Source organism: Streptomyces speibonae, from assembly GCF_984686075.1.
In genome coordinates, this window is record NZ_OZ480260.1 from 2551774 (window position 1) to 2777015 (window position 225242).

217 protein-coding genes, 3 tRNA genes, 8 pseudogenes and 1 riboswitch (2 of these 229 only partly in view) are annotated in these 225242 nt (G+C 71.0%); of the genes and pseudogenes, 101 read left to right on the top strand and 127 right to left on the bottom strand.

The features are described from left to right. The 3 genes from AC5L3C_RS11145 to AC5L3C_RS11155 all read left to right on the top strand — a co-directional run. On the top strand, window positions 1-250 hold the 3' end of the coding sequence (locus AC5L3C_RS11145; protein WP_493648808.1) for an AIM24 family protein. 401 nt of this gene lie to the left of the window's left edge; the window shows 250 of its 651 coding nt (coding positions 402-651); its start codon lies off the left edge, out of view; the stop codon is at window positions 248-250. A gap of 20 nt (window positions 251-270) precedes the next feature. Continuing rightward, window positions 271-1023 (top strand): AIM24 family protein, encoded by a 753-nt coding sequence (locus AC5L3C_RS11150; RefSeq protein ID WP_493653824.1) that lies wholly within the window; start codon window positions 271-273, stop codon window positions 1021-1023. 96 nt (window positions 1024-1119) lie between these two features. Beyond that, window positions 1120-1596 (top strand): MarR family winged helix-turn-helix transcriptional regulator, encoded by a 477-nt coding sequence (locus tag AC5L3C_RS11155; protein ID WP_125504158.1) that lies wholly within the window; start codon window positions 1120-1122, stop codon window positions 1594-1596. A gap of 315 nt (window positions 1597-1911) precedes the next feature. Here AC5L3C_RS11155 and AC5L3C_RS11160 read toward each other — a convergent pair whose 3' ends face one another. Together AC5L3C_RS11160 and AC5L3C_RS11165 are read right to left on the bottom strand one after the other, a co-directional pair. After that, a complete protein-coding gene (locus tag AC5L3C_RS11160; protein WP_493648810.1) occupies window positions 1912-2802 on the bottom strand; it encodes a methyltransferase in 891 nt (296 codons plus the stop codon). Window positions 2803-2933: 131 nt separating this feature from the next. Further along, on the bottom strand, window positions 2934-3548 hold the full coding sequence (locus AC5L3C_RS11165) for a helix-turn-helix domain-containing protein (RefSeq protein WP_493648811.1): 615 nt from the start codon (window positions 3546-3548) through the stop codon (window positions 2934-2936). Window positions 3549-3862: 314 nt separating this feature from the next. Here AC5L3C_RS11165 and AC5L3C_RS11170 point away from each other — a divergent pair, with 314 nt between their 5' ends. Together AC5L3C_RS11170 and AC5L3C_RS11175 are read left to right on the top strand one after the other, a co-directional pair. Further along, the gene (locus AC5L3C_RS11170) at window positions 3863-5476 is read left to right on the top strand and encodes an MFS transporter (RefSeq protein WP_493648813.1); all 1614 of its coding nucleotides are present in this window, start codon (window positions 3863-3865) and stop codon (window positions 5474-5476) included. Window positions 5477-5621: 145 nt separating this feature from the next. Next, window positions 5622-6002 (top strand): annotated as a pseudogene (locus AC5L3C_RS11175) (thioredoxin family protein). Here AC5L3C_RS11175 and AC5L3C_RS11180 read toward each other — a convergent pair. The 3 genes from AC5L3C_RS11180 to AC5L3C_RS11190 form a co-directional block, all read right to left on the bottom strand. Next, a complete protein-coding gene (locus tag AC5L3C_RS11180; RefSeq protein WP_493648815.1) occupies window positions 5990-6883 on the bottom strand; it encodes an IS982 family transposase in 894 nt (297 codons plus the stop codon). The pseudogene AC5L3C_RS11175 and the gene AC5L3C_RS11180 sit on opposite strands and share 13 nt — an antisense overlap. Before the next feature lie 63 nt (window positions 6884-6946). After that, window positions 6947-8428 (bottom strand): sensor histidine kinase, encoded by a 1482-nt coding sequence (locus AC5L3C_RS11185; protein ID WP_493648817.1) that lies wholly within the window; start codon window positions 8426-8428, stop codon window positions 6947-6949. Further along, window positions 8425-9090 carry a response regulator transcription factor gene (locus AC5L3C_RS11190; RefSeq protein ID WP_493648819.1) on the bottom strand — a complete coding sequence of 222 codons (666 nt, stop codon included), beginning with the start codon at window positions 9088-9090 and terminating at the stop codon, window positions 8425-8427. Before AC5L3C_RS11190 ends, AC5L3C_RS11185 begins: the two co-directional genes overlap by 4 nt. Window positions 9091-9212: 122 nt before the next feature. On the opposite strand from AC5L3C_RS11190, the gene AC5L3C_RS11195 reads away from it, so the two are divergent. Then, window positions 9213-9899 (top strand): PepSY domain-containing protein, encoded by a 687-nt coding sequence (locus AC5L3C_RS11195; RefSeq protein ID WP_493648821.1) that lies wholly within the window; start codon window positions 9213-9215, stop codon window positions 9897-9899. 117 nt (window positions 9900-10016) lie between these two features. Here AC5L3C_RS11195 and meaB read toward each other — a convergent pair whose 3' ends face one another. Further along, on the bottom strand, window positions 10017-10988 hold the full coding sequence (gene meaB / locus AC5L3C_RS11200) for a methylmalonyl Co-A mutase-associated GTPase MeaB (RefSeq protein WP_493648822.1): 972 nt from the start codon (window positions 10986-10988) through the stop codon (window positions 10017-10019). A gap of 58 nt (window positions 10989-11046) precedes the next feature. Further along, window positions 11047-12270 carry an acetyl-CoA C-acetyltransferase gene (locus AC5L3C_RS11205; protein ID WP_493648824.1) on the bottom strand — a complete coding sequence of 408 codons (1224 nt, stop codon included), beginning with the start codon at window positions 12268-12270 and terminating at the stop codon, window positions 11047-11049. Window positions 12271-12417: 147 nt separating this feature from the next. Between AC5L3C_RS11205 and mce the strand changes: the two genes are divergently transcribed. From mce to AC5L3C_RS11240, 7 genes are all read left to right on the top strand, one after another. Beyond that, window positions 12418-12858 (top strand): methylmalonyl-CoA epimerase, encoded by a 441-nt coding sequence (mce, locus tag AC5L3C_RS11210; protein ID WP_493648825.1) that lies wholly within the window; start codon window positions 12418-12420, stop codon window positions 12856-12858. Between the two features lie 230 nt (window positions 12859-13088). Beyond that, window positions 13089-16937, top strand: a complete 3849-nt coding sequence (scy, locus tag AC5L3C_RS11215) for a polarized growth protein Scy (protein WP_493648827.1) — start codon at window positions 13089-13091, stop codon at window positions 16935-16937. 183 nt (window positions 16938-17120) lie between these two features. Continuing rightward, window positions 17121-18059 carry a coiled-coil domain-containing protein gene (locus AC5L3C_RS11220; protein WP_125504172.1) on the top strand — a complete coding sequence of 313 codons (939 nt, stop codon included), beginning with the start codon at window positions 17121-17123 and terminating at the stop codon, window positions 18057-18059. A gap of 73 nt (window positions 18060-18132) precedes the next feature. Next, a complete protein-coding gene (locus AC5L3C_RS11225; protein WP_493648828.1) occupies window positions 18133-19095 on the top strand; it encodes an ABC transporter ATP-binding protein in 963 nt (320 codons plus the stop codon). A gap of 5 nt (window positions 19096-19100) precedes the next feature. After that, window positions 19101-19874, top strand: coding sequence for an ABC transporter permease (locus tag AC5L3C_RS11230; RefSeq protein ID WP_493648830.1), 774 nt, complete (start codon window positions 19101-19103; stop codon window positions 19872-19874). A gap of 118 nt (window positions 19875-19992) precedes the next feature. Continuing rightward, the gene (locus AC5L3C_RS11235; RefSeq protein WP_493648832.1) at window positions 19993-21249 is read left to right on the top strand and encodes an ABC transporter ATP-binding protein; all 1257 of its coding nucleotides are present in this window, start codon (window positions 19993-19995) and stop codon (window positions 21247-21249) included. Then, window positions 21246-22118 carry an ABC transporter permease gene (locus tag AC5L3C_RS11240; protein ID WP_493648833.1) on the top strand — a complete coding sequence of 291 codons (873 nt, stop codon included), beginning with the start codon at window positions 21246-21248 and terminating at the stop codon, window positions 22116-22118. Before AC5L3C_RS11235 ends, AC5L3C_RS11240 begins: the two co-directional genes overlap by 4 nt. 20 nt (window positions 22119-22138) lie before the next feature. Here the strand turns inward: AC5L3C_RS11240 and AC5L3C_RS11245 are convergent, their stop codons facing one another. Next, the gene (locus AC5L3C_RS11245; RefSeq protein WP_125504177.1) at window positions 22139-22471 is read right to left on the bottom strand and encodes an Rv1322 family protein; all 333 of its coding nucleotides are present in this window, start codon (window positions 22469-22471) and stop codon (window positions 22139-22141) included. Between the two features lie 245 nt (window positions 22472-22716). Here AC5L3C_RS11245 and AC5L3C_RS11250 point away from each other — a divergent pair, with 245 nt between their 5' ends. Beyond that, window positions 22717-23745: an LLM class flavin-dependent oxidoreductase gene (locus AC5L3C_RS11250; protein WP_493648835.1), complete on the top strand. Its 1029-nt coding sequence runs from the start codon at window positions 22717-22719 to the stop codon at window positions 23743-23745. A gap of 91 nt (window positions 23746-23836) precedes the next feature. Here AC5L3C_RS11250 and AC5L3C_RS11255 read toward each other — a convergent pair whose 3' ends face one another. Further along, window positions 23837-24229, bottom strand: coding sequence for an SCO5389 family protein (locus AC5L3C_RS11255; RefSeq protein WP_125504179.1), 393 nt, complete (start codon window positions 24227-24229; stop codon window positions 23837-23839). 301 nt (window positions 24230-24530) lie between these two features. Between AC5L3C_RS11255 and nucS the strand changes: the two genes are divergently transcribed. Beyond that, window positions 24531-25202, top strand: a complete 672-nt coding sequence (gene nucS, locus AC5L3C_RS11260) for an endonuclease NucS (protein ID WP_493648836.1) — start codon at window positions 24531-24533, stop codon at window positions 25200-25202. Between the two features lie 75 nt (window positions 25203-25277). Here the strand turns inward: nucS and AC5L3C_RS11265 are convergent, their stop codons facing one another. The 3 genes from AC5L3C_RS11265 to AC5L3C_RS11275 form a co-directional block, all read right to left on the bottom strand. Next, window positions 25278-27839, bottom strand: coding sequence for an ATP-binding protein (locus tag AC5L3C_RS11265; RefSeq protein ID WP_493648838.1), 2562 nt, complete (start codon window positions 27837-27839; stop codon window positions 25278-25280). A 263-nt stretch (window positions 27840-28102) separates the two neighbouring features. Then, complete coding sequence (locus AC5L3C_RS11270) at window positions 28103-28426, bottom strand: STAS domain-containing protein (protein ID WP_125504182.1); 324 nt, start codon at window positions 28424-28426, stop codon at window positions 28103-28105. A 165-nt stretch (window positions 28427-28591) separates the two neighbouring features. Next, window positions 28592-29440 (bottom strand): 3-hydroxyacyl-CoA dehydrogenase family protein, encoded by an 849-nt coding sequence (locus AC5L3C_RS11275; protein WP_493648840.1) that lies wholly within the window; start codon window positions 29438-29440, stop codon window positions 28592-28594. 252 nt (window positions 29441-29692) lie between these two features. Here AC5L3C_RS11275 and AC5L3C_RS11280 point away from each other — a divergent pair, with 252 nt between their 5' ends. Further along, the gene (locus tag AC5L3C_RS11280; protein ID WP_493648841.1) at window positions 29693-30265 is read left to right on the top strand and encodes a cob(I)yrinic acid a,c-diamide adenosyltransferase; all 573 of its coding nucleotides are present in this window, start codon (window positions 29693-29695) and stop codon (window positions 30263-30265) included. 16 nt (window positions 30266-30281) lie between these two features. Here AC5L3C_RS11280 and AC5L3C_RS11285 read toward each other — a convergent pair whose 3' ends face one another. Continuing rightward, the gene (locus AC5L3C_RS11285; RefSeq protein WP_493648843.1) at window positions 30282-30866 is read right to left on the bottom strand and encodes a hypothetical protein; all 585 of its coding nucleotides are present in this window, start codon (window positions 30864-30866) and stop codon (window positions 30282-30284) included. Window positions 30867-31018: 152 nt separating this feature from the next. Here AC5L3C_RS11285 and AC5L3C_RS11290 point away from each other — a divergent pair, with 152 nt between their 5' ends. From AC5L3C_RS11290 to AC5L3C_RS11300, 3 genes are all read left to right on the top strand, one after another. Then, on the top strand, window positions 31019-32221 hold the full coding sequence (locus AC5L3C_RS11290; protein ID WP_493648844.1) for a sensor histidine kinase: 1203 nt from the start codon (window positions 31019-31021) through the stop codon (window positions 32219-32221). Then, window positions 32221-32862 carry a response regulator gene (locus AC5L3C_RS11295; protein ID WP_493648846.1) on the top strand — a complete coding sequence of 214 codons (642 nt, stop codon included), beginning with the start codon at window positions 32221-32223 and terminating at the stop codon, window positions 32860-32862. Before AC5L3C_RS11290 ends, AC5L3C_RS11295 begins: the two co-directional genes overlap by 1 nt. Window positions 32863-33001: 139 nt before the next feature. Further along, window positions 33002-34822, top strand: coding sequence for a glycosyl hydrolase family 18 protein (locus AC5L3C_RS11300; protein ID WP_493648848.1), 1821 nt, complete (start codon window positions 33002-33004; stop codon window positions 34820-34822). Between the two features lie 74 nt (window positions 34823-34896). Here the strand turns inward: AC5L3C_RS11300 and AC5L3C_RS11305 are convergent, their stop codons facing one another. The 26 genes from AC5L3C_RS11305 to AC5L3C_RS11430 form a co-directional block, all read right to left on the bottom strand. After that, window positions 34897-35277, bottom strand: coding sequence for a nuclear transport factor 2 family protein (locus AC5L3C_RS11305; RefSeq protein ID WP_493648850.1), 381 nt, complete (start codon window positions 35275-35277; stop codon window positions 34897-34899). Between the two features lie 243 nt (window positions 35278-35520). Beyond that, on the bottom strand, window positions 35521-35967 hold the full coding sequence (locus AC5L3C_RS11310; RefSeq protein ID WP_125504190.1) for a DUF2550 domain-containing protein: 447 nt from the start codon (window positions 35965-35967) through the stop codon (window positions 35521-35523). A 128-nt stretch (window positions 35968-36095) separates the two neighbouring features. Then, entirely contained in the window at window positions 36096-36473 is a 378-nt protein-coding gene (locus AC5L3C_RS11315; RefSeq protein ID WP_493648852.1) for a F0F1 ATP synthase subunit epsilon, read from the bottom strand. 129 nt (window positions 36474-36602) lie between these two features. Further along, entirely contained in the window at window positions 36603-38039 is a 1437-nt protein-coding gene (atpD, locus tag AC5L3C_RS11320) for a F0F1 ATP synthase subunit beta (RefSeq protein WP_493648854.1), read from the bottom strand. Beyond that, the gene (locus AC5L3C_RS11325; RefSeq protein WP_493648856.1) at window positions 38039-38956 is read right to left on the bottom strand and encodes a F0F1 ATP synthase subunit gamma; all 918 of its coding nucleotides are present in this window, start codon (window positions 38954-38956) and stop codon (window positions 38039-38041) included. The genes atpD and AC5L3C_RS11325 overlap by 1 nt, the downstream gene beginning before the upstream one ends. A gap of 21 nt (window positions 38957-38977) precedes the next feature. Further along, window positions 38978-40576: a F0F1 ATP synthase subunit alpha gene (gene atpA, locus AC5L3C_RS11330; protein ID WP_125504194.1), complete on the bottom strand. Its 1599-nt coding sequence runs from the start codon at window positions 40574-40576 to the stop codon at window positions 38978-38980. 135 nt (window positions 40577-40711) lie between these two features. Further along, window positions 40712-41527, bottom strand: coding sequence for a F0F1 ATP synthase subunit delta (locus AC5L3C_RS11335; RefSeq protein ID WP_493648858.1), 816 nt, complete (start codon window positions 41525-41527; stop codon window positions 40712-40714). Continuing rightward, window positions 41524-42075, bottom strand: coding sequence for a F0F1 ATP synthase subunit B (locus AC5L3C_RS11340; RefSeq protein WP_037935956.1), 552 nt, complete (start codon window positions 42073-42075; stop codon window positions 41524-41526). The genes AC5L3C_RS11335 and AC5L3C_RS11340 overlap by 4 nt, the downstream gene beginning before the upstream one ends. 43 nt (window positions 42076-42118) lie before the next feature. Next, window positions 42119-42343 carry an ATP synthase F0 subunit C gene (atpE, locus tag AC5L3C_RS11345; RefSeq protein ID WP_125504196.1) on the bottom strand — a complete coding sequence of 75 codons (225 nt, stop codon included), beginning with the start codon at window positions 42341-42343 and terminating at the stop codon, window positions 42119-42121. A 69-nt stretch (window positions 42344-42412) separates the two neighbouring features. Beyond that, a complete protein-coding gene (gene atpB / locus AC5L3C_RS11350; protein WP_493648860.1) occupies window positions 42413-43252 on the bottom strand; it encodes a F0F1 ATP synthase subunit A in 840 nt (279 codons plus the stop codon). A gap of 210 nt (window positions 43253-43462) precedes the next feature. Next, window positions 43463-43900 carry a Cg1360 family ATP-synthase-associated protein gene (locus tag AC5L3C_RS11355; RefSeq protein ID WP_125504198.1) on the bottom strand — a complete coding sequence of 146 codons (438 nt, stop codon included), beginning with the start codon at window positions 43898-43900 and terminating at the stop codon, window positions 43463-43465. A 313-nt stretch (window positions 43901-44213) separates the two neighbouring features. Beyond that, complete coding sequence (locus AC5L3C_RS11360) at window positions 44214-45551, bottom strand: MraY family glycosyltransferase (RefSeq protein ID WP_493648863.1); 1338 nt, start codon at window positions 45549-45551, stop codon at window positions 44214-44216. Window positions 45552-45689: 138 nt separating this feature from the next. After that, window positions 45690-46928 (bottom strand): serine hydroxymethyltransferase, encoded by a 1239-nt coding sequence (gene glyA, locus AC5L3C_RS11365; protein ID WP_493648864.1) that lies wholly within the window; start codon window positions 46926-46928, stop codon window positions 45690-45692. A gap of 86 nt (window positions 46929-47014) precedes the next feature. Further along, window positions 47015-47692, bottom strand: coding sequence for an arsenate reductase/protein-tyrosine-phosphatase family protein (locus tag AC5L3C_RS11370; RefSeq protein WP_125504201.1), 678 nt, complete (start codon window positions 47690-47692; stop codon window positions 47015-47017). Next, window positions 47689-48336: an L-threonylcarbamoyladenylate synthase gene (locus AC5L3C_RS11375; protein WP_493648867.1), complete on the bottom strand. Its 648-nt coding sequence runs from the start codon at window positions 48334-48336 to the stop codon at window positions 47689-47691. Before AC5L3C_RS11375 ends, AC5L3C_RS11370 begins: the two co-directional genes overlap by 4 nt. Window positions 48337-48385: 49 nt before the next feature. Then, window positions 48386-49231 (bottom strand): peptide chain release factor N(5)-glutamine methyltransferase, encoded by an 846-nt coding sequence (prmC, locus tag AC5L3C_RS11380; RefSeq protein ID WP_493648869.1) that lies wholly within the window; start codon window positions 49229-49231, stop codon window positions 48386-48388. Window positions 49232-49262: 31 nt separating this feature from the next. Then, entirely contained in the window at window positions 49263-50330 is a 1068-nt protein-coding gene (prfA, locus tag AC5L3C_RS11385) for a peptide chain release factor 1 (RefSeq protein WP_493648871.1), read from the bottom strand. Between the two features lie 105 nt (window positions 50331-50435). Next, window positions 50436-50657 carry a 50S ribosomal protein L31 gene (gene rpmE / locus AC5L3C_RS11390; protein ID WP_125504205.1) on the bottom strand — a complete coding sequence of 74 codons (222 nt, stop codon included), beginning with the start codon at window positions 50655-50657 and terminating at the stop codon, window positions 50436-50438. Between the two features lie 165 nt (window positions 50658-50822). Then, window positions 50823-51956: an LCP family protein gene (locus tag AC5L3C_RS11395; RefSeq protein WP_493648873.1), complete on the bottom strand. Its 1134-nt coding sequence runs from the start codon at window positions 51954-51956 to the stop codon at window positions 50823-50825. Between the two features lie 271 nt (window positions 51957-52227). Further along, complete coding sequence (gene rho / locus AC5L3C_RS11400; protein WP_493648874.1) at window positions 52228-54300, bottom strand: transcription termination factor Rho; 2073 nt, start codon at window positions 54298-54300, stop codon at window positions 52228-52230. A gap of 420 nt (window positions 54301-54720) precedes the next feature. After that, window positions 54721-55638 (bottom strand): homoserine kinase, encoded by a 918-nt coding sequence (thrB, locus tag AC5L3C_RS11405; protein WP_493648876.1) that lies wholly within the window; start codon window positions 55636-55638, stop codon window positions 54721-54723. Between the two features lie 381 nt (window positions 55639-56019). After that, entirely contained in the window at window positions 56020-57078 is a 1059-nt protein-coding gene (thrC, locus tag AC5L3C_RS11410; RefSeq protein WP_493648878.1) for a threonine synthase, read from the bottom strand. Between the two features lie 6 nt (window positions 57079-57084). Beyond that, window positions 57085-58377, bottom strand: coding sequence for a homoserine dehydrogenase (locus AC5L3C_RS11415; protein ID WP_493648880.1), 1293 nt, complete (start codon window positions 58375-58377; stop codon window positions 57085-57087). Window positions 58378-58656: 279 nt separating this feature from the next. Continuing rightward, window positions 58657-60048 (bottom strand): diaminopimelate decarboxylase, encoded by a 1392-nt coding sequence (lysA, locus tag AC5L3C_RS11420; protein ID WP_493648882.1) that lies wholly within the window; start codon window positions 60046-60048, stop codon window positions 58657-58659. Window positions 60049-60065: 17 nt separating this feature from the next. Continuing rightward, window positions 60066-61106 (bottom strand): ArgS-related anticodon-binding protein NrtL, encoded by a 1041-nt coding sequence (nrtL, locus tag AC5L3C_RS11425; RefSeq protein WP_493648884.1) that lies wholly within the window; start codon window positions 61104-61106, stop codon window positions 60066-60068. A 111-nt stretch (window positions 61107-61217) separates the two neighbouring features. After that, the gene (locus AC5L3C_RS11430) at window positions 61218-61694 is read right to left on the bottom strand and encodes a response regulator (RefSeq protein WP_493653825.1); all 477 of its coding nucleotides are present in this window, start codon (window positions 61692-61694) and stop codon (window positions 61218-61220) included. 127 nt (window positions 61695-61821) lie between these two features. Here AC5L3C_RS11430 and AC5L3C_RS11435 point away from each other — a divergent pair. Together AC5L3C_RS11435 and AC5L3C_RS11440 are read left to right on the top strand one after the other, a co-directional pair. Further along, window positions 61822-61893: transfer RNA gene (locus tag AC5L3C_RS11435), tRNA-Arg, on the top strand. Window positions 61894-62120: 227 nt separating this feature from the next. After that, window positions 62121-62630: a hypothetical protein gene (locus tag AC5L3C_RS11440; protein WP_493648886.1), complete on the top strand. Its 510-nt coding sequence runs from the start codon at window positions 62121-62123 to the stop codon at window positions 62628-62630. Window positions 62631-62805: 175 nt separating this feature from the next. Here AC5L3C_RS11440 and AC5L3C_RS11445 read toward each other — a convergent pair. The 8 genes and pseudogenes from AC5L3C_RS11445 to AC5L3C_RS11480 form a co-directional block, all read right to left on the bottom strand. Then, a pseudogene (locus AC5L3C_RS11445) lies at window positions 62806-64178 on the bottom strand (tyrosine-type recombinase/integrase). Continuing rightward, the gene (locus tag AC5L3C_RS11450; RefSeq protein ID WP_493648888.1) at window positions 64175-64369 is read right to left on the bottom strand and encodes a helix-turn-helix transcriptional regulator; all 195 of its coding nucleotides are present in this window, start codon (window positions 64367-64369) and stop codon (window positions 64175-64177) included. The pseudogene AC5L3C_RS11445 and the gene AC5L3C_RS11450 overlap by 4 nt, the downstream one beginning before the upstream one ends. Then, complete coding sequence (locus AC5L3C_RS11455) at window positions 64342-65664, bottom strand: replication initiator (protein ID WP_493648890.1); 1323 nt, start codon at window positions 65662-65664, stop codon at window positions 64342-64344. Before AC5L3C_RS11455 ends, AC5L3C_RS11450 begins: the two co-directional genes overlap by 28 nt. Window positions 65665-65796: 132 nt before the next feature. Next, window positions 65797-66053 (bottom strand): annotated as a pseudogene (locus AC5L3C_RS11460) (SpdD protein). 14 nt (window positions 66054-66067) lie between these two features. After that, a complete protein-coding gene (locus AC5L3C_RS11465; RefSeq protein ID WP_358873513.1) occupies window positions 66068-66262 on the bottom strand; it encodes a hypothetical protein in 195 nt (64 codons plus the stop codon). 10 nt (window positions 66263-66272) lie between these two features. Continuing rightward, complete coding sequence (locus AC5L3C_RS11470; protein ID WP_019527054.1) at window positions 66273-66464, bottom strand: mobile element transfer protein; 192 nt, start codon at window positions 66462-66464, stop codon at window positions 66273-66275. Window positions 66465-66613: 149 nt separating this feature from the next. Beyond that, window positions 66614-66940 (bottom strand): annotated as a pseudogene (locus tag AC5L3C_RS11475) (DUF2637 domain-containing protein); the annotation flags it as partial. Window positions 66941-67021: 81 nt separating this feature from the next. Further along, a pseudogene (locus AC5L3C_RS11480) lies at window positions 67022-67243 on the bottom strand (FtsK/SpoIIIE domain-containing protein); the annotation flags it as partial. Window positions 67244-67552: 309 nt separating this feature from the next. Between AC5L3C_RS11480 and AC5L3C_RS11485 the strand changes: the two are divergent. Then, a pseudogene (locus tag AC5L3C_RS11485) lies at window positions 67553-67846 on the top strand (helix-turn-helix domain-containing protein); the annotation flags it as partial. 42 nt (window positions 67847-67888) lie between these two features. On the opposite strand, the gene AC5L3C_RS11490 reads toward AC5L3C_RS11485, so the two are convergent. From AC5L3C_RS11490 to AC5L3C_RS11500, 3 genes are all read right to left on the bottom strand, one after another. Continuing rightward, window positions 67889-69142: an IS256 family transposase gene (locus AC5L3C_RS11490; RefSeq protein ID WP_493646217.1), complete on the bottom strand. Its 1254-nt coding sequence runs from the start codon at window positions 69140-69142 to the stop codon at window positions 67889-67891. Between the two features lie 57 nt (window positions 69143-69199). Continuing rightward, window positions 69200-69511 (bottom strand): hypothetical protein, encoded by a 312-nt coding sequence (locus AC5L3C_RS11495; protein WP_493648892.1) that lies wholly within the window; start codon window positions 69509-69511, stop codon window positions 69200-69202. Window positions 69512-69632: 121 nt separating this feature from the next. Then, window positions 69633-69821 carry a hypothetical protein gene (locus AC5L3C_RS11500; RefSeq protein ID WP_493648894.1) on the bottom strand — a complete coding sequence of 63 codons (189 nt, stop codon included), beginning with the start codon at window positions 69819-69821 and terminating at the stop codon, window positions 69633-69635. Between the two features lie 609 nt (window positions 69822-70430). On the opposite strand from AC5L3C_RS11500, the gene AC5L3C_RS11505 reads away from it, so the two are divergent. Next, entirely contained in the window at window positions 70431-71657 is a 1227-nt protein-coding gene (locus AC5L3C_RS11505; protein WP_124288405.1) for an IS110 family RNA-guided transposase, read from the top strand. Here AC5L3C_RS11505 and AC5L3C_RS11510 read toward each other — a convergent pair. Next, window positions 71590-72102, bottom strand: a complete 513-nt coding sequence (locus tag AC5L3C_RS11510) for a hypothetical protein (protein ID WP_493648896.1) — start codon at window positions 72100-72102, stop codon at window positions 71590-71592. The genes AC5L3C_RS11505 and AC5L3C_RS11510 overlap by 68 nt on opposite strands. 186 nt (window positions 72103-72288) lie before the next feature. Between AC5L3C_RS11510 and AC5L3C_RS11515 the strand changes: the two genes are divergently transcribed. Then, the gene (locus AC5L3C_RS11515; protein WP_472094517.1) at window positions 72289-73080 is read left to right on the top strand and encodes an IS5 family transposase; all 792 of its coding nucleotides are present in this window, start codon (window positions 72289-72291) and stop codon (window positions 73078-73080) included. On the opposite strand, the gene AC5L3C_RS11520 is transcribed toward AC5L3C_RS11515, so the two are convergent. Both AC5L3C_RS11520 and AC5L3C_RS11525 read right to left on the bottom strand, forming a co-directional pair. Then, on the bottom strand, window positions 73037-73564 hold the full coding sequence (locus tag AC5L3C_RS11520; RefSeq protein ID WP_493648897.1) for a hypothetical protein: 528 nt from the start codon (window positions 73562-73564) through the stop codon (window positions 73037-73039). The genes AC5L3C_RS11515 and AC5L3C_RS11520 overlap by 44 nt on opposite strands. A gap of 87 nt (window positions 73565-73651) precedes the next feature. Beyond that, window positions 73652-73825, bottom strand: coding sequence for a hypothetical protein (locus AC5L3C_RS11525; protein ID WP_493648899.1), 174 nt, complete (start codon window positions 73823-73825; stop codon window positions 73652-73654). Window positions 73826-74235: 410 nt separating this feature from the next. On the opposite strand from AC5L3C_RS11525, the gene AC5L3C_RS11530 reads away from it, so the two are divergent. Then, window positions 74236-75753 (top strand): AAA family ATPase, encoded by a 1518-nt coding sequence (locus AC5L3C_RS11530; protein WP_493648901.1) that lies wholly within the window; start codon window positions 74236-74238, stop codon window positions 75751-75753. Between the two features lie 381 nt (window positions 75754-76134). Here the strand turns inward: AC5L3C_RS11530 and AC5L3C_RS11535 are convergent, their stop codons facing one another. Together AC5L3C_RS11535 and AC5L3C_RS11540 are read right to left on the bottom strand one after the other, a co-directional pair. Continuing rightward, on the bottom strand, window positions 76135-76989 hold the full coding sequence (locus AC5L3C_RS11535; RefSeq protein ID WP_493648903.1) for a nuclease-related domain-containing protein: 855 nt from the start codon (window positions 76987-76989) through the stop codon (window positions 76135-76137). A 716-nt stretch (window positions 76990-77705) separates the two neighbouring features. Further along, on the bottom strand, window positions 77706-78119 hold the full coding sequence (locus tag AC5L3C_RS11540; RefSeq protein ID WP_493648905.1) for an ATP-binding protein: 414 nt from the start codon (window positions 78117-78119) through the stop codon (window positions 77706-77708). 253 nt (window positions 78120-78372) lie between these two features. Here AC5L3C_RS11540 and AC5L3C_RS11545 point away from each other — a divergent pair, with 253 nt between their 5' ends. Further along, window positions 78373-79224 (top strand): helix-turn-helix domain-containing protein, encoded by an 852-nt coding sequence (locus tag AC5L3C_RS11545; RefSeq protein ID WP_493648907.1) that lies wholly within the window; start codon window positions 78373-78375, stop codon window positions 79222-79224. 11 nt (window positions 79225-79235) lie between these two features. Continuing rightward, entirely contained in the window at window positions 79236-79427 is a 192-nt protein-coding gene (locus AC5L3C_RS11550) for a hypothetical protein (RefSeq protein WP_493648909.1), read from the top strand. Here the strand turns inward: AC5L3C_RS11550 and AC5L3C_RS11555 are convergent. Next, the gene (locus AC5L3C_RS11555) at window positions 79396-80655 is read right to left on the bottom strand and encodes an HNH endonuclease (RefSeq protein WP_493648911.1); all 1260 of its coding nucleotides are present in this window, start codon (window positions 80653-80655) and stop codon (window positions 79396-79398) included. The genes AC5L3C_RS11550 and AC5L3C_RS11555 overlap by 32 nt on opposite strands. 302 nt (window positions 80656-80957) lie before the next feature. Between AC5L3C_RS11555 and AC5L3C_RS11560 the strand changes: the two genes are divergently transcribed. Continuing rightward, window positions 80958-81395, top strand: coding sequence for a DUF5980 family protein (locus AC5L3C_RS11560; protein ID WP_493648913.1), 438 nt, complete (start codon window positions 80958-80960; stop codon window positions 81393-81395). 19 nt (window positions 81396-81414) lie between these two features. Here AC5L3C_RS11560 and AC5L3C_RS11565 read toward each other — a convergent pair whose 3' ends face one another. After that, complete coding sequence (locus tag AC5L3C_RS11565; RefSeq protein WP_493648915.1) at window positions 81415-82269, bottom strand: class I SAM-dependent methyltransferase; 855 nt, start codon at window positions 82267-82269, stop codon at window positions 81415-81417. 210 nt (window positions 82270-82479) lie between these two features. Here AC5L3C_RS11565 and AC5L3C_RS11570 point away from each other — a divergent pair, with 210 nt between their 5' ends. The 3 genes from AC5L3C_RS11570 to AC5L3C_RS11580 are packed head-to-tail and all read left to right on the top strand — an operon-like array spanning window position 82480 to window position 85579. Continuing rightward, complete coding sequence (locus AC5L3C_RS11570) at window positions 82480-83778, top strand: sugar ABC transporter substrate-binding protein (protein WP_493648917.1); 1299 nt, start codon at window positions 82480-82482, stop codon at window positions 83776-83778. Further along, window positions 83778-84722: a carbohydrate ABC transporter permease gene (locus AC5L3C_RS11575; protein WP_493648919.1), complete on the top strand. Its 945-nt coding sequence runs from the start codon at window positions 83778-83780 to the stop codon at window positions 84720-84722. The genes AC5L3C_RS11570 and AC5L3C_RS11575 overlap by 1 nt, the downstream gene beginning before the upstream one ends. After that, window positions 84719-85579 (top strand): carbohydrate ABC transporter permease, encoded by an 861-nt coding sequence (locus AC5L3C_RS11580; protein WP_493648921.1) that lies wholly within the window; start codon window positions 84719-84721, stop codon window positions 85577-85579. Before AC5L3C_RS11575 ends, AC5L3C_RS11580 begins: the two co-directional genes overlap by 4 nt. Window positions 85580-85735: 156 nt before the next feature. Here AC5L3C_RS11580 and AC5L3C_RS11585 read toward each other — a convergent pair whose 3' ends face one another. Continuing rightward, window positions 85736-86818, bottom strand: coding sequence for a prenyltransferase/squalene oxidase repeat-containing protein (locus AC5L3C_RS11585; RefSeq protein ID WP_493653827.1), 1083 nt, complete (start codon window positions 86816-86818; stop codon window positions 85736-85738). A 159-nt stretch (window positions 86819-86977) separates the two neighbouring features. Then, window positions 86978-87544, bottom strand: a pseudogene (locus tag AC5L3C_RS11590) (prenyltransferase/squalene oxidase repeat-containing protein); the annotation flags it as partial. Between AC5L3C_RS11590 and AC5L3C_RS11595 the strand changes: the two are divergent. The 10 genes from AC5L3C_RS11595 to AC5L3C_RS11640 all read left to right on the top strand — a co-directional run bounded on the left by AC5L3C_RS11595 (window position 87538) and on the right by AC5L3C_RS11640 (window position 97317). Next, complete coding sequence (locus AC5L3C_RS11595; protein ID WP_125504222.1) at window positions 87538-88164, top strand: sulfotransferase family protein; 627 nt, start codon at window positions 87538-87540, stop codon at window positions 88162-88164. The pseudogene AC5L3C_RS11590 and the gene AC5L3C_RS11595 sit on opposite strands and share 7 nt — an antisense overlap. 670 nt (window positions 88165-88834) lie before the next feature. After that, complete coding sequence (locus AC5L3C_RS11600) at window positions 88835-89899, top strand: aminotransferase class I/II-fold pyridoxal phosphate-dependent enzyme (RefSeq protein ID WP_493648923.1); 1065 nt, start codon at window positions 88835-88837, stop codon at window positions 89897-89899. After that, window positions 89896-90909 carry a polyprenyl synthetase family protein gene (locus AC5L3C_RS11605; protein ID WP_493648925.1) on the top strand — a complete coding sequence of 338 codons (1014 nt, stop codon included), beginning with the start codon at window positions 89896-89898 and terminating at the stop codon, window positions 90907-90909. Before AC5L3C_RS11600 ends, AC5L3C_RS11605 begins: the two co-directional genes overlap by 4 nt. 47 nt (window positions 90910-90956) lie before the next feature. Further along, the gene (locus AC5L3C_RS11610) at window positions 90957-91913 is read left to right on the top strand and encodes a UbiA family prenyltransferase (RefSeq protein ID WP_493648927.1); all 957 of its coding nucleotides are present in this window, start codon (window positions 90957-90959) and stop codon (window positions 91911-91913) included. After that, complete coding sequence (locus tag AC5L3C_RS11615; protein ID WP_493648929.1) at window positions 91910-92194, top strand: hypothetical protein; 285 nt, start codon at window positions 91910-91912, stop codon at window positions 92192-92194. Before AC5L3C_RS11610 ends, AC5L3C_RS11615 begins: the two co-directional genes overlap by 4 nt. Next, window positions 92191-93462 carry an FAD-dependent oxidoreductase gene (locus AC5L3C_RS11620; RefSeq protein ID WP_493648931.1) on the top strand — a complete coding sequence of 424 codons (1272 nt, stop codon included), beginning with the start codon at window positions 92191-92193 and terminating at the stop codon, window positions 93460-93462. Before AC5L3C_RS11615 ends, AC5L3C_RS11620 begins: the two co-directional genes overlap by 4 nt. 72 nt (window positions 93463-93534) lie before the next feature. Next, a complete protein-coding gene (locus tag AC5L3C_RS11625; RefSeq protein WP_493648932.1) occupies window positions 93535-94386 on the top strand; it encodes a TauD/TfdA dioxygenase family protein in 852 nt (283 codons plus the stop codon). Window positions 94387-94655: 269 nt separating this feature from the next. Then, window positions 94656-95504, top strand: coding sequence for a CPBP family intramembrane glutamic endopeptidase (locus AC5L3C_RS11630; RefSeq protein WP_493648933.1), 849 nt, complete (start codon window positions 94656-94658; stop codon window positions 95502-95504). Beyond that, window positions 95501-96658 (top strand): sensor histidine kinase, encoded by a 1158-nt coding sequence (locus AC5L3C_RS11635; protein ID WP_493648934.1) that lies wholly within the window; start codon window positions 95501-95503, stop codon window positions 96656-96658. Before AC5L3C_RS11630 ends, AC5L3C_RS11635 begins: the two co-directional genes overlap by 4 nt. Next, window positions 96655-97317 (top strand): response regulator, encoded by a 663-nt coding sequence (locus tag AC5L3C_RS11640; protein WP_493648935.1) that lies wholly within the window; start codon window positions 96655-96657, stop codon window positions 97315-97317. Before AC5L3C_RS11635 ends, AC5L3C_RS11640 begins: the two co-directional genes overlap by 4 nt. 59 nt (window positions 97318-97376) lie before the next feature. Here the strand turns inward: AC5L3C_RS11640 and AC5L3C_RS11645 are convergent, their stop codons facing one another. Continuing rightward, window positions 97377-98198, bottom strand: coding sequence for a hypothetical protein (locus AC5L3C_RS11645; RefSeq protein WP_185930905.1), 822 nt, complete (start codon window positions 98196-98198; stop codon window positions 97377-97379). Further along, complete coding sequence (locus tag AC5L3C_RS11650; protein WP_185930906.1) at window positions 98188-98703, bottom strand: SigE family RNA polymerase sigma factor; 516 nt, start codon at window positions 98701-98703, stop codon at window positions 98188-98190. Before AC5L3C_RS11650 ends, AC5L3C_RS11645 begins: the two co-directional genes overlap by 11 nt. Before the next feature lie 401 nt (window positions 98704-99104). On the opposite strand from AC5L3C_RS11650, the gene AC5L3C_RS11655 reads away from it, so the two are divergent. Further along, window positions 99105-100934, top strand: a complete 1830-nt coding sequence (locus AC5L3C_RS11655) for a beta-ketoacyl-[acyl-carrier-protein] synthase family protein (protein WP_493648936.1) — start codon at window positions 99105-99107, stop codon at window positions 100932-100934. Window positions 100935-101629: 695 nt separating this feature from the next. Here AC5L3C_RS11655 and ku read toward each other — a convergent pair. Beyond that, window positions 101630-102607: a non-homologous end joining protein Ku gene (gene ku, locus AC5L3C_RS11660; RefSeq protein WP_493648937.1), complete on the bottom strand. Its 978-nt coding sequence runs from the start codon at window positions 102605-102607 to the stop codon at window positions 101630-101632. Window positions 102608-102661: 54 nt separating this feature from the next. Here ku and ligD point away from each other — a divergent pair, with 54 nt between their 5' ends. Beyond that, window positions 102662-103543, top strand: coding sequence for a non-homologous end-joining DNA ligase (ligD, locus tag AC5L3C_RS11665; RefSeq protein ID WP_493648938.1), 882 nt, complete (start codon window positions 102662-102664; stop codon window positions 103541-103543). A 4-nt stretch (window positions 103544-103547) separates the two neighbouring features. Here ligD and AC5L3C_RS11670 read toward each other — a convergent pair whose 3' ends face one another. Beyond that, window positions 103548-104345 carry a nuclease-related domain-containing protein gene (locus tag AC5L3C_RS11670; RefSeq protein ID WP_493648939.1) on the bottom strand — a complete coding sequence of 266 codons (798 nt, stop codon included), beginning with the start codon at window positions 104343-104345 and terminating at the stop codon, window positions 103548-103550. A 100-nt stretch (window positions 104346-104445) separates the two neighbouring features. On the opposite strand from AC5L3C_RS11670, the gene AC5L3C_RS11675 reads away from it, so the two are divergent. The 9 genes from AC5L3C_RS11675 to AC5L3C_RS11715 all read left to right on the top strand — a co-directional run bounded on the left by AC5L3C_RS11675 (window position 104446) and on the right by AC5L3C_RS11715 (window position 112543). Next, window positions 104446-104952 carry a protein-tyrosine phosphatase family protein gene (locus AC5L3C_RS11675; protein ID WP_493648940.1) on the top strand — a complete coding sequence of 169 codons (507 nt, stop codon included), beginning with the start codon at window positions 104446-104448 and terminating at the stop codon, window positions 104950-104952. Window positions 104953-105083: 131 nt separating this feature from the next. After that, a complete protein-coding gene (locus AC5L3C_RS11680; protein ID WP_126896547.1) occupies window positions 105084-105617 on the top strand; it encodes an SH3 domain-containing protein in 534 nt (177 codons plus the stop codon). Window positions 105618-105657: 40 nt separating this feature from the next. Then, window positions 105658-107019, top strand: coding sequence for an FtsW/RodA/SpoVE family cell cycle protein (locus tag AC5L3C_RS11685; RefSeq protein ID WP_125504234.1), 1362 nt, complete (start codon window positions 105658-105660; stop codon window positions 107017-107019). Next, a complete protein-coding gene (locus tag AC5L3C_RS11690) occupies window positions 107016-108473 on the top strand; it encodes a penicillin-binding transpeptidase domain-containing protein (protein ID WP_493648941.1) in 1458 nt (485 codons plus the stop codon). The genes AC5L3C_RS11685 and AC5L3C_RS11690 overlap by 4 nt, the downstream gene beginning before the upstream one ends. Window positions 108474-108539: 66 nt before the next feature. Beyond that, entirely contained in the window at window positions 108540-109043 is a 504-nt protein-coding gene (locus tag AC5L3C_RS11695) for a DUF3291 domain-containing protein (protein WP_493648942.1), read from the top strand. A 224-nt stretch (window positions 109044-109267) separates the two neighbouring features. Beyond that, entirely contained in the window at window positions 109268-110206 is a 939-nt protein-coding gene (locus AC5L3C_RS11700) for an AurF N-oxygenase family protein (protein ID WP_493648943.1), read from the top strand. A 25-nt stretch (window positions 110207-110231) separates the two neighbouring features. Then, window positions 110232-110885 carry a TetR/AcrR family transcriptional regulator gene (locus AC5L3C_RS11705; protein ID WP_493648944.1) on the top strand — a complete coding sequence of 218 codons (654 nt, stop codon included), beginning with the start codon at window positions 110232-110234 and terminating at the stop codon, window positions 110883-110885. A gap of 67 nt (window positions 110886-110952) precedes the next feature. After that, complete coding sequence (locus AC5L3C_RS11710) at window positions 110953-111270, top strand: DUF8847 domain-containing protein (protein WP_493648945.1); 318 nt, start codon at window positions 110953-110955, stop codon at window positions 111268-111270. A 103-nt stretch (window positions 111271-111373) separates the two neighbouring features. Beyond that, window positions 111374-112543: a C40 family peptidase gene (locus AC5L3C_RS11715; protein ID WP_493648946.1), complete on the top strand. Its 1170-nt coding sequence runs from the start codon at window positions 111374-111376 to the stop codon at window positions 112541-112543. Here the strand turns inward: AC5L3C_RS11715 and AC5L3C_RS11720 are convergent. From AC5L3C_RS11720 to AC5L3C_RS11740, 5 genes are all read right to left on the bottom strand, one after another. Then, the gene (locus AC5L3C_RS11720; RefSeq protein WP_493648947.1) at window positions 112495-113769 is read right to left on the bottom strand and encodes a styrene monooxygenase/indole monooxygenase family protein; all 1275 of its coding nucleotides are present in this window, start codon (window positions 113767-113769) and stop codon (window positions 112495-112497) included. The genes AC5L3C_RS11715 and AC5L3C_RS11720 overlap by 49 nt on opposite strands. 80 nt (window positions 113770-113849) lie before the next feature. Continuing rightward, window positions 113850-114494, bottom strand: coding sequence for a GTP-binding protein (locus tag AC5L3C_RS11725; RefSeq protein WP_493648948.1), 645 nt, complete (start codon window positions 114492-114494; stop codon window positions 113850-113852). Then, a complete protein-coding gene (locus AC5L3C_RS11730; RefSeq protein ID WP_493648949.1) occupies window positions 114475-114909 on the bottom strand; it encodes a DUF742 domain-containing protein in 435 nt (144 codons plus the stop codon). Before AC5L3C_RS11730 ends, AC5L3C_RS11725 begins: the two co-directional genes overlap by 20 nt. Then, the gene (locus AC5L3C_RS11735) at window positions 114906-115409 is read right to left on the bottom strand and encodes a roadblock/LC7 domain-containing protein (protein WP_493648950.1); all 504 of its coding nucleotides are present in this window, start codon (window positions 115407-115409) and stop codon (window positions 114906-114908) included. Before AC5L3C_RS11735 ends, AC5L3C_RS11730 begins: the two co-directional genes overlap by 4 nt. After that, complete coding sequence (locus AC5L3C_RS11740) at window positions 115406-118855, bottom strand: sensor histidine kinase (protein WP_493648951.1); 3450 nt, start codon at window positions 118853-118855, stop codon at window positions 115406-115408. Before AC5L3C_RS11740 ends, AC5L3C_RS11735 begins: the two co-directional genes overlap by 4 nt. A 408-nt stretch (window positions 118856-119263) precedes the next feature. Here AC5L3C_RS11740 and AC5L3C_RS11745 point away from each other — a divergent pair, with 408 nt between their 5' ends. Next, window positions 119264-120058, top strand: a complete 795-nt coding sequence (locus AC5L3C_RS11745; protein WP_493648952.1) for a hypothetical protein — start codon at window positions 119264-119266, stop codon at window positions 120056-120058. A gap of 10 nt (window positions 120059-120068) precedes the next feature. Here AC5L3C_RS11745 and AC5L3C_RS11750 read toward each other — a convergent pair whose 3' ends face one another. Further along, complete coding sequence (locus AC5L3C_RS11750) at window positions 120069-120563, bottom strand: MarR family winged helix-turn-helix transcriptional regulator (protein WP_493648953.1); 495 nt, start codon at window positions 120561-120563, stop codon at window positions 120069-120071. A gap of 230 nt (window positions 120564-120793) precedes the next feature. Between AC5L3C_RS11750 and AC5L3C_RS11755 the strand changes: the two genes are divergently transcribed. Further along, window positions 120794-121627: a lysozyme gene (locus tag AC5L3C_RS11755; RefSeq protein WP_493648954.1), complete on the top strand. Its 834-nt coding sequence runs from the start codon at window positions 120794-120796 to the stop codon at window positions 121625-121627. Window positions 121628-121696: 69 nt separating this feature from the next. Here AC5L3C_RS11755 and lon read toward each other — a convergent pair whose 3' ends face one another. Then, a complete protein-coding gene (gene lon, locus AC5L3C_RS11760; protein ID WP_493648955.1) occupies window positions 121697-124111 on the bottom strand; it encodes an endopeptidase La in 2415 nt (804 codons plus the stop codon). Between the two features lie 151 nt (window positions 124112-124262). Between lon and AC5L3C_RS11765 the strand changes: the two genes are divergently transcribed. The 7 genes from AC5L3C_RS11765 (at window position 124263) to AC5L3C_RS11795 (ending at window position 133406) form a co-directional block, all read left to right on the top strand. Next, window positions 124263-124952 (top strand): spermine/spermidine synthase domain-containing protein, encoded by a 690-nt coding sequence (locus AC5L3C_RS11765; protein ID WP_493648956.1) that lies wholly within the window; start codon window positions 124263-124265, stop codon window positions 124950-124952. A 125-nt stretch (window positions 124953-125077) separates the two neighbouring features. After that, window positions 125078-125818 (top strand): response regulator transcription factor, encoded by a 741-nt coding sequence (locus AC5L3C_RS11770; RefSeq protein ID WP_493648957.1) that lies wholly within the window; start codon window positions 125078-125080, stop codon window positions 125816-125818. Then, a complete protein-coding gene (locus AC5L3C_RS11775; RefSeq protein WP_493648958.1) occupies window positions 125815-126927 on the top strand; it encodes a HAMP domain-containing sensor histidine kinase in 1113 nt (370 codons plus the stop codon). The genes AC5L3C_RS11770 and AC5L3C_RS11775 overlap by 4 nt, the downstream gene beginning before the upstream one ends. A gap of 291 nt (window positions 126928-127218) precedes the next feature. Continuing rightward, on the top strand, window positions 127219-131034 hold the full coding sequence (locus AC5L3C_RS11780) for a multifunctional oxoglutarate decarboxylase/oxoglutarate dehydrogenase thiamine pyrophosphate-binding subunit/dihydrolipoyllysine-residue succinyltransferase subunit (protein WP_493648959.1): 3816 nt from the start codon (window positions 127219-127221) through the stop codon (window positions 131032-131034). Between the two features lie 92 nt (window positions 131035-131126). Next, window positions 131127-131306 carry a DUF6104 family protein gene (locus AC5L3C_RS11785; RefSeq protein ID WP_125504255.1) on the top strand — a complete coding sequence of 60 codons (180 nt, stop codon included), beginning with the start codon at window positions 131127-131129 and terminating at the stop codon, window positions 131304-131306. A gap of 191 nt (window positions 131307-131497) precedes the next feature. Next, window positions 131498-132370, top strand: a complete 873-nt coding sequence (locus tag AC5L3C_RS11790) for a DUF4097 family beta strand repeat-containing protein (protein ID WP_493648960.1) — start codon at window positions 131498-131500, stop codon at window positions 132368-132370. Between the two features lies 1 nt (window position 132371). Then, window positions 132372-133406, top strand: coding sequence for a helix-turn-helix transcriptional regulator (locus AC5L3C_RS11795; protein ID WP_493648961.1), 1035 nt, complete (start codon window positions 132372-132374; stop codon window positions 133404-133406). A gap of 7 nt (window positions 133407-133413) precedes the next feature. Here AC5L3C_RS11795 and AC5L3C_RS11800 read toward each other — a convergent pair whose 3' ends face one another. The 4 genes from AC5L3C_RS11800 to AC5L3C_RS11815 all read right to left on the bottom strand — a co-directional run bounded on the left by AC5L3C_RS11800 (window position 133414) and on the right by AC5L3C_RS11815 (window position 136675). Further along, the gene (locus AC5L3C_RS11800) at window positions 133414-134001 is read right to left on the bottom strand and encodes a Clp protease N-terminal domain-containing protein (protein WP_493648962.1); all 588 of its coding nucleotides are present in this window, start codon (window positions 133999-134001) and stop codon (window positions 133414-133416) included. Then, the gene (locus AC5L3C_RS11805) at window positions 134001-134210 is read right to left on the bottom strand and encodes an RNA polymerase sigma factor sigma-70 region 4 domain-containing protein (protein WP_493648963.1); all 210 of its coding nucleotides are present in this window, start codon (window positions 134208-134210) and stop codon (window positions 134001-134003) included. The genes AC5L3C_RS11800 and AC5L3C_RS11805 overlap by 1 nt, the downstream gene beginning before the upstream one ends. Window positions 134211-134311: 101 nt before the next feature. Then, complete coding sequence (locus AC5L3C_RS11810; protein WP_493648964.1) at window positions 134312-135277, bottom strand: zinc-binding dehydrogenase; 966 nt, start codon at window positions 135275-135277, stop codon at window positions 134312-134314. 159 nt (window positions 135278-135436) lie between these two features. Next, the gene (locus tag AC5L3C_RS11815) at window positions 135437-136675 is read right to left on the bottom strand and encodes an NAD(P)-dependent malic enzyme (protein ID WP_125504261.1); all 1239 of its coding nucleotides are present in this window, start codon (window positions 136673-136675) and stop codon (window positions 135437-135439) included. A gap of 575 nt (window positions 136676-137250) precedes the next feature. Between AC5L3C_RS11815 and AC5L3C_RS11820 the strand changes: the two genes are divergently transcribed. Genes AC5L3C_RS11820 through AC5L3C_RS11830 form a run of 3 tightly spaced genes read left to right on the top strand, consistent with a single transcriptional unit; the run spans window position 137251 to window position 139968 of the window. Then, the gene (locus AC5L3C_RS11820) at window positions 137251-138210 is read left to right on the top strand and encodes an ABC transporter substrate-binding protein (protein WP_493648965.1); all 960 of its coding nucleotides are present in this window, start codon (window positions 137251-137253) and stop codon (window positions 138208-138210) included. A gap of 28 nt (window positions 138211-138238) precedes the next feature. Continuing rightward, a complete protein-coding gene (locus AC5L3C_RS11825) occupies window positions 138239-139171 on the top strand; it encodes an amino acid ABC transporter permease (RefSeq protein ID WP_493648966.1) in 933 nt (310 codons plus the stop codon). Next, window positions 139168-139968, top strand: a complete 801-nt coding sequence (locus tag AC5L3C_RS11830) for an amino acid ABC transporter ATP-binding protein (protein ID WP_493648967.1) — start codon at window positions 139168-139170, stop codon at window positions 139966-139968. Before AC5L3C_RS11825 ends, AC5L3C_RS11830 begins: the two co-directional genes overlap by 4 nt. Window positions 139969-140044: 76 nt before the next feature. Here the strand turns inward: AC5L3C_RS11830 and AC5L3C_RS11835 are convergent, their stop codons facing one another. Continuing rightward, window positions 140045-140815 (bottom strand): class I SAM-dependent methyltransferase, encoded by a 771-nt coding sequence (locus AC5L3C_RS11835; protein ID WP_125504265.1) that lies wholly within the window; start codon window positions 140813-140815, stop codon window positions 140045-140047. Between the two features lie 99 nt (window positions 140816-140914). Between AC5L3C_RS11835 and AC5L3C_RS11840 the strand changes: the two genes are divergently transcribed. After that, a complete protein-coding gene (locus tag AC5L3C_RS11840) occupies window positions 140915-141565 on the top strand; it encodes a CGNR zinc finger domain-containing protein (RefSeq protein ID WP_493648968.1) in 651 nt (216 codons plus the stop codon). On the opposite strand, the gene sodX is transcribed toward AC5L3C_RS11840, so the two are convergent. Then, window positions 141448-141882, bottom strand: a complete 435-nt coding sequence (sodX, locus tag AC5L3C_RS11845; RefSeq protein WP_125504267.1) for a nickel-type superoxide dismutase maturation protease — start codon at window positions 141880-141882, stop codon at window positions 141448-141450. The two genes, AC5L3C_RS11840 and sodX, sit on opposite strands and share 118 nt — an antisense overlap. 147 nt (window positions 141883-142029) lie before the next feature. Between sodX and sodN the strand changes: the two genes are divergently transcribed. The 4 genes from sodN to AC5L3C_RS11865 all read left to right on the top strand — a co-directional run bounded on the left by sodN (window position 142030) and on the right by AC5L3C_RS11865 (window position 144505). Next, complete coding sequence (gene sodN, locus AC5L3C_RS11850; protein ID WP_004983535.1) at window positions 142030-142425, top strand: superoxide dismutase, Ni; 396 nt, start codon at window positions 142030-142032, stop codon at window positions 142423-142425. A 121-nt stretch (window positions 142426-142546) separates the two neighbouring features. After that, on the top strand, window positions 142547-143620 hold the full coding sequence (locus AC5L3C_RS11855) for a protein kinase family protein (RefSeq protein WP_493648969.1): 1074 nt from the start codon (window positions 142547-142549) through the stop codon (window positions 143618-143620). Between the two features lie 27 nt (window positions 143621-143647). Continuing rightward, window positions 143648-144070, top strand: coding sequence for a helix-turn-helix domain-containing protein (locus AC5L3C_RS11860; protein WP_493648970.1), 423 nt, complete (start codon window positions 143648-143650; stop codon window positions 144068-144070). Window positions 144071-144079: 9 nt separating this feature from the next. Beyond that, window positions 144080-144505, top strand: a complete 426-nt coding sequence (locus AC5L3C_RS11865) for a VOC family protein (RefSeq protein WP_493648971.1) — start codon at window positions 144080-144082, stop codon at window positions 144503-144505. 52 nt (window positions 144506-144557) lie between these two features. On the opposite strand, the gene AC5L3C_RS11870 is transcribed toward AC5L3C_RS11865, so the two are convergent. The 6 genes from AC5L3C_RS11870 to AC5L3C_RS11895 form a co-directional block, all read right to left on the bottom strand. Next, on the bottom strand, window positions 144558-144833 hold the full coding sequence (locus AC5L3C_RS11870) for a hypothetical protein (protein WP_493648972.1): 276 nt from the start codon (window positions 144831-144833) through the stop codon (window positions 144558-144560). Window positions 144834-144867: 34 nt separating this feature from the next. Further along, on the bottom strand, window positions 144868-145092 hold the full coding sequence (locus AC5L3C_RS11875; RefSeq protein WP_493648973.1) for a hypothetical protein: 225 nt from the start codon (window positions 145090-145092) through the stop codon (window positions 144868-144870). Between the two features lie 26 nt (window positions 145093-145118). Further along, a complete protein-coding gene (locus AC5L3C_RS11880; RefSeq protein ID WP_493648974.1) occupies window positions 145119-145703 on the bottom strand; it encodes a dihydrofolate reductase family protein in 585 nt (194 codons plus the stop codon). 77 nt (window positions 145704-145780) lie between these two features. Beyond that, window positions 145781-146401 carry a GNAT family N-acetyltransferase gene (locus tag AC5L3C_RS11885; protein ID WP_493648975.1) on the bottom strand — a complete coding sequence of 207 codons (621 nt, stop codon included), beginning with the start codon at window positions 146399-146401 and terminating at the stop codon, window positions 145781-145783. 190 nt (window positions 146402-146591) lie between these two features. After that, the gene (locus tag AC5L3C_RS11890) at window positions 146592-147647 is read right to left on the bottom strand and encodes a family 2 encapsulin nanocompartment cargo protein polyprenyl transferase (protein ID WP_493653829.1); all 1056 of its coding nucleotides are present in this window, start codon (window positions 147645-147647) and stop codon (window positions 146592-146594) included. A 181-nt stretch (window positions 147648-147828) separates the two neighbouring features. After that, window positions 147829-149238 (bottom strand): family 2B encapsulin nanocompartment shell protein, encoded by a 1410-nt coding sequence (locus AC5L3C_RS11895; RefSeq protein ID WP_125504279.1) that lies wholly within the window; start codon window positions 149236-149238, stop codon window positions 147829-147831. Between the two features lie 295 nt (window positions 149239-149533). On the opposite strand from AC5L3C_RS11895, the gene AC5L3C_RS11900 reads away from it, so the two are divergent. The 3 genes from AC5L3C_RS11900 (at window position 149534) to AC5L3C_RS11910 (ending at window position 152328) form a co-directional block, all read left to right on the top strand. Beyond that, window positions 149534-150124 (top strand): N-acetylmuramoyl-L-alanine amidase, encoded by a 591-nt coding sequence (locus AC5L3C_RS11900; RefSeq protein WP_493648976.1) that lies wholly within the window; start codon window positions 149534-149536, stop codon window positions 150122-150124. Window positions 150125-150190: 66 nt separating this feature from the next. Further along, complete coding sequence (locus tag AC5L3C_RS11905) at window positions 150191-151111, top strand: 1-aminocyclopropane-1-carboxylate deaminase/D-cysteine desulfhydrase (protein ID WP_493648977.1); 921 nt, start codon at window positions 150191-150193, stop codon at window positions 151109-151111. Between the two features lie 518 nt (window positions 151112-151629). Beyond that, entirely contained in the window at window positions 151630-152328 is a 699-nt protein-coding gene (locus AC5L3C_RS11910; RefSeq protein WP_493648978.1) for an inositol polyphosphate kinase family protein, read from the top strand. A gap of 53 nt (window positions 152329-152381) precedes the next feature. On the opposite strand, the pseudogene AC5L3C_RS11915 reads toward AC5L3C_RS11910, so the two are convergent. Then, a pseudogene (locus AC5L3C_RS11915) lies at window positions 152382-152687 on the bottom strand (Na+/H+ antiporter); the annotation flags it as partial. Between the two features lie 304 nt (window positions 152688-152991). Between AC5L3C_RS11915 and AC5L3C_RS11920 the strand changes: the two are divergent. The 3 genes from AC5L3C_RS11920 to AC5L3C_RS11930 all read left to right on the top strand — a co-directional run bounded on the left by AC5L3C_RS11920 (window position 152992) and on the right by AC5L3C_RS11930 (window position 154950). After that, entirely contained in the window at window positions 152992-153132 is a 141-nt protein-coding gene (locus tag AC5L3C_RS11920) for a hypothetical protein (RefSeq protein WP_493648979.1), read from the top strand. A gap of 253 nt (window positions 153133-153385) precedes the next feature. Then, the gene (locus AC5L3C_RS11925; RefSeq protein WP_004925829.1) at window positions 153386-153799 is read left to right on the top strand and encodes an ATP-binding protein; all 414 of its coding nucleotides are present in this window, start codon (window positions 153386-153388) and stop codon (window positions 153797-153799) included. 17 nt (window positions 153800-153816) lie between these two features. Then, window positions 153817-154950 carry an RNA polymerase sigma factor SigF gene (locus AC5L3C_RS11930; RefSeq protein WP_493648980.1) on the top strand — a complete coding sequence of 378 codons (1134 nt, stop codon included), beginning with the start codon at window positions 153817-153819 and terminating at the stop codon, window positions 154948-154950. Between the two features lie 115 nt (window positions 154951-155065). Here AC5L3C_RS11930 and AC5L3C_RS11935 read toward each other — a convergent pair whose 3' ends face one another. Beyond that, entirely contained in the window at window positions 155066-155509 is a 444-nt protein-coding gene (locus AC5L3C_RS11935; protein WP_125504284.1) for a hypothetical protein, read from the bottom strand. 69 nt (window positions 155510-155578) lie between these two features. On the opposite strand from AC5L3C_RS11935, the gene AC5L3C_RS11940 reads away from it, so the two are divergent. Continuing rightward, window positions 155579-156547: a diacylglycerol/lipid kinase family protein gene (locus tag AC5L3C_RS11940; RefSeq protein WP_493648981.1), complete on the top strand. Its 969-nt coding sequence runs from the start codon at window positions 155579-155581 to the stop codon at window positions 156545-156547. Between the two features lie 316 nt (window positions 156548-156863). Continuing rightward, complete coding sequence (locus AC5L3C_RS11945) at window positions 156864-157121, top strand: WhiB family transcriptional regulator (protein ID WP_037937783.1); 258 nt, start codon at window positions 156864-156866, stop codon at window positions 157119-157121. Between the two features lie 257 nt (window positions 157122-157378). Here AC5L3C_RS11945 and AC5L3C_RS11950 read toward each other — a convergent pair whose 3' ends face one another. Beyond that, a complete protein-coding gene (locus AC5L3C_RS11950) occupies window positions 157379-158845 on the bottom strand; it encodes a sensor histidine kinase (RefSeq protein ID WP_493653831.1) in 1467 nt (488 codons plus the stop codon). Between the two features lie 526 nt (window positions 158846-159371). Between AC5L3C_RS11950 and nagB the strand changes: the two genes are divergently transcribed. The 7 genes from nagB (at window position 159372) to AC5L3C_RS11985 (ending at window position 167433) form a co-directional block, all read left to right on the top strand. Further along, entirely contained in the window at window positions 159372-160157 is a 786-nt protein-coding gene (nagB, locus tag AC5L3C_RS11955; RefSeq protein WP_125504286.1) for a glucosamine-6-phosphate deaminase, read from the top strand. A gap of 158 nt (window positions 160158-160315) precedes the next feature. After that, a complete protein-coding gene (locus AC5L3C_RS11960; RefSeq protein ID WP_493648982.1) occupies window positions 160316-161080 on the top strand; it encodes a GntR family transcriptional regulator in 765 nt (254 codons plus the stop codon). Window positions 161081-161273: 193 nt separating this feature from the next. Continuing rightward, the gene (locus AC5L3C_RS11965) at window positions 161274-161540 is read left to right on the top strand and encodes a DUF3311 domain-containing protein (RefSeq protein ID WP_185930908.1); all 267 of its coding nucleotides are present in this window, start codon (window positions 161274-161276) and stop codon (window positions 161538-161540) included. Then, window positions 161537-163168, top strand: a complete 1632-nt coding sequence (gene mctP, locus AC5L3C_RS11970) for a monocarboxylate uptake permease MctP (RefSeq protein WP_493648983.1) — start codon at window positions 161537-161539, stop codon at window positions 163166-163168. Before AC5L3C_RS11965 ends, mctP begins: the two co-directional genes overlap by 4 nt. A gap of 79 nt (window positions 163169-163247) precedes the next feature. Continuing rightward, entirely contained in the window at window positions 163248-163754 is a 507-nt protein-coding gene (locus tag AC5L3C_RS11975; protein ID WP_493648984.1) for a GNAT family N-acetyltransferase, read from the top strand. Between the two features lie 12 nt (window positions 163755-163766). Further along, window positions 163767-163939: riboswitch (cobalamin riboswitch) on the top strand. Between the two features lie 123 nt (window positions 163940-164062). Then, window positions 164063-166426: a ribonucleoside-diphosphate reductase subunit alpha gene (locus tag AC5L3C_RS11980; protein ID WP_493648985.1), complete on the top strand. Its 2364-nt coding sequence runs from the start codon at window positions 164063-164065 to the stop codon at window positions 166424-166426. Further along, window positions 166426-167433 (top strand): ribonucleotide-diphosphate reductase subunit beta, encoded by a 1008-nt coding sequence (locus AC5L3C_RS11985; protein ID WP_493648986.1) that lies wholly within the window; start codon window positions 166426-166428, stop codon window positions 167431-167433. The genes AC5L3C_RS11980 and AC5L3C_RS11985 overlap by 1 nt, the downstream gene beginning before the upstream one ends. A gap of 36 nt (window positions 167434-167469) precedes the next feature. Here AC5L3C_RS11985 and AC5L3C_RS11990 read toward each other — a convergent pair whose 3' ends face one another. After that, window positions 167470-167637, bottom strand: coding sequence for a hypothetical protein (locus AC5L3C_RS11990; protein ID WP_493648987.1), 168 nt, complete (start codon window positions 167635-167637; stop codon window positions 167470-167472). Window positions 167638-167730: 93 nt separating this feature from the next. On the opposite strand from AC5L3C_RS11990, the gene AC5L3C_RS11995 reads away from it, so the two are divergent. Beyond that, the gene (locus AC5L3C_RS11995; protein ID WP_493648988.1) at window positions 167731-168693 is read left to right on the top strand and encodes a GlxA family transcriptional regulator; all 963 of its coding nucleotides are present in this window, start codon (window positions 167731-167733) and stop codon (window positions 168691-168693) included. 28 nt (window positions 168694-168721) lie between these two features. Here the strand turns inward: AC5L3C_RS11995 and AC5L3C_RS12000 are convergent, their stop codons facing one another. From AC5L3C_RS12000 to AC5L3C_RS12045, 10 genes are all read right to left on the bottom strand, one after another. Further along, a complete protein-coding gene (locus AC5L3C_RS12000; protein WP_493648989.1) occupies window positions 168722-170092 on the bottom strand; it encodes a bifunctional albaflavenone monooxygenase/terpene synthase in 1371 nt (456 codons plus the stop codon). Continuing rightward, the gene (cyc1, locus tag AC5L3C_RS12005) at window positions 170089-171174 is read right to left on the bottom strand and encodes an epi-isozizaene synthase (protein WP_493653832.1); all 1086 of its coding nucleotides are present in this window, start codon (window positions 171172-171174) and stop codon (window positions 170089-170091) included. Before cyc1 ends, AC5L3C_RS12000 begins: the two co-directional genes overlap by 4 nt. Window positions 171175-171395: 221 nt before the next feature. Beyond that, window positions 171396-172046, bottom strand: a complete 651-nt coding sequence (gene def / locus AC5L3C_RS12010) for a peptide deformylase (RefSeq protein WP_493648990.1) — start codon at window positions 172044-172046, stop codon at window positions 171396-171398. Between the two features lie 77 nt (window positions 172047-172123). Further along, the gene (locus tag AC5L3C_RS12015; protein WP_125504297.1) at window positions 172124-173104 is read right to left on the bottom strand and encodes a tetratricopeptide repeat protein; all 981 of its coding nucleotides are present in this window, start codon (window positions 173102-173104) and stop codon (window positions 172124-172126) included. A 157-nt stretch (window positions 173105-173261) separates the two neighbouring features. Then, window positions 173262-174509: an HD-GYP domain-containing protein gene (locus AC5L3C_RS12020; protein WP_493648991.1), complete on the bottom strand. Its 1248-nt coding sequence runs from the start codon at window positions 174507-174509 to the stop codon at window positions 173262-173264. After that, a complete protein-coding gene (locus tag AC5L3C_RS12025; protein WP_493648992.1) occupies window positions 174506-175885 on the bottom strand; it encodes an HD-GYP domain-containing protein in 1380 nt (459 codons plus the stop codon). Before AC5L3C_RS12025 ends, AC5L3C_RS12020 begins: the two co-directional genes overlap by 4 nt. Window positions 175886-176032: 147 nt before the next feature. After that, window positions 176033-176344 (bottom strand): mycothiol system anti-sigma-R factor, encoded by a 312-nt coding sequence (rsrA, locus tag AC5L3C_RS12030; RefSeq protein WP_493648993.1) that lies wholly within the window; start codon window positions 176342-176344, stop codon window positions 176033-176035. Beyond that, window positions 176341-177027 carry an RNA polymerase sigma factor SigR gene (gene sigR / locus AC5L3C_RS12035; RefSeq protein ID WP_493648994.1) on the bottom strand — a complete coding sequence of 229 codons (687 nt, stop codon included), beginning with the start codon at window positions 177025-177027 and terminating at the stop codon, window positions 176341-176343. The genes rsrA and sigR overlap by 4 nt, the downstream gene beginning before the upstream one ends. Window positions 177028-177282: 255 nt before the next feature. Next, entirely contained in the window at window positions 177283-178032 is a 750-nt protein-coding gene (locus AC5L3C_RS12040; protein WP_493648995.1) for an alpha/beta hydrolase family protein, read from the bottom strand. A gap of 1 nt (window position 178033) precedes the next feature. Then, the gene (locus tag AC5L3C_RS12045; protein ID WP_493653833.1) at window positions 178034-178849 is read right to left on the bottom strand and encodes an SOS response-associated peptidase; all 816 of its coding nucleotides are present in this window, start codon (window positions 178847-178849) and stop codon (window positions 178034-178036) included. Window positions 178850-179027: 178 nt separating this feature from the next. On the opposite strand from AC5L3C_RS12045, the gene AC5L3C_RS12050 reads away from it, so the two are divergent. Further along, window positions 179028-179816: an FHA domain-containing protein gene (locus tag AC5L3C_RS12050; protein ID WP_493648996.1), complete on the top strand. Its 789-nt coding sequence runs from the start codon at window positions 179028-179030 to the stop codon at window positions 179814-179816. A gap of 52 nt (window positions 179817-179868) precedes the next feature. On the opposite strand, the gene AC5L3C_RS12055 is transcribed toward AC5L3C_RS12050, so the two are convergent. Continuing rightward, window positions 179869-181794, bottom strand: coding sequence for a serine/threonine-protein kinase (locus AC5L3C_RS12055; protein WP_493648997.1), 1926 nt, complete (start codon window positions 181792-181794; stop codon window positions 179869-179871). A 221-nt stretch (window positions 181795-182015) separates the two neighbouring features. Between AC5L3C_RS12055 and AC5L3C_RS12060 the strand changes: the two genes are divergently transcribed. Next, complete coding sequence (locus AC5L3C_RS12060; RefSeq protein WP_493648998.1) at window positions 182016-182801, top strand: polysaccharide lyase family 7 protein; 786 nt, start codon at window positions 182016-182018, stop codon at window positions 182799-182801. A 9-nt stretch (window positions 182802-182810) separates the two neighbouring features. On the opposite strand, the gene AC5L3C_RS12065 is transcribed toward AC5L3C_RS12060, so the two are convergent. The 6 genes from AC5L3C_RS12065 to AC5L3C_RS12090 all read right to left on the bottom strand — a co-directional run bounded on the left by AC5L3C_RS12065 (window position 182811) and on the right by AC5L3C_RS12090 (window position 187886). Beyond that, window positions 182811-183326 carry a hypothetical protein gene (locus AC5L3C_RS12065; RefSeq protein ID WP_493648999.1) on the bottom strand — a complete coding sequence of 172 codons (516 nt, stop codon included), beginning with the start codon at window positions 183324-183326 and terminating at the stop codon, window positions 182811-182813. Between the two features lie 433 nt (window positions 183327-183759). Next, window positions 183760-184215: a hypothetical protein gene (locus tag AC5L3C_RS12070; RefSeq protein ID WP_493649000.1), complete on the bottom strand. Its 456-nt coding sequence runs from the start codon at window positions 184213-184215 to the stop codon at window positions 183760-183762. Then, window positions 184212-184922, bottom strand: a complete 711-nt coding sequence (locus tag AC5L3C_RS12075) for a vWA domain-containing protein (RefSeq protein WP_493649001.1) — start codon at window positions 184920-184922, stop codon at window positions 184212-184214. The genes AC5L3C_RS12070 and AC5L3C_RS12075 overlap by 4 nt, the downstream gene beginning before the upstream one ends. Beyond that, entirely contained in the window at window positions 184919-186055 is a 1137-nt protein-coding gene (locus AC5L3C_RS12080; protein WP_493649002.1) for a protein kinase domain-containing protein, read from the bottom strand. The genes AC5L3C_RS12075 and AC5L3C_RS12080 overlap by 4 nt, the downstream gene beginning before the upstream one ends. Further along, window positions 186052-187128 (bottom strand): serine/threonine protein phosphatase, encoded by a 1077-nt coding sequence (locus AC5L3C_RS12085; RefSeq protein ID WP_493653835.1) that lies wholly within the window; start codon window positions 187126-187128, stop codon window positions 186052-186054. Before AC5L3C_RS12085 ends, AC5L3C_RS12080 begins: the two co-directional genes overlap by 4 nt. A 5-nt stretch (window positions 187129-187133) precedes the next feature. Beyond that, window positions 187134-187886: a hypothetical protein gene (locus AC5L3C_RS12090; RefSeq protein ID WP_493649003.1), complete on the bottom strand. Its 753-nt coding sequence runs from the start codon at window positions 187884-187886 to the stop codon at window positions 187134-187136. A 254-nt stretch (window positions 187887-188140) separates the two neighbouring features. On the opposite strand from AC5L3C_RS12090, the gene AC5L3C_RS12095 reads away from it, so the two are divergent. From AC5L3C_RS12095 to AC5L3C_RS12110, 4 genes are all read left to right on the top strand, one after another. Beyond that, window positions 188141-188863: a M50 family metallopeptidase gene (locus tag AC5L3C_RS12095; protein ID WP_493653836.1), complete on the top strand. Its 723-nt coding sequence runs from the start codon at window positions 188141-188143 to the stop codon at window positions 188861-188863. A 941-nt stretch (window positions 188864-189804) separates the two neighbouring features. Further along, window positions 189805-191121 carry a 3-phosphoshikimate 1-carboxyvinyltransferase gene (aroA, locus tag AC5L3C_RS12100; protein ID WP_493649004.1) on the top strand — a complete coding sequence of 439 codons (1317 nt, stop codon included), beginning with the start codon at window positions 189805-189807 and terminating at the stop codon, window positions 191119-191121. A 9-nt stretch (window positions 191122-191130) separates the two neighbouring features. After that, complete coding sequence (gene rsgA, locus AC5L3C_RS12105; RefSeq protein WP_493649005.1) at window positions 191131-192141, top strand: ribosome small subunit-dependent GTPase A; 1011 nt, start codon at window positions 191131-191133, stop codon at window positions 192139-192141. A gap of 109 nt (window positions 192142-192250) precedes the next feature. Continuing rightward, complete coding sequence (locus tag AC5L3C_RS12110; RefSeq protein ID WP_125504317.1) at window positions 192251-192574, top strand: DMT family transporter; 324 nt, start codon at window positions 192251-192253, stop codon at window positions 192572-192574. 7 nt (window positions 192575-192581) lie between these two features. On the opposite strand, the gene AC5L3C_RS12115 is transcribed toward AC5L3C_RS12110, so the two are convergent. Next, complete coding sequence (locus AC5L3C_RS12115; RefSeq protein WP_493649006.1) at window positions 192582-193202, bottom strand: TetR/AcrR family transcriptional regulator; 621 nt, start codon at window positions 193200-193202, stop codon at window positions 192582-192584. Window positions 193203-193330: 128 nt separating this feature from the next. Here AC5L3C_RS12115 and hisN point away from each other — a divergent pair, with 128 nt between their 5' ends. Further along, the gene (hisN, locus tag AC5L3C_RS12120) at window positions 193331-194131 is read left to right on the top strand and encodes a histidinol-phosphatase (RefSeq protein WP_493649007.1); all 801 of its coding nucleotides are present in this window, start codon (window positions 193331-193333) and stop codon (window positions 194129-194131) included. Between the two features lie 40 nt (window positions 194132-194171). Here the strand turns inward: hisN and AC5L3C_RS12125 are convergent, their stop codons facing one another. The 5 genes from AC5L3C_RS12125 to AC5L3C_RS12145 form a co-directional block, all read right to left on the bottom strand. After that, a complete protein-coding gene (locus tag AC5L3C_RS12125; RefSeq protein WP_493649008.1) occupies window positions 194172-195404 on the bottom strand; it encodes a tyrosine-type recombinase/integrase in 1233 nt (410 codons plus the stop codon). A gap of 388 nt (window positions 195405-195792) precedes the next feature. Further along, complete coding sequence (locus tag AC5L3C_RS12130; protein WP_493649009.1) at window positions 195793-196032, bottom strand: helix-turn-helix transcriptional regulator; 240 nt, start codon at window positions 196030-196032, stop codon at window positions 195793-195795. 251 nt (window positions 196033-196283) lie between these two features. Then, on the bottom strand, window positions 196284-197870 hold the full coding sequence (locus tag AC5L3C_RS12135) for an AICE element replication initiation protein (protein ID WP_493649010.1): 1587 nt from the start codon (window positions 197868-197870) through the stop codon (window positions 196284-196286). A gap of 101 nt (window positions 197871-197971) precedes the next feature. Beyond that, on the bottom strand, window positions 197972-198520 hold the full coding sequence (locus AC5L3C_RS12140; protein WP_493649011.1) for an HNH endonuclease: 549 nt from the start codon (window positions 198518-198520) through the stop codon (window positions 197972-197974). Beyond that, window positions 198517-199371 (bottom strand): RNA polymerase sigma factor, encoded by an 855-nt coding sequence (locus AC5L3C_RS12145; protein ID WP_493649012.1) that lies wholly within the window; start codon window positions 199369-199371, stop codon window positions 198517-198519. Before AC5L3C_RS12145 ends, AC5L3C_RS12140 begins: the two co-directional genes overlap by 4 nt. Before the next feature lie 235 nt (window positions 199372-199606). Between AC5L3C_RS12145 and AC5L3C_RS12150 the strand changes: the two genes are divergently transcribed. The 3 genes from AC5L3C_RS12150 to AC5L3C_RS12160 all read left to right on the top strand — a co-directional run bounded on the left by AC5L3C_RS12150 (window position 199607) and on the right by AC5L3C_RS12160 (window position 202340). Beyond that, complete coding sequence (locus tag AC5L3C_RS12150) at window positions 199607-200365, top strand: GntR family transcriptional regulator (protein ID WP_493649013.1); 759 nt, start codon at window positions 199607-199609, stop codon at window positions 200363-200365. Window positions 200366-200379: 14 nt separating this feature from the next. Then, window positions 200380-200925, top strand: a complete 546-nt coding sequence (locus AC5L3C_RS12155; protein ID WP_493649014.1) for a P-loop nucleotide/nucleoside kinase family protein — start codon at window positions 200380-200382, stop codon at window positions 200923-200925. A gap of 1010 nt (window positions 200926-201935) precedes the next feature. Further along, entirely contained in the window at window positions 201936-202340 is a 405-nt protein-coding gene (locus AC5L3C_RS12160) for a CBS domain-containing protein (protein ID WP_493649015.1), read from the top strand. A 71-nt stretch (window positions 202341-202411) separates the two neighbouring features. Here AC5L3C_RS12160 and AC5L3C_RS12165 read toward each other — a convergent pair whose 3' ends face one another. After that, window positions 202412-203863, bottom strand: a complete 1452-nt coding sequence (locus AC5L3C_RS12165; protein WP_493649016.1) for a catalase — start codon at window positions 203861-203863, stop codon at window positions 202412-202414. Between the two features lie 146 nt (window positions 203864-204009). On the opposite strand from AC5L3C_RS12165, the gene AC5L3C_RS12170 reads away from it, so the two are divergent. After that, on the top strand, window positions 204010-204426 hold the full coding sequence (locus AC5L3C_RS12170; protein ID WP_359599988.1) for a Fur family transcriptional regulator: 417 nt from the start codon (window positions 204010-204012) through the stop codon (window positions 204424-204426). Between the two features lie 82 nt (window positions 204427-204508). Here AC5L3C_RS12170 and AC5L3C_RS12175 read toward each other — a convergent pair. From AC5L3C_RS12175 to AC5L3C_RS12190, 4 genes are all read right to left on the bottom strand, one after another. After that, a tRNA-Met gene (locus tag AC5L3C_RS12175) sits at window positions 204509-204582 on the bottom strand. 218 nt (window positions 204583-204800) lie between these two features. Beyond that, complete coding sequence (locus tag AC5L3C_RS12180) at window positions 204801-206618, bottom strand: tetratricopeptide repeat protein (protein ID WP_493649017.1); 1818 nt, start codon at window positions 206616-206618, stop codon at window positions 204801-204803. Window positions 206619-206841: 223 nt separating this feature from the next. Next, window positions 206842-206915: transfer RNA gene (locus AC5L3C_RS12185), tRNA-Met, on the bottom strand. Window positions 206916-206972: 57 nt separating this feature from the next. Continuing rightward, window positions 206973-209930, bottom strand: a complete 2958-nt coding sequence (locus tag AC5L3C_RS12190) for a UPF0182 family membrane protein (protein ID WP_493653837.1) — start codon at window positions 209928-209930, stop codon at window positions 206973-206975. Window positions 209931-210093: 163 nt separating this feature from the next. On the opposite strand from AC5L3C_RS12190, the gene AC5L3C_RS12195 reads away from it, so the two are divergent. Further along, on the top strand, window positions 210094-210636 hold the full coding sequence (locus AC5L3C_RS12195) for a PPA1309 family protein (protein ID WP_493649018.1): 543 nt from the start codon (window positions 210094-210096) through the stop codon (window positions 210634-210636). Window positions 210637-210644: 8 nt separating this feature from the next. Here AC5L3C_RS12195 and AC5L3C_RS12200 read toward each other — a convergent pair whose 3' ends face one another. The 4 genes from AC5L3C_RS12200 to AC5L3C_RS12215 all read right to left on the bottom strand — a co-directional run bounded on the left by AC5L3C_RS12200 (window position 210645) and on the right by AC5L3C_RS12215 (window position 213843). Beyond that, the gene (locus tag AC5L3C_RS12200) at window positions 210645-211739 is read right to left on the bottom strand and encodes a YlbL family protein (RefSeq protein ID WP_493649019.1); all 1095 of its coding nucleotides are present in this window, start codon (window positions 211737-211739) and stop codon (window positions 210645-210647) included. A gap of 100 nt (window positions 211740-211839) precedes the next feature. Next, window positions 211840-211971: a hypothetical protein gene (locus tag AC5L3C_RS12205; protein ID WP_260604944.1), complete on the bottom strand. Its 132-nt coding sequence runs from the start codon at window positions 211969-211971 to the stop codon at window positions 211840-211842. 204 nt (window positions 211972-212175) lie between these two features. Next, on the bottom strand, window positions 212176-212634 hold the full coding sequence (locus tag AC5L3C_RS12210) for a molybdenum cofactor biosynthesis protein MoaE (RefSeq protein ID WP_493649020.1): 459 nt from the start codon (window positions 212632-212634) through the stop codon (window positions 212176-212178). A 96-nt stretch (window positions 212635-212730) separates the two neighbouring features. Next, window positions 212731-213843: an SDR family oxidoreductase gene (locus tag AC5L3C_RS12215; protein WP_493649021.1), complete on the bottom strand. Its 1113-nt coding sequence runs from the start codon at window positions 213841-213843 to the stop codon at window positions 212731-212733. Window positions 213844-214035: 192 nt separating this feature from the next. On the opposite strand from AC5L3C_RS12215, the gene AC5L3C_RS12220 reads away from it, so the two are divergent. Together AC5L3C_RS12220 and AC5L3C_RS12225 are read left to right on the top strand one after the other, a co-directional pair. Further along, on the top strand, window positions 214036-215475 hold the full coding sequence (locus AC5L3C_RS12220) for a zinc-dependent metalloprotease (protein WP_493649022.1): 1440 nt from the start codon (window positions 214036-214038) through the stop codon (window positions 215473-215475). Continuing rightward, the gene (locus AC5L3C_RS12225; protein ID WP_493649023.1) at window positions 215472-215999 is read left to right on the top strand and encodes an NUDIX hydrolase; all 528 of its coding nucleotides are present in this window, start codon (window positions 215472-215474) and stop codon (window positions 215997-215999) included. Before AC5L3C_RS12220 ends, AC5L3C_RS12225 begins: the two co-directional genes overlap by 4 nt. A gap of 76 nt (window positions 216000-216075) precedes the next feature. Here the strand turns inward: AC5L3C_RS12225 and AC5L3C_RS12230 are convergent, their stop codons facing one another. The 4 genes from AC5L3C_RS12230 to AC5L3C_RS12245 all read right to left on the bottom strand — a co-directional run bounded on the left by AC5L3C_RS12230 (window position 216076) and on the right by AC5L3C_RS12245 (window position 220039). Further along, entirely contained in the window at window positions 216076-216831 is a 756-nt protein-coding gene (locus AC5L3C_RS12230) for an AIM24 family protein (RefSeq protein WP_493649024.1), read from the bottom strand. Window positions 216832-216848: 17 nt separating this feature from the next. Then, window positions 216849-217529, bottom strand: coding sequence for an AIM24 family protein (locus AC5L3C_RS12235; protein WP_493649025.1), 681 nt, complete (start codon window positions 217527-217529; stop codon window positions 216849-216851). A gap of 13 nt (window positions 217530-217542) precedes the next feature. After that, window positions 217543-219309: a TerD family protein gene (locus tag AC5L3C_RS12240; protein WP_493649026.1), complete on the bottom strand. Its 1767-nt coding sequence runs from the start codon at window positions 219307-219309 to the stop codon at window positions 217543-217545. Between the two features lie 136 nt (window positions 219310-219445). After that, complete coding sequence (locus AC5L3C_RS12245) at window positions 219446-220039, bottom strand: M48 metallopeptidase family protein (RefSeq protein ID WP_493649027.1); 594 nt, start codon at window positions 220037-220039, stop codon at window positions 219446-219448. A gap of 218 nt (window positions 220040-220257) precedes the next feature. Between AC5L3C_RS12245 and AC5L3C_RS12250 the strand changes: the two genes are divergently transcribed. Both AC5L3C_RS12250 and AC5L3C_RS12255 read left to right on the top strand, forming a co-directional pair. Continuing rightward, the gene (locus AC5L3C_RS12250) at window positions 220258-221508 is read left to right on the top strand and encodes a TOMM precursor leader peptide-binding protein (RefSeq protein WP_493649028.1); all 1251 of its coding nucleotides are present in this window, start codon (window positions 220258-220260) and stop codon (window positions 221506-221508) included. Further along, complete coding sequence (locus AC5L3C_RS12255; RefSeq protein WP_493649029.1) at window positions 221501-222865, top strand: ABC1 kinase family protein; 1365 nt, start codon at window positions 221501-221503, stop codon at window positions 222863-222865. The genes AC5L3C_RS12250 and AC5L3C_RS12255 overlap by 8 nt, the downstream gene beginning before the upstream one ends. Window positions 222866-222880: 15 nt before the next feature. Here AC5L3C_RS12255 and AC5L3C_RS12260 read toward each other — a convergent pair whose 3' ends face one another. From AC5L3C_RS12260 to AC5L3C_RS12280, 5 genes are all read right to left on the bottom strand, one after another. Next, complete coding sequence (locus AC5L3C_RS12260; protein WP_493649030.1) at window positions 222881-223102, bottom strand: hypothetical protein; 222 nt, start codon at window positions 223100-223102, stop codon at window positions 222881-222883. Window positions 223103-223237: 135 nt separating this feature from the next. After that, window positions 223238-223561, bottom strand: coding sequence for a putative WhiB-interacting protein (locus AC5L3C_RS12265; RefSeq protein ID WP_125504337.1), 324 nt, complete (start codon window positions 223559-223561; stop codon window positions 223238-223240). Next, window positions 223558-223926: a WhiB family transcriptional regulator gene (locus AC5L3C_RS12270; RefSeq protein WP_125504338.1), complete on the bottom strand. Its 369-nt coding sequence runs from the start codon at window positions 223924-223926 to the stop codon at window positions 223558-223560. The genes AC5L3C_RS12265 and AC5L3C_RS12270 overlap by 4 nt, the downstream gene beginning before the upstream one ends. A 172-nt stretch (window positions 223927-224098) precedes the next feature. Beyond that, window positions 224099-224413 carry a hypothetical protein gene (locus AC5L3C_RS12275; RefSeq protein ID WP_493649031.1) on the bottom strand — a complete coding sequence of 105 codons (315 nt, stop codon included), beginning with the start codon at window positions 224411-224413 and terminating at the stop codon, window positions 224099-224101. A gap of 164 nt (window positions 224414-224577) precedes the next feature. Next, window positions 224578-225242, bottom strand: the end of a protein-coding gene (locus AC5L3C_RS12280; RefSeq protein WP_493649032.1) for an ATP-dependent DNA helicase UvrD2. 1543 nt of this gene lie beyond the right edge of the window; only the last 665 of its 2208 coding nucleotides appear in the window; the start codon falls outside the window, past its right edge; it ends in the stop codon at window positions 224578-224580.

Sequence of the window (225242 nt, forward strand, 5' to 3'; positions counted from 1 at the left end):
GTCCCTGAAGGGGCACGGCGCGGTCGCCGTGATGGCCCACGGAGGGGTGATCGAGGTGCCGATCACCCCGCAGCGGCCCGTGCACGTCGACCCCCAGGCGTACGTCGCCCACCACGGCGACGTCCGCAACAAGCTCTCGACCGCCCTCGGCTGGCGGGACATGGTGGGCCGGGGCTCCGGCGAGGCCTTCCAATTGGAGCTGAGCGGCAGCGGTGCCGTGTACGTCCAGGCGTCGGAGGAGAAGCTGTGAGCAGCCCTGTGCACGACCCGATGACCCTGCCGGCCGACGACAACGTCGATCCGTACACCTTCTGCGTGGAGCTCAAGAGCACTCAGTGGTTCATGCAGAAGGGGAAGATGATCGCCTACTACGGCTCGATCGATTTCAACGGCATCGGGCACGGGCGACTCGACCGACTTGTCCGTACGTCGTTCCATTCGCCACTGCACGCGAGCGACTGGGTCGTGGCGGAGGGCTCGGGCAAGATGCTCCTCGCCGACCGGGCCTTCGACGTGAATTCGTACGACCTCGAGGACGGCAACCTGACCATTCGCTCGGGCAACTTGCTAGCTTTTCAGCCAAGTCTGTCGCTCAAGCAGTCGATCGTGCCGGGTTTCCTGACCCTGATCGGAACCGGGAAGTTCGTCGCCGCGTCCAACGGTCCGGTGGTGTTCATGGAACCGCCGATCCGGGTGGACCCGCAGGCGCTGGTCGGCTGGGCGGACTGCCCGTCCCCGTGCCACCACTACGACCACGGCTACATGACCGGCGTCATGGGCGGTCTACGTGCGATGACGGGCCTGGGCGGGGCCTCCGGCGAGGAGCACCAGTTCGAGTTCGTGGGGGCGGGCACGGTGCTGCTCCAGTCCTCCGAGACGTTGATGGCGGAGCAGGCGACCGGGGTCACTCCGCACGAGCCGGGAGTGCCCGGGGGCGGGGCCCAGGGGAGCCGTGGACAGGGGGCGGGGGCACCGCGTCTTCCCGGACAGCTGGGAGACCTCCAGCGTCGCTTCGGGCTGTGAGCGGTAGTGTGCGGGGTGTGACATCGAACGCCTGACCGCGGTGTCACACGGAAGCCTCATTAGTTCGCCATTCAACTTCTTAGGTAGACTTCATTCATGGAGACCGAGACGGCCACCCGCTGGCTGACCAATGCGGAGCAGTGCGCCTGGCGCACCCACCTGGAGGTCAACAAGCTGTTGACGTACCAGCTCGAGAAGGATCTGCAGCCGTTCGGCCTGACAATGAACGACTACGAGATCCTGGTGAACCTGTCCGAGTCGGAGGACCGGAGGATGCGCATGAGCGACCTCGCCTCCGCGACGATGCAGTCCAAGAGCCGGCTCTCGCACCAGATCACCCGCATGGAGAACGCGAACCTCGTGCGGCGGGAGAACTGCGAGTCCGACCGCCGGGGGCTGTACGCGGTCCTCACCGACCACGGCATGGAGACCATGCAGAGGGTCGCACCGCACCACGTGGCGTCCGTACGCCGGCACTTCATCGACCTGCTCTCACCCGAGGCGCTGATCGAACTCGACAAGGCCCTCAAGCCCATCGCCGAGCATCTGCGGGGGCAGCGAGGCCGTCCCTGAGGGGCGGCGGCCCTGGGCGCGGGCGGCGGGCCACATCTGCAGGGGCCACAGCCCTCAGCCCGCAGGCTCGGGCGGCAGGGCCCAGCCCGCAAGGGGCTCGTGCGGAGACCAACTGCATTGACCCGCAGAGTTGTTGCCGCGGCTCATGGGCGGCTGCCCGTCAAGCGCGGTGGTGACGCAGCCCTTTTCGCCGGACCGGTGGCGGGTGTCAGGGCTCGGGGAGGCGGGACACCCGCTGCGGTCGTCGTTCGCGAACGGTTCAGCCGGACGGGACGATGTGGACCCGGCAGGCACCCCGGAGTGCCTGGCCGCGCGTCAGGCGCGGCGGGCGGCCCACACGGTGCGCTCGGTGCGTAGGGCGAGGTCCTCGCGGCGCAGAAGGCTGGTCGGGCTGCTGGTGTCCAGGAGCTCGTCGAGTGCGGCGAGATCCTCCGGACTGAGGGCGGGGGCGGCGACGCTGCGGATGCGCTGCCAAACGCCGTAGGCGTAACGGCCGATCGCTTCGCTGCGCGCCCCTTCGATGTTGACGGTGAGGGAGCGTCCGTCCTCGACGGTGAAGCCGGCGGCTGTCAGCATCGGGCCCCAGTCCGCGCCCCGGTGCGGGACGTGCTCGGCGTGGAAGCTGTTGGCCGCGGCATGGGCGCGCTCTTCGAGGCCAGGCCGGTTCTCCGGGGCGTGGGCGGGCAGGAAGCGGGGGACGCCCGCGAGCTCGACGACGGCGAACAGGCCGCCGGGGACGAGCAGTTCGCGAACGTTGCGCAGTGCGCTGTCGGGGTTCGCCAAGTGGTGCATCGAAGCCGAGGCCCATACCAGATCCGGCCTGCCGAGGTCGGGCCAGTCGTTGTCGTCGAGATCGGCTTGCACGGTCCGCACGCACCCCTGGACACCGTGGGCGCATGCCTTCTCGCGCAGGAGCTGCAGGTGCCCGGCCGAGGCGTCGACGGCGGTGACGTGCACGTCCGGGAAGCGATCGAGGAGCGCGAAGGTTCCCGCGCCGGTCCCGCAGCCCAGGTCCACGATGTGGCGCGGCTCGTCCTTCAGTGGAAGCCAGGCGGTAATGGACGCTGTGTGCTCGGCGAGCACCTCGGCGTCCAAATCGAGGATCTCCGCCTGACCGCGATCGCCGTGCTCGTGGAGGCCGCCATGTCCGTGGTCGGGGTGGTGAGCGCTCTTGCTGTGATGGGTGTGCTGATGAGTGTCGGTCACGGCTCCACCGTAAGCCGGTCATGCGCCTCTAGCATGATCACTTGCGGAATGCGCAAGAAGATGGCCTGCCGTGCTGCCCGGCACGCAACGGCGCCCGTCGCGCCTCGAGCCTTCGGCTCGACCGCGCCCTGCTATTCGCAGGGGCTCTGGGCGTGTCCGCCGTCGGCATCGGGGGCGTCGGCACCGGCGTCCTTCTGATGGCCCCGGCGGGCGTCGCGGTCGAAGATGCCCATGATCTCGCAGAGGCCGCCTTCGGCCCCGATGGCGTGCGGCATCATGGTGGGGAACTCGGCGGCCTGGTTGGTCTCGACCCGAAAGCGCCGGTGGCCGAGCATGAGGACGGCGGTGCCGGACAGTACGACGAACCATTCGCGGCCGGGATGCGCGCGCATACGGGCCGGATTGTCGGGCGGCGGGTCGGTCATCCGCTGACGCATCACGCTCATGCCGGGGTCGCCCTTTATGGGCCAGCGCATCAGGTCGTGGGCGCCGTCGATCATCGGGCTGATGACGACGTCGTCGGCGGCGTTCTCCACGAGCTGGTCCAAGGTGGTGTCCAGGGCGCGGGCGAGGGTGACGAGCTGGTCCAGGGCGAGGCGGCGCTGACCGTTCTCGATGCGGCTCAGTGAGGACTGGCTGAGGTGGGCCCGGGTGGCCAGTTCCTCCAGGGACCAGCCCTGTGCCACGCGCAGGGCGCGGATCCGTTTGCGTACGAGGCTGTCCAGCTGACCATCTTCTTGCGTCATGGGCAACATGGTATGCCCTTGATGCAATGTGGGCTTAACGTCGAACACAGCTGGTCCAGCACAGGAGGCCTGGTAGGCCGAAAGGGCGCGTGATGTCTGCGCAGACTTCCCACCACCGCCGCCCGGGTCGGCGCCGCCGCGCAGAAGGCCACCGGCTGACACGTACGCGCTTCAGCTGAACAACCCGCGCGGCCGCCATCCAGCGGTCCGCGCGGTGAGCAAGTCCCTGTCAAACCCGACTGGCAACCGACTCACCCACCTGGCGACCGGCCCTGCCCCGGCGCTGATTCCGCATGCCCTTTTGGAAGGAAACCATGAGTACCCATCAGCCTCCCCACACGTCGGACACCCCGATCGGCGTCGAGGATGCGCCGGATGCGCGTCAGCTGCGCGCGGTCCTGATCACCGTCTCGATCGCGCTGATGGCCGTCATCGCCTCGGTGTCGGGGCTGAGCGTCGCCCAGACCCACCTTGCCGTCGAGTTCGGTGTCTCGCAGACCGCCGTCCTGTGGATGATCAACAGCTACACCCTCGCCCTGGCAGCGTTGCTGCTGCCGCTCGGCGCCATCGGTGATCGACTGGGCCGCAAGCCCATGCTGATCGCGGGGTTGGTCATCTTCGGCGCCGCCAGCGTCCTCGCGGGACTCGCCCCGTCGGCCGGGATCATGATCGCCGCCCGGGTGGCCGCCGGCGTCAGCGCCGCGATGATCATGCCGATCACCCTGGCCGTCATCACCTCCACCTTCCCCGAGAAGGAACGCGGCAAGGCGATCGGTGTATGGACCGGTGTCGCCGGAGGCGGCGGCATCGTAGGCATGTTCCTGTCCGCCCTGCTGGTCGACGTCGCCGACTGGCGCTGGCTGTTCGTGCTGCCCGTGGTCCTGGGGGCCGTGGCGCTGGCGATGACACTGAAGTCGGTGCCCAACTCCCGCGAACGCTCCGCCCATTCCTTCGACATGATCGGCGCGCTGCTCTCCGTCATCGCCGTGACCGGTCTCATCTTCGTCCTGCAGGAAGGCCCCGAGCGCGGCTGGACCGCCCCCATCACGCTGGTCAGCCTGGCCGTCGGCGTCGCCGCCTCCCTTGCCTTCGTGGCCTGGGAACTGCGCCGCCGCGATGCCGCGCTGTTGGACGTACGCCTGTTCCGTGAGCGCGGACTGGCCGGCGGCTCGATCACCTTGCTGGTCGTCTTCGGCGTCCAGGCCGGTATCGCCGTGGTCCTCTTCCCGTTCTTCCAGGCTGTGCTCGGCATGTCGGGGCTGCTGTCGACCGTGGCGCTGATGCCGATGGCCGTCATGATGATGATGGGCTCGGGCCTGGCCCCCAAGGTGGCCGCCAGGATCAGCGCCCGCTCCACCATGACGGTGGGCGTCGCCCTGTCCGCGCTCGGCCTGGCGCTGATGGCGCTGTTCGTGTCCGTGGACGGCGGCTACCTGTCCATCCTGACCGGCATGATCGTCATGGGTGTCGGCATGGGCCTGTCGATGACGCCCTCCACCGAGGCCATCACCAGCTCTCTGCCCCGCGCGAAGCAGGGCGTTGCCTCCGCGCTCAACGACGTCACCCGCGAGTTCGGCACCGCTCTTGGTATCGCGATGCTCGGCGCACTGCTGGCCAGCGGCTACCGCAGCGCCATCGACGGCAAACTCGACGGCATCCCCGACGGGGCCGCGGACACCGCACGCGAGGGCATCGCCAACGCCATCGAGGTGGCGCCCACCACCGGAGGCCACGCCGAGGATCTGATCCGCGCCGCGCAGCAGTCCTTCGTCGACGGCTGGCAGCAGTCCATGTGGGTCGGCGCCGCCGTCATGGCCGCCCTGTTCGTCTACGTCGCCCTGCGCGGCCCGAAGAACACCGCACCCCTCCAGTCCGACGCCGAGGCAGCCCCCGAGATCGAGGTCACGGACCACGTCGCCGCTCGCTGACCTCGCAGAGACTCCGTGCGGACGGAGCACGACACCGCCCGCGCGGGCAGCGGCGGTCGGGCACGCCGCGAACTCGCGGTGTGCCCGACCGCGACACAGCGCCACGGCGTCGATCGATACCCCGATCACACGCAGGAGCAGCACCGTGAGCACCATCGAGCCGACGCAGACAACTTCAGCGAGGTCATCTCCGGAAACGGCTTCGTGATCATCGACTTCCGGGCCGAATGGTGCGGACCCTGCCCGCACCTTCGGGCCCGTCTTCGAGCAGGTCTCGGACAAGAGGGCCATCGTGTTCGCCAAGATCGACACCGAGGCGCAGCGAGAACTGGCACAGGCATGCGAGATCACGTCGATCCCCACCCCCATGATCGTGCGCGAACAGATCACCACCTTCGGTCAGCCCGGCGCCGTGCCCGGGGCAGCACTCGACGACCTCATTCACCACGCGCGCAGCCTCGACATGGACACATTGCGCGCTGCCGGCACCCTAGACGAGTCATTCCGATGTGATCAGTGGTCGTAGGCGATCAGGGATCGCATGACCGGCTGTCCGGTCTTGTGGTTGTGCCAGATCGCCGCAGCCAGCGCGAGGACGCGCTGAGCGACGCGGGTAGCGACGCCCTCGAAGGTCCGGCCGCCGTGTTGTTCCAGGTCGAGCTGGCCCTTGAGGGTGTCGTTCACCGACTCGATCAGCTGCCGCACCGACTTCAGCAGCGACTCGCCCGCGCGGCGCTTCTCCCGTTTGAACGACGGCCGCAGCAACGCCGCCCCGCGCAAGGCCAGATCGGCCTCGAACTCCTTGGAGGCGAAGCCCTTGTCCGCGATGAACAGCAGGCCGGGCCGGCCGGTGACCGCGTCCGGCTCGCGATCCAGCATCGCCATCAGCACTTCGCGCTCGTCCAGCTTGGGGTTGGCCAAGGCCCACAGGATCGGCATGCCGGTCGGGGTGCACACCAGGTACAGCCGCAGGCCCCAGAAGAACCGCGAGTGGCTGGCGCAGTACCCGTATCCGGCCCAGCCGGCCATGTCCGACCGCTTCACCGTGGGCCGCGAGCGGCCGCACTCCACCGGGGTCGAGTCGATGATCCAGTGGTTGTCGAACCAGAAGTCGGTGTCCGCTGCAAGGAGTCGTATCACGCGCTTGACCAGCGGCAACGCTGCCCGCGGCCGCTTGTTCCAGCCCGGCTGCTTCGGCACGTACGGGAACATCGCGCCCAGCCGGGAGTGGACGAACCGCAGCCATCTGGACTCCGAGGCGAAACCCAGCATGGCCTGGGCGACGGCGAGGCAGACGAGTTCGGAGTCCGTCAATCGCGGCGGGCGGCCCAGCCATCGGGTATCTCCAATCTCGTCATCGATCTTCACGTACAGTGCGGTCAGCAGGGCGTCCAGGTCATTCGTCACAGATCGATCTTGGACGCCCTGTCTGTGTTCCCGGACGCACCGTCAGCATTCGGAATAACTCGTCTAGCTCGCAGGGGCGAGTGGCAGGCGGAGTTCGAATCGGGCTCCGCCTGTCGGGGCCTCGGCTGCTGTGAGCGTGCCGCCGTGCCGGACGGCGACGTCCCGCGCGATCGCCAGGCCCAGGCCCGCGCCGCCGTCGTCGCGGCTGCGGGCGGCGTCCAGGCGTACGAACCGCTCGAAGATCCGTTCCCGGTCGGCCTCGGCGACACCCTCGCCGTCGTCGGCCACCCCGAGCACCGCCCACGCGCCCTCCCGGCGCACGGTCACGACCACCCGCTCGCGTGCGTGCCGCCCGGCGTTGTCCAGCAGGTTGGCGAGCACCCGCCCGAGCTGCCCCCGCGATCCGGTCACCTCCGCCGGTTCCGCGTCCACCGTCACACCCGGCCGCCCGGCGCTCTCCTCGCGGGCGAGCGCCGCCAGGTCGACGCGGGTGCCGGCGGGCCGCTCCCCCGCGTCCAGCCGGGCGAGCAGCAGCAGATCCGCGGCGAGTTGCTGGAGCCGTACGGTGTCCTCGACGGCGCCGTCCAGGTCGAGCAGCTCCGGATGGGCGGCGGCCACCTCCAACTGCGTGCGCAGGGAGGCGATCGGGCTGCGCAGTTCGTGCGAGGCGTCGGCGACGAACCGCCGCTGCCGCTCCACGGACGCCTCCAGCGCGGCGAGCGTGACGTTGGTGGTACGGGCCAGGCGGGCGATCTCGTCGTGCGTCGCCGGTTCGGGCACGCGCCGGGCGAGATCCTCGGAGGCGGTGATCGTCGCCATCTCCCGCCGGATGCCCTCCACCGGACGCAGCGCACGCCCGGTGACCAGCCAGGTCACGCCGGCGACCACGCCGAGCAGGACGGGCAGGCCGATGAGCATCCCGGTCAGCGCGGTGTTCACGGCGCTGTGCTCGGCGGCGAGCGGAGCGCCCGCGTGGACGGTCAGGCGGCCACGGTCGGGGGTCCGCACGTCCACGGAGGCGAAACGGTAGTCCTGGGTGTCGCCGTCGATCGTCGCGGAGCCGTTCCCGAAGGAGCTGTCGCGGGCGATCTCTCCCACCTCCAGGGATTCGTCCGAGTCGTCGTCATCGTCGTCGCGGGAGTCGTCCGCGTCGTCGGAGTCGTCGGAGTCTGCCGCGTCGTCGGAGTCGTCGTCATCGTCGGTTGCGGCGGGGGGAGTCGGCGGACGGGGCGTCACCTCGGGTGTCGTCGTGCCGGTGATCCGTTCCAGGTCCTCGGAGGCCGCGACCACCTCGCCCTCCTCGTCGACGATCTGCACCGGCCGGTCCTCGGCGTCCAGCCCGGAGAGCCTGTCGTACGGCGTCCGGGCGGCGAGTTCGGCGGCCACCGCCCGCGCGGAGCGGTCCGCCTGGGTGCCCGCCTCCCCGATCAGGTTGGAGCGCAGCGACAGCAGCACCGCGGTGCCCGCCGCGACCAGGGCCACCGCGACGACGAGGGTGGCACCGAGCGTCGCCTTCGCGCGCACCGACCCGAACACCCGGCTCACGGCCCCGTCTCCAGCCGGTAGCCGGCCCCGCGCACGGTACGGATGAGCCCGGGGCGCAGTTTGCGGCGCAGGGCGCTGACGTAGACCTCCACGATGTTGGGGTCGCCGTCGTAGGCGAAGTCCCAGACGTGCTCCAGGATGTCGGCCTTGGACACCACCTCGCCGGCCCGCAGCACGAGGTGTTCCAGGACCGAGAACTCCTTGGCGGTCAGCGCCACTTCGTCGTCGCTCAGGTACACGCGGCGGGCGGCGGTGTCGACCTTCAGGTCGCCGTGCACATGGACCGGGGAGGCGCCCGCGCCCTGCCGGCGGCGCAGCAGCGCCTTGATCCTGGCGACGAGGACGACGTACGAGAACGGCTTGGTGAGGTAGTCGTCGGCGCCGGTGTCCAGGCCCTCGGCCTCGTCGTACTCGCCGTCCTTGGCGGTGAGCATCAGGATCGGCACGTCGTGTCCCGCGGCGCGCAGGGCGGCGCAGACGCGGTAGCCGTTCAGGCCGGGCAGCATGATGTCGAGGATCAGGAGGTCGTACGTGCCCTCCGTGGCCCGGTGCAGCCCCTCCCGGCCGTCGTGGACGACGTCCACGGCGTAGCCCTCGGCGGTGAGGCCCTTGGCGAGGGAGAGGGCGAGGCGCTTTTCGTCCTCGACTATCAGCAGGCGCATGGGATCAAGGGTGGCAAACCAAAGCTGAAGATCACTTCAGGTGGCTTCAGGTTGCCCTCAGCGTCGGTCGGCGAGATTGAGGCCGTACAGCGCGAAAGCGCGGCGACTCGGGAGGAATGCAGATGAAGCGCAACATCGTGATCGGCGTCGTGGCGGCTGCGGCTCTGGTCGGCGGGGGGACGGCGACGGCCATCGCGGGCTCGGGGGGCGATGACGGGGGGTCCGGCTCGGCGTCGGTGACGCGGGCGGGGGGCGATGACGGGCGGGATGACGATCGGGGTGGTGATCGGGCCGGCGGTCGGGCCGGTGACGACGACCGGGACGACCGGCGTGGTGACGGCGACCGTGTCGAGACGCGTCCGTCGGGGCGGGTGAGCGCCGCCGACGCCATCGCTGCCGCGCTGAAGCACACGCCGGGTACGGCCGTGTCCGCCGAACTGGACGACGGGCACTGGGAGGTCGAGGTGCTCGGGCGCGGGGACGGCTGGTACGACGTGCGGGTCGACCCGGGCAGCGGCAAGGTGCTCGGGGCGTCGGAGGACGACGAGGACGACGCCGGTGAGGTGCGGGGGGTGTTGAAGCGGGCTTCCGTCTCGGCCGAGGACGCGGCGGAGGCGGCTGCCGCCAAGGGGACGGTGGTCTCCGTGGAGCTCGATGACGAGGGGTGGGAGGCGGAGACGCGTGCCTCCGGCGGGGGTGAGCGGGAGTGGCGGGTCGATCTCGGCAGCGGCGAGGTGTCCGCGGAGCGGGGGGACGACGACGGCCGCGGATCCGACGACGACTCCGATGACGGCTCCGATGACGACTAGTCGCCCCCGCCGCCCCTTCCCGCTCCCGACCCCTGGGGGCTCCGCCCAGACCCCCGGTCGGCCCTGAACGGCCTCGTCCTCAAACGCCGGACGGGCTGGTGGGGGCGGGCCTCGTTCTCAAGGAGCGGGCGGGCTGGTGGAGGTCAGGTTCTGCACCAGTTCGTCCGCCGCCGTGTACGGGTCCAGCGTGCCGGCGAGGACGCGTTCCGCCAGGGCGCCCACGCGGCGGTCGCCGTGGAGGTCGCCGATGCGTTCGCGGAGGGCGGTGACCGCGATGGTCTCGACCTCCCGGGAGGCGCGGGCCAGGCGGCGTTCCGTCAGCACGCCCCGCTCCTCCATCCAGGCACGGTGCTTCTCCAGGGCCTCGACCACCTCGTCGACGCCCTCCGCGCGGGCGGCGACCGTCTTGACGATCGGGGGGCGCCAGTCGCCCGGGGCACGGGCCTCGCCCAGGCCGAGCATGTGGTTCAGCTCCCGCGCGGTGGCGTCGGCGCCGTCGCGGTCGGCCTTGTTGACGACGTAGACGTCGCCGATCTCCAGGATTCCGGCCTTGGCCGCCTGGATGCCGTCGCCCATGCCGGGCGCCAGCAGCACCACGGAGGTGTCGGCCTGGGAGGCGATCTCCACCTCCGACTGGCCCACGCCCACCGTCTCGACCAGGATCACGTCGCAGCCGGCCGCGTCCAGGACGCGGATGGCCTGCGGCGCGGCCCAGGCGAGGCCGCCCAGGTGGCCGCGGGTGGCCATGGAGCGGATGTAGACGCCCGGGTCGGAGGCGTGCTCCGACATACGGACGCGGTCGCCGAGCAGGGCGCCCCCGGAGAAGGGGGAGGACGGGTCGACGGCCAGGACGCCGACCCGCTTTCCCTGTTTGCGGTACGCGGTCACCAGGGCCGAGGTGGAGGTGGACTTGCCCACCCCCGGAGAGCCGGTGAGGCCGACCACGTACGCGTTGCCGGTGAGCGGCGCCAGGGCCGCCATGACCTCCCTGAGCTGCGGAGACGCCCCCTCCACCAGGGAGATCAGCCGGGCCACGGCCCGCGGCCTGCCTTCCCTGGCCTGGGCGACCAGCGAGGAGACGTCCTGCATCACAGCTCCGTTCACGAGAGGAAACCAGAGGAAACCAGTAAGGAAACCGAAACCGGGCTCAGGCCTTGGGTACCCGCACGATCAGCGCGTCACCCTGACCGCCGCCGCCGCACAGCGCCGCCGCGCCGACCCCGCCACCGCGCCGCTTCAGCTCCAGCGCCAGGTGCAGCACGAGCCGCGCGCCGGACATCCCGATCGGGTGACCGAGGGCGATGGCGCCGCCGTTGACGTTCACCTTTTCAGTGGAAACGCCCAGGTCCTTCATTGACTGCACGGCGACCGCGGCGAAGGCCTCGTTGATCTCGATCAGGTCGAGGTCGGAGACCTCCAGGCCCTCCTTCTTCAGCGCGTGCCGGATGGCGTTGGACGGCTGCGACTGGAGCGAGTTGTCCGGGCCGGCCACGTTGCCGTGGGCGCCGATCTCGGCGATCCACTCCAGGCCCAGCTCCTGCGCCTTGGCCTTGCTCATCACGACCACGGCCGCCGCACCGTCCGAGATCTGCGAGGAGGAGCCGGCGGTGATGGTGCCGTCCTTGGAGAAGGCCGGGCGCAGCCTGCCGAGCGACTCGGCCGTGGTGTCGCCCCGGATGCCCTCGTCCCTGCTGAACAGCACCGGGTCGCCCTTGCGCTGCGGGATCTCGACCGGGGTGATCTCGGCCTCGAAGACGCCGTTCTTCTGCGCGGCGGCGGCGCGCTGGTGGGACAGGGCGGCGATCTCGTCCTGCTCGGGGCGGGCGATGCCGAGGCGGGTGTTGTGCTTCTCGGTGGACTCGCCCATGGCGACGTTCTCGAAGGAGTCCGTCAGACCGTCGTGGGCCATGGAGTCGAGCATCTGGACCGCGCCGTACTTGAAGCCCTCGCGGGACTTGGGCAGCAGGTGCGGGGCGTTGGTCATGGACTCCTGGCCGCCGGCGACGACCACGTCGAACTCGCCCGCGCGGATCAGTTGGTCCGCGAGCGCGATGGCGTCGAGACCGGAGAGGCACACCTTGTTGACCGTGAGCGCCGGGACGTTCATCGGGATGCCGGCCTTGACGGCGGCCTGGCGGGCCGGGATCTGCCCCGCCCCGGCCTGGAGCACCTGCCCCATGATCACGTACTGGACCTGGTCGCCGCCGATCCCCGCACGGTCGAGGGCGGCCTTGATCGCGAAGCCGCCGAGGTCGGCTCCGGAGAAGGACTTCAGCGAGCCGAGCAGCCGCCCCATGGGGGTGCGGGCGCCCGCGACGATCACGGAGGTCGTGCCGTTCGTTGCGGATGATGCGGAAGATGCGGAAGACATGAGCTGCGATCCCCTTCCGGCTGCACAGCCGAGGAGTGAACGAGGGTTTACTTCGAATGTACTGACGTGCGGTGGACGCCGTCATCGGCCTTTCGGTGTGATCGCGCGCACGTTGCGTAACCACCGCGGGAGCGCTGGACTGATTCCATGCTGACGCGAATCGACCACATCGGGATCGCCTGCTTCGACCTGGACCGGACCGTGGAGTTCTACCGGGCCACCTACGGCTTCGAGGTCTTCCACTCCGAGGTCAACGAGGAGCAGGGCGTGCGCGAGGCCATGCTGAAGATCAACGACACCTCCGACGGCGGGGCCTCCTACCTGCAACTGCTCGAGCCGACCCGGGAGGACTCCGCCGTCGCCAAGTGGCTGGCGAAGAACGGGGAGGGCGTCCACCACATCGCTTTCGGTACGGCGGATGTGGACGCGGAGTCGGCCGGCATCAAGGAGAAGGGCGTACGCGTTCTGTACGAAGAGCCCCGGCGCGGCTCCATGGGGTCACGGATCACCTTCCTGCACCCCAAGGACTGCCATGGCGTACTGACAGAACTGGTCACTTCCGCGCCCGTTGAGTCGTCCGAGCACTGACCCACGTACATAAGGGCCGGTAGGGTTGGGTCTGGTCGCCGCTCCTTGTGTGGTGACCGAGTCCCGTCGTCTTTGGCGACGGGATCGCCGGGGTCCGGGTTTCGGGGGGCGAGCGCGGGGCAGCAGCCCATGCTCCGCCGTTGATCTGACACCATTCCCCCGGGGGCCCCGTTCAGCGGTTGGACGGAGCTCGGCCAGACTTGCGACCAGGGGACGGATGGGACCGCGCAGTGCGGGGCTACGAGAGCCAGGAGCGAGAGCCGGCGGCTGACGTCGACCACCTCACTCGGTTCGAAGCCGAGATGAAGCGGCTGAAGACCGAGCGGGAAAAGGCGATCCAGCACGCCGAGGACCTCGGCTACCAGGTCGAGGTGCTGCGCGCCAAGCTGCACGAGGCGCGGCGCACCATCATGTCCCGGCCCGCCTACGACGGCGGCGATCTCGGTTACCAGGCCGAGCAGTTGCTGCGGAACGCGCAGTTGCAGGCCGACCAGTTGCGCGCGGACGCCGAGCGGGAGCTGAGCCAGGCCCGGGCGCAGACCCAGCGCATCCTCCAGGAGCACGCGGAGCAGGCCGCCCGGCTGCAGGCGGAGCTGCACCAGGAGGCGGTGACGCGGCGCCAGCAGCTCGACCACGAGCTGGCGGAGCGCCGCCAGACCGTCGAGGCCCACGTCAACGAGAACGTGGCGTGGGCGGAGCAGCTGCGGGCCCGCACCGAGGAGCAGGCCCGCCGGCTGATGGAGGAGACCCGCGCGGAGCGGGAGCAGGCCATGGCCGCCGCCCGCGAGGAGGCCGAGCGGCTGACGGCCGAGGCCCGCCGGCGGTTGCAGAGCGAGGCCGAGGCGGCCCGCGCGGAGGCCGAGCAGCTGCTGCGCCGGGCCCGCGCGGACGCGGACCGGCTGATGAACACGGCGACCACGGAGGCGCAGGAGGCCGCCCAGCACGCCGAACAGGTGCGGACGTCCACGGCCACCGAGTCGGAGTCGGCCCGCCGCGAGGCCCAGGAGCTGGCCAAGGCCGCCGAGCAGCGCATGACGGAGGCCGAGAGCGCGCTGCGCGAGGCGCGTGCCGAGGCGGAGAAGGTGCTCACCGAGGCGAAGGAGGCCGCCGACAAGGCGCTCGCCTCCGCCGAGGCCGCCAACGAGACCCGTACGCGCACCGCCAAGGAGCAGGTGGCGCGGTTGGTCAGCGAGGCCACCAAGGAGGCCGAGACCACCAAGGCGGACGCCGAGCAGTTGGTCGCCGAGGCCCGCGCGGAGGCCGAGAAGATCGTCGCGGAGGCCGCCGAGAAGGCCCGCGCGCTCACCGCGGAGGAGTCCGCCACCCAGCTGTCCAAGGCGGCCAGGACCGCCGAGGACGTGCTCAACAAGGCTTCCGAGGAGGCCAAGCAGACCACGAAGGCGGCGGCCGAGGAGGCGGAGCGGATCCGCAGCGAGGCCGAGGCGGAGGCCGACCGGCTGCGCGCGGAGGCGCACGACATCGCGCAGCAGCTCAAGGGCGCGGCGAAGGACGACACCAAGGAGTACCGCGCCAAGACCGTCGAGCTGCAGGAGGAGGCGCGCCGGCTGCGCGGCGAGGCCGAGCAGCTGCGTGCGGACGCGGTCGCCGAGGGCGAGAAGATCCGCGCGGAGGCCCGCAAGGAGGCCGTGGCGCAGATCGAGGAGGCGGCCAGGTCCGCCGAGGAGCTGCTGGCCAAGGCCAAGGCCGACGCCGACGAACTGCGCTCCACCGCGCAGACGGACAGCGAGAAGGTCCGCACCGAGGCCATCGAGCGGGCCACGACGCTGCGCCGGCAGGCCGAGGAGACGCTGGACCGCACGCGCAAGGAGGCCGAGCGGCACCGCGCGGAGGCCGTCGAGCAGGCGGACGCGCTCAAGGAGGACGCCGAGCGGGCCGCGCGCGAGCTGCGCGAGGAGACCGAGCGGGCCGTCGAGGAGCGCCGCGCGGAGGCCGCGGACGAACTGACCCGGCTGCACACGGAGGCCGAGGAGCGGCTCGCCGCCGCCGAGCGGGCGCTGAGCGACGCGCGCGAAGAGGCCGGCCGGATCCGCCGCGAGGCGACCGAGGAGGGCGAGCGGCTGCGCAGCGAGGCCGCCGAGCGGATCCGTGCGCTCCAGCAGCAGGCGGAGGACGAGGCCGAGCGGCTGCGTGACGAGGCCGCGGCCGACGCGTCGGCCGCCCGCGCGGAGGGCGAGTCCGTCGCCGTGCGGCTGCGGTCGGAGGCCGCGGCCGAGGCGGAGCGGCTGAAGTCGGAGGCGCAGGACAGCGCCGACCGGGTGCGCGCGGAGGCGCAGGCCGCCGCGGAGCGGATCGGTACGGAGGCGTCCGAGACGCTGGCCGCCGCGCAGGAGGAGGCGGCCCGGCGGCGGCGCGAGGCCGAGGAGCTTCTCGGTGCCGCCCGGCAGGAGGCCGACCAGGAGCGCGAGCGGGCGCGCGAGCAGAGCGAGGAGCTGCTGGCCTCGGCGCGCACCCGTGTGGAGGAGGCCCAGGCCGAGGCCGTACGTCTGGTCGAGGAGGCGGACCGGCGCGCCACGGAGATGGTGTCGGCGGCCGAGCAGCACGCCCAGCAGGTGCGGGACTCCGTCGCGGGGCTGCACGAGCAGGCGCAGGAGGAGATCACCGGGCTGCGTTCCGCCGCCGAGCACGCCGCGGAGCGCACCCGCCGCGAGGCCGAGGAGGAGGCGGACCGGGTCCGCGCCGACGCCTACGCGGAGCGGGAGCGGGCGAGCGAGGACGCGAGCCGGCTGCGGCGCGAGGCCAACGAGGAGACGGAGGCCGCCAAGTCGCTGGCCGAGCGCACCGTCTCGGAGGCGATCACGGAGGCCGACCGGATCCGCGCGGAGGTGTCCGAGCACGCCCAGCGGCTGCGTACGCAGGCCTCGGACGCCGTCGCCGAGGCCGAGCAGGCCGCCGCGCGCACCCGGGCGGACGCCCGCGAGGACGCCAACCGGATCCGCTCGGACGCGGCGACGCAGGCGGACACGCTCATCACGCAGGCGCGCGGCGAGGCCGAGCGGCTCACCGAGGACACCATCACGGAGACCGACCGGCTGCGCACCGAGTCGGTCGCCAAGGCGGAGAAGCTGATCGCGGACGCGACCGGCGACGCGGAGCGGCTGCGGGCCGAGGCCGCCGAGACGGTGGGGTCGGCGCAGACGCGGGCGGAGCGGCTGCGCCAGGAGGCCGAGCGGGTCAGGTCCGAGGCGGAGTCCGAGGCCGAGCGGCTGGTGGCCACCGCGCGGGAGGAGGCCGAGCGGACGCTGGACGAGGCCCGTCAGGAGGCCAACAAGCGGCGTTCGGAGGCGGCCGAGCAGGTCGACACGCTCATCACGGAGACCACCGCCGAGGCGGACAAGCTGCTCACCGAGGCGCAGCAGCAGGCGCAGAAGACGACGGCGGACGCCGAGTCGCAGGCGGACGCGATGGTCGGCGCGGCCCGCACGGAGGCCGAGCGGCTGGTGTCCGAGGCGACCGTCGAGGGTAACTCGCGCGTGGAGAAGGCCCGTACGGACGCGGACGAGCTGCTCGTCGGCGCGCGTCGGGACGCCACGCAGATCAGGGAGCGCGCGGAGGAGCTGCGCGACCGCATCACCGGTGAGATCGAGGAGCTGCACGAGCGGGCCCGCCGGGAGGCGGCGGAGACGATGAAGTCGACGGGCGACCGCTGCGACGCGCTGATCAAGGCCGCCGAGGAGCAGCTCGCCAAGGCGGAGGCGAAAGCCAAGGAGATCGTGTCCGAGGCCAACTCCGAGGCGGGCAAGGTGCGTATCGCCGCCGTGAAGAAGGCCGAGGGTCTGCTGAAGGAGGCGGAGCAGAAGAAGGCCACGCTCGTGAAGGAGGCCGAGGAGCTGAAGGCCGAGGCGGTCCGCGAGGCGCGGCGCACGGTCGAGGAGGGCAAGCGCGAGCTGGAGGTGCTGGTGCGGCGCCGCGAGGACATCAACGCGGAGATCTCCCGCGTGCAGGATGTGCTGGAGGCGCTGGAGTCCTTCGAGGCTCCCGGGGGCGGCAAGGACAGCGGGGTCAAGGCGGGGGCCACGGCGGGTGCTACCCGTACGAGTGGCAAGTCAACCGATAGCTAGCAAACCGGGCCAAATCCCCTGTACGGTGAGGGCTTTGATCATGCCTTTGGCAAGCCTTCCGGCGGCGAGCCACTCAAAAGGGGTGTCATTCTCCGTATCAAACGTGCATCCGCTCGATGACACAGCGCTTCGGCCCCTAGGATTCCCCCTATCACCTCACCGGTCTCATTCGACAGGAACCCCATGAGCGACACTTCCCCCTACGGCTTCGAGCTTGTGCGGCGTGGATACGACCGCGCTCAGGTGGACGAACGTATCTCCAAGCTCGTCTCCGACCGTGACAGCGCTCTCGCCCGCATCACCGCTCTGGAAAAGCGCATCGAAGAGCTCCACCTCGAGACGCAGAACGCCCAGGCCCAGGTCAACGACGCAGAGCCGTCGTACGCGGGTCTCGGCGCGCGCGTGGAGAAGATCCTCCGTCTCGCCGAGGAGGAGGCCAAGGACCTGCGCGAGGAGGCACGGCGCGCCGCGGAGCAGCACCGCGAGCTCGCCGAGTCCGCCGCCCAGCAGGTGCGCAACGACGCCGAGTCGTACGCCGCCGAGCGCAAGGCCAAGGCGGAGGACGAGGGCGTCCGGATCGTCGAGAAGGCCAAGGGCGAGGCGTCCCAGCTGCGTTCCGAGGCGCAGAAGGACGCGCAGTCCAAGCGGGAGGAGGCGGACGCCCTCTTCGAGGAGACCCGCGCCAAGGCCGCCCAGGCCGCCGCCGACTTCGAGACGAACCTCGCCAAGCGCCGCGAGCAGTCCGAGCGGGACCTGGCCTCGCGTCAGGCCAAGGCCGAGAAGCGCCTCGCGGAGATCGAGCACCGCGCGGAGCAGCTGCGTCTGGAGGCAGAGAAGCTGCGCACCGACGCCGAGCGCCGGGCCCGCCAGACGGTGGAGACCGCCCAGCGCCAGGCCGAGGACATCGTGGCCGACGCCAACGCCAAGGCGGACCGCATCCGTTCGGAGTCCGAGCGCGAGCTCGCGGCGCTGACCAACCGCCGCGACTCCATCAACGCCCAGCTGACCAACGTCCGCGAGATGCTGGCGACGCTCACCGGTGCGGCGGTGGCCGCGACCGGCGCGCCGGCCACCGAGGACGAGCCGATCTCCCGCGGGGTTCCGGCTCAGCAGTCCCGGTAACGGCGACCGGATCCCGGCGAAGCCCTCTGCCACTGAGGTGGCAGGGGGCTTTGTCCCGTTTTAGCGTGGCCGCATGATCGAGCTCGAGGGGCTGACCAAGCGGTACGGCGAGAAGGTGGCGGTGAACAACCTGACCTTCACCGTCCGGCCGGGCATCGTCACCGGCTTCCTCGGCCCCAACGGCGCCGGCAAGTCGACCACCATGCGGATGATCCTGGGCCTGGATCACCCGACCGCCGGGGACGTGCGGATCGAGGGCACGCACTACCACCGGCTCAAGGACCCGCTCACCTGCATCGGGGCGCTGCTGGAGGCGAAGGGCGCGCACCCCGGGCGCAGCGCCTACAACCACCTGCTGTGCCTCGCCCAGAGCAACGGACTCCCCGCGCGCCGGGTGGACGAGGTGCTGGACGCGGTGGGGCTGACCGCGGTCGCGCGGAAGAAGGCCAGGGGGTTCTCGCTCGGCATGGGACAGCGGCTGGGCATCGCCGCCGCGCTGCTCGGCGACCCGCGCATCCTGATGTTCGACGAGCCGGTCAACGGCCTCGACCCCGAGGGCATCCACTGGATCCGCACGCTGATGAAATCGCTCGCCGCCCAGGGCCGCACGGTCTTCGTCTCCTCCCATCTGATGAGCGAGATGGCGCTGACCGCCGACCACCTGGTGGTCATCGGGCAGGGCCGGCTGCTCGCCGACACCTCCATGGCCGACTTCATCAAGCGGAACTCGCGCTCCTACGTGCGGGTGCGCAGCCCGCAGCGGGAACAGCTGCTGGACGCCCTGCACCGGAGCGGGATGAGCGCCGTGGAGAGCGGTGACGGGGCGCTGGAGGTGGACGGGGCCGCGGCGGAGGACATCGGGGAGCTGGCGGCCCGGGACGGGCTGACGCTGCACGAGCTGAGCCCGCAGCAGGCCTCCCTGGAGGAGGCGTTCATGCAGCTGACCGCGGAGTCGGTGGAGTACCACGCGCACGCCGCCCCCGGCGCACCCGCGTCCGGGGCGCAGCAGTGGGGCGCGAGCTGGAAGAAGGGCTGAGCGGCATGGCGGCGACACAGGTCGTACGGTCGGAGTGGACCAAGATCCGGTCGGTGGCGTCCACCGTGTGGACGCTGTCGCTCGCGGTGGTCGTCACCATCGCGCTCGGCATGCTGATCTCGGCCCTGTCGCGGAGCGAGTTCGACTCCCTCAGCGCCCGGGACCGGGCGGACTTCGACCCGACGTTCATCAGCTTCGCCGGGATGAGTCTCGGTCAGCTGGCGATGATCGTGTTCGGGGTGCTGGTGGTGTCGAACGAGTACAGCACCGGCATGATCCGCGTCTCGCTGGCGGCCGTGCCGCAGCGCGGCACCTTCCTGTTCAGCAAGCTCGCGGTCGCCACCGTGCTGGCCCTGGTCGTCTCCATGGCCACCAGCTTCGCCACCTTCTTCCTGGGCCAGGCCATGCTCGGCGAGCACAAGGCGTCCATCGACGACGACGGGGTGCTGCGGGCGGTCTTCGGCGGCGGTCTCTACATGACGCTGATCGCGCTGTTCTCCATGGGCGTCGCCGCGATGCTGCGCTCCCCCATGCTGTCGCTGGGCATCCTGATGCCGTTCTTCTTCCTGATCTCGAACGTCCTCGGCAACGTGGACGCCACGAAGAAGGTCGGCCGGTTCCTGCCCGACCAGGCCGGCAGCAAGATCATGCAGGTGGTCCCGCCGCTGGACGACGACACCCCGTACGGCCCCTGGGGCGGGCTGGGCATCATGGCGCTGTGGGTGGCCGCCGCGGTGATCGGCGGTTACGTGCTGCTGAAGAGGCGCGACGCGCAGTGAAGGACGCCCGGGCCGGTTTTTACCCGGGCTTGGCCGGAACCGTCAGCGCCCCGATATCCTCCTAACCCTTACGGGGGCGTGTGCCCTGCTGTCCTGAACCTTTCGATGGGTGCGGAGCATGATCGAGGCAGTCGGCCTGACCAAGCGGTACGGCGACAAGACCGCTGTGTACAACCTTTCCTTCCAGGTGCGACCCGGCGCCGTCACCGGATTCCTGGGCCCCAACGGCTCCGGCAAGTCGACGACGATGCGGATGATCCTCGGTCTGGACAACCCCACCGCGGGCCGGGTCACGATCGGCGGCTATCCGTACCGCAAGCTGCCCAACGCACCCCGTCAGGTCGGCGCGCTGCTGGACGCCAAGGCGGTGCACGGCGGGCGGTCGGCCCGCAACCACCTGCTGAGCCTGGCCCAGCTGTCGGGCATCCCGGCCCGCCGCGTGGACGAGGTCCTGGGCGTCGTGGGCCTGCACGACGTGGCGCGCAGGCGGTCGAAGGGCTTCTCCCTGGGCATGGGCCAGCGGCTGGGCATCGCCGCCGCGCTGCTCGGCGACCCCCAGGTGCTGCTCTTCGACGAGCCCGTCAACGGTCTCGACCCCGAGGGCATCCTCTGGGTGCGCAACCTGATGAAGGCACTGGCCTCGGAGGGCCGCACCGTCTTCGTCTCCTCCCATCTGATGAGCGAGATGGCGCTGACCGCCGACCACCTCATCGTGATCGGCCGCGGCCAGCTGCTCGCCGACATGAGCGTGACCGACTTCATCTCCGCCAACTCCGCCGACTTCGCGCGGGTGCGCACCCCGGACTCCGAGCCGCAGCAGCGCGAGAAGCTGTCCGCCGCGCTCACCGAGGCCGGCGGCCATGTGCTGCCGGAGCAGGACGGCGCGCTGCGGGTGACGGGACTGCCGCTGCCGCGCATCAGCGACATCGCCCACGGCAGCGACGTACGGCTGTGGGAGCTGTCGCCGCACCAGGCCTCGCTGGAGGAGGCGTACATGCGGATGACGCAGGGCGCCGTGGACTACCGGTCGACCACCGACCAGAAGGCGGGGCTCCAGCAGCCGCTGCCGCCGGGCGCGCAGCCGCCGATGCCGGTCCCGGGGCAGGGCCAGCCCGGCTGGTACGCGCCCCCGCCGCCACAGCACGGCGCGCAGCCCTTCGCGGCTCCGGCGCCGCAGGGCGTGCCCGCGCAGGCCCCCTCGGGCCCCTACGGCGCTCCGGGAGCCCCGGGCGCGGCCCCGGGTGCCCCCTCCCCCAGCCCGTACGCGCAGACCGCTCCGCAGGCCGCCCAGGCCCCGGCGCATCCCGCTCCGCCCGCCGCCGCGCCCCCGTCCGCCCCCGCCGCCGACCCGACCAAGCCCGAGGACGCCCGATGAGCACGCCCCCGCCCCCGATGCCGCAGAGCGCCGCACCCGAATGGCAGGCGGCACCCGACTCCCCGTACCCCGGCTACACCTCGCCGATCCCGGTGGTGCGCACGCACCTCGGGCACGCGCTCACCTCCGAGTGGACGAAGATCAAGTCCGTGCGCTCCACGATGTGGACGCTGGGCGTCTTCATGCTGCTGGTGGTCGGCATCGGTCTGCTGACCGGGCTCGTGATCGTGAACTCCGACCCGGACCTGGGCGACGAGAGCCCGCTGTTCCTGGGCTTCTTCGGACTGCTCCTCGGCACCATGTGCCTCATCACGCTGGGCGTGCTGACCACCGCCTCGGAGTACGGCACGGGCATGATCCGCACCACGATGGTCGCCTGTCCCTCGCGCGGACGCGTGCTCGCGGCGAAGGCCCTGGTCTTCTTCCTGCTGGCCTTCGTGGTGACACTGGCGTGCGCCGGGCTCATCGGCCTGCTGCACGTGGCGATGCTGGAGGGCTACAACGCCAAGGAGCCCACCGGCGAGGAGTGGCTGAAGGGCACCGTCGGCGTCTCGCTCTACCTGGCGCTGCTCGGCACGCTGTCGCTGGCGATCGGTTCCATCGTCCGGCACTCGGCGGGCGCCATCACCATCATGATCGGCGCCGTGCTCGCCCCGCTGGTGATCGCGCTGTTCATGTTCTCGTCCTCGCTCCAGGACGTGCAGCAGGCGCTGTTCGAGTACTCCATCCCGAACCAGATCAGCATCTTCTACGCCAATTCCCTCTCCGACACCGGGCCGTCCGGCTGGGACCCGCTGTGGATCATGCTGGTCCTCACGGGCGTCGCGCTCGCCGGCGCCTTCGCGCTGCTGGAGAAGCGGGACGTGTGAGGCGGGAGGCGTAGGCCGGCTCAGAACCTCGGCGCGTTACGGGACCGCTGCACCCGCGTGGTGCGGCGGTCCTTCGCGTTCCAGCACGCCTTGTGCCAGTGCCGGCGCTCGTCGACGCCCGAGTGCTCCGGCCAGGCCACCACGTGGGGCACTCCGTCCGGGATCAGCTGGTCGCAGCCGGGGCAGCGGTAGGCCTTGCCCCGCGCGCTGGCGCCCGCCACGTGGCGCACGCTCCACTCCTCGCCCTGCCAGCTCTCCGTGGACTGCCAGCCGCCGTAGCGCCCGGCACGGTCGTCCTCGGCGCTCCGGCCGGACGAACCGGCTCCCTTGGGTCGGTTGCGACGCGGGGACACAGGACACCTCACGGGGCTATACAGGATGCTGGGGCCGCACACCAGCCTACGCGGCACGGGCCGGGGTACGCGTACGGCACCAATCGCCACAAGTCCCCTCCATGGCGAGGCGGAGCCCCCGCGACAACGGCCCATTCTGCAGACAATCCGCAAAATCGCTCGCGCGGCCGTGTCCTCGGCACGTGTCGGGCGGTTATGCCCTGTGGGGGAGCTCCGCGTCGGAGCCAAGGAAGCAGGAAAAAGCAATGCGCGTTGGAAGTTTCGTGTTGGCCGCCCGGTTCCCCGGGCAGGGCGAGGGAGAGGCACTGCACCGCGCGGTCCGCTCGGCCGAAGCCGCCGAGGAGGCGGGACTCGACTCGGTCTGGCTGGCCGAACACCACTTCGTGCCCTACGGCACGTGCCCGTCCGCCGTCACCCTGGCCGCGCTCCTGCTCGGCCGCACCCGGAGGCTGCGCGTCGGTACGGCGGTCAGTGTGCTGCCCACCGTCCATCCCGTGGCGCTCGGCGAACAGGCCGCGCTGCTGCACATCGCCAGCGGCGGCCGGTTCTCCCTGGGCGTCGGCCGCGGCGGGCCGTGGGTCGACCTGGAGGTGTTCGGCGCCGGCCTCGAGGCGTACGAGAAGGAGTTCCCGGAATCACTCGATCTGCTGGTGCGCTGGCTGCGCGAACCGTCCGTCGGCGCGGACGGCGAGCGCTACCGCTTCCGTGAGGTGCCCGTCGTCCCGCGCCCGTCGGAGGCCCTGACCGAGACCGGGGGCCCGGAGGTGGTCGTCGCCTGCACCTCCCCGGCGAGCGTGCGGCTGGCCGCCGAGCGCGGGCTGCCGATGCTGCTCGGCATGCACGTCGGGGACGAGGAGAAGGCCGAGATGGTCTCCCTGTGGCGGCGGCACGCGCGCGCGTGCGGACGGCCGGCCCGGGAGATCCACCGCGCGGACCATGTCTCGGCCGGCGTGTGCCAGATCGCGGACCGGCGCACGGACGCGGCGGAGACCCTGCTGAAGGCGATGCCCGGCTGGCTGCGGCAGGGTCTGGAGGCCCATGTCACCGTCGACGGGCGACAGCGGCAGATGCGCGACCCGCTGGCGTACACCGAACTGCTCTGCGGGCTGCACCCGGTGGGCACGCCCCGGCTGTGCGCCGACCGGCTCGCCGCGACCAGCGAGCGCACCGGCATCTCCCGCTTCGCCCTGCTCGTCGAGGGTTCCGGCGATCTGGCGGCGACGGAGGAGAACGTACGGCGGCTCGGGGCCGAGGTACTTCCCCAGCTCACCTGAGCGAAGGGGCCCGAGCGGGATCCAGGGAGCTTGCCGCCCCGGTACAGAACCGCACCTCCCGCGTACGGAGCGGCAAGCACATGATGGCGCGTCAGCAGTCGCGCAGTTCCGGCGACTGGTTCAGCAGCTGGTTGCGCACCGAGGTGAAGCGGGCCAGCGTCTCGTCGACCGAGGAGTCAAGCGGGAACACGGCCACCCGGTGGCAGTTCTGGAAGGCCAGCCGTACACCGAAGTGCCGTTGCAGCGCGCCGCGTATCGCGTCACTCGCGAGCGCACGCAGCAGCTGACCGCGCGCCTGCTCGTCCGGCGGAGGCGTCTGGTTGTCGGCGAACTCGCCGCCGTCCACCTTCAGCTGGGCCACCAGGGAGCTGATCATCTCCCACGCGTAGGGCAGGGAGGTCCGGACGCAGTCGACGAAGTCAGCTTCGTCGACCTCGCCTCGCTCGGCCTGTTCGAGTAGGGCCGGTGAGACGTCGAGCGACATGGGTTCTCCTCTCGCACCCCCAACGAGCAGGGGTTGCCTGACAGATAGGGGAGCGCGCGAAATCGAGCACGCTGCGTACACAGTTCGCGACCTCCCGTTCAATACCGTAAGCAACGGACCGTGACGGCACCAGGCGAATGCCCGGATGCGGAACTTCCTGTGGGCAGGTAATCGGCCATCGCCGAACACGCGTTTTCCAGGAGATTCAGGACGTGCCGCACGGGGCGCGGGAGGCGGCTGTGAGGGCGGCACCAAGGGGCGAATCGCCTCGGCCCCAGTCGGTCGAGTAGCGTTGCCGACCATGCGTCTCGTCATTGCCCGCTGCTCCGTGGACTACGCCGGGCGGCTCACCGCGCACCTGCCGTTGGCACCCCGTCTGATCCTGGTCAAGGCGGACGGCAGCGTCTCGATCCATGCCGACGACCGGGCCTACAAGCCCCTGAACTGGATGTCGCCGCCCTGCACGCTGAAGGAGGGCACCGGCGAGGACGAGGGCGTGTGGACCGTCGTCAACAAAGCGGGCGAGAAGCTCATCATCACGATGGAGGAGATCCTCCACGACTCCTCGCACGAGCTGGGCGTCGATCCCGGCCTGATCAAGGACGGCGTGGAAGCACACCTCCAGGAGCTGCTCGCCGACCGCATCGAGATCCTGGGCGAGGGCTACACCCTCATCCGCCGCGAGTACATGACCGCGATCGGACCGGTCGACATCCTGTGCCGGGACGCCGAGGGGCAGACCGTCGCGGTGGAGATCAAGCGGCGCGGCGAGATCGACGGCGTGGAACAGCTCACGCGCTACCTGGAGCTGCTGAACCGGGATCCCCATCTCGCCCCCGTGCGCGGCGTCTTCGCCGCCCAGGAGATCAAGCCGCAGGCCCGGGTGCTCGCGACCGACCGGGGCATCGGCTGCCAGGTGCTCGACTACGACGCGATGCGGGGCATCGAGGACGACAAACTGCGCCTGTTCTGAGCGGTACGCCACCGGCACATGCCAAAGGGCCGGATTCCTTCGGAGAATCCGGCCCTCTCGCGTGACGGCGGCCGGTCAGATCACCGACGGCGAGCCGCTGGGCGTACCCGCGCCGCCGCTCTGCGGGGCATCGGCGGAGGCGTCGGTGGCCACGGGGGTGGAGGGGTCGGTGCCGCTGGCCGTGGTGGACGGCCCTTCGGTGGTCTCCCCATCCGTCGGATCCGGCGAGCCGGTCGGATCCGGCGAGCTCGAGGTCTCGTCCGGGCCCGTCGGCTCTCCCGTGTCGCCCGGTTCCCCCGTGTCGGTCGGGGACTTGGTCGGGGACTTCGAAGGTGACTTGGACGGCGACTTCGACGGCGACTTCGACGGATCGCCGGGCTTCTTCGTGCCGCTGGGTTTGCCCGACGCCTCGCCCGACTCCTCGGCCGTGGGCGTCGGGTCGTCCGTGGTGCCCAGCGTGCCGTCGGGGCCGGGGTCGGTCGGCCGGGTGGTGGCCTCACCGGTGTCCCCGTCGCCCCCGGCCGCCGGGTCGGCGCCGAGGCTGCCGTCGTCGAGGCCCTGGCTTGCGGACGGGTTGACGCCGACGTTCTCCGACGGCGTGCCGGCGTCGTTCTCCGACGTGGCGCCCAGGGTGACCACGGTGCCCAGGACGGCGACGAGCAGCGCGCCCGCGCCGGCCGCCACCAGATTGCGCTTGGCCAGGCCCTTCAGGCCCCCGCCCGCCTTGGCCGGCGGCTCGGAGGGCGACGACGACGACGACAGCGGCGACGGCACCGTGCGGCTGATGACGTGGGGGGTGTCGGCGGGCGGCTGGAGCGCCGGGAACGCCGTGGGTACCCCGCGCGGCGGCGAGAGCGGCTCCTCGCCGTGGACCTCGGGCACCTCCTCCCCCGCGGCCGGCATGAGGGCGAGCGGGACACCGGAGCGGTCGGCGACCAGGGCCAGCGCCCTGCGCCCCGCCACGGTGCCGCGCTTGTCGGCGAGGGCGCCGCGCAGCCCGATGGACGCCTCCAGCTCGGCGCGCGCCCGGTCGAGCTGTCCGGCGCACAGCGCGTGGATGCCGAGCTCGTGGTGGAAGTAGGCCTGTTCGCCCACGTCCCCGGCGAGCCGGGCGGCCTCCGCACCGGCCCGCAGCGCCTTCTCCCAGGCGCTCCAGTGCATCCCCGAGGCGAACGCCGGGGCGGCGGTGCGGGCGAGCTGCACGGCCGTGCTGGGCTCGCCCTCGCCGGTGGCCGAGGTGAGCGGTGAGAGCACGGCGAGCGCCGCCAGCACCGCGTCGGCCTCGGCGCACACGCGTTCGGGGGTGACCGAGGGGTGGCCGGTCCACCAGGCGTAGTGCTGGGCGGCGGCGCGTGCCTGCTCCTCGGCCTCGGCGGCGTATCCGGCGGCCTCCAGCTGGGCCGGCACCCCGGCGGCGAGCCGGTAGCGGGAGCCGGCCGGGGAGACCAGCCCGCAGGCGGCCAGTTCGCCGAGGGCGGCGTCGGCGTGGGTGTCGCCCACCAGGGCGGGCAGATGCGCCTGGTGCGGCACCTCGCCGCCGAGCGCGACGGCGAACCGCAGGGTGGCGCGGGCGGAGGTGCTGAGCCGGGAGGCGAGCAGCGGGGCGGGCGCGGCGGCCTCGCCGAGCGAGGGCAGGGGCACCTCGTCGCCGTCGACGGGGTCGAGGGGGACCTCGTCGGCCCGAACGTCCTCGAAGACGCCGAACTCGTCGACGGCGCTCGCGCCGGCCCGCAGCCGGTCGCGCTGCCGGAGCAGGGCGCCGGCCTGGACGAAGCGCAGCGGCAGGCCCTCGGACTCGAACCAGAGGTCGCCGGCCCAGTTCGCCTCGTCCTCGGTGAGGCCGCGGCCCACCGCGTGCTCGAGCAGGTCGAGCCCGTCGGAGCGGTCGAGACCGGAGAGGGTGACCTCCTCGACGCCGGCCTCCGCGGAGGGCTCGGGCACGTCCGGGGTGGCGGCGAACAGGAACGCGCACTCCGGGGTGGCCTCCAGCAGTCCGTCGAGGGCGGCGGCGCCGAACTCCAGGTCGTCCAGGACGACGACGGCCCCGATCTCGCGCACGCGGGCGACGACCTCGTCCCGCCGCGGGCGGTGCAGCGGCGCGTCGTGCACACGGTGGAAGAGTTCGTACAGCAGGTCGTCGGCGCCGCGGTTCACGCCGTTGAGCCGGACGACGCCGTCGGGGGCGAGGTCGGCGCAGTCCTCGGCGACGACGTCGAGGAGCCGGGTGCGGCCGGAGCCGGCGGGACCGGTGAGGCGTACCGAGCGGCCGCGGGCGAGCAGCCGGACGAGCTTCTCGCGCTCCTCCTGACGGGCGAGCAGCGGCAGCACGGGCTGCGCGGGGCCCGGCGGGACGGGCGGCAGCGCGGCGCGCTCCGCCTCGGCGCGCCCGGCCTCGGTCAGCTTCACCGGGCGGGCCGGCTCTTCGGCAGGCGGGCAGGGCTCGATCTCGCTGCCGTCGACGGGGTTGACGGTCAGCAGGAAGTCGCCGGAGACGAGCCGCACCGTGCGGGCGAGCGCGGGTGCGTGCTGTCCGAAGTCGGAAGTAAGGGATTCCCTGGGAGGACGCTGGCGCGGCGCACCGGTGTCACCCTCGTGGCCGTGGCCGTACTCCTCGGGTCCCGTGTGGTTCGGGTCCATAGGTCCTAGCCCCCCAAAAGCGTCGTGTGACGGAAGCCCTCCCCGGCCTCGCTGCACACCTCGCTGTCGCTTCTGGTCCGGGCCCGCTCGAGGATTGCAAGGCAGCGGGCAGCCGCACCATAAACCCTCGCTCAGTATCTACGACAGCCCGGGGTACCGTGCCGTCCGAGAGGTCACGGTCTCGTGAGGATTGTGCACGCGTCGCACGGTTCGCAGGGGCCGGCCGGGCCTCCGCCGATCGTCCGCCACCCACCCGTACGGCCTCATACGCGGGGCAGCGTGTCCATCCCGATGCCCCCTTCGATCGCCAGGATCCGGTGCAGCCGGGTGGCCACCAGCAGACGCTGCATCTGCGGCGGCACGTCGCGCAGCACCAGGCGCCGCCCGCACCGGCCGGCCCGTCGGTGGGCTCCCATGATCACACCGAGCCCGGTGGCGTCCCAGGAGTCCAGTTCGGACAGGTCCAGCACGAGGTCGCCGACACCGTCGTCGACGGCCGAATGCAGGACCGTTCGGGCGTCCGCCGCGCTGCGGACGTCGAGGCGGCCCCCGACGACCAGCTCGGCGTGGTCGCCCCTGATGTGCATATGTGCTCCCCGTGATGCGTCTCGTGCTCCGCGTTTTCCGTGCTTTCCGTCAGGCCGGTGATGCAACCTCTGACTGCGTGGCGCCCGCGGAGGTTGCTGCCTGTAAGCGAACCGATACCGAATTCACCCCGGCGTGTGATGCACGCCCGGGGCGCGTGCGCGGTGTCAGTGCTCGTAGAAGCCCTGCCCGCTCTTGCGCCCGATGTCACCGGCGTCAACCATCCGGCGCATCAGCTCGGGGGCGGCGAACTTCTCGTCCTGGGACTCGGTGTAGATGTTGTCCGAGGCGTGCAGCAGGATGTCGACGCCCGTGAGGTCGGCCGTGGCCAGCGGTCCCATGGCGTGGCCGAAGCCCAGCTTGCAGGCCAGGTCGATGTCCTCGGCGCTCGCGACGCCCGACTCGTGGAGCTTGGCGGCCTCGACGACGAGGGCGCAGATGAGGCGGGTGGTGACGAAGCCGGCGACGTCCCGGTTGACGACGATGCAGGTCTTGCCGACGGACTCGGCGAACTCCCGCGCCCGGGCGAGGGTTTCGTCGCTCGTCTTGTAGCCGCGGACCAGCTCGCACAGCTGCATCATCGGCACCGGCGAGAAGAAGTGGGTGCCGACGACGCGCTCCGGGTGCTCCGTCGCGGCCGCGATCTTGGTGATCGGGATGGCGGAGGTGTTGGAGGCGAGCACGGTGTCCTCGCGCACGATCTTGTCGAGGGCCCGGAAGATCTCGTGCTTGACCTCGAGCTTCTCGAACACCGCCTCGACGACGACGTCCGCGTCCGCGCAGGCGTCCAGGTCGGTGGTCGGGGTGATCCGGGCGAGGGCGGCCTCGGCGTCCTTCGCCTCCAGCTTCCCCTTGCCCACGAACTTGTCGTACGACGCCTTGATGCCGTCGGTGCCGCGCGTCAGCGCCTCGTCGGTGACATCGCGCAGGACGACGTCCCAGCCCGCCTGTGCGGAGACCTGGGCGATTCCGGACCCCATGAGACCGGCCCCGATGACGGCGAGCTTGCGTGCCACTGTGCGACTCCCCTGATACGCGCTGTCGTTGTTCTCTACGGGCGGACACTAGCGGGCACCAGCGGCTCTGTGACTGACTTAGTAACGCGTTTCACGTCTCACCCAGTGAGACTCCCGTCACGTCCCCGACGCCACCCGCCTTGCGGGACACCGGGGTTGCGACAACGCGGGCCAAGCGGGGGTCACCCGTGCCGCTCCGGGCCCCGCGGACCACTCCCCCGGCGTAGCGGACGGCGCGACTAGGCTGATCCCATGGTCAACCTGACGCGTATCTACACGAGGACCGGCGACAAGGGCACCACCCATCTCGGTGACATGTCCCGGGTCGCCAAGACCGACCTGCGGATCTCCGCCTACGCCGACGCCAACGAGGCGAACGCGGTGATCGGTACCGCGATCGCGCTGGGCGGCCTGCCCGAGGAGGTCGTCAAGGTCCTCACCCGCGTCCAGAACGACCTGTTCGACGTGGGCGCGGACCTGTCGACGCCCGTGGTGGAGAACCCCGAGTACCCGCCGCTGCGGGTCGAGCAGTTCTACATCGACCGGCTGGAGGCGGACTGCGACCGCTTCAACGAGGAGCTGGACAAGCTCCGCTCCTTCATCCTGCCCGGCGGCACCCCCGGCGCCGCCCTGCTGCACCAGGCCTGCACGGTCGTCCGCCGCGCGGAGCGCTCCACCTGGGCCGCCATGGAGGCGCACGGGGAGACCATGAACCCCCTCACCGCCACCTACCTCAACCGCCTCTCCGACCTCCTGTTCATCCTGGCGCGCATCGCGAACAAGGAGACCGGCGACGTGCTGTGGGTGCCGGGCGGGGAGCGCTGAGCCGGCCCTCCCCGGCTCAGCGCCGGACGCTCTCCTTCTCCCCCGCGGCCCCGTCCCTCAGCTCGCCGGCCGGGGCCCGCTTGGGCCAGATCCAGTAGGCCAGGGCCACCAGGCCGTGGATGCCGGCGACCCGCCAGGCCGTGAACCGCCACGCCTCCAGGGAGGTGCTGCGGCCCGGGTCGCCGACGTACCAGATGGCGAGCTGGAGCAGCACGGTCGCCACGGCGGCGCCGGTCAGCGTGCCCAGCCAGAGCCTGGTCTCGTACCGGGCCCGGGCCGTGCCGTAGCGGGGCGGGCCGGGCGGCCTGGGCGCGCCGCCCAGCCGGTGGGCGGCGTGGCCGTCGAGCCACCGCACCGTGCGGTGGCCGTGGCCGACGGTGTAGCCGATGTAGAGCGCGGCCAGTCCGTGCGTCCAGTTCGGTTCCGCGCCGTTCTTCAGGTCCAGCGCGGTGGCGAGAAGCAGCACGACCTCCAGCAGCGGCTCGCACAGCAGCAGCGCGAGACCGGTGCGCGGCATCTTCAGCAGGTACCGGCAGGCCAGTCCGGCCGCCAGCAGCACCCAGAAACCGATCTCGCAGGCGGCGATCAGGGCGACGATCACGGTTGGCTCCTCTCGGTCACCCCTTCAGGCTCCCGTCCGGGCCGGCCCTGCGCGTCGTCGCGGGCGATGAACTCGCGGTACATCGAAAGATGCAGTCCAGGACCGTTCCCGCGGATCAGGCGCCGGGTGCGCGCACCGTGTTGGATGGTGGCATGGCCGTACGACTGCCCCGTCCGCCCCGCTTCGACGTGTGGCTCGCGCTCGCCGGACTCGCCGGCGGGCTGCTGCTGTGGGGCTTCGGGCTGAGTGTGCGGCCGGGCCACGATCCGGTCGTGCTCTTCGGCGGCCGCTGGCCGCTCCTCGTGCCGCTGGCGGTGATCAGCGCCGGCGAGCTGCTGCGCCGCACCGCCCCGCGCACCGCGCTGCTGACCGGCACCCTGGCGCTGGCCGGGGACACCATGACCCAGGGCAGCGTCGCCACCATCCTGATGTACACCGACCTGATGTACGCCGCCGTCGTGTACGGCACGCCCGCCACCGCCCGTCTCCTGCCCCGGATCACCGGCCTGCTCACGATCGCGGCGACGCTGGTGCCCTACGCCGTGTGGCGGGTGCCGGAGGCACTGCTGATCGGTGTCGTCGTCGGGGCCGTGGCGTTCGGGCCCGCGTCCACAGGCCTCATCGTGCGCAACCACCGCGACGCCGCCGACGCGGCCCGGCTGCGGGCCGAACAGACCGCGCTGCTGGCGGAGATGGACCGCGCCCAGGCGGTGACCGCGGAACGGGCCCGGATGGCACGCGAGTTGCACGACCTGGTCGCCAACCACCTGTCCGCGATCGCCATTCACTCCACGGCCGCGCTCTCCCTGGACAGTCCCGGGACCTCCCGGGAGGCGCTCACCGTGATCCGGGAGAACAGCGTCCAGGGACTGTCCGAAATGCGACGGCTCATCGGCATCCTGCGCGACGGGGACGAGGACCGGGAGCCCGCCGCGACCCCCACCCTCGACAGCCTCGGCACCCTCGTCGACGGCGCCCGCGCCAACGGCCTCGACGTCACCCTGGACGCCGAGTACGACGCCGTCCCCGCGCCGGTCGGACTCGCCGCGTACAGGATGGTGCAGGAGTCGCTGACGAACGCGCTGAAGCACGGCGCGCCGGGACGGGTCACCGTGCGGCTGCGCCGGACGGAGGACGCCCTGGTCCTCCGTGTGACCAGCCCGTACGGCGACCGGGACGCCCCGCGCGCGCCGGGGTCGGGGGCCGGTCTGGCCGGTATGCGGGAGCGGGCCGTGCTGCTGGACGGCACCTTCGAGGCCGGGCCGGAGGGCGGTGCGCAGGGCGGTCCTGAGGGCAAGCTGTGGGTGGTGCGTGCCACCCTCCCGGTCGACGACACCGTGCAAGGAGACACCTGATGATCCGCGTCCTGGTCGCCGAGGACCAGTCCGCCGTCCGTGCGGGACTGGTCCTGATCCTGCGCAGCGCGCCCGGCATCGAGGTCGTGGGCGAGGCGGCGGACGGCGAGCAGGCGGTGGCCCTCGCCCGCGAACTGCGCCCCGACGTGGTGCTGATGGACGTACAGATGCCGCGCCTCGACGGGGTGTCGGCGACCCGGCAGGTGGTCGCGGAGGGGCTCGCCGACGTGCTGGTGCTGACCACGTTCGACCTCGACGAGTACGTGTTCGGGGCGCTGCGGGCCGGGGCCGCCGGGTTCCTGCTGAAGAACACGGAGGCGAAGGACCTCGTCGCGGCGGTGCGCACGGTGGCGGGCGGCGAGGGCATCGTCGCCCCGGCCGTCACCCGGCGGCTGATCGCGGAGTTCGCCGCGCGGCCCGCGCGCCCGGTGTCGGGCGATCCGGCGGTGCTGGATTCCCTCACGCGACGCGAGCGCGAGGTGCTGTCGTGCCTCGGTGAGGGGCTGTCCAACGCGGACATCGCCAAGCGGCTCGACATGGCCGAGGCGACGGTGAAGACGCACGTCAGCCGTCTGCTGGGGAAGCTGGAGCTGCGCAGCCGGGTGCAAGCGGCGGTGCTCGCGCAGGAGTTGGGCGTGTAGCGGGACGGCCGGGGTGACGGCCACCAGAGTGGTCCAGACCTATTGACCCGTGGTCCAGACCTTTCTATTCTCGCGGCACCGCGGGATGTGGTGGCTCAGTCACATCCACAACGGCTTTCTCCCCCGAAGGAGGCGCAGCATGCGCTTCAGACACAGAGCCGCGGCAGGCCTCGCAACCCTGCTGCTCCCCCTGTCCGGACTCGTCGCCCTCGCCGGCCCGGCCCAGGCCGCGACCTCGGCGACCGCCACCTACGCCAAGACCCAGGACTGGGGCTCCGGCTTCGAGGGCAAGTGGACGGTGAAGAACACCGGCACCACGGCCATCGACTCCTGGACCGTCGAGTGGGACTTCCCCTCCGGCACCAAGGTCACCTCCGCCTGGGACGCCACCGTCACCAACTCCGGTGACCACTGGACCGCCAAGAACAAGGGCTGGAACGGCACCCTCGCCCCCGGGGCGTCGGTCAGCTTCGGCTTCAACGGCAGCGGCTCCGGCGCCCCCTCCCACTGCAAGCTCAACGGCGGCAGCTGCGACGGCACCTCGGTCCCCGGCGACGAGGCCCCCTCCGCGCCCGGCACCCCCACCGCCTCGAACATCACCGACACCTCGGTGAAACTGTCCTGGTCGGCGGCCACCGACGACAAGGGCATCAAGAACTACGACGTGCTGCGCGACGGCGCCCCGGTCGCCACCGTCACCGGCACCTCCTACACGGACACCGGCCTGACCAAGGGCACGGACTACTCCTACTCCGTCCAGGCCCGGGACACCGCCGACCAGACCGGCCCGGTCAGCGGCGCGGTCAAGGTCCGCACCACCGGCGAGAGCGAGGAGCCGCCGCCCGGCGACAAGATCAAGCTCGGCTACTTCACCGAGTGGGGCGTCTACGGGCGCAACTACCACGCGAAGAACCTGGTGACCTCCGGCTCGGCCGCCAAGATCACCCACATCAACTACGCGTTCGGCAACGTCGTCAACGGCCAGTGCAAGCTGGACGACTCCTACGCCGCCACCGACCAGGCCTACACCGCCGACAAGTCCGTCAGCGGCCAGGCCGACACCTGGGACCAGCCGCTGCGCGGCAGCTTCAACCAGCTGCGCCAGCTCAAGGAGAAGTACCCGCACATCAAGATCCTGTACTCCTTCGGCGGCTGGACCTACTCCGGCGGCTTCGGCCAGGCCGCGCAGAACCCGGCCGCGTTCGCCAAGTCCTGCAAGGCCGTGGTGGAGGACCCGCGCTGGGCCGATGTCTTCGACGGCATCGACATCGACTGGGAGTACCCGAACGCCTGCGGTCTGACCTGCGACAACAGCGGTCCTGAGGCCTTCGAGAACCTCTCGCGGGCGCTGCGCGCCGAGTTCGGCGACGACTACCTGGTCACCGCCGCCATCACCGCCGACGGCTCCAGCGGCGGCAAGCTCGACGCCGCCGACTACGCCGGCGCCGCGCAGTACCTCGACTGGTACAACGTGATGACGTACGACTACTTCGGTGCCTTCGACACGGACGGCCCCACGGCGCCCCACTCGCCGCTGACGTCGTACAACGGCATCCCGCAGGAGGGCTTCAACTCGGCCGCCGCCATCGCCAAGCTGAAGGCGAAGGGCGTCCCGGCGAGCAAGCTGCTGCTCGGCATCGGCTTCTACGGCCGCGGCTGGACCGGCGTCACCCAGTCCGCCCCCGGCGGCTCGGCCACCGGCCCGGCGCCCGGCACCTATGAGGCGGGCATCGAGGACTACAAGGTCCTGAAGAACTCCTGCCCCGCCACCGGCACCGTCGCCGGCACCGCCTACGCCTACTGCGGCAGCAACTGGTGGTCCTACGACACCCCGTCGACCATCAACGGCAAGATGTCCTGGGCCAAGAGCCAGGGCCTGGGCGGCGCCTTCTTCTGGGAGTTCAGCGGCGACACCACCAACGGTGAGCTGGTGAGCGCCATCGACAGCGGACTGCGGTAACCGCACGCACCACCGTCACACGGCCGCCCCCGGACCCTGCCGTCCGGGGGCGGCCGCGTTGTCCGTCTCCCGGGTCAGAACATCCCGTTGGGGTTCGCGGAGGAGGCCGGGACGTCCTGGATGACGTCCCAGTGCTCCACGACCTTGCCGTTCTCCAGACGGAAGAAGTCGGCGAGCGCGCGGCCGGGCTCACCGGGCTTCAGGACCAGGTGGGAGTGGGTGACGACCATGTCCCCCTCGGCGAGGACGCGCTTGATGTCCAGCCGCAGGTCCGGGTACTGACCGCGCAGCCAGGTGACGAAGCCGATGAAGGCCTCGGGACCGTCGTCCGCGTCCGGGTTGTGCTGGATGTAGCGGTCGCCGAAGTGGTCCTCGACCGCCTTGCGCGGATTGCCCTCGAAGGCCGTCCGGTAGTAGTCGACGACGACCTGCTTGTTGTGTTCGAGCTGCGACATGAGCCGTTTCCGTTCGGGATGGTTGGTTTCCCGAAGCGGAGACGATGACTCTGGAGAAGAGATGCGCAGCACCGGGAAACCAGGATTCCTCAACTGGTTCGCCCTCGCGTCGAAAAGGCGCCCTGGGCGGGAACGCCGACGCTGGTACTACTTTCTCTTGCCGCCCCCTGGAGGGGTGTACGCCAGGATCCTCCGCCATCCGGCGGCGATCTCCTGATGCGATGCCGAGCCTACCCCACTCCCCTAGGCCACGTTCACCCGCTGGCCGGGCGGGGCCGCCTCGAGCCAGGCGAGGAAGCCGGTCAGCGCGTCCTCGCTCATGGCGAGCTCCAGCCTCGTGCCCCGGTGCAGGCAGGCCAGGATCACCGCGTCGGACAGCAGCGCCAGCTCCTCCTCGCCCTCGGGGACGCGGCGGCCGGCCACCTCGATCGCGGAGCGCTCCAGGACACGGCGCGGGCGGGGGGCGTAGGAGAACACCCGGAACCACTCGACCCGGTCACCGTTGTACCGTGCCACCCCGTACGCCCAGCCCTTGCCGCCGCTGTCGCCCGGTTCGGGGGCGTCCCAGCGCAGGCTGCAGTCGAAGGTTCCACCGGAGCGCTGGATGAGGCGGCGGCGCAGGCCGAAGACGAAGAGCCCCATCACCACGAGGGCCACGACGATTCCGCACACAGTCAGAGCGAGGACCATCGGCACCGACCTCCTCGTCTCCTAGATAACGGAACGGAAAAATCATCCAGATCTGCCTCAGCCGCGGCCGGCTCCGGATCGCTCCGGTGCCGGCCGCGGCTGAGTGACGTCATCCCACGGGTCTGCGATCAGCGCCCCGCCGTCGCCGCCCGCAGACGGACATCCGCGCGGCGCTGGGCCTCGCTGTCGTCCTCCGCCTTCGCGCGCTCGAGTTCCTGCCGCGCCTTCTGGACGTCGATCTCGTCCGCCAGCTCGGCGACCTCGGCCAGCAGCGACAGCTTGTTGTCCGCGAACGAGACGAAACCGCCGTGCACCGCGGCGACGACGGTCCCTCCCTCGCGCGTACGGATCGTCACCGGGCCCGACTCCAGCACACCGAGCAGCGGCTGGTGACCGGGCATGACGCCGATGTCGCCGGACGTGGTGCGCGCGACGACCAGAGTGGCCTCGCCGGACCAGACCTCTCGGTCGGCCGCGACCAGCGCGACGTGCAGCTCAGCAGCCAAGATGGCTCCTCGGGTCACCACCCGGCGGTTGTGCCGGGTGTTGGTTACAAGTCTAGTAGTGGGTGAGGGGGCGGGACGCGCCCGCCCCCTCAAAGGGTGAGCCGTGCGGCTCACCTCACAGGCCCGGGGTCAGGAGACGCCCAGTTCCTTCGCGTTCTTCTTCAGGTCCTCGATACCACCGCACATGAAGAACGCCTGCTCCGGGAAGTGGTCGTACTCGCCGTCGCAGATCGCGTTGAACGCGGCGATCGACTCTTCCAGCGGCACGTCCGAACCGTCCACGCCGGTGAACTGCTTGGCGACGTGGGTGTTCTGGGACAGGAAGCGCTCCACGCGACGGGCGCGGTGGACCACGAGCTTGTCCTCCTCGCCGAGCTCGTCGATACCGAGGATCGCGATGATGTCCTGCAGGTCCTTGTACTTCTGCAGGATGTTCTTCACGCGCATGGCCGCGTTGTAGTGGTCCTGCGCGATGTAGCGCGGGTCCAGGATCCGGGACGTCGAGTCCAGCGGGTCCACGGCCGGGTAGATGCCCTTCTCCGAGATCGGACGGGAGAGCACCGTCGTCGCGTCGAGGTGGGCGAAGGTGGTGGCCGGGGCCGGGTCGGTCAGGTCGTCCGCGGGGACGTAGATCGCCTGCATCGAGGTGATCGAGTGACCACGGGTCGAGGTGATGCGCTCCTGGAGGAGACCCATCTCGTCGGCCAGGTTCGGCTGGTAGCCCACCGCGGAGGGCATACGGCCGAGCAGGGTCGACACCTCGGAACCGGCCTGGGTGAAGCGGAAGATGTTGTCGATGAAGAACAGCACGTCCTGCTTCTGCACATCGCGGAAGTACTCCGCCATGGTCAGACCGGCCAGGGCCACGCGCAGACGGGTGCCCGGGGGCTCGTCCATCTGGCCGAAGACGAGCGCGGTCTTGTCGATGACGCCCGACTCGCTCATCTCGTCGATGAGGTCGTTGCCCTCACGGGTGCGCTCACCGACACCGGCGAACACCGACACACCGTCGTGGTTGTTGGCGACGCGGTAGATCATCTCCTGGATGAGCACCGTCTTGCCGACGCCGGCGCCGCCGAACAGACCGATCTTTCCACCCTTGACGTACGGGGTGAGCAGGTCGATGACCTTGACGCCGGTCTCGAACATCTCGGTCTTCGACTCGAGCTCGTCGAAGTTCGGCGCCTTGCGGTGGATCGGCCAGCGCTCGCCGGTGTACTCCTCGTCGGTGTTCAGCACCTCACCGAGGGTGTTGAACACCTTGCCGGTGGTGAAATCGCCGACCGGGACGGAGATCGAGGTGCCGGTGTCGGTCACCGGGGCCTGGCGGACCAGGCCGTCGGTGGGCTGCATGGAGATGGTGCGGACCAGGCCGTCACCGAGGTGCTGCGCGACCTCGAGGGTCAGCGTCTTGAGCTCGCCCTCCTTGGCCGGGTCGGCGACCTGGACGTGCAGGGCGTTGTAGATGTCCGGCATGGCGTCGACGGGGAACTCCACGTCGACGACCGGGCCGATGACCCGGGCGACGCGGCCCGTAGCCGTCGCGGTCTCAACAGTGGTGGTCATTAGTTGTCACTCCCCGCGGTCGCGTCGGCCAGGGCACTGGCGCCACCGACGATCTCGCTGATTTCCTGGGTGATTTCGGCCTGGCGGGCCGCGTTGGCAAGACGGGAGAGCGTGTTGATCAGCTCGCCCGCGTTGTCTGTGGCCGACTTCATCGCGCGCCGCGTGGCGGCGTGCTTCGAAGCGGCCGACTGGAGCAGCGCGTTGTAGATCCGGCTCTCCACGTACCGCGGCAGCAGGGCGTCGAGGACGTCCTCGGCCGAGGGCTCGAAGTCGTACAGCGGCAGGATCTCGCCCTTGGCGTGCGACTCCCGCGCGACCTCGTCGAGACGCAGCGGAAGCAGCCGGGAGTCGACCGCCGTCTGCGTCATCATCGAGACGAACTCGGTGTAGACGATGTGGAGCTCGTCCACGCCGCCGTCCGCCGTCTCGTCCGTGATGGCCTCGATCAGCGGGGCCGCGACCTTCTTGGCGTCCGCGTACGAGGGCTCGTCGGTGAAGCCCGTGAACGTCTCCGCGATCGTGCGCTCGCGGAAGTTGTAGTGGGCGACACCGCGCCGGCCGACGATGTACGTGTCGACCCGCTTGCCCTCGCGCTCCAGGCGCTCGGTCAGCTGCTCCGCCGCCTTGATGGCGTTGGAGTTGAAGGCGCCGGCCAGGCCGCGGTCGCTCGTGAGGAGCAGGACCGCGGCACGGGTCGGGTTCTCCGCCTCCGTGGTGAGCGGGTGCTTGGTGTTCGACCCGGTTCCGACCGCCGTGACCGCGCGGGTGAGCTCCTGCGCGTACGGCGTGGAGGCCGCCACCTTGCGCTGCGCCTTGACGACGCGCGAGGCGGCGATCATCTCCATCGCCTTCGTGATCTTCTTGGTCGCGGTGACGGATCGGATGCGACGCTTGTAGACCCGGAGCTGGGCTCCCATGAGTCAGGTCCCTTCCTTACGTCACTTGGAGGCGGTGGTCGCCTTCGGCGCGTCCTCGCCGAGCAGCTTGCCGTCGCTCGTCTCGAACTGCTTCTTGAACTCCGCCACGGCGTCGCCGACCGCCTGGATCGTGTCGTCCGACATCTTGGCGCCCTCGCGGATGGAGGTCATGAGGCCCTGCTCCTTGCGGTGCAGGTACTCCAGGAGCTCCTTCTCGAAGCGGCGGATGTCGGCGACCGGCACCTCGTCCATCCTGCCGGTGGTGCCGGCCCAGATGGAGACGACCTGGTCCTCCGTGGCCATCGGCTCGTACTGGTTCTGCTTCAGCAGCTCGACCATGCGCTGACCGCGCTCCAGCTGCGCCTTCGACGCGGCGTCCAGGTCGGAACCGAAGGCGGCGAACGCCTCGAGCTCGCGGAACTGCGCCAGGTCCACGCGCAGACGGCCGGAGACCTGTCGCATCGCCTTGTGCTGCGCGGAACCGCCGACCCGGGAGACGGAGATACCGACGTTCAGCGCGGGGCGCTGACCGGCGTTGAACAGGTCCGACTCCAGGAAGCACTGGCCGTCGGTGATGGAGATGACGTTGGTCGGGATGAACGCCGAGACGTCGTTGGCCTTGGTCTCGACGATCGGCAGACCGGTCATCGAACCGGCGCCCATGTCGTCGGAGAGCTTGGCGCAGCGCTCCAGCAGACGGGAGTGCAGGTAGAAGACGTCACCCGGGTAGGCCTCACGGCCCGGCGGGCGGCGCAGCAGCAGGGACACGGCGCGGTAGGCGTCGGCCTGCTTGGACAGGTCGTCGAAGATGATGAGGACGTGCTTGCCCTCGTACATCCACTGCTGGCCGATGGCGGAACCGGTGTACGGCGCCAGGTACTTGAAGCCGGCCGGGTCGGACGCCGGGGCGGCGACGATGGTGGTGTACTCCAGCGCGCCGTTCTCCTCCAGCGCGCGGCGGACCGACGCGATGGTGGAGCCCTTCTGGCCGATGGCGACGTAGATGCAGCGGACCTGCTTCTTCGGGTCGCCGGTGCGCCAGTTGTCACGCTGGTTGATGATCGTGTCGACGGCCAGGGCGGTCTTGCCGGTCTGGCGGTCGCCGATGATCAGCTGACGCTGACCACGGCCGATCGGGGTCATGGCGTCGACGGCCTTGTAGCCCGTCTCCATCGGCTCGTGCACCGACTTGCGCTGCATGACCGTGGGGGCCTGCAGTTCGAGGGCGCGGCGGCCCTCGGTCTCGATCTCGCCGAGGCCGTCGATCGGGTTGCCGAGCGGGTCGACCACACGGCCGAGGTAGCCCTCACCGACCGCGACGGACAGGACCTCGCCGGTGCGGGTGACCGGCTGGCCCTCCTCGATACCGCTGAACTCACCGAGGACGATGGCACCGATCTCGCGCTCCTCGAGGTTGAGGGCGAGGCCGAGGGTGCCGTCCTCGAACTTCAGCAGCTCGTTGGCCATGGCCGAGGGAAGGCCCTCGACCTTGGCGATGCCGTCGCCGGCAAGGGTGACCGTACCGACCTCCTCGCGCGAGGCCGCGTCCGGCTTGTACGACTGGACGAAGTTCTCCAGCGCGTCCCGGATCTCCTCCGGCCGGATCGTGAGCTCCGCCATCTGAGTTCCCTGCTCTCCTTGTTGGGCCCGAAGTTTCACTTGGGGGGGGATGGGGACTCCCCCCTACAGGAGGTGAATCCTCTGCACGGCCCAACCAGGGCCGTAAGTACGTACTGCCTATTCGGAATGTGCTGCTCAGCTCGCCAGCCGGCGGCTCGCGTCCTCGAGCCGGTCCGCCAGTGAGCCGTTGATGACCTCGTCACCGACCTGCACCCGGATCCCGCCGACGACCGCGGGGTCGACGTCGAGGTTGAGGTGCATCCGGCGGCCGTAGAGCTTCGCGAGGGCGTCGCCCAGGCGCTGCTTCTGCCGGTCGCTCAGCGGCACCGCGGAGGTGACGACGGCCACCATGCGGTCCCTGCGCTCGGCGGCGAGCTTGGACAGGGACTCCAGTCCCGACTCCAGGCTACGTCCCCGCGGCGCGCTCACAAGGCGCGTCACCAGACGCTCGGTGGCCGCGTTCGCCCTGCCTCCGAGCAGGCTGCGCAGCAGCTGGCTCTTGGAGGAGGCCGGGGCGCTGCGGTTGGTCAGCGCGGCGCGCAGCTCGGTGCTGGAGGAGACGATCCGGCCGAAGCGGAACAGCTCGTCCTCGACGTCGTCGAGCGCACCGGCCTTCTGGGCGGCGGTGAGGTCGGCGGTGTCCGCCAGCTCCTCCAGTGCGTCCACCAGGTCGCGGGACTGCGACCAGCGGGAGCGCACCATGCCGGTCACCAGGTCCGTGGCCGGACCGCTGACCTGCGAGCCGAGCAGGCGCCGGGCCAGGTCGGCCTTGGCCTCACCGGCCTGCGCCGGGTCGGTGAGGACCCGACGCAGCGACACCTCGCGGTCGAGCAGCGCGGTGACGGCGGCCAGCTCGTCGGCGAGCTTCGCAGCGTCGACGGCCGTGCTGTCCGTCAGCGCGTCGAGACGCTCGCGTGCGGCTGCCAGGGCCTCGCGGCTCGCTCCGTTCATCGCGCCGCCTCGGCCTTCTGGTCGAGCTCGTCGAGGAAGCGGTCGATCACGCGGCTCTGCCGGGCGTGGTCCTCGAGGGACTCGCCGACGAGCTTGCCGGCCAGGTCGGTGGCGAGCTTGCCGACGTCCTGCCGCAGCGCGGACGCGGCGGCCTTGCGGTCGGCCTCGATCTGCGCGTGACCGGCGGCGACGATCTCCTCGCGCTGACGCTGGCCCTCGGCCCGCATCTCGGCGATGAGCGCGGCACCCTGCTCCTGCGCCTCCTGGCGCAGACGCGCGGCCTCGTGCCGGGCCTCGGCGAGCTGGGCCTTGTACTGCTCAAGGACGCTCTGGGCCTCGGTCTGCGCGGCCTCGGCCTTCTCGATACCGCCCTCGATGGCCTCGCGACGCTCTTCCAGGACCTTGTTGATGGTCGGGAGGAGCTTCTTGGCGAGGAAACCGAAGACGATGACGAAAGCGATGAGGCCGATGACAACTTCCGGCCACGGCGGAATGAGGGGATTCTCCTTCTCCCCCTCAGCCGCCAGGAAAACCAGGGCGGAGTTCACATCAGTGCCTTTCGTCGAAAGGGTCGGTCGTCAGGCGCTCGTCTTAGTAGACGAACGGCATGACGAGACCGATCAGGGCGAGCGCCTCACAGAAGGCGAAGCCCAGGATCTGGTTGGCGCGGATCAGGCCGGCGGCCTCGGGCTGGCGGGCCAGGGCCTGGGTGCCGTTACCGAAGATGATGCCGATGCCGACGCCGGGGCCGATGGCCGCGAGACCGTAACCGATGGAGCCGATGTTGCCGTCGACAGCAGCGAGGGTCTGGGACATGCCAGTTCTTCCTTCTCTTTACGGACCGGTGGGGGTTGGCCACCGGACGATTGGGGCGGGGGCGGGTGCTCAGTGGTGCTCGGCGAGCGCGCCCTGGATGTAGCTGCAGGTCAGAAGCACGAACACGTACGCCTGGACAGCCTGGATGAAGAGCTCGAAGGTGGTCATGATGAGCACCATCACGAACGAGACACCGGAGTAGGCGATGCCGATGCCGTTCAGCATGTACCAGCTGGCGATCGTGAAGAGCAGCAGCAGCGTGTGACCGGCGAACATGTTCGCGAAGAGTCGCACGGCGTGCGTGAAGGGACGGACCAGCAGGTTGGAGAAGAACTCGATGGTCATCGAGAGCGGCAGCACCGGGCCGAGCGTCTTGTCGTAGCCCGTCACGTTCTTGAAGAAGCCGACGAAGCCGTGCCGCTTGAAGGTCAGCGCGACCCAGGTGATGTAGACGATCAGGGCCAGCACCAGCGGGTAGGCGATGATCGACGTCACGGGGAAGGCGGCGACCGGGACGATCGACCAGAGGTTCATCATCCAGATGAAGAAGAACAGGGAGACGGCGAGCGGAACGTACTTCTCGCCCTCCTTCTTGCCGATCGTCTCGTAGACGATGCCCCGGCGCACGAAGTCGTAGCCGGCCTCGGCCACCATCTGCATCTTGCCGGGGACGATCTTCGGCCTGGCGAACGCGGCCCAGAAGAAGCCGACCACGACGATCGAGCCGAGCAGCGCGAGCAGCATGGGCTTGTTGAAGTACAGGCCGTTGCCGTCTGCGTCGCCCCAGAGCGGCTCGAAGAGGAACGAGTGCAGGCCCGGAGCCGGGAAGCCACAGCCGTCGAAGATGTGGCAGTCGGTCTCGAAGGCGAGCACCTGCGTCGGGTCAGCACTCACCGCGGGCTCCTTCATCGTGGCGCATAGGTACGGCAACCTCGTGGTGTCGGCGCGGCGCGGGGCCGCGGTTCGGCACGGGACTGGTGTTACGGATGTGGGGGCGGCTGGGGGGCATCTCGCCTCGCGATTGAGCAGGCGTCAGCTCGGATGCCCGCGCCCGCGATGCCGCAGTTGGCACCGGACGATAGCAGGACTTCCGGGGCCCTTTTATCCCGGGCCTACCCCTCACGACGAAGGCCCCGGATTCCCCGGCTTGTTGGCCGCCGCCGGTTCGGGTTCGACGTACAGGATCTTGGACTTCATGTGGGCGCGCGTCTGCGCGGTGATCCACACGAGAGTGGTGCCGGCGAGCGTGAGGGCGAAGGCCTTGGGATGGAACAACGTGGTGTCCCGGAACACGGCGACGAACACGAACAGCAGCAGGATCTGTGCCGAGTACAGCATCAGACCCATGGCCTGGAACAGGTGCGGGAGCGACTTGGCGGTGCGCTGCAGTACGTAGAGGCCGATCCCCATGAAAAGGATCACGACCACGGTCCCGACGAGCGCCCCGACCGCGCCCTCGCCACCGGCCACCAGCGCGCTGACGACGGCGGCGACAGCGCCGGCGGCAGCCGTGGGCACGGCGGCCTGGGCCAGGTTTCGGACGTCATTGGACGGCATGGCGGCAACTCCGCTTTTCACAGGGGGGCAGGTGTCGTCATGGGACGAGCGTAGACCCCCGGGCCGAGTGAGAATTCCTCGCACCGATGAACCGTCGCACCGCGGTCCTTCGGCTCTCTCGGGGGTTCTCGTGAACGCTATCACAAACTATTTGATGCAGTCTTTACCTGTCGGATGTGCTCGGCGTCACACATGAGAAGCAATCCGCGCGTCTGAGCGAGAAGCGGTCGCGTATGTCTGGTATTGGGGCGCTTCGCACCCCCAACGCCGTCCCATCAGGGCCCCACGACTTGGCAATGCTCTAGTCGGATTCTTACCTTGACCGTGACCGGTCGGCCAGGCGTGCGCGAGGGCCCACGGCGGTCGCCCCGTTGACGCCCGCGACACCGGCGGCCACCGGGGTGCGCTCCTCCTGCGCGGCCTCCTCGGGGACCCTGTCGGCCGCGGCGGCGGCCTCGGCGGCCGGTGCGGCCACGGCGGCCCTGCGACGGCGGTAGCGCGGCGGCACGACGGCCTCCGCCCAGCGCGGCGCCCGCGGGGTGAACCGCGGCAGCAGAAGCAGGATGAGACCGAGCGTGGAGAGGATCACCACACTCAGCACGATCCACATCGACGCCGAGTTCACCGAGTACGTGAGCGCGCCGAAGCCGATCAGCGCCGACCAGAAGTACATGATCAGCACCGCCCGGCTGTGCGAGTGGCCGATCTCCAGCAGCCGGTGGTGCAGATGCCCCCGGTCCGCCGCGAACGGCGACTGACCGCGCCAGGTGCGCCGCACGATCGCCAGGATCAGGTCGGCGGCCGGCACCGCGATGATGGTCAGCGGCAGCAGCAGCGGAATGTACACCGGCACCGTCTGGTGCACGGCCTCCTTCTCCGAACCGGCGAACAGCTGGAGCGCGTCCGGGTCGACCTGTCCCGTGATCGAGATCGCGCCCGCCGCCAGGACCAGGCCGATGAGCATCGACCCGGAGTCGCCCATGAAGATCCGCGCGGGATGCATGTTGTGCGGCAGGAAGCCCAGGCACATGCCCATCAGGATGGCCGAGAACAGCGTGGCGGGGGCGGCCGCCTCGATGCCGTACGAGTACCAGATGCGGTACGCGTACAGGAAGAACGCCGCCGCCGCGATGCACACCATCCCGGCCGCGAGCCCGTCGAGCCCGTCCACGAAGTTGACCGCGTTGATGGTGATGACCACCAGCGCGACCGTGAGCAGCGTGCCCTGCCACTGGGTGAGCGCGACCGAACCGACGCCCGGGATCGGCAGCCACAGGATCGTCAGACCCTGCATCACCATCACACCCGCGGCGATCATCTGCCCGCCCAGCTTGATCAGGGCGTCGATCTCGAACTTGTCGTCCAGGACACCGATCAGCCAGATCAGCGCCGCCCCGGAGAGCAGCGCCCGCGGCTCGTTGGACTTCTCGAACAGCTGGCTGAGGTTGGTGAGGTGGTCGGCGACCAGCAGGCCCGCGCACAGGCCGAAGAACATCGCGATACCGCCGAGCCGCGGAGTGGGTTCCCGGTGCACGTCGCGTGCCCGGATCTCCGGCATCGCTCCGGCCACGATCGCGAATTTCCGTACCGGCCCGGTCAGCAGGTACGTCACCGCGGCCGTGATGCAGAGCGTCAGCAGGTATTCACGCACGGGCTTCCCCACAGGTCTCGCTGGCCATCACAGCCCCACACCCTAGCGAGGCACGCATACCAGTGGGGACTTCCGGGTAGCGACGATGGTTGCACGTGTGGCTGTGCATCCGGTGCGCCTACCCCCGGCCCGGCCCGCTCAGCGCGGGTACGGCGGAAACGCCGCGACCAGTTCCCGTACGTCCTCACGTGCCCGCGCGGGGTCCGTTCCGCCGCGCAGGACGCTCGCCAGCAGGCCCGCGACCAGGGTCATCTCCCGCACGCCCATGCCCTGCGTGGTCACCGCCGCCGTGCCCAGGCGCAGCCCGCGGTCGTCGTCGTGCGGCAGCGCACAGCAGTCCAGGACGATGCCCGCCGCCGCGAGTCGGCCCCGCGCGGTGCGCCCGTCCACACCGAGCGGCGCCGGGTCGACGGTGATCAGGTGGGTGTCCGTGCCGCCCGTGGTGACGGCCAGCCCCTCGGCGGCCAGCGCGGCGGCCAGCGCCCGGGCGTTGACCACCACCTGGTGCGCGTACGCGGCGAACGCCGGGGTGGCCGCCTCCCCGAACGCGACCGCCTTGGCCGCGATGGTGTGCATCTGCGCACCGCCCTGGGTGAAGGGGAACACCGCCCGGTCGACCCGCTCGGCCAGTTCGCTCCCGCAGAGGATCATCCCGCCGCGCGGGCCCCGCAGCACCTTGTGCGTCGTCGCGCAGACGATGTCCGCGTACGGCACCGGGCTGGGCGCCGCTCCCCCGGCGACCAGGCCCATGGGGTGCGCGGCGTCCGCGATGAGATGGGCTCCGACCTCGTCGGCGACCTCGCGGAAGAAGGCGTAGTCGATGTGCCGGGGGTAGGAGATGGACCCGCACACGATCGCCTTGGGCCGGCGGGCGTGGGCGAGGGTGCGCACCTGCTCGTGGTCGATCAGTCCGCTCTCCGCGTCCACGCCGTAGCCGACGAAGTCGAACCAGCGGCCGGAGAAGTTGGCGGGCGAGCCGTGGGTGAGGTGACCGCCGTAGGGCAGGCCGAGGGCGAGCACGGTGTCGCCGGGGCGCAGCAGGACGGCGTACGCGGCCAGCACGGCGGAGGAGCCGGAGTGCGCCTGCACATTGGCGTGCTCCGCGCCGAACAGCGCCTTGGCCCGCTCCACGGCGAGGCGCTCGGCCACGTCGACGATCTCGCAGCCACCGTGGTGCCGGTTGCCCGGGTATCCCTCGGCGTACTTGTTGGCGAGCGGCGAGCCGAGGGCGGCCAGCACGCCGGGCGACATGAAGTTCTCGGCGGCGATCAGCTGGAGCGTGCTCGACTGCCGCTCACGCTCCCCGAGCAGCACCTCGGCCAGCTCGGGGTCCTGCCGCCGCAGAACATCGGCCTCGAGGGCATCGCTGACCGTCATGATCCGCTCCCGGGCGTCGACACTGACGTACGCCCAATGTAGGCCGAACATCCCGAAAAGCGCCCCCGCTGCTCCGCCGTCCCCGCCTACATCCGCGCCGGCACCCCCGTCAACGCCGTCACCACAGGATCCAGCGCCTGATGTATCTCCTCACCGATCGACCGGAAGAACGTCAACGGCGCCCCGTACGGATCGTGCACCTCGTCCGCCTCCGCCGTCGGCGCCAGCAGCCACCCGCGTAGAGCCGCCGCGGCCCGCACCAGCGCACGCGCACGCATCACCAGCCCTTCCTCCAGGGACGGCAGCGTCGCGGGGTCGATCGCGTTGACCAGCCGGGTGAACTCCTTCAGCGTGAACGTGCGCAGCCCGGCGGAATGCCCCATCGAGATGACCTGCGCCCGATGGTCCCGCGTGGCCGTCAGCACCAGATCCGCCCGGATCACATGGTCGTCCAGCAGCTCACGCCCCACGAACCCGGAGGCGTCGGCGCCGAACTCCGCCAGCACGGTCTCCGCGTGCGCCTCCATCGCCGCGCCCTCGTGCCCCCACGTGCCCGCGCTCTCCACGATCAGCCCGCCGCCCAGGACGCCCAGCCGCTGGCTCACGAAATGCCGGGTCAGCCGCTCGGTGATGGGCGAGCGGCACACATTTCCGGTACTGACGTGGAGGATGCGGAAGGTGTCGCGCGGAAAGCCGAAGGTCGTCGTCGTCTCCGCGCTGGATTCCCCGTTGCCTATGCCACGCCCCGCCTCAGGGGCCGTCAATTCGCCACCTCGAGGTCGGGTACCACCTTGCGCAGCTCGTCCGGCGAGATCGCGCCCTCGCGCAGCAGCACCGGCACGGGGCGCGTGACGTCGACGATGGAGGACGGCACGTTGCCCGGGGTGGGCCCGCCGTCCAGGTACACGGAGACGGAGTCGCCGAGCATCTCCTGGGCGGCGTCGCAGTTCTCCGGCGCCGGGTGACCGGTCAGGTTCGCCGACGACACGGCCATGGGGCCGACCTCGGTGAGCAGCTCGATGGCGACCGGGTGCAGCGGCATCCGCACGGCCACCGTGCCCCGGGTGTCGCCGAGGTCCCACTGGAGGGACGGCTGGTGCTTGGCGACCAGCGTCAGCGCGCCCGGCCAGAAGGCGTCGACCAGTTCCCAGGCCATCTCGGAGAAGTCCGTCACCAGGCCGTGCAGGGTGTTCGGGGAGCCGATCAGGACGGGCGTGGGCATGGTGCGGCCCCGGCCCTTGGCCTCCAGCAGATCGGCGACGGCCTCCGAGGTGAAGGCGTCGGCGCCGATGCCGTACACCGTGTCCGTCGGCAGCACCACGAGTTCGCCCCGGCGGACCGCGGACGCGGCTTCACGCAGACCGGTCGCGCGGTCGGTCGCGTCGTTGGTGTCGTATCGCCGAGCCATCTGGCGGGCCTCCTCGTACACGTGCTGGGGGGAAAAGTATGCGGGACGCTCACGGCAGCGCCTTGCGGGCGGTGGCGAACCGCGGGCGGTTGTTCAGATCGGGGTGGTCGGCGGCGTCGGCCCAGCCGCGCTCCTCGGCGAAGATCCACGGCACCTGTCCGCCCTGGGTGTCGGCGTGCTCCACGACGACCACGCCGCCGGGTCGCAGCAGCCGGTGCGCGGTGCGCTCCAGGCCGCGGATCAGGTCGAGGCCGTCCTCACCGGAGAACAGCGCCAGATCCGGGTCGTAGTCGCGGGCCTCCGGCGCGACGTACTCCCACTCGGTGAGCGGGATGTACGGCGGGTTGGAGATCACCAGATCGACCTGGCCGTCGAGGTCGGGGAAGGCCGTCAGGGCGTCTCCCTGGCGCAGCTCGACCCTGGACCCCTCCACGTTCTTACGGGTCCACGCCAGGGCGTCCTCGGACAGCTCGACGGCGTACACGCGCGAGCGCGGCACCTCCTGCGCCAGCGCCAGCGCGATGGCGCCCGAGCCGGTGCACAGGTCGACGATGCACGGCTCGACGACGTCCATCGCGCGGACGGCGTCTATCGCCCAGCCGACGACCGACTCGGTCTCGGGGCGCGGGACGAACACCCCGGGCCCCACCTGGAGCTCCAGGTAGCGGAAGTACGCCCGCCCGGTGATGTGCTGGAGCGGCTCGCGGGCCTCGCGGCGGGCGATGACCTCCCAGTACCGGGCGTCGAAGTCGGAGTCCTTGACACCGTGCAGCTCGCCGCGCTTGACGCCGTGCACGAACGCGGCGAGCTCCTCCGCGTCGGTGCGCGGCGAGGGCACGCCCGCGTCGGCGAGCCGCTGGGTGGCCTGGGCCACCTCGGCGAGCAGCAGGTTCACTGGTCCTCCGGACTGTCTACGGCTACGGGGCTTACGCGGCGGCGAGCTTGGCGGCCGAGTCCGCGTCGACGCAGGCCTGGATCACCGCGGCGAGGTCGCCGTCCAGGACCTGGTCCAGGTTGTACGCCTTGAAGCCGACGCGGTGGTCCGAGATGCGGTTCTCCGGGAAGTTGTACGTACGGATCTTCTCGGAGCGGTCCACGGTGCGGACCTGGCTGCGGCGGGCGTCGGCGGCCTCCCTCTCCGCCTCCTCCTGCGCCATGGCGAGCAGCCTGGAGCGCAGGATACGCAGGGCCTGCTCCTTGTTCTGCAGCTGGCTCTTCTCGTTCTGGCAGGAGGCGACGACTCCGGTCGGGATGTGCGTGATGCGCACGGCGGAGTCGGTGGTGTTGACGGACTGGCCGCCGGGCCCGGAGGACCGGTAGACGTCGACGCGCAGGTCGTTCGGGTTGATCTCGACGTCGACCTCCTCCGCCTCGGGGGTCACCAGGACGCCCGCCGCGGAGGTGTGGATGCGCCCCTGCGACTCGGTGGCCGGCACGCGCTGCACGCGGTGCACGCCCCCCTCGTACTTCAGCCGCGCCCACACGCCCTGGCCGGGCTCGACCTGTCCGCGGGACTTCACGGCGACCTGGACGTCCTTGTAGCCGCCCAGCTCGGACTCGGTGGCGTCGATGATCTCGGTCTTCCAGCCGACACGCTCGGCGTAGCGCAGGTACATGCGCAGCAGGTCCCCGGCGAACAGGGCGGACTCGTCACCGCCGGCGCCCGCCTTGATCTCGAGGATGACGTCCTTGTCGTCGCTGGGGTCGCGCGGGACGAGGAGCAGGCGGAGCTTCTCGGTGAGCTCCTCGCGCTGCTGCTCCAGCTCCTTGACCTCGGCGGCGAAGTCGGGGTCGTCGGCGGCCAGTTCGCGGGCGGTGTCGATGTCGTCGCCCGTCTGCTTCCAGGAGCGGTACGTGGCGATGATCGGCGTGAGCTCGGCGTAGCGCTTGTTCAGCCTGCGCGCGTTGGCCTGGTCGGCGTGGACCGACGGGTCGGCGAGCTTCTTCTCCAGGTCGGCGTGCTCGGCGACGAGTTCCTCGACGGCCTCGAACATCTTGGGCTCCTGCTGGTACGTGGGTGAAGGGGCGGGCGACCAAAAACGCCGGTCCCGGCCTGCCCCGGGCGGGGGCGCGGCCGTGGACCGGCGGATGGCGGCTCGCTACTTCTTGGAGCCGGCGGCCTTGCCGAAGCGGGCCTCGAAGCGGGCCACGCGGCCACCGGTGTCGAGGATCTTCTGCTTGCCCGTGTAGAACGGGTGGCACTCGGAGCAGACCTCGGCACGGATGGTGCCGCCGGAGATCGTGCTGCGGGTGGTGAACGACGCGCCACAGGTGCAGCTGACCTGCGTCTCGACGTACTCGGGGTGGATGTCGCGCTTCAAGGTGTCTCCTAGGTTCGGGAGGGCGCCGGGTCGCTGACGCGGGGTGCGGGAGCGTGAACCGGAGCCGACGTACCAGTCTGCCAGGACTGGGGCCGTCACCCAAAACCGGGGGCGCGCCTCGTCTATTCCCTGCGGGCCGTCCGCGGTCCCTCGCGGCACGCGGCCTCAGCGGGACACCACACCCCTCGCTTCGCCGGTGGCCGTGTCCTCGGTGGCGCTCTTCGGGATCGCCTTGTCGTTCTTCAGGGCGTCCCAGACCAGCTGGGACTTGTCCTTCAGGGGGAGGACGCGGTTGGCGTTGGCCGGGTCGTACTGGACCGGCATGGTGATCATGTGCATGTTGGACGGCTTGATGCCCCGCAGACCGTTGGCGAAGGACATCAGGGAGTTCACCGAGCCGAGGTCGGAGTCGGTGGTGACCGCCTTGGTGGCGGTGTCGGCGAGGCTGTACAGCTTCTGCGGGCTGGTGAAGACGCCGACCTCCCCGACCTGCCGCACCAGCGCCTTGATGAACGCCTGCTGGAGCTGGATGCGGCCGAGGTCGGAGCCGTCGCCGACGCCGTGCCGGGTGCGGACCAGGCCCAGGGCCTGTTCGCCGTCGAGCCGGTGGGTGCCGGCCGGGAGGTCGAGGTGGCTTTCGGGGTCCTTGATGTCCTCGGTGGTGGTGACCTCGACGCCGCCGAGTTCGTCGATCAGCTTCTGGAAGCCGGTGAAGTCGACCTCCAGGTAGTGGTCCATGCGCAGGTCGGTGATCGACTCGACGGTCTTCACCGCACAGGCCGCGCCGCCGGTGGTGTAGGCGGAGTTGAACATCACGCCGCTCGCGGCGGGGTGGGTGCCGCCCTCGGTGTCGGTGCATTCGGGGCGGTCGATGAGGGTGTCGCGCGGTATGGAGACCACGCTGGCCTTCTTGTGACCCTCGTACACGTGCACGACCATCGCGGTGTCGGAGCGGGCGCTGCCGTCGTCGATGCCGCCGCCGAGGTCCTGATTGCCGCCGACGCGGGTGTCGGAGCCGAGGACGAGGATGTTCTCGGAGCCGTTGTCCGCCTTCTCGGGCCGCTCGGTGCCGAGGGCCTGGTCGATGTCGACGCTCTCGATGTTGCCGTTGAGCTTGAAGTAGAGGTATCCGGCGCCGGTGCCGCCCAGCACGACGATGCCCGCCGCCGTCCAGGCCATGATCTTCAGGCCCTTGCGCTTCTCGCGTGGTTTGCGACGGCGCCCCTTGCCCCGCCCCCGCGTGCCCGTGGAACCGGACTCCTCCGGTATCCCGGGGCCCGGTGTGCTGTCGGCAGCCATGTGCTCCTCGGCTCGTCTCCGGTCGTTTACCCCCTGCGCCCGGTGGCAGACGCGGCCGTCACGGCCTGTACCCCACCATGGTCCCGCCGTCGGATCAGACGGGGAAATCCGGCATACGGTTGCACAACGGCCATGTGGTGAAGATCTCCCGCCCGCCCCACCGGCACCGGAAGCACGCAAAGGGCCGCTTCCATGGCGGAAGCGGCCCTTTGCTGTGCAGCTCTCTGCGGTGCAGCTCTCTGCGGTGAAGCCTTCTGCGGCGAGCGCGACGTCAGTCGCCGTTGCCCGGAGTCGGCGTCGTCTTCTGGATCTGCATCAGGAACTCGGCGTTCGACTTCGTCTGCTTCATCTTGTCGAGGAGCAGTTCGACCGCCTGCTGCTGGTCGAGGGCGTGCAGCACCCGGCGCAGCTTCCAGACGATGGCGAGCTCGTCGCTGGCGAGCAGGATCTCTTCCTTACGCGTACCGGACGCGTCGACGTCCACCGCGGGGAAGATCCGCTTGTCGGCGAGCTTGCGGTCGAGCTTGAGTTCCGCGTTGCCCGTGCCCTTGAACTCCTCGAAGATCACCTCGTCCATGCGGGACCCGGTGTCCACCAGGGCGGTGGCGAGGATGGTCAGCGAGCCGCCGTCCTCGATGTTGCGGGCCGCACCGAAGAAGCGCTTCGGCGGGTACAGGGCGGTCGAGTCGACACCACCGGACAGGATGCGGCCGGAGGCCGGGGCGGCGAGGTTGTACGCACGGCCCAGACGCGTGATCGAGTCGAGCAGCACGACGACGTCGTGACCCAGCTCCACCAGGCGCTTGGCGCGCTCGATGGCGAGCTCGGCGACCGTGGTGTGGTCCTCGGCCGGGCGGTCGAAGGTCGAGGAGATGACCTCGCCCTTGACCGACCGCTGCATGTCGGTGACCTCTTCCGGACGCTCGTCGACGAGGACGACCATCAGGTGGCACTCGGGGTTGTTGTGGGTGATCGCGTTGGCGATCGCCTGCATGATCATGGTCTTGCCGGTCTTCGGCGGGGCCACGATCAGACCGCGCTGGCCCTTGCCGATCGGCGACACCAGGTCGATGATCCGGGTGGTCAGCACGCCGGGGTCCGTCTCCAGGCGGAGGCGGTCCTGCGGGTAGAGCGGGGTGAGCTTGTTGAACTCCGGGCGGCCGCGGCCGTGTTCGGGGGCCATGCCGTTGACGGAGTCCAGGCGGACCAGCGCGTTGAACTTCTCGCGGCGCTCGCCCTCCTTGGGCTGGCGCACGGCGCCGGTGATGTGGTCGCCCTTGCGCAGGCCGTTCTTGCGGACCTGGGCGAGGGAGACGTACACGTCGTTCGGGCCCGGCAGGTAGCCGGAGGTCCGGATGAAGGCGTAGTTGTCGAGGATGTCCAGGATGCCCGCGACCGGGATCAGGACGTCGTCCTCGGCGATCTGCGGCTCGGAGACGTCCTCGCGGCCACGGCGGCCACGGCGGTCGCGGTAGCGGCCGCGACGGCCACGGCGGCCGCCTCCGTCGTCGTCGTAACCGTCGTCCTGACGGCCGCCGCCCTGCTGGTTCTGCCGGCCGCCGCCCTGCTGGTTCTGCTGCTGGTCGTCGCCCTTGTTGCGGCGGTCACCGCGGTCTCCGCGGTCACCGCGGTCCTGGCGGTCCCCACGGTCACCGCGGTCACGGTCGCGGCCGCGGTCACGGCGGTCGCGGCGGCGGCCCTCGCCGCCCTCGTGGTCGGACTTGCCCTCGCCCTGCTGCGACTGCTGCTGCGACTGCTGCTGCTGCGGCTGGGCCGGGGTCTCGGCCTTGGAGTCGGTCTTCGCCTCGGCGGCGACCGTCTCGGCCGCGGCCGGGGCTCCGGCGTCGGCGGTGGCGCGACGGCGGCGGCGCTCGGCGGGAGCGGCCTCCTCGGCCTGCTCGGCCGAGGCCTTCGGGGAGGGCTGGCCCGGAATCTCGATCTGCTGCTGGGCCGCGGCCTTCTCGGCGGGGGCCTGCTCGGCCTTGGCGTCCGCCTTCTTCTCCGCGGTGTCACCCGTACGGGTCCGGGAGGTGGCGCGGCGCTTGGGCTTGGTCTCGGCGGCGGTCTCGGCCTTGGCCGGGGCGGCTTCCCCGGAGGAAGCACCTCCGCCGGCGGCCTGCGCCTCCTTGATGACCTCGATCAGCTGGCTCTTGCGCATGCGCGCGGTGCCCCTGATTCCGAGACCGGATGCGACCTGTTGCAGCTCGGCCAGCACCATGCCCTCGAGGCCGGTACCGCGGCGCCGCCGGGAGCCGGCACCGGAGGCAGGCGCGGAAGCGTCCGTGGCAGGCGCGGCAGCGGTCTCCTCGACACGTGCGCCCATCAGATCGGTGGTGTCGCTCACGAAGGGTCCTTCCCTGGAGCGGACGTCGGCCTGTCTGGCTCGGCGACCGGTTGTGCTGTCCGGCATCGGTTCTTGCTGTGCGAACCGTGCCGGGGCGGTTGTCCGCCTGAGCGGCGGAAGAGATGACTGGTGATGGCGCTTCCTCTAGCCGTGGCACCCAGTGTCACGTGGCGTGGTCGCACCGGTTCCGGAGCTCCCCCAGAGGGGGTACCCCCACCGTCGGGCCGCTCAGCATCCGCGTACGACGTACTGCCTGCGTACGTCACAGTGAACACAGTGCGGCTTGGGGGGCTCCCGGAAGAATGTCTGTCCCGGACGGGGACACGAGGCACCTCGCCATGGTGGGGTCGGGTGCAGACTTGAGGTTAACACTACCGGATCCAACAAACATTCCCCCTCTCCAAATCCGGCAACCGTGTGTCAGGTGGCGAGCGGAAGCACGCTCGCGCCCTGCACATCCAGACCGAGCCGATTGGCGGCCCAGTCGGCGCCGGCCAGTGCTTCGACCTTGTCGGCGCTCTCCGCGTCGGCCAGCGCCATGACCGTGGGCCCGGCGCCGGAGATCACCGCGGGGATGCCGTCCCCGCGCAGCCGCTCCACCAGGGCGGCGCTCTCGGGCATGGCCGGGGCGCGGTACTCCTGGTGCAGGCGGTCCTCGGTGGCGGGCAGCAGCAGCTCGGGGCGCCTGGTCAGGGCCTCGACGAGCAGGGCGGCACGGCCCGCGTTGGTGGCGGCGTCGACGTGCGGCACGGTGCGCGGGAGCAGTCCGCGCGCGGTCTCGGTGAGAACCGGCTTTCCGGGCACGAAAACCACCGGAACGATGGAATCGGCGGGCTCCATCCTGATGGCCCGGGCGGCGCCGCCCTCCATCCAGGACAGGGCGAATCCGCCCAGCAGACAGGCGGCGACGTTGTCGGGGTGGCCTTCCATCTCGGTGGCCAGTTCGAGCATCGCGGTGTCGTCGAGCTTGGCCTCGGCGCCTATCGTGACGGCGCGGGCGGCGACGATGCCGGCGCAGATGGCGGCGGAGGAGGAGCCCAGACCCCGGCCGTGCGGGATCCGGTTGGCGCAGACGATCTCGAGGCCCCGCGGCTGTCCGCCGAGCAGGTCGAAGGCGGTGCGCAGGGACCGTACGAGCAGATGGCGCTCGTCGCGCGGGAGGTTGTCGCTGCCCTCACCGGCGATGTCGATGTGCAGCCCGGAGTCGGCCACCCGGACGACCACGTCGTCGTAGAGCCCCAGCGCGAGGCCGAAGGCGTCGTAGCCCGGCCCGAGGTTGGCGCTGGTGGCGGGGACGCGCACCCGGACGGCGGCGGCTCGGAAGGCGGGACCGGCCATCGCTCGAAGACTCTCCTTGAGCTGCGGGACTGTCGAATGACATTCGATGGACATTCGATGACGTACGAAACCCTGGGGCCGCCGCCGACCGGGCTGGCCGGCCGCTGTCCGCGCCGCTCCCGGCCGCTTTGCGGACCGTGGGGACGACGCACTGCCGCGGCATATGCGGCGGGCGGGTTCAGTACAGCCTATCGAAGGAAGGTTGAGTGGCGACATAGGGCGCACGGGAGGCGCACGATGCGTGTCGCGAGCCCCCTGTGCACCCCCTATAAGTAACTTCCCCAGGTCGACGCCCCCTTACGCCGGTCTTGTGCATTCCGGCGCGGTAGGGGTCCGGGGGGACGGGCCCGAGCCCTCTGGCCGGGACCGATCCCCCCGAGGTCAGACGAGACCGAGCCGCTGGGCGGCGGCCGCCGAGTCGACGGGAACGGTGACCGGCTGCGGCGCACCGGCGACCGCCCAGTCCGGGTCCTTCAGACCGTTCCCGGTGACCGTGCACACGATCCGCTGGCCCGGGTCGACCTTGCCCAGCTCGGCGGCCTTCAGCAGACCGGCCACCGACGCGGCGGACGCGGGCTCGACGAAGACACCCTCCTGCGAGGCCAACAGCCGGTAGGCGCGCAGGATGTCACGGTCCGTCACCTCATCGATGGCACCGCCGGACTCGTCCCGCGCCGCGAGCGCGTACTCCCAGGAGGCGGGGTTGCCGATCCGGATGGCGGTGGCGATGGTCGACGGGTCCTTGACGACCTCGCCGCGCACGATCGGCGCGCTGCCGGACGCCTGGAAGCCCCACATGCGCGGCGTCCTGGTGCTGACCCCGTCGGCGGCGTACTCCTTGTACCCCTTCCAGTACGCGGTGATGTTGCCCGCGTTGCCCACCGGAAGCACATGGATGTCGGGGGCGTCGCCCAGCATGTCCACGATCTCGAAGGCGGCCGTCTTCTGCCCCTCGATACGTACCGGGTTGACCGAATTGACCAGCGCGACGGGGTAGTTGTCGCTCAGCGCGCGGGCGAGCGTGAGGCAGTCGTCGAAGTTGCCGTCGACCTGGAGGATCTTCGCCCCGTGGACCAGCGCCTGGCCCATCTTGCCGAGCGCGATCTTGCCCTGCGGCACGAGGACGGCGGAGACCATGCCAGCCCGCACGCCGTACGCGGCGGCGGAGGCGGACGTGTTGCCCGTGGAGGCACAGATGACGGCCTGGGCGCCCTCCTCCTTCGCCCGGGAGATCGCCATGGTCATCCCGCGGTCCTTGAAGGACCCGGTGGGGTTCGCCCCCTCGACCTTGAGGTGCACCTCGCAGCCCGTGCGCTCGGAGAGCACCTGCGCGGGCACGAGCGGCGTACCGCCCTCACGGAGCGTCACAACCGGTGTGCTGTCGGATACCGGCAGCCGGTCCCGGTACTCCTCGATGATTCCGCGCCACTGGTGGGTCATTGCTGGTTACTCTCCTTCAACCCGCATGATGCTGGCGACACCACGCACGGTGTCGAGCTTGCGCAACGCGTCGACGGTCCCGCCGAGGGCGGCGTCGGACGCACGGTGCGTGACGACGACGAGCGACGCCTCACCGTCCTTGCCCTGCTGGCGAACCGTGTCGATCGAGACGCCGTGCTCCGCGAACACGGTCGCGACCTGGGCGAGAACACCCGGTTTGTCGGCCACGTCCAGGCTGATGTGGTAGCGCGTGACGACCTCGCCCATGGACGAGACGGGCAGCGCGGCGTACGCGGACTCACCGGGCCCGGTGGTCCCGCCGACGCGGTTGCGCCCCACGGCGACCAGGTCCCCGAGGACGGCGGAGGCGGTCGGCGCACCGCCGGCGCCGGGGCCGTAGAACATCAGCTGCCCGGCGGCGTCGGACTCGACGAACACGGCGTTGTAGGCGCCGCGCACGGAGGCGAGCGGGTGGCTGAGCGGGATCATCGCGGGATGCACCCGCGCGGTGACCGACGCCCCGTCCTCGGCCCGCTCGCAGATGGCGAGCAGCTTGATGGTGCAGCCCATCCCCTTGGCGGAGGCGAAGTCGGCGGCGGTGACCTCGGTCATCCCCTCGCGGTGGACGTCGTCGAGGCGCACGCGCGTGTGGAAGGCGATCCCGGCGAGGATGGCGGCCTTGGCGGCGGCGTCGAAGCCCTCGACATCGGCGGTCGGGTCGGCCTCGGCGTACCCGAGCGCGGTGGCCTCGTCGAGCGCCTCCTGGTAGCCGGCGCCCGTGGTGTCCATCTTGTCGAGGATGAAGTTGGTGGTGCCGTTGACGATGCCGAGCACCCGGTTGACCTTGTCGCCGGCGAGGGACTCGCGCAGCGGGCGGATCAGCGGGATGGCGCCGGCGACGGCGGCCTCGTAGTAGAGGTCCTTGCCGTGCTCCTCGGCGGCGGCGTGCAGCGCGGCGCCGTCCTGGGCGAGCAGGGCCTTGTTGGCGGAGACGACGGAGGCGCCGTGCTCGAAGGCGGTGGTGATGAGCGTACGGGCGGGCTCGATGCCGCCGATGACCTCCACGACGATGTCGAGGTCGCCCCGTTTGACGAGCGCGGTGGCGTCCGTGGTGACCAGCGCGGGGTCGATGCCCTCGCGCACCTTGTCGGGCCGCCGTACGGCCACGCCCGCGAGCTCCACCGGGGCACCGATCCGGGCGGCGAGGTCGTCGGCGTGCGTCGTCATGATGCGCGCCACCTCTGAGCCGACCACTCCACAGCCCAGCAGCGCCACCTTCAGCGGACGCGTACGCATCATCCGACCTCGTTTCCTGATTACCGTCTCGGTTGCACCAGTCTCACTCACCGGACGGAAGTTTCTGCCCTTTGTCCGGATCGTGAGACGTCTATTTCATCTCCCCGGCCGGTCGGACCGGAGATCTTCCGGCCGGTCGGATCCGCGACCTTCCGGCCGGTCGGACCGGCGATCTTCCGGCCGGTCGGATCCGCGACCTTCCGGCCGGTCGGACCGGCGATCTTCCGGCCCGCCCCGACCGGGTGACCGGGCGGCCCACACCCCTTACGGCCGGCCGGGGCCTTACCCCACGTCGAGCCGCAACAAATCCTCCTCCGTCTCCCGCCGCACGACGACCCGCGCCTCGCCCCCGCGCACGGCGACGACCGGCGGGCGGAGCACATGGTTGTAGTTGCTGGCCATCGACCGGCAGTACGCCCCCGTCGCCGGCACGGCGAGGAGGTCGCCCGGCGCCACGTCACCCGGCAGGAAGGCGTCCTTGACCACGATGTCCCCGCTCTCGCAGTGCTTGCCGACGACCCGGCAGAGCATCGGCTCGGCGTCGGAGCTGCGGGACACCAGGGAGACGCTGTACTCGGCGTCGTACAGGGCGGTACGGATGTTGTCGGACATCCCCCCGTCGACCGAGACGTACGTCCGCAGCCCGTCGAGCGGCTTGACCGTGCCGACCTCGTAGAGCGTGAAGGCGGTCGGCCCGACGATGGCGCGCCCGGGCTCGACGGAGATCCGCGGCGTGCTCAGCCGCGCGCTCTCGCACTCCCGGGTGACGATCTCGGTCAGCGCCTTGGCGATCTCGTGCGGCTCACGGGGGTCGTCGTCGCTGGTGTACGCGATGCCGAGCCCGCCGCCAAGGTCGATCTCGGGCAGTTCGACGCCGTGCTCGTCGCGGATCTCCTTGAGCAGCCCGACCACGCGGTGCGCGGCGACCTCGAAGCCCGACATGTCGAAGATCTGCGACCCGATGTGGGAGTGGATCCCGATGAGCTCCAGCCCGTCGAGCTTCAGCGCCCGCCGCACGGCCTCGGCGGCCTGCCCGCCGGCCAGCGGAATGCCGAACTTCTGGTCCTCGTGGGCGGTGGCGATGAACTCGTGCGTGTGCGCCTCGACACCGACGGTGACACGAATCTGCACCCGCTGCCGGGTGCCGAACTCCTGCGCGATGTGCGCGACGCGGACGATCTCCTGGAACGAGTCGAGCACGATCCGCCCGACCCCGGCCTCGACGGCCCGCCGGATCTCGCCGGTCGACTTGTTGTTGCCGTGGAAGGCGATCCGCTCGGGGGGCATCCCGGCCGACAGCGCGGTGGCCAGCTCCCCGCCCGAACACACGTCGAGGTTCAGCCCCTCCTCGTACAGCCACCGCACGACGGCCCGGGACAGGAACGCCTTGCCGGCGTAGAAGACGTCGGCGTCGTCACCGAACGCGGTGCGCCAGGCCCGCGCCCGGGCCCGGAAGTCGTCCTCGTCGAGGAAGTAGGCGGGCGTGCCGAACTCCTCGGCAAGCCGCTTGACGTCGACCCCGCCGACGGTGAGCACGCCGTGGTCATTACGGGTGACGGTCTCGGACCACACCTTGGCGTCGAGGGCGTTGAGGTCGGCGGGCGGTGCGGAGTAGTGCCCCTCGGGGAGGACGTCGGCGTGACGGGGCCCGGCGGGATGTGCGGAACGGCTCATGACTGGTCTTGGGCTTCCTAGAGATGATCGGGTGCGTCGATGCCGAGCAGGGACAGGCCACCGGCCAGCACCGTCCCGGCGGCTTCGGCAAGGGCGAGCCGGGCACGGTGGGCGGCCGAGGGTTTCTCCTCCCCCAGGGGCAGCACGGCGGGAAGCAACGGCAACAGGGCATCGGCGACGGTCACGAGATGCCGGGCCAGCCGGTCGGGCGCGTGGTGGGCGGCGGCGCAGGCGAGCACACGGGGGTAATCGGCGAGGGCCTGCACCAGCGCCGGTTGCCCGCCGCCTACGACACCGGGCTCGGCGCGGAACCCCAGATCCCCGGCATTGCGCACCAGCGCCCGACTCCGGGCATGCGCGTACCGCACCCGGAACAGGGGATTACTCTCCCGCTGCACCAGATACTCGTCACTGATCCGGGCCCGATCATGAGCAGCGGGAGAGAGCAGGGCCCACCGCCCGGCGTCACGCCCGAGGCTCACGGGATCGGAGGGCGCGGGGTGGGGCCGAACCCCGACCTTCTCCGGCCGCTCGCACACGTCATCGACGCGTACGCCCAGCACACTCCCCCACTCCGCCTCCAGCGGACCGGCGCAACGGGTGTGCACGCGAGCCCCCTGCGACCGAAGAAGCCGAGCCACGACGTCGAGCTGAACGACAGCCCGCACCTCACGGGCCGCAGTCAGCCGTACGACGCCTTCCCCGGCAAGGGAGTCGCCGTACCCGTACCGGGACCCACGCCGCAGAACCTCCCGTACGAGCCCGACGGACGCGGTGTCCCCCAGGGAGATGTTGATGAACCCGGGCCCGGTGATCACGACGTCGTTGATCCCGCCGGCGTCGAGGAGATGCGCCCGCAGAACATCAGCGACCTGCCGGGCCGGCCGCCCGGCCGGGCCGGCGAGCTGAAGGGCGACGTTGGTGGCGTAGTCCCCGCACCCCCCGGGCCCCGGAGGCGCGACGACGACCCGCTCGGGCGGAGCCACGCTCAGTTCCCCCTCGTCGACGGCACGGCGCACCGCGTGCAGCACGGTGCGGGAGAGCTCGACGGGAGTCACGGGACAAGCGTATGGGAGGAGGGGGGTGGGGAGGCGAACGGGTTTGCCGTCGATCCCGCGATATGGACGCCGCATGGACAGCAGGCGCCCTTGCCCGACCGGGCCGTGCCCTCAGGCGTGCCCGGCAGCAGGCTCGGCATCCCCGGACCCGCGCACCCGCCCGACAGGATTGGCGATCAGCTCCCGCACGATCCGCACAAGCTCCTGCGGATCGAAGGGCTTGGCCAGAAACGCGTCCACCCCGACCTCGAGCCCGCTCTCGACCTCGTACTGCGTACAGGCACTGACGACAACGAGCGGGATGTCCCTGGTCCGCGGATCCGCTCGCAACCGACCGGCAGTCCGCAGCCCATCCAGTCTCGGCATGACGACATCAAGCGTGACGAGGTCGGGCCGCACCTGATGAACGACGTCCAGACACTCGGCACCATCGGCCGCGGTCACGACCTCGATGCCCTCCAGCTCGAGGTTGACCCTGATCAGCTGCCGGATGACCTTGTTGTCGTCCACAACAAGAACCCGGCCCGACGCGCCTGGCACAACTCGAGAGTAGGTCGGGACCGGCCACCACGTCCGGCGTTTCCCCACTTCCGCCCCGCACGAGCGACACCCCGCACTCCGGACCGACGCCGCCTGCTGCGAAAACAGGTTCCTGACCACCCCTGAGGAACTGGTAGTGTTCTACCCGTCGCCGCGATCACCACGCGAACGACACGCCCCCGTAGCTCAGGGGATAGAGCAACGGCCTCCGGAGCCGTGTGCGCAGGTTCGAATCCTGCCGGGGGCACCCAGTATGAGGTGCCCAAAGACCCCGTCACCAGCGGAAACGCTGAGGCCGGGGTCTCCGCGTATGTGCAGGCGTGTGCGGGCCGAAGCGGCCGTATGCCGGGGTTTGTGGACGAGGCGTGGACGGGATCTTGGGGCATCGCCGCAGGTGAGGTCTAGGAAAGACTAGGGACTCACACCCACAAGAAGCTCTCCGGCCAGCACTGTCCGCCTGGCAGACTGTGCCTCATGTCGGAAGCGATCATAGGCGGCCTGATCGGCGGGCCCCTTGGTGCAGTCATCGCCCTGCTCGGGAACTACTTCGTCATTCGAGACACCCGCTGGGGTCGTGAAGCCGCTGAGGAGCAGAAGGCCGCTGTCACACTCCTTGGACTTCTGCGGCGCATGCGTGTTGAGGGACGCCGTCTTACCGGCTGGTTTGAGCAGGAAGAGTTCACTGAGGACTGCATGACGTCGGTGTTTGCCTTCCGTGACCGAAGGGTGCGAAGGCGTCTCACGGCTTCCGTTGACTTGATTACCAGTGCAGCCATGGCCTGCGATACACACGGGGACGACGCCATGCTTGCGGTGACCCATGTCGCCATGCGCGACATCCGAGAGTGCTTGGAAGCCCGCTTGGACCGTAAGCGGCTGCCCAAACCGAGCGCCGATTGGGCCAGGGCGAACAGCAACCTCGATGACTTCATGACTCATGCTCTGGCAGAGCTGGAGGAGGAAGCTCGACTGGCCCTGGAGTAGGGCCACAGACAGCGGACACGCAAGAAGTCCTATTCAGCGGAGCCATCTGAGGTGCGCCGATTAGATCCGGACACTCGCTGACGCGACAGCAGCCTTCATGGTCATCACTAGGCATTGGGCCATAAAGGAAGCCCCGGGCAAAGTACCCGGGGCCTCCGTACCGGTGCAGGATGTCTCACTCGTACTCGCGCAACAGGTCCTCGATCCGTCGGTTGGCGACGTCCTGCCGTCCGTCGAGGCACTTCGCGTAGCGAGTCAGCAGGACCTCGACACTGTTGCCGGCGCGCTCGGCCACCTCTGTCGGGTCGACCCCGGCGTTGAGCCATGTCGACAGTGCCGAGTGCCGGAGGTCGTACGGCCGACTCGCGAGCGGCGAGGCCGCGACGGCCGGCGGAAGCGCGAGAAGCCGGGCCTCCTGCCACACCCTGTAGTAGGTCGAGGACGGGACGACCGAGCCCTTCTCACTGAAGAACAGCCGCCCGTCGTCCGCCGTGCCGAAGGTGGCCAGGTGCTCACGGAGCACAGCAACGAGGTGGGGCGAAATGGGCACCCGCCTCACATCCTCGGTCGGCCGGTTCTTCAGCCCGCGGTCGTCATGGGTCTCCCCCGAGTCGGTCCACTGCTTGCCGACGGACGGACGAGTCCGGTGGAGCAGCGCCGAGCCCCAGCCTTGCCCGGGAAGGTTCAGGTCCGTCTCGACGAGGCCGACCGCTTCCGCCGGCCGGAGACCGCCGAAGTACATGGCGGCGAACAGACCCACGAGGCGACGACCACGGGCACGCCGGTACGCGCCCACGTAGGAAACCGCCGCCAGCAGGTTCCGTGCTTGCTCCGGGTTGGCGACGACCCGCGGATCGACCTGGTTGGACACCTTCGGCTTCTGCCAGCGGACAGCCGTGATGGGGTTCTCCCGCAGCTCCCCCAGGTCGACGGCGTAATTCGCGGCATTGACGAGCGTCCGACGCTTACGCCGCACGGTCTCCGCCGCTGCCGCCGTGCCGTCGAGCTTGAGCTTCAGCGAATCGAGGACCGCGCGAGCCGTGGCCGGTTCTGCGAGATCGGCGAGCGGCCGGGACGCTTTGGACACCCAGTGGAGAACGTTCCGCACGTCGTCCGGGACTTCCCGGTCATCGGGCCCCGGCAGCACGAAGGCCCAGTTGCGCAGTGCTCTGCGGATCACCTCGTCGGACGGCCGTCCGGCACGCTCGTCGAGGAGTTCCAGCGTCACGCTGGTGAGGGTTTCGTTGATGCCGTCCCGTGTGTTGGGTGCGGCATGGGGCCACTTCATGGCGAGGTACCTGAGAGCGAAGGCGTACCACGATACGGCCGACTTCTTCTCTTCCATCGAGGCCGGAAGGCCCGATTCCGTGTCGAACTCCTCGCCCTCGCGCATCGCGTGCATGAGCTTCGTGCGGTAGTGGTCGGCAAGCGCCTTGGTCCGGAAGGACTCCGAGAAGACGTTGCCCGCAACAGACCAGCGGACTCCGTACGAGGGCGTCTTGGTGTCCCGCTTACAGCGCTCCAGACCTTCACGTCGGGGGACTTCACGCCGCCGCCTCCAACTGCCGCAGCCACGTGGTGAAGTCACTCCGCCACACTCGGAGCTCCCCATTGGGCAACTTGAACGCAGCGGGCCCCTGGCCCAATTCGCGCCAGCGGTAGAAGGTGCGCCGGGACGCCCCACCCAGCTCGGCAAGGATCTGCGGAACGGTCATGAGTTCGTCGCGTCGGCGGTCCATGTCGGTTCTCCTTCCGTTCCGGCAGCGGGTTCGAGGGTGGCGGCGAGCCAGCTTTCAGCACTGGAGAGGCCGGTTCCGGCGAAGACCCAGTGCGCGAGGACGAGAGTCGTTTCCTGGCCCGTGTCGACGGCCGGATCGGCTTGGGCGCGGCGCCATGCGGCGCGGGCATCGCAGAGGGCGCCGAGGGTGGTGGAGTAGCGGCAGGACTTGGTGGAGAAGTGGCTGCGGAAGCCGAGCATGTGGGCCCAGGCCCGCAGACGGAGGTCTGCCAGCTCGGTGCGTGCGCCCAGGGTCCAGGCGGTGCGGATCATGCGCCGGGCGTGGTCGGTGATCCTCGCTTGTGCCAGCTCGGCGAGGAAGCGGATCGGCCGGTCGAGGGTGCCGGTCGCAGTCTCGGCGCCTTTGGTGGCGTACTTGGCGACGTACGCCGCTACGGCCCGCTCGGTCAGGTCCTGGCCGTCGTCGAAGTCCGTGGACCGGATCGTACGGACGTCGAGCTGTCGGCCGAAGACGAAGGTGTGCGGCCGACCCTCGACATCCGGGCCGTCGACGCGAGCGGCAGCGGCGGCAGCGCGGATGGCGTCGGTCAGCAGCTCGGCCGTCGCCCAGGCCGGGGGCGCGGTCTCGCCGCCTTCCGGGCCATCGAGGCGGATAACCGCGTGGAAGTGGACGGCGCCCCGCTTCCGGTACTCGGCCACCTTGGCGAAGGAGACCCGGGCATGGTCCCGGAAGGCCCGCTGGGTGAGGCCGGCTCGCTTGGCGACCTCCCGGCGGAGGTAGATCGAGAAGCGTTGCCAGAGGGCCCCGGCGTGCGCGTTCCACAGCACGGCCGCTTCGTAGTCGTACGTGTCCGGGTCGAAGGGCGTGCCCAGGGCCGGGTCCTGATCGTCATGGCGGACGCCGCAGCGGCAGGGGCGATCACCGGAGGGGCGGTTGTGGACCGGGCCGAAGCCGGGGGCGGTGAAGGTGGCGAAGACGCGCGGGTGGGTAGCGACCCGTTCGGGGGTGCCCTTGCCGCCGCGGAGCCCGGCGGTGATCAAGTGGTAGGTGTCGCGGCGGTAGGTCTCGGCGCAGGCCGCGCACCGGGTGACGCGGCGGTTGTTGCAGCGGACGAGGAGCTGGCCGGCCGGGAGGGCGGAGGAGTCCAGGTGGTGCAGGACGCGGCCGATCTCCCCGGTGGTCCGGTCCACCGCGTATTCGGTGCGGTGGCCGTCGAGGCGTACCGGGCGGGTGCAGCCGCCCAGGCCGGACAGTTGGCGGCCCAGCTCGGGCAGGGTGCCGAGGGAGGCCAGCATGGAGAGTTCCGCCAGCGGAGGCGGAGTCTGCCGGGTGATGATGGGAGTTCCTTTCGGCTGTCGTGACGGTTCGGAAGGGACGTCCCCGGGGCGGCGGGATGCTTGGCGGCTTGTTGCCGCCCCGGCGGCCGGTCAGCGCTTGTGTGCGCCGTTGACGAGCGAGCGCAGGACCACGGCGGCGATGGCCACAGAAACGGCCGAGACGGCGACCGCCGCCAGGAGCGCGGTGAGCACGATCCCGACGACGACCACGGCGGCAACCGCGCCAGCACCATGCCCACGTATGGGGCGACCGGACGGCCGGCCGAGGCAACCGGAGCTTGCGTCTGCTGATGCGTGACGGTGGTCGTCGGCAGAGTCGGGACGTCGGGCAGCTTGGGACGGAACACGGCGGATCCCCTTGTCACTCGTGGGTGCCGTTGACGACGTCGACCCCGGAGCGGGTGCCGGACTCGATGGCAGGGGCGAGGAAGGTGTGCGAGAGCCAGAAGCCGAAGAGCGCAATCACGATGGCGACCCAGAGCCGGACGCCGAGGAACTTGATCGCGGCCCAGGCGATGACGCCCAGGACGAAGACGAGCGGCAGCGAGACGGTCACGGGAGCTCCCTCAGCGGATGGCGCAGCGGTGGGTACGGGCGGCGAGTTCGGCGGCGGCGCGGCTGTCGTAGTCCGTGGCGAAGCCGCAGCGTGGAGCCGTGCAGGCTGCGGTGTGCTTCTCGCGGCCGCGGCCGTCGTAGTAGGTGGCGACCTGCACGGGGCCGATGCGGACGACGCGGCGGAAGCGGCGGTTGGCGGTCATCACGGGGTCTCCTTGAGGTCATGGCCGGTGAAGTCGGTGACGTGCTCGGCCAGCCAGCGCAAGATCTCGTCGCCCTCGTAGCTGTCGGCGGCGAGGATCACGGGCTCAGCGATGAGCACGGCTTCGGTGAGGCGGTTCTGTCGGGTCAAGGCGATCGCGGGCCATCCGGCGACGAGGATGCGCAGCCAGTCCGGCACGTCGTCGAGGTCGAGGAGTCCGGCCGTGGCGACGTTGACGCCGAGCGAGGCGGTCAGGGCGACGAGGAACCAGCACCACCCGGCCGTTTTCGCCTCACCGGAGCGCAGCCGCCGCCAGGCTGCGCCCAACAGCAGGTCGACGGAGACCGGGTAGGCCCAGGCCTTCCAGCCGTCCTGTCCGGCGGCCAGCGCCAGGTCATGCAGGTGGGCGAAGGACAGCGCGGCAGCGATCAGCGCTTGGACGAGTACGGCGTCGATGCGGACGGGCAGGGCACGCACGGCGCAGCTCCTTCCGGTTCCAGGCATGGAGGGGGTAGGGACGTGGCACGGGACGGCCGTGCCGGCCGTGGGCGGGTGCGCTTACTCGATGACCGGGCGGCCCGTGGCTACGGGCCCGGACGCCTCCACCGGCATCGGCGGGACGTACGGCCGGAAGGGGTGGAGCGCCGGTACGTCGGGGGCCAGGTCAGCCGTCGCGCGGCAGGTAGCCGCAGCGTCGGCGAGGGAGAGGTAGGGGGTGCGGATGCGGGACCAGCCGCCGGAGGTGTCGCCGCCGGGCAGCTCGGCGGCGATGGCACAGGGGTACGTCGTGGCTGGGGCGGTCGGCTCCACGGCTTTACGGAGCCACTTTGGCGCGAGCCTCGAAGATCATGGCCCCAACGTCGTGCTTTACCGGGTAGGTCCACAGACTGCCCGACGCGCCGGAAGCTTACGGGGCCATGATCACTCGCGCCAAAGCAGCGCCACCCCAAAGCCGCTCCACCGACCTGAGCCGTGGGCGGCGAGGGACACGGCGCGGATCGCTGCTAGTGCTGTGACCGCATAGGTTCACCGGGTTGCTCTTTGTGCTGGTTGGAAGCGATGTCGCTTCCAACCAGTAGAGGAGGCGGGATGGCACCACCGGTCAGGGTCCGGAGGCTGACGGAGCAGGAGGGGCAGAAGGTTCAGCAGATCGTTCGGCGAGGTAGTACGAGCTCGGTACGGTTTCGGCGGGCGATGATGCTGCTGGCCTCGGCCGGCGGCAGCACGGTCCCGGTGATCGCGCGGCTGGTCCAGGCAGACGAGGACACCGTCCGAGACGTGATCCACCGCTTCAACGAGATCGGGCTTGCATGCCTAAACCCTCAGTGGGCGGGAGGCCGTCCCCGCCTGCTGAGCAGTGACGACGAGGACTTCGTCATCCAAAGACGGGAGTAATTGTCAAGAGTTGTGGATCAGCGGGGTTGTTCAGGCCGCGGCGGCCTCGGGGCGTTCGATGAGGTGACCGTTCTCGAAGCGGGCGCCGGCGCGGACGAGGGCGACGAGTTGGGGTGCGGTGATCGCACGCCATCGGGCCTGGGCGGACTCGGCGAGTTTGAACACCATCGCCAGGGCGGCGGCCGCGCTGCCTGCTCCGCGGGTGACCTTGGTCCGGAGCTTCACCGTGCTGAAGGTTGACTCGATCGGATTTGTTGTGCGCAGGTGCACCCAGTGTTCCGCCGGGAAGTCGTAGAACGCGAGGAGTTCGTCGACGTCGTCGGTGATCTTCTTGACGGCCTTGGGCCACTTCGCGACGTAGGACCGCTCGAAGTCCTTGACCGCCTTCATGGCATGGCCGCGGTCCTCGGCGTTGTAGATCTCCTGCAGGGCCTTCTTGGCGCCGGGCTGAGCCGACTTCGGCAGGGCGTTGATCACGTTGCGGGTTTTGTGAACCCAGCACCTCTGCTGTCTGGCCTGCGGAAACACCTCTGCCAGCGCCCGCCACAGGCCCATCGCACCGTCGCCGACCACGAGCTCGGGGTCGCGCATGCCACGCCGCCGGCAGTCGCGCAGCAGGTCCGCCCACGACTCGGTCGACTCGCGCAGGCCCTCGGCGAGCGCGATGAGTTCCTTGGTGCCGTCCAGGCGGACGCCCATGAGGACCAGGACGCAGGAGTGCACCTGGCCGAGGCGGACCTTGGGGTGGACACCGTCGGCCCACACGTAGACATAGTCGGATCCGGACAGGTCACGGGCCTGGAAGGCGGCGTGGTCGTCCTGCCACTGCTTCGTCAGCCGGGTCACCGTGGCCGGCGAGAGCCCGGCCGCTGAGCCGAGGAACTGCTCCATCGCGGGCACGAAGTCGCCCGAGGACAGTCCGTGCAGGTAGAGCAGGGGCAGGACCTCGCTGACCTTCGGGGATTTCCGACACCACGGCGCCAGGATCTTCGACGAGAACCGCTTGCGCTCGCCCGTCTCCGTGTCGACACGCTTGTCGTTGACCCGGGGCGCCCGCACCTGGACCGGGCCGGCGGCAGTGGTCACGGTCCGTTCGCGGTGGTGGCCGTTGCGGACCACCAGGCGGCGGCCGTTCTCGTCGCGTTGACCGGCCAACTCGGCTATGTACTGGTTGACTTCGGCTTCCAGGGCGGCGGCGAGCATCCGCCGGGCGCCCTCACGGACGATGTCGTCCATCAAGGAGCCGGTCTCGGTGGATCCCTCGTCGTTGACTACGCTGAGCACGGGCGTGCCTTCCCGACCCGCGCTGCAACGCGGGCCTACTCGATGACCATCAGTCGATCACTCGGGAAGGTACGCCCTCCGCATTCCGCGAGGCACCCCTCCCGAGGCCGATCCACAGGTCTTGAACATTGCTCTGCAGCCGGACTCCTCCAGCTCCGTGGAGTCCTTGGGGCCACGCACCGGCGCGGCGAGCGACGCCTCCGTGGGCACCATCCAGTCGGCCGCCACAGCCGCATCCCGCGCCACCGACCGGGTCTCGCCCGCCGCGCAGTGGAGTGCCATGAGATCGCCCAGGGTCTCGCCCTCGAAGCCGTCCCCGAGGTGCGGATCGTCGCCCAGCCGTGCGCACAGTTCCACCAGGGCGCGCACCGCGAGAGCCGCGAGTTCACCCGCGTTCCGCTCACGCCATGCTTCCAGGGACGGCCCGGGCCGCGGCCTGCCCTCCGGATCCAGGACGAGAAAGCCGGTCGTGAGCGCGCTGTCGACCCCGTCAGCGTCGACGTCTGCGGGCGGGGACGCGGCGAGCTGCTGCCGCGGGCGCGAGCAACCCTCTGCCGCACAGCGCGGCCACAAAGCCGTCCTGGTTCGCGGGCAGCCGGTGCGGCGGCGCGAACGGCTCTTCCCCTCGCAGGATGTCGTACTGCTCGACCACCTTGCCCACCGCGGTGAACAGCGCCATGTCGTCCGGGCGCGGACCAAGGAGCGGGAAGCGCCGCCGACGGCAGTTCGGCCGGCCCGAGCGACCAGCGGCGTCCCACGCGCAGCCCGGCTTTCGTAACCGCCTCGGTCCACTCGCCGACTCCATCGGCATCCATCAGACGCGCCACCTGTTCGGAGCCGAGCAGGTCAAGCACCCATGGCGCCTCGTCCGACTTTGTCAGGCCGAGGGCGAGGCGCTGCCCCAGCACCATCGCGGCCACAGCCTGCCGCTCCATCGCCAGTCCGCGCCGGTAGGGGCCGAGCGACCACGCCGCCGGAGCCGCAGCCAAGGAGCCCGCGTCGGGCTCTTTGGCATCCGTCGCGTCCGGAAGGGACAGCAGCCTAATGGGGCTCATCGGGTCATGAGTGAGACTCGATGAGTGGCCGCCAGCAGGTGAGCACTTTCGTCGCCGGAGCCGTTCGAGCTCTGGTGTCAGACCGTGCCCCTGCTGGTCGGCCGGGAGGCCGGACTGCTGATGGGATGGCGTGCCCGCCGGGTTGTGGGGCGTGAGCACTGGATCCATTAGGGCGCGAGCTGTGTCTTCCGCGGGCCACACGCGCGGTGTACGTCGAGAGGTTGGAGAAGCGGGTGCTGTTCGTCGGCGACGACTGGGCCGAAGACCATCACGATGTCGAGGTCCAGGACGACTCGGGCCGAAGGCTCTGGGCCGCCCGGCTGCCGGAAGGGGTCGAAGGCGTCGCGAAGCTGCACGCCCTGATCGCCCGGCACGGCGGCGAGGACCTGGAGCCGGGAGGGGTGGTGGTCGGGATCGAGACCGATCGCGGCCCGTGGGTCCAGGCCCTGCTCGCGGCCGGTTACCAGGTCTACGCGGTCAACCCCCGGCAAGCGGCCCGGTTCAAGGAGCGGTACGGCACCTCCGGTGCCAAGAGCGACAAGGGCGACGCACACGCGCTGGCCGACATGGTCCGCATCGACCGTGCCCAGTTGCGGCCGATCGCCGGAGACAGCGAGCAGGCCCAGTCCGTCAAGGTCGTCGCCCGTGCCCACCAGACGCTGATCTGGGAGCGCACCCGCACCTTCCAGCGGCTGCGCAGCACGCTGCGCGAGTACTTCCCCGGCGCGCTCGCCGCCTACGCGGGACTGGAGCTGACCAGCACGGACGCCCTGGAACTGCTGCTCAAGGCACCTACGCCGGAGCAGGCGGCGAAGCTGACGAAGCAACAGATCACCGCGGTCCTCGCCCGGCACCGGCGCCGCAACCGGGAGCAGAGAGCCGCCTCCATCCAGGCCGCCCTGCGCGAGCCGCAACTGAACGTCGCGGCTCCTGTCGCCGATGCCTACGCAGCCGCCGTGACCGCCCACGCCCGGCTGATGATCACTCTGAACGAGCAGATAGACGCCCTGGAGGGGCAGGTGAAGACGCATTTTCTGGCGCACCCGGACGCTGAGATCTACCTGTCGATGCCCGGCATCGGCGAGATCACCGGCGCTCGGGTGCTGGCCGAGTTCGGAGACGACCCAACCCGCTACACGTCCGCGAAGGCCCGCAAGAACTACGCCGGCACCAGCCCCATCACCCGGGCCTCCGGCAAAAGCCACAGCGTCCAGGCCCGCTTCGTCCGCAACAACCGGCTCGCCGACGCTCTCCAGCGACAGGCGTTCTGCGCGCTGCAGAACTCGCCCGGAGCCCGCCGCTACTACGACAAACAGCGCGCCCGCGACTTGGACTACAACCCTGCCCTGCGGCAGCTGGGCAACCGACTCGTCGGCATCCTCCACGGATGCCTCAAGACCCGCACTCACTACAGCGAGGCCACAGCATGGGCCCACCACGCGAACCTCGCCACAACTTGACATCCAGCGTCATGGGATGTCTGACACGCTCCGCGTACGGCAACCGCCCAAGTTCCTCCAACCCTCCCCGCACCGCCTGCGCGTCCCGTACGTCGACACCGCGTGACCGCAACAGGCCGCCCCAGAAGCGAGGGAGCGTCAACTCGCGTGGGTCCCACATCACCCGCAGGTATTCCTCGGCGCACTCGTCGATCGCCTCGCGCAGCCGCGCGTGCCGCTTGGCGTTGAGCCGCCCGTCCGCTCTGGTGCGGTCCGCCAGCACGCGCAGCACCCCGAGTGCCGCACCCTCCTCGCCCGGTGTGACGGACAGGAACTGCGGCAGCGCCTCGAGCAGCACGGCCCGTACCAGGTCGGGAATGGCCTCAGAAGCCGTTGTCGTACCGTTCTCGGGACTTGGTGATCGAACGGTCGTCCCGATCGGGTGGTCGTGGTGTGCTCGGCGCATGAGAGGAGGGCCTCCTGAACAGCTCGCTGGTGTCGAATCACCGAGCATCAGGAGGCCCTGGTGTCGCAGTCTTGCGTGCCGATGCCTGTGCAGTCCACCGCGGGCACCCGGGAGTGTGACTGTCTGGCTCACCGGTTCGGAAACGCTGCCGACCATGCGCTGCACGAGCGCCGTTACCCGAGTGACATGACGGACGCGGAGTGGGCGGTGGTGCGGCCGCTGCTGCCGGAGCCTGGCTGGATGCGCGGCCGGGGCGGGCAGCCGGAGGCGTACTGCCACCGGGCGATGCTGGACGCCATCGCCTATCTCGTGGACAACGGGATCAAGTGGCGGGCGATGCCGGTCGACTTCCCGCCGTGGGACCGGGTCTACGCGTTCTTCCGCCGCTGGCGCGACCACGGCCTGGTCCGGGAGTTCCACGACCGGCTGCGCGGGCAGGTCCGCGAGAAGGCGGGGCGGGATCCCCGGCCGACGGCCGGGATGATCGATTCGCAGTCGGTCAAGGCGGACGCCGTGGTCGGCGCCGACAGTCGTGGCTTCGACGGCGGGAAGCTGGTCAACGGCCGCAAACGGCACGTCGTGGTCGACACCCTCGGCCTGCTGCTCGGCGTCATGGTCACCGGCGCGGATGCCGGCGACCGGGCCGCTGCCCGCGTCCTGCTGGAACAGGTTGCCGCTGCCCACCACCGCCTGGCCCTCGTCTGGGCCGACGGCGGCTACACCGGCAGCCTCGTCGAGCACTGCCTGGCCACGTTCGCCCTGGTGGTGGCGATCGTCAAGCGCAGCGACAACGTGAAGGGGTTCGTGGTGCTGCCCAAGCGGTGGATCGTCGAGCGTCTGTTCGCGCACCTGATGCGCAGCCGCCGCCTGGCCCGCGATTTCGAGCGCCGTGTCACCAGTGCCGAGGTGATGATCTACTGGTCGATGACCGCCCTCATGATCCGTCGCCTGGCCCGGCCGCACCGGGAGCGAGGGTGAACTGTCCGGGAGTGGGCTCGGCCAGCCAGCCCCGGGCGACCAGGCGTTTCGCCTTCGACCGCAATGCCTCCACCCGTGCCGGCACCACGTCCATGCCGAACCCCGCGGCCATTTCCTGGCACGTCACAGGCCCCTGCTCCAGACGGGCCCGGTCCGCGACTGCTTGAACGATCCGCTGGTAGTCGACCGACAGCACCGACGAGGCCATCCCCGCACGCCACACCGGCACCTGCGATTTCGGCCGGGCCGCATCACGGGATGTCGGCCACCCGCCCGCTTCCCGCGGACCGGCAGCGTCCTGAACGCCGGCTCCGTCGGGAGCCAGAACCGTGTCGACTCGCCGCCGGGCGATCAACCACTCCCGCAATTCCTCCTCGGCCGCGGCCAACTCGGCCTGGACGCGGTCGGCTTCCTCACGAAGCCCGTCGACCCGGCGTCGAGCAGCATGTTCCTGTTGTTCCAGCAGTCCGATGATCGAGGGCATTCACGGCCTCCCACGGAACGACAACGTGACAGGCCACTACTTTCACGGACCTACCGCACCCATCCACGACCTGCGGAAACCCACTGATCACACTCGGAAAGACAACAGCTTCTCAGGCAGCCCGTCGCGCACCTTGGCACCGCTCAGGGCGAGCAGATGCAGGACCGCGTCCGCGGCCACTGGATCAAGACTTTCGCCACGCTCCATGCCCCAGGAAAGAAGAGCGTGGGTGGTCAGACCGGATTCCGCTTGGCGTGTCACCCGAACACCGTACAGAGCCGTTCCCGGGGGTGGAGTCGCTTCTGTCCGTCGCATGCGGCTCACAGAATGTCAGCAGAAAGAACGTTCCATGCCCTGCAGGCCCACTGCTGCTCACCGAGCAACCCAGCACAGACGCCGACGCATCCGCCGGCGATCCGCCAAACCGACGGTCCTGTCCTCGACCTGCTCGAGCGAGAACGTAGCGGGAACTTGACAGTCCGCTCCGGAGTCCGCTCCGGGCGGCCGTGGTCCGGCATGCCGGATCGTGACAGCCCGCGACTCAAGCCCAGGACGACCGTTCCCCACGATGACAGGGGCCTCGGCGAACTGGCCTCGACCAGAGACAGCTGATAGTAAGGTCGACCTGAACCATTTCTGTTTAGATTGACCCAAACGGAATCGGGGAAGCTGTGGCTGGACAGATCGACAAGCCGGGGCGGCTGCTGGACCGCGATCACGAGTGGGCCCTCCTGAACGATTTTCTCGCCGATCCAGCCACCGAGCTGCGACTGGCCATCGTCTCGGGGCGCCGGAGGAACGGGAAGTCGTTCCTGCTGGAGGCACTCGCTGAAGCGGTGGGCGGGCTGTACCTGACCGCTGTGCAGGAGGAAGGCCGGGTTCCCGCGCTGCACCGGTTCACCGAGACGATCGCCGCGCACGCGGGTGTGCGGCCCGGGGCGATGCGACTGGACGACTGGCGGGATGTGCTCACCGCCGCGCTGGATGTGGTGAACCGGGCCTCGGGGGCGCCGCTGATCGTCATCGACGAGCTGCCGTACCTGCTGCAGCACTCCCCGGAGATCCCCGGATTCCTGCAACTGCTCTACGACCAGTCGCAGTCCGGCAAGGCACCAGGCGGCCGGATCGTGCTGTGCGGCTCGGCGATGAGCGTGATGTCCGAGTTGCTGTCCGGGACGAAGCCGCTACGCGGCCGAGCCGTTCTGGACCTGCGCCTGCCGGCCTTCGACTACCGCACCGCCCGCACCCACTGGGGGATCGCGGACCCGGCGGTGGCACTGCAGGTCGACTCCGTGCTGGGCGGCGCCCCCGGCTATCGGCCGCTGGCCGCTGGGCGGCCCCCGCAGAGTGAGGCTGAGTTCGCCCCCTGGGTGGAACGCACCCTGCTGGACCCGGGGCGGGCACTGTACTCCCGGGTGGAGGCGGAGTTCCTGCTGCGCGAGGACCCGCGGATCACCCACCGCACGCTGTACTACGACGTACTGTCCGCGGTCGCCCGGGGCGCCTCGACCCCGGCGAAGGTCGGCTCGATGTTGGAACGGTCCCGCTCCGCCATGGTCGCCCCGCTGGAGGTGCTCGAGTCCACCGGCTACGTCCGCAAGGAGCAGGATCTGCTCAAGGCGCGCCACCCGACCATCAGCGTGGCGGACCCAGTGATCCGCTTCAACCAGCTGATCACACTGCCCATGGTGGACCTGGTGGAACGGCGGCGCGGTGCCCAGGTGTGGCAGTCGTCCCGACCGACGTACCACTCGAAGATCCTCGGCCCGCATTTCGAGGAGACCGCGCGCGAATGGGCCCGCTCCTTCGCCATCGACGAGACGGGGCTGTCCCTCGGCGCGGTAGGCACGGCGGAGATCGCCGACCCGACCGCCCGGACCAAACACGAGGTCGACCTACTCGCCATCGCCCCCGGCGAGCGCCCTCAAAACCCGCGAGCCGCCATCGCCCTGATCGGTGAGGCCAAGGCCACCGTTCAACCCCGAGGACTCAAGGACCTCGAGCGCCTCGAACACATCCGGACCCTCCTCGCCGACCAGGGGCACCGGCCCGATGACGCGACCCTCGTCCTGTTCTCCCTGCACGGTTTCCATCCCGATGTCATCGACGCGGCCGGTCACCGCCGCGATGTCCTCCTGGTCGACATCAGCGCGCTGTACGGCGACGGACCCATACACGGCCTGACATGACATGAGGCGGGGTTGCGTGACTCACGGGGGCGCCATGGGCCCAGCCCTGGTGGCCGACCGGGGCGGGATCGACGCTGACCGGCACGCGAAAGCGCGGCCGCGGTCCCGAATGGGACATTTCATTGCCGCGGGACATACGCGGGACGGCGGGGCTGACATTTCGTCAGACAACTCGCTGACCTGCGAAAACTCTTGGGAACCGTCCGGCCTCCGGAGCCGTGTGCACAGGTTCGAATCCTGCCGGGGGCACCACGGATTAGGTGCCCAAAGACCCCGTCACCAGCGGAAACGCTGAGAACGGGGTCTTCGCGTATGTGCAGCGAGATGCAGGCCTGAGCACCCCTAGCTAGCGGGGCCCCAGCGCCACGCTGGTCCGCCGACTCAGGCACGGGCCCAAGCCTTGCGATGACGAGCGACGCTGTACGCCTGCTCCACTTGGTCGGCGGTGAGCACGCCTGAGAGGGGAGCGAGTGCCGATACCTGGCGCTCCTCGTAGACACGGACGCTGAGCTGCGTGGCGACCACCTTCAGCTCAGTGACGCCGACGAAGACGAGTACCGGCTCGACCGGGATCGGAAAGCCGCAATAGTGTTCAAGGACTCGGGCGACCCTCTTGGCCTCCGCCCGGCTCTTGCGTGCGTAGGGCGCCGGTTTGCCGTGGTCGACTTTCACGGAATCGTCCCCGACCCACACGGCCCGCTTGTCGTGATGCTTTGTATTGATACTGAAGACTCCACCAGGCCCGATCAATAGGTGATCGATATCCACTTTGTTGGACAAGGGGATGGAGTGCAAGACGTGCCAGCCGTGGCGTTTCAGGCGGTTCAACTCGGTTCCGACTCGCCGTTCTCCCTCCAAGCCCTTCCGCCAGCCATCCCATTCCGTAGGTCGCCGAAGGACTCGTGCAATCACTCGCTCCAGGAGTCCCGGTCCGGATTCGTCGAGTAGAGCACGTAAAAGGGCTCCGGGAGGGTTCACGGCCAGATCGTCACCCGGCGTCAGTGGTGGCAGCGTGCGACGCGCGGCAGCCGTGGGCTCCCTCCGCGGCAGAACTGGGTCGGTCAGCTTCTGTAAGTGCTCCTTGAGCACGGCCATCACTTCGTCGCGGTACTCCGTACGCAAGACCGTGATGTCCCCCGTCGTAACGTCTGCCCAACCGACCGAGGTGCCGTCAGGCAGGTTGGCGTACAGGCGATCATGTCCGTACCTCTTCCAGCGCGTGACGTGCAGTTCCACAGAGGCCCCCTGTGCTCCCGCGTTCGATGTTGCCGACATGCCAGCAGCGAGCGAGAGGAGTCACAAGACCATATGTCGACAGAGCTCAGTGCCGGAGGTCGTGCGCCCGGCTCATGAACCGCCGCTACCGCTGGCAGGATGCGGCTGTGCGCCTGAGGGCACGATTAGTACACGGAGTGGTGCTGGTCGTCCCCGACGCCGACCTGCGGCCACGAGACTGCGGGGTTTGCCGTCACACCCAGTCAAGCGTCGGAACAATGGCGTTCATGTCGCGACGTAGCTCTTCTCGTATCCCCCTCAGCACCTCCGATCAGCCGCTGAACGGGCGCAGCGTCACGCGGTATTGGATGGTTTGGGGGACGGGGCAGAACGTTACCCAGGCTACTGAGAGCCTGCTGCGAGAGGCCGAGGAAGGGGGCGCTGAGGAAGTGATAGGCGTTCGTATCTGCAGTGCCCCAGCCATGCACCAGGGGCGTCTGTTCGGAGGTTCCGTAGGAGCTCACTTCGTCGTCTATGGGACTGCGGTCCAGTTCTAGGCACCCTCAGACGGCTATCCGGGCTGCCTGATGCGCCTTCCGTCCCGCAGGTCCGTCAACTACGGCAACAGGTCCGCCAATGACTGTGCCGGGAGGGCCGGTCGGCACCGACTGGACGCGATCGGCAGGTGCAGCCGGCAACGGCGGCTGGCTGCACACGGCTGAGATGCTCCCGACCCGTCAACCGTCCCGGCGTAGGGCGAGGCCCGCGATCACCGATGTTCCGTGGGTGGGGCGGGGGCGGACGGTCCAGGTGGTGGCGAGGTGGTCGACGAGGAGTAGGCCCCGGCCGTTCTCCGCGTCCGTGTTCGGGTGGGTCAGTACGGGCTTGCCTGCGCCGGGGTCGGAGACGGCCAGCCAGTAGTGGCCGTCGGCCGGCCATAGGACCAGTTCGATCAGGTCCTCGTCCTCGCGGCCCGTCCCGTGGCGGATCGCGTTCGTGACCAGTTCGGAGGTCAGCAGGCTCAAGTCGTCACCCAGGTGCGGGCGGAGGATGTGTGGCAGTGATTCCGTGACTGCGTGGCGGGCCCTCCGTACGGAGGCGGGGTGGGCGGGGAAGTGCCAGTGGGCGGGTACCAGGGGGATTTCGGGCATGACGAACTCCGGTGTGGGGAGAGAGGGTTTTGTTGTGCCGGTGGCCTGCCGCCCTGGTCGCGGGCATACCCGCCCCAGGGCAGGCGGGCATGCTCGCGCGGTGCGCTTCCAGCATCGCGTTGTGTAACTTGCGCGATACTGACAGTAGAACAGCAGGGGTCACATTTGCCATGCGGCCCGAAATATTGGCCTCGATGCGGTGAACTTGTGGTTATAGGACTGATCCGGACACCGCACGTACGAAAGGAACGTCATGCCCCCGAGGACGATCCTCACTCAGCGGCAGAAGCGTCTGGGAAGTGAACTGCGCAGGATGCGCACCGCCGCCGGCATGTCCGCGGAGTACGCCGCGGGGCTTCTCGGCGTCGACCGGAGCCGCATTTCCAACATGGAGTCCGGACTGCGCGGCATCAACACCGAACGGCTGCGCACGCTTGCTTGCAACTGCGACTGCACCGACGAGACGTACGTCGATGCCCTTGCCGAGATGGCGGAGCCGATGCGGACGGGGTGGTGGGAGCGGTATCGGGGCAGCTTGCCTCAGGGCTTACTGGACATCTCCGAAACCGAGGCCTACGCGGTACGTCTGCGGGGTGCGAACACCGTGCACGTGCCGGGGCTGCTCCAGACGTCGGAGCACGCGATGGCCATCTTCCGCGCCGTCGTGCCGCAGCTTCCCGAGCATGAGGTCGCTCTCCGGCTCGCTCACCGTTCCGAGCGTCAGAATGTGCTCACTGGTGACAACCCGGTTCCGTATGTGGCTGTGATCCATGAAGCGGCGCTTCGGATGCAGTTCGGGGGACCGGATGTTGCCCGAGGGCAGTTGAAGTACTTGCTGGAAGTGTCCGAGTGGGACAACGTCACCGTGCTGGTGCTTCCCTTCGCCCAGGGCGCCTTTCCCGGAGCGGGGCAGACCGTCGTCTACGCCGAAGGGCCCGTGCCGCAGCTGGACACCGTGCAGATCGACAACTCCCATGGACCGGATTTCCTCCACGCCGACAGTCAACTCGCGAAATACCGTGCCCAGCTGGACCTGTTGGAAGGGTTGGCACTGTCCCCGCAACGGTCCCGCGACTTCATCCGCGAGATCGCTCACCAACTATGAGGAGTGACCACATGGCTGTCATCGCCTGGGAGGCACCGTTCTGCGGCGAGGGAAGCTCCTGCTTCCGCCTCGGTACCGATGCCGAGGGCAACGGATACATAGCCGTCGCCGGCCAGGAGGAGACCCCCCTTACCGACTCCCTCGAAGCCCTGCGCGCCCTCATCACCGACATCAAGGCCGGGAAGGCCGACCATCTGCTGTAGCACCCTCCCATGCGGCCGCCGGCCGTGCGTGGGCATTGATCAGGCACAGGGTGCGGTGATAGGCGACGTGCGCCTCGTCCAGCGGGTGGTCGGGGGCGCGGCGTAGGGGGTGGGGGTCCCTTGTGTGATTCGTCGCTTGCACCAGGCCGTCCGGGGCGATGTAGATCTCCAGGCCGTCGAAGAGGACGTGGCAGTTGGCGCAGAGGCAGAGGAGGTTTCGCAGTTCGTCGGGGCCGTGGTGAGGGCTGCCCAGGCCTCTTATGTGGGCGGCCTCGCTGTACGCGCGGTCCAGGTAGCGGAGCGTCGTGTCGCAGATCTGGCAGCGGTTGTCCTCCAGTTCCTTGACCCTCCGGGCCAGGGCTTCGTCGCGGACGATGACGGAGCGGGTCGTGTCACGGCGGGGTGCGGGGCCGTCGGGGCGGTCGTGTTCGTCCAGGGCGGCCTCGATGCGCTCCTCCGTCAGGTTGCCGGCTGTGGTGTAGCCGCACAGGCCGATGCGTGCGAGGAGGGTTCGGCGGTCGATGTCCTTCAGGTACGTCTCACAGAGCGTGGTGATGGCGTCGAGGCGGGTCACCGGGTCGTTGAGGAGGCGCGCGGTCTCTTCTGTGAAGCCGGCTCGGGCCTGGTGCGCGTCGAGAATGGTGACGTTCGGCATCTTGCGTGACAGGTCCGCCGGTATGCCTTGTACGTCCCAGAGGCCGCTGCCCCTGAGGTGCCAGAACGGGTACTGCGGTGTGGCCTTCGCGTTGGGGAGGCCGAACTCGGTCAGGAGGGGGCCCACCTCGTCCCGGAACTCGGGCCACGGGGTCATACGGGGCCGTCCGTCGACCGTGCGGGAGATCGCCCACAGGAGGCTCAGCGGCTGGTGACGGCTGGGGGCCGGGTTTCCGGGGCCGCGGGAGACCTTGAGCTTCCGGAGGCGGTCCAGCAGGGCCACGCGGCTGTTAGGTGCGGCTCCGGTCTCCACCACGAAGCCCAGTTCGCGCAGGCATCGCGCCACCGTGGCCGCGCCGCCGCTGAAGTCCCCTGCGCGCAGGAAGTCGCCGGTGGCGTAGCCGTGGGCCACGCCGGCGATGGCGTTCGAGTCGTAGCGGCGGCCGTCCAGGACCAGCTCGTACGACGCGGCGCGCCCGAAGCCGTATGTCTGGAGGAAGGTGTCCCGGCCCAGGCGGCGGAACTCTTCCGTCGCCGCGATGACGTCCTCGTATCCGATGTCCCCAAGCCCCATACGCCGCAGGCTAGTCCGCCTGTGCGCCCGCGTCCGCGACGCGGTGGGCGGTGATCGTTCGTGGCGGGTGCTGTAGCGGCCCGCGGGTGCGGCGACGGCGTCGGGTGCGTCCGGGAACGTCCGCAAACGGTCCCGTCACCCCGGGCGGCCCCGACGGCGTTATCGAGACACAGGTCATTGAAAGTGCAACAAGGCCTTGTTCGGTGGCGTTGGGCACGTGACACTCGTGGTGCTGCCGGTTCGCGAGAAAGGCCGGGAGATGGGTTCGTATGGGCTTATGCGTCTTCTACCTGGAGGTTTTCGTGAAGAAGAGCGTTCGGAGGGCCGGATTATCGGTCGGGCTGGTTTCGGCGGTGGTGTTGCCGCTCGTCGGGGCGGCGCCGGCTTCCGCCGGGGCGGCGGGGTCGTGGAACCTCGCGGCCGAGGGGCAGCGGATCTGCATGGATCCGGATCAAGGGTGGCCCCGGACCTATGCCTTCGCAACGGTGGAGGGGACGTGGGACACCCCGATCGCGTATGGGATCCGGGATCTGCCTCCGGGGTCGACCGGGGTGGGCGGCACCCTGAAGCCGGGTACCAATGAGCGCGATCCCGACGATGGCGGGCTGCCCGTCAACGGCTGGCTGGATCTGCGGATCGCTCCCGCGCCGGCCGGTGAGTACACGGCCGAGGTCTGGGCCTCCGACGGGAAGGAAACCCAGACCGATTCCCTGCTGCTCGTTTTCCGCGAAGGGTGCTGAGCTCAGCCTCCCGGTACGGTCACCGCGTGCCCGGCCATGTGGCCGTGGCCAGCCAGTAGCGGGCGGTGAGGCGCACGCCGTCCGTTGTCTCGTAGCGGCGGAAGGCGCGCGCGGCCGACTCCCGGGACCGGCTCACGGACTCCGGCGCGGCGTCGCGCAGCCAGTGGCGCATCGGGCCCCAGCCGAAGAGGAAGTCGGCGGCGTCCGCCGCGTCCGGACCCCAGCGCTGGGAGACCTCCAGCGGGGCGACGATCACTTGTTCGAAACCGGCCTCCGAGAGGACGCTTGTCGCGCGTCCCGGGTCCGCGAAGGCGGCGGGGCCGGTTTCGGTCTTTTCCGAGAAGTCCGGCAGAGGGACGTGCTCGGCCACGGCCGCGAAGATCGTCGCCTGGTCCATCCGGTTGAGCGACTGGGGGCAGACGAAGGCCAGCCGGCCGGCCGGGCGCAGCGCGCGGCCGATGTTGGTGAACGCCGCCACCGGGTCGGCGAAGAACATGATCCCGAAGCGGCTCAGGGCGACGTCGAAGGATGCCGGTTCGAAGGGGTGCACCTGGGCGTCGGCCTGGAGGTGGGTGACGTTGGTGAGGTGTTCCCCGGCGGCGCTCGCGCGGGCGCGTTCCAGCATGGGTGTGGACAGGTCGACGCCGACGGCGCGGCGCGCGGTGCGGGCGGCGAGCCTGGTCAGGCGGCCGTTGCCGCAGCCGATGTCCAGGACGTCGTCCGTGTCGCGGAGGCGGGCGGCCGCGAGCAGCGGGGCGTTGGCGGGGTCGTTGAGGGCGTCGTAGCGCGCCTGGTGCTCGGCCCAGTGCCGGCCCTCGTAGCCGTTCCACGCCTCGAACTGGTGGGTGTTCACGATCCGGTCGTCATCAGCCATGTGCTCCATGGTGCCGCGAGGGCCGTGCGGGTGGGGTGCGGCCGGACCCTGGCGTTCATGTATGTAAATCCTGTTCATTCTATTGATTCGGGCCATGTCTGTGCGTAGAGTCCGGCCACCCCCCTCCTATACGGAACGGAATGGACGGAGCTCCCCGTGTCGAAGCAACTCCGTAGATCAGCAGGAGCGCGGCGGTCCGGCGCCATCGCCGTGGTTCTCGCCGTAGCCGCCGTCACCGCCACCGCGTGTTCCTCGGGTGGATCCGGCCAGCAGCAGGACGACTCCCAGCCACTGGAGGTCTGGATCCGGCAGGACGCCGGCACCCCCCACGCCGAGTCGGCCGAGGCCCTTACCAAGGCGTTCACCAAGGAAACCGGCATCGAGGCGAAGCTGGTCGCCGTCGGCGCCACCGACTTCGAGACCAAGCTCCAGCAGCGCACCGCGCAGAAGGACCTGCCCGACATCGTCATCAACGACACCGGCCAGCTGGGCAACATGGTGACCCAGGGTCTGGTCCGTGAGGTGGACCGCAAGGGCATCGCCGGGAGCGGTGACCTCGCCGACCGTGCCTGGGAGGCGGCGCAGGGGTACGACGGGAAGTACTACGGGGTGCCCTTCAACTCGCAGGCCTTCGCGCTGCTGATACGCAAGGACTGGCGGGAGAAGGTGGGGGCCGACGTACCCAAGTCGTGGGACGAGCTGACGGAGCTCGCGGTGAAGTTCACCGAGGACGACCCGGACGGCAACGGCAAGGACGACACCGCCGGCATGGTGGTGCCGGGCACCACCACTCGCGGCTACCTGACCTGGTGGTTCTCCACCATGCTGTGGTCGGAGGGCGGCGACTTCGTCAAGAAGCAGGGCGACGGCTACACGGCCGCGGTCAACGAGCCCGGCTCGGTGCAGGCCGTCGAGAAGCTTCAGGCGATGTTCTGCGACTCCAAGGTCGTCCAGCCGGGCGCCAGCACCGCGGACTCCTCCACCACGCACACCGTGTTCGAGAGCGGCAAGGGCGGCATCTACCTGACCGGCCCGTACATGCTGCCGCGCTTCGACGGCTCGCTGGGCAAGGACAAGTACGAGGTCGTCGCGCCCCCGCCGGGCGCCGAGGGCGCGTCCGCACTGGCGGAGGGCGAGAACGTCTACCTGATGGCCGGCTCGGGCAACGAGTCGGGACAGCAGAAGTTCGCCGAGTTCGCCGCCTCCCCCGAGGGCCAGAAGATCGGCATGGGCGTCGACAACGGCGGCGTCATCGTGCGGCTTCCGGTGAACACCAAGGTGGACGGCGCCGCCGAGCGCAAGGACCCGCGCTGGGACGTCTTCCAGAAGGTCTACGACGAGTCCGGCCGCAACGCGCCCGCCCTGCCGAACTGGGCCACCGTCCGGCAGATCTCCTCCGAGGGCCTCAACGGCGTGGTCTCGGACTGCTCGCGCGACGTCGCCGGCGCGATGGACAAGCTCGCCGGTGAGATCGACTCGGAGCTCGAGAAGCAGGAGGCCAAGGGCTGATGGCGGTGACCGAGGCGCGGGCGCCGCGCAAGGCGGACATCCGGCGCCCGCCTCGTACGGACCAGCCGGTGAAGGCGCGGCTGCGCCGGGCCGCGACGCCGTGGCTGTTCCTGGCGCCCGCCCTGCTGCTCTTCCTGTACTTCAAGTTCATCCCCATGGCTCAGGCCGTACAGATGAGCTTCCAGGAGGTCCGGCCGTTCCTCGGTAACACCTACGTCGGCGGCGAGAACTACTCCGAGATCGCGGGGAGCGCCGACTTCGGGGCGGCGGTGTGGCACACGGTGTTCCTGGCCGTGGCCACCACCGCCGGCTCGATCGTGATCGGGCTGGCGCTGGCCCTGCTGCTGGAAGGCCAGACCCGGTCCCTGTGGTTCATCCGGTCGGCGATCTTCCTGCCGGTGGTCACCGCCATGGCGGTGGTGGCCGAGGTGTGGCGGGTCATGTACTACCCGGCCGAGGGCGGTGCGCTGAACTCGGTGCTCGGCGTCCTCGGCCTGGGGCCCAGCGAGTTCCTCAACTCGCCGGACAGCTCACTGGCGTCCATCGCCTTCGTCGGCATCTGGCGGGGCGCCCCCTACGACATGATGATCTTCCTGGCGGGCCTCGCCGGTGTGGACCGGATGCTCTACGAGGCCTCGGCGGTCGACGGCGCCTCGCGCTTCCGCCGGATCTGGCACATCACGCTGCCCGGTCTGCGCCCGGTGTTCGCGATCCTGCTGACCCTGGCCGCGATCCGTGGCCTGCGCATCTTCACCGAGGTGTTCCTGCTCACCAACGGCGGGCCCGACGGCTCGACGGAGGTGCTGCTGACCCTGACGTACAAGCTCGGTCTCGAACGCAACGAGCTGGGGGTCGCGGCGGCCGGAACCGTTCTGCTGTTCCTGATTCTGCTGGTGCTGACGATCGCGTCGCGCCTGCGCCGTAGGGATGTGAGGGCCCGATGAGGAATGAGACGGCGCTCGGCCTCCAGGAGGCGCGCGGGCCGTGGGCCCGGGTGCTGCGGTTCGTCCTGTACACCGCTTTGTTCGTGGTCTTCGCGGGGCCGCTGCTGGCGCTGATGGTCGGCGCCTTCACGCCGACCGTGGACCCGACGCAGTTCACCCTGGTCCCCGACCAGCTGTCCTGGGAGAACGTCGAGCGGGCCATCGACCGGAACGTCCTGGACTACCTCCTCAACTCGTTCATCGTGGTGGGCGGCGGACTGTTCCTTCAGGTGCTGGTGAGCGTCCTCGCCGGCTACGCCCTGGCGCGGAAGAAGTTCCGCGGCGCGGCGGCGGTGATGGTGCTCATCCTGGCGACGATGATGCTGCCGGAGGAGGTCCTGGCCGTGCCGCTGTCGGTGCTGCTGGCCGACCTGCCGGTGCTGCACATCAACCTGGTCGGCTCGCTGGTCGGCATGATCGTGCCGGTGGCGGCGTGGGGCTTCTCCATCCTGGTGATGACCGAGTTCATGAAGGAGATCCCCAAGGAGCTGGAGGAGTCGGCACGGCTGGACGGCGCGGGTGAGCTGCGCATCTTCTGGCAGGTGGTCCTGCCGCTGTGCCGGCCCGCGCTGGGCGTGATCGGCATCTTCGGGTTCACGATGATCTGGGACCAGTACATGCTGCCGCTGCTGGTGGCCACCGACCCGGCGCAGTACACCCTGCCGCTGGCGCTGCGCTCCCTGCGCTCGGACGACCAGGTGGGCATCGGGGTGCTGCTCGTGGGCGCGTTCCTGGCGATGCTGCCGTCCGTGCTCGCCTTCCTGGCCCTGCAGCGCTCGTTCATCCGGGGGCTGACGTCGGGGGCGGTGAAGGGGTAGGACCACGCGGGGCCCCTGGGCCCCGGGCAGGTGAAGAGGTGGGCCCGGGGCCCCGCGTGTGTCATGCGAGACCCGACGCGGGGGGACGTCACGCGGAGTGTGACGTCCCCCCGCGTCCCCCGCGTCCCCCGCGTCCCCCGCGCGTCCCCCCGCGCGTCAGCCGGGCCGGCGCCCGGACGCGTCGAGGAAGGCGGCGAGGGCACGCAGCGCGAGGCCGTTGGTCAGTCCGCCGTTCGGGAAGCGGGACGCGCCACGGATGAACTCGCTGACCGGCGCCTGCGGCCATCCGCCCTCGGATCCCTGTGCGAGCAGCCAGACCACACCCCGGTGGACACCCTCGTCGTCCGCGCCGCGCCCGGCGGACAGCAGGGCCCACACCGCCCACGCGGTCTCCTCCACCGTTCCCGGCGTCACCCCATCGCCCGTGCTCCACGAACCGTCCGGACGCTGGGTACGCACCAGCCAGTCGGCGGCCCGCCGGGCGGCGGGATGTCCGCCGGCCCCGGCCTTCACCAGCGCCTCCAGCACCACCGACGTTCCGGAGGTGTGGCCGCGGTACCAGACCGAGTCGAACGAGCCGTCCTCCCGCCCGCTGCCCAGCAGCCAGCGCACCGCCGCCCGCACGGACCGCCCGTCCGCGGGCACCCCCGCGTTCAGCAGCGCGACCAGGGCCTGGGCCGTGGTGTGCGGGCAGGGGCCGCAGTTGTCGACCTTGGTGTTGCGGACACACAGACTCCACGAACCCCGGCCGTCCTGCTGTGCGAGCAGCCACTCCACGCCCCGGGCGACATGCGCGTCCTCCCTCCCGCCGGGCATGCACGCAAGAGCGGACGTGATCTCGGCGGTCTCCACGGCCGCCGGCCAGCCGTGCGGCGAGGACCACCCCCAGAAGCCCGCCGGGCAGCCGAAGGCGGCGAAGGGCTGGTCCTGCTGACGGTCATGGAACAGCGACCGGGACAGAGCCAGCCGCGGGTCGGCACCGTAGCCGGCCCCCATCAGGCCCTCGACGGCATAGACGGACCAGGTCAGATCCAGCGGCATCATGTTCCACGAGCCGTCCGGGTTCGCCTTCGAGCGCAGCCACTCCACGGTCAGCGCCACCAGATCCGGTGCCGCGCCCGACCGCGCCAGCGCCTCGCAGGTCAGACCCGCCGCCCAGGGATCCTCGCTGAACTCCCCCGTCATCCCCTCGTGTTCGTAGATCTGCCGGATCAGCCGGAGCGCGGCAGGCGTTCCCATCCGGTCGAGCAACCGCCCCGCCGGGCCCCGTGGACGGGTACGGGCCTGAGAAAGCGCCGCGGCAGCGACCAGCGGCGCACGGAAATCGAGCAGCTCACGGAACAACCGCGGAAAAGCGGCGAGTCCGAGAGGCAGCCTCGGGAGGTTCTCTGCATCCAGCCAGCCGGCCCGGGCATAAAACCGCCTGCACACCGCAGCCATCTCCCGATGGGGAATCGCCTCCAGCCCGCCGTAATCGTCGAGCCACGACCGGGCCGCACGGACGGTCTCATCCGCCCGTCGCGGCGCGAGTTCATGCAGCACCGCCGCGGCGACCGCGGTGGGACCGGCCTCGGACGGCATATCACGAATGGTGCTCCAGCCACCGTCCGCGGCCTGGTGACGGCACAGCCACTCCACGCCTCTCACCACGAGATCCGCGGAACGCACCGGATCGGCGCAGTGCAGCGCGGAGACAGCACCCACCGTCGCCAGCACCGACGTCCATTTCTCCCCTCCATAATCGAATACCCCGTCAGGCCGCTGTACGTCCCAAAGAGCACGTGCACCGGCATGCATCGCGTCATTGACCTGGTCAAGCAGTTGCGGACTCGTCGGCTGCACCTGTTCCTCCCTTCTCCTGGAACTCCTGAAGCTTCGTGAAATCACCATTCCTTGACAGGGTCGAGACGCTTCTCGTAAATTTCGGCCAACTGTGCCGAACCGAACGGAGATCGCCAGTGTCATTACGCATCATCGGGGCCGGAATCGGGCGCACCGGAACGTTCTCTCTGCATCTCGGCCTGAGCGAATTGCTGGGCCGGAAGTGCTATCACATGCTAGAGGTGACCCAGCGCCCCGAGCATGTCTCGCCGTGGGAACAAGCCTTTACGGAAGGCAGTCCCTCGTCCGGCTGGGAGAGTTTTTTCGACGGTTACGGCGCCGCCGTCGGCGGGCCCACGTCGGCATTCTGGCGTGAGCTGCAGACCGTGTTCCCGGAGGCGCTCGTGGTGCTTTCGGTCCGTGACACCGAGGATTGGTGGCGCAGCTTTTCGCAGACGGTCGTCCCCGTGCTGGAGCGGCACCTGGCGCACCCGGAGCACGCGGACGCGCGGATCATCGAACTGGGCCACCTCACGACCGTCGAGCACCTGACGGCCGCCTGGGCCGACGAGCGCGCCGCCAAAGCCGCCTATGAGGCGCACAACGACGAGGTGCGCTCGCTCGTGCCGGCCGACCGGCTGGTCGAGTGGTCCCCCGCCGACGGGTGGGGGCCGCTGTGCCGCGCCCTGGACGTACCAGAACCTGAGCGACCGTTCCCGCACCGCAACACCACGGCGGAGCTTCGGGCCATGGCGCAGCTGTGACCCGACCGCGGTTCGACCGCACCCGCTTTCCCGCCGGCGCATAAGTGTCACTTCCTTTCCTGACCAGTAAGTCAGGTGCTCTCCACCAGCGAATGACTTCCGCGTCGCGGATTCTGTGATAGCAGCAGCCCTCTCCCGTGTCAGGAGTGCCACGGGCGCCGCCGGCAGCGCCCGCACCGGCCCGTCCCACTAAGCAGTCAGCGCCGTCGCCGTCGCGCGTCCGGCACCGCCCGCTCCGCCCATCACGCCAGATCAGACCGGTACGAGCGAATGCACCGGCTTCCGCACGAGGACCTGGCCGCGACTCGCGCAGCTTTCCCCCGCACGACGCCGCTGCGCGAAATAAACATGGCAAAGGTCACACTGCGACGGGGGAAGCATTCCCCGACCGCCGCATACCGACGCTCCAATTGCCACCCCATCCGGAACAAATCGCCCTTTCCGGACTTCATCGGACCGGTGCTTGCGCGGGGAGCCGTTACATGGTCAAACTGAGAGAGTCGGCGCTCCATAAGCCGCCGTATGGAACAGTGCTCCCCCATTCTCGCGCCTGTTCTGTCTCCGGTCTCCCCCACCGATTCCTCTGCGCTCCCCTCATCACGTCACCGCGCGCATTCCCTTTCACCGCGCCGTCATCACCAAGCGGTCGCGGCTGCCTTCTCCCTGCCCCATGGCACGTCGACAGGAAGGCCATCCCGTGGATCCGGCAATACACGAACTCTCCCTGAACGAAAACCATTCGGCACTGTTACCCGGTGTGGCCCGGGCGGTCCGGGAGTCGAGTGAGCACGTCAATCTTACCCTCGACGCCCTCGCCACCGGGCTCACCGAGGAACTGGCACGCCGGCTCGGCCTGCCGCCTGCCCGGGTCGTGGCGGGCCCGGGGTCGGCCGCGCTGCTCCAGCAGTTCCTGAACGCCCACGCCGGGCCGGGCACCGAAGTGGTGCACGCCTGGCCGTCGTTCGAGATGTATCCGCTCCTGATCCGCAACGCCGGGGCCGAACCGGTCGCGGTACCGCTGACCGGCCAGGAGCACGATCTGACCGCCATGGCCGCCGCCGTGACGGACCGCACCAAGGCGGTCCTGCTGTGCAACCCGAACAACCCGACGGGCGAGGTACTCGGGCACGACCGGCTGAAGGACTTCATGGCCGCGCTGCCGCCGGGCGTGCTGGTGCTGGTCGACGAGGCGTACCGCGAGTTCGCGGGGCCCGGCGAACTCGCCGACGCCATGACGCTGGCGGAACGTGACGAACGGATCGCGGTCGTGCGGACGTTCTCCAAGTCGCACGGGCTGCTCGGACTGCGGGTCGGCCATCTGGCCGGTGCGGAGGCGGTGGTCGGGCCACTGCACAGGATGACGCCGTTCTTCCGGGTGAGCACCGTCGCGCAGGCCGCCGCGATGGCCGCGCTGGAGGCCGAGGACGCGATGCGGGATCGATGCGCCGAGGTCGCCCGGGAGCGGGACCGGGTCAGGGCCGGGCTGCTGGACCTGGGCCTGGAGGTGCCGCCCAGCGGCGCGAACTTCCTCTGGCTGCCGCTCGGTGAGCGGGGCAAGGCGTTCGTGGACCATCTGGAGGCCCAGGGTGTGAGGGTGCGTGAGATCGCGGGCGCGGGCGTGCGCGTGAGCACCGGCACCCCGGAGGCCAACGACGCCGTCCTGACCCTGGCCAAGGATTTCGTCGCGAAGGAACACACCGCTCAGGAGGGTCCGGCGCCGGAGTGTGCCGGATGACCGCCGAGACCGTGGCGGTCCGGGAGGTCACGCTGTCCCCGGCGGCCAGGGCACTGCGCCGGGAGCTCGACGTCCGCTGGCCGGACGGCGGTGACCGGTTGCACGAGATCGCCCGCTACGCACTGCTCGCCCCCGGCAAGCTGCTGCGGCCGCTGCTGCTGGTGACCTCCGCCGAGGCGACCGGCGGATCGCGCGACGAGGTGATTCCGGCGGCGCTGGCCGTGGAGTACCTGCACGTGGCCTCGCTGATCCACGACGACGTCATCGACGGCGACGACCTGCGGCGCGGCCAGAGTTCCGTGCACGCGCTCTACGGTGTGCCGGACGCGATCGCCACCGGGGACGCACTGCTGTTCCAGGTGTTCTCGGTGGTCGCCGAGTGCACCGCGCTCGGGGTGCCGGACACGGCTGTGCTGGCCGCGGTCCGGGTGCTGGCGGAAGCCGGCGAGGACCTGTGCCGGGGACAGGTGCAGGAGACGACGCTGGCCGACGCGTGGCCCGGCGAGGGCGGCCTGGACGCCTACCGGGAGATGGCCTCGCTCAAGACCGGGGCCCTGCTGCGGGCCTCCTGCCGGGCCGGTGCGCTGCTCAGCGGAGGCTCGCCGGAGGAGACCGAGGCGGTCACCGCCTTCGCCGGCCACCTGGGGCTGGCCTACCAGATGTACGACGACCTGCTGCCGTATCTCGCGGACCCGGCCGTCACCGGCAAACCCGGCACGAGTGACGCCGCCAACCTGCGTCCGACCTTCCCGGTGCTGCTGGCCCACCAGGCCGCAGGCCCGGACGACCGACGCCGTCTGGAGCGGGCCCTCGGCGGCGGGCTCACCCCGCAGGCCACCTTCGCCGCGCTGCGCGAGGTGGTCGTCGCGACCGGCGCCCTCGACCTCGCCCGGGCGCAGGCGTATGCCGAGATCGCGCAGGCGGGAAAGGCGCTGACCCCGCTGCCCCGCAGCGACGCGCGAGGACTGCTCGCGGCGATCGCGGACCTGACCGTGCGCCGGGACCGCTAGCCGTGGCGGGCCGGTGGACACGCGGCCGGACGACCGTCCTGGCCCATGTGCAGACCTGGCGTCCGTACACGACGGGCTATCCCGCCCTGCTCGGGCTGGCCGGCGCCGTCTGGGCCGGAGGCACCGGAACGGGGCGGCCGGCGGTCGCCGCGGCCGCGACGGCGCTGGGCTGGCTGTCCGGGCACTATCTGGGTGACTGGTTCGACCGGAAGCTGGACGCGATCGGAAAGCCGCAGCGGCCGATCCCCTCCGGACGGCTGTCGGCGGACGCGGCGCTGGCGGGCGGGGTCGTGTGCGCGACGGCCAGCGCCGTCCTGGTGGTCGCCGCCAACTGGGCCATCCTGCCGCTGTTCCTGACGACGGTGGCCGGCATCGTCGGCTACAGCCGGGTCTTCAAGAAGCGCGGTCTGTCCGGGAACGTGTCCCGGGGCGCGCTGGCCGCCCTCGCCGTCGTGATCGGCGCGATGATCGCACGGCCCGAGCCGCCCTGGTCGCTGCTGCCGGTGGCCGCCGGGCTCCTGCTGCACGACACCGCGTCGAACCTGGTCGGCACCGTGCGGGACGTGGACGGCGACCGGGCGGGCGGGTACCGCTCGGTACCGGTACGGCACGGCGTGCGGCACGCGGTCCGGCTGGCCCTCGCCCTGTACGCGGGCGGTCTCGCGCTGGTCGCCTCGGCCGCCGTATGGGCACCGCGCGACGCGGCCGGGCAGGTGTCGCTGCTCGCCGTCGCCGCGGGCTGCGGCACGGCCGCATTCGTACCGCTGCTGCGGTCGGGGCCCTCGATCGACGCCCGGTCCGCACTGCGCGCGCACGAGGTACTGGTCGCGGAGCGGCTGGTGCTGGCCGCCGCGGTCCTCGCCGGTGCCCGGGGGGTGGTCACGGCCACCGTCGTCCTGGTGCCGGTCCTGATCTTCTCCCTGGTCACCCAGAGGCTGATGCGCGCGTGCCACGAGTTCCCGACCGCCCCGACCGCCCTCGTCGGAAAGGATCCCGCGGCATGACCACACCTCTGCTCGTGGACGAGGCCCCCGATGCGATCGACGCGGCCGCCGGCACTGCGTCCGCGGCGCCACGACCGGACGGCGTGTTCGGCCGCGGAGCGCCCGCTCCGGTGCCGCCGCCGGTGACCGTCGGTGCGGTCGGCGCACCGCGCTCCGCCCGTCCCGAAGGCTCCGCCGGCCTCGTCGCCCGGGGCGCCGCACGGCCGGGCCGGGCGGCCGGGAGGGGCCCGGCCACCGCCCGGTCCTCCAGGACGCTCCGGCTGCCGAGGAGCGCCCGATGAACGTGGACGCGGTGGTGTGCGGCGCGGGTGTCGGCGGTCTGGCGGCGGCCTGTGCGCTGGGACGGCTGGGCCTGCGCGTGCTGCTGGTGGAGAAGCAGCCCCGGCCCCGGCCGGTGGCCAAGGGCGAGGTCTTTCAGCCCGGTGCGCTGCGGGTCCTGGGCGACTGGGGCGTGTCCGGGGCGCTGGAGCGGGCGGGCGCGTTGCGCCTGGACCGGCTTGTCGCCCGTGACCAGGACGGCACCGCGCGGATGACGCTGGACTACCGGCGGCTGCCCGTCGACGGCAACTGGCTGCTGGCGCACGACTACCCGGCCATCCTGCGCGCGTTCACCGAGGCGTTGCCGCCCTCCGTCGAGTTGCGTCGCGGCGTGCTCGCGGACGAACTGCTCCGGCGCCCCGACGGCCGCGTCACGGGTGTACGGCTGACCGGGGACGGCACGCCGCGCACCGTGTCGGCGGCGCTGGTGGTGGCGGCCGACGGAATCTCCTCCCGGCTTCGGCGGGCGGCCGGGATCGGCCTGGCCCGGCAGGAGTATCCGCACCGGCTGGTCGCGATGGAGCTGACCGGCGCGCCGGAGGTCGATGCCGACTTCTCGGCGTACGTCACCGCGCGCGGGCTGCGGCTGCGTTATCCGCTTCCGGGGGGCCGGGTCCGGCTGTACGCGCAAGTCGGGCCCGGGGAGTTGCGCGGGGCGGAACCGGGTGAGCAGGCCCGCTGGGCCGCCGCGCTGGTCCGGGACACCCCGGCGCTCGGCCCGCTGGCGGACGCGATCCACGAGGCCCTGCCACGGCGTCAGACCCTGCCGGTCGGCCGGGCGCTGGCGCCCCGGCTGACCCGGCCGGGACTGGCTCTGGTCGGTGACTGCGGGCACCTCGTGCATCCGATGGCGGCTCAGGGCATGAACAGTGCCGTCGCCGACGCCGACCGCCTGGCCGCGGTGCTGCGGGAGTGCGGTGACCTGACGGACGCGTCCGTGGACCGGGCGCTGCTCGCGTACGGACGGGCGCGCCACGCCGACCTCGTACACGTGGGGCGGATCAGCCACAACGCCGCGCGCATGGTGACCGACCTGTCGTGGACGGGCCGGCTGCTGGGACGGCGTGCCCTGCGGTGCACGGGCGCCAACGACCGGATCCGCTACACGGTCATGTACAACATGGCCGGGCTCGGCACGCATCCGCTGACCCTTCTCGACCGGCTGCACCAGATCGGGCTGCTGCCGGACCCGCGGGCGCGGCAGGAGCCGGCGTGGGCGCGGCACACATGACGCCTCTTCTCTGTCCTGCCCGGGAGCAGCTTTCGCGGGCCGTCGGGAAAACCCGGAAAAGGTGATGTGGTGATGACGAGCAACGAAACCCGCTTCGAGGTCCGCCCGGTGTCGGGCGCGCTCGGCGCCGAGGTGCGCGGGGTGCCGTTCGGCCGGATGACGGAGGCGGACTTCACGGCCGTACGCGGACTTCTGCTGGAGCATCTGGTGCTGTTCTTCCCGGACGCGGCGGGGTTGGCACCCGAGGCGCACAAGGAGTTCGGCCGCTGGTTCGGCGAGCTGGAGGTGCACCCCTTCCTGCCCAAGCTGCCGGAGCACGACGAAGTCGTGGTACTCGACTCGGAGCTCGGCGCGAAGGCCGACGTCTGGCACACCGACGTGACGTTCTCGCCGTCTCCCCCGATCGCCTCGGTGCTGCAGCTCGTCGTGTCCCCGCCGGCCGGCGGGGACACGATGTGGAGCAACCAGTACCTGGCCTACGAGGCGGTGTCCCCGCCTCTGCGGGAGATGCTCGACGGGCTCACCGCGGTGCACGTCTTCGAGCACCCGTCCATGCCGTACCGCAGTGAAGCGGAACATCCGGTGGTCCGCACCCACCCGGAGACCGGCCGCCGGTCCCTGTACGTCAACCGGCTGTTCACCCGGCGCATAGCGCAACTGGCGCCCGGCGAGAGCGACGCGCTGCTGCGACATCTCTTCGAACTCTCCGAGAGCCCGCAGCGGGTGTGCCGGTACCGCTGGCAGCCGGGCGCGATCGCGATGTGGGACAACCGGGCCACCCAGCATTACGCGGTCAACGACTACACGGGCCGCCGCGTCGGCTGGCGGGTGACGATCCTGGGCGACAAGCCGGAGGGCGACGAGCCGCGCTGGCCCCACTGGTCGGCCGGAACGGACAGCGCCAGTGCCGAGAGGTCACGATGACCCGGTGATGGCGCCGGTCTTCCGCGCGGGCCGGTGGCCTGCGCACGGTGACCTCGCGTCCAGGGGGTGCCCGGCCGCTGTCCCCCGTGCGAGCTACGTGGAGGAGTCCACCGCGAGGTGACGATTCCGGGGCGGCGGATCCGTAGCGTTCGGGGTGTCGCGGCGAGGTGCCGCGAGTTCGTCGGATTCTGCGGTTCCACCGGTTGCACCGGTCCTGCGGTTCCACGGTTTCACAGGCTCGGTACGACCGGTTCGTTGAGGAGTAAGTCGTGAGAGTGGTCTGGCAGTTGCTGGCCCTGGTGCTGGTGTCCATGGTCGGGGGACAGAGCGTCAACGCGGTGAAGGACAACCCGTGGCTCAGCCTGGCCCTGGGTGGCGTGACGGTCGCGCTGTCCATCCTGGTGTACCGGTGGGTGGTACGGCGGACCGAGCGCCGGACGGTCACGGAGGCGGCCGGGGAAGGCGCCGTCTCCACGGTCGTCCGGGGTGTGCTGATCGGCATCGTGCTGTTCGGGTGCGTGATCGGGAACATCGCTCTGCTGGGGTACTACGAGATCGACGGCATAGGGTCGGTCACCGGTGCGGTCGGGCTCGCCGGGTTCATGGCCGCCGCCTCCGTCACGGAGGAACTGATGTTCCGCGGCGTGCTGTTCCGGGTCATCGAGGAACGCGGCGGTACGTGGTGGGCACTGGTGCCGACCAGTCTGCTGTTCGGGGCGTGGCACCTGCTCAACCCGGACGCCAGCCTGTGGGGCGCCGTGGTGATCGCGCTCTCGGCGGGCCCCATGCTGGGTGCCGCGTACGTCGCCACCCGCAATCTGTGGATGCCGATCGGTGTGCACTTCGGCTGGAACTACGCCGCGTCCGGCATCTTCAGCACCGAGGTCTCCGGCAACGACACCCAGCAGGGGCTGCTGGAATCCGCGACGTCCGGTCCGACCCTGATCGGCGGCGGGGAGTTCGGTCCCGAAGCGAGCCTGTACACGCTGGTGTTCGGTGTGCTGCTGACGATCGGCTTCCTGTGGCTGGCCCGCCGGCGCGGGAACCTGGTGCCGCATGGCGGGCGTGACGGGCGTGACGGCAGTGTCGACTCCGGCGTCGTTACACTCCCCCGGTGACCAGACTTCGGCGGGCCCGGGAGGCGTGGGGCCGATGGGACGTCACGCTCAGGGATCTTCCGCTCGGCGTGTTCTTCCTCGTGGCGCCCCTCCTGCCCCTGTTGCACAGCCGGGGCACGCAGTTCGGCGGGGTGCCGGACCGCCCGTACGACGCGCTGGCGGTCGCCGCGATCGCCCTGCAGTCCCTTCCGCTCGCCGTGCGACGGCGGCTGCCGATCGTCTGCCTCACCCTGGTGGCGGTCGGCTTCGCCGTGGACCAACTGCGCGGCTACCACTCCCACGCGGGCTCCGCACTGCCCATCGCGCTGCTGAGCGCGGGGGCGCATCTGGAGCAGTACCGGCGCACGACCGCGGCCGTCTTCTCCGTGGCGTACGTGCTGCTGGTGGCCGAGTTCCACCGGCGGGGCGCGGAGGAGACCCCGGCCGACTTCGTGACGTTCTACCTGGCGTTGTGCCTGGCGTGGGGCATCGGGGTGTGGCTGCGCTCCACGCGGCTCGCGGAGGCCGAACGGCGCCGGAGGGTCGCCGAGGAGACCCGCGCCGCCGAACGCTCGCGCATCGCACGGGAGTTGCACGACGTCGTGACGCACCATGTGACGGCGATGGTCGTCCAGGCGGAGGCGGCGCGGTATCTGACCGCCGCGCCGGACCGGCTCAGTGACACGCTGACCGCCGTCACCGACACGGGCCGGCGGGCCATCACCGATCTGCGGCACCTGCTCGACCTGCTCAACCCCGACCACGGCGGGGACGCCCGGACACCGCCCGTCGGCCGGCTGCTCACGCTGGTGGAGCAGACCCGCCGGGCCGGACAGCCGGTGGACTTCACGGAGAAGGGGACACCGGCCCCGTCGACCGGAAGTGCAGATCTCGTGGCGTACCGGGTGGTGCAGGAGGCTCTGACCAACGCTCTCAAGTACGCTCACGGAAGCCGTACTTCGGTTCAGGTGCAGCATACGGAGAGGGACATCACCGTGGAGGTCAGCACGGACGGTTCCGGGGCGCGCGTCGGCGCGTCGCCGGGCGGGAGCGGGCGGGGGCTCGCCGGTCTGCGCCAGCGGGTCGACGTCCTGGGCGGTGAGTTCAGCGCGGACAAGACTCCCGGCGGCGGATTCGTGGTACGGGCGCGGATACCCTCCGGGAAACCGGCGTGACCGCGAGTCCGATCCGCGTGCTGGTCTGCGACGACCAGTTGCTGATCCGTACCGGGCTGGTGACGATCATCGACGCCCAGCCCGATCTCGAGGTGGCGGGCGAGTGCGGGGACGGGCAGGCCGCCGTCGACCTCGCCGCCAAGGTGCGTCCGGACGTCGTGGTGATGGACGTCCGGATGCCGGTGCTCGACGGCATCGAGGCCACCCGGCAGCTGGCCGGGGCCGGGGTGGCGGAGCCGATCAAGGTACTCGTGGTGACGACGTTCAACCTGGACGAGTACGTGTACGAGGCGCTGCGCGCCGGGGCGAGCGGGTTCCTGCTGAAGGACGCGCCCCCGGACCGGCTGCTGCACGGGATCCGCACCGTGGCCATGGGCGCGGCGCTGCTGGACCCGGAGGTGACGCGGCAGCTCGTGGGCCGGTACGCCGCCCGGATCCGTCCCGCGGAGGGCGGGAGCCGGGAGATCCCGCTGACGCCGCGCGAGCTGGAGGTGCTCCGGCTCATCGCGGAGGGGCTGTCGAACAGCGAGATCGCCGCGTCGCTGGTGATCAGCCAGGAGACGGTCAAGACGTTCGTCTCGCGCATTCTGACCAAGCTTCAGCTTCGGGACCGGGTTCAGGCGGTTGTCTACGCGTACCGCCAGGGGTTGGTGACGTAGTTTCCGTCGGCCGTCGGGTCGGTTCTGGTGCCCTTTTGTCCTTTTGCCCTTTTGTCCTTTCAGCGTGCCCGGTGTGCCTCCAGGGGTGCGGCGGCTGCCGTCCCGGCGTCCTCCGGTACGCGGACCGTGGGGTTCGGGTCCGGTACGGCGGCCCTGGGTCCCCCCTCGCCTGCGTCGGTGGTGGTTCCGGCGGGCGGGGTGCTCGTCGACGTGAGTTCGATGCGGTCGCCCTCGCGGACCTGGGCGTAGAACCACTGCGCGTCCCGCGTGTTCATGTCCAGCCAGCCCGTGCCGTCCGACAGCTTCCGCAGCGCCCCGGTGTCGTAGGCCAGGGCGCCGGCGTAGACGGGTCCCCCGTCGGGCGTGCGCAGCTCCACCATGTACGGGACCTTGACCTCTTCGAGCTTCGGCTCGTCCCTCAGCCGCAGCACCGCGGTGTCGGCCTTGGCGACCACGGTCAGCCGGGTGCCGTCCGGGAAACGGCCGAAGGAGTGCGCGTCGATGCGCAGGACACGGTCGCGGACGGTGAGGGTGTGCAGGCCCAGGTCCAGCCGGCCCGACGGCGCGGGGTCGGGGACCCGGGTCGCCCGGCTCGGGGGTGCCATGCTCGGGGGTGCCATGCTCGGGGCGGCCGAGTCCGAGGCGGTGCCCGAGGCCTTGCCCGGCAGGTGCCCGTGCCTGTCGAGGTCCTCGGTGTGCAGGGTGAAGGCGGCCGCCGTCACCACGCAGAGCGCCGTCGCCGTGGTGCCGAGGGCGACGCTCGCCCTGCGGCGGCGGGAGCGGCGCCGGGCCCGGTCGCGGATCTCCGCGGCCTCCACACGTGGAGGGGTCTCGTGCTGTGCCGCCAACTCGCGCAGGGCATCGGCGAGTTCATCCGACACGGCCGCCCTCCCTCCAGGCCGGCTCCTCGGCCTCTTCCACCGCCAAATGCTTGGCCAGGGCCGCCCGTCCACGGGACAGCCTGACCTTGACCGTCCCCACGGGGGCCCCGGTCTCGGAGGCTACCTGCTCGACACTGAGGTCGCACAGGTGGTGAAGGACCACAGCCTTGCGTTGTGCCTCCGGCAGTTGCCGCAGGGCGGCGACCAGCGCGGCGCGGTCGGGCCCCGGGCCGGGTGTCGACTCCGGTGGCGGGGTGCGCCGCACCAGTTCAAGCCAGCGTTTCGCGCGGCGCCAGCGGCTCACCGCGAGGCGCATGGCGACGGTACGCACCCACGCCTCCGGGGCCTCGTCGGCCAACAGCTTGTGACGCCGGTCCCAGGCCCGCACGAACGCCTCCTGGACCACGTCCTGGGCGTCGCCGAGGTCCCCGGTGAAGGTGTAGAGCTGCCCGGTCAGACGGGGGAAGGCGGCCGCATAGAAAGCGTCGAACTCGTCCTCGGTCATGCCCTCCACCGCAGTCTCGGTTTTCCCCTGCATCCCCTCCGCCACCGCCACCGCCACGCGTACAGGTTCGGCAGATCGCGCTCATCGAAGCACACCCCTGGGAGAAGACGTGGAACGCGGGTGCCGGGATGCTTCGGGCGGTGCGGGTGGGCGGGTGGTCAGGGTTCGGGGGTGGGGGTCGGGGTTCGGGGGTGTGCGTGACGTTTTCCACAGTGCTCGTACGGTCGAGTAAGTGGGGTGATTGGGTAGGGATTTGGTGGGTGTGTTCCGCGTCACCGGTGTGGTATAGCGGGGCAAATCGGGCATGTCTCGAGTTCAACAATGGTCGGTTCGCAGTTCGTACAGAACACTTCTAAGCGGCTTCAGTACGACAGTTCGGACCAAAGAGAGCATCCAGTCATATGACGTACTCCCCGGAAACGCCCGAAGTACCCATACGCCCGTACGCGGTTACCGCCGCCGAGGTCGTCCCCGGTGACCTGCTCGCCTTGTCGCGCGAGGACGCCGAACAGCACCGGTGGCATGTCGTCACGCACACGCTGCCCGAGTCCCCTGAGGTGATTCGGGTCACTCTGCGTCCGCCGCTCGGCGGGGTGGACCACGAGGAGGTACTGCGGCGTGAGCAGCGGGTGACCGTCGCCGGGCGGCGGATGGACGTGGACGCGGTGCCGCGGGTGAGCTCGCCGTCCCTCGACGGGGTGGAGTTCCGGGACGGTGACCGGGTGCGGTTCCTTCGGGCGGTTCATCCGCTGGCCGGGGAAGTGACGTATGTGCGGCGGTGGGGGGTCTGGTATCGGGACGAGGGGATGGGGGACGAGGAGACGGGGGCGGGGGCGAATCCGGGCGAGAGTCCGGGGGAGAGTCCGGGGGCGGGTGCGAATGTGGCCGATGAGGATGTGCGGCGGTGGGCCGCCGAGGCGGATCGGGAGGGGAACGTCGTGCGGCACGAGCCGCGGCCCGTGCGGGCGGCGGAGGCTGCCGGGGCGCGGCGGGTCGTCGTCACCGGGCTCGGTGCGGTGACGCCGCTGGGTGTCGGTACGGGCGAGTTGTGGGACGGGCTGCTCGAAGGACGCCACGGCATACGGGAGTTGGCGGACGAGGAGTTCGACGGGCTGCCCGTGCGGATCGCCGGGACCGTGCCGGTGGACCCGGCCGGGCTGCTGCCCCGCCAGGCGGCGCGGCGGATGAACCGCGCCGCGCAGTTCGCGGTGCTGGCGGCGAGGGAGGCGTGGGCCGACGCGGGGTACGCGGACGGCGGTACCCGTGAGAGCGGGCTGGACCCGGAGCGGGTGGGGGTGAGCCTCGGGGCGATCCTCGGGGACGCGTCGGTGCTGGTCGGGGGCGACCGGAAGCTGCGGGACCGGGGGGCGCGTGGGGTTTCGCCCCTGACGACGCCGATGACCGTGCCGTCGCAGGCCGCCTCGCAGGTCTCGCTCGACCTGCACATCACCGGTGAGGCGCGCACCGTCACCAGCGCGTGTGCCTCCGGGACCGAGGCGATCGGGGAGGCCGTCGACCGGATCCGGTACGGCCGGGTCGACGTCGCCCTCGCGGGCGGGGCGGAGGCGGTCGTCGCGCCGGCGATCATGGCGTCGTTCGCCGCGATGCGGGCGCTGGCCGAGGGTGACCCCTCGGAGGGCTCGCCGTCGCATCCGTTCGCCAAGGGACGGGACGGGTTCGTCAACGGGGAGGGGGCGGGGGTGCTCGTGCTGGAGTCGGAGGAGCACGCGCGTGCCCGCGGGGCGCGGATCTACTGCGAGGCCGCCGGGTGGGGGCTGTCGGCCGACGCGCACCACGTGGCGGCGCCGGATCCGTCCGGGTCCGGCATCGCGCTGGCGCTGCGGCGGGCCGTGCGGGACGCCGGGGGGCAGGTCGCGGATGTCGTCCACGTCAACGCGCACGCGACCGCGACGGTGGACGGTGATCTCGCCGAGGCGCGGGCGTTGCGGGGTGTGCTGGGGCGGCTGAGGGTGCCGGTGACGGCGCTCAAGGGGCACCTGGGGCATCTGCAGGGCGCGGCGGGCGGGGTCGAAGCGGTCGCCGCGGTGCTCACTCTGCACCATGGGGTGATGCCGCCGACGGTGGGGTGTGCGGAGGTGGACGACTCCATCGACCTGGACGTCGTCCGTGACGCGCCGCGACGGCTGCCGGGTGGTGGTGATCTGGTCCTGAGCAACTCGTTCGGCTTCGGCGGCCACAACGCGGTACTGGCGCTGCGGCGCGTGGCGTAGAAACCTGCGGCGCCACTGTCCCTCCGGTGGGGGTGCGCGTAGCGCCCACGGTGGGTGGGTGGTGCGGGGCCGGGCCGGGGGTGTACGTCCTCGGACTGGCGCGATTGAGCTTGTCGGTGGGGGTGGGCGGTGCGGACGCGCCAGCCACTGCGGGCGCACACCCCCGTCCCGTCCCCTCCCCGCCGCCCGCGCCTGCCGCACGCCGCGGCCTGCGCGCTGCGGGCGGCGGCCTGCGCGCTGCGGGCAGCGGGCAGCGGCCTGCGGGCAGCGGGCAGCGGCCTGCGGGCAGCGGGCAGCGGGCAGCGGGCAGCGGGCAGCGGCCTGCGGGCGGCGGCCTGCGCGCTGCGGGCAGTGGGCAGCGGCCTGCGGGCGGCGGCCTGCGCGCCGCCCGTCCCCCGCGAGCCGCGCCATCCGCGGGCAGTCGTGCCTCCCCCAGTGCCTGAAGGGCCTGGGAGGTAACCCCAGGGCCATGGGGGTCCCCCCGCTCATGGGGGTACCTCCCGCTCGAGCGGAGCCGAGAGTGGGGGAGGCACCCCGCAAGCGCCGGGCTGCGCGAACACCCCCCGGCCCGCACCAACGCAGGGCACCTGCAGAAGCGCCGGCTGTGCAGCACACCTCCGGGCCACACCAACGCGGCCTGCGTTGAGGCGCCGGCTGTGCAGCACACCCCCGGCCCGCAGCAACCCCGCCCGCGATTACGCCGAGCGTTTGCGGGGGGTTGCCTTTTTCTTTTTGGGCGCGGACTTTTTCGCCGTTGTCTTCTTGGCGCCCTGCGTCGATTTCGAAGACGCCGTCTTCTTCTTCGCCGCCGACGTCGACTTCTTCCCACCCGTGTCCTTCGGCGACGACCGAGCCGTCTTCCGCTGGGGAAGATCCTTGACCTCGGCTTCCTCGCCCCGCGACTCCCGCGCCGCCCGCACGCTGTTCTCCAGCGCCGCCATCAGGTCCAGCACCTTGCCACCGGGCCGCTCCGGGGCGGGAGCCTCCGGCGGGGCCTCGCCGGAGGCCTTCGCGGCGATGACCTCCTCCAGCGCCTCGCGGTACTCGTCGTGCAGGTCCTCCAGGTCGACCTCGCCGAGTGTGTCCATCAGGGCGTCCGCGAGGTCCAGCTCCTTGTCCCGGACGGTGACGTCGGTGTCCGGCGCGACGCCCTCGGGAGCGCGGACCTCGTCCGGCCAGAGCAGGCCGTGCATGGCGATGGCGTCGCCCACCACTCGGAGCATGCCCAGGCGCTCCTTGCCGCGCAGGGCGAACTTCGCGATCGCCACCTTGTTGCTCCGCTTCAGCGCCTCCCGCAGCAGCGTGTACGGCTTGGCCGCCGGGGCCCCGCTCGCCGCCAGGTAGTACGCCGCGTCCATCTGGAGCGGGTCGATCCGGTCCTCCGGGACGAAGGCGACGATCTCGATCGTGCGGGCGGTCGGGATCGGCAGGTCGGCCAGGTCCTCGTCGGTGATGGGGATGATCGTGCCGTCCGCGTCCTCGTACCCCTTGCCGATCTCCTGGCTGGAGACCTCGCGGTCCTCCAGCTCGCAGAACTTGCGGTACCGGATCCGGCCGCCGTCCTCCGTGTGGATCTGGCGGAAGGAGATCGAGTGGTTCTCGGTGGCGTTCACCAGCTTGATCGGGATGCTGACCAGGCCGAACGAGATCGCGCCGTTCCAGATGGACCTCACGTGCAGCACCTCCTGTCGACCACTTTGTCATGGTTTGCGTGAGATTCTCATCGTATGGCGCCTATCACCGAGGTGGAGGGGCGACGGCTCGCACTCAGCAATCTGGAGAAGGTGCTGTATCCCGCCACCGGGTTCACCAAGGCGGAGGTACTGCACTACTACGCGACCGTCGCCGATGTGCTCCTGCCCCATCTGCGGGAGCGGCCGGTGTCCTTTCTGCGGTATCCGGACGGGCCCGACGGGCAGGTGTTCTTCACCAAGAACGTGCCTCCGGGTACGCCCGACTGGGTCACCACCGCCGAGGTGCCCCGGAGCGAGGGCCCGGCCCGCATGGTTCTGGTGCAGGATCTGCCGAGCCTGATGTGGGCGGCGAACCTGGTCGCCGAGTTCCATACGCACCAGTGGCTCATCGGGGACCCCGGACTGGCCGACCGGATCGTGTTCGATCTGGACCCGGGGGCCCCGGCGACCGTCGTGGAGTGCTGCGAGGTCGCGCTGTGGCTGCGCGAGCGGCTGGCGGCGGACGGCTTCGAGGCGTACGCCAAGACCTCCGGGTCGAAGGGGCTGCATCTGCTGGCGGCGGTGCGGGACGCTTCTTCCGAACAGGTGTCCGACTACGCCAAGGCGCTCGCCATGGAGGCGGAGAAGGCCATGCCCAGGCTGGCGCTGCACCGGATGACCCGGAGCCTGCGGCCGGGGAAGGTGTTCGTCGACTGGAGCCAGAACGCGGCCCGGAAGACCACGGCCACCCCGTACACGCTGCGGGCGCGGCCCGAGCCGCTGGTGTCGGCGCCGGTGACCTGGGAGGAGGTCGAGGAGTGCCGGGCGCCGGAGCGGATGGCGTTCCAGGCGCCCGACATGGGGCCACGCGTGCAGGACTACGGTGATCTGCTGGCGCCGTTGTTCGAGCCGGGGCACGCGGGCCGGCTGCCGTAGTCCTTCAGGACCAGGTCGTCCGGTCTCTCGCCACCGCGTGCAGGGCCTCGATGTCGGCCGGTTTCAGGACGCCGCCCGGGCGGCTGAGGGCGGCGAGGTCGGGGTCGGTCAGGACGCGGACCTCACGGGGTGGGGAAGGAATGGTCACGGCTGTCGCGCCGACCAGGACCAGGACCGGGCGGACCTCGGCCGTCAGGGCGTGGGAGGCGCGGTCGGCCTCGGCGCGGACGCGGTGGAGGAGCGGCACGGGGGCGTGACGGCCGAAGGCGACCCGGGGGTCGTCGACCGTCACCCGCTGCTTGCGGGCGTACAGGGCGTGGACGGCGTACAGGCCGCCGGGGCCGATCAGCAGGTGGTGGACGCGGTCGCCGCCGGGCAGCGGGATCGAGTGCAGGGTGTGCCAGCCGCTGACGTCCAGGCGGTCGAGGGCCTCGCCCACCGTCCGTTCCGCGGCGAGCGCCCGGCGGCGCGGGTCGGGGCGCAGGCGGTGGGCCGGGCCGGGATCGCGGGCCAGGGAGATCAGCAGGGCCTCGCCGGGACGGTTGGGGGCGAGGTCGTCGTCGGGGTGAAGGGCGAGGCGGGCCAGTTCGGCGGGGGTGGGGACGGGCGGCGGGCCGACGGTGACCGGGCCGGTGAGGAAGGGGCCCAGGGCACTGAGCACCTCCTCCTCTTGATCCTCGCGGAGCAGGTTCACCCGGGCCGTCTCGCGGTCGTACCAGGCGAGGTTCCTGCCGTCCGGGAGGCAGACGTACAGCCGTTCGCGGCCGTACTGCCAGGTCGGTATGACGCGCAGTCCGTTCATGCACCATCACCCCACGTCCATGGGAACAGGCGGGGTGCTCCAGGGGCAAGAAGCCGGTTACCTTGGAGAGGAGTTGGGCGATGAGGGTGGGGAGGCGCCATTGCGTACCCGCAGGAATCAACCCGACGTACCGGCTCCGGACAGCCCGTGGAACGAGATCGTGCCCGGTCTGTGGATGGGCGGACACGAGTTCCGGGGGCTCTCCGGGCAGCTGGAGTTCGCCGTGGTGGGCCAGCAGTTCGATCTTGTCCAGACGCTGCTGCGGCTGCCCGGGCACGGTCCGGATCCCGGGATCGAGCACCATGTGTGGCCCATTCCGGACGGGCCGCTGGACGGGACGCAGCTCGCGGGCGTGATCCGGCTCGCCGAGGCGGCGTGCGAGGCGCTGGACGACGGCCGGAGCGTCCTCGTGCGCTGTTATCACGGGTACAACCGTTCGGGCCTGGTGGTCGCGCACACGCTGATGCGCCAGGGCCGCAGCGCGGAGGCGGCGATACGGCTGATCCGCTCCCGCCGGTCGTCGTGGGCGCTGCACAACGAGCTGTTCGTCGACTATCTGCGGGCCGGACTCACCACGGCGCGGCTGCTGGAGGAGCTGACGGAGTAGCCGCCCGGTGACCCGGAGGGCGCAGTGGCGTCCCCGATGGCGCAGCAGGGCGGGCGGGTGTCCGAGGACGCTCCTAGTGTGGCGACAAGTCACCTTCGACCCGTTTTCTCCCTCTACATGGAGGTACCGCCATGGCTCCGCGCCCCCCGTTCTCCCGCCGACTGCCCATAGCTCTTGCCGCCGGGGCCTTCGCGGTCGCGGCCGCCGTCACTCCCGCCCTGGCCGCCGACGACCCGAACCAGAGCGGCCAGGGGAACTGGAGCCAGCAGGGCGGCAACAGCGGTGGGGGCGGCTCCGATCAGCAGGGGGGCAACGGCGGTCACCAGCAGCAGGGAGGTGGTGGCAACCAGGGGGGCAACGGTGGTCACGACAGCGGCTCGGGGCAGCTGGGCGGTGGTGGCGGGAACGGCCATCACCAGGGCGGCAACCAGGGTGAGTACAAGGGCGTCGTCACCACGAACCGGCTTGCCCTGCGCACCGCCCCGAACCGCGGGGCCCGCGTCATCCGGTACGCCCACAAGGGCGAGGTCGTCTCGATCTTCTGCAAGGTCCCCGGTGACCGGGTGAACGGCAACCCGCTGTGGTACCTGCTCACGGACGGCACCTGGGCCTGGGGTCCGGCCGGGCACATCGACAACATCGGCCCCGCGCCACGCTGGTGCTGATGAGCGCAGGACACACACCCCATATGGGTAAGTTCCGGACATGAGCAAGGCCGGTACGACCCTGGCGACGGCGGGAGCGTCCACGCCCACCGTCCGCCTCCCCCGGCGCCGCGGCGTCGAGCTCGCCCTGATCGTCCTGGCCGTCCTGCTGTCGGTGTACGGCTACTGCGCCGTCGGCCTCGCCAGGAACGGCACCGTCCCGCCCGGCGCCGCCGGTTACGGCGCCGGGCTCGGTGTGCTCGCCCTGGTCGCGCATCTGGCGGTGCGCTGGCGCGCCCCGTACGCCGACCCGCTGCCGCTGCCCATCGGGGTGCTGCTCAACGGCCTCGGTCTGGTGCTGATCTACCGGCTCGATCTGGAGGCGCCGGGCGAAGCGGCCGCCCCGACGCAGCTGGTGTGGTCGGCGCTGGGCGTGGCGCTGTTCGCGGCGGTCGTCCTGGTGCTGCGGGACCACCGGGTGCTCCAGCGCTACACGTATGTCTGTGTCACGGCCGCGCTCGTGCTGCTGACGGTGCCGATCCTCTTCCCGGCGGTGAACGGGGCGCGGATCTGGATCCGGATCGCCGGATTCTCCATCCAGCCGGGCGAGTTCGCCAAGGTGCTGCTCGCCGTGTTCTTCGCCGCCTACCTCGCCGCGAATCGCGGTGCGCTCACCTACGCGGGCCGGCGGCTGTGGGGGCTGCAACTGCCCACCGGGCGGGTGCTGGGGCCGATCCTCGCGGTGTGGCTGGTCAGTGTGGGCGTGCTGGTGCTGGAGCGGGACCTGGGGACGTCGCTGCTGTTCTTCGGGCTGTTCGTGGTGCTGTTGTACGTCGCCACCGGCCGCACCGGCTGGATCGCGGTCGGGCTGCTGCTGGCCTCGCTGGGGGCGGTGGCCGTGGGGCGGCTGGAACCCCATGTGCACCACCGGATCGAGACCTGGCTGCATCCCTTCGCCTCCATCGAGGCGGGCGAGGGCCCCAACCAGCTGGCCCAGTCGCTGTTCGCCTTCGCGGAGGGCGGCATCCTCGGTTCCGGTCTGGGGCTCGGGCACTCCGTGCTCATCGGTTTCGCGGTCAAGTCCGACTTCATCCTGGCGACGGCGGGTGAGGAGCTGGGCCTTGCGGGGCTGTCCGCGATCTTCCTGCTGTACGGGCTGCTGGTGGAGCGCGGCTACCGGGCGGGGCTGCTGCTGCGCGATCCGTTCGGCCGGCTGCTCGCGGTGGGGCTCGCCTCGATCGTGGCGCTCCAGGTGTTCGTGATCGCGGGCGGGGTGACCGGGCTGATCCCGCTGACCGGGATGGCGATGCCGTTCCTGGCGCAGGGCGGCTCGTCGGTGGTGACCAACTGGACGATCGTGGCGCTGCTGGTCCGGCTGAGCGACTGCGCGCGGCGGCAGCGCGCCGGAGGTGCCGCCCGGTGACCCGTCACATCCGGCACGCCGCGCTGTTCTGCGCCCTGCTGCTGCTCGCTCTGCTGGTCAACGCCGCCCGCGTGCAAGTGCTGCACGCCGACGCCTACGTGGCGAACCCGGCCAACCGGCGGGACGCCATCTCCCGCTACCAGCAGCCGCGCGGCGACATCCTGGTCGCCGGCCGGCCGGTCACCGGCTCGCGGGACACGGGCGAGCATCTGCGCTACGAACGGACGTACCACGAGGGGCCGTTGTACGCGCCGGTGACGGGCTTCGCCTCGCAGGAGTACGGCACCACGCTGCTGGAGCGCACGGAGGACGGGCTGCTGTCCGGCGCCGCCCCGCTGCTCGCGCCCCTGCCGATGTGGAACGAGTTCACCCGGTCCCGCAACCCGGGCGGCCATGTGCTGACCACGATCGACCCGGCGGCGCAGCGCGCGGCGTACGAGGGGCTGCGCCGGCGCAAGGGGGCGGTGGCCGCGGTCGAGCCGTCGACGGGCAGGATCCTGGCGCTGGTGTCGGTCCCGTCGTACGACCCCGCGCTGCTGTCCGGGAACGGCAGGACGGCGCGGGAGACCTGGGCGCGGCTGAACGCCGACCCGGACCGGCCGATGCTGAACCGGGCGGTGCAGCGGACGTATCCGCCGGGGTCGACGTTCAAGGTGGTCACGGCCGCGGCGGCGCTGGACGCGGGGGTGGTCGGGAGCCTGGACGAGCCGACCGACTCGCCCGACCCGTACACCCTGCCCGGGACGACGACCCGGCTGATCAACGGGGCCAAGGGCTGTGAGAACGCCACGGTGCGGGAGGCGTTCGTGCGGTCGTGCAACACGGTGTTCGCCAAGCTGGGGGTGTCCACGGGCGTGGCGAGGATGCGGGCGACGGCCGAGAGCTTCGGCTTCAACGACACAGACGTACGCGTTCCGTTCCGGGTGGCGTCGAGCACCTTCGACACGTCGGTGGACCGGGCGCAGCTCGCGCTGTCGTCGATCGGGCAGTACAACACCCGGGCCACCCCGCTCCAGATGGCGATGGTGGCGGCGGCCGTGGCGGGCGGGGGTCAGGTGCGGGAACCGTATCTGGTGGAGCGGACCACGCGGGCGGGCGGCGGCACGGTGTCCGCGGCCGGTTCCCGTCCGGTGCGGCGGGCCATGCATCCGGCGACGGCGATGCGGTTGCGGGAGCTGATGCGGGGGGTCGTGGAGGACGGCACCGGCAAGAAGGCCGCGATCCCCGGTGCGGTGGTCGGCGGCAAGACGGGCACCGCGCAGCACGGGCTGGGCAACTCCGGTACGCCGTACGCCTGGTTCATCTCGTGGGCGCAGGGCGGTGCGGACATGGAGGCGAAGGTGGCCGTGGCGGTGGTGGTGGAGGACGCGGCGGCGAACCGGCGGGAGATCAGCGGGGGCGGGACGGCGGCGCCGATCGCGCGGGCGGTGATGGAGGCGGTGCTGAAGTCGTAGCCGTGGGGGCCCACTTGGTGAGACGGGGGTGCCGGAGCACACCGCTGCCGACCTAACGTTCGGTATATGACCGAGACCGCGTACGAACTCGCCCAGGTGAACATCGCCCGTCTCAGGGCCCCGTTGGACTCCCCTCAGTTGAAGGACTTCGTCGACAGTCTCGACCCGGTGAACGCGGACGCCGACGCCGCCGACGGCTTCGTCTGGCGCTTGCAGAGCGAGGAAGGGGACGCGACGGACATCTCCGTCTTCGGGGACCCCTGGCTGATCATCAACATGTCGGTGTGGCGTGACACGAACGCCCTGACGGCCTTCATGTACCAGGGCCGGCACCGGGAGATGCTGGCGCGGCGCAGGGAGTGGTTCGAGCGGGTGGAGGAGGCGATGGTGACCATGTGGTGGGTCCCCGCCGGTCACCGCCCCACGGTCGCGGAGGCCGAGGCCCGCCTGCTCCACCTGCGCACCCACGGTCCGACGCCGTACGCGTTCACCCTGCGCACCTCGTTCCCGCCGGGCGGTGCGCAGTCCGTGACCGTGGAGGTGCCGGAAGGGCTGGGCTGTTCGGTCTAACGGCGGCGGTTGACGGCCGTGAGGTCGATAGACGTGGACCACGGGGAGTCCGTCGTTCTCCTCGACGCGCCAGTGGTGCGGGATCCCGGCGGCGGCCTGTTGACTCCACCCCTGGCATCCCTGCCGGCAACAAGTCGCGCCGCAGGGATTGACGGGCTTGCTGACAGGCAGTCTCATAAGTGGTGACCCGCCGGTAACCCAGATGCGCATGAGGTGGAGCCGCCATGACGACCCTGTCGGAGACCGAGGCCCTCGAGGGGCTGCGGGACGCGCTCGGGCTGCTCAAGGACCGGGAACAGGTGGCCGAGCGGCTCCTCGCCTCCTCCGCCAAGCACTCCTTCGACCCGGACAAGGAGCTGGACTGGGAGGCGCCCTTCGAGGAGGGCAAGTGGTTCTGGCCGCCGGAGCTGGTGTCGCTGTACGGCACCCCGCTGTGGAAGCGGATGAGCGAGGAGCAGCGCATCCGGCTCTCGCAGCACGAGGCGGCGGCGCTCGCCTCGCTGGGCATCTGGTTCGAGCTGATCCTGATGCAGCTGCTGGTGCGGCACATCTACGACAAGGCCGCCACGAGCGCGCATGTGCGCTACGCCCTCACCGAGATCGAGGACGAGTGCCGGCACTCGAAGATGTTCGCCCGGGTGATCACCCGGGGCGGCACCCCCTGGTACCCGGTGAGCCGGGTCCACCAGAACCTCGGCCGGCTGTTCAAGACGGTCTCCACCACCCCCGGCTCCTTCACGGCCACCCTGCTCGGCGAGGAGGTCCTGGACTGGATGCAGCGGCTGACCTTCCCCGACGAGCGGGTCCAGCCGCTGATCCGCGGCGTCACGCGCATCCACGTCGTCGAGGAGGCGCGGCACGTGCGCTACGCCCGCGAGGAGCTGCGGCGCCAGATGGTGACCGCCCCGAAGTGGTCGCAGGAGTTCACCCGGGTCACCTCGGGAGAGTTCGCCCGGGTGTTCTCGGTGGCGTTCGTGAACCCCGAGGTGTACACGAACGTCGGCCTGGAACGGCGGGAGGCCGTCGCCCAGGTCAGGGCGAGCGGGCACCGGCGGGACGTGATGCAGCAGGGGGCGAAGCGGCTGACCGACTTCCTGGACGACATCGGCGTGCTGCGCGGCGTCGGGCGGCGGCTGTGGAAGTCGTCCGGGCTGCTCGCGTAGCCGGGCGGGCGACTACCCTGCGGGCATGACCTCGCAGGCCCCCACCCCCGCCTACCGGCGGCTGAGTGTCGAGGAACGCCGCAGCCAGCTGCTCGAGGCCGCACTGTCCCTCTTCGCCCACAGCGCCCCGGAGGACGTGTCCCTGGACGACGTGTCGGAGGCGGCCGGTGTGTCACGGCCGCTGGTCTACCGGTACTTCCCGGGCGGCAAGCAGCAGCTGTACGAGGCGGCCCTCAGGTCCGCCGCCGACGAGCTGCGCACCTGCTTCGACGAACCGCACGAGGGACCGCTGCTCCCCCGGCTGTCCCGGGCGGTCGACCGGTATCTCGCGTTCGTCGACCAGCACGACGCCGGGTTCAGCGCGCTGCTCCAGGGCGGGAGCGTGGTGGAGACCTCGCGGACGACCGCCATCGTGGACGGGGTGCGCCGGGCCGCCGCCGAGCACATCCTGAGCCATCTCGAGGTGGCCGAGCCCGGGCCCCGGCTGCGGATGACGATCCGGATGTGGATCACCGCCGTGGAGGCGGCCTCGCTGATCTGGCTCGACGAGGACAAGCAGCCGCCGCGGGAGGAGCTGCGGGACTGGCTCGTGGAGCAGTTCACGGCGGCCCTTGCGGTGACCGCGCGGCGCGATGCGCAGACCGACGTCCTGGTGAAGGCGCTGGCCAGGGACCTGTGACCGGCCGGCGTCCGGGTGCCCCGCGGCCGGTTCCGCGCGCCGGCGGCCGGTGGCCGAAACTGGGGGTGTGAAGAGCGAAGACACCCCCTTCGAGGGCGGGCCCATGGACGGGCGCGTGCTGCCCGTGCTGCTGGGCATCACCGGGCACCCGCCCAAGACGTACCGCATCCCCGTCCCGGCGCCGGACGGCGGACCGCCCACGGTGCTGGTCTACCGGCGGGTGCCCCGGGACCGGGGCCCGCGGACCGGGCTGACCCGGGGGTGGAAGTACCTCCACGATCCGACGGGGCAGGGCGGCCGCCGGAAGCTCCGGTGGCCGTGGTCGAGGCCCGCGACCGCGCGGGACGCCACGCCGGAGGGCAAGCCGGACGACACCGACGGGTGACCCCGTTGCGCCGAACCGCGCACACTCGGCGAGCGGGCCGCGCACACCCGCCCAATGCTCGCGATGCGGAGCGGACGAGCCGCCCCGCGTCGGAGGTGATGGTGTGTCAGGAATGCTTCTGCGTCTGGTGTGCACGGCGGCGCTGGCGGCCGGGACCGTACTCGCCCCTCTGCCCGCGGCGGCCGTCCCGGAACCGGGCGGCGCCGCCGCCGATACCGGCGGGCGCTCGGTCGCCGAGCTGCTGACGGAGCTTCAGACCCTGTACCGCCAGGCCGAGAAGGCCACCGAGGCCCACAACGCCACCGAGGAGCGGCTGAAGAAGCAGCGTGCCGAGACCGAACGGCTCGAACGCGCCCTGGCCCGCACCCGGCACTCCCTGCACGACAGCCGGGGCGCGGCCGGCCGGCTGGCCCGGCAGCAGTACCAGAGCGTCACCGGGCTCTCCCCGTACCTGCGGCTGCTGCTGGCACGCGATCCGCAGCGCGCCCTCGAGCAGGGGCATGTGATCGGGCAGCTGGCGCGGGAGCGGGCTGAGACGGTGGGCCGGCTGACCGCCGGCGAGCAGGAGGCCCGCGCGCTGGCGCGCCGGGCACAGAAGGCCCTCGCCGAGCGGAAGGCCCTCGCCGAGCGGAGCCGCGAGCAGCGGGACGAGGTGCGCAGACGGCTCGACGCGGTGGAGGAACTGCTCGCCTCGCTCACCGCCGAGCAGCTCGCCGCGCTGGCCGAACTGGAGCGCGGGCGGGTCGCCGAGGCGCAGGAGGAACTGGTCGCCTCCGGCGCGCTGAGCGGCAGCACTCCCCCGTCCGCGGCCGGCGAACGGGCGGTGCGCTACGCCGTGGACCAGCTCGGCAAGCCGTACCAGTGGGGTGCCGAGGGGCCGGCGGCGTACGACTGCTCGGGGCTGACGTCCGAGGCGTGGGGCGCCGCGGGGACGCCGATCCCCCGGACCAGCCAGGAGCAGTGGGCCCGGCTGGAGCGGGTGCCGCTGGTGGAGCTGCGGCCGGGGGACCTCGTCGTGTACTTCCCGGAGGCCACGCATGTCGCCCTGTACATCGGCGACGGCAAGGTGGTGCAGGCACCCCGGCCGGGCGCCAGGATCAAGGTCTCCCCCGTCGCGGCCAACCCGGTGCTCGGCGCCGTACGTCCCGACCCCGGCGGGGAGTCCTTGCGGCGGTTCGTGCCGCCGGAGCTCCCCGCATGGGCCGCGGAGGGGTCCGACGCGGGCTACTCCGCCGCCGGTGCGCCGACCGCGCCGGAGACCTCGGCCAGGTAGGCGCCGGCCTTCTCCGGGTCGTAGAAGTAGTCCTCGAAGTCGGCCGGGTTGTCGAAGCCGTTGGCGAAGCGGTCCGCGGCGGGCTGGAGCTGTCCGGCGGCGCCGATCAGGTTGAGGACGTGCTCGGGCGGCGGGGCGAGCATGGCGTTGGTCCACTTGGTGACGTGCCGGGCCGTCTCCCAGTAGCGGTCGAAGGTCGCCTGCATCCACGCCTCGTCGAACTCCTTCTCGCCGTGCTCGAGGATCGAGGCGAGGTAGGAGGCGGCGCACTTGGACGCGGAGTTGGAGCCCTGGCCGGTGATCGGGTCGTTGGCGACGACGACGTCGGCGACCCCGAGGACGAGCCCGCCGGAGGGCAGCCGGCCGATCGGGTTGCGGACGGTGGGGGCGTAGCGGCCGGCCAGGGTGCCGCCGGCGTCGGTCAGTTCGACCTTGGTGGCCCGCGCGTACTCCCAGGGGAGGAACCTCTCCATGAGTTCCAGGGTCAGGGAGAGGTGCTCCGCCGGGTCCTTGACGTCCTTGAAGGCGTCCAGCGGGCCGCCGGGTATGCCCTCCCAGAACAGGATGTCGGCGCGGCCGGAGGTGGTGAACGTCGGCATGACGAACATCTCGCCGACGCCCGGGACCAGGTTGCAGCGGACCGCCTCGGTGTCCGGGTGCTCCGGGCGCGGGCCGAGCCCGTGGACGTAGGCGACCGCCAGGGCGCGCTGCGGCTCGCTGTACGGGGAGCGCTCCGCGTCACGCGCGAACATCTGCACGAGCTCGCCCTTGCCCGCCGAGACCAGCACGAGGTCGTACGTCCGCGAGAAGTAGTCCAGGTCGCCGACGGCCGCGCCGTGCACGACGAGCTGGCCGCCGCGCTCGGCGAAGGTCTCCATCCAGCCGGCCATCTTCACCCGCTGGTCCACCGACTGCGCGTACCCGTCGAGCCGGCCCAGCCAGTCGATGGCGCGCTGCGAGGGGCCCGGGTCGAAGGAGCCGGGGGCGGCGACGGAGACGCCGAGTCCTTCGATCTTCGGGGCCTGGGACTCCCAGAAGTTCAGCTGGAGGTCGCGCTCGTGCTGCAGGGCGGTGTGGAACATGCACTGCGTCGACATGACCCGCCCGGTACGGATCTCGTCGGCGGTCCGGTTGGACATCAGGGTGACCTCGTACCCGTGCGACTGGAGGCCGAGGGCGAGCTGGAGTCCGGACTGGCCGGCTCCGACGACGAGTATCTTCCGCATGCGTGAGGTGTCTCCTACTCCGGGGGGGTTCGTCGGCTACTCGGAGGTTTTCGCCGGGCTACTCGGGGGGGGTCGCCGGGCTACTCGGGGGTTTCGTCGAGCGCGTGGCCCACGAGGGACAGAAGGGTCTCGATGACCGAGATCCGGCGGCGCGCGTCCATGATCATGACAGGTATGTGTGCGGGGACCGACAGCGCCTCCCGCACGTCCTCGGGGTCGAACCGCTCGCTGCCGTCGAAGTGGTTGACCGCCACGACGTACGGCAGTCCGCAGCTCTCGAAGTAGTCCAGCGCCGGCCAGCAGTCCTTCAGGCGGCGGGTGTCGGCCAGGACGACGGCCCCGATGGCGCCGCGCACCAGGTCGTCCCACATGAACCAGAACCGCTGCTGGCCGGGTGTGCCGAAGACGTAGAGCACCAGGTCGTCGTGGAGCGTGATGCGGCCGAAGTCCATGGCCACGGTGGTGGTGGACTTGTCCGGCGTGGCGGTGAGGTCGTCGTGCCCCTCGCTCGCCTCGGTCATCAGCGCCTCGGTCTCCAGGGGCGTGATCTCCGAGACGGTGGTGACCAGCGTGGTCTTGCCGACGCCGAAGCCGCCGGCCACCACGATCTTGGTGGCGACCGGTGCGCGGGTGCGGTCCGTCTGCCAGGGCTGAAGGGGCTCGTCACCCTCGACGTCGACGAGCGGGGAGACACCGGGAGCGGCGTCAGAGACGACGGAGTCCACTCAGCACCCTTTCCAGCAACGCGCGGTCGGGGCGGCCCGTGCCGTGACCGGTCCCCGTTCCGTAGACACGGATCTTTCCCTGGTCCGCGAGGTCGCTCAGCAGGACGCGGACCACGCCGAGCGGCATCCTCAGCAGCGCGGCGATCTCGGCCACCGTCCGCATGCGGCGGCACAGTTCGACGATGGCCCGCATCTCCGGCATGACCCGGGAGGTGGTGTGGCCGCCGTCGGTGAGTTCCCTGCGCTCCTCGGCGGCGTCGAGGGCGGCGGTGCCGGAGGTGGCGCCGACGAAGGTCTCGACGAGGAGGACGTGGCCGAAGCGGGTACGGCCGCCGGTGAGCGAGTAGGGGCGGACCCGGGCGGGCCTGCGGTCGCCGCCACGGACCGGGAGGTTCTTCCTGGACGTGCTGCTCATGGGCGGCTCCCGGTGGGCTGGTTCTCCAGGTTCTGGCGCAGCTCGCTGCGGAGCTCGGGGGTCAGGACGTGGCCGGCGCGGCCGACGAACAGCGCCATGTGGTACGCCACCACGCTCATGTCGCAGTCCTCGGAGCCGTGCACGCCGAGCAGCGAGCCGTCGCTGATCGACATCACGAAGAGGCTGCCCTCGTCCATCGCGACCATCGTGTGCTTGACCGGGCCGTAGTCCATCAGCTTGGCGGCGCCGACCGTGAGGCTGCCGATGCCGGAGACGACGGTGGCGAGGTCGGCCGCGGAGCCGCGCGGGCCGGACCGTCGGGCGCCGCGCGCGTCACGGGCCTCGGTGTTCCGGTGGTCGTCTGAGGAGAGGAGCAGCAGGCCGTCGGAGGAGACCACGGCGACGGAGAGGATGCCGGGGACCTCCTCGACGAGGTTGGTCAGCAGCCAGTGCAGGTTGCGGGCCTCACTGCTCAGTCCGAAAGTACTGGGCGCGGTCAACTGCTTGCCTCCTCGACGGTGCCCCCCGCGGTCTCTTCGTTGTGCGCTTCCGTGCCGGGTCGTTCGGCGAGCTCCGCCTCCGCGTCGCGGCGGCCGGCGGCCGCTCCCCGGCGGAAGCCGCCGAGCCGCCGTCGCAGCGCCTCGGCGTCGACGCTCCCGGTGCGGGGGCGCGGGAGCGGGGCGGGCGCATTGGTCTTCGGTGTGCGCTTGGGCAGTCCCTTGGCGGTGACCGGTTCCTCGTCCTCGACACGCGCGTGCTCGGCACGGCCGCGGTCGTCCACGGGCCGGCGCGGCAGTACGGCACCGGGGCGGGCGTCGGGCGCTCCGGTCTCCGCCCGCCCGGGTTCGACGGCATGCCCCGCACCGGGCCTCGCGGCACCGGCGTCGACAGCGTGCCCAGCCCCCGGCCGTTCGGGCTCATGGGCGCCGGGGGCGGTGTCCGACCCGGTTCCGTGGTCGGGCGTGACGTCGGGACGCGCGGGCAGTTCGTCGGCCCCGTCGGGCTGCGCGGGGATCAGCAACGCCATGGTGGTCTCGGCAGGCCGCTCACCGTGCCCGTCGGCATCATCATCCGCCCACGGCCCACGACCACCGTCACCACGACCGGACCCGGACACACCCGCGTCCCCGGCCGCCGACACGTCACCACGCCCCGGCTCGGGCATCCCGGCCTCCGGCTCGGGCCCGGCCCCGTCCACCGACGCGGGCGCACCCGCGCGACCGGAAGCCGACGCGTCACCAAAGCCCGACTCGGGCACCTCGGGCTCGGCCGCACGGCCGAGGGCTCCCGCGTCACCGCGGCCCGGCGCGGATCCGTCCACGGGTCCCGGCTCGGGCTCGGCCTCACGGCTCCCGCCGGGCGCATCCACCCAGCCCACCGCGGACCCGTCACCAGCACCCTGCGCAGGCACATCCACCCGGTCGACGGCCGACGCGTCACCACGGTCAGGCTCGGGCCCGGCCCCGTCCACCGACGCGGGCGCACCCGCGCGACCGGAAGCCGACGCTTCACCACGACCCGGCACGGGCGCCGACTCAGGCACGTCCGCGCGGCCGGGAGCCGGCGGGTCGGCGCGGGTCGGCGCGGGTTCGTCCGCGGCTTCCGGCTCGGGTTCGGCTTCAGCGCCCGGGACGGGCATGTCCTCGCGGGCCGCCTCGGTTTCGTCCCCCTCACCCTGCGCGGGCGCATCCGCGCGGTCGGAGGCCGGCGGGGCGTCGCGGAGGGACTGTTCTGCCAGGGCGACCAAGGGGTCGTCCGGCTCCGTGCGGCCCTGGAGGACGTTGGAGTTGGCCTCGGCGTCGGCGCCCGGGAGGGAGACCGTGTGAGAGCCGGAGACCGACGCGGGGACCGCGGTGGGGGTGGCGGGGGTCAGGAGGGGGTCGGGGAGGACGACGACCGCCGCGATGCCGCCCTGCTTCTGCTCGCGCAGCCGGACCCGCACACCGTGCCGCTGGGCGAGCCGGGCGACGACGTACAGGCCGAGCCCGAGTCCGTCCTCGGCGTCCGCGTCGTACGTGGCCTCCGGGTCGACGTCGGCCAGCCGGGAGTTGAGCCGCTCCAGCCGGTCGGCGGCCATGCCGATGCCCTCGTCCTGGACGGAGAGCATGACCTCACCGTTCTCCAGCAGCCAGCCGGAGACCTCGACGGGCAGGTCGGGAGGGGAGAACGCCGTGGCGTTCTCCAGGAGCTCGGCCAGCAGATGGGAGAGGTCGTCCGCCGCGAACCCGGCGATGTGCGCGTGCGGCGGCAGCGCCGCGATCCGCACCCGCTCGTACCGCTCGATCTCGCTGACCGCCGCCCGTACGACATCCACCAGCGGCACCGGACCGGCCGTGTTCCGGCCGTGTTCCGTGCCGGCGAGGACGAGGAGGTTCTCGCTGTGCCGGCGCATGACGGTGGCGAAGTGGTCGAGCTTGAACAGCGTGGCCAGCCGCTCCGGGTCGTCCTCCCGCTCCTCCAGCCCCTCGATGACGCCGAGCTGCCGCTCGACCAGCCCGAGGGTGCGCAGCGCGAGGTTGACGAACGTGCCGCCGATCCCGGCGCGCACGCGCTCCAGCTGGGCCGCGGACTCGGCGAGTTCGCTGCGCAGCTCCTCGCGCGCGTCGGCCATCTTCTGCCGCTGGCCGACGAGATGCTTGCGGTCGGCCTCCAGCGTGGCGATCCGCTCGGCGAGTGCGGCGGCGTGCGCGTGCAGGGCGTTGACGGACCGGACGACCTGCGCGAACTCGTCGTTGCGGCCGGTGAAGGCGACCGCCTCCTCCGCGGCGGGGTCCTCCGCCTCGGCGAGGCGGGCGGAGCCGCGGCGCAGGACCGAAAGCGGCCGGGTGAGCGTGCGCGCCATCGCCGTGGCGATGCCGACGGCGAGCAGCATCAGGGCGCCGAGGACGGCGATCCGCACCTCCAGCTCGGTGACGTCGTCGTCGCGCAGCTGGGCGAGATCCTTGGTGCGCTGTTCGAAGAGGCCGGACTCCACCCCGCGCATCGCGTCGATCCGCGCGGTGAGCGCGGCCGCGAGCTTCTTCGTGCTGGTGTCGAGTTCGCCGTCGGAGAGGGTGGGCGCGTCGGTGAGCCGTGCGAGGTACTTCTCGGCGGAGTCGACCTCGGGTCCGTTGACCGTGGAGTCGTAGGAGGCGCGGGCGGTCTCGGGCGCGCCCTCGCGGAAGTCGGCGAGAGCGGCGTCGGAGCGCAGCCGGGCCTGGAGCGCGGCGGCGGTCAGCGCGTCACGCCGCTTGGTGCCGGCCTCCGAGGAGGAGGTGGACGTGGTCGGCAGGCCGGTGATCGGGTCGATCACGGTCCGCGTGGTGCGCGGCACGCTCAGCGCGGCGAGCAGCAGTCCGCGGGTGGCGGCGGCCTGCTGGACGGCGCCGTCCAGCTCGGCGAGCGCGTGGGCTCCGGAGCCGGCCCGGGGCGGTGTCTCTTCGGCCAGCTGTTCGGCGAGCCGGTGCAGCTGGGTGATGGCGGTGGAGTAGGCCTGATGCGCTTCGAGGGCGCTGCTCTTCCCGCTGAGCGCGGCCCTGCGTACGGCGGCGACGGCGTCGAGTTCGTCGCGCAGCGCCTGCGAGGTGTCGGGGTCGGCGCGCAGCTCCTCGACCTGCCGGTCGACGCGGGCGCTGTGCTGCTCAGAGGGCGCCTTGGCCTCGGGGCGGCCGGCCGCGATGTAGGGGACGACCTCGTCGCGCTCGTCGGCGAGGGAGTGGGCCAGGGTGAGGGCGTCCTGGGTGCGCTCGGCGAGCGTCACCAGGTCCTGCGCGTCACTGAGCCGGCCGGAGGCGGCGATGACGGACGGCGCCCCGGCCCCGGCGATCGCGGCGGCCACCACGGCGACGGCGACGATGAGCCGGTTGCGTACGTGGGTGGGGCGGCCCCTGCCGACGGTGGGCTTCTGCTCCGCGTCTCCCGTGGGAGCCGTCTGCTTGCCTTTGCGACGAGGCCGCGTCTTCTGCACCGGTGCTCGCATTCCTGACTCGTGTACCCGTGGGCCCGGGTGACGCTCCGTCAACGGGTGCGGTTGTTCACCCCGAGCCGGTGACCGCGCTGGGACGGCGAGGCGCCCCCCATCGCTCCCCGACCCTCCCAGTGCCCGTGGACGGCGGATGCGCATCACCTGACCCGCCACTCGAAGGAGTGAACATCGGACGTGAGTTGAGGAGCAAGTCCCGTCACGGTCCGCAGCCGCCGTGCGCGGCACGCCGGTTGGACGTCAGCGGCGGGCGGTGGCAGGATTCGCCGCCACGCCTTCCCCGAGGCCTGCAATCCGTCCCAAATCAGGCGCCTGACCTGCGTCGCTGCGGGGATTCGACGGTCGTTGCCCGCCTTTGGCGAGCGTTGTGGAGGGCTCGTGCAGACTGGTGGGATGCGCACTGAGCTGGTTTCGGAACCGGGGGATCCGGCCCGCCCCAACGAGGACTTCGCGAGCGTCGGGCTCCCTGCCTCCGGGCAGGGTGGTTCGCTCGTGGTGCTGGACGGGGTCACGCCTCCGGACGACGGAGGCGGCTGTCTGCACTCCGTGCCCTGGTTCACTGCCCGGCTGGGCGGCGCGCTGGGCGAGCTGACCGTTTCCCTCCCGGATGTCCCGCTTGCCGAGGTGTTGTCCCGCGCCCTCGCGCGTACCGCCGACAGTCACGCGGTGACCTGTGACCTTTCTCACCCGCGTACACCGCAGGCAACGGTGGTGCTGGCCCGCTGGTCCCCCGTCTCGGTGGAGTACCTGGTGCTGTCCGACTCGGCCCTGCTGGTCGAGGCCCCCGACGGCACGGTCACCGCGCTGCTGGACGACCGGCTGGACCGGCTGCCCCGCTCGGCCCTGGCCACCCACGCCCTGGTGGACAGCACGCTGCGCAACAAGGAGGGCGGGTTCTTCACGGCGGCGGCGGATCCCTCGGTGGCCTCCCGCGCGGTGACCGGTTCGCTGCCGCGCGGTGAGGTGGGCGCGCTCGCCGCCCTGACCGACGGGGCGGCGCGCTGGGTGGAGAGGTTCCGGGAGGGCGACTGGACGGACTGCCTCACCCTGATCCGCAAGGAGGGCCCGCAGGCCCTGGTGGACCGGGTGCGGACCCTGGAGCGGGCGGACGCGGAGCGGGTGCCGCCCCGCCGCGGCAAGGCGCACGACGACGCCACCGTCGTCTTCGCGGAGCTGTCGCCCCGCTAGGACGCGCCGTTCACCTCGCCATGCTCCGGTTCAGCTGGTTGAGCAGCCGGGCGAGTTCCGTGACCTCGGCGGGGTTCCAGTCGGCCAGCCGGCCGGCGTAGCGCGCGCGGCGGGCCTCGCGGACCCTGCTCACCCGCTGCTGCCCCTCCTCGGTGAGGGCGACCAGCCAGGCGCGGCCGTCGGCGGGGTCCGGCTCACGGGCGAGCAGTCCGAGCTGTTCGAGTGCCCGCAGCTGACGGGACATCGTGGCCTTGCCGACGCCGATGTAGGCGGCGAGCTCGGTGGCCCGCTGCCGGCCGCACTCATCCAGACGGACCAGCAGACCGTAGGCGGACGGCTCCAGGTCGGGGTGGACCTCGCGGGCCATCTCCCCCTGGCTGGCGCGGGCGCGGCGCAGCAGCACCGTCAACTCGCGTTCCAGCGCGAGGAAACCGGGCTGCTCCACGTCGCGCGCGGGCCCCGGGGAGGCGGCGTGTCCTCCGCCGCCGTTTGCGTCATCGTGCACGTCTGCCCCTGCCTCGGTTTCCCGTTCTGAAAGTTTCCCGCCAAGTGGCGACGTCGCCGCAGCTCCACCAGTATTTCGCAGGCGTAGACCAACGGCACCGCGCGGTCCGGCCCGTGGCCGTCGTGGTCCGCGCGCACCAGTTCTCTACCAGGCGATTACGTGGCATGCCCACTACATGCGATGTGGGTCACATTCCGGGTTCGCCCCCACCGACCTTTCGGAGATGCGTCATGCCTGTGCACAGATCCGGCCTCACCCGCATACCCGCGCTCGCGACCGCCGCGGCGGTGCTGCTCGCGGTCCTGTCCCTCCCCCACGCGGCCGGCGCGGCCGAATCCGCTCCGTCCGCTCCCACCGTCCCGCCGCGCGGCTCCGCCCACATGGGCATGGGCGTCGTCGCCCACGACGGCCGCGGCGGCGTCCCCACCGCGCGCGCCACCCAGACGGAGGGAGTGGACGTCTCCAGTCACCAGGGCAACGTCGCCTGGCCGACCCTGTGGAAGAGCGGGGTCCGGTGGGCCTACGCCAAGGCCACGGAGGGGACGTACTACACCAACCCGTACCACACCCAGCAGTACAACGGCTCCTACGACGTCGGCATGATCCGCGGCGCGTACCACTTCGCGACGCCCGACACCGCGAGCGGCGCCGCCCAGGCGGACTACTTCGTCAGCCGCGGCGGCGCCTGGTCCGCCGACGGACGGACCCTCCCGGGCGTGCTGGACATCGAGTGGAACCCGTACGGCGACGCCTGCTACGGCAAGTCGCAGAGCGCGATGGTCAGCTGGATCCGCGCCTTCCTGGACCAGTACCGGGCCCGCACCGGCCGCAACGCCGTGATCTACACGGCCACGAGCTGGTGGAAGCAGTGCACCGGCAACTACGCCGGCTTCGCCGCCACCACGCCGCTGTGGATCGCCCGGTACGCCTCCACCGTGGGCGAACTGCCCGCCGGCTGGGGGACGTACACGATGTGGCAGTACACCTCGACCGGTCCGACCGTCGGGGACCACGACCGCTTCAACGGCACCGTCGACCGGGTGCGGACCTTCGCCCTCGGCTGACCGCCCCGGACGTGGCGAGGGCCCGGGCCTCCCTCACGGGACCCGGGCCCTCCCCTCCGGCCGCGTCCGTCACGCCGCGACCGGAACTTCCGGCGCCGCGCCGTTCACGGCAGGCGCCAGCGCCAGCTCCAGGACCTGGCGGACATCGGTGACGGCGTGGACGTCGAGCTTGTCCAGCACCTCCGCCGGGACGTCGTCCAGGTCGGGCTCGTTGCGCTTGGGGATGATCACGGTGGTGATCCCCGCGCGGTGTGCGGCGAGCAGCTTCTGCTTCACCCCGCCGATCGGCAGCACCCGCCCGGTCAGCGAGACCTCGCCGGTCATCGCCACGTCCGTACGGACCAGCCGGCCGGAGAGCAGCGAGGCCAGCGCGGTGGTCATCGTGACGCCGGCGCTCGGGCCGTCCTTGGGCACCGCGCCCGCCGGGAAGTGGATGTGCACCCCGCGGTCCTTCAGATCGCCCACCGGCAGCTCCAGTTCGGCCCCGTGGCTGCGCAGGAAGCTCAGCGCGATCTGCGCCGACTCCTTCATCACGTCACCCAGCTGGCCGGTCAGGGTCAGCCCGGCCGCGCCCGTCTCCGGGTCGGCCAGGGACGCCTCGACGTAGAGCACGTCCCCGCCCGCGCCGGTCACCGCGAGGCCGGTGGCGACACCGGGCACGGCGGTACGGCGCTCGGCCGGGTCCTGGGCGGACTCGGGCACGTGGTGCGGCCGGCCGATCAGCTCCCGCAGGTCGCCACCGGTCACGGTGAAGGGCAGCTTCCGCTCGCCCAGTTCGTGCTGGGCCGCGACCTTGCGCAGCAGCCGCGCGATCGACCGCTCCAGGGTGCGCACGCCGGCCTCGCGCGTGTACTCGCCGGCCAGCCTGCGCAGCGCGCCCTCGTCGATCGCGACCTCGTCCTTGTCCAGCCCGGCACGCTCCAGCTGGCGCGGGAGCAGGTGGTCGCGGGCGATGACGACCTTCTCGTCCTCGGTGTAGCCGTCGAGGCGGACCAGCTCCATGCGGTCGAGCAGCGCCTCAGGGATGGCTTCGAGCACGTTGGCCGTGGCGAGGAACACCACGTCGGACAGGTCGAGCTCGACCTCCAGGTAGTGGTCGCGGAAGGTGTGGTTCTGCGCCGGGTCCAGCACCTCGAGCAGGGCCGCCGCCGGGTCGCCGCGGAAGTCGGAGCCGACCTTGTCGATCTCGTCCAGCAGGACGACCGGGTTCATCGAGCCGGCCTCCTTGATCGCGCGGACGATCCGGCCGGGCAGCGCCCCGACGTAGGTGCGGCGGTGGCCGCGGATCTCGGCCTCGTCGCGGACGCCGCCGAGGGCGACGCGGACGAACTTGCGGCCCATCGCGTGGGCGACGGACTCGCCGAGGCTGGTCTTGCCGACGCCGGGCGGGCCCACGAGGGCCAGGACGGCGCCCCCGCGCCGGCCGCCGACGACGCCGAGGCCCCGGTCGCTGCGCCGCTTGCGCACCGCCAGGTACTCGGTGATGCGCTCCTTCACGTCCTGCAGCCCCGCGTGCTCGGCGTCCAGGACGGCCTGGGCGCCCTGGATGTCGTAGGCGTCCTCGGTGCGCTCGCTCCACGGCATCTCCAGGACCGTGTCGAGCCAGGTGCGGATCCAGGAACCCTCCGGTGACTGGTCGGAGGAGCGCTCCAGCTTGTCGACCTCCTTGAGGGCGGCCTCGCGGACCTTCTCGGGCAGGTCGGCGGCCTCGACGCGGGCACGGTAGTCGTCGGACTCCTCGCCGTCCTGCTCGCCGTTCAGCTCGCGCAGCTCCTTGCGGACGGCCTCCAGCTGACGGCGGAGCAGGAACTCGCGCTGCTGCTTGTCGACGCCCTCCTGGACGTCCTTGGCGATGGTCTCGGCGACGTCCTGCTCGGCGAGGTGGTCGCGCAGCTGCTGCGTGGCGAGCCTGAGCCGGGCGACCGGGTCGGTGGTCTCCAGCAGGGCGACCTTCTGCTCGGTGCCGAGGAAGGGCGAGTAGCCGGAGTTGTCGGCGAGCGCGGAGACGTCGTCGATGGCCTGGACCCGGTCGACGACCTGCCAGGCGCCACGCTTGCGCAGCCAGGCGGTGGCGAGCGCCTTGTACTCCTTGACGAGCTCGCTCACGTGCCCCGGCAGCGGCTCGGGCACGTTCTCGTCGATGCGGGTGCCCTCCACCCACAGAGCCGCGCCCGGCCCGGTGGTCCCGGCGCCGATGCGCACGCGGCCACGGCCGCGGATCAGGGCGCCCGGGTCACCGTCGGCCAGCCTGCCGACCTGCTCGACCGTGCCCAGCACGCCGATGCCGGCGTAGGTCCCGTCGACGCGTGGCACCAGGAGCACCCGGGGCTTGCCGGGCTCGGCGCGGGCGGCGGCCTGGGCGGCCTCCACGGCGGCGCGTACCTCGGAATCGCTCAGGTCCAGCGGAACCACCATCCCGGGCAGCACGACCTCGTCGTCGAGTGGCAGCACGGGCAGGGCGAGCGGTGTGGACTCAGCAGCCATGATCTCCCCTTCGGCAGTCAAGTTGAGCTATGTCGACTCAATGAAGGGGAGCCGCCGAATGTTCCCGGGCCGGCGTTCGCTCTGAGCGATCACCGCCTCGTACCGCGGGAGGCCGTGAACGGCGGGAAAACCCGGCTGTCAGGATGAACGCATGCCCACCCCGTCCGACATTCCCGAAGCCCCCGAAGTCCTGGACCGCCGCGAGGGACCGTACGGCGAGGTCGTACTGCGCAGGCACGGCGGACTGCTGCAGATCATCGCCAACGGCTGCTTCCTGATGGACACCTCCGACGGGCGTTCGGAGCGGCTGCTCGTGGACGCGGCGCTCACCGCCCTCGACGCGGGCACGGCGGACCCGCACGTCCTGATCGGCGGTCTCGGGGTCGGCTTCTCGCTCGCACACGCCGCCGGCCAGGCGCGCTGGGGGCGGATCACGGTGGTGGAGCGCGAGCCGGCCGTCATCGAGTGGCACCGCGCGGGGCCGCTGGCCCACCTCTCCGCGACGGCCCTGGCCGACCCCCGCGCGGAGATCGTCGAGGCGGACCTGCTCCGTTACCTCCATGAGACTTCCGACACGTTCGACGCGCTGTGCCTCGACATCGACAACGGGCCCGACTGGACCGTCACCGAGGGCAATGAGGGGCTCTATTCACCGGCCGGACTGGCGGCCTGCGCACGGGTGTTGAAACCGCGCGGAGTACTCGCCGTCTGGTCCGCCAAGCCCTCCCCGGAATTCGAGGGAACCTTGCGGAATGCCGGGTTCCGACAGGTGCGTACCGAAGAGATCCCCGTTGCCCGGGGCGTTCCGGACGCCGTGCACATCGGTGTCCGCCCTGGATAGCAAAGCCACAGTGAATCCCCGTACGCTGCTGCCCTGACGCCGATCATTCAAGCGTCAATCGCAGTGATGCGCAGACGACGGATCACCCCACGGATTCCGGATAAAGCACACCTCAGGGGCGGGCGATGGAGCAGACACACACCTCCCACAACGGCACGGCGACGACCACCCCCGGCGCGCAGCGCCGCGTTCTGGTGGTCGAGGACGACGCGACGATCGTGGACGCCATCGCGACCCGCCTGCGCGCCGAGGGATTCCTGGTGCAAACGGCGAGCGACGGCCCGTCCGCGGTCGACACGGCGGAGGCCTGGCAGCCCGACCTGCTGATCCTCGACATCATGCTGCCGGGCTTCGACGGCCTGGAGGTCTGCCGCCGCGTGCAGGCCCAGCGGCCGGTGCCCGTGCTGATGCTCACCGCGCGGGACGACGAGACCGACATGCTGGTCGGTCTCGGCGTCGGCGCCGACGACTACATGACCAAGCCGTTCTCCATGCGGGAGCTGGCGGCCCGCGTGCATGTGCTGCTGCGCCGCATGGAGCGCGCGGCGCTCGCCGCCACCACCCCGCGCAGCGGCATCCTGCGCCTCGGCGAGCTGGAGATCGACCACGCACAGCGCAGGGTGCGCGTGCGCAGCGAGGACGTCCACCTGACGCCCACCGAGTTCGACCTCCTGATGTGCCTGGCGAACACGCCCCGCGCGGTGCTCTCCCGGGAGCAGTTGCTGGCCGAGGTCTGGGACTGGGCGGACGCCTCCGGCACCCGGACCGTCGACAGCCACATCAAGGCACTGCGCCGGAAGATCGGCGCCGAGCGCATCCGCACCGTGCACGGCGTGGGCTACGCCCTGGAGACGCCGACGCCATGACCGACGGGCCGGCCGGACGCAGAGACCCCGGGTCCGCGCAGCCCTGGGGCGGCGTACGCCCGTTCTCGATCAAGACCAAGCTGGGTGCGCTGGTCGTCGTCTCGGTGCTGATCACCACGGGACTGTCGGTGATCGCGGTGCACACCAAGACGGAGCTGCGCTTCATCACGGTCTTCTCGATGATCGCCACGCTGCTGATCACCCAGTTCGTGGCGCACTCGCTCACCGCGCCGCTGGACGACATGAACACCGTGGCACGGTCCATCTCGCACGGCGACTACACCCGCCGGGTGCGCGAGAACCGCCGGGACGAGCTGGGCGACCTGGCCCAGACGATCAACGTCATGGCCGACGAGCTGGAGGCCCAGGACCTCCAGCGCAAGGAGCTGGTGGCCAACGTCTCGCACGAGCTGCGCACCCCCATCGCGGGCCTGCGCGCGGTGCTGGAGAACATCGTCGACGGCGTCACCGAGGCCGACCCCGAGACGATGCGCACGGCCCTGCGGCAGACGGAGCGGCTCGGACGCCTGGTGGAGACGCTGCTGGACCTGTCCCGCCTGGACAACGGGGTCGTGCCGCTGCGCAAGCGCCGGTTCGAGCTGTGGCCGTACCTGTCCGGCGTGCTCAAGGAGGCCAACATGCTGTCCTCGGCCCGCGCGGGCATGGCCTCCGGGTCCGGCAGCCACACCCGGACGGACGTGCATCTGCACCTCGACGTGTCGCCGCCGGAGCTCACCGCGCACGCCGACCCCGAGCGCATCCACCAGGTCGTCGCCAACCTCATCGACAACGCGGTCAAGCACAGCCCGCCGCACGGCCGTGTGACGGTGCGGGCGCGGCGCGGCGCCCAGCCGGACTCACTGGAGCTCGAGGTGCTGGACGAGGGTCCCGGCATTCCGCGCACGGAGTGGCGGCGGGTCTTCGAGCGGTTCAACCGCGGCAACGTCAACCGTCCGCACGGACCGGGCAGCGACGGCGGCACCGGTCTCGGCCTGGCGATCGCCCGCTGGGCCGTCGAGCTGCACGGGGGCCGGATCGGCGTGGCCGAATCCGAGCGGGGCTGCCGAATTCTGATCACTCTTCCGGGAGCGCCATCCGTACCAAGTTGACGTAAAGTTCGAAGCGGAGCCGCAAGATCCAAACGTGTCGGCACTGACGGACACGTGTGATCAGGCACGGGCCCGCGCGAACCGCGCGCCAGGCCCCGGCCTAGTGATGCCGAAAGCCGCAGCAAGGACCGGAACCTCGGTTGTTTCCCGCCATTTCCCGCGCCGAAACACATGCGGCAATGTGACTTGCACGACGTTGAAGCGGCCCGGCCTGACCTTCTCGCGTCGGGGGGCGTAGCCTTTATTTCCGCTGTCCATCATCTTGCGAAGCGGAAGAGGGCGGTTGACGCCGTGTCGCCACAGTCCCCCAGTAACTCGAGCACCTCGACCGACACCGACCAAGCGGGCAAGAACCCCGCTGCGGCCTTCGGTGCCAACGAATGGCTCGTCGACGAGATCTACCAGCAGTACCTCCAGGACCCGAACTCGGTGGACCGAGCCTGGTGGGACTTCTTCGCCGACTACAAGCCGGGGGCGCCTGCGACCTCGGCACCGGCGGGTTCCGCGGCCGCGGGGGCCGCGGGAACCACCACCCCCGCGGCCCAGCCGTCCGCTCCCGCGGCACCGCGGGCCACCACTGCCCCGGCACCCGCCGCGAAGCCGGCCCAGGCCCAGGCATCCGCCCCGGCCGCCGCTCCGGCGAAGGCCGCCCAGCCGGCCGCGAAGCCCGCCGCCGCTCCCGCCGCCAAGCAGGCCGCTCCGGCCAAGCCGAAGGCGGAGCCCGCGGGTGAGGCGCAGACCGGCCCCGAGCAGGTGACGCTGCGCGGCCCGTCGGCCGCCGTGGCGAAGAACATGGACGCCTCCCTGGAGCTGCCCACGGCCACGTCCGTGCGCGCGGTCCCGGTGAAGCTGCTGTTCGACAACCGCATCGTCATCAACAACCACCTCAAGCGGGCGCGCGGCGGGAAGATCTCCTTCACGCATCTCATCGGCTACGCCATGGTCCAGGCGATCAAGGCCATGCCGTCGATGAACCACTCGTTCGCCCGCGTGGACGGCAAGCCGACCCTGGTCAAGCCGGAGCACGTCAACCTCGGTCTGGCCATCGACCTGGTGAAGCCCAACGGCGACCGCCAGCTGGTCGTCGCGGCGATCAAGAAGGCCGAGACGCTGAACTTCTTCGAGTTCTGGCAGGCCTACGAGGACATCGTTCGTCGTGCTCGCGACAACAAGCTGACGATGGACGACTTCACCGGCGTCACGGTCTCCCTGACCAACCCCGGCGGCCTGGGCACCGTCCACTCCGTGCCGCGCCTGATGCCCGGCCAGTCGGTGATCCTCGGCGTCGGCTCGATGGACTACCCGGCGGAGTTCCAGGGCACCAGCCAGGACACCCTGAACAAGCTCGGCATCTCCAAGGTCATGACGCTCACGTCGACCTACGACCACCGGGTGATCCAGGGCGCCGCCTCCGGCGAGTTCCTCCGCAAGGTGGCGAACCTGCTGCTGGGCGAGGACGGCTTCTACGACGAGATCTTCGAGGCGCTGCGCATCCCCTACGAGCCGGTCCGCTGGCTCAAGGACATCGACGCCTCCCACGACGACGACGTCACCAAGGCCGCCCGGGTCTTCGACCTGATCCACTCCTACCGGGTCCGCGGCCACGTCATGGCCGACACCGACCCGCTCGAGTACAAGGTCCGCAAGCACCCCGACCTGGACATCGTCGAGCACGGCCTCACCCTGTGGGACCTGGAGCGCGAGTTCGCCGTCGGCGGCTTCGCCGGCAAGTCGATGATGAAGCTGCGCGACATCCTCGGCGTGCTGCGTGACTCGTACTGCCGCACCACCGGCATCGAGTTCATGCACATCCAGGACCCCAAGCAGCGCAAGTGGATCCAGGACCGCGTGGAGCGCGGCCACTCCAAGCCGGAGCGCGAGGAGCAGCTGCGCATCCTGCGCCGGCTGAACGCGGCGGAGGCCTTCGAGACCTTCCTGCAGACCAAGTACGTCGGCCAGAAGCGGTTCTCCCTGGAGGGCGGCGAGTCCGTCATCCCGCTGCTCGACGCGGTGCTGGACTCGGCCGCCGAGTCCCGCCTGGACGAGGTCGTCATCGGCATGGCCCACCGCGGCCGGCTGAACGTGCTGGCCAACATCGTCGGCAAGTCGTACGCGCAGATCTTCCGCGAGTTCGAGGGCAACCTCGACCCGAAGTCGATGCACGGCTCCGGCGACGTGAAGTACCACCTGGGCGCCGAGGGCACCTTCACCGGGCTGGACGGCGAGCAGATCAAGGTCTCCCTGGTCGCCAACCCCTCGCACCTGGAGGCGGTGGACCCGGTCCTGGAGGGCGTCGCCCGCGCCAAGCAGGACATCATCGGCAAGGGCGGCACGGACTTCACCGTCCTGCCGGTGGCCATCCACGGCGACGCGGCCTTCGCGGGCCAGGGCGTGGTGGCCGAGACCCTGAACATGTCGCAGCTGCGCGGCTACCGCACCGGCGGCACGGTCCACGTGGTCATCAACAACCAGGTCGGCTTCACCGCCGCGCCGGAGTCGTCGCGCTCGTCGATGTACGCCACCGACGTGGCCCGCATGATCGAGGCGCCGATCTTCCACGTGAACGGCGACGACCCGGAGGCCGTCGTGCGCGTCGCGCGGCTCGCCTTCGAGTTCCGCCAGGCGTTCAACAAGGACGTGGTGATCGACCTCATCTGCTACCGCCGCCGCGGTCACAACGAGTCGGACAACCCGGCCTTCACCCAGCCGCTGATGTACGACCTGATCGACAAGAAGCGCTCGGTGCGCAAGCTCTACACCGAGTCCCTGATCGGTCGCGGCGACATCACCCTGGAAGAGGCCGAGCAGGCGCTGCAGGACTACCAGGGCCAGCTGGAGAAGGTCTTCACAGAGGTCCGCGAGGCCACCAGCCAGCCGGCGACGGTCGAGCCCGCGGAGCCGCAGCCCGAATTCCCGGTCGCCGTGAACACCGCGGTCACCACGGAGGTCGTCAAGCGGATCGCCGAGTCCCAGGTGAACATCCCCGACCACATCACCGTCCACCCGCGGCTGCTGCCGCAGCTGCAGCGCCGGGCGTCGATGGTCGAGGACGGCACGATCGACTGGGGCATGGGCGAGACCCTCGCGTTCGGCTCGCTGCTCCTGGAGGGCGTCCCGGTGCGCCTCGCCGGCCAGGACTCCCAGCGCGGCACCTTCGGCCAGCGCCACGCGGTCATCATCGACCGCAGCACGGGCGACGAGTACACGCCGCTGCAGTACCTCTCCGAGGACCAGTCGCGGCTGAACGTCTACAACTCGCTGCTGTCCGAGTACGCGGCGATGGGCTTCGAGTACGGCTACTCGCTGGCCCGCCCCGACGCGCTCGTGCTGTGGGAGGCGCAGTTCGGCGACTTCGTCAACGGCGCGCAGACGGTCGTGGACGAGTTCATCTCCTCGGCGGAGCAGAAGTGGAACCAGACCTCCGGTGTGGTCCTGCTCCTCCCGCACGGCTACGAGGGCCAGGGCCCGGACCACTCCTCGGCCCGTCCGGAGCGGTTCCTCCAGCTCTGCGCCCAGAACAACATGACGGTCGCCATGCCGACCTCGCCGTCGAACTACTTCCACCTCCTGCGGTGGCAGGTGCACAACCCGCACCACAAGCCGCTGGTCGTCTTCACCCCGAAGTCGATGCTGCGCCTGAAGGCCGCGGCCTCGAAGGCGGAGGAGTTCACCACGGGCCAGTTCCGCCCGGTGATCGGCGATGCCACGGTCGACCCGGCCGCCGTCAAGAAGGTCGTCTTCACCGCCGGCAAGGTCTACTACGACCTCGAGGCCGAGCGGCAGAAGCGCGGCGCGTGGGACACCGCGATCATCCGGATCGAGCGCCTGTACCCGCTGCCGGGTATGGAGCTCCAGGCGGAGATCAAGAAGTACCCGAACGCCGAGAAGTACCTGTGGGCCCAGGAGGAGCCGGCGAACCAGGGTGCCTGGCCGTTCATCGCGCTCAACCTGATCGACCACCTCGACCTGGCGGTCGGCGCCGACCTGCCGCACGACGAGCGTCTGCGCCGTATCTCGCGGCCGCACGGCTCGTCCCCGGCGGTCGGCTCCGCCAAGCGCCACCAGGCCGAGCAGGAGCAGCTGGTGCGCGAGGTCTTCGACGCGTAGCTCCCAAGGCGCCACGGGCAGCCGTACGGGCGGGCCGCACCCTTCTCACGGGGGGTGCGGCCCGCCCGTTTTCGCGCACATATCCTTGTCTCATGTACTTCACGGACCGTGGCATCGAGGAACTGGAGAAGCGGCGCGGCGAGGAGGAAGTCACCTTCGAGTGGCTGGCCGAGCACTTGAGGACATTCGTCGACCTCAACCCCGACTTCGAGGTCCCGGTGGAACGCCTGGCCACCTGGCTGGCCCGCCTGGACGACGAGGACGACGAGTAACCCCGCGCAATCGCCGGGCTGCGCACCACCCCCGCCCAGCACCGACACCAGTACCCGTACCGGCCACCGCAGCCGACGGTTCCCCCGAACGAGTGCCTTGACTTTCCCCTGCCGCGATATATCGTGAATCACGTAAGACGCGATATGGCGCGTCAATCGGGAAGGCACACCCGTTCCAGGAGGTCGTCACCATGCCCGAGTCGTCCGTGGCGGAGCCCACCAAGCTCACCTTCGACGCCCCCGTGACCGAGCTCCACGTCCGCATCGTCAACGGAACAGTGAACGTCGTGGGCACCGACGAGGGTTCCGCCCGCCTGGAGGTCACCGAGATCGACGGCCCGCCCCTGGTGGTGACCCACAAGGACGGCGCCCTCACGGTGGCCTACGACGACCTGCCCTGGAAGGGCTTTTTGAAGTGGCTGGACCGCAAGGGCTGGCGCCGCAGCGCGGTGGTCTCCCTCGCCGTCCCCGCACAGACCCGCGTCGAGGTCGGCGTCGTCGGCGCCGCCGCCGTCGTCTCCGGCATCCGCGGCCCCGCCGCCGTGAAGGGCATCGCGGGCGACACCACCCTCGTCGCCCTCTCGGGCCCGGTCCGCGCGGACACCGTGTCGGGGAGCGTGGAGGCGCAGTCCCTCACCGGCGATCTCCGCTTCACCTCCGTCTCCGGCGATCTCACCGTCGTCGAGGGCGCCGGCTCCGCCGTCCAGGCGGACACGGTCAGCGGCTCCATGATCGTGGACCTCGATCCCGACGGCCCCACGGAGGTGAAGCTGACCAGCGTCTCGGGCGAGATCGCCATCCGGCTGCCCGACCCGGCGGACGCGGAGGTCGAGGCCAACACCGCCAGCGGCGCGATCTCCAACGCCTTCGACGACCTCCGGGTGCAGGGCCAGTGGGGCGCCCACAAGCTCACCGGCCGTCTGGGCGCCGGCAGCGGCACGCTGCGCGCCACCACCGTCTCCGGCTCCATCGCCCTGCTGCGCCGCCCGCCGGGGGAGGACGATCCGGCCCCCCGGGACGGCACGGGAGACAACGCCGGTACGACCGACAAGAAGGTGCTCTGACATGCCCCCCGTCTTCGCCCACGGACGTCTCCGCCTCTACCTGCTGAAGCTGCTGGACGAGGCCCCGCGGCACGGATACGAGGTGATCCGCCTCCTGGAGGAGCGCTTCCAGGGGCTGTACGCGCCGTCCGCGGGCACGGTCTACCCGCGCCTGGCCAAACTGGAGGCGGAGGGCCTGGTCACCCACACCACCGAGGGCGGCCGCAAGGTGTACTCGATCACCGACGCCGGCCGGGCCGAACTTGCCGACCGCAGCGGCGAGCTGGCCGATCTGGAGCTGGAGATCCGCGAGTCGGTCGCCGAACTGGCCGCCGAGATCCGCGCCGACGTGAGCGGCGCGGCGGGCGATCTGCGCCGCGAGATGCGGGCCGCCGCCGGCAAGGCCCGCCAGCCGCGCGGCACAGGCACCTCCGACGAGGAGGGCCTCACGGGCGACTTCGGGATCCTCGGCGACAAGGACGCCTGGCGCGCCGCCAAGGAGGAGATGCGCCGCGCCAAGCAGGAGTGGAAGGAGCAGGCCCGGCGCGCCAAGGACGAGAGCCGGCGCTCCCGGGAGGAGGCCCAGCGCGCCCGCCGCCAGGCCAAGGAGGCGCAGGACCGGGCGCAGGAGGAGGTGCAGCGGATCATGCGCCAGGTCCAGGAACAGGTGCAGGGCCACTTCGCCCGCGGCGACTGGCCGACCGGGCTGCGCGAGGGGCTGGGTGAGCTGGCCAAGGAAATGGGCGGGCTCGGCAAGGACTTCGCCTTCGGCCGCTCCGGCGCGGGATCCCGTGGCCCGGATTCCGAGCCGGCGTACTCCCGGACGCCCGAGGACTTCCCCGCCGAGTACACCCCGGCGTGGGCGCACGAGGACGCGGCCAACTCCACCGGCGACCCGGCGCGCGACCTGGACCGGCTGCTGGACCGCTTCCGGGACGACATCCGGGACGCGGCCCGCGACCACGGCGTCACCGGGGACCAGCTCCGTGACGCCCGCCGCCACCTGTCGACGGCGGCGGCGCACATCGGGGCGCTCCTGCGCGCCCCCAAGGCCTGATCCGTCGTCAGCCCGCCTTGGTCTCCCCGCCGTTCCCGTAGAGCACCCGGGTGACGGACTCGTACGTCACCCCATGGTCGGCGAGGACCTCGGCGGGGGCGCCGGGGCGGACGGTGAGGGCGAGCAGGAGGTGCTCGTCGCCGATGCGCCGGTCCCTGCGGGCGGTGGCGGCGCGCAGGGCCCCGGTCAGGACCGCCTTGGCGTCCCGCCCGAAGGGACGGTGCCCCGACCGCCGGCCGCCGCCCTTCCCGCCGCCCTTCCCGCCGGACAGGGCTCCGGACAGGGCGCCGGTCCCGTGCGCCTCCTCCACCCGGGCGACGATCTCCGGCACATCGATCCCCAGCCCGGCGAGGGCGTCGGTCTCGGCCTGGGTGAGGCCGCCCCGCCGGCGCACCCGCTCCAGTGCCGCCCTGACCGGCTCCCGCCGCCCGGTGAGCCCGAGGGCGCCCAGTGCGAAGGAGGCCCGGCTTCCCTCACGGTCGAGCAGGGCCAGCAGCAGATGCTCGCTGTCCACACGGGGCGCCCCCGCCCGTTCCGCCTGCGCGACCGCCTCCTTCACCACGTCCCGGGCGTCCTTCGTGAATCGCTCGAACATCAATGCCTCCCGTACTTCTTGTGCACGGCCTGCCTGCTGACGCCGAGTTCGGTGGCGATCTCCTGCCACGACCAGCCGTGCACGCGCGCGTTGCGCACCTGCACGGTCTCCAGTTGCTCCAGCAGCCTGCGCAGCGCGGCGACGGCCCGCAGGCCGACCCGTGGGTCGCGGTCGCCCGCCCGCTCGGCGAGGTCGGTTGCCTCAGTCATGATGTCAACTTAGATTGACACACCGCCTGTCGTCAACCCCGGTTGACATGCCGACGGCCGGCCCGGAGAACCGGGCCGGCCGTCGGTGCGGGCCGTGCCGCTCAGGGAGCGGTGAGGACGATCTTTCCGAACTGGCCGCCGGACTGCATCCGTTCGAAGCCCTCCCGGGCGCGGTCCATCGGCAGCACCTCGTCGATGACGGGACGCACCCCCGTGGCGGCACAGAAGGAGAGGAGGTCCTCCAGCTCGTCCTTGGTCCCCATGGTCGAACCGACGATCTTGAGTTCCAGGAAGAAGACCCGGGTCAGCTCGGCATGCGAGGGGCGGTCACCGCTGGTGGCGCCGGAGATCACCAGCGTGCCGCCGGGGCGCAGCGACTTCACCGAGTGCGACCAGGTGGCGGCGCCCACGGTCTCGATGACGGCGTCGACCCGCTGCGGCAGCCGCGCCCCGGTCTCCACCGCCTCCACGGCACCGAGCTCCAGCGCCCGCTTGCGCTTGGCCTCGTCCCGGCTGGTGGCGAAGACCCGCAGCCCCGCGGCCTTGCCGAGCACGATGGCGGCGGTCGCGACACCGCCCCCGGCCCCCTGCACCAGCACGGAGTCTCCGGGCCGTACCCCGGCGTTGGTGAACAGCATCCGGTACGCCGTCAGCCAGGCGGTCGGCAGACAGGCGGCCTCCTCGAAGGAGAGCTCCTTCGGCTTGGGCAGGAGGTTCCAGGTGGGCACGGCGACCTGCTCGGCGAAGGTGCCCTGGTAGCGCTCGGTCAGGATGGACCGGGGCTCCTCGGGCCCCACCCCGTGACCGCTCTGGCCGATCACCGAGTGCAGGACGACCTCGTTGCCGTCCGCGTCGACCCCGGCGGCGTCGCAGCCGAGGATCATCGGCAGCTTGTCCTCCGCGAGGCCCACGCCCCGCAGGGACCAGAGGTCATGGTGGTTGAGGGAGGCGGCCTTGACCGTGACGGTGCTCCAGCCGGGCCGGGCCTCGGGAGCGGGGCGCTCCCCGAGCTCCAGACCGTTGAGCGGCTGGTCGCGGTCGATTCGGGCGGCGTAGACAGCGAACATGACCTTGACGATAGGTTCCCCGCCCCACCGGGGGAACCAGGCCCCGCTGTGACACACGCCCTCTTGTCATACGGCCGGGGCGGCCGCGGCCGCCCGCCCAGCACATCGGCCCCGTCCGGGGGACGGGGCCGATGGGGCCGACGGGGAAGCGTCGCGTGTTCAGCGGCGGGCGACGCCCTCCGCCCGGGCGGCCGCGGCCACGGCCGCCGTCACCGCGGGGGCGACCCGCTCGTCGAACGGGGACGGGATGACGTAGTCGGCGGCGAGATCGTCACCGACCACCGAGGCCAGCGCCTCGGCGGCGGCCAGCTTCATCCCCTCGGTGATCCGGGAGGCGCGCACCTGGAGGGCGCCCGCGAAGATGCCGGGGAACGCCAGCACGTTGTTGATCTGGTTCGGGAAGTCCGACCGTCCGGTGGCCACGACCGCCGCGTACTTGTGCGCGATCTCCGGACGCACCTCGGGGTCGGGGTTGGCCATGGCGAAGACGAACGCGCCCTTGGCCATCGACGCCACCGCCGACTCGGGCACCGTGCCGCCGGAGACGCCGATGAACACATCGGCCCCGTCCAGGGCCGACTCCAGCGACCCCGTGAGCCCGGCCTTGTTGGTGAAGGACGCCAGCTCCGCCTTGATCGGCGTGAGGTCCTCGCGCTCGCGCGAGACGACGCCCTTGCGGTCGGCCACGGCGACGTCCCCGATGCCGGCCTCGACCAGCATCCTGGCGATCGCGACACCCGCGGCGCCGGCGCCCGAGATCACGGCCCGCAGCTCGCTCAGGTCGCGTCCGCTCAGCCGCGCCGCGTTCCGCAGCGCCGCCAGCGACACGACCGCCGTGCCGTGCTGGTCGTCATGGAAGACCGGGATGTCCAGCCGCTCCTGCAACCGCCGCTCGATCTCGAAGCACCGGGGTGCCGAGATGTCCTCCAGGTTCACCCCGCCGAAGGACGGGGCGAGCCGGACCACGGTCTCGACGATCTCGTCGACGCCGGTGCAGTCGAGGGCGATCGGGACCGCGTCCACGCCGCCGAACTGCTTGAAGAGGATGGCCTTGCCCTCCATCACCGGGAGGGAGGCGCCGGGGCCGATGTCCCCGAGGCCGAGCACGGCCGTACCGTCCGTCACGACGGCGACGACCTGCGACTTCCACGTGTAGTCGTGGACGAGTTCCGGCTGCTCGGCGATCGCGCTGCACACCTTCGCGACCCCGGGCGTGTACGCCAGGGACAGATCGTCCTTGTCGCGGACCGGCACGGTGGCCTGCACGGCCATCTTGCCGCCGCGGTGCAGCGCGAACGCCGGGTCGAAGGAGTCGAGAGGTTCGGCCCCGCTCTCCTGGTCCGGATGACCGTTCCGGCTTTCGCGGTCGCTGCGAGGATTGACAATCTCCGCTGCCACTTGGTTTTACCCCTTAATTGTTCATGGTTTGAGGGTTGCCACTCCTGGTGAGGGGTGGGCGGGACCGCGCAAGGCCCGGAGGGTTGATGCGTTCGGGCCAAACACGACGGGCGCGCCGCACACGCGCCCTGAGCCCCGGATGAGGGGTGTAAAGAACCTTCTTACCGGACGGACGCCGTCGGCGACGAGTCCATAACGCGAAGGTCACATACCGGCACCTCGAACTATCGCCTGATAACAGGACAAGACCTGGACGCTCAGCAAGCCCGCAATCACACCAAAGGTTACGGCGGCGGTTCCCATAGCACGAGTTCAACCGGAGATCTTCCGGCCGGAATGGACGATTCCCACATACTGTCCGGCCACAATGGAGCGAACTGGACCGGTTCGGGTGCCACCCGTTATCCGATTTTGACATCGCCTCCCCCCTGGATGGCGCAGTCCGAATGGCAAGATGCGGTCATCACACGAGGTCGCGACACTCGAAGGCGTGTGCTCTCGTCGACCGCGGCGATGCCGTCCCGGCAGTCGCCGGCCCCATCGGCAACTCCACCCATCCGCCGGAGGAACCCACCATGACCGCAAGCACCACCCGTCGTACCACCGCCGCACGCTCCCGGATGGCAGCGGTCGGCGCGATCGCGGTCGCAGGCGCACTGATTCTCACCGGCTGCGGTGACCAGACGGACAAGAGCAGCGACAGCGGCAGCACCGACTCGTCCAGCGCGCCGCTCGCCGACAAGCTCCCGGACGACATCCGCAAGGCGGGCGTCATCAAGGTGGGCTCCGACATCGCGTACCCGCCGGTGGAGTTCATGCAGGACGGCAAGCCCGTCGGCATCGACCCCGACATGGCCGAGGCCCTCAGCAAGCAGCTCGGGGTGAAGTTCGACTTCCAGAACGGCAAGTTCGACCAGCTCATCGTCGGTCTGCAGTCCGGCCGCTTCAACGTGATCATGTCGGCGATGAGCGACACCAAGGACCGCCAGAACGGCATCGACTCCGACACCGGCAAGAAGGCCGGCGACGGCATCGACTTCGTCGACTACTTCACGGCCGGTACGTCGATCCTCGTCCAGAAGGGCAACCCCAAGGGCATCAAGTCCCTGGACGACCTCTGCGGCCAGGTGGTCGCGCTGCAGCGCGGCACCACCTCGGAGGGCATCGCCAACGAGCAGAACAAGAAGTGCACCGCCGACGGCAAGCCGGCCATCAAGCTCCAGACCTACGACACCGACCCCGAGGCGCTGCTGCGTCTGAAGCAGGGCGCGTCCGTCGCCGACCTGAACGACTTCCCGGTCGCGGCCTACAACGCCAAGACCTCGGGCGGCGGCAAGGACTTCGAGGTCGTCGGCGAGCAGATCGAGGCGGGCCCGTACGGCATCGGCGTGAGCAAGGAGAACACCCAGCTGCGGGACGCCCTCGAGGCGGCCGTGAACGCCATCATCGAGAACGGCGAGTACACCAAGATCCTCGAGAAGTGGAACGTCACGGACGGCGCGGTGACCGAGGCGAAGATCAACGGCGGTTCCTGAACCTCGGCAACACTGAAGGGCAGTCGCTGTGACTGACACGGTTGACAAGACTCCGGGGTCACCATCGGTGCCGCCGGAGCAGATCAAGGCGATCCCGGTGCGCCACTACGGCCGCTGGGTGGCCGGCGCGGTGGTCATCGCCATCCTGGTGCTGATCGGGATCGCCTTCTCCAACGCCAACATCAACTACGGCGTCATCCCCGAGTACCTCACCGACGGAACGATCCTGTCCGGTGCCTGGCACACGCTGTACATCTCCGTGCTGGCCATGGCGCTCGGTCTGGTGCTCGGCGTGATCCTCGCGGTCATGCGGATGTCGTCCAACCCGGTCACCAGCACGGTGGCCTACTTCTACGTCTGGTTCTTCCGCGGCACGCCGGTCCTGGTCCAGCTGCTCATCTGGTACAACATCGCGCTGGTGTTCCCCGTCCTCAACCTGGGGTTCTACAAGGACGAGATGAACCAGGTGATGACGCCGTTCCTGGCGGCGCTGCTGGGGCTCGGCCTGAACGAGGCCGCGTACATGTCCGAGATCGTCCGCGCGGGCATCCAGTCCGTCGACGAGGGGCAGACCGAGGCGTCCCACGCGCTGGGCATGACCCAGGCCAAGACGCTGCGCCGGGTGGTGCTCCCGCAGGCGATGCGGGTGATCGTGCCGCCGACCGGCAACGAGTACATCAACATGCTGAAGACCTCGTCGCTCGCCTACGCGGTGCAGTTCAACGAGCTCATCAAGCGCTCCACGGACGTCTCCAGCACCTCGCTGGCGGTGGTCGAGATGTACTTCGTGGCCTCCATCTGGTACCTGGCCCTCACCAGCGTCTTCAGCGTCGGCCAGTACTACCTGGAGCGCCGCTACGCCCGCGGCTCGACGCGTAGTCTGCCGCCGACGCCGCTGCAGCGCCTGAAGAAGAACCTCCGCCTGTTCAACTCCTTCGGCCGCCCGGGGGTGACCCGATGAGCAAGCTCAGCAAGGACGTCGTGAGCGTCCCCGGCGGTCACCCGATGGTCAAGGCGGAGGGCGTGCACAAGTCCTTCGGTCTCGCCCACATCCTCAAGGGCATCGACCTGGAGGTGAACGCGCGGGAGGTGTTCTGCCTGATCGGTCCGTCCGGTTCCGGCAAGTCCACGTTCCTGCGGTGCATCAACCACCTGGAGAAGATCAGCGCCGGCCGGCTGTCGGTCGACGGTGAGCTGGTCGGCTACCGGCAGAAGGGCGACAAGCTCTACGAGCTCAAGGAGAAGGAGGTCGCGGCGCAGCGGCGGGACATCGGCATGGTGTTCCAGCGCTTCAACCTCTTCCCCCACATGACGGCGCTGGAGAACGTCATGGAGGCGCCGGTCCAGGTCAAGCGGGAGACCAAGGCCGTGGCCCGGGAGCGTGCGGAGCGGCTGCTGGACCGGGTCGGTCTCGGCGACCGCAAGGGTCACTACCCCGCTCAGCTCTCCGGCGGTCAGCAGCAGCGCGTCGCCATCGCCCGCGCGCTGGCGATGCAGCCCAAGCTGATGCTCTTCGACGAGCCCACCTCGGCGCTCGACCCGGAGCTCGTCGGTGAGGTCCTCGACGTCATGCGCGACCTCGCCGAGGACGGCATGACGATGATCGTCGTCACCCATGAGATGGGCTTCGCCCGGGAGGTGGGCGACTCGCTGGTGTTCATGGACGACGGCGTGGTCGTCGAGTCCGGTCACCCGCGCGAGGTGCTGACCAACCCGCAGCACGACCGCACCAAGTCGTTCCTGTCCAAGGTGCTCTGACCGCGGTCCCGCGCACGGCGAAGGGGCGGTACGGATCTCTCCGTACCGCCCTTTCGCCCGTGTGCCGCTTCAGCTGCTACTTCAGCGCCAGCAGCAGGGTGTCCGACGGCGAGCACCACACCGGCCGCGCCTCGCCGAAGCCCTTCTCGCGCAGCACGCGCGCGTGCCACGCCGCCGAGGGCATGTCGCCGTCCGCGTGCTCGCCGTAGATCTCGAAGCGGCGGGCCGTCGGTCCGGCGAGGACCGGGTCCTGCGCGGCGAGCTGCCACCACTGTGCCCAGTCCAGGGCGCCGTCGGACTTGGCCTGATCCATGCGGGCGTGCCGCTGGGCCCGCTCCGCCGCGTTGATGCGGGGCGTCGACTCGTCGATCATGTGGTCCGCGTTCATGAAGACACCGCCGTCGCGGACCAGGCCCGCGATGTGCCCGTAGAGGTCCGCGAGGGGTTCCCGGTGCAGCCAGTGCAGGGCCGTCGCGGTCAGGACGGCGTCGTAGGAGTCGTGCGGCAGCGCCCGCGGCCACGCGGGGTCCTTGAGATCGGCGGTGACGAACGAGACCCGCTCGTCCCCGGCGAAGGTGCCCTCGGCGATCGCGAGCAGCGCCGGGTCGAGATCGACGCCGGTGCTGGTGGCGTCCGGGAAGCGGGCGAGCAGCCGGGCGGTGATGCTGCCGGTGCCGCAGGCGAGGTCCAGCACGCGCGGGGCGGTGCCGACGAGCGCCTCGACCATGTCCAGCATGACCCGGAACCGCTCCTCGCGGTCGGGCATGTACCACTCCTGCTGCCGGTCCCAGCTCTCCTGCCAGGCGTGCCAGTCGGCGGCGGCCGTGGTGGTACGCGCGTCCGTCATGGAGCCCCTCCTCACCTACGTCACGTAATACCCTTGCGGTACGAGCATCTGTTACCCGACCGCACACCCGACCATAGAGCCCCTGCGTAAGGACTACAAGTGGAACTGGCCTATTACTCGGACTATGCCGTGCGCCTCGTCAACACCGAGGAACCGGCCCGGGGGAAGGACACGCTGACCTCGGTCGAGGCCGTCCGGGACCTGTTCGGCGCGAACCAGTCGGCCGCCCGGCGCACCACCGAGGCCGACGTGACGCGCTTCCGTTCCGTGCGCGCGAGGCTCCGCTCGGTGTTCGAAGCGGCGGACGGCGGCGACGAGACGCTCGCCGTCGACCTGCTGAACTCGCTGCTCCTCGAGTTCCCCGTCAGCCCGCAGATCTCCGGTCACGACTTCCGCGACGACGACGGCCGCCCGCTGTGGCACATGCACCTGGCCGATCACCCCTCCAACGCGACCGCCGGCTACGCCGCCATCGCCGCGATGGGCCTCGCCTTCCACCTCACGGAGTACGGCGTGGACCGGCTCGGCCTGTGCCAGGCACCGCCCTGCCGCAATGCCTACCTGGACACCTCCACCAACCGCTCCCGCCGCTACTGCTCCGACCGCTGCGCCACCCGCGCCAACGTGGCCGCCTACCGCGCGCGCAAACGCCTCGAGGCCGACCGCCCGGACAGCACGGGCCGCGCCGCCGACAGGGCCCAGGCCACCACCGCCAGCGGCGAGCGCCGCCCGGAGCCGCGCGGCCGGTAACGGAACCGGACCCGGCCGAGCACCAGTTCGTCCGGCACCACTCCGTAGTCGGTGCTGTCCCCGCCCGCGTACGAGTTGTCCCCGAGCACCCACCAGCCGCCGTCGCGCCGCTCCGCGGCCCGCTTGACGACCAGCAGGTCCTGCTGGAACGGGTGCCGCAGCACGATCACGTCACCGCGTTTGACCCGGGCGCCGTAGTGCACCAGGAGCCGGTCCCCGTGGTGCAGCGTGGGCACCATCGACGGCCCGGTCACCTCGGCCACCCCGAAGGGCAGCGGCGTCCTCGCCCGCTCGGCGTCCTGCGACAGCTCCGGCATCTCCCGGCACCTCCCCGGTTCTTTCCTCCACCAGTCTCAGTCTGACCCCGGACTTTTGTCCTAAGCCCGTGGGGGCACCCGCGAAAAGCCGTCCGCCACGGAGTAATGTCCAGTGTGAGAAGACGATCACGAGGAAGGAAACGCTTCATGCTTTCCCGCCTGTTTGCCCCCAAGGTCAAGGTCAGCGCCCACTGCGACCTGCCCTGCGGCGTCTACGACCCGGCCCAGGCCCGCATCGAGGCGGAGTCGGTGAAGGCCGTCCAGGAGAAGATGGCCGGCAACGACGACCCGCACTTCCAGGCCCGCGCCACGGTCATCAAGGAGCAGCGCGCCGAGCTGGCGAAGCACCACGTCTCCGTGCTGTGGAGCGACTACTTCAAGCCGCCGCACTTCGAGAAGTACCCGGAGCTGCACCAGCTGGTCAACGACACCCTGAAGGCCCTGTCGGCCGCCAAGGCGTCCACGGACCCCGCCACCGGCCAGAAGGCCCTGGACTACATCGCCCAGATCGACAAGATCTTCTGGGAGACCAAGAAGGCCTGACCCACATGCCTTCCGGCCTGCGATTCCACACGTATTGCAGCGTCCGTCCACACCGCACCCGGCCCCCGCAGCCCGACGGGCCGGGTGCGGCCCTTTTCCGCGTCCCCCGGCGGAGGTGACCGTGGAGCCCTCCGCCCCGGCCCGCGAGGCCCGGCTGTCCGCCCACGAGGCCGTCTCCACGGCCCTGGCCCGGTACGACGACCGCGCGCTGCGCGCCCTCGTGACCCGGGCCGAGCCGGCCGGATCCGGCATCGGCGGCACATCGGCGCTGACGGAGGTCGCGGGGAGCCGGGTCTTCGTCAAGCGGGTCCCCCTCACCCGGACGGAGCTACGGCCGGAGCACATCCGCTCCACGGCGAACCTGTTCGGCCTCCCCATGTTCTGCCACTACGGCGTCGGCGCCCTCGGCGGCCCCGGCTTCGGGGCCTGGCGGGAACTGGCCGCGCACCTGATGACGACGGACTGGGTGCGCACGGCGGAACACGACGGTTTCCCCCTGCTGCACCACTGGCGGGTGCTGCCGGACACGACTCCCCTGCCCGACGAACTGGCCGACATCGAGCGGGCGGTCGCCTACTGGGGCGGCGGCCCCCAGGTCCGCGGCCGCATCGAGGCCCTGTCGCAGTCCCCGGCCGCCCTCACGCTCTTCCTGGAATACATCCCGCGGAACCTGCACGAGTGGCTGGGCCGCGAGGTGGAGGCCGGGGGCGAGCGCGCCGAGCGCGCCTGCGCCCTGGTGGAGCGGGACCTGCCCGCCGGCGTCGCCTTCATGAACGACCGCGGCCTGCTGCACTTCGACGCGCACTTCGAGAACATCCTGACCGACGGCCACCGCCTCTACTTCACCGACTACGGCCTCGCCCTCTCCTCGGCCTTCGACCTCGCGCCCGACGAGGCGGACTTCCTCGACCGCCACCGGACGTACGACCGCTGCTACACCGCCTCGTACCTGGTGAACTGGCTGGTCACCGCCCTGTGCGGCATCCGCGGGGAGGACCGCGAGGGCCGCCGCGCCCTGATCCACGCCCTCGCCCGGGGCAAGCCCCCCGAGGCCCTGCCGGACACGGCCGCGGCCCTCCTCACCCGCCACGCCCCCATCGCCGCGGTGATGTCCGACTTCACCCACACCTTCCGCACCCGCACCAGACGGACGCCGTACCCCCTGGAGGAGATCCGGCGGCTCGGTCTGCTGTGAGGGGGTGGGGCGTGGGAGGGTGGGGGGATGGAGTTGGAGGATCTGGTGCGGTTGCGGCGGGCGCGGGACCGGATGGACCGGGAGTACGCGGAGCCGCTCGACGTCGCGGAACTCGCGCGGACCGCGCTCATGTCACCCGGCCACTTCCAGCGGAGCTTTCGCGCGGCCTACGGGCAGACGCCGTACGCGTATCTCATGACCCGGCGCATCGAGCGGGCCAAGGCGCTGCTGCGGCGGGGCGATCTCACGGTGACCGAGGTGTGTCTGGCGGTCGGCTGCACCTCGCTGGGGTCGTTCAGCTCGCGTTTCACCGAGCTGGTCGGTCAGACGCCGAGCGCGTACCGGGCCCGGTCGCACGAGGAGAGCGCGGTGATCCCGCCGTGTGTGGCGCGGACGTACACCCGTCCGGTCCGGGGCCGTCCCCGGGTCGAGCCGAGCGAAACCTTCTAGCGTGGGCGCATGGACACAGGAACGGACGTGAGACTCTCCCAGTGCTTCATCGCCGTCGACGATCACGACAAGGCGCTGGCCTTCTACTGTGACGTCCTCGGGCTCGAGGTGCGCAACGACGTGGGGTTCGAGGGGATGCGGTGGGTGACCGTCGCCTCGCCGGAGCAGGACGTGGAGATCGTGCTGGAGCCGCCCGCCGCGAGCCCGGACGTCTCCCCCGCCGACAAGCAGGCGATGGCGGAGCTGCTCGCCAAGGGCATGCTGCGCGGGGTCAACTTCACCACCAGCGACTGCGACGCCCTCTACGAGCGCGTGCGGGCCGCCGGCGGGGACGTGCTCCAGGAGCCGGTGGACCAGCCGTACGGGGTGCGCGACTGCGCGTTCCGCGACCCGGCGGGGAACATGCTGCGGTTCATGGAGCGCCCGGCGCGGTGAGCGTCCGCCGGACGTCCTTCTGACAGGCGGGCCGCCGCGCGGGCCCGGGTAGTCAGCGGTAATGGCAGAGGACGGCCATCAGGCCGTTCCCTTCGTCGTTCGGCGGCATCGAGGGATCGAGGCAGTACATCTCCCCGCCCGACGGAAGGACGATGCTGGGAGTGGGGGCCGGGGTGGGCCGGGTGTCCTCCCAGCCGATCGGGGGCGGCGGCTCCGCGGCGTCCCGCAGCCACAGCGTCGTCCCGGCGCCGGCCAGCACGGCGGCCGTCCAGATGCCGATGCCCCACCGCCATAACGCGCGGCGGTGTTCGTCCCCCCTGCTCCGCATGGCCCCACGCTAGCGCGTCGGGGCGGGGGCTTGCTCAGGCGTTCTTCCGTACGGATTCGGTTTCCGTCACGCCGGTGCGGTCGGGGCTCCGGGGCGCTGTGCCGGCTTCGGTCTCCTGCTCCGGGTACTTCTCGCACTCCGGGTTGCGGCATGGGCCCTGAACCCATACCGGTACCCACGCGCCCAGCGTCTTGTGGCGCCGGACCACCAACTCCACTGGCTGCCCGCAGGCGGGACAGACCGGTTGTTCGCTGCCCATGCCCTCAGGGTAGGCCCGGTGGGCGGTCAGCGCTCCCTGCGGTACGTGCGCACCACGACGCCGTTGCCGAACGTGCGGACCGACTCCAGCGCGAAGGCCCTGATCGAGAAGCCGGTGTCGAACATCGGCATGCCCGACCCCTGCACGATGGGGTAGGTCTTGATGATGATCTCGTCGATCTCGTCGGCCAGCGCGCCGGCGAGTCCGGCGCCGCCGCACAGATAGATGTCGTAGGCGCTGTCCTCCGCCTTCAGCGCGCGCACCCGGCCGGTCAGGTCGTCGGCGATGATCTCGACGTTCGGGTCGGGGGACTCCCCCAGCGTGCGAGAGGCGACATATTCGCGCAGGTGGGCGTAGGGGCTGGTGATCCCCTCCTTCAGGGCCAGGTCGTAGCTGGCCCGGCCCTGGATGATCGTGTCGAACCGCTTGTTCGGCAGATCGTCCAGGCCGAGCGGGCGACGGCCGTGGGTGGGCAGGGTCTCCGGGTACTCCGCCTTGAGGAACTCGAAGAACTCCTCGTCGACCAGGGAGATCATGGCCGAGGCGTCGCCCTCCGGGTCACCGATGAAGCCGTCGATGGAGCAGGCGATGAAGTACGTGAGTTTTCGCAACGCGGTCTCTTCCCGTAGGCGGCACTCGTCGTGAACAACTCCAGTTGTAGTACTTCAGTCGTAGTGGTTGCAAGGGATTAACGGGGCTCGCGCCACATGGGGTACATGAACGGGCCGTCCGGAAGCGCGAGGGGCTCGCCGGCCGCCTCGAAGCCGAGCCGTTCGTAGAGCACGCGGCTGCGCTCGCTGCTGGCCTCGAGATACGCCGCCCGGCCCTCCCGGTCGCAGCGCTCGAGGACGGACCCGATCAGCGCGGTGCCCAGGCCCTCGCCCTGCCGGCCCGGGACCACCCCGATCATCCACAGGTACGCGTGGGCCCGCCCCGAGGGGTGGATCCCGGCCGTGAGCCGCCCGATCAGCTCGACGCGCTCGTTCTCCGGGTCGACGGCCTCGCGCATCCGCACGAAGTCGTCGCCGCCGTCCTGCTGTTCACCCTCGGCCCGGTCGCCGTGGCCGGGGTCGTCCGCCGGTACGGACATCCACAGCGCGCAGGCCGAGCCGTCCTCGGTGATGTCGACCCACCCGTCGGCGAGGACCACATCGGTGAAGGCCGCCATCAGCCGGTGGTGGGTGCTGCGGCGGTACTCCTCGCCGGGGAAGACCCAGCTGCTGACCGGGTCGTCCTGGAACGCCTGGTCGAGAAGCCGGACTATCAGCTCCCGGTCGTCGTCCCCAGCCGTCCGGATCGCCACTCCCATGTCCGCCCCTTCGTCCCAACCGTCTCTGTCCGTACGGCGGTTGAGCCTATCGGGGGACGGCCCCGGGGAGGACGGGCCCCGCACATCGTGGGGAAGTGCGGGACCCGCCGGCCGGAGCCACGCCTGCCGCACGGGTCAGGGTCCGCGCGGCTCGGCACGGTCCCCGGGTCACGGGACGGCCGGCCGGCCGTCAGGTGCTGCGCCGGGTCACGAACTCGGCCAGCGCCAGCAGTCCGCCCGCCGCCTCCGGGTCGGGCACCGCGCGGGCCACCTCCTGCATCGCCCGGGCCATCCGGTCGGCCGCCTGGGTCTGCGCCCAGTCGCGGCCGCCCGCCCGTTCCACGGTCCGGGCGATGTGCTCCAGGGTCTCCTTCCGGTGCGGAGCGGCGTACAGGGCGGCGAGTTCGACGGCCGCCGGGGTGCCGGAGGTGAGCGCGGCGACCACCGGCAGCGACTTCTTGCGGGCGGCCAGATCCGCGCCGGCGGGTTTGCCGGTGCGGCGGGGGTCGCCCCATATGCCGATCACGTCGTCGATGAGCTGGAAGGCCAGTCCGGCCTGCCGGCCGAACGCGTCCATCGCCGCCACGTCCGCGTCCCCGGCGTCCGCGTACAGCGCCCCGATGGCGCAGGCGCAGCCGAGCAGCGCACCGGTTTTGGCCTCGGCCATGGCGAGCGTCTCGGCGAGGGTGACGTCGCCGGGGGCGCTGCGCTCCATGGCCGTGTCCGCGTGCTGGCCGGCGCACAGTTCGATCACGCAGTCCGCGAGGCGGGCCACCGCCGCCCGGCCCGCCGGATGGGGGTCCTCGGCGAGCAGTCGCAGCGCGAGCGCCTGGAGGGCGTCGCCGGCGAGGATCGCGTCGGTGTCCCCGAACACCGTCCACACGGTGGGGCGGTGGCGGCGGGTGGTGTCCCGGTCCATCACGTCGTCGTGCAACAGCGTGAAGTTGTGCACCAGTTCCACGGCCGCGGCCGCCCGGACGGCCGCGGAGCGGGCCGTGCGACCGCCCATGGCGGAGGCCGCGGCGAGGACCAGAGCGGGGCGGATCGCCTTGCCCGAGCCTCCCTGGGCCGGGGTGCCGTCCGCCTGCTCCCAGCCGAAGTGGTAGAGCGCGATCCGGCGCATCGAGCCGGGCAGCGAGCCGAGCGCCGTCCGCAGCACCGGGTCGACCGTGGCCCGCGCCCGCTCCAGGAGTAACGTCGCCTCGTGCCCTTCTCCGGGGCGCTGCTCCGTGGTGGTCTCCGTCATGCGCTCCGTCGTACGCCCCGTCTTCGGCTCCGTGATGGACTCCGTCATCGGCTTCCCCCTGGGTCCGGCTCGGTGGAGGAGCGGAGGGATGGCGTTTCCGCATCCGTCGGGCACGTACGTCCGAGGTGTACCCGCCCGGACGGGCGGGGACACGGCGGGCGGCGCGGGACCTGGCGAACGGTCACCGCCAGCGGCCGATCTCGACGTTCTCCAGGACACCGAGCGCGTCCGGTACCAGGACCGCGGCCGAGTAGTACGTCGTGACCAGGTACTTGATGATGGCCTGTTCGTTGATGCCCATGAACCGCACCGACAGACTCGGCTCGATCTCGTCGGGGATGCCGGCGGCCCGCAGGCCGATGACGCCCTGGTCCTCCTCCCCGGTGCGCAGCGCGATGATCGAGGTCGTACGGGCCTCGGTCACCGGGATCTTGTTGCACGGGAAGAGGGGCACCCCGCGCCAGGTGGGAATGCGGTTGCCGCTCATGTCGATGGTCTCCGGGACCAGTCCGCGCTTGTTGAGCTCGCGGCCGAACGCGGCGATCGCGCGGGGGTGGGCGAGCAGCAGCCGGGTCCCGCGGCGCCTGCTGAGCAGCTCGTCCAGGTCGTCCGGGGACGGGACGCCGTCGTGCGGCTGGATCCGCTGGTCGTACTCGCAGTTGTGGAGCAGGCCGAAGTCACGGTTGTTGACGAGTTCGTGCTCCTGGCGCTCCTTGAGTGCCTCCACGGTCAGCCGGATCTGCTGTTCCGTCTGGTTCATGGGCTGGTTGTAGAGGTCGGCCACGCGGGAGTGGATGCGCAGCACGGTCTGGGCGACGCTGAGTTCGTACTCGCGCGGCCGTGCCTCGTAGTCGACGAAGGTGTGCGGGATGTCGGGCTCGCCGCTGTGCCCGGCGGCGAGGTCGATCTCCTTCTCGCCGTACTTGTTGGTGCGCTGCCCGGGAACGGAGGCCCGTCGGCTGCTGAGGTGCTCGCGCAGAGTGTCGGACCGCTCGGCGACCTGTTCGACGGCCTCGCGGGGCAGTACGAGCACGGTGCACGTGGTGAGGGTGCGGGCCGTGTACTCCCAGATGGCGTCGTCGTCCGTCAGGGCCTGCTCGCCGAAGTAGGCGCCGTCGGCGAGGACGCCGAGGGATTCGTCCTCGCCGTAGGGACCCGTGCCGATCCGCTCCACCCTGCCGTGCGCCAGCAGGTACACCTCGTCGGCCTGGCTGCCGAAGGAGGCGATCACCTGCCCGGCCCCGATCTCCCGCTGCCGGCAGCGGGAGGCCAGCTCGGCCAGCACCTCCTCGTCCTCGTACGACCTCAGCGCCGGCAGCTCTCCCAGCTCGGCCGGGATGATCTCGACGCGGTCGCCGGTCTTCACGAACGTCATCCGGCCATCACCCACGGCGTACGTCAGCCGGCGGTTGACCCGGTACGTACCGCCCTGTACATCGACCCAGGGCAGCATGCGCAGCAGCCAGCGCGAGCTGATCTCCTGCATCTGCGGCACGGACTTGGTCGTGGTGGCCAGGTTCCGCGCCGCGGCCGTGCCGAGACTCTGCTGCTGCCCGGCCTGCTCCGTGCGGACCTCTTCGCCTACCGACATAGAGAATTGCCCTCCCCAAAAGATGATCAAAGCCCGGCCGTGCCGGGCACCGCCCTGCGTGATCAAGCGTTCCTCACCGAGCGTGCGCGCGCCATTACCCGATCGAGCGGGGTTGGATCATGGGAGGGCTGGGCACACATGGGGCGCCGCCGAACGGCGCCCTACCGGAACGAAGTTGTCCGGATCGAGTCGCACAGGACCCGAACGAGTAGTTGAACGGCCACCTTTCAGGTAATGAGCCAGGTACCAGGCGGCCGCGGACGGCGGCCGCCGTCCGGCACGAAGGAGGGCGGTCATGGCCCCACCCATGTCCGCAAGCGCGTTCCTGCGCGCTCTGAAGGCGGAGGGTCTCACGGTCGTCGAGGTCGGCGACTGGCGCGGCCACAACCGGAACCACAAGGGCCCCTGGGGCCCGGTGCACGGTGTGATGATCCACCACACGGTCACCAAGGGCAGCGCCGCAACGGTGGAGATCTGCCGCAAGGGCTACAGCGGTCTGCCGGGTCCGCTCTGCCACGGCGTGATCACCAAGGACGGCCGGGTCCACCTCGTCGGCTACGGCCGGGCCAACCACGCGGGGCTCGGCGACGACGACGTCCTGCGCGCGGTGATCGCGGAGCGGAGCCTGCCGCCGGACAACGAGGCGAACACCGACGGCAACCGGCACTTCTACGGCTTCGAGTGCGAGAACCTGGGCGACGGCGAGGACCCGTGGCCGGCGGCCCAGCTGGAGGCGATCGAGAAGGCCGCGGCCGCGGTCTGCCGCCACCACGGCTGGAACGAGCGCTCGGTGATCGGGCACCGTGAGTGGCAGCCGGGCAAGGTCGACCCGCGCGGGTTCTCGATGACCTCGATGAGGAACCGGATCGGCGACCGGCTGGGGTGAAGCACCGCCGCGGGACGCCGTGAGGCCGCCGGTCCGGGTGCGTGGGCGACGGGGGACAATGACCCCGTGACCAGCTTCGACGCCTCCGGTTCCGGCGCCCTCACGGGCCTGCGGCCGCGGCTGCCCTCGCCGCTGCGGGAGGTCGCGGACGAGCGGTTCGGCCGGCGCGGGATCCGGCTCCTGCTCAAGCGGGACGATCTGATCCACCCGGAGCTGGTCGGCAACAAGTGGCGCAAGCTCGCACCGAACCTCGCGGCGGCGGCCGGGCGGACCGTGCTCACCTTCGGCGGCGCCTACTCCAACCACCTGCGGGCCACGGCCGCCGCCGGCCGGCTGCTCGGCCTGCCCACGGTCGGCGTGGTGCGCGGCGAGGAACTCGCCGGCCGCCCGCTCAATCCGTCGCTGGCCCGGTGCGCGGCCGACGGCATGCGGCTGCACTTCGTCGAACGGTCGGTGTACCGCCGCAAGAGCGAGGCGGGGACCCTGGCCGCCGTCCTGCGCGCGGCGGACGCCGTGGACGCGTACGTGGTGCCCGAGGGCGGCAGCAACTCCGCCGCGGTACGGGGCTGCCGGGCCCTCGGCGAGGAACTGGCCGGTCACGCGGACGTCGCCGCCGTCGCCTGCGGCACCGGCGGCACGCTCGCGGGGCTGGCTGCCGGCGCCGGCCCCGGCCTGCGCGTGCTGGGCGTACCGGTACTCAAGGGCGGCTTCCTGGGAGAGGACATACGGGCCCTGCAGACCGGCGCGTTCGGCGGTCCGCGCGGCGACTGGAGCCTCGACGACCGCTTCCACTTCGGCGGCTACGCGCGCGTCACCCCCGGCCTCACGGCCTTCGCCGAGGACTTCGAACAGCGCCACGGTCTTCCCGTGGAACGCGTCTATGTCGCCAAATTGCTTTACGCCCTTGTCACCCTGGCCGAGGAGAACGCCTTCCCGCGCGGAACCACCCTCGCCGCCGTGATCACCGGCCGCCCGTTCGCCACCTGACGCCGACGACCGCGTTCGTACCGGCCCGGACCGCAAGCAGGACATCCTGCCCCTGCTCGCCGGCGCGCCTGGACTCCGGGGCAAGGACGGCTTTCCCTCCGGTGTGCCCTCCCGCGCCTTCACGGCACCGCTGCTGACTGCTCAGTCTCTTCCAGGGGATTCACGAAAGCCATGAGGAGCAGAAGTGCACCACCACGCAAGCCGATTCACGCTGTCGGACCGGGAGCGTGGACGGAGAGAGGCTCCCTTCACCACCAGGGCGACGACCCGGCCGGTCGACGCCGGGTCGCTCCCGGCATGGACCGCTTCCCTGCAGAAGTCCGCGGGCAACGCCGCCCTGTCACAGGTTGTCGAGACCGCTCAGCAAGCGGGGGCCACGGGCCCCGCGGCCATCCAGCGTGCCGTCCGCGGCGCGGCCGGAACACCTGTCCAGCGCGCTGAGGAGCAGGCGACAGGCGGGCACGGCGGTATCAAGAAACGGGCCGGAGGGAGCGTCCTGGGAAAAGCCCACGAACGACGTGGAGACGAAGTTCTACGCGGACATGCGCGCCGGGAGGCATCCCTCGCTGGAGGGTGTGGTCCCGGGGTCGCACACCGCCGAGGAGGTCAAGGCCATGGACAGCGCAACGGGTGGCAGTGACTCGACCCACGTCTACATCGACAACCTCACGCACGGCATGAACAAGCCGAAGCTGCTCGACATCAAGGTGGGCGAAAGCACGGCGAGCAAGCAGGAGTTGCTTCTCACCATGGAAAAGGCGGATGCCGCGATCACGAAGGCGAAGCTCAAGGCCGCCGACACAGCGACCGGTTCCGCGTTCAACGACTATCGGGTGGTCGGGGGCACGGGCCTGGGGAACAGCCGCCTCAAAAACGGCATCATGTCCAAGCAGAACCTGAGGGGCCTTTCGGACAACGCGAACGTCTACGACGTACTGGTGGGCCGGTTGCGCCAGGTGCGGCCGGGCACCCGGGACTCCGGTCTCGCCTTCATCGCCGCGAGCGTGCTCACCGCGGTGGACCAGGAGCCGGCGGACGGAAACGAGGCCGAGTCGGTCAGGGTCAACCTCATCGGCTTCGCCCACACCCGCGACACCAGCACCATGAGCGAGGAACAGGTGGAGAAGTACCGGAACCGCTTCGACAAGGGCATGGAGTCGCTGATCAAGGATGTCGAGGCAGCTGCCGAAAGGGCGAGAAAGCGGGACGCCGCATAGCGGCCCGTGCCCGGGCCCCGACCCCGCGCAAGCGGTCCACCCGAAGAGCACGGCTACGCCGTCTCCCGGTACGCCGCCGCTTCCTCCAGGTCCAGTCGGCGCAGCAGAATGCGGAGCATTTCGTCGTCGCCGTGGCGGGCGTCGCGCACCGTGACGAAGACGTCGCCTTCCGCGCCGATGACCTCACGGGACAGCCGCCGGCAGGTGTCGTCGACCGACTCCCCGGTGACGGGGTTGACCTGGCCGGGCCGTTCCCGGACGACGTTGCGGCGTTCCAGGACGGCGCGCAGGCGGTCCGCGGGCGGGAGCGGCAGGGTGTTGCGCTCGTCGGTGAGGAGTTCGCCGAGGCGCTGCTCGGCGCCGGGGACGTAGCTGACCGCCAGGCCCGCCGCGACCGCGGCGCCACCGCGCGGCCAGCAGCAGAAGAGGCATCACAGCCATGCCGGGCTCACCCTCGCTTTTCCGCGCGGTCGCCCGAGGAGAGGCGTCGCCATCTGGCAGTCTTGGCTTCCTCCCCCTTCCGAACGAGGGGGTTCCCACGGCTCGCGCCGCAGGGATGTCTGCTTCGTCGCCGGCTGCCCCCCGGAGTGCTCCGTTGAGGTCCTGCACCAGCTCCACAGACAGACACTGCCGGCCCGGCAGCCATATCCACGAAGGAGAAACTTGACGAAACACGGCACACACGACGACGCGCCGCCACGGCACGCCGCGGAGCACCACCGGGAAACCGGCCACCCCGTGATGCGGAGCCACGAGCCCGGCGGGGACTGGCGCTGGTGCTTCGTCGACCGCGTACTGGTGTGACGCGGGGCGGTCCGGGTGCCGGACGGTTCGACCGTCTGGCGTCTGGGTACGTCAATGCGGCGCGCGCTCTTCCCATTTGAGGGCCGCAGACCCCTAGCCACGGAGCGTATTCATAGTTTTACTATGAGTGACAGCCACGGGTCGGGGCCCCGGGACAGGAGCGCCGAGAGCGCGATAGCGTCACCGCTGAACACTTGACGCGTTACCCGGGGGCGAACGGCCCTGAAACGCTTGTACCACCTTGGAGGTGAGGGTGTCCCAGATCGCAGGCGAGCCCGCGACCCAGGACTTCGTGGAAGTCCGGCTGCCGGCCGCGGGGGCCTACCTGTCGGTGCTGCGTACGGCTACGGCCGGCCTCGCGGCCCGTTTGGACTTCACCCTCGACGAGATCGAGGACCTGCGCATCGCGGTCGACGAGGCCTGCGCGATCCTGCTTCAGCAGGCCGTGCCGGGGTCGGTGCTCAGCTGTGTCTTCCGGCTCGTCGACGACTCGCTCGAGGTGACCGTCTCGGCGCCGACCACGGACGGTCACGCCCCTTCGCGTGACACGTTCGCCTGGACCGTCCTGTCCGCGCTCGCGGGCAAGGTCTCCTCGGCCGTGGACGAGGACAAGACGGTGTCGATCAGCCTCTACAAACAGCGCGGCGCGGGACCCGGGCCGGCGTGAGGAGCGAGGACGGGCCGGTGCGGGACGAAGAACGCGGCACACGGGAGCTGCCGGCCGAGCGCGTGCCGGACGGCATCGACGGCATCCCCGAGCAGGCCCGGCCGCATCCGGAGGACGACTCCGCGGAGACCGCCCTCCCTGGCGGCGGGCAGGCGGGCGGTGCCGTGCGCGGTACGCCTCCGGCCGGGCACGCCGGGGCCGGTCCGAACCACGGGGGCGCCTCCGCGCGGGCGACGGGGGACGAGGCGAGCGCTCGGGGAAGGGCGACGGGCGGGACGATGAGCGAGCACGAGCGACACGCCGAGGACGAGACGCCGCAGGCGTCCGGCACCCGGGGCGCGCGCAGCGGCACACCGGGCGGACCCGGCACGCACGGCGCGCACGCGCACCACGACCCGCAGGACCGCAGCGGGGCGCGCGCCCTGTTCCTCGAGCTGCGCACGCTGGAGGACGGCACTCCGGAGTACGCGGAGCTGCGCAACCGGCTGGTGCGCATGCACCTGCCGCTCGTCGAGCATCTTGCGCGCCGCTTCCGCAACCGCGGCGAGCCGCTGGACGACCTCACCCAGGTCGCCACCATCGGGCTGATCAAGTCGGTCGACCGGTTCGACCCGGACCGGGGTGTGGAGTTCTCGACGTACGCCACACCGACGGTCGTCGGCGAGATCAAGCGGCACTTCCGCGACAAGGGCTGGGCGGTGCGGGTGCCGCGCCGGCTGCAGGAGCTCCGGCTGGCGCTGACCACGGCCACGGCGGAGCTCTCCCAGCTGCACGGGCGTTCCCCCACGGTGCACGAGCTGGCCGAGAAGCTGGCCATCTCCGAGGAGGAGGTCCTGGAGGGTCTGGAGTCCGCCAACGCGTACTCCACACTGTCCCTGGACGTCCCCGACACCGACGACGAGTCCCCGGCGGTCGCCGACACCCTCGGTGCGGAGGACGAGGCGCTGGAGGGCGTGGAGTACCGGGAGTCGTTGAAGCCGCTGCTGGAGGATCTGCCGCCGCGCGAGAAGCGGATCCTGCTGTTGCGGTTCTTCGGCAACATGACGCAGTCGCAGATCGCGCAGGAGGTCGGCATCTCGCAGATGCATGTGTCCCGGCTGCTGGCGCGGACGCTGGCGCAGCTGCGGGAGAAGCTGCTCGTGGAGGAGTGAGGCGCTCCCGGCGTCCCTGGGCCGGCTGGAGCCCTCTTCTCGCCCCCGCCGCCCCTTCCCGTCCCCGGGGGCGCTGCCCCCGGACCCCGCTCCTCAAACGCCGGAGGGGCTGGCACTAGGTGTTCGTGTTGCCCGGCCCCCGGATGCCCAGTGCCTGGGTTGTTTCCGGGTTGAGCAGGAGGAACAGGGCCGTGACGGAGACCACGGCCAGGGCGATGCCCGCGGGGATGGCCGCGCCGTCGGAGCGGAGCATGTTGTAGGCCACCGGGAGCGCCATCACCTGGGTGATGACCGCGGGGCCGCGGCTCCAGCCGCGGCGGGCGAACAGGCCCCGCGCGGCGAGCAGCGGGAGCAGGGCGAGCACGATCAGCGTCACTCCGCCGGTGACGGCCTGCCCGCGGTCGTCCGGTTCGCCGGCGAGGCCGAGGACCAGCAGCCACACCCCGCCGGCCACCAGAGCGAGCCCTTCCAGGGCGGCGAGCGCCGCGGCGTACGTCAGACGGCGCGGGCGGGGGCCGGTGTCGTCCGAGGTGGTGGTGGGAGTCTGCTCACTGCTCACCCCTGAAGGGTACGCTCCGGCCGGACCTCGGTCTGGGCCCGGTACCGCTCAGTAGGTACCCTGCACGTCATGCGTGCTCTTCTCGTGGTCAATCCGGCGGCAACCACCACAAGTGCGCGCACGCGCGATGTGCTGATCCACGCCCTCGCCAGCGAGATGAAGCTGGACGCGGTCACCACCGAGTACCGCGGGCACGCGCGCGACCTGGGCCGGCAGGCCGCGGAGAGCGCCGACACCGACCTGGTGGTGGCCCTCGGCGGGGACGGCACCGTCAACGAGGTCGTCAACGGTCTGCTGCACGCGGGCCCCGATCCGGAGCACCTGCCCGGCCTCGCCGTGGTGCCCGGCGGATCCACCAATGTGTTCGCCCGCGCCCTGGGCCTGCCCAACCAGCCCGTGGAGGCCACGGGCGTCCTGCTGGACGCGCTGCGCGAGGGCCGGGAGCGCACCGTGGGCCTGGGGCTGACCTCGGGCACGCCGGGCTCGGAGGACGAGGCCGTGCCGTCGCGCTGGTTCACCTTCAACGCGGGTCTCGGCTTCGACGCCGGTGTGGTCGGCCGGGTGGAGCAGCAGCGGGAGCGCGGCCGGAAGTCCACGCACGCGCTGTACATGCGCCAGGTCGTCCGTCAGCTGCTCGGCGAACCGCACCGCCGGCGCGGGGTGATCACCCTGGAGCACCCGGGCGAGGAACCGGTCACCGGGCTCGTCCTGTCCATAGTCTCGAACACCTCGCCGTGGACGTTTCTCGGCAACCGTCCGATCTACGCCTCGCCCCAGGCCTCGTTCGACACCGGCCTGGATCTCTTCGGTCTCAGCCGGATGTCGACCGCCGCGGTTGCCCGGTATGGCACGCAGTTGCTCACTTCGTCCCCCGAGCGCGGACCGCGCGGCAAGCACGCGGTGTCCCGGCACGATCTGACCCGCTTCACCTTGCATTCGAAGGTGCCGCTGCCCCTCCAGATGGACGGTGACCACCTGGGGCTGCGAACGAGCGTGACGTTCACAGGCGTACGCCGTGCACTGCGTGTGATTGTGTGAGCAGAAAGGGCCAAAGTCCTTTCACTCGAACGTTTAGGCCAGGATCCACCCCATGGAAGTACGGCTGTGACCTAGTCGACACCGAAGAATCAAAAAAAACTTTTCGGAAGGGGTTGTATCCGCCGCCGAGGTTTGCGAGTCTCTACATGGCGATCGGGACGGCCCGCAACACCGGCCTCCACAGATCACCGGAACCCCCCTTCAACCCAAGGACCACGCCAGGGAACCTGGCGGTCGGCCCTTCCCTTGTTGGGGGATTCGTGAAAGCGTTCACATTCACAAGCACTTGCAGTTATACCAAGGAGAGGTAGCAGCCATGGACTGGCGTCACAACGCCGTTTGCCGCGAGGAAGACCCCGAGCTCTTCTTCCCCATCGGCAACACCGGTCCCGCGCTGCTGCAGATCGAGGAAGCCAAGGCCGTCTGCCGTCGCTGCCCGGTGATCGAGAACTGCCTCCAGTGGGCGCTCGAGTCCGGTCAGGACTCCGGCGTCTGGGGTGGTCTCAGCGAGGACGAGCGTCGCGCGATGAAGCGCCGCGCCGCCCGCAACCGGGCCCGTCAGGCCTCCGCCTGACACCCCCCTGCTGACAGCCTGAGCTTGGCGGCGCATACATCGCGTATGCATCTCCCGCCCCCGAGCCGCAGCGCGCAGTTCCCCCGCAGTGCTCGGCACCGCTCGAGCAGGGGGACCCCGAGGAACGAGCATCAGCCCCGGACCACTTCACGGTCCGGGGTCTTTTGCTGCCCGGGCCTTTCGCTGCCCGGGCCTTTCGCTGCCCGGGCCTTTTGCTGCCCGGGGTCTGTTGCTGTGCCACCGGTACGGACAGCGCGCTACGTGTGCGACCGCACGGGGATGTCCAGGATCACCCTGGTCCCCCGGTCCGGGGCCGGCACCATGTCGAAGGTGCCGCTCAACTCGCCCTCCACCAGGGTCCGTACGATCTGCAACCCGAGGTTGCCTGCGGTGTGCGGGTCGAAGTCCTCGGGCAGACCCACGCCGTCGTCCTGCACGGTGACCAGCAGCCGGGCCTCCTTGGAGGTGCCGCCGCGGACCGCGGACACCTCGACGGTGCCGGTGTCCCCCTCGCCGAAGCCGTGCTCCAGCGCGTTCTGCAGAACCTCGGTCAGCACCATCGACAGCGGGGTGGCGACCTCCGCGTCGAGTATCCCGAAGCGGCCCGAACGCCGGCCGGTGACCTTGCCCGGTGAGATCTCGGCGACCATCGCGAGCACCCGGTCGGCGATCTCGTCGAACTCCACCCGCTCGTCCAGATTCTGGGACAGCGTCTCGTGCACGATCGCGATGGACCCCACCCGCCGGACGGCCTCCTCCAGCGCTGCACGGCCGCGCTCGGAACCGATGCGGCGGGCCTGGAGCCGCAGCAGCGCCGCCACCGTCTGGAGATTGTTCTTCACGCGGTGGTGGATCTCCCGGATGGTCGCGTCCTTGGTGATCAACTCGCGTTCGCGGCGGCGAAGTTCGGTGACGTCCCGGAGCAGGACCAGGGACCCGATGCGGGCGCCCTTGGGCTTGAGCGGGATCGCCCGGAACTGGATCACCCCGTCGTTCGACTCGATCTCGAACTCGCGCGGCGCCCAGCCGCTCGCCACCTTGGCCAGCGCCTCGTCCACCGGACCGCGCGAGGGCGCCAGTTCGGCGGTCGTCTGCCCGAGGTGATGGCCCACCAGGTCGGCGGCGAGCCCCATGCGGTGAAAGGCGGACAGGGCGTTGGGCGAGGCGTACTGGACGATGCCGTCGGCGTCGAGGCGGATCAGCCCGTCGCCCACGCGGGGCGAGGCGTCCATCTCCAGCTGCTGGTTCGCGAACGGGAAGGCGCCGGCCGCGATCATCTGGGCGAGGTCGGAGGCGCTCTGGAGATAGGTGAGCTCCAGCCGGCTCGGGGTGCGCACGGTGAGGAGGTTGGTGTTGCGGGCGATGACGCCGAGGACGCGCCCCTCGCGCCGTACGGGGATCGACTCGACCCGCACGGGGACCTCCTCGCGCCACTCCGGGTCGCCCTCGCGCACGATGCGGCCCTCGTCCAGGGCCGCGTCCAGCATGGGCCGGCGGCCGCGCGGCACCAGATGGCCCACCATGTCGTCCTGGTAGGAGGTCGGGCCGGTGTTGGGGCGCATCTGCGCGACGGAGACGTAGCGGGTGCCGTCCCGGGTGGGGACCCACAGGACCAGGTCGGCGAAGGAGAGGTCGGAGAGCAGCTGCCACTCCGAGACCAGCAGATGGAGCCACTCGAGATCGGTGTCGTCGAGGGCTGTGTGCTGGCGTACGAGCTCGTTCATGGAGGGCACGTCAGCGAGCGTACCCGGGGGTCGGTACCGCCCCCGGAAACACCCGCGGGCCGCGGCGCCTGGGAGGGACCCTCAACCCTCTTCGGCACCGCAGCCCGGAGCTGTATCGGCCGTGGGGTGTGCGGTCCCGGTCGGCCGAAGGTCGAGGAGCCGGCGCAGTCAGGGCAGAGAGCTCCGGATCCTCGGTCCGCCTTCCTGTGCGGGGAAGGCAGGCTTACTGTGTTCCTTACGCATTGTGGACTAGACCACTGCCCGTGTAAATGCGTCGGAACCCCGTTCTTTGCTGTCCTGCCGACACCCGGCCGAGGGCACGGGCGTCCACCGGGCAGCCTAACCCGTGAAAGCCCTGTCCGGGGCCGGAGAGGCGGGGCGTTTTCGGGCGGGCGGCCGCCGGGGCGGCGGTTCCGCCTGGGAGGGCGGGAGCCTCTCTGCTAGATTGAGATTGGTCTAAACCACATGTCCCGAGCGCCGGGGCGCCAGAACCAGTCGAGACCTTCTGAAGATCGGCAGGCCCACCGTGGAAGTTGTCATCGTTGCGGACGCCGAGGCGGGCGGCGAACTCATCGCCGAGGCCATGGCACAGCTCCTGCGGCGCAAGCCCGACGCCCTGCTGGGCGTCGCCACGGGTTCCACGCCGCTGCCCGTCTACGAGGCGCTGGCACAGCGGGTGGCATCCGGCGCCGTGGACACCTCGCGGGCGCGGATCGCCCAGCTCGACGAGTACGTGGGGCTGCCCGCCGACCACCCCGAGTCCTACCGCTCGGTGCTGCGGCGCCAGGTCCTGGAGCCGCTCGGGATCGCCATGGACGCCTTCATGGGCCCGGACGGCACGGCCGAGGACGTGCCGGGGGCCTGCGCGGCGTACGACCGGGAGCTGGCCGAGGCCGGCGGTGTGGACCTCCAGCTGCTCGGGATCGGCACGGACGGGCACATCGGGTTCAACGAGCCGTGCTCCTCGCTCGCCTCCCGCACCCGGATCAAGACGCTGACCGAGCAGACCCGGGTGGACAACGCCCGCTTCTTCGACGGCGACATCGAGCAGGTCCCCCACCACGTCATCACCCAGGGCATCGGCACCATCCTGGAGGCCCGCCACCTCGTGCTGCTGGCCACCGGCGAGGGCAAGGCCGACGCGGTCGCCGCGACCGTCGAGGGGCCGGTGGCGGCGGTCTGCCCGGCCTCCGCGCTGCAGCTGCACCCGCATGCCACGGTGGTCGTCGACGAGGCCGCCGCGTCCAAGCTGAAGCTCGCCGACTACTTCCGGCACACCTACGCGAACAAGCCGGAGTGGCAGGGCATCTGACCCCCGCCCATGGTCTGGACCACCCCTTGCGCCCGGGGGTATACAAAGGGGATCACGGAGCGTGCGGGGCACACACCTGTCCCGAGCCGTGCCACGATGTCAGCCGTGGCCGATGGGGATGTCGGTCGTTTCGGCATCCGGAGCCGGGAAGGCAGAGCATGAGCACCGACGTCAGCAGTGCGGAGAACGAGGGTGGGACCGCGGTCCGTACGGCGCGTGTGCCCAAGTACTACCGGCTGAAGAAGCACCTGCTCGACATGACCGAGACGGCACCGCCCGGCACGCCGGTCCCGCCGGAGCGCACGCTGGCGGCGGAGTTCGACACCTCGCGCACCACCGTGCGCCAGGCGCTCCAGGAGCTGGTGGTCGAGGGGCGGCTGGAGCGCATCCAGGGCAAGGGCACGTTCGTGGCCAAGCCCAAGGTCTCCCAGGCGCTCCAGCTCACCTCGTACACCGAGGACATGCGCGCGCAGGGTCTCGAGCCGACCTCGCAGCTGCTCGACCTGGGCTACATCACGGCCGACGACCGGCTCGCCGGGCTGCTCGACATCGCGCCGGGCGGCCGGGTGCTGCGCATCGAGCGGCTGCGCATGGCCAACGGCGAGCCGATGGCCATCGAGACGACCCATCTGAGTGCCAAGCGCTTTCCCGCGCTGCGCCGCAGCCTGGCGAAGTACACCTCCCTGTACACCGCCCTCGCCGAGGTGTACGACGTCCATCTGGCGGAGGCCGAGGAGACCATCGAGACCTCGCTGGCCACCCCGCGGGAGGCCGGTCTGCTCGGCACGGACGTGGGCCTGCCGATGCTGATGCTCTCCCGGCACTCGCGGGACCGCGACGGCCAGCCGGTGGAGTGGGTGCGCTCGGTGTACCGGGGTGACCGGTACAAGTTCGTCGCGCGTCTCAAGCGCCCCCAGGAGTGAGCCCCGAGACCGCTTCGGAAGAGTGCTGTATCCGGACAAACTAGGTGGTTGACAAGGTTTTCGTTGCTGTTGCCTCTCGTTTGGGCGGCGCCTGAATACCGCTCTGCGGAGGAGGGGTTCCGACCGCGCCGCACACTGACCTACATTTCCGCGCATTGCAGCCGGTGATCAGTGAGGGGACGGTAGCCGCCCGATGTCGCAAGCTCCAGAAAACCCGGGAGGGCCGGTGGTGACGCCCGTGCGCGTCGTCATCGCCCTCTGTCTCGTCGCACCGTTCGTGGCCATGCTGTGGGTCGGTTCGTACGCGAAGACCGACCCCGTCGTCATCGGTATCCCGTTCTTCTACTGGTACCAGATGCTGTGGGTGCTGATCTCCACCGCGCTGACGATGACGGCCTACAAGCTCTGGCAGCGTGACCAGCGCGCCCGCTCGGCCTCGAAGGGCGGTGCGTCGCAGTGAACGACGGCGTCAACGGCGTGGCACTCGCCGTCTTCATCTTCTTCTTCCTGCTCGTCACGGCCATGGGGTTCATGGCCGCGCGCTGGCGCAAGGCCGAGAACGAGCACAGCCTCGACGAATGGGGTCTGGGCGGGCGGTCGTTCGGCACCTGGGTCACCTGGTTCCTGCTCGGCGGCGACCTGTACACCGCCTACACCTTCGTCGCCGTACCCGCGGCGATCTACGCGGCGGGCGCGGCCGGGTTCTTCGCGGTGCCGTACACGATCCTGGTGTACCCGCTGATCTTCACCTTCCTGCCCCGCCTGTGGTCGGTGTCGCACAAGCACGGCTATGTGACGACGTCCGACTTCGTGCGCGGCCGGTTCGGCTCGAAGGGTCTGTCGCTGGCCGTCGCGGTCACCGGCATCCTGGCGACGATGCCCTACATCGCGCTCCAGCTGGTCGGCATCCAGGCCGTGCTCGACGTGATGGGCGTCGGCGGCGGCGAGGACACCAACTGGTTCATCAAGGACCTGCCGATCCTGATCGCCTTCGCGGTGCTGGCCGCGTACACGTACTCGTCGGGTCTGCGGGCCCCCGCGCTGATCGCCTTCGTGAAGGACACCCTGATCTACATCGTCATCGTGGTGGCGATCATCTACATCCCGATCAAGCTGGGCGGTTTCGACGAGATCTTCGCCTCCGCGCGGGAGGCCTACAGCGAGACCAACCCGGCCACCGGCGCGCCGCGCGGTTCGCTGGTGCCGGGCGAGGCGAGCCAGTGGACGTACGCCACGCTGGCGTTCGGCTCCGCGCTGGCGCTGTTCATGTACCCGCACTCGATCACCGCGACGCTGTCCTCGCGCAGCCGTGAGGTGATCCGCCGCAACACCACGATCCTGCCGCTGTACTCGCTGATGCTGGGGCTGCTGGCCCTGCTGGGCTTCATGGCCATCGCGGCCGGGGTCAAGGTCAGCAACGGCCAGCTGGCCATTCCGCAGCTGTTCGAGAACATGTTCCCGGACTGGTTCGCGGGCGTGGCCTTCGCGGCGATCGGCATCGGCGCCCTGGTGCCGGCGGCGATCATGTCGATCGCGGCGGCGAACCTGTTCACCCGCAACATCTACAAGGACTTCATCAAGCCGGACGCGACGCCCAAGCAGGAGACCCAGGTCTCCAAGATCGTGTCCTTGCTGGTGAAGGTGGGCGCCCTGCTCTTCGTCCTGACCATGGACAAGACGGTCGCGATCAACTTCCAGCTGCTCGGCGGCATCTGGATCCTGCAGACCTTCCCGGCGCTGGTGGGCGGCCTGTTCACCCGCTGGTTCCACCGCTGGGCGCTGATCGGCGGCTGGGCGGTCGGCATGATCTACGGCACCGCCGCCGCCTACGGTGTCTCCTCGCCGACGCAGAAGCACTTCGGCGGGTCGTCGGAGGAGATCCCGGGCATCGGCGAGATCGGCTACATCGGTCTCACGGCCTTCGTGCTCAACGTCGTGGTCACGGTCGTCCTGACCTTCGTCATGCGGGCCCTCAAGGCGCCCGAGGGCATCGACCAGACCAAGCCGGAGGACTACACGGTGGACGCGGGCGACGCCGGCGTCCAGGTGGAGCTCCCGCCGGCCACGGCGGGCAGCAGCAGCCACTGACGCCGCAGCCGCTCTGGAACGACGGGCCGCCGGAGAATTCCGGCGGCCCGTCGCCGTACCCGTCCGGCACACTCCCCCCATGGACATCGTCATCAGACCTGTGCGGCCCGGGGAGTACGAGGAACTCGGTGACATCACCGCCGAGGCGTATCTGCTGGACGGACTGCTGGACTTCGGGGAGAGCGACCGGTATCTCGACGAACTGCGTGACGTGGCGAAGCGGGCGGCCGCGGCCGAGGTGCTGGTGGCCACCGAGCGCGGGGCGCTGCTGGGCGGGGTGACCTTCGTGCCGGGCCCCGGGCCGATGGCCGACATAGCGGCACCGGACGAGGCGGAGATGCGGATGCTGGCGGTGGCCCGCGCGGGCCGCGGCCGCGGCGCCGGGGAGGCCCTCGTGCGCGCCTGTGTCGAGCGGGCCCGGGCGATCGGGGGGCGCCGGCGGATCGTGCTGTCGACCCAGCGCACCATGCACGCCGCCCACCGCATCTACGAGCGGGTGGGCTTCACCCGCACCCCGGAGCGGGACTGGAACCCGCTGCCGGAGCTGGACGACATCACGCTCATGACCTACGAGCTGACGCTCTGACACCAGCACGGCACAACATATGGGGTTGTCGGCGACACCCGGCACAAGATGTATGCTCATGCTCGCTGTCGTCGCAGGGGAATCCGGTGTGAATCCGGAACTGTCCCGCAACGGTGTACCCATGCCTGCCCGCTTCCGGGCGCATGGGCGTCAGTCCGAGGACCTGCCGACAGTGCACCCGGCCGTCCGGTCCGGGTGCCCCGACGTCCGGGCCTCGCGGAATGGGCCGGTGGACGCGGCGCCGCGTGCGCTCGTGTGCTGCCCCCTGCGCTCTTCGAGGCCCCGTGCCGAGCGAGGGAGAGCCCCACGTGACCATCGCGCCAGCCGATCCGGCTTCAGCGATCGACGTGCCCGAGGAGAGCGGCGGCCCCGGTGCCGCGCTGCTGCGGACCCTGACCGAGCTGACCGCCGACCTGCCCGACGCCGACCCCGGCCGGGTCGCCGCCGCCGCGCTGCGCGGCCGGTCCGCGGACGCCGACGAGACGGAGCTGCGGGAACTGGCCACCGAGGAGGCCGCCGGGCTGATCTCCGAGGACCCGGCCTACTCCCGGCTCGCGGCCCGGCTGCTGACCCTCGGCATCCGCGCCGAGGCCGCCGCCCAGGGCGTCACGTCGTTCACCCGGTCCGTCGCGACCGGCCACCGCGAGGGGCTCATCGCCGACCGCACCGCCGCGTTCGTCCGGCGGCACGGCGACCGGCTCGACGGGCTGATCGACCCCGGCGCCGACGACCGCTTCGGCTACTTCGGCCTGCGCACCCTGCACAGCCGCTACCTGCTGCGCCACCCGGTCACCCGCAAGGTCGTCGAGACGCCCCAGCACTTCCTGCTGCGGGTCGCCGCCGGTCTCGCCGAGGACGACAGCGCGCGCTCGGTGGAGGAGGTCGCCGCGCTGTACACGCTGATGAGCCGCCTGGAGTACCTGCCCTCCTCCCCCACCCTGTTCAACTCCGGCACCCGGCACCCGCAGATGTCGTCCTGCTATCTGCTGGACTCCCCCAAGGACGAGCTGGACTCCATCTACGACCGCTACCACCAGGTCGCCCGGCTCTCCAAGCACGCCGGCGGCATCGGTCTGGCCTACTCCCGCATCCGCTCACGGGGTTCGCTGATCCGCGGCACCAACGGGCACTCCAACGGCATCGTCCCGTTCCTGAAGACGCTGGACGCCTCGGTCGCCGCGGTCAACCAGGGCGGGCGGCGCAAGGGCGCGGCGGCGGTCTACCTGGAGACCTGGCACTCCGACATCGAGGAGTTCCTGGAGCTGCGCGACAACACCGGTGAGGACGCCCGCCGTACGCACAACCTGAACCTCGCGCACTGGGTGCCGGACGAGTTCATGCGCCGGGTGGCCGACGACGGGCCGTGGTCGCTGTTCTCCCCCGCGGACGTGCCGGAGCTGGTCGACCTGTGGGGCGAGGAGTTCGACGCGGCGTACCGGGCCGCCGAGGCCGAGGGCCTGGCGCGCAGGACGCTCCCGGCGCGGGAGCTGTACGGCCGGATGATGCGCACCCTCGCGCAGACCGGCAACGGCTGGATGACCTTCAAGGACACGGCCAACCGGACGGCGAACCAGACGGCGGCCCCGGGCCATGTCATCCACTCCTCGAACCTGTGCACGGAGATCCTCGAGGTCACCGACGACGGGGAGACCGCGGTCTGCAACCTGGGGTCGGTCAACCTCGGCGCCTTCGTGCGGCAGGGGGACATCGACTGGGAGCGCCTCGACGCCACGGTGCGCACGGCCGTGACGTTCCTCGACCGGGTCGTCGACATCAACTTCTACCCGACCGAGCAGGCGGGCCGCTCCAACGCCAGGTGGCGCCCCGTCGGTCTGGGCGCCATGGGCCTTCAGGACGTCTTCTTCCAGCTGCGGCTGCCCTTCGACTCCCCGGAGGCGAAGGCCCTGTCCACGCGGATCGCGGAGCGGATCATGCTCGCCGCCTACGAGACCTCCGCCGACCTGGCCGAGCGCGCCGGCCCGCTGCCCGCGTGGGAGGAAACCCGCACCGCGCGAGGCGTGCTGCACCCCGACCACTACGACGTCGAGCCGGCCTGGCCGGAGCGCTGGGCGGCGCTGCGGACGCGGATCGCGGCCACCGGGATGCGCAACGCGCTGCTGCTGGCGATCGCGCCGACCGCCACCATCGCGTCGATCGCGGGGGTGTACGAGTGCATCGAGCCGCAGGTGTCCAACCTGTTCAAGCGCGAGACGCTGTCCGGGGAGTTCCTCCAGGTCAACTCGTACCTGGTGGACGATCTGAAGCAGCTCGGCGTGTGGGACGCGCGCACCCGTGAGGCGCTGCGCGAGGCGGGCGGCTCGGTGCAGGACTTCGCGTGGATCCCCGAGGAGGTGCGCCGGCTGTACCGCACGGCGTGGGAGATCCCGCAGCGCGGTCTGATCGACATGGCCGCCGCCCGCACGCCGTACCTGGACCAGGCGCAGTCGCTCAATCTGTTCCTGGAGACACCGACCATCGGCAAGCTCTCCTCGATGTACGCCTACGCCTGGAAACAGGGCCTGAAGACCACGTACTACCTGCGGTCCCGCCCGGCGACCCGGATCGCCCGGGCGGCGCGCGCCACCGCTGCCGTCCCCGCCCGGCAGACGCCCGGCCCCGAAGCGGTCGCCTGCTCCCTGGAAAACCCCGAGTCCTGCGAGGCCTGCCAGTGATGACCGACAAGAACCTGCTCGACCCCGGTTTCGAGCTGACGCTCCGCCCGATGCGCTATCCGGACTTCTACGAGCGCTACCGGGACGCCATCAAGAACACCTGGCACGTGGAGGAGGTGGACCTGCACTCGGACGTCGCCGACCTGGCGAAGCTCAGCCCCGAGGAGCAGCACCTGATCGGACGGCTGGTGGCGTTCTTCGCCACGGGCGACTCGATCGTGGCGAACAACCTGGTGCTGACGCTGTACAAGCACATCAACTCCCCCGAGGCCCGGCTGTATCTCTCGCGGCAGCTGTTCGAGGAGGCGGTGCACGTCCAGTTCTATCTGACGCTGCTGGACACCTATCTGCCCGACCCGGACGACCGGGCGGCGGCCTTCGCGGCCGTGGAGAACATCCCGTCCATCCGGGAGAAGGCCGAGTTCTGCTTCAGGTGGATGGACTCGGTGGAGAAGATCGACCGGCTGGAGTCGCGGGCGGACCGCCGCCGCTTCCTGCTGAACCTGATCTGCTTCGCCGCGTGCATCGAGGGGCTGTTCTTCTACGGTGCCTTCGCCTACGTCTACTGGTTCCGCGGCCGGGGTCTGCTGCACGGGCTGGCGACCGGCACCAACTGGGTGTTCCGCGACGAGACGATGCACATGTCCTTCGCCTTCGACGTGGTCGACACCGTACGCAAGGAGGAGCCGGAGCTCTTCGACGAGGAGCTGGGCCGGCAGGTCACCGACATGCTGCGCGAGGCGGTCGAGGCGGAGCTGCAGTTCGCGCGCGACCTGTGCGGGGACGGCCTGCCGGGCATGAACACCGAGTCGATGCGGCAGTACCTGGAGTGCGTCGCCGACCAGCGGCTGGTGCGGCTCGGCTTCGCGCCGGTGTACGGCTCGGAGAACCCGTTCTCCTTCATGGAGCTCCAGGGGGTCCAGGAGCTGACGAACTTCTTCGAGCGGCGTCCGTCCGCGTACCAGGTCGCCGTGGAGGGCACGGTCGACCTGGACGAGGACTTCTGAACGGGACGCCGGGGAGCGGTGCGCCCCGGTGCCGCCTCACGCCGCCCTTGCGGTGCGGTGTGGGGCGGCGCCCCGGGCCCGCTTGATCTGCCGGTCGATCCGGCGGTCGTGCGCGATGCCGATCAGGGCGGGGAGGATCATCAGGACGAACAGGCCGGTGACGGCCACCATCGCGATCACTGCTTCCATCTGCGCCGTAGTCATGTCACCACTGTCGCCCCTGACACTCCTTACCAACAGTGGCAGGACTGCCGTAGACCCTCGATTTACTGCCAGCGGCGCGGCACACTGGGAACCATGCTGAAGAACGTGGCCGCCGTCCTCCTCGACGGTGTGAACCCCTTCGAACTCGGAGTCGTCTGCGAGGTCTTCGGCGTCGACCGCAGCGACGACGGACTGCCGGTCTACGACTTCGCGGTCGTCTCCGCCGACGGCCCGACCGTGCGCAGCAACTCGGGCTTCGCGCTGCAGGTCGAGCACGGTCTGGAGCGTCTGGAGACGGCCGACCTCATCACCGTGCCCGCCGGGTCCTCCTACGTTTCCCGCCGGTTCCCGCCCGAGCTGCTGGACGCCCTGCGCCGGGCCGTGGACCGGGGCGCCCGGGTGCTGAGCGTCTGCTCGGGCGTGTTCGTGCTCGCCGCCGCCGGGCTCCTCGACGGCCGGCGGGCCGCCTCCCACTGGAAGCACGCGGAGGAGCTGACCAGGCAGTATCCGCATCTGACCGTGGAACCGGACGTGCTCTACGTCGACGAGGACCCGGTGATCACCTCCGCCGGCACCGCCGCCGGGATCGACGCCTGTCTGCATCTGGTGCGCAAGGAGCAGGGGCCGGAGGTCGCCAACAAGATCGCCCGGCGCATGGTGGTGCCCCCGCACCGCGAGGGGGGCCAGGCCCAGTACATCGAGCGCCCGCTGCCCCGGACCGGCGTCGACACCGTCGCCGAGGTGCTGGTGTGGATGGAGCGGCACCTCGACGAGGAGGTCACCGTCGAGCAGCTCGCCGACCGCGCCCACATGTCCCCGCGCACGTTCGCCCGCCGCTTCCAGCAGGAGACCGGCACCACACCCTACCGCTGGATCCTGCGCCAGCGGGTGCTGCTGGCCCAGCATCTGCTGGAGGCGACGGACGAGACCGTGGACGCGATCGCGGGCCGCACCGGCTTCGGCAACGCGGCGGCGCTGCGCCACCACTTCGTGCGCGCCGTGGGCACCACCCCGCAGGCCTACCGGCGCGCGTTCCGGGGCCCGGAGGCCGCCTGACGCGCGCCGGAGGAGCCGGACGGGCCGGTCAGCGGGGCAGTGCCCGCAGCATCAGCCGGCGCGGCCGGAGCGTGATGCCGATCCGCGGCCGGATGTCGGAGCCGGGCGCGTGCTCGAACCGGAAGGCGGAGGCGACCGCCGCGGTGATGAGCGTGAGCTCGGCCATGGAGAAGTGGTCACTGGGGCATTTGCGGTTGCCCACGCTGAAGGGGCTCATCGCGTACTTGGGGACGTCCTTGGACCGTTCGGGGAGCCAGCGGTCCGGGTCGAACTCCTCGTGCCGCTCGTACGACCGCCGGTCGCGCTGGATGGCGTACGGGCTGTAGATGAGGTCCGCCCCCTTGGGAATGCGGTATCCGCCGAGTTCCGTGTCGGTCACCGCGCGGCGCGTCAATATCCAGACGGCCGGATGCAACCGGAGGGCCTCGGTGACGACATTCGCGGTGTACGTCAGCTTTCGGACGTCCTCGAATGCGACGGGCCGGTCACCGACGACGGCTTTCACCTCGTCGCGGATCTTGTCGCCCAGTTCCGGGTGCTCGGTGAGAACCAAGAGGAGAGACATCACCGTGGATCCGACGGTTTCGGCGCCGGGGGTGAGTATGGCGATGACCTGATCGTGGATCTCCTGTTCCCCAATGGGCTCGCCATTGTCGTTCTTCGCCTCCAGCAAAGCCGTCAGCAAATCGTTCGGCTTTTGACCGCTTGCCCGTCGGTCGGCGACGATCTCGTCCACCAGGACATGCAAATCGGCCAGGGCCCGGTTGAATTCGCGGTTGGCCGGGAGCGGAACCTTGTAGAGCGGCCCGAGCGGCACCACCATGCGCTGGTACATGCCGCTGAACAGTGCCGCGAGGTCGGCGCAGATGCGGTCGGCCCGGGCGTCCATGTAGCTGCCGCGCATCAGGCAGCGGGCGACGACCCGGACGGCCACGCGGAAGGACTCCGACGTGACGTCCAGCACCTGGCCGGAACGCCAGCGCTCCACCAGCGCATGCGACTCCTCCGCCATGATCGGCCCGTAGGCGGGGATCGCGTCGAGCCGGAAGGCGGGCTGGATGATGCGGCGCTGGCGCCGGTGCAGCGCGCCGTTGGCGGTGGCCACGCCCTCCTTGCCGAGCAGCTCCTCCAGGGACTCCCAGAGCGGCCCGGCGATGATGTAGTCGGGACTGAGGGCCACCGCCCCGGTGAGGGCGGGGGTGGTGACGGCGTACACCGTCTTCGGGCCCAGTTTCAGGCGTACGACCTCGCCGTGGTCGCGCAGTCCGGAGAGGAAGGACAGCGGATCGCGGGCCAGTTTCCAGCCGTGGCCGAGGAGGGGGAATCCTCCGCCGGCCAGGGGCGGTTCGGACAGTGCGGTCGTGGCGGACGTCCCGGGGTTCACCGACTCGACGGTCATTTCTCACCTGCCGCTTCGTTGTTGACGTACGGGGGCGTGGACCGGTCGTCCCAGCTGTCGACTCGGTACCGGCCGGACTCGTGGTGGAACCAGTAGACGGAACTGAACCAGTTCCGCATGTTGCCGACGCACGCGCGCACGGCGGCGCTCGTTTCCTTTCCTCCCACGGTGCCGTCGTCGAGGACGTCGGCGAACCGCAGCGCGTCGCGTTCCGCATTCTGGAATTCGCGGATGCATTCCTCGACGCGGTGCCGCACTTCGGCGATGGCCTCTTCGAGGGTCAGCCCTTCGTGCGTGACGAGACTGATGCCGAGATTGTGCACCTCACTTCCGGCTATTTCCTTCGGAAGTGAGCACAGGTCGTTGTACCAGGCGGCGAATTCCTGACTGAGCAGCGCCGCCTTCCGGTACGCCGGGTTCTTCCGTACCGGGTCCGGGAGTTCACTTCCCGCACTCGGTTCCAGCAGGTCCGTCCAGATCCAGTGCGCGAAGGTGAGCCGGCGCAGTTCCAGGTATTCCTCAACGGTGGGGACGATTCCCTCCGTGCGGTTGTGGAATTCCCGGTCGTACGCCTCGATCACCGTGTGGAAGTGCCGGGCGAACCGGGCGTTCCAGCTGCCCGGCAGGAAGGTGTAGAGCCGTCGCACGCTGTCCGCGAGTCCCGCGACCACCGGATCCTCGTGACGCAGGTGGTCGGTGGGGCTGTCGAGGGCGTTGTGCAGCAGGTTCTTCAGCCGCCGCCAGGCGGTGGGCCGGCCGTGCACGATGTCGCGGTCGTGCCGGTCGTCCCAGACGAAGAACCACGCGCTGTAGTCCGCTATCGCCTGCAGGACCTCGTCGGGGGCGCCTATGTAGTACCCCGCCATAAGGTCGGTGTAGCACAGGCCATCGGCATATTCCTCCACCTTGTCCGCCGGCATGAGCCGCTTTTCGAGCAGCCATGCCCTGGTCGTTTCCTGAAGCTTCGGCCAATACGGGTGGAGTTGCCGGGGAAACGCCGCCTCGATCACCGGAAGAGACAGCGCCGGTGGAACCGCGATGGTGGTCGGTGTCGATGTGGTGCCGTGTGACAAAGCATGCACGAACAATCCCCTCTCGCCGCCAGTTGGCCTGCGCCCGTCCCCCGAGCCGGGCGCACGCCGTGCGTATCCCCGCACCTCTATTCAGCACCACAACTGACCGTTCTGGGAACGGATTTGCTTCTTTCACTACCTTTCGGCGCGCAGAGACGAACGGCGCCCGACCGGAGAGGTGTCCGGTCGGGCGCCGTGAGCGAGGCGGCGGAGGGGCTCCGCACGCCGCGTCAGTCGTTGGCGACCACGGGGTAGCGCGGCTCGTTCTCGGCCATCTGCCGCAGCGCCGCCTTGCGTTCGCGCTTGGACAGCCGGTCGATGTACAGGTAGCCGTAGAGGTGGTCGGTCTCGTGCTGCAAACACCGCGCGAAGTAGCCGGTGCCGCGCACCCGGACGGGGTTGCCCTTCTCGTCCTGCCCGGTCACCTCGGCGTAGTCGGGGCGGGCCAGCGGCGCGTACGCGGTCGGCACCGACAGACAGCCCTCACTGCCGTCGTCCAGCCGGCGCTGTTCGGCGGGCAGTTCGACCAGCTTCGGGTTGCAGATCACGCCGACGTGGCGCGCGCCCTCGTCGTCCGGGCAGTCGTAGACGAAGACCTTCAGGTCGACGCCGATCTGGTTGGCGGCCAGGCCCACGCCCTCGGCCGTGCGCTGGCTGGCGAACATGTCGGCGACCAGCTGCTGGAGTTCCTCGCCGAAGTCCGTGACGTCCTTGCACTCCCTGTGCAGCACCGGGTTTCCGACCACCGTGATCGGCCGTGAGGTGCCGCGCTCGCGCCAGGCCGCCTCGCGCTCCTCGCAGTCCTCCGTGTCGATGACGTACCCCTCGTCGTCGACGGGGAGCACGCCCGCGTACTGCTGATCGGTGTCCTGCTGAGCCATGACCGAGGTGTGCCTTCCTTGAAAAACGGGGGTTGTGATGCTGATACAGGGTACGGGCAGCTGTCTGCACGCCTGCCCTAACAGACCTCTTCGAGATCCCGCCAATCCCTGGACTCCGGGCTGTCCGCGACCCACCCGTCCAGCAACCCCCGTACCAGCGACGCCGGCGCGGCGATCCCGCACTCGCGCTCCGGCACCCACAACTGCCCGTCCGTACGGTGGCCGAGGGGCCCGGGGTGCCCCGGCTCGCTGTGGTCGTGCGGGTCCAGGTGCTCGCCCTCGCCCTCGTCGGACGGCATCCGGGACTCCGAGCACATCCGGCACAGCAGCCGCACGGACGACGACCAGTCCTCGGCGGCGAAACCGGCGTCGGAGGCCAGCTGTTCCAGCGCGTCCCGGTCGGTCTCGGACGCGGCCTCCAGCAGCACCACCCAGGTCGGCACCGGCGACGGCGCCCACAGCTCGATCTCGTCGAACACCGGGTAGGTGTGCCCGGCGGCGGTGCTGCGCTCGCCGTGCGGCACGCCGTCATGCAGGACGACCTCGCCCCAGCGGCGCCCGGAGGACGGCAGCGGAATGGACAGCACCTCGATCCGGGCGGGGTCCAGGCGCCGGCCCCACACGACCTCCGCCTCCCCTTCCGGGGACAGCCGCACGGCCGCGCTGCCCAGGTCCATGCCGAGGGGCTCGCCGGAGTCGGTGGCAGGTCCCGGCACCTTCAGCCCGTAGGCCTGCCAGGCCCGCCGGGCCAGCGGCCAGTCCTGCAACGCGGTGGCGGCGATGCCGACGTTCCACCAGTCGGGCGCCCCGGTGTCGCGGTCGAGCAGCGCCACGGCGCGCAGGCCCGCCGAACGCGCCTGCTCCCAGTCGTGCCGGAACTTGTGCAGCAGCGCCAGATTGAACCAGGACTCCGAGAGCCAGGGTTCCAGATCGGCGGCACGTGTCAGCAGCGCTCCCGCGTCCTCGTACCGGCCGTCGCCGATGAGCGTGAACGCGCGATCCGTGGCCTGCCGCCAGGAGGCGGAGGGCCGGTGCCGTCCCTTGCCGAAGATCCTCACGATTCCCGCCTGCCAGTTCCGTTCGGTGGGCCGGCTGTGTCGGTCCGCGCCCCCGGACACCCTCTCCTTCGCATCCAACCACGTACGGCCACAAGGACGCTCATTACCCATGGGTTACCCAGCCTCGCAGGGGGTCAGACAGCCCCGCGCGAGGCTCTCACCACGTCCGCTCTCCGTATGCACGCGCCCCCTCCGTGTTCCGTGACAGCACCCGGGCCAGCGCCTCGACGACCTCCGGCGCATACTCCCCGGCGGTACCGAGCCGCAGTTCCTCCAGCGCGGTCAGCGGCCCGCCGGGACCTCCTTCCCTGGACTTCTCCTCGTACGCGTTCACCACCCGGACGATCCGCGCGGCGAGCGGTTGCTCATGGTGCGGGTCGGCCTGGCGTTCGACGATCCCGGCCACCCGGGGGTCGACCCCCGTCTGCCGCACCACGGCGCCGCCGAGCAGCGCGATCCGCCGCTGCTCGGAGACCGGCAGTCCGGCGGTGGCCCCCGCGGGGACCGGGTCGACGAGGCTGAGCTGGCCGATGTCGTGCATCAGCGCCGCGTACTCCAGCACGGTCAGCTCGGGCTCGGTCAGCCCGAGGTCCCGGCCCACCGCCTGGCTGAGCGAGGCGACCCGGCGGGCGTGACCGGCGGGGGTGTACCCGGCGATCTCGGTGGCCCGCGCGAGGGACGCGATGGTCTGCCGGTAGGTGGCGCGGACGGCCGCGTACCGCCGGTAGGACAGCTGGGCCAGCAGCAGGGGCACGGAGAACACGGGCAGCGCCCACAGGCCCACGACGGCGACCCCGAGCGCCATCACGGCACCGGTGGCGATGACGGCGGCGCCGATGCCGGGAACGGCCCGCAGCTCGTCGCGCAGCAGCGGCGGGAAGGGCCAGCCGGTGCGGGAGTGGGCCAGCGCGGCGGCGAGCACGGCGTCGCACAGCGCGGTGAGGGACAGCAGGGCGAGCAGCAGCAGGGCGTGGGCGGAGCCGCCCCAGTCGTCGAAGGCGCCCCGGGTGTACAGCGGCTGGAAGCACAGGGCGACGAAGCCGACGGTGAGCACCCGTCGGGCGGCCGGGTCGAGGGCGGGCCCGTCGCCGCGCCCCACGTGCGGCACGCTGCCGAGCAGGGACGCGGCGAGCACCACGGTGACGACCTGGGCGGCGCCGTGGTGGGTGGGCCGCCCCGCGGTCTCGGCGAGCAGCGCGTACGACAGGGAGCCCGCGGCGGCCAGCGGCGCGGCCTCGCGGATCCGGATCCCGTTGCGCCGGGTGAGCTCGCCGACCGTGACGAGCACCCCGAAGGCCAGGGCGGCGCCCCGTTCCTCGACGCCGTGGTAGAGGGTGCTGCCGAGGGACCCCGCCGCGAGGACGGCGGCGCAGAGGTGCACGACGGTGTGCAGCCGCGGCCTCACCGCCGGGCCCCGGACCGGTCGGTCACCGGTGCGGCGGGCCCCGGCAGGGCGGTGGAGCGGTCGTCGGCGGCGGTCACCGCCGGGTGCCAGCCGGACCGGGCGATGGCCCGGGACAGCGCGCCGACCATCCGCGGGTCGAAGTGGGTGCCGGCGCACCGGCGGAGCTCCTCGAGCGCCGCGGGCACGGGCCGGGCCCTGCTGTAGGTGCGGTTGGAGGTCATCGCGTCGAAGGCGTCGGCGACCGCGACCACCCGCGCGGGCTCGGGGATCTGACCGCCCGCCAGCCCGTAGGGGTAGCCCGAGCCGTCCAGCCGCTCGTGGTGGTGCAGCACCGCCGCGCGGGCCTCGCCGAGGAAGGAGATCCCCCGCACCATCTCGTGCCCGTACTCGGGGTGCAGTTCGATCACCCGGCGTTCCTCGGGGGTCAGCGGGCCGTTCTTGGTGAGCAGCCGGGTGGGGACGCCGAGCTTGCCGACGTCGTGCAGGATGCCGGCGAAGCGCAGCACCTCGACCCGTTCGTCGTCCAGGCCGAGTTCCCGCGCGATCATCATCGAGGCGCGTCCGACGCGCTCGCTGTGTCCGCGCGTGTAGCCGTCCTTGATGTCGACGGCCTGCACGAGCGCGCGGATCGTGGCCTGGTGGGCGGCCCGCTCCCGGTGGTACTGGGCGAACGCCCACCACGAGACGCCCATCGGCAGCAGCACCGGCAGCGCCGCCGTGGGGCCGTAGTCGCTGCGCCACAGCAGCGCCATCATGAGCCCGGCGAGGCCGTGCACGGTGAGCGGCACCAGCGATCTGAGGAACTGCCGCCACCACGCGGCGGGGCCCGCCGTCGGGCGCCCGCGCGGTGGCCCGCCGGACGCCGTGGCCGGGATGCCGCCGTCGAGCAGGGTGAGCACCAGGCAGAACGCCAGGACCGCGGCCCCGGCCGCCGCCAGCGCGCCCGGTACCTCGCAGTCGGCCACCGTGGTCTTCCCCCCGGCCGCCGCGTGGACGCGGCTCGCCGCCCACACGGCGAGCACCAGCTGGGCGGCCCGCCAGAGCCTGCGCGCCGCGTGCGGCCGTTGCTCCACGGGCAGCAGCAGCGCCCCGGGCAGCGCGACCAGCGCGGCGGCGTACGGCGGCAGCAGGAAGGCCCCGGCGAGCAGCACGGGGTGGAAGGTGCCGCCCGGGTGCGGGGCGGCGACGAGGCGCGACCGGGCGAGGCGCTCGCATCCGGCGTACAGCGCCGCCAGCAGGGCGACCGGCCACCAGGAGACGCGGACGTCCGCGAGGGCCTCCGGCGCGGTGAGGACCGGCGGCGGGACCAGACAGAGCAGGGCCGGCAGGGTGACACCGGCGACATACAGCTTGGTCCGCGCCGGTAACGCCTCCATGAGCCCCCACCCCCGACCGTGCCCACGGCACCCGGTCCGCCGTCTGCCAGGATCTGGAGCCTAGGCCGGAGGCGGGTGCCTCCACAGGCCGATAACCCGCGGATTAGCACGTACGAGTGACACGAGGCCGGGGAAACCGGCGAGGTGTCAGGGCTCCTGGGGTGTGGCCGGCGAGGCCGTGACGTCCTGGTCGGGCACGGTCTGGCCGGAGCGGATCAGATCGATCCGGCCCATGACCTTGGAGCGCAGGTCGCCCGGCACGTCGTCATGTCCGCAACAGCGCTTGACGAGCTTCTTCACCGCCTGCTCGAGCCCGTACTTCTCCAGGCACGGCGAGCATTCCTCGAAGTGGTGCTCGAACTTCACACGGTCCGCATTCGGCATCTCACGATCGAGGAACTCGTAGAGATGATCGAGGATTTCGCTGCAATCCGTCTCGTGCGGCTCTCCGCAGCTCATGACCCCGAGCCTTTCGCTTCGTTCGACTCTCCGACACCGGCCGGGACCAGACCGCGCTCGCGCGCGTAGTCCTCGAGCATGCCGCGCAGCTGACGTCGGCCCCGGTGCAGCCGGGACATCACCGTACCGATGGGTGTCCCCATGATGTCGGCGATCTCCTTGTAGGCAAAGCCCTCGACATCGGCGAGATACACCGCGATGCGGAACTCCTCGGGGATCGCCTGCAACGCTTCCTTGACGTCCGAGTCGGGCAGGTGGTCCAGCGCCTGCGACTCCGCGGAGCGCAGACCCGTGGACATGTGCGACTCGGCGCGGGCGAGCTGCCAGTCCTCGATCTCCTCGGCCGCGCTGCGCTGGGGTTCGCGCTGCTTCTTGCGGTACGAGTTGATGAAGGTGTTGGTGAGGATCCGGTACAGCCACGCCTTGAGGTTGGTGCCTTCGCGGAACTGGTGGAAGGACGCGTACGCCTTGGCGTAGGTCTCCTGCACCAGGTCCTCGGCGTCGGCCGGGTTGCGCGTCATGCGCAGCGCCGCCGAGTACATCTGGTCGAGGAACTCGAGCGCGTCCCGCTCGAAGCGCGCGCTGCGCTCCGCGGTCGTCTCCGCGCCCGTGCTGCCCCTGCCCTCGGGCTGCCCCGCCTGGCCGTGTTCGGTCCCTGCGTCGGTACCGGGAACCGGACCCACCTCCTCCAACGTCGTCGTGAGGCCGAAACCGGTCTCACTCGAATCGGAGGATAGACGACGATCCGGTCCGCCCGCCGCCCGAATAGGGGCCGTCTTGGCCGCGTGCAACACCGACCAGTCCAGGTCGGCGCGGGCACTTCGGCTCGGGCAGAACGTGGAACCCATGCGGTGGACTTCCTCTCCTACGGCGGCATGCCGTCGACCGGCATATACGTCCGTCCCAACAGCGCGGGCCGCCCGGGCATTCCCGGCGCCTCAGCCGAGCGTGCCGGTCCAGCGCACGACCGCGTCCGTGACGACCGTCACGGCCTCCTCCTGCGTGAGGCCTGCCCGTTTGGGCACGGCGAGGCCGTGATCGCCGTGGGGCACCTCGACCAGCTCGTAGGTCCCCTCGGGGAACTCCGCGGGCCTGCCGAAGGGGTCGTTGCCGCCCTGGACGACGAGCGTGGGCACCCCGGCGCCCAGCAGTTCGTCCGCCCGGGACTTCTCCGGCCTCCCGGGCGGATGCAGGGGGAAGCTGAGGGCGAGCACCGCGTGGGCGCCGAGTTCCCGGGCGGTGCGGCAGGCCACCCGGGCGCCGGCGCTGCGCCCGCCCGCGATCACCGGCAGGCCCGGACCGGTCAGCGCGGGCCAGACACCCCGCCAGCCGGTGTCCAGGGTCTTCGGCGCGGGGGCGACCTTCTTGCCGGCCACCCGCCAGGGCTGTTCCACGAGGGCGACGGTCACGCCGTGCGCGGGCAGCTCGGCGGCGAGCGCCTGGAGGTCCCGGGCCCCGATGCCGCCGCCGGCGCCGTGGCTCAGCGCGAGGACGAGGCGGGCGGGGGGCGGGGCGCGGTGCCAGGTGACGCGGGCGGGGCCGGCGTCGGTCTCGACGGTCTGTGCCGTGCCGGTCGTGCCGGTCGTGCCGGTCGTGCCGGTCGTGCCGGTCGTGCCGGTCGTGCCGGTCGTGCCGGTCGTGCCGGTCGAGCCGGTCGAGCCGGGGGTTTCTGTCGTGTCGGGGGTCACGTCAGAAGAGTGTGCCCTCTTCCGGCGCGGCCAGCTCCTTCAGCAGCTCCGGCCCGTTGTTGCGGACATTGCTGACGGCCGTGGTGACCGGGTAGGCGCGCATCAGGCCGGGGGGCGGCGGGGCGAGCAGCTCGCGCAGCTCGCCGGGGTCGGTGCGGGACGGGTCCAGCCAGGCGTCCCAGCGGTCCGGCGTCAGCATCAGCGGCATCCGCGGGTGGATCTCGGCGAGGGCGTGCGGGCCCTCCGCGGGCGCCACGGCGAGCGGGTCGGTCTCCGCCTCGGTGGTGATGACCGAGCACGTCACCCACCAGGCCCCCGGGTGGTCGTCGGGCAGCGTCCGGTCCCGCCAGAACTCGTACAGCCCGGCCATGGCGAAGACCGAGCCGTCGGCAGGCGTCACGAAGTAGGGCTGCTTGCGGGGCCGCTTCTTCTTCCCCTCGGTCTCCAGCTCGCGCTCCTGTTTGCCGGTGACCCATTCGTAGTAGCCGTCGGCGGGGAGGATGCAGCGACGGGAGGAGAAGGCGCGGCGGTAGGACGGCTTCTCGTGCACGGTCTCCGCGCGGGCGTTGATCATCCGGGCGCCGCCCTCGGGGGTCTTGGACCACGAGGGGACCAGTCCCCACTTCAGCTTCCGCAGCTGGCGGACCGGGCGCGGGTCCTGCGTGTCCTTCAGGGCACGGTCGAGTACGGCGTAGACCTCCTTGGTCGGCGCCACGTTGTAGTCGGGCTCCAGGGTCTCCTCGGGCTCCCACTTCTCGATCTCGAAGATTCCGGCGAGGTCCTCGGGCCTGCGACTCGCCGCGTACCGTCCGCACATGTCCATCCCCGTCCGCACCGGTGAAGCGATGCTCATACCCTACGGAAAGCGGCGCGGGCGGTCCGAGGGACGTCGGTTCCGGGGGGAGCGTCCCGCGCGCGGCCGTGCCGGGGAGGGGTCCCGCGCCGGCCGCGGACACTGGTCAGTCGTACGCAGCCCCGGACCGAGGAGACCAGCGATGCCCCTCTCCGCCAGCCTCGCGCGCGGTGTCGCGTCCGCCGCGCCGGGAACCCTGCACGCCCGTACGGTCACCGGCGAGCTCAGCGCACCGCCCCGCCAGGGGCTCACGGTCCGCTTCGGGCGCGGCGAGGAACCGGACGTGGACCTCGGGGTCGGCGTGGACGACCTGCGGGTGAGCCGGCGGCACGGCGAGCTGACGTACCGGCGGGGGATGTGGTGGCTGCGCAACACCGGGCAGCAGCTCGTCCGGCTGCCCCGGGGCCGGATGCTGCATCTGAGCACCGATCCGGTCCCGCTCGACACCGGCTACACCCCGCTGTTCGTGAAGGGCTCGGGCTACCGGGAGCACCTGGTCGAACTGTATGTGGCCGGCCACGACGACCAGGGCCCGGTGTCGCGGCGGCGGGCGGAGACGGTCCGGCCGGAGACCTGGGCGCTGGACGACGACGAGCGGCTGCTGCTGGTCGTCCTCGGCCAGCGCTATCTGCTGTACGAGGAGGAGCCGCGCCCCCTGTCGTACGCCGTGGCCGCCAAGCAGCTCGCCTATCTGTGTCCGGACGGCAACTGGACCGAGCGCAGGATCGAGCACCGGGTCGAGGCGGTGCGCCGGCGGCTGCACCACACGGGTTTCCGGTACCCGTTGCTGCACGACAAGTCGCAGGGCCGGCCCGCCGACAACAGTCTGCTGCACAACCTGATCAAGGGGCTGGTGGAGTCGACCACGCTGGTGCCACCGGACCTGGACCTGATGGAGGACGACGCCGGCTGGCCGGACTCCGCGCCCTGAGCGTCACGGCGCCCGGAGCGTCACGGCGCCCTGAGCGTCACGGCCCGCAGCGTCACCGTGCGCGGAGCCCGGCGGCCGCGGAGCCGGCCAGCTCCTCAGCCGTCGCGCAGAGCTGGGCCATGGGCTTGCGCCCGGCGACGTCCAGCCGCACCATCTCGGCCGCGGTCTTGCCGCCCTGGCCGCTGTATCTGCGGTACTCGACGAACGCGGAGCAGGAATCGCCGTCGTCGTCCGGTTCGACGACGGTGCGGTAGCCGCTGAGCATGACGGTCGTGGCCCCGTTCACGGCGGACTTGGGCTGGTCGCGGTGGAAGCCCACCTCCGCGTCCAGATCGTCGACGTCGCTGGACCACTCGCAGCTCCAGTTCGCGATGCCCGCATCCGGCACATCGGACTTGAGGCCCGGCACGGCGGACAGCGCCTCGGCGTCGAGGAGGGCGCAGGCGTCCGCCCAGGCCAGCGAGGCGCGCGGATAGCCGGGCGAGCGGCGCGGGACGGGCCCGGCGTCGAGGACCTCCGCCGCGCTGCCGGCCGCCTCATGGGCGACCGTGCACAGGGTGGCGGTGCCGCCGACCACGGTGCCCTTGCCCATGTTGACGCGGACCTGCACCAGCGCGTCCCCGGGGTCGCGGCCGGAGGTGAGCAGCAGCTTGCACTCGTCGCTCTCCGCCTGCTCCCGGCGGATGCCGATCCCGCCGATCGTGCGGGAGGGTTCCGAACCCTCGGGCGCCGGGCCGCTCCGCAGGCGGACCGAGACGTCGATCCGCGTCTCGTCGTCGATGCCGACGAGCACGTCGCAGCGGTCGAAGTTGCCGTAGTCGACATCCACGTGCACGTCGCCGTCGCCGAACTGGTCGAGGGCGGCCGGGTCGGTCAGGGCGCACACGTCGGCCGTGCGGGGATCGCCGATGAGGGCCCGCCGTTCCCCGTCCGAGTCGTTCTCGTCGGGCCGGCTCCGGCCGGCCGGGGAACCGGCCGGCTTCCCGTCGTCGCCGTGGCCGGGGAGGACGACGAGGCCGGCGGCCAGCACGGCCCCGACGCCGAGCGCGGCGGCGATCAGCGGCCGGCGCCGCCGCCGCAGTCCGGGGACGGTGCCGGTGGCGAACGGACCGCGGGCGGGACGGGTTCCGGCGACCTCCTCCAGCAGCCGTTTGGTCTCGGCGTCGTCCGGGCGCTGCCGCGGGTCGCGGTGGAGCATGGCGGCGAGCACGGGGCGCAGCGGTCCCAGGGCGTCGGCGTCCAGCTCCACGACGCCCTGCTCGGCCTTCCAGTACCTGAGCCGCTCGGCCTCCCCGCCGTCCTGTCCCGGGGCGGGGGAGTCGTCCTCGACCGCGTCACCACGTGGCGGCGCTCCGGTGACCAGCGCGTGCAGCGTGGCGCCGAGGCAGAACACGTCGGAGGCCGGCCGGGGCACGTTGCCCCGGGCCAGTTCGGGAGCCGCGTAGTCCGGGGTGAAGCTGAACGGGCCGCTGACCGTGATCGTCTCGCTGCCGCCGACCCGGTGGGCGGCGCCGAAGTCCAGTAATTTCGCGTCCCCCTGCCGGGTGAGCCCGACGTTCGCGGGTTTGACGTCACAGTGGACGATCCCCGCCTCGTGCAGGGCACTCAGCGCGCCGGCGAGCTGGGCGCCGATGCGGGCCGCCCGCTCGGGAGAGACCGTCGGATGCCGGTCCAGGCCCCCGCCGGGCACGTACTCCATGACGAACCAGTACGTCCGCGGCCCGGGACCGTCCTGCTCCGCGGTCACCACGTCGTAGAGCGTCACCACGTGGGGGTGGTCCCGGAACTTGGCCATGGCGCGCGGTTCGCCCAGCAGCCGCCGCACCGCGGCCTCGTCGGAGCCGTCCGTCCGCTCCGGTTTCAACGCGACGTCCTGGCCCACCACCGTGTCATGCGCCAGCCACACGTCGCCGCCGCGCCCCGCGCCGATGACCTCCTTCAGGACATAGCGGTCGGCGAACAGCTCCCCCGAACGCACGGATCTTCCCCCCTCGGTCGGGTCCGGAACGTACACGGCACAGGGCCGCGTTCAGGGACGAACCTACTGCGGCCTGCGGACTGTGTGCAGGCTCTACCCAGAGCCTTCATCAGTCGCACGCATCTCCGGCGGCGCGGACGGCGAGGGGACTGCCGGGACCGGTCCCAGCGGCGGCGCCTACGGTACGCGCCGACCCCACCGCCGCCAGGAGGAGAGCCGTCATGCCGCGCACCCGGACCGTCGTACTGGCGGGCGTCACCGCCGCCGTCTCGACCGCCGTGTTCACACTGTCCGCCCAGGCCGCCGCACCGGCCGCGGACGGGCGGGCGGCCGCCGCGCACTGCAGGTATCCGTCCGAGGTGCTCGACCTGAGCGACTGGAAGCTGACGCTGCCCACGGGCGAGGAGGAGGACCCGACGGAGATCACCCAGCCCGAGCTGGCATCCTTCTCCGCCGCGCCGTGGTTCCGGGTGGAACCGGGCTGCGAGGCGGTCCGGTTCCGGGCCGCCGTCAACGGTGTGACGACGGGCGGCTCCAGCTATCCGCGGGCCGAACTGCGGGAGATGACCGACGGCGGAACGGACGAGGCCGCCTGGTCCACCACGGAGGGCACCCACACCCTGGTGGTCAGGGAGGCCTTCATGACCCTGCCCGAGGAACGGCCGTACCTGGTCGGCGCCCAGGTGCACGGCGGGGACGACGACGTCACCGTCTTCCGCCTCGAGGGCAGCAGCCTGTACGTCACCGAGGGCGACGAGCGTCATCACCACCTGGTCACCGACGACTACGTGCTGGGCACGGAGTTCGAGGCCCGGTTCGTGGCGGAGGACGGGGAGATCGACGTGTACCACAACGGCCGGCTCGAGACGACGATCCGTCACGAGGGCGACACCAACTACTTCAAGGCGGGCGCCTACACGCAGGCCAACTGCGGCAACTCCGAGCCGTGCGACGACGGCAACCACGGCGAGGTCCGCATATCGCGTATCGAGGTCACGCACTCCTGACGGCCGGCCTCACTCGACGGTCTCCTCGGGGACCAGGTCGCCGTTCCAGATCTCCTTGCCGTCCTCGTCGTAGGCCTTCAGCTCGCTGTCGCGGAAGTGGTAACTGGTCTTCTGCGGGTAGAAGTCGACCACATAGCCGCCGTCCGACGCCTTCACCTCCGTGGCGTTGTCGTACGGCTTGCCGTGCTTCTGTTTGAAGAAGTAGTAGACCTTGCCCGTCTTCGTCCGGCAGAAGGCGTAGCGCTCCTCCAGGTCCTCCCGGCTGTAGGCGGCGACGAGCGTCGCCCCGGCCCCCTCGGAGATCTTCTCCGTGAGTTGCTTCGGGCAGGGGCCGCCCCAGGTCGGCGTCGGGGCGGGTTCCGGGGAGTCGGAGCCCGTCACGAACGAGGTGACGGACGACCAGTTGGCGATCAGCAGGACGACGAGGGTGACCACGGCGGCCAGGAGGAACAGCAGACAGCCGCACGCCGTGAGGATCTCCCCGCGGGTCGGCTCCCGGACAGGCCGCCCGGTGTACGGATCCACGAGGCCCCTGGACCGGGTCCGCATGGCGCTCGGCGGCCCGATCGCACCGCAGACAAAGCACCGGACCTCCCCGACCACGTGGTTCCCGCACACGGCGCACCGCCATTCCCTTCCCGGCACGCTCGGGTATGCGGTCACGCCGGCCCGGGACCCGGACGGCGGCCTCCTGTCAGCCGTGACGGGCGCTCCGGTGGCCGGTGCCTTCCTGGCAGTGACCGTCTCCTTCGCGGCGGTGCTCTTCCTTGCGGCGGCCGGTTTCTTCGCCGCCGTCTTCTTCGCCGGGGCTTTCTTGGCCGGGGCTTTCTTCGCCGACGGCGGTTCGGACGCACCCCGTGGTGTGTCGCAGACGGCGCACACCGTCGCCCCGGCGCCGTTGTACGTGTCGCAGTCCGCGCACTGCCACGTCGGCCCGGTCACCCTGCCTCCCCGCTGCTCACACGTCCGCGGCGGTCAGGCGGGCCATGACCGAGCGGAAGAGGGCCTGTGTCGTCGGCGGGACGGGGGCGCTGAGCCAGTCCCGGGCCTCCTCCCGTTCGGCGGCGGCCGGCTCGGTGTCCTGCCAGGAGGCGGAGAGGTCCGCCACGCGGTACTCCCGCGCGAACCACTCGGCGGACCGCCAGGCCGCCGCCGCCCGGTCCGCGTCGACGACGATCTCGGCCACCACGTCGCCGCCGCGCGTCACGCTGCCCGGCCGGAACCGGAAGGCCAGCCGCAGGCCGCCGTCGCCGGCGGACAGCCGGCCCCGCACCGAGACGCACCACTCGGGCGGCAGGTACAGCCGGCCGCCGTGCGCGGACACGGGTTCGCTGCGGCGGCGCCACCAGGAGAACACCAGCCACGGTCCGTCGAAGTCGATGCGGGCGCCCGTGCCGTGGAGCCAGGGAGTCACAGACTGTTCGCGATCGTCTCGATGATCTCGTCCATCTCGAACTCCTCCAGACCCTCCCCGGCCCTGGAGGGGAAGTGCAGGGTGAGATCCCATTCCTCGCCGATGGTCTCCTTCCACGGCTCCTCCTCGGGCGCGAAGAGGACCAGCCGCTTCGCCGACTGCTCCATCACCGCGGTCTGGCTCCGGGCGTATCCCCACTGCTCGAAGAGGTCGTCCATGGTGCGGGGGATGTTGCGCGGATAGGTCTGCGCTCCGGCGCCCACCGTGCCGAGGGGGTGCGCGGGCGCGTCGGTGAACATGACGATGACGTGGCGCCGCCGGTCCAGGCCCTTCTCCCAGGGGGAGTTGATCGCCAGGGCCAGAGCCTCCAGGCCGGACTCGGGGATGTCCCCGCCGCCGCCCGCATCGAGGCCGGTGACGAACCGTTCGAACTCCGCCACCTGCTGGGGCAGGCGCAGGAAGTCCGTCTGCTCGATGGCGTCGGAGGGGTCGTCGCCGAAGTCGCGGAAGGCGATCACCTTCAGCCGGAGCTGGCTGATCTCCTTGCTCTTCCTGCCCATCACCTCGTTCAGCCGCTGGTGGAACTGGAGCGAGCTGCTCTTCACGGCGTCGAGTACGGGATGCATGCTGCCCGTGGCGTCGATGCACATCACGATGTCGACGGCGTACCGCAGATTGCCCTGGTACTTCTCGATGTCCGTGCTCATGCGTCTCCTCGGTTACGGGTGGGACGGTCGTCGGGAGGGCCGGCCCGGCGGGGGCCGAGGTTGATCCGGACCCTGGACGTCCTCGGCACGTCGCCGTCGGCCGGCGGCCGGTGGGCCGAGCGGTCCGGCGGGGGCCCTGACCGGTCCGGCGGATTGACCCGGACCCGGCTCCTGGCGGCTGCCGGGCGGGTGGGCCCGTCCTTCGCCGCCGTGGTCACCGGGCGGGGCTGCGGTGTGTCGTGGAGGGTGCACGCCCCGGGGTCCTTCAGCGCCGTCAGGAAGTCGGCGACGGTGGGGCGGCTCTTCGGGTCGGCGGCGGTCGCGGCCCCGATCAGCGCCTGTGTGGCGGTGTCCAGCCGCTCGTCGGCGACCAGCGGCTCCCCCGCGTTCACCGCGTCCGCCGGTGATCCGAATCGGTCGGCGTGCGCGGGCAGCGTGCCGGTGAGGTAGAGGTGCGTCATCAGGCCCAGCGCGAACATGTCCACGGCCGTCGTCAGATCCGCGCTCGCCACGGACTCGTCGCCCTGCACATAGCGCCGCCACTCCGGCGCGCCGTACAGGGAGTCGCCCGCGATGTCCTCCCGGGCCGGCGGGCTGCCGGAGAGGTAGGAGTCGTCGAAGTCGATGAGCTTCGCCGTGTGGAACGCGGCCCCTTCGCGCTTCTGGACGAGGACGTTGGCCGGTTTCAGGTCGCCGTGCACCACGTCGATGTCGTGCAGCAGCCGCAGGCTGGTCGCCAGCGTCCTGAGCAGCACCGTCCGCTGTTTCGCTGGGAGGGTGTGGGGGCTGTCCAGACCGGCGGTGTCGATGCGCTCGGTCACCTTGTAGTAGGTGCTGCCCGCGTGGAAGAAGTCGGTGGCGAGCACCAGGTTGCCCGCGCCGCTCGCGTCGGGCCGCAGCAGCTCCATGATGCCGCGGTGCCGATCCTCGAACTCCCGGCACGTCTCCAGCCTGATGCGCCGGCCGGCCGCGCTGCCGGCGGAGCCCTCGCGGGGGCGCTTGGGTTCCAGGAACCGCTTGAGGAAGTACTCCTTGCCGTCCTTCTCGGCGAAGGCCCACATGCATTTGCCGCCGTCGGCGTTGGTCGGCTCGCTGACGACCCGGTACCCGCCGATCACGTCGCCCGGCTTCACTCCCGCACCCCCGGCATGAATGTCTCGTACGCGTCCCGATAGGCCTGCCATGTCCGGTCCTGCCAGCCGCGCATCGCCTCCTGGTCGTCGTCCGGCGGAACGTCCAGGTACTCGCCCCGTGCGAGGTCGGCGCGCCGGCCGGCGAAGGCGGCACGCAGCCGGCCGAAGTCTTCGAAGCCCAGCGCCGCCAGGGAGAGCGACGCGTCGTCGCCGGTGGCCGGCTGGATCGCCCGGCGCAGCCGCTCGGCCCAGTCGGCCACGTCGCCGGCGTGCGCGAGCGTGTCGAGCAGGACCCACTCGAACTGCGCGGGCGTGTGGACGTAGCCGAAGAAGCCGTCGGTGGCGGTGAGCAGGACGCAGGGCGCGCCGAACTCGCCGCGGTGGGCGGAGAGGGTGAACTCGCGGTCGGCGCAGACGACGTTGGTCATCGGCGGGTCCTGCCGGAGCTGGGCGAGGGCGTCGTCCTCGTGCGTGTCGTCGCGGGTGAGCGCGTGCAGCCCGCTGCCGGGCAGCAGGGCGTACGACCGGGAGTCGCCGGCCCAGACGGCTTCCCAGCGCACGCCTCCGGCGGCCGTCTCGTACCGGATCGCGGCCAGGGTCGTGGGCAGGATGCGGCGCATGGAACCGGTGATCTTGCTCCGGGCGATCGTGGGGGCGGCGTCCAGCATCGTCCGCAGCCAGTGCTTCAGCCGCTCGGGGCTGCCCGCGCTGCCCGGTCCGTTCCCGCCGGACGCGTTCTCCTCGGGCGCGACGGCGTGCTGGAACCAGCACTCCGCGGCCAGCCGGGCGATCCGGGCGCCGGTCCAGGCGCTGGTGTACGTCGTGCCGTCGGGCGCGCGCCAGCCGGGGGCGGCTCCGGAGCCGCCGGAACCGTCGAAGACGGCCAGCAGTCCGCTGCCGGTGGGCCGGTGGTGGGCGGCGAGCGGTTCGGCGTCCTCCCCGTGGCCGGGGCGGCGCTCCGTCCACACCGCGAGGGTCTGGAGCCCGCCGTCCGCGGCCGACCAGGTCAGATGGCCCGGCCGGGGCGGGGTGTCCTGCCGCGGACGGACGGCGGGGCCCGCCGGGGCCGGCATGTCGTTCACCGCCTCCCCCCACCGCGTCGTCCGTCGCCCGCGGTCCCGGTGCCGCGGACCCTGCTGGCACGGCGCTCCGGGGCGGGCGCGGCCGACGGCACGTCGGGCGGCCGGGAAGGCTTCGGCGGCAGCGGCTCCTCCTTCCGCGCCACCACCTCCCCCAGCAGTACCTCCGTACCGTCGGCCGCAGTCGCTGTTCCGGGGCGCGGCCGGGTCCCCCGTACCCGGCTGCGGCCCGGAGCACGGGACGCCCCGTCGTGGCCGAGCAGTTCGGCGCGGGCGCCGCGCAGCCGGACGGCCGCGTCCCCGGTGACGTCGCGCAGCGCGGCGTTCAGCGCCCGTTCGGCCTCGCGGGACTCTCCGGCGCCGTATCCCCGCGCCGCGTTCCGCAGCCGTGCGTCCAGGGGGCCGTGCCAGGCGGCGCCCATGTCGCGGATGCCCCGCGCCACCACCGCGGCGGGGTCGGTGACCCGGCACATCAGCTCGGCCCGGCAGCGGAACCGGGTGGCGCCGTCCCGGCCGGACAGCCGCAGGTCGAGCACGAGCCGGTGCTCGGCGGTGTCCACCAGGAACATCATCCGGTCCGGCCCGAACCAGCCGTCGGGCACCTGCTCGCCCGCGCGGACCGTGCGCATCGGCCCGGCGTCCGGCACCAGCACCAGCGCCCTGTCCCGTGGCACGCGCACGGGGCTCGACGGCGGGACCGGTGGCAGCGGGCGGCCGTCGACCACGGGGTCGTACGTCACCGGGTGCGTCATCGGCCTCGGTCCCCCTCTCGGTACGGGTCACCGCTCGCCCGGCGCCGCGGGCCTCGCGGGCGGGCTGTCCCTTGGGTACCAGCGGCCCGCCGGGACCCCTCCCGAGGCCGTCGCGGGCACCGGCCGCGGGCGTGCCCGTTCACCGTTCAGGAACGATCGCCGCTCCGCGGGCGTCTGAGAAACCAACCGCACATTCGTGCAACACTGCTGGACCCCGTACGCCCAGAGGGAGCGATCCGAAACGCATGGAAAGCATGGTCAGCACCGCCTCCGCGTCGCTCGGCTCGCTCTGGGACGAGGTCTCCGGCACCCAGCCCGACCCCGATATGTGGGTGGTGGTCGCCACACTGGTCGCCGCGGCCGCCGTCGTCGTACCGCGCGGGCCGTGGCGGATCTCCCGCAACGCCATCACCATCGCCCACGAGGGCGGGCACGGACTGGTGGCCCTGCTCACCGGCCGCACCCTGACGGGGATACGCCTGCACTCGGACACCAGCGGCCTGACCGTCAGCCGGGGCAAGCCGGACGGCATCGGCATGATCCTCACCGCCGCCTCCGGCTACACCGCGCCCCCGCTGCTGGGCCTCGGCGGCGCCGCGCTGCTCGGCGCCGGGCGCCTCACGCTGCTGCTGTGGCTGGCCACGGCGCTGCTCCTGGCGATGCTGGTGATGATCCGCAATGCCTACGGCGCGGTGACGGTGGTGGTCACGGGCGGCACGTTCGTCCTGGTGTCCTGGCTGGCCGGCCCCCAGGTGCAGGCGGCGTTCGCGTACGCCGTGGTGTGGTTCCTGCTGCTGGGCGGGGTGCGCCCGGCCTTCGAACTCCAGGCCAAGCGGGCGCGCGGCGGCGCGGGCGACTCGGACGCGGACCAGTTGTCGCGCCTGACGCACGTCCCGGCGGGCCTGTGGCTGTTCCTGTTCCACGCGGTCTCACTGTGCGCGCTGCTGGGCGGCGGCAGGTGGCTCCTGGGCTGGTGACCGCCGCGCCGCGGGGCCGGTGACCACCGGACACGGCGCGACCAGCCCGCGGGGTGCGCCGGCCGCGCGGTGCCGCGTGACGAGCCGCCGGGACGGCGACCGCCCGGCACGGCCCCCGAGCCGCCGGGACGGCAGCCATCTGGCACCTCGTCACAAGCTGGCGAGACGGCAGCCGCCCGGCGCCTTTCGAAGGCGCACGGGCCCCACGCGAGTCCCGCGTCCGGACGGCCGGCATGAGGCGCGGGCGCGCTGCGGCCAGGCCGACGCGCGGGGCACGCCCCCGGGAGTGAGGGTGTCGCGGGGCCGGCCGTCCAGGGCCGGGGGCGGCGGGTCCGGGCCCGTGACGGCAGAGGTCAGCGGGTGCACGGCGGCCAGGAGGGCGGCGGCCACCAGGGCGGTGGCCGCCGGGTGCGGCGCCACGAGCCGCCGGGACGGCAGCCACTCGGCACCGCCCCACGAGCCGCCGGGACGGCAGCCGCCCGGTACCGCGTGACGAGCCGCCGGGACGGCAGCCGCCCGCCCGGACCCCGAGCCGCCGGCGCAGTGGCCGCCCGGCGCAGTATCCGCCCGGCGCGGTCCTCGAGCCGGCCCGACGGCGACCCCCCGGCCACCGCCCCACCAGTCGCCGGGACGGCAGCCGCCCGGTACCGCGTGACGAGCCGCCGGGACGGCGACCGCCCCGCCGGCGCAGTGGCCGCCCGGCGCAGTATCCGCCCGGCGCGGTCCTCGAGCCGGCCCGACGGCGACCCCCCGGCCACCGCCCCACCAGTCGCCGGGACGGCAGCGACCCGGTACCGCCCCGTGAGCCGCGGAGGTGGTGGCCGCCGGGTGTGGTGCCGCACGTCGCCGGGGGCAGGCTGCGCGGGTGTGGCGCGGTGGGCCGGAGTTCGGGCGTACCCGAAGGACGGCCTGTCCTGCGGGCTCCTTATAAAGTGGGCCTCATGGCCCCAAACCCCGCACACACCGCCCTCTGGCCCGCCCCGCACGCGAGCGGAGCCGTCGACGCGACGGTCCACGTGCCCGGGTCCAAGTCGGTCACCAACCGCGCCCTCGTGCTCGCCGCCCTCGCCTCCGAGCCGGGCTGGCTGCGCCGCCCGCTGCGGTCCCGCGACACCCTGCTGATGGCGGGCGCCCTGCGCGCCATGGGCATCGAGATCGAGGAGGGCGTGGGCCCCGACGGCACCGGCGAGGCCTGGCGGGTGCTCCCCACGGGCCTGCGCGGCCCGGCCACCGTCGACGTCGGCAACGCCGGCACGGTGATGCGGTTCCTGCCCCCGGTCGCGACGCTGGCCGACGGCCCCATCCGGTTCGACGGCGACCCGCGTTCGTACGAGCGTCCCCTGAACGGAGTCATCGACGCGCTGCGTCACCTGGGCGCCCGCATCGACGACGACGACCGCGGCGCGCTGCCGATGACGGTGCACGGCGGCGGCGCCCTGGACGGCGGCACGGTGGAGGTGGACGCGTCCTCCTCGTCGCAGTTCGTCAGCGCGCTGCTGCTCTCCGCGCCCCGCTTCAACCAGGGCGTGGAGGTCCGGCACACCGGCGCGACACTGCCCTCGATGCCGCACATCCGGATGACCGTCGACATGCTCCGCGCGGTGGGCGCCCAGGTCGACACCCCGGAGTCGGGCGGCGAGCCCAACGTCTGGCGGGTCACCCCGGGCGCCCTGCTGGGCCGGGACCTGACGATCGAGCCGGACCTGTCCAACGCCCAGCCGTTCCTGGCGGCCGCCCTGGTGACCGGCGGCAAGGTCGTGATCCCGGACTGGCCCGCCCGCACCACCCAGCCCGGCGACCGGCTGCGGGAGATCTTCACCGAGATGGGCGGCTCCTGCGAGCTGACCGAGTCCGGGCTCGTCCTCACCGGCTCCGGTTCGGTCCACGGCATCGACGTGGACCTCGGCGAGGTCGGCGAGCTGACGCCGGGCATCGCGGCCGTCGCGGCGCTCGCCGACTCGCCGTCGACGCTGCGGGGCGTGGCGCATCTGCGGCTGCACGAGACCGACCGCCTGGCCGCGCTCACCAAGGAGATCAACGAGCTCGGCGGTGACGTCACGGAGACCGCCGACGGTCTGCACATCCGCCCGCGCCGGCTGCACGGCGGGGTCTTCCACACCTACGAGGACCACCGCATGGCCACCGCGGGCGCGGTCATCGGCCTGGCGGTCGAGGGCGTGCAGATCGAGAACGTGGCGACCACGGCGAAGACGCTGCCGGACTTCCCCGACCTGTGGACCGGGATGCTCGGGGCATAGGGGTCCGCCATGCGCCGCTACGGCAAGCACACCGACGAGGACGACATCCGCTCGCGCCCCAACCGCAGGGGCAACCGGCCGCGCACCCACATCCGGCCCAAGCACGAGGACGCCGCGGAGGGAATGGTCCTCACCGTCGACCGGGGCCGGCTGACCTGCCTCGTCGAGGACCGCACCGTGATCGCGATGAAGGCCCGCGAGCTGGGCCGCAAGGCGGCGGTGGTCGGTGACCGGGTGGCGATCGTGGGCGACCTGTCGGGGAAGAAGGACACCCTCGCGCGGATCGTGCGGATCGAACCGCGCACCTCGGTGCTGCGCCGTACCGCCGATGACGACGACCCCTACGAGCGGGTGGTGGTGGCCAACGCCGACCAGCTCGCCGTCGTCACCGCCCTCGCCGACCCCGAGCCCCGCCCGCGGCTGATCGACCGCTGTCTGGTCGCGGCGTTCGACGGCGGGCTCGAACCGCTGCTGGTGCTGACCAAGTCGGACCTCGCACCGCCCGACAAGCTGCTGGAGCTCTACGGCGACCTGGACATCCCGTACGTCGTCACCAGCCGTGCGGATCTGGAGAGCGGCGAGGCGGCGGACCGGGTGCGCGAGCATCTGAAGGACCGGATCACGGCGTTCGTGGGGCACTCCGGGGTCGGCAAGACGACCCTGGTGAACGCGCTGGTGCCCGAGGCGCGGCGGCGTACGACCGGGCTGGTCAACGCGGTGACCGGGCGGGGGCGGCACACGACGACCTCCGCGCTGGCGCTGCCGCTGGCGGGCGCGGAGGGCTGGGTGATCGACACCCCGGGCGTACGGTCGTTCGGGCTCGCCCATGTCGATCCGTCGCGGGTCATCCACGCCTTCCCCGATCTGGAGCCGGGCACGGAGGGCTGTCCCCGCGCGTGCAGTCACGACGAGCCGGACTGCGCGCTGGACGCCTGGGTGGCCGAGGGCCACGCGGACCCGGCCCGGCTGTACTCGCTGCGCCGGCTGCTGGCGACGCGGGAGCACACGGAAGGCGATTGACCTTCGCGTGTTTGTCGTGGCGCCCGGGCGGTAAGTGCATAATCGCACCGAGCCGGCCCCGAAGCGGGCGAAGCGGTCACCGTACGCGGGGAATGCGGGAGGACGACACATGGCGTGGCTGCTGGTCATCGTGGCCGGGTTGCTCGAGACCGGGTTCGCCGTGTGTCTGAAGCTGTCGCACGGCTTCACCCGGCTGTGGCCGACCGTCGCGTTCTGCGCGTTCGCGCTGGGCAGCTTCGGGCTGCTGACGCTGGCGCTGAAGAAGCTGGACGTGGGTCCGGCGTACGCGGTGTGGACGGGCATCGGGGCGGCGGGTACGGCCATCTACGGGATGGTGTTCCTGGGCGACCTGGTCTCGACGCTGAAGATCGTGTCGATCACCCTGGTGATCGTCGGGGTGATCGGTCTCCAGCTCTCGGGGTCGGCGCACTAGGCGCCCGCTACGAGACCCACCAGGGGACCGGCTGGCGGTGCAGGGCGCCGCGCACCAGGTCGGCGACGCCGTTGTCGGCCGGTGGTGCGGCGACGCAGGACAGGGCGAGGCGGACCACGAGTTCGCAGGAGCGGGCGAGCTCGACGGTGTCGCCCCTGACCGCTCCGGGGCCGGCCAGGACGGCGACGGCGCGGTCGCGGACGAGGGCGACGAAGTCGGTGGGTGAGGGCAGCGGGCCGTCGGCGCGGCGCTGCGCGGGCACGACGGAACCGGACGGCACGGCCGCGAGGGTCGGCATGGGCAGGCGTTCGCTCCAGCAGCCGGTGAGCATGGCGCGGACCAGGGCGTTGTCGCGGGCGCTGGCGGCCGTCCACTCGGCGGTGGCGGTCAGCCGGTCGCGCGGGTCGCTGTGGCCGGTGAGGGCGCGGTCGACGCCGGCGAGGTAGCCGTCGGCCTCCCTGCGGACGAGGGCGCGGGCGAGTCCGTCCTTGCTGCCGAACTCGTTGTACAGCGTCTGCCGGGAGACTCCGGCCGCGGCGGCCACGTCCACCATCCGCACCGCGGACCACGGCCGGCGTGCCAGTGCCGTGTAGGCGGCGTCCAGCAGAGATTCCCGCGCTGCAGGCATCTTCGCCTCCCTCGGGGCGAGCGGCCGGTCCTGCGGTTCAGATTTGACGCGCCGTCGGGCACTGTCAAGGGGTCTCGGGCGGTGCCCCCGGTAGCCCCGCACCGACCTCGGCGGATACCGTTCGTTGCATGCCCGACTACCTCAACGACCTGCGTCTGGCCCATGTCCTCGCGGACGCCGCCGACGCCGCGACGATGGACCGGTTCAAGGCCCTCGACCTCAAGGTGGAGACGAAACCGGACATGACGCCGGTGAGTGAGGCGGACAAGGCCGCCGAGGAGCTCGTCCGCGGTCATCTCCAGCGGGCCCGGCCGCGGGACGCCGTCCACGGCGAGGAGTACGGGGTGGAGGGCACGGGGCCCCGGCGCTGGGTGATCGACCCGATCGACGGCACCAAGAACTACGTCCGCGGGGTTCCGGTGTGGGCCACGCTGATCTCCTTGACGGAGGCCGGCGAGGGCGGTTTCCAGCCGGTGGTGGGGGTCGTCTCCGCCCCCGCCCTGGGCCGGCGCTGGTGGGCCGCGCAGGGGCACGGGGCCTTCGCGGGCCGCAGCCTGTCGTCGGCCACCCGGCTGCGGGTCTCGCGGGTCTCCAAGCTCGCCGACGCCTCCTTCGCGTACTCCTCGCTCAGCGGCTGGGAGGAGCAGGGGCGGCTGGACGGTTTCCTCGACCTCACCCGCGAGGTGTGGCGCACGCGCGCGTACGGCGACTTCTGGCCGTACATGATGGTCGCCGAGGGGTCGGTGGACATGTGCGCGGAGCCGGAGCTGGAGCTCTGGGACATGGCGGCCCCCTCGATCGTGGTCACGGAGGCCGGCGGCTCGTTCACGGGCCTCGACGGCCGCCCGGGCCCGCACAGCGGCAACGCGGCGGCGTCGAACGGGCTGCTGCACGACGAGCTGCTGGGGTATCTCAACCAGCGTTACTGACGCCAGTAGCGGCTTGACCTGCGCGTTCCCTCCCTTCTTACTACCTCTGGGCCGTCGTGGGGCCGTCATCGGTGGCCGGGCCGTCGTCGAAGGCCCGGTTCACCGCCTCCCGCGTCCGCTTCTCGCTGCTCGGCATCAAGTGCGTGTACGTCCGCAGCGTGAACCCCGGATCGTGGTGACCGAGGTACTCCGACAGGGCCTTGATGCTCTCGCCCGCGTCCAGGAGTACGGACGCGTAGAAGTGCCTCAGCGCGTGCATGCCGTTCTCCCTGCCGCGCGGGATACCCGCCCGGTCAAGGGCGGGCCGCCACGCCTTGTGGTTGAAGACGACGCGGTTCACCGCGCGTCCCTCTGCGTTGCGGAAGAGGACGGGCACCGCGACCGGCGGGCCGTCGACCGACCGCCACGGCAGCGGCACGGGCGTGGGCGGGTACTTCTCGATGTGCGCTTCGAGCGACCACATGACGCTCTCGGGCAGCGGGACCGTGCGCGTCTTGCCTCCCTTGGGCAACGCGAACACCTGTCGTCCGGCGATGAGCTTCACCTGTCGGACGACGTGAACGACTCCTTGGACGAAGTCCACGTCCTCAACGGCCAGGCCGAACACTTCGCCTTGCCGCATGCCGCACCCGCCGGCCAAATCCACCGTGGCCCGGTATCGCTCCGGGAGCTCCGCCCGGACGGCGAGCACACGCTCAGGCCTCCAAGGCACGACGCGCCGCGGCTCCACCTTGGGCGCCTTCACGGACGACGAACGGCACGGGTTGTGCGGGATCAACCGGTCGTCCACAGCCGCCGCGAGCATCGCGCTGAGGTTCGCGAAGATGACCCGTTGGTAGGCGGGGGCCACTCCTCCGTCGTGGAGCTTCCGCAGCCACTCACGAACGTGCGTCGGCCTCAGCGAGTCGAGCGAGCGACTACCCAGGTGCGGCAGGACATGCAGGCGAATCCGCTGCTCGGTGCTCACGTAGGTGCCGGGGTCCATGGTGAGCGACGCCAACCACCGTTCGGCGTGCTGCCGCACGGTGAGGCGTCCGGCGCGCGGATCGATGTACTGCCCGCGCGTCATGTCCGCCTCGATGGCGCTCAGCCACTTCTCGGCAAGGCGCTTCTGTCCATCGGGGAAGCTCTTGGACTTCTCGGTGCCGTCGGGGCCGATGTACCGGGCCCGGTAGCGCAGGCCGGTGCCGTGCCGGTCGGTCTTGACGCGGACGGTCTTGCCGCTGGCGGCGGTTTCGGTCTTGTACCAACGGTCTTGGATGTGGCCAGCCATGAGGGCTGATCCCTTCTCTAGTAACCGGCCCGGGGGGTTGGTGTGGTTCGTCCGGCCGGTTTTCGGGTGTGCTTGGTGAGGGCTGCTAGGCGCTAGCGGACTGGTCAAGGGGTGTCGGGGGTGCTAGCGGCCCCGCTAGGCCTAGCGGGGCGGGGTGCTAGGTCTAGCGGCGCTGCTTTGGCCCGGTCGGGCCGTTCAGGGAGGCAGCGGCAGGGGGTGCCGGAAGGCGTCTGAGGGCCGTTTCCGGGGGTGTGGGGGGTGTGCCTCCCTGCCTCCCTGAGAGGCCATCTGCGCTGATCAGATAGAGGGAGGCGGGCCAGGGAGGTGGTTAGGGAGTTCTCCCTTCCTCCCTGGGCCGGCGGCGGGTGCCTCCCCCGTCGGCCGAGGGTCAGGCTGCGTCGTCGAGGGCGCGCTGTTCGGTCACCCAGGTGCGTACGGCGGCGGGGTCGTAGCGCAGGTAGCGGCCGACGCGGAAGCCGGGCGGGCCGATGCGCTTGCGGCGCCACTGGTAGAGGGTTTCGACGCTCGGGAGGCTGAACATGGTGACCAGGTCTTCGGGGGTGAGGTAGCGGTCCGGGAGGCCGCCGCGCAGGATCGCGCGGGGGTCGGTCGGTTCGGGGGTGGCCATGGCGGTGGTGACTCCTCGTGTCCGTCGGGCGGTGCGTGGGAGTGGTGCCGGGTGGCCGTCCTGGAGAGTTGGTGTATTTCAGCGTCCGCAGCGTCCCAGCGTCCGCACGGCCGTATCCGGGCAGGCCAGGGCGGGTGTGTGGTGCGGACGCTGGTGCGGACGCTGCGGACGCTGGACGGCTGTAGCGTCCGCAGTCTTCGACGTGTCCGGGCCGCTGGTGTGCGGCCCGGCCCGGCGGTGGTCCGGCTACGTCAGGTCTGGTCAGGCCCCGTTCTGCCCTGTCCGATGGGCGCCACGTCCGGCCAGAGTGAGCCTTGGTCGGGTGCGGACGCTGACGCGTCGTCGTCGGGTGCGCGGGACAGGATCAGTAGCTTGTGACGGGTCCGGTCCCGGCTACGCTGCGTGTCATCCACGGTGATCCCGATGGACCGCAGCAGCGGAGCCAGCCGCTTGACCCGCCCCCCGGCGCGAGTGGCGTCCTTGGGCCAGTTCGGCGGCCTCACCGGGCCCGGCGCGGGCAGCGCTTCGAGCAACTGCCCGGCCGTGCCCCGCCACGTGCCGCACTGGTCGACGAGAGCGGCGATGGCCAGGGCGAACGGGTCGCCTTCCAACGCATCCGTGGCGACGTTCGCCGACGTGGCGAGGTAGTCGTCCAGGGTGTTCCAGCCCTGGGTCTGGTCGACGGCCGCGAGCACGCGGGCGAAGTCGGCCATGCGCGGCATCGACTGAAGCCGCACGCCGGGGAGCACCGCGAGCGCGCACGCCAGCACATCGAACAGCGCCCCGAGCACCGCCGGGCGTACCGCCTCGAAGGTGGCATCCAGCTCTTCCTCGGAGCGGCGGCGGTGGGAGTCGATGAGCTGCAAGTCCAGCAACAGGACCCGTTCGGCCAGGTCTCCGGCGAGAGCTCCCGCGTCGATGGTGGTCATGGCCAGCACCCGTTTGAAGGTGAGGACCACAACGTCATCGTCGGTGTACAGGGCGCGGTCGACCACGCCGTCCCCGGTGACCGCCTTGCACAGGGTGTCCGACAGCCACGGTGGGATCGTGCTCACGTTGTCCAGGCACAGCGCCCATGAGCTGAACGCCTGCCGTGACCACGCCTTCTCGTCCCGCGGCTGACTGCGTTTGGCGGCCGGGGAGGGGTCGATGAGGTTGATGAACATCTGCGCGGCCTTGGACTTGCCCGTGCCCTGCTCTCCTTTGCACACGATGGCCGGGTGCGGGATGTCGGGAATCCACGCCGCCACCAGCCACGCCACCAGTTGACGGAACGCGGACTCGTCCATGTTCAGCAGCGCGTGCAGCTTGGCCAGACCGTCGCCGTCCAGCACCGGCTCAGGCATCGGGGCCATGGCGCCGGAGCGGCGGAAGAGCACCGGGGAGCGGTCGACAACCTGCCAGCCGAGACCCGAGACCACGACCGCGCGGCCGTCCGCCCTGCCGAGGTCGACCACGACCGCGCCGTCCGGGGCCCGCCCGACGCGCAGGTTCACCGGCACCGGGTCGTTGTCCTCCGCGATGCCTTCCAGCACGGTCATCGCGTCCGCGAGCGCGGACTGTGAGGCCACCTCACCCGGGTAGGCGTCCGCGAACCGTCGGGCCAGACGCTGCCGCAGTCCGGCCTTGCCCCGTAGCGGCACGGCGACGTTGGGGCCGTCCAGGGCGACCGCGTAGGGGCGGCCGTCGGTCGACATGACGAATCGGTACTCCTCGCGCGCCATGGCCACGATCCGCGCGGCGGCCGGCGGCTGCTTGCCGTCGCGTTGTACACCCTCGGGTACACCTGCACGGCCGCCCGGCCGACGGGTGTACACGTCCCCGCGCGCGGTGTTCACCCCACCGTCCGCGCTGTTCTCGGGGCTAGCCGATCCGTTCACCGGCCTCGCCCGGCCGTTCACGGGTCGGGGGGTTGCGTTCACCTGAGTGTTCACCTCGCTCACGCGGGCACCGCCTCTCCGGTCGGGCCCGCGCACACCCGCACCGGGCGGGGCGGGCGCAGGCAGTCGGGCCACACGGCCGACCGGCGGTCGGGGCGGTGCGGGGTCGATTCATGCAGGCAGGGGGTAGACCGTTCACCGGTCGGGGCGGCCGACTCGACGGCCGTGACGCCGGGTGTGACGGCCGGTGTGACGCACGTCGTCACGCTGATGAGCGCCTCACGGTGGGCGAGCGCGAGTCGGGCCAACACCGGCCAGTCGACCGGCCGGACGACCGGCGCGGTCGGGTCGGCCCACACCAGCAACACCAGGGCGAGCGAGAGCGGGAAGCGGTCGGCCTTGGCCTGGTTGCAGTCGACGCACGCCAGCACGAGCGAGGTGACCGACCACGACCACCACAGCGACTTCGGCGCAATGTGGTCGAGAGTGGCCTCATCCAGTGCAGCGAACGGCCGACGGCAGTAGGCGCAGCGCTGCCCGTGACGGCGCGCAAGCTGCTCCTTGCGCAGCCGCCGCCGGGCAGAACACAGCTTGTTGCGTCGGCTCATGCCGCCGTCTCCAGTGCGCCGACGGTGGCCGGGATGTCCCAGATGACCACGGCGTTGGCCCGCATGGTCGCCAAGGCTTTGCGCAGCACGGTGTAGGACTGGCTCGGAGTCAACCCCATGCGCTTTTGGACCGCGGTCATGGTCAGCCCGTCGACGAAGCGCAGCACGATCAACTCGCGTTCTACGTCCGTCAGCCCGGCCGTCAGGTCCAACAGGCTCAGACCGCTGATCACCATTTCTTCCGGACGCGACAGCTCATCCTCAGCCTCGAAATCCGGCAGCTGACCTTCCTCGTCCGCGCCCAACAGACGCTCACGCTTCGAGAAGGTCAAACGCGCCTTGCGGTAGTCCGCCAAGACCCAACGCGCCTGAACAGCGAGCCACTTGTAGGCGTTGTCCAGCTCGCTGAAGTCTTCCGGCATGCGTGTCAGCGCCTCACCGACCTTGATGAACGTCTCCATCATCAGGTCCTCAGCAAGGTGGAAGTCCTGACCCACCCGGCGGTAGAGGTACCCCCACACGAACCCGCGGTACTTGGCGAACAGGTCGCCCAACTGCTTGTTGTCCAGGGAGAACGTTTTGGGCTCCGGAATGCCCAGCGCTCCGGCCGTCGTCTCGTACACAGCCGTCAGCAGCTTCACGTAGACCGCACTCGGGGCACGCCGACCCAGCTCCCACGAAATCGCCAGAGCCTTCACCGACCCCGGGTGCGTACCAATCCGCACGTCCTGACGGTCCGCCTCGGCACACAGCCGCTCTACAAGCTTCCTCAGGCTCCAGCCCCGCTCCAAGCGCGCCGCACGCAGTAACGAGACCGACTCGCCCGTCCGTTCCACAGTGATTCCAGGCATGATTGATGTGCCCCTTCGAGGGTCAGGGAGCGGCTATCTGCTTGGCGGTAGGGAGCCGCTCCTTGCTTTGCCCTGACGTTGACCAGGGCCTTTCGGGGTTTCAGCGCACGCCGGACAGGCGGTCTCGGATCGAGCCATCCGACCGGCGGGCACATCCCTAAGGTTCCCTAGGGCACCCTAGGGTGTCAAGGGGTACAGTAGGCATGGCGTCCACTGAGACAAGGGAGCTACGGAGATGTCGGAGCAGGCCGACAATCGAGCGCCGTACGCGCAGATTGCCGCCCACTACACGGAGCTGATCACGTCCGGCGCACTACCGGCGGGCTCACTCCTGCCGAGCATCAAGAACCTCGCGCAGGAGTGGAAAGTCAGCACCGCGACCGCCGAAAAGGCGCTGCGGAAGCTGCGCACCGAAGGGTTGGTCAGGGGCATCCACGGCATCGGGACAGAGGTGCTGGATCGGCCCTCCCCCATGTCGTCCGGCTCCCAACGTCAGGACCGGGGCCGTCGCAGCGGGTCAAGCTGGGGGTCCGGCGAACGGTCCGACTCCCACCAAGCCGCCGTTGTGCCGGCGCCCGCAGACGTGGCGAGCGCGCTGGACATTGCGCCTGGTTCAGAGGTGATCAGGCGACGCCGGGTGTACCGCGACCGGCACGGGATCGTCGCGCACTCCACGTCATGGATCCCCGTGCGGTACGGGCGGCTGATCCCCCAGCTGATGAAGAGCGACCGCCTGACCGGTGGAACGTCGCTACAGCTCATCGCGCAGGCTACGGGCCGACCGATCACTCACCGGATCGACACCGCGTCGGCACGTCTCTTGACGCCTGAGGACGCGCGCCTCCTGGAACTGAACCCCGCGCAACCCCCAGCGGATCCCGTAGTAGTGATGACAGCAAAGTTCGTCGACATTGAGAGCAACGTGGTCGAGTACGGCGTTGACCTCGGGGGCCCCGGCCGTACGTGGCGCACGGAATCGGAAGTCACCCCGTGACGGCCGGTGGTCACGTGGCCCGACCGGCTTGTGTGCTCATGGCAGGACTGCCCGGCTCGGGGAAGACCACGCTTTCCCGCGCCCTCACAGCCCGCGGTTTCCTCCGACTCTGCCCCGACGAAGAGATGTTCCGACGACATGGCGTCTACGGGGTCGACTTTCCCCGCGGTGTCTTCCCGACCCTCGAACGCCCGGTCCTCGAAGAGACCGCCGTGGAGCTCCGCGAGCAACTGCGGGCCGGGCGTGACGTAGTGGTCGACCACGGCTTTTGGACGCCGGAGGACCGCGCTCACTGGCGGACGATCGCGACCGACGCGGGCGCAAGCACAGTGCTCGTCTACCTGGAAGCGAGCCACGAGGAACTGTGGGCCCGTGTCAGTCGGCGGAATGCACGCCATGAAGCCGACCCGAACTCGATCTACTTCGCCGAAAGCGATTTGCTCCGCTACCGCACCCGGTTCGTCCCGCCGGAGCCGGACGAACCGCACCTCGCGTACAACGGCGACCCCGAGTCGGTACTGAAGGCACTGAGCGAGGTTGCCCAGCAGAGCAAGGGATAGAAGGTGCGGCCTACGGCCGCGCGACCCTTGGCAGCTCGCTACGCTCGCGCGCGGCAATGCTCGGAATTCCCGACGATCGTCGCGCTCTTCCGGTGGCGCGGCGGCACATCGAAGAGGAGCACCCACGCGCGGCGCCGGGGTGCTCCTCTTCGGCGTTCCGGAGCACTCACCGTCCGCAGCGTCCGCACCCCTCCCCCTTCTAAGAGCCGCATTGACCTGCAAAGACATACTCTTAGTAGCGGAGAGTGACCGGACGCTGCGGACGCTAGCGGACGCTAAACAAATCGTTTAGCGTCCGCTAGGACAGTGCAGGTCAAAGGGGGTGCGTGTTGCCCGGCGGATGCTGCGGACGCTGTTTTTCTTAACTCTCTAGGAGAGAGGTGGGGGGAGGGCTCTTCAGAAGGGGCAGGAGGGCAGCACGAACGGCTGTCAGCCCCGCCTGAAGAGCTGTTGGGCCTTCCAAGCGAAGGGCTGATCGATTGCCCACGCCCCGTCCTGTGATCCCCCCTTGGAAGGCTCGAGCACACGCATGAGCCCGCAGCCGCGCACCACGCGCCCAACGGACGGGCGGCGGGCACGCGAGCGCAGCGAGCCCAGGGACGCGCGGCCGTAGGCCGCTCCTTTCCGCTTCTCCCCATCTGGCCAGCCGACGGCCCGGCGCTGAGGGCGCGCACCGAGGACGCCCTGCCGCGCCTTTGGCCGGGCCGTCTGTGGGCCGTCCGAGGGTGGCCGATCGCGACAGATGACGACAGGCGTCAACAGCGACAACCCTGCTCTCCAGCGGGGTGCGGCGCATCACCGCACCCCGCTGGACAAGCGATTCAATACCAGCGTTACTGAGCCGCGGAAGATCCACGCGCACGCCCCCATCCCGCCGCACGCGCCCTCTTGTTGACCCGCGCTTTGCCTGCCACTCTGAGAGTCCCCCCACTTGTGAATTTGTGAAATCGCGAACGAGCGGGCCATCCCGCCCGTGACCTGGCGTTTTCCAGTAGGAGGTGGCTCCATCCATGCTCGTCCGTGACGCCATGAGCACCGTGGTCCTCACCATCGGCCCCGCCCACACACTCCGACAGGCCGCCGCCCTGATGTCCGCCCGCCGGGTGGGCGCGGCCGTGGTCCTGGACCCCGACGGCACCGGCATCGGCATCCTCACCGAGCGGGACGTCCTCAACTCCGTCGGTGCCGGCCAGGACCCGGACACCGAGCGCGCCCACGCCCACACCACCACCGACGTCGTCTTCGCCACCCCGACCTGGACCCTGGAGGAGGCCGCCGTCGCCATGACCCACGGCGGTTTCCGCCATCTGATCGTCCTCGACCGGGGCGAGCCCACCGGCATCGTCTCGGTCCGCGACATCATCCGCTGCTGGGCACCCGAGCGGCAGCGGGACGCCCAGCACGTACCGGCGTAGTGATACGCGTGACGGGCAGGACCCCCGAGGGGAGTCCTGCCCGTCGGCCGGCGAGCGGTCCAGCGCTGGAATCAGCCGCGCAGGGCCTGGACCGCGGCCTCCAGCCGCTTGCCGAAGTCCTCGTCCGCCTGGCGGAAGTTGTTGATCGCGCGCTCGGCGATGTCGTCGCGCGTGACCCCGGAGATGGCGTTCGCCAGGTTGTTCACCAGGCGCTCCTTCTCGTCCTCGGCCATCAGCCGGTACAGGTTGCCCGCCTGCACGAAGTCGTTGTCCTCGGCGTGCACGGGCGTGACCGACTCACCGGTGACACCGCTGACCGGGATGGGCTGCCACGGCGCGCGGTCCGTCTGGAAGGGGCCGCCGAAGCTGTTCGGCTCGTAGTTCTTCGCGCCCTTGTGGCGGCCGTCGTACAGGTAGCCGTCACGGGCGTGGGTGCGCGCCTCGGTGGCGTGCGGGCGGTTCACCGGCAGGTGGTCGGCGTTGATGCCGACGCGGTAGCGGTGGGCGTCGCCGTACGCGAAGAGGCGGCCCTGGAGCATCTTGTCCGGGGAGGGACCGATGCCCGGCACGAAGTGGGCGGGGCTGAAGATCGACTGCTCGACCTCGGCGAAGATGTTCTCCGGGTTGCGGTTGAGCTCCAGCTTGCCGAACTCGATCAGCGGGTAGTCCGCGTGCGGCCAGACCTTGGTCAGGTCGAACGGGTTGAAGCGGTAGGTGGCCGCCTCGGCCGCCGGCATCACCTGGACGTAGACGGTCCAGGACGGGAAGTCGCCGCGCTCGATGGCCTCGCGCAGGTCCCGCTGGTGGGAGTCGGGGTCCTTGCCCGCGAGGATCTCGGCCTCCTCGGCGGTCAGGTTCTTGATGCCCTGGTCCGTCTTGAAGTGGTACTTGACCCAGAAGACCTCGCCGGCCTCGTTGTTCCACTGGTAGGTGTGCGAGCCGAAGCCGTCCATGTGGCGGTACGACGCCGGGATGCCGCGGTCGCCGAACAGCCAGGTCACCTGGTGCGTGGACTCGGGCGACAGACCCCAGAAGTCGAAGACGTTGTCCGCCTCCTGCGAGCCGGTGTACGGGTCGCGCTTCTGGGTGTGGATGAAGTCGGGGAACTTGATCGCGTCCCGGATGAAGAAGACCGGGGTGTTGTTGCCGACGAGGTCGTAGTTGCCCTCCTCGGTGTAGAACTTCAGCGCGAAACCGCGCGGGTCGCGCACGGCGTCCGCGGCACCGAGGTTGCCGGCCACCGTGGAGAAGCGCAGGAAGGTCTCCGTCTGCTTGCCGACCTCGGAGAGGAACTTGGCGCGCGTGTACTTCGTGACGTCGGCGGTCACCGTGAAGGTGCCGTACGCACCGGCACCGCGGGCGTGCACCACCCGCTCCGGGATGCGTTCACGATTGAAGTGGGCCAGCTTCTCCAGAAGGAGCTGGTCCTGGACGAGGACCGGGCCACCGACGCCCGCGGTCTCGCTGTTCTGGTTGTCGGCAACCGGAGCACCGGCCTCCGTAGTGAGCGGTCCCTGCGTCACGTACGCCTCCTGCGTCATATGCTGACCAAACCTGTCCCTTGGCTAAAGCCACGCTCGATCCTACAATGGACATTGTCTAAGTCAAGCAAGGCTCCAAAGTCACACCCGTTCGGGACCTGGTTCCCCCTGCTGTTAGGCTGGTGCCTATGAGTGACCTTCTGGAACGGCTGCGCGGACGTGGATGGCGGATGACCGCGCAGCGCCGTGTGGTGGCCGAGGTCCTCGACGGCGAACACGTCCATCTGACGGCCGACGAGGTGCACGCCAGGGCGGTCGCCAAGCTGCCCGAGATCTCCCGGGCGACCGTCTACAACACCCTGGGCGAGCTGGTCTCGCTCGGCGAGGTGCTCGAGGTCGCCACGGACAAGCGGGCCAAGCGCTACGACCCCAACGCCCACCGCCCCCACCACCACCTGGTGTGCGCGCAGTGCGGCGCGATCCGTGACGTCCACCCGACCGGCAACCCGCTGGCCGACCTCCCCGACACGGAGCGCTTCGGCTTCACGGTGTCCGACGTGGAAGTGACCTACCGCGGCGTCTGCCCGAACTGCGCGTCGGCCTAGGCGAACGGTCCCCGCGGCGCCGGTGCGCTCGGGGCAAACACCGAGGGCCGGAATCCGTTCGGATTCCGGCCCTCGGTTTCAGTAGCGGGGACAGGATTTGAACCTGCGACCTCTGGGTTATGAGCCCAGCGAGCTACCGAGCTGCTCCACCCCGCGTCGACAAACGAAACAGTACGTCACCCCAGACCACAGAAGCAAATCGCATAGCTGCCGGCAGCGCCACCGCCCCAGCTGCGGGCAATCGTGCCGCAGGGCGGCACGGGTGGGTGCTGGGGGTACCTCCCGCTCGAGCGGAGCCGAGAGTGGGGGAAGCACCCCGCAATCGCCGGGCTGCGCAACACCCCCGCCCGCACCTCACCCAGCCCGGCGCAGCGTCACGCCGACAGTTCCTCCCGCAACGCGTCCCGCAACCGCGTAGCCCGCTCCGTCACCGCCGCAGGCCCCAGCGCGGCCGCCCGATCCGCCCACCGCTGCCCCTCCGCCAGCTCCCCCCGCCGCGCATACACCAGCGCCAGCCGCAACGCCGCACGCCCGTGCCCCGCGTCCGCCGCCCGCGTCCACCACACCGCCGCCTCCGGCTCGCTCCCCTCCCGCGCCAGCAGCAGCCCCAGATTGAACGCCCCGTTGCGCGACCCGGCCTCCGCCGCCTCCCGGTACCACCGTGCCGCCTCGACGACGTCGCCCCGCGCCGCCGCGAGCATGCCGACCCGCACCTGCGCCCGCCGGTGCCCCTGCGAGGCCGCCCGCTCGTACCACTCCTCGCACTCGCTGCGCCGGTTCACCGGCTCCCCCAGCTCGTGCGCCGGCTCCGGCGGCCTGCGGGCGTCCAGCACCGTCGCCAGCCGGTACGCGGCCTCGGCGCTCCCGCCGCCCGCCGCACACCGCAGGAACCGCTCGGCCTCCCTCTCCTCGCCGTCCCGCAGCCGTGCCATGCCGACCTGGAGCGCCGCCTCCGTGTGCCCGGCCGCCGCCGCCCGCTCGTACCAGCGCAGCGCGGCGTCGTCCTCGCCCCGGCCGGCGTGCAGGATGCCGAGGTTGAACGCGGCGTCCACGCTGCCGGCCTCCGCGGCCTTGGAGAACCACGGCTCCGCGCCGGCCTCGTCGCCGGCCCGCAGCAGCAGGATCGCCAGCGCGTTCGCCGCCTCGCGGTGTCCGGCGTAGGCGGCCCGGCGGTACCACTGCTCGGCCGGGACCGTGCGGCCCTGGTCGGCGCAGAGCAGCCCGAGGTTGTAGGCGCCGTTGATGTCACCGGCGTCCATCGCGGCCCGGTACCAGCGCTCGGCGGTCTGGGTCTCGCCCCGCTCGGCGTGCAGCGCGCCCAGCGCGTTGGCGGCGTTGCCGTCGCCGTCCTGCGCGGCCCGCAGCCACCACACGGCGGCGTTCTCGGTGTCACCGGCGTCGCGCAGCAGGAAGCCGAGCGCACAGGCCGCCCGGGCCTCGCCGTCCTTGGCGGAGGTCAGGTACCAGCGGCCGGCCTCCTTGAGCTCACCGCGCTTCTCCAGGATCGCCCCGAGGTGCAGCGCGGCCCTGCGGTGCCCGCGCGCGGCGGCCTGCCGGTACCACTGCTCGGCCTCCTCCAGCAGCGGGGCGCCGTCCTCGTCCGCTTCCCGCGCGGCCTTGCGGTCCAGTGCGCGGGCCAGCCGGTAGGCCCCTTCCCGGTGCCCCCGCTCGGCGGCGGCCCGCATCCAGCGCTCGGTGCCGGCCGTGTCCCCCCGGTGTTCCAGCAGGTCGGCGAGGGCGTAGGCGCCGAGCGCGTGGCCCTGCTCGGCGGACTGGCGCAGCCAGTACTCGGCGGCGGGTTCGTCGCCGCGCTCGCGGTGGTGGCGGCCGAGGGCGTGGGCCGCGGCGGTGGAGCCGGCGACGGCGGCGATCCGCCACCAGCCGGCGGCCTCGTCGGGGTAGCCCCGCTGATGCAGCAGAACGCCGAGGTTGTTGGCGGCGGCGCGGTCGCCCGCGGCGGTGGCGGCACGCAGATGGGGTTCGGCTCCGTCGAGATCACCGCGGCGCAGCAGCATGGCGCCGAGGACGCTCATCGCCTCGACGTCGCCGGCCTCGGCCGCGAGTCGTTGGCGCAGCTCCTCCGCCGCCTCGTCGGCGGCCTCCCCGGCCTCGTCGCGAGAGTCCTCCCGGCGGGAGAACTGCGCAAAACGCCCTGTCTCGTACAGAGATGCCTTGTCCCCCATACCATCCATCGTCGCACCACCTGCAACCTGGGTACACCTGGTATACCGCAGTCAGTGAGGTCACTACAGCGTTTTGTCGACATGCCCACAGAGAGACAAGTCAAACACACACCCTCCAACTCCCGTCGGCGGCGCGACCGTCGACCGTCGAAGCACATGCGTTCGCACACCACAAAGGCCCGGACTCCGTGAGGAATCCGGGCCTTTGGCGTCGCCTAGTGCGCGACTTCAGTAGCGGGGACAGGATTTGAACCTGCGACCTCTGGGTTATGAGCCCAGCGAGCTACCGAGCTGCTCCACCCCGCGCCGTTGTGCTGCAACCGTAGCACGGCGCGGGGGGGGAGCCTCTGACCGGCCTGCTCGCTAACTGCTCGGACCGGCGTCGGGCTCGCGGCTGCTCTCCCCGCCGCCGGCGCCGCCCCCCCCTCCGTCCGACTGGGCCTCCTCAGCCTTGCGGAGCGCGTCCTCCAGGGCCTTCTGCGCCTTGCCGTAGGCCTCCCAGTCGTTGTTCTTCAGGGCTTCCTGGCCGTCCTCGAAGGCCTTCTGGGCGTCGTCCAGGGCCTCCTGGACCGTGGGGTTGTCGGCCGCGGGCGGTGGCTCGGTGCCCTCTTCCTCGCCGGTCCCCTCGTCCTCGCCGGCTCCCTCGTCCTCACCGGTCGGGGGTTCGACGGGCGTGCCCTCACCGGCGAAGACCTTGTCCAGCGCCTGCTCGAGGGTGTCCTTGAACGCCGTCTGGCCGCCGTAGGTCACCAGCACCTTCCGCAGCAGCGGGTACTTCAGTCCCCCACCGCGTACGTAGACCGGCTCCACGTAGAGCAGTCCTCCGTCGAGCGGTACGGCCAGGAGGTTGCCGTACTCGACCTCCGAGTCGCCGCCTCTCAGCAGCCTGATGGACTCGGCGATGTCCTGTTCGGAGTTGAACTGGCTCTGCACCTGTTTGGGTCCGGCGACGGTGGTGCTCGTCGGCAGCTTGAGCACTCTGATCTTGCCGTAGTCGTCGGTGCCCGGATCGGCGTTGACCGCCATGAACGCGCTGAGGTTGTCACGTCCGTTGGGGGTGAACGTCGTGGTGAGCGAGAAGACCTGATCCTGCTGGTCGGGCATCCGCATGCTCAGGTAGTACGGCGGCACCGCGTCGCCCGTCTTGTTCGTCGGGTCGTCCGGCACCTGCCAGACCTCGCTGCCGCTCAGGAACGTGTTGGCGTCCTCGACGTGGTAGCGGGTCAGCAGCTCGCGCTGCACCTTGAACAGGTCCTGCGGGTACCGCAGATGCGCCAGCAGGTCGTCCGAGATCTCGCTCTTGGGCTCCACCGTGTCGGGGAACGCCTTCATCCACGTCTTGAGGACGGGGTCCTGGGTGTCCCACTGGTAGAGCTTGACCTCGCCGCTGTAGGCGTCGACGGTCGCCTTCACCGAGTTGCGGATGTAGTTGACCTGGTTCTGCTGGGCCACCACCGCGCGCTGGTCGTTGGTGGCGGTCAGCGAGTCGGCGGTGGTGTCACCGAGGGTGGTCCGCGACGCGTACGGATAGCCGTTCGTCGTCGTGTAGGCGTCGACGATCCACTGGATCCGGCCGTCGACGACCGCCGGGTAGGCGTCGCCGTCGATGGTCAGCCAGGGGGCGATCGCCTCGACGCGCTCCTTGGGCGTGCGGTTGTACAGGATCCGCGAGCCCTCACCGATCGCGCCCGAGTACAGGATCTGCGGCTCGCTGAACGCGACCGCGTAGGCGGCCCGGTTGACCGGGTTGGCGAGGTTGACCCCGCTGTCGCCCTCGTAGCTGTACGTCTTCTCACCGCTGTCGTCGGAGTAGTCGATCTCCTTCTGGGGACCGCCGACGATCGAGTACGTGGTCGTCCGCTCGCCGTAGTAGACGCGCTGCTCGTACGAGCCGAGCTCGCCCTTGGACGGCAGGTCGGACTCGGTGAACTCCGGACGGCCGCCGGAACCCACGCTGGTGCCCTCCGCGGCGACGACACCGTAGCCGTGGGTGTAGCGGAAGTGGTCGTTGATCCAGTTCCGCTTGGGGATGCCGTTGAGGTTGAGCTCACGCAGACCGATGACCGTGTCCTGGTCCTCGCCGTCGCTGTTGTAGCGGTCGACGTCCAGGTTGGTCGGGAACGCGTAGTAGTTCCTGATCTGCTGGAGCTGCTGGAACGTCGGCGAGACGATGTTCGGGTCCATGATCCGGATGCTCGCCGTGTCGGTGACGTCGTCCCGCAGCCGGGTCTTGTCCTCGGTCTGGGCGGTGCCCGGGTACTCGGCGACGTCGGCGTCGTCGATGCCGTAGGCCTCACGCGTGGCCTTGAGGTTCTTCTCGACGTACGGCGCTTCCTTGGCCTGCTCGTTCGGCTGGACCTGGAACTTCTGCACGATCGCCGGGTAGAGGCCGCCGATGAGGATCGCCGACAGGACCATCAGGCCGAAGCCGATCACGGGCAACTGCCAGGTGCGCCGCCACAGCGTGGCGAAGAACAGCAGCGCGCAGATGACCGCGATGCAGAACAGGATCGTCTTGGCCGGCAGATAGGCGTTTGCGTCGACGTACCGCAGCCCCGTCCAGCTGTCCGTCGCCTTGAAGTCGCTGGACTTCACCGCGAGCCCGTACCGGTCGAGCCAGTAGGCGACCGCCTTCAGCGCGACGAACATCCCGAGGAGCACCGAGAGATGTCCGGTGGCCGCGGCCGTGGCGCGTGCGCCCGGGCTCGTGACGCGCAGCCCGCCGTAGAGGTAGTGGGTGAGCGCGGCGGCGATCAGCGCCAGGATCGTGGCGGCGAAGCCGAAGCCGAGCAGGAACCGGTACCAGGGCAGGTCGAAGGCGTAGAAGGAGACGTCGAGCTTGAACTGCGGGTCCTTCTGCCCGAAGGACACACCGTTGACCCACATCAGCCAGGTGCGCCACTGGCCCGACGCCGACGCACCCGCGATGAGGCCCACCAGGGCGGTGATGCCGAGCAGCAGCCACTTCTTGTACGGGGCGATGCCCATGCGGTACCGGTCGAGGTTCTGCTGCTCCATCGACATGGCACTCAGCGGCGGCCGCATCCGGTGGGCCAGCCAGATGTTGAAGCCGACCGCGAAGGCCATCAGCAGACCGAAGACGAAGAACAGCCCGATCTTGGTCCACAGGGTCGTCGTGAAGACCGACGAGTAGTTGACCGAGCGATACCACAGCCAGTCGGTCCAGAACCCCGCGAACATGGTGAACACCATGCCGAGGACGGCCAGGACGCCCAGTGTCATGAGCAGGGTCCGGACCCGCCGGGACGGGCGGCCCACTCTGATCCGTGGCCCCGTCGGGCCTCCGCCGCGGTCCGGCATCTGGAAAGCCAAGGTAGGCACCTCGAAAATCGCTGTTGATCCGTCGGGCCCGCGGTTTCACGGACCGTCGTGGCCCCCCGTGTTCGCGGGCCCACACCTATGCAACTTACTCACCCTTTACTCGGTTCCCGATTCCGGTGAGGAACGAGAGAGGATTGTGACCATGTCCAACACACCCATGGCCGCAAACCCGCTCACCCGGGCCGTGCTCGAGATCGACGAGTACGCCTCCGGACTCGGCTGGGACCAGCCCGCCCGACTTTTCGCCCTCGTGGACACCGCCCGGCTGCGCGCCGAGCAGCCCTCGCTCGCGGGCCGGCTCGGCCCGGACGCCGAGCAGGAGACCACCGCCTTCACCCCGATCGAGCAGGACAGCATTCCAACGGGCAAACCGCTGGACGAGTTCCTGGGCACCGTCGCCTGGCCCGAGGCGGTGGCCGGCTGCGCGCTGACCGTGGAGCGGCTGATGCTGCCGCCGTCCGCCGAGGCTCAGGTCCCCGAGGATCTGGACGAGGCCGCGCTGGCCACGTGGGTGGCCGAGCACCCGGAGCGTCAGGAGGTGCGGATGACGGTCGCGGTGCTGCGCGACGGCGCCCGCGAGTCCGCTCTGCGGCTGCGCGCGAAGGACTCGCCCACGGAGGTGCTCACCGGTTCCGATCTGGTTCCGGGGCTGGCGGAGGCGCTGACGGCGACGTTCGCGGAGTAGCGGTCCGGTCAGGACGTCGTGCACTTCGGCAGGTCGTCGGTGTCGCCGGAGCGGATGTCCGCCAGGGCGCCCAGGGCGTCGTCCATGGTGTCCACCTTCACCAGGGTGAGGCCGTCGGGGGTGTCCTCGGCGGCCGCCGCGCAGTTCTCGGCGGGGGTGAGGAAGTACGCGGCGCCCTTGTCGCGCGCGCCGACCGTCTTCATCTCGATGCCGCCGATCGGCCCGACCTCGCCGTTGTCGTCGATGGTGCCGGTGCCGGCGACGAAGGCGCCGCCGGTGAGGCTGCCGGGCGTGAGCTTGTCGTAGATGCCGAGGGCGAACATCAGACCCGCGCTGGGCCCGCCCACGTCGGCGAGCTTGATGTCGATGTCGAACGGGAAGGTGTGGTCCGTACCGGCGGAGATGCCGACTATGGCGCGCTCCTCGCCGGCGTCGTCGGAGGTCGCGGTGGTGATCGTGACCTTCTCGGTCTTCGTCGCCGTCCGGCCCTCCTTCTCGGCGGCGGCCTGTTCCCCGGCGGGCACGATGGTGAAGACGACGTCCTCGCCCGGCTTGTGCTCGGTCACCAGTTCGGCGACGTCGGCCGGCTCCTTCACCGTCTCGCCGTCCACGGCCTTGATCACGTCACCGGCGTGCAGCTTGCCCTCGGAGGGGGACCCCTTGACCACCGTGGAGACGATCACCCAGGACTTCACCGGGACGTCGAGCTCCTTCAGGGCCGCGACCTTGGCGCTCTCCTGGGACTGGCTGAACTCCTCGGCGTTCTCCTGGGTGGACTCCTCCTCCGTCTTGCCGTCGGGGTAGAGGGTCTCGTGCGGGACGACCTTGTTGTCGTGCGCGAGCCATCCGTAGACGGCCTCGACCAGGTTCATCCGGTAGTCGGCACTGGTGACCCGCACCGTGGTCATGTTGAGGTTGCCGTCCGTCGGGTAGGTCTTGTGCCCGGCGATCTGCAGCACCGGCTCGCCGTCGTGCTCGCCCAGCGTGTTCACCGTCGGCCCGGGCGACATCTCCGAGTACGGCACGGGGATGAAGACTCCCGCGCACAGGAGCGCGATCAGCATCAGGGTGGAGGCGAGCATCGTCGCGGTGCGGCGTGGCATGACTCGACAGTACGGGACGGCCCTGTCAGCGCACCGTCAGGGCCGCCCGGACGAGCGGCCCTGTCCGCGTCCTCCACCGTGACCTGCTGCCTCACCTGCTTCAGCGGTCCGAGCGCGGCTTCTCCATGGCCTCGCGGAAGCGGGCGTAACCGGTGAGTTCGGGTCCGTCGCCCCGCACCTTGCGGGTCCGGTTGGCCCAACTGCCCCACAGCCCCGCTCCGACAGCCGCCACAAGCGGAATCAGCAACCAGGCAAGCGCCGCCATGCCGACCTCCCAACCCCATGAGCGTCCGCAACACTGACTGATCAGCAGATTAACCATCCGCAGTGACAACGCTCACGTCAGGGGTGCGGTTACGCAACCGGAGCCCCGGCCCCGCTCAGCAGGCCCCGACCCGCCCGCCCGTCGCCCGACCACCGCCCCTCGACGACGGCGCTACGCGCCGACCCATTCATCGGTCCCATCAGTGAACCGCTGGTGCTTCCAGATCGGCACCTCGTGCTTGAGGTCGTCGATCAGCTTCCGGCAGGCCTCGAAGGCCTCACCCCGGTGCGGGCACGACACGCCGACGACCACGGCGAAGTCACCGATCCGCAGATCCCCCACGCGGTGGACGGCGGCGAGCGCCCGTACGGGGAACTCGGCGGCGACCTTCTCGGCGATGCGCCGCATCTCGTCCTCGGCGCTGGGGTGGCACGAATAGCCGAGCGCGTCGACGTCCGCGCCCCCGTCGTGGTTGCGCACGGTCCCGACGAACAGCGCCGTCCCGCCGGCCGCGTCGTCGCCCACCGCGCGGAGGACCTCGTCCACCGACAACGGCGTGTCGCGGATCCCGATCAGCTTGATCGGATCCTGTGCGGCCTGCTCACCCGGGTGATCGTGCGTGGATGCCATGCCCCCATCGTGCCCCACGGGCACGACAACACGGAATAGCCGCATCACCCGGCACACGCGCGTGCGCCCTCGGAGCCTCCCGCGGGAGCGGCGGCCCTAGATGCGCCGCCGTGCCTTGCGGGCCCGGCGTACCACGGCTGCCGCGCCCAGCAGGGCCACCGTCGCGCCCGCCGCACCCGCGGCCGTGGCGTCCTTGCGTCCCAGCCGGCGGCCGGCCACCGTGTGCCTGCCGGACACCTCCTCCAGCAGTTCCTCGAGGACCTCCTCGTTGGTGTGGGCGGGCCGCCACCCGGCGTCGTGCAGCCGGCTCCCGCTCACCACCCACGGGTACATCGTGTACGCCAGGTCCCCGGCCGGGGACGGGGTGAGCCCGATCCGGTGCAGGCGGGCCGCCGCGCCGAGCGCGACCGCCGAGGGCAGCTCCATCCGCCGGATGCCGCTGAGCTCCTCGACCTCCTCCTGCTCCAGCCACCCGTCGCAGCCGACGGCCAGCTCGCCGTCGACCTTCTCCAGCACGGCGTACTCCATGGCACTGCACAGGTCGTCGACGTGGCAGAACTGCCACGCGGGCCGTGATCCGGCCACCACCAGCAGCCGAGGCGACTCGAAGTACCTGGTCAGCGCCGTGTCGGTGCCGCCGACGAGGACGGCGGGGCGGACGACGGTGACGTTGAGGCCGGGATGCGCGCGCGGCGCGCGGCGGGCCAGTCGCTCGATCTCCAGGAGGTCGCCGACGCCGGTGGCCTCCGCCGTGGCGCGCAGTTCCGCGTCCTCGGACAGCGGCAGCTCGTTGTCGGGCAGCGCGCCGTAGACCATGGTCGAGGTGCACAGCACCACGCGGTGCACCCCGGCGGCCGCGGCGGCCGTCAGCACCGTCTGCGTGCCGCGCACGTTGTAGGCCGTTCGGGCGGCGCCGTCGGTCTCCAGATCGAGGTCGAGCGCGAGATGGACCACCACGTCGGCACCGCGCAGCTTCTCCGCGATGGCGGGATCCCGTACGTCCAGGATGTGCCAGCGTGCCCCGGCGCACTCGCCGCGCCGCTCGTCGAGGGCGATGACCTGCTTGATCTCCTCCGACGCGGCGAGCCGCGCGGTGAGCAGCGCACCGACGCCGGACGCGGCTCCGGTGACCGCTACGACGGGCCCGCGCGCCGCGGGGCTGGTTGAGTTGTTTCGCGCTGCGCGAACCTGCGGATCTGGGGAACTCACCGGGCGTCTCCAGCGGTTGTCTTCAGTACGAGCGCAAGCGACGCGTACGTACCAGGTGGCATCCATCCTGCCGCAGGCCTTCTGTCGGCGAAGCACCGAGGCCCGATCCGCTTCAGGTGTCTACGCTGGGTGGTGTTGTCGGGCAGCCGTGCCGCCGGAAAGAACCGGCGGCCCTACAAGCCGAGGAATCCCGTGAGTGACACCCCATTCGGATTCGGCCTTCCGCCGGAGGAGCCGGACGACGGCGACGAAGGCAAGAAGAAGGACCCGCAGAGCGGCGGTGGTCAGGGCCCGGCCAACCCGTTCGGTTTCGGCATGCCCGGAGCCGGAGGCTTTGGCGGCGGCCCCGACGCGGACAATCCGTTCGCCGCGATGTTCGGGTCGCTGAACCCCAACGACCTGGGGGCCGCGTTCCAGCAGCTCGGCCAGATGCTCTCCTACGAGGGCGGGCCGGTGAACTGGGACATGGCCAAGCAGATCGCCCGGCAGACCGTGTCGCAGGGCACGGCGGGCGGGTCGAAGGACGCGAGCGTCGGCCCGGCCGACCGCAAGGCCGTGGAGGACGCCGTCCGCCTGGCCGACCTGTGGCTGGACGACGCCACCTCGCTGCCCTCGGGCGCCAACTCCGCCGTGGCCTGGAGCCGCGCGGAGTGGGTCGAGGCCACCCTGCCGGCCTGGCGGGAGCTGGTCGACCCGGTCGCCGAGCGCGTCGGGAACGCGATGGGCGACGTCCTGCCGGAGGAGATGCAGGCCATGGCCGGCCCGCTGATCGGCATGATGCGCTCCATGGGCGGCGCCATGTTCGGCACGCAGATCGGGCAGGCCGTCGGTGTGCTCGCCGGTGAGGTCGTCGGTTCGTCCGACATCGGCCTGCCGCTGGGCCCGGCCCGCCGGGCCGCGCTGCTGCCGCTGAACATCGAGACCTTCGGCAAGGACCTGGGCGTCTCCCAGGAGGAGGTGCGGCTGTATCTCGCCCTGCGCGAGGCCGCCCACCAGCGCCTGTTCGCGCACGTCCCGTGGCTGCGCTCGCATCTCTTCGGCGCGGTCGACGGCTACGCGCGCGGCATCAAGGTCGACACCGGCAAGCTCGAGGACGTCGTCGGCCAGTTCGACCCGCAGAACCCCGAGCAGCTGCAGGAGGCTCTCCAGCAGGGCATGTTCCAGCCGGAGGACACGCCGGAGCAGAAGGCGGCCCTGGCCCGTCTGGAGACGGCGCTGGCCCTGGTCGAGGGCTGGGTGGACGCGGTGGTCCACGCGGCGGCCAAGCCCCGGCTGTCGTCGGCCGACGCACTGCGCGAGACGCTGCGCCGGCGCCGCGCCTCGGGCGGTCCGGCGGAGCAGACGTTCGCCACGCTGATCGGTCTGGAGCTGCGTCCGCGCCGGCTGCGCGACGCCTCGCGCCTGTGGGCCTCGCTCACCGACGCGCGCGGGGTCGACGGCCGGGACGCCCTGTGGGCGCACCCGGACATGCTGCCGACGGCCACCGATCTGGACGACCCCGACGGGTTCGTGCACCGCGAGCAGATCGACTTCTCCGAGCTGGACAAGATGCTCGGCGAGGCCGCCGACAAGCCCGACCTCCGGAAGAAGGACGACGGCGGGGACGAGAAGAAGGGCGACGGCGCGGAGTGAGCCTGCACGACGACGCGGTCCTCGTCCTCAAGGGGTTCGAGGGCCAGCCGGAGCTGCGTCAGGACTATCTGGAGCATCTCGCCGCCCATCCGGACGGGGTGTGGAAGGCCTGTACGGCCGGCCATGTCACGGCGAGCGCCCTGGTGATCGACCCGGAGCGCGGCCGGGTGCTGCTGACCCTGCACAGGAAGCTGCGGATGTGGCTCCAGATGGGCGGCCACTGCGAGCCCGGGGACGCCTCGCTCGCCGCCGCGGCCCTGCGGGAGGCGAGGGAGGAGTCGGGCATCGAGGACCTGACGCTGCTGCCGGGCGGCCCCGTGCGCCTCGACCGGCATCCGATCCCGCCGCCCTGTCACTGCCATTTCGACGTCCAGTACGCGGCCGTGGCCGCCCCGGACGCCGTGCACGCGATCAGCGACGAGTCCCTGGACCTGCGCTGGTTCCGCTACGACGAGGTCGAGGGCGTGGCCGACGAGTCGGTCCGCCGACTGGTCGGGGCGACCCGCACCAGGCTGGACGGCTGAGACACGTGTAAGGGGCGACACGCGTAAGGGGCGACCGCCGTGGCGGCCACCCCTTACTGCTGTTCCGGTACGCGGGTCAGTTCCAGACGTTGCCCTGGTTCTGGCCGCGGGCGCCCTGCTGTCCCATGCCGTACTGCGCGGCGAGGCCCGAGCCGATCTGGGCGTTCTGCGGCGGCAGCAGCTCGCTGGGCTGGACGAGCGCGAAGCCGCTGCCCATGAAGCTGAGCTCCCAGCCCTCACCGGTGCTGCCGCGGCGCCGCCACACCCCGGAGGAGTGGGTCTGCGCCTGCATCTGCACCCGCAGGGAGGTGGACCAGGCGACGATCGCGTCGGCGTCGCAGTTGACGTACTTGTCCGGCGTCACCTGCATCAGCAGCGGCATGCCGGAGGTCATCAGGGCGATCTTGCCGGTGCCGGTGATGTTGAGCTGGTACTTCCCCGAGCCGGAGATGCCGTACAGGCTGTCGACGGCGATGACCTCGTGGTGCAGCGAGGAGTCCATCGCGAGCACATAGCTGCTGTCGACCGTCAGCCCGTCGCCCTCCACCTCCATGATGTGGATGCGCTGGGCGAGGTTGGCGAGGTAGACGGTGCCCTGCCCGTGGCAGCGCATCAGGTCGAGGCCCTCACCGGTGCGCGCACGCGCGCGGGAGGCGCCGCTGCTCTGGAACTCGGCGTCGAACTCCACGAGTCCCTGGTAGGCGACCATGCTGCCCTTGCGGGCGAGGACGTCGTCGTGACCCTCGAGGCCGACGCGGAGCATCTGCTGGTTCTGCAGGCTCCAGCGGTCCTGGGTCTGCTGTTCGTTGAACGCGAAAAGCGGGCTCTGCATGATGTGGTTGCTCCCCCTCAGCCCCGGACCCGGAGACGGTCGGTGCTGTCCTCACTGGGCTGGACGACGACGATGCCCTGACCGGAGAAGGCCATCTGGAAGGCCTCGCCGCTGCCGCGGCCGATCAGCGACTGGGCGCGGAAGCTGCGCTTGCCCTTCACCTTGAGGTTCGGGGACCAGGCGACCAGGGCGTCCGGGTCGACGTACGTCTCGTCCTCTCCGCCGCCGCAGTCGACGACGATCGGCTTGCCGCGCGAGGTGAGCGCGACCCAGCCCTGTCCGCTGATCTTGGTGTTCCACATGCCCTGTCCGGCGAACTTCGCCAGGCCCTTCACCCGCTCCACGCCCCACGTGAGATGGGCGTCGAAGGCGAGCAGATTGGTGGCGTTGACGGAGATGCCGTCGCCGTTGAGGTTGATCACGACGACGTTGGCACCGTAGTCGGCGAGGTAGAGCAGGCCGTCGCCGGAGCACTTCATCAGGGGCGCGCCCTCACCGGTGAGCCAGTCCTTGGCGATCTGGCGGACGGCGGGCGGGTTGGGCTCGTACTGGACGAACCCTTCGTAGGCGACCATCGACCCCACGCGCGCGAGAAGGTCGTTGCCGGTCTGCATGGCGACCTTCAGCATATGGTTGCCGTGGTTCTCCATGCGGGCGGTGACGGGGGCGGGGGCGTAGCCCGCGAGTGGCTGGTTCATGACGGGCACTCCCTCAGATCTCGTACGGCTGGACGACGATGAAGTTGCCGGGTGCGCCCCGGAACTGGAGGTTGATGCTCTCCCCGGTGTCGCCGGGATAGGAGTTGCGGCGCATCCGCACCTGGCTGGAGACGACCACCTGGGACGCGGCCGACCAGGCGACCACGGCGTTGCAGTCGGCGAAGGTGGTGGGCGTGACCGGCAGCACCACGGGCGTGCCGTGGGTCTTCACCACGATCGTGCCGGTGCCCTGGAACTGCATCGTGAACAGCGCGCCGCCGGGGATGCCGTGCCCCTCGATGCGGCGGACCTCGTACTGCAGGCCCTCGTCGAAGGCGAGGACGTTCTCCGCGGAGACGCACACGGCGTCGCCCTGGAGCTCGATCGGGTGCAGCATCGTGGAGTCCTCGGCGAAGAACACCTGGCCCTGGCCGGTGCAGCGCATCAGCTGCATCTCCTGGCCGGTGGCGTTGCCCACGATGCGGCCGGAGAACCCGGCGCCCTTGTAGCTGAAGTCGACCTTGCCCTGGTAGAGCACCATGCTGCCCTGCCGGGCCAGCACGGGCGTCCCGCCGATGCTCAGGTCCGCGCGGACGAGCTTCTTGTTCTGCTGCGTCCAGCGCTGTCCGGTGGGCGTCTCCTTGAACTGCTGGAGCGCGCCCATGACGCCGGGGCTCTGCGGAGCGCCCTGGGGCATGCCCTGCGGAGCGCCCTGCGGAGCCGCCTGGGGAGCGCCGTAGGGGGCCTGCTGGTGGGGCACCTGTCCGGGCGGGGGCTGCTGGCCGTACCCCGGAGGCGGCGGGGGCTGCTGTCCGTAGCCGGGCGGCGGGGCGGGGGCCTGCGGCGCCTGCGGCTGCGCGTAGCCGGGCGGCGGGGCGGGCTGGCCGTACGGGGGCTGCTGGCCGGGGGGCGTGGGGGCGGGCGGCGGGGCGGGGAAGCCGCCGGGCGGCGTGCCCATGGGCGCGGCGATCGTCGGCGCGGAGTGCACCGGCGGCGCGGAGGGCGCGGGCGCGGGAGGCGGCGTGGCGCCGCCCGGAGGCGGGGCGAAGCCCTGGGCGGCGGGCTGCGGCGCGGGGGCCGGAGCGGGCGCGGGGGCCGGAGCGGGAGCCGGCGCGGGTGCGGGTGCGGGTGCGGGTGCGGGGCCTCCGGCCGGTGCTCCGAACGCGGGCGGCGCGGCGGCCTGGGCGGGCGGCGCGAAGCCGGGTGCGGCGCCGCCGGCGGCCGGCTGCTGCTGCGGCGCGGCCGGCTCTTCCTCGGCAACCTCACCGCCGAAGTTCTTCAGCAGCGCCTCGAGCCCGCCGTCGAAGCCCTGGCCGACGGCGGCGAAGCGCCACACGTCCTTGAAGTAGAAGTCGCCGAGCATCACGGCGCGCTCGGTGGAGAACTCCGCACCGCTGAACGGGTACCGGGCCACTTCCTCGCCGCCCGCGACGATACGGATGTATCCGGGGCCGACCTGGGACATCTGCCCGGCCCCGTCGATCGTCGCCGTGAAGGACAGCTTCTTGATCTGCTGCGGGATCCGGTCCAGCGTCACCCGGAACGACTCCGTGTCCCCCGCCTGCGCGCCCAGGAGCTGAATGGACTCCTCGGGAGACTTCGGCTGGTTGAAGAAGACGAAGTAGCGGTCGTCCGAAAGCCGTTCGTCGGCGTCCAGACCGAAGCAGCTGATGTCGAAGGTCAGCCCCGGGCCGGAGATCTGCACACCTACGTACAGATCCGTGCCCGCGGTGAGGTCACTGATCCTGGCCTTGTGGCCGCGTTGGAATTCCCTGGCCATGCGTACGACCGTCCCCCATCCCGAATGTGAGTGCGTCGCGCCAGGCTAACGGCAAACACCGACACCGAAGGAAGTCGGTACAGACCCGGTACACAACGCATGCACGGGCCTACGGTGCGCTCACACCCGGCGGCACTCACTCATCGCCCGCACCGGGCACATGCGGCAGCCGGCCGGCCGCGACGACACCTTCGAGAAAGCCGCGGGCCCGCTCCGTCCTGGGATACGCCTCCAGCAGCCGCCAGAAGCGGGGCCCGTGCCCGGGCACCAGCAGGTGCGCCAGCTCATGGCAGAGGACGTAGTCGACGACGTAGTCGGGCATGCCCTGCAACCGGTGCGACAGCCGGATGCTGCCCTCGGACGGGGTGCACGAGCCCCAGCGCGTGTTCTGGTTGGTCACCCAGCGCACGGTGGCGGGCACCGCCCGCCCGTCGAAGTACTGGTCCGACAGCCGCCGGGCACGCTCGGCCAGCTCCGTGTCCCCGAGCGCGCGTTTGCTCTCCTGGGCGGCCAGCTTGTCGAGCATGACGTTCACCCAGCGCTGCTCCTCCGCCTCGGACATCCGGGCGGGGATGAGCACCACGGTGCGATCGCCCTCGCGGTACGCGGAGACCGTTCTGCGTCGACGGGCGCTCCTGCGGACCTCGATCGCGCTCGCCCGTGAGCCGCTCGTCGGCTGGCTCGCGCTGCGCTGGGACGTTCCGGAGCGGTGCAGTGGGTCGGCGGGCACGCCCCGCACGGTACCCGCTGGGCACGGGGAAGTCTTGACCCCGGGACGGTTCCCTCCCGATCCCACCACCGTGCGCCGGATTTGTACGAAGAATTCGGTCACCTGTGGACAACTTTCGACGCCTCTCGGCCGTGTCCCGGCATGCTGGCGTGTGCCGGCCGGGGAACCACCGGGCCCCGCCGGCCACGGGGACGATCCATCAATTACGGGGGCCTGTCATGCATCCGATGGTCAAGCCCGCGCTCAGGCGCGGATGGCGTGATCTCAACACCGTGCAGTTCGGGATGACTCCCGCCCACGCGCTGACGCTGGGTCCGATGGACATGGCGACGGGCAGCTTCCTCGACCTGCTCGACGGCACCCGCGGCCTGGACCTCCTGCGCGAGGAGGGGCGACGCATGGATCTGCCCGACGGCCATGTCGACCTGCTCGTACGGCGGCTGTCGCGGGCCGGGCTGCTGGACGACTCCCGGGGCGGCGGACCGGCCGCCGACGCCCTGCGCGAGAAGCCCGAGGCCCTCGACCGGCTCCGTCCCGACCTGGCCTCCCTCGCCCTGACCACCTGTGAACCGGGGGATCCGCTGCGCCGGTTGGCGGCGCGTCGCGGCATGCGTGTGCAGGTGCGGGGCGCGGGCCGGGTCGGTGGGGTGCTCGCGGCGCTGCTGTCGGGGGCCGGAGTGGGTGACGTGGCGGTGCGTGACGTCGGGCGGGTCGAGCCGTGGGACGTCGCGCCGGGCGGGCTGCCCGCCGAGGCCGTCGGCGACCGCCGGGACGAGGCCGCCCGCGCGGCGGTGCGCCGGGCCGCACCCGGCCGGCCGCCCCGCCGCACCGTCCGGTCACCGCTCGAGGGAAGCGACCCCGGCTTCTCCCTGGTGGTCCTCGCCCCGCGGGACGACGTCGCCGTGTACGCACCCGATCCGGCGGCCGCCGAGAGCCTGCTGTCCTCGGGCACCCCGCATCTCCACGCGGGCGTGGTGGAGGGGACCGGTGTGGTCGGCCCGCTGGTGCTGCCCGGCGAAACCGGCTGTGCCGGATGTCTCCAGCAGGACCGCGCCGACCGGGACCCGACCTGGCCGCGGCTGATCGCCCAGTGGCGTTCCGGCAGGCAGCGCAGAGTGGGGGCCTGCGATCTGGCCCTGGCCACGACGGTCGCGGGACTGGCCGCCGCCCACGCGCTCGCCTTCCTGGACGGTGCGGTTCCGTCATCCGCGGGTGCACGCTGGGAGGTGTCCCTTCCTGGTCTGCACTGGCGTGCGCGGCCGGTGTGGCCGCATCCCGCCTGCTCGTGCGGGGCCGCCGGACGGGCGGCGGAGCCGCGCGAGGGAACGGGCCGGGAGAAAGGTAAGGGAGAACACACCCCCGGAGGCGGGGGATCGCACGAGACAATGACCGAGCAGGGGTCGTCGGAGACGGTGCGCCGCCAGGCGGACTCGGAGCGGCCGGCAGGTACTTGGAGGGCGCATGTCTGATCTTCCGCGCAAGGCGGTCACCCGGACCGCCAAGCTGGCCGCGCTCCCGCTCGGCTTCGCCGGGCGGGCGACGTGGGGACTCGGCAAGCGGATCGTGGGCGAGTCCGCGGAACTTGTCGGCCGCGAGCTTCAGCAGCGCACCGCAGAGCAGCTCTTCAAGGTGCTCGGCGAGCTCAAGGGCGGCGCGATGAAGTTCGGCCAGGCCCTGTCGGTCTTCGAGTCGGCTCTTCCGGAGGAGGTCGCGGGCCCCTATCGCGCGGCGCTGACCAAGCTCCAGGAGGCGGCCCCGCCGATGCCGACCCGCACCGTCCACGCGGTGCTCGAGGAGCGGCTGGGCGAAGACTGGCAGGAACTGTTCCTGGAGTTCGAGGACAAGCCCTCCGCGGCGGCCTCGATCGGCCAGGTGCACCGGGCGGTGTGGCACGACGGCCGCGAGGTGGCGGTCAAGGTGCAGTACCCGGGCGCCGGCGAGGCCCTGCTGTCCGACCTGAACCAGCTGAGCCGCTTCGCCCGTCTGCTGGGCCCGCTCGTCCCCGGCATGGACGTCAAGCCGCTGATCACGGAGCTGAAGGACCGTGTCTCGGAGGAGCTGGACTACGGGCTGGAGGCCCAGGCGCAGCGGGCCCACGCCGAGGAGTTCGGCGACGGCGACGTCGTGGTGCCGGACGTGGTCCACCAGTGCGACGAGGTGCTGATCACCGAGTGGATGGACGGCATCCCGCTGTCGGAGATCATCGCGGACGGCACCGAGGCGCAGCGCGACCGGGCCGGCCAGCTCCTGGCGCGCTTCCTGTTCTCCGGCCCCGCCCGCACCGGTCTGCTGCACGCCGATCCGCATCCGGGCAACTTCCGTCTGCTGCCCGGCGGTCCGCAGGGGGAGGACGACTGGCGGCTCGGCGTACTGGACTTCGGCACCGTCGACCGGCTGCCCGGCGGTCTGCCCGAGCCCATCGGCATGGCGCTGCGCATGACGCTGGACGGCGAGGCCGAGGCCGTCTACGACATGCTCTGTACGGAGGGGTTCGTCAAGGAGTCCATAGAGCTGGACCCCGACGCCGTCCTGGACTATCTCCTGCCGATCATCGAGCCGGCCCGGGCGGAGGAGTTCACCTTCAGCCGCGGCTGGATGCGCAGTCAGGCGGCCCGGATCGCCGACCCCCGCTCCCCCGCCTCCCAACTGGCCAAGCAGCTCAACCTTCCCCCGGCCTATCTGCTGATCCACCGGGTGACCCTGAGCACCATCGGTGTGCTCTGCCAGCTGGGGGCGACGGTGCGGCTGCGTCAGGAACTGGAGGAGTGGCTGCCGGCGTTCGTGCCGGAGGAGCCGACGGAGGAGGAATCGGCCGCGCAGGCCTGACGGGCACGGCCGCCGCTACCACCACTGCGCGTCCAGGCGTCCCTCGATCGCCCGCAGATTCTCGCGGGAGCACCTCTCGCAGTAGTGGCGTGGGGTGCCGTTCTCCACGGAGAAGGTCCAGGTCGGCTGCGGGCCTTCCACCCGGGTGCCGCACTGGGCGCACACCAGCGGCTCCGCCTCCGACGCGCGGGCGTCGTCGGCACCGTCCCGCTCGCCGTCACCGGGATGACTCGTCATCCCGGTGACGATAGCGCCGTGCCGGACGGTCCGCCCGTCAACGCACCGCGGGGGCCGGTCCGTTCACACGGACCGGCCCCCGCGGGGAAGAGCTGGGCCTCCGGCTGGGCGGGGCCACCGCTTCGGATGGGTCGGTTACTGCATGACCGCCATGGCGAGCGCGCGGCGGGCGCGCCGGGAGGCGCGCTCGGCGCGGCGCTGCATCCGGCGCGCGGTCACCAGGCGCACGGCCTGGCGCTCCTGTTGCGCCTCGTGCAGTCGGTCGCGCATATGCGCGCGAGCCAGGGCTTCTGGGATGAGTTGCATCTCTCGGGTCCTGTTCTGGCGCGAGTCGTTCGCGCCGCTGGTGGTGAAGTCTTCGGTCGCGGAGCCCGCGGGCTCGTGAGCGGACGGCATCATCGGGGCCTGCTTCTGGGGGTCGTGCGTCAGGGGGCGGTCGATCGTTCCTCGGGTGTTCATGCCGTGACCGGGTTCTTGCGCGGGCGGCCACGCGGCCGCTTCCGGGCGACGACAACTCCCTGGACGAACAGCTCGCCACCCCAGACGCCCCAGGGCTCACGCCGCTCCTTGGCGCCGGCGAGGCAGGCCTCGATCAGCGGGCAGGTGCGGCAGAGGGACTTGGCGTACTCGACGTCCGCGGGCGACTCGGCGAAGAAGACCTCCGGGTCGTAGGAGCGGCACGGGACGGGCACGCCGAGGTTCTCGATGGCGTCGTCGAGCGCGGTGAGCGCGGTGAGCGGAGTCAAGGTCGGGTCCTCCGTGGAGCCGGGCTTGGGGATCGTGTCGGAAGGCGGTACGGACGGGGCGTGCGCTTCGAGTTGCACGGTTCGTCTTCCTCGTCTGGTCGTTTCCGGTCGGTCGACCGGGTGGCGGCTGGTACCGGGTTCTTTTCTTGTCCCGAGGCGCCTTCGTGTCGTCGTCCACGTGATGGACAAACAGAAGGGCCGCGGATCCCGGATGGGGTTCCGCGGCCCTGAAGGCGCCAGCCTGATCTCATCAGGCTGGATCACTCCAGGGTTCTGGCCCACGGAAGGCCCACATCAGGTGGTGCTGCGTCGTCTGCTTCCGGAATCCGGCACCGGCCGCCGCAAAGGCATAGGCCTGCGCCTGTGCCACTACTGCCGCTTCCAGTGCCTTGGTCGGTCGCTCATCGCGCTCACGGACGGCAAGGCCCGCGGGAGCGACGGAGGACGCCGGGCGCACGGCACGGAGGCCGGACAGACCGGTGCCCCGGTTCGAGGCGCCGGGAATGCACAGGGAGACGGCCGAGCGATCGGTCATTTTGACGGAGCTGGTGTTGATGCTGATCACTGGACTCGCCTCCTCTCGGCGTCTCGGGGGACTGGGGTGAGCCAGTCCGCGGATATGCAAGTACAACACGGATCCAGGGCCTTCGAGAAGGCCGCCGTCCCCGTGCCTAAGAACCTATGGGGATTCCCGGCGCATGCGCAAACTATTTTTTCGACGAGTTCGCATCAGTCCGGATCTTGCTCCCCGGCCACGTCATGGCCTGCGCAGATGGCCAGAACATCGGCCCCGTAGCGGCCCAGCTTGCGCATCCCCACCCCCGGGATGCGTGCGAGCGCGTGCTCGTCGTCGGGGACTGCCTCGGCGATGGCGATCAGTGTCTTGTCGGTGAGGACGCAGAAGGCCGGCTGTCCGCTGCGGCGCGCCTGCTCGGCACGCCACTCCCGCAGCCGCTCGTACACCCCCTCGTCCATGTCGGAGGGGCAGTCCTCGCAGCGCATCAGCTTCATCTCGCCCGCCTCGGTCAGCGTACGGCCGCAGACCCGGCAGCGGGCGGGGCTGCGCAGGCCGCGTCGCGGCCGCGCCGCGGCCGGGGCCGCCGCCGCACCGAAGGCGGAGCCGCGCTCGACTCCTCCCGTCCCGGCCGCACCGCCGTGGCCCGCGGCGGCCGACCCGGGGCGCAGTCCGGTGAGGAAGCGGCTGGGACGGCGGTTCGGCCGGCCGCCGGGCGAGCGCGAGAGCGCCCAGGACAGATGGAGGCGCTCGCGCGCGCGGGTGACACCGACATAGAGGAGGCGGCGCTCCTCCTCGATCTGCTCGTCCGTCTTTGCGTAGGTGATCGGCATCATCCCCTCGGCGACACCGACCAGGAAGACGACGTCCCACTCCAGGC

Excerpts from the sequence above, each read along its gene's own strand:
- AC5L3C_RS11290 (WP_493648844.1), top strand. The coding sequence starts at position 31,019 with ATGGCCGTACGACTGCCCCGTCCGCCCCGCTTCGACGTGTGGCTCGCG.
- AC5L3C_RS11540 (WP_493648905.1), bottom strand. The coding sequence starts at position 78,119 with ATGCCCGAAATCCCCCTGGTACCCGCCCACTGGCACTTCCCCGCCCAC.
- AC5L3C_RS11685 (WP_125504234.1), top strand. The coding sequence starts at position 105,658 with ATGAGCAAGGCCGGTACGACCCTGGCGACGGCGGGAGCGTCCACGCCC.
- AC5L3C_RS11450 (WP_493648888.1), bottom strand. The coding sequence starts at position 64,369 with ATGGACCGCCGACGCGACGAACTCATGACCGTTCCGCAGATCCTTGCC.
- AC5L3C_RS11805 (WP_493648963.1), bottom strand. The coding sequence starts at position 134,210 with ATGACTGAGGCAACCGACCTCGCCGAGCGGGCGGGCGACCGCGACCCA.
- AC5L3C_RS11585 (WP_493653827.1), bottom strand. The coding sequence starts at position 86,818 with ATGGGAACGCCTGCCGCGCTCCGGCTGATCCGGCAGATCTACGAACAC.
- AC5L3C_RS12090 (WP_493649003.1), bottom strand. The coding sequence starts at position 187,886 with ATGACGCACCCGGTGACGTACGACCCCGTGGTCGACGGCCGCCCGCTG.
- AC5L3C_RS11820 (WP_493648965.1), top strand. The coding sequence starts at position 137,251 with ATGACCGCAAGCACCACCCGTCGTACCACCGCCGCACGCTCCCGGATG.
- AC5L3C_RS11985 (WP_493648986.1), top strand. The coding sequence starts at position 166,426 with ATGACCGACAAGAACCTGCTCGACCCCGGTTTCGAGCTGACGCTCCGC.
- atpB (WP_493648860.1), bottom strand. The coding sequence starts at position 43,252 with ATGAAGGAGCCCGCGGTGAGTGCTGACCCGACGCAGGTGCTCGCCTTC.
- AC5L3C_RS11670 (WP_493648939.1), bottom strand. The coding sequence starts at position 104,345 with ATGAACGGACTGCGCGTCATACCGACCTGGCAGTACGGCCGCGAACGG.
- AC5L3C_RS11265 (WP_493648838.1), bottom strand. The coding sequence starts at position 27,839 with ATGGACCCGAACCACACGGGACCCGAGGAGTACGGCCACGGCCACGAG.
- rsrA (WP_493648993.1), bottom strand. The coding sequence starts at position 176,344 with ATGAGCTGCGGAGAGCCGCACGAGACGGATTGCAGCGAAATCCTCGAT.
- AC5L3C_RS12230 (WP_493649024.1), bottom strand. The coding sequence starts at position 216,831 with ATGCAGAGCCCGCTTTTCGCGTTCAACGAACAGCAGACCCAGGACCGC.
- sodX (WP_125504267.1), bottom strand. The coding sequence starts at position 141,882 with ATGCCGGAGCTGTCGCAGGACGCCGAGCGGGCGAGGACGCCGCTGCCC.
- AC5L3C_RS12265 (WP_125504337.1), bottom strand. The coding sequence starts at position 223,561 with ATGAACACCCGAGGAACGATCGACCGCCCCCTGACGCACGACCCCCAG.
- AC5L3C_RS12180 (WP_493649017.1), bottom strand. The coding sequence starts at position 206,618 with ATGGATGGTATGGGGGACAAGGCATCTCTGTACGAGACAGGGCGTTTT.
- AC5L3C_RS11650 (WP_185930906.1), bottom strand. The coding sequence starts at position 98,703 with ATGACCGAGGACGAGTTCGACGCTTTCTATGCGGCCGCCTTCCCCCGT.
- lon (WP_493648955.1), bottom strand. The coding sequence starts at position 124,111 with ATGGCTGCTGAGTCCACACCGCTCGCCCTGCCCGTGCTGCCACTCGAC.
- AC5L3C_RS11765 (WP_493648956.1), top strand. The coding sequence starts at position 124,263 with ATGCCCACCCCGTCCGACATTCCCGAAGCCCCCGAAGTCCTGGACCGC.
- AC5L3C_RS11165 (WP_493648811.1), bottom strand. The coding sequence starts at position 3,548 with ATGACGCAAGAAGATGGTCAGCTGGACAGCCTCGTACGCAAACGGATC.
- AC5L3C_RS11545 (WP_493648907.1), top strand. The coding sequence starts at position 78,373 with ATGCCCCCGAGGACGATCCTCACTCAGCGGCAGAAGCGTCTGGGAAGT.
- AC5L3C_RS11945 (WP_037937783.1), top strand. The coding sequence starts at position 156,864 with ATGGACTGGCGTCACAACGCCGTTTGCCGCGAGGAAGACCCCGAGCTC.
- AC5L3C_RS11695 (WP_493648942.1), top strand. The coding sequence starts at position 108,540 with ATGACCGAGACCGCGTACGAACTCGCCCAGGTGAACATCGCCCGTCTC.
- AC5L3C_RS11510 (WP_493648896.1), bottom strand. The coding sequence starts at position 72,102 with ATGCGCCGAGCACACCACGACCACCCGATCGGGACGACCGTTCGATCA.
- AC5L3C_RS11395 (WP_493648873.1), bottom strand. The coding sequence starts at position 51,956 with ATGGCTGCCGACAGCACACCGGGCCCCGGGATACCGGAGGAGTCCGGT.
- AC5L3C_RS11195 (WP_493648821.1), top strand. The coding sequence starts at position 9,213 with ATGAAGCGCAACATCGTGATCGGCGTCGTGGCGGCTGCGGCTCTGGTC.
- AC5L3C_RS11625 (WP_493648932.1), top strand. The coding sequence starts at position 93,535 with ATGACGAGCAACGAAACCCGCTTCGAGGTCCGCCCGGTGTCGGGCGCG.
- AC5L3C_RS11310 (WP_125504190.1), bottom strand. The coding sequence starts at position 35,967 with ATGGTCCTCGCTCTGACTGTGTGCGGAATCGTCGTGGCCCTCGTGGTG.
- AC5L3C_RS11790 (WP_493648960.1), top strand. The coding sequence starts at position 131,498 with ATGCCCGAGTCGTCCGTGGCGGAGCCCACCAAGCTCACCTTCGACGCC.
- AC5L3C_RS12260 (WP_493649030.1), bottom strand. The coding sequence starts at position 223,102 with ATGACGAGTCATCCCGGTGACGGCGAGCGGGACGGTGCCGACGACGCC.
- AC5L3C_RS11835 (WP_125504265.1), bottom strand. The coding sequence starts at position 140,815 with ATGACGGACGCGCGTACCACCACGGCCGCCGCCGACTGGCACGCCTGG.
- AC5L3C_RS11305 (WP_493648850.1), bottom strand. The coding sequence starts at position 35,277 with ATGTCGCAGCTCGAACACAACAAGCAGGTCGTCGTCGACTACTACCGG.
- AC5L3C_RS11870 (WP_493648972.1), bottom strand. The coding sequence starts at position 144,833 with ATGCGGAGCAGGGGGGACGAACACCGCCGCGCGTTATGGCGGTGGGGC.
- AC5L3C_RS11705 (WP_493648944.1), top strand. The coding sequence starts at position 110,232 with ATGACCTCGCAGGCCCCCACCCCCGCCTACCGGCGGCTGAGTGTCGAG.
- AC5L3C_RS11700 (WP_493648943.1), top strand. The coding sequence starts at position 109,268 with ATGACGACCCTGTCGGAGACCGAGGCCCTCGAGGGGCTGCGGGACGCG.
- AC5L3C_RS11515 (WP_472094517.1), top strand. The coding sequence starts at position 72,289 with ATGACGGACGCGGAGTGGGCGGTGGTGCGGCCGCTGCTGCCGGAGCCT.
- def (WP_493648990.1), bottom strand. The coding sequence starts at position 172,046 with ATGGCTCAGCAGGACACCGATCAGCAGTACGCGGGCGTGCTCCCCGTC.
- AC5L3C_RS11555 (WP_493648911.1), bottom strand. The coding sequence starts at position 80,655 with ATGGGGCTTGGGGACATCGGATACGAGGACGTCATCGCGGCGACGGAA.
- AC5L3C_RS11580 (WP_493648921.1), top strand. The coding sequence starts at position 84,719 with ATGAGGAATGAGACGGCGCTCGGCCTCCAGGAGGCGCGCGGGCCGTGG.
- AC5L3C_RS11990 (WP_493648987.1), bottom strand. The coding sequence starts at position 167,637 with ATGACTACGGCGCAGATGGAAGCAGTGATCGCGATGGTGGCCGTCACC.
- AC5L3C_RS11745 (WP_493648952.1), top strand. The coding sequence starts at position 119,264 with ATGCGCACTGAGCTGGTTTCGGAACCGGGGGATCCGGCCCGCCCCAAC.
- AC5L3C_RS11960 (WP_493648982.1), top strand. The coding sequence starts at position 160,316 with ATGAGCACCGACGTCAGCAGTGCGGAGAACGAGGGTGGGACCGCGGTC.
- AC5L3C_RS11680 (WP_126896547.1), top strand. The coding sequence starts at position 105,084 with ATGGCTCCGCGCCCCCCGTTCTCCCGCCGACTGCCCATAGCTCTTGCC.
- AC5L3C_RS11415 (WP_493648880.1), bottom strand. The coding sequence starts at position 58,377 with ATGATGCGTACGCGTCCGCTGAAGGTGGCGCTGCTGGGCTGTGGAGTG.
- AC5L3C_RS11940 (WP_493648981.1), top strand. The coding sequence starts at position 155,579 with ATGCGTGCTCTTCTCGTGGTCAATCCGGCGGCAACCACCACAAGTGCG.
- AC5L3C_RS12115 (WP_493649006.1), bottom strand. The coding sequence starts at position 193,202 with ATGCCTGCAGCGCGGGAATCTCTGCTGGACGCCGCCTACACGGCACTG.
- AC5L3C_RS11355 (WP_125504198.1), bottom strand. The coding sequence starts at position 43,900 with ATGCCGTCCAATGACGTCCGAAACCTGGCCCAGGCCGCCGTGCCCACG.
- AC5L3C_RS11300 (WP_493648848.1), top strand. The coding sequence starts at position 33,002 with ATGCGCTTCAGACACAGAGCCGCGGCAGGCCTCGCAACCCTGCTGCTC.
- AC5L3C_RS12255 (WP_493649029.1), top strand. The coding sequence starts at position 221,501 with ATGTCTGATCTTCCGCGCAAGGCGGTCACCCGGACCGCCAAGCTGGCC.
- atpA (WP_125504194.1), bottom strand. The coding sequence starts at position 40,576 with ATGGCGGAGCTCACGATCCGGCCGGAGGAGATCCGGGACGCGCTGGAG.
- AC5L3C_RS11615 (WP_493648929.1), top strand. The coding sequence starts at position 91,910 with ATGACCACACCTCTGCTCGTGGACGAGGCCCCCGATGCGATCGACGCG.
- AC5L3C_RS11235 (WP_493648832.1), top strand. The coding sequence starts at position 19,993 with ATGATCGAGGCAGTCGGCCTGACCAAGCGGTACGGCGACAAGACCGCT.
- AC5L3C_RS11755 (WP_493648954.1), top strand. The coding sequence starts at position 120,794 with ATGCCTGTGCACAGATCCGGCCTCACCCGCATACCCGCGCTCGCGACC.
- AC5L3C_RS12095 (WP_493653836.1), top strand. The coding sequence starts at position 188,141 with ATGGTCAGCACCGCCTCCGCGTCGCTCGGCTCGCTCTGGGACGAGGTC.
- AC5L3C_RS11900 (WP_493648976.1), top strand. The coding sequence starts at position 149,534 with ATGGCCCCACCCATGTCCGCAAGCGCGTTCCTGCGCGCTCTGAAGGCG.
- AC5L3C_RS11830 (WP_493648967.1), top strand. The coding sequence starts at position 139,168 with ATGAGCAAGCTCAGCAAGGACGTCGTGAGCGTCCCCGGCGGTCACCCG.
- AC5L3C_RS11575 (WP_493648919.1), top strand. The coding sequence starts at position 83,778 with ATGGCGGTGACCGAGGCGCGGGCGCCGCGCAAGGCGGACATCCGGCGC.
- AC5L3C_RS11950 (WP_493653831.1), bottom strand. The coding sequence starts at position 158,845 with ATGAACGAGCTCGTACGCCAGCACACAGCCCTCGACGACACCGATCTC.
- AC5L3C_RS12060 (WP_493648998.1), top strand. The coding sequence starts at position 182,016 with ATGCCGCGCACCCGGACCGTCGTACTGGCGGGCGTCACCGCCGCCGTC.
- AC5L3C_RS12130 (WP_493649009.1), bottom strand. The coding sequence starts at position 196,032 with ATGGCCACCCCCGAACCGACCGACCCCCGCGCGATCCTGCGCGGCGGC.
- AC5L3C_RS11730 (WP_493648949.1), bottom strand. The coding sequence starts at position 114,909 with ATGAGCAGCACGTCCAGGAAGAACCTCCCGGTCCGTGGCGGCGACCGC.
- AC5L3C_RS11565 (WP_493648915.1), bottom strand. The coding sequence starts at position 82,269 with ATGGCTGATGACGACCGGATCGTGAACACCCACCAGTTCGAGGCGTGG.
- AC5L3C_RS12195 (WP_493649018.1), top strand. The coding sequence starts at position 210,094 with ATGTCCAACACACCCATGGCCGCAAACCCGCTCACCCGGGCCGTGCTC.
- AC5L3C_RS12190 (WP_493653837.1), bottom strand. The coding sequence starts at position 209,930 with ATGCCGGACCGCGGCGGAGGCCCGACGGGGCCACGGATCAGAGTGGGC.
- AC5L3C_RS11205 (WP_493648824.1), bottom strand. The coding sequence starts at position 12,270 with ATGTCTTCCGCATCTTCCGCATCATCCGCAACGAACGGCACGACCTCC.
- AC5L3C_RS11220 (WP_125504172.1), top strand. The coding sequence starts at position 17,121 with ATGAGCGACACTTCCCCCTACGGCTTCGAGCTTGTGCGGCGTGGATAC.
- AC5L3C_RS11225 (WP_493648828.1), top strand. The coding sequence starts at position 18,133 with ATGATCGAGCTCGAGGGGCTGACCAAGCGGTACGGCGAGAAGGTGGCG.
- ligD (WP_493648938.1), top strand. The coding sequence starts at position 102,662 with ATGGCGCCTATCACCGAGGTGGAGGGGCGACGGCTCGCACTCAGCAAT.
- mce (WP_493648825.1), top strand. The coding sequence starts at position 12,418 with ATGCTGACGCGAATCGACCACATCGGGATCGCCTGCTTCGACCTGGAC.
- AC5L3C_RS11770 (WP_493648957.1), top strand. The coding sequence starts at position 125,078 with ATGGAGCAGACACACACCTCCCACAACGGCACGGCGACGACCACCCCC.
- AC5L3C_RS11375 (WP_493648867.1), bottom strand. The coding sequence starts at position 48,336 with ATGGCTCGGCGATACGACACCAACGACGCGACCGACCGCGCGACCGGT.
- AC5L3C_RS11860 (WP_493648970.1), top strand. The coding sequence starts at position 143,648 with ATGGAGTTGGAGGATCTGGTGCGGTTGCGGCGGGCGCGGGACCGGATG.
- AC5L3C_RS11605 (WP_493648925.1), top strand. The coding sequence starts at position 89,896 with ATGACCGCCGAGACCGTGGCGGTCCGGGAGGTCACGCTGTCCCCGGCG.
- AC5L3C_RS11280 (WP_493648841.1), top strand. The coding sequence starts at position 29,693 with ATGGTCAACCTGACGCGTATCTACACGAGGACCGGCGACAAGGGCACC.
- AC5L3C_RS11440 (WP_493648886.1), top strand. The coding sequence starts at position 62,121 with ATGTCGGAAGCGATCATAGGCGGCCTGATCGGCGGGCCCCTTGGTGCA.
- AC5L3C_RS12025 (WP_493648992.1), bottom strand. The coding sequence starts at position 175,885 with ATGGAGGCGTTACCGGCGCGGACCAAGCTGTATGTCGCCGGTGTCACC.
- AC5L3C_RS11810 (WP_493648964.1), bottom strand. The coding sequence starts at position 135,277 with ATGTTCGCTGTCTACGCCGCCCGAATCGACCGCGACCAGCCGCTCAAC.
- AC5L3C_RS12000 (WP_493648989.1), bottom strand. The coding sequence starts at position 170,092 with ATGACCGTCGAGTCGGTGAACCCCGGGACGTCCGCCACGACCGCACTG.
- AC5L3C_RS11550 (WP_493648909.1), top strand. The coding sequence starts at position 79,236 with ATGGCTGTCATCGCCTGGGAGGCACCGTTCTGCGGCGAGGGAAGCTCC.
- AC5L3C_RS11170 (WP_493648813.1), top strand. The coding sequence starts at position 3,863 with ATGAGTACCCATCAGCCTCCCCACACGTCGGACACCCCGATCGGCGTC.
- AC5L3C_RS11270 (WP_125504182.1), bottom strand. The coding sequence starts at position 28,426 with ATGCACATCAGGGGCGACCACGCCGAGCTGGTCGTCGGGGGCCGCCTC.
- AC5L3C_RS11975 (WP_493648984.1), top strand. The coding sequence starts at position 163,248 with ATGGACATCGTCATCAGACCTGTGCGGCCCGGGGAGTACGAGGAACTC.
- AC5L3C_RS11890 (WP_493653829.1), bottom strand. The coding sequence starts at position 147,647 with ATGACGGAGACCACCACGGAGCAGCGCCCCGGAGAAGGGCACGAGGCG.
- AC5L3C_RS11600 (WP_493648923.1), top strand. The coding sequence starts at position 88,835 with ATGGCACGTCGACAGGAAGGCCATCCCGTGGATCCGGCAATACACGAA.
- hisN (WP_493649007.1), top strand. The coding sequence starts at position 193,331 with ATGCCCGACTACCTCAACGACCTGCGTCTGGCCCATGTCCTCGCGGAC.
- sodN (WP_004983535.1), top strand. The coding sequence starts at position 142,030 with ATGCTTTCCCGCCTGTTTGCCCCCAAGGTCAAGGTCAGCGCCCACTGC.
- AC5L3C_RS12125 (WP_493649008.1), bottom strand. The coding sequence starts at position 195,404 with ATGGCTGGCCACATCCAAGACCGTTGGTACAAGACCGAAACCGCCGCC.
- AC5L3C_RS11255 (WP_125504179.1), bottom strand. The coding sequence starts at position 24,229 with ATGTCGCTCGACGTCTCACCGGCCCTACTCGAACAGGCCGAGCGAGGC.
- AC5L3C_RS11240 (WP_493648833.1), top strand. The coding sequence starts at position 21,246 with ATGAGCACGCCCCCGCCCCCGATGCCGCAGAGCGCCGCACCCGAATGG.
- thrB (WP_493648876.1), bottom strand. The coding sequence starts at position 55,638 with ATGGCCGGTCCCGCCTTCCGAGCCGCCGCCGTCCGGGTGCGCGTCCCC.
- AC5L3C_RS11230 (WP_493648830.1), top strand. The coding sequence starts at position 19,101 with ATGGCGGCGACACAGGTCGTACGGTCGGAGTGGACCAAGATCCGGTCG.
- atpD (WP_493648854.1), bottom strand. The coding sequence starts at position 38,039 with ATGACCACCACTGTTGAGACCGCGACGGCTACGGGCCGCGTCGCCCGG.
- lysA (WP_493648882.1), bottom strand. The coding sequence starts at position 60,048 with ATGAGCCGTTCCGCACATCCCGCCGGGCCCCGTCACGCCGACGTCCTC.
- AC5L3C_RS11865 (WP_493648971.1), top strand. The coding sequence starts at position 144,080 with ATGGACACAGGAACGGACGTGAGACTCTCCCAGTGCTTCATCGCCGTC.
- AC5L3C_RS11150 (WP_493653824.1), top strand. The coding sequence starts at position 271 with ATGACCCTGCCGGCCGACGACAACGTCGATCCGTACACCTTCTGCGTG.
- AC5L3C_RS11520 (WP_493648897.1), bottom strand. The coding sequence starts at position 73,564 with ATGCCCTCGATCATCGGACTGCTGGAACAACAGGAACATGCTGCTCGA.
- AC5L3C_RS12110 (WP_125504317.1), top strand. The coding sequence starts at position 192,251 with ATGGCGTGGCTGCTGGTCATCGTGGCCGGGTTGCTCGAGACCGGGTTC.
- AC5L3C_RS12210 (WP_493649020.1), bottom strand. The coding sequence starts at position 212,634 with ATGGCATCCACGCACGATCACCCGGGTGAGCAGGCCGCACAGGATCCG.
- AC5L3C_RS11470 (WP_019527054.1), bottom strand. The coding sequence starts at position 66,464 with ATGACCGCCAACCGCCGCTTCCGCCGCGTCGTCCGCATCGGCCCCGTG.
- AC5L3C_RS12250 (WP_493649028.1), top strand. The coding sequence starts at position 220,258 with ATGCATCCGATGGTCAAGCCCGCGCTCAGGCGCGGATGGCGTGATCTC.
- atpE (WP_125504196.1), bottom strand. The coding sequence starts at position 42,343 with ATGTCCCAGACCCTCGCTGCTGTCGACGGCAACATCGGCTCCATCGGT.
- AC5L3C_RS12150 (WP_493649013.1), top strand. The coding sequence starts at position 199,607 with ATGTCGGAGCAGGCCGACAATCGAGCGCCGTACGCGCAGATTGCCGCC.
- AC5L3C_RS11965 (WP_185930908.1), top strand. The coding sequence starts at position 161,274 with ATGTCGCAAGCTCCAGAAAACCCGGGAGGGCCGGTGGTGACGCCCGTG.
- AC5L3C_RS12235 (WP_493649025.1), bottom strand. The coding sequence starts at position 217,529 with ATGAACCAGCCACTCGCGGGCTACGCCCCCGCCCCCGTCACCGCCCGC.
- AC5L3C_RS12200 (WP_493649019.1), bottom strand. The coding sequence starts at position 211,739 with ATGCCACGCCGCACCGCGACGATGCTCGCCTCCACCCTGATGCTGATC.
- AC5L3C_RS12050 (WP_493648996.1), top strand. The coding sequence starts at position 179,028 with ATGCCCCTCTCCGCCAGCCTCGCGCGCGGTGTCGCGTCCGCCGCGCCG.
- AC5L3C_RS11325 (WP_493648856.1), bottom strand. The coding sequence starts at position 38,956 with ATGGGAGCCCAGCTCCGGGTCTACAAGCGTCGCATCCGATCCGTCACC.
- AC5L3C_RS11995 (WP_493648988.1), top strand. The coding sequence starts at position 167,731 with ATGCTGAAGAACGTGGCCGCCGTCCTCCTCGACGGTGTGAACCCCTTC.
- AC5L3C_RS11800 (WP_493648962.1), bottom strand. The coding sequence starts at position 134,001 with ATGTTCGAGCGATTCACGAAGGACGCCCGGGACGTGGTGAAGGAGGCG.
- AC5L3C_RS12160 (WP_493649015.1), top strand. The coding sequence starts at position 201,936 with ATGCTCGTCCGTGACGCCATGAGCACCGTGGTCCTCACCATCGGCCCC.
- AC5L3C_RS12145 (WP_493649012.1), bottom strand. The coding sequence starts at position 199,371 with ATGCCTGGAATCACTGTGGAACGGACGGGCGAGTCGGTCTCGTTACTG.
- rsgA (WP_493649005.1), top strand. The coding sequence starts at position 191,131 with ATGCGCCGCTACGGCAAGCACACCGACGAGGACGACATCCGCTCGCGC.
- AC5L3C_RS12170 (WP_359599988.1), top strand. The coding sequence starts at position 204,010 with ATGAGTGACCTTCTGGAACGGCTGCGCGGACGTGGATGGCGGATGACC.
- thrC (WP_493648878.1), bottom strand. The coding sequence starts at position 57,078 with ATGACCCACCAGTGGCGCGGAATCATCGAGGAGTACCGGGACCGGCTG.
- AC5L3C_RS11795 (WP_493648961.1), top strand. The coding sequence starts at position 132,372 with ATGCCCCCCGTCTTCGCCCACGGACGTCTCCGCCTCTACCTGCTGAAG.
- AC5L3C_RS11775 (WP_493648958.1), top strand. The coding sequence starts at position 125,815 with ATGACCGACGGGCCGGCCGGACGCAGAGACCCCGGGTCCGCGCAGCCC.
- AC5L3C_RS11500 (WP_493648894.1), bottom strand. The coding sequence starts at position 69,821 with ATGGCGCTGTTCACCGCGGTGGGCAAGGTGGTCGAGCAGTACGACATC.
- AC5L3C_RS11250 (WP_493648835.1), top strand. The coding sequence starts at position 22,717 with ATGCGCGTTGGAAGTTTCGTGTTGGCCGCCCGGTTCCCCGGGCAGGGC.
- AC5L3C_RS11620 (WP_493648931.1), top strand. The coding sequence starts at position 92,191 with ATGAACGTGGACGCGGTGGTGTGCGGCGCGGGTGTCGGCGGTCTGGCG.
- meaB (WP_493648822.1), bottom strand. The coding sequence starts at position 10,988 with ATGCAGGACGTCTCCTCGCTGGTCGCCCAGGCCAGGGAAGGCAGGCCG.
- AC5L3C_RS12240 (WP_493649026.1), bottom strand. The coding sequence starts at position 219,309 with ATGGCCAGGGAATTCCAACGCGGCCACAAGGCCAGGATCAGTGACCTC.
- AC5L3C_RS11875 (WP_493648973.1), bottom strand. The coding sequence starts at position 145,092 with ATGGGCAGCGAACAACCGGTCTGTCCCGCCTGCGGGCAGCCAGTGGAG.
- AC5L3C_RS12140 (WP_493649011.1), bottom strand. The coding sequence starts at position 198,520 with ATGAGCCGACGCAACAAGCTGTGTTCTGCCCGGCGGCGGCTGCGCAAG.
- AC5L3C_RS12085 (WP_493653835.1), bottom strand. The coding sequence starts at position 187,128 with ATGCCGGCCCCGGCGGGCCCCGCCGTCCGTCCGCGGCAGGACACCCCG.
- AC5L3C_RS11295 (WP_493648846.1), top strand. The coding sequence starts at position 32,221 with ATGATCCGCGTCCTGGTCGCCGAGGACCAGTCCGCCGTCCGTGCGGGA.
- AC5L3C_RS11720 (WP_493648947.1), bottom strand. The coding sequence starts at position 113,769 with ATGCGGAAGATACTCGTCGTCGGAGCCGGCCAGTCCGGACTCCAGCTC.
- AC5L3C_RS11335 (WP_493648858.1), bottom strand. The coding sequence starts at position 41,527 with ATGAACGGAGCGAGCCGCGAGGCCCTGGCAGCCGCACGCGAGCGTCTC.
- AC5L3C_RS11895 (WP_125504279.1), bottom strand. The coding sequence starts at position 149,238 with ATGTCGGTAGGCGAAGAGGTCCGCACGGAGCAGGCCGGGCAGCAGCAG.
- glyA (WP_493648864.1), bottom strand. The coding sequence starts at position 46,928 with ATGACGGTCAGCGATGCCCTCGAGGCCGATGTTCTGCGGCGGCAGGAC.
- AC5L3C_RS11885 (WP_493648975.1), bottom strand. The coding sequence starts at position 146,401 with ATGGGAGTGGCGATCCGGACGGCTGGGGACGACGACCGGGAGCTGATA.
- AC5L3C_RS11190 (WP_493648819.1), bottom strand. The coding sequence starts at position 9,090 with ATGCGCCTGCTGATAGTCGAGGACGAAAAGCGCCTCGCCCTCTCCCTC.
- AC5L3C_RS12045 (WP_493653833.1), bottom strand. The coding sequence starts at position 178,849 with ATGTGCGGACGGTACGCGGCGAGTCGCAGGCCCGAGGACCTCGCCGGA.
- AC5L3C_RS12075 (WP_493649001.1), bottom strand. The coding sequence starts at position 184,922 with ATGAGCACGGACATCGAGAAGTACCAGGGCAATCTGCGGTACGCCGTC.
- AC5L3C_RS11155 (WP_125504158.1), top strand. The coding sequence starts at position 1,120 with ATGGAGACCGAGACGGCCACCCGCTGGCTGACCAATGCGGAGCAGTGC.
- AC5L3C_RS11655 (WP_493648936.1), top strand. The coding sequence starts at position 99,105 with ATGACGTACTCCCCGGAAACGCCCGAAGTACCCATACGCCCGTACGCG.
- prfA (WP_493648871.1), bottom strand. The coding sequence starts at position 50,330 with ATGTTCGAGGCCGTCGAGGAACTCGTCGCCGAGCACGCCGACCTGGAG.
- AC5L3C_RS11455 (WP_493648890.1), bottom strand. The coding sequence starts at position 65,664 with ATGCTGGCCTCCCTCGGCACCCTGCCCGAGCTGGGCCGCCAACTGTCC.
- nucS (WP_493648836.1), top strand. The coding sequence starts at position 24,531 with ATGCGTCTCGTCATTGCCCGCTGCTCCGTGGACTACGCCGGGCGGCTC.
- AC5L3C_RS11785 (WP_125504255.1), top strand. The coding sequence starts at position 131,127 with ATGTACTTCACGGACCGTGGCATCGAGGAACTGGAGAAGCGGCGCGGC.
- aroA (WP_493649004.1), top strand. The coding sequence starts at position 189,805 with ATGGCCCCAAACCCCGCACACACCGCCCTCTGGCCCGCCCCGCACGCG.